Origin of the sequence: Cryptosporangium phraense (genome assembly GCF_006912135.1) — a bacterium.
Taxonomy (GTDB): Bacteria; Actinomycetota; Actinomycetes; order Mycobacteriales; family Cryptosporangiaceae; genus Cryptosporangium; species Cryptosporangium phraense.
Map to the genome: position 1 here is coordinate 112,540 of NZ_VIRS01000005.1, position 208,662 is coordinate 321,201.

Annotated in this window: 195 protein-coding genes, 4 tRNA genes and 3 pseudogenes (1 of these 202 only partly in view); 117 read left to right on the forward strand and 85 right to left on the reverse strand. The window is 71.8% G+C overall.

Annotation, left to right across the window (positions count from 1 at the left end):
- Positions 1 to 385 carry the 5' portion of a TetR/AcrR family transcriptional regulator gene (locus FL583_RS09275; protein WP_142704145.1) on the reverse strand. The gene continues 269 nt to the left of window position 1, outside the view, so only the first 385 of its 654 coding nucleotides appear in the window; the start codon lies at positions 383 to 385; its stop codon lies beyond the left edge, outside the window.
- An 81-nt stretch (positions 386 to 466) separates the two neighbouring features.
- Here FL583_RS09275 and FL583_RS09280 point away from each other — a divergent pair, with 81 nt between their 5' ends.
- Positions 467 to 2,212 (forward strand): acetyl/propionyl/methylcrotonyl-CoA carboxylase subunit alpha, encoded by a 1,746-nt coding sequence (locus tag FL583_RS09280; protein WP_142704146.1) that lies wholly within the window; start codon positions 467 to 469, stop codon positions 2,210 to 2,212.
- A 3-nt stretch (positions 2,213 to 2,215) separates the two neighbouring features.
- Complete coding sequence (locus FL583_RS09285; RefSeq protein WP_142704147.1) at positions 2,216 to 2,890, forward strand: Crp/Fnr family transcriptional regulator; 675 nt, start codon at positions 2,216 to 2,218, stop codon at positions 2,888 to 2,890.
- On the opposite strand, the gene FL583_RS09290 is transcribed toward FL583_RS09285, so the two are convergent.
- The 3 genes from FL583_RS09290 to FL583_RS09300 are packed head-to-tail and all read right to left on the reverse strand — an operon-like array spanning position 2,887 to position 5,880.
- Entirely contained in the window at positions 2,887 to 4,062 is a 1,176-nt protein-coding gene (locus FL583_RS09290) for an AAA family ATPase (protein ID WP_142704148.1), read from the reverse strand. The two genes, FL583_RS09285 and FL583_RS09290, sit on opposite strands and share 4 nt — an antisense overlap.
- Positions 4,063 to 4,075: 13 nt before the next feature.
- Positions 4,076 to 4,900: an SCO6745 family protein gene (locus FL583_RS09295; RefSeq protein ID WP_142704149.1), complete on the reverse strand. Its 825-nt coding sequence runs from the start codon at positions 4,898 to 4,900 to the stop codon at positions 4,076 to 4,078.
- A gap of 59 nt (positions 4,901 to 4,959) precedes the next feature.
- Positions 4,960 to 5,880 (reverse strand): NADP-dependent oxidoreductase, encoded by a 921-nt coding sequence (locus FL583_RS09300; RefSeq protein ID WP_142704150.1) that lies wholly within the window; start codon positions 5,878 to 5,880, stop codon positions 4,960 to 4,962.
- A 78-nt stretch (positions 5,881 to 5,958) separates the two neighbouring features.
- Here FL583_RS09300 and FL583_RS09305 point away from each other — a divergent pair, with 78 nt between their 5' ends.
- Both FL583_RS09305 and FL583_RS09310 read left to right on the forward strand, forming a co-directional pair.
- A complete protein-coding gene (locus tag FL583_RS09305) occupies positions 5,959 to 6,513 on the forward strand; it encodes a TetR/AcrR family transcriptional regulator (protein WP_142704151.1) in 555 nt (184 codons plus the stop codon).
- A gap of 158 nt (positions 6,514 to 6,671) precedes the next feature.
- Entirely contained in the window at positions 6,672 to 8,627 is a 1,956-nt protein-coding gene (locus tag FL583_RS09310; protein ID WP_142704152.1) for a serine hydrolase, read from the forward strand.
- Here FL583_RS09310 and FL583_RS09315 read toward each other — a convergent pair.
- From FL583_RS09315 to FL583_RS09325, 3 genes are read right to left on the reverse strand one after another with little or no spacing between them, the layout of a single operon-like run.
- Positions 8,622 to 9,212 carry a dihydrofolate reductase family protein gene (locus FL583_RS09315; protein WP_142704153.1) on the reverse strand — a complete coding sequence of 197 codons (591 nt, stop codon included), beginning with the start codon at positions 9,210 to 9,212 and terminating at the stop codon, positions 8,622 to 8,624. The two genes, FL583_RS09310 and FL583_RS09315, sit on opposite strands and share 6 nt — an antisense overlap.
- Positions 9,213 to 9,229: 17 nt before the next feature.
- The gene (locus FL583_RS09320) at positions 9,230 to 10,090 is read right to left on the reverse strand and encodes a helix-turn-helix domain-containing protein (protein WP_142704154.1); all 861 of its coding nucleotides are present in this window, start codon (positions 10,088 to 10,090) and stop codon (positions 9,230 to 9,232) included.
- 20 nt (positions 10,091 to 10,110) lie between these two features.
- The gene (locus tag FL583_RS09325) at positions 10,111 to 11,022 is read right to left on the reverse strand and encodes a LysR family transcriptional regulator (protein ID WP_142704155.1); all 912 of its coding nucleotides are present in this window, start codon (positions 11,020 to 11,022) and stop codon (positions 10,111 to 10,113) included.
- A 91-nt stretch (positions 11,023 to 11,113) separates the two neighbouring features.
- Between FL583_RS09325 and hisD (FL583_RS09330) the strand changes: the two genes are divergently transcribed.
- Genes hisD (FL583_RS09330) through FL583_RS09370 form a run of 9 tightly spaced genes read left to right on the forward strand, consistent with a single transcriptional unit; the run spans position 11,114 to position 19,994 of the window.
- On the forward strand, positions 11,114 to 12,427 hold the full coding sequence (gene hisD, locus FL583_RS09330; protein WP_142704156.1) for a histidinol dehydrogenase: 1,314 nt from the start codon (positions 11,114 to 11,116) through the stop codon (positions 12,425 to 12,427).
- A 27-nt stretch (positions 12,428 to 12,454) separates the two neighbouring features.
- A complete protein-coding gene (locus tag FL583_RS09335) occupies positions 12,455 to 13,210 on the forward strand; it encodes an ATP-binding cassette domain-containing protein (RefSeq protein WP_142704157.1) in 756 nt (251 codons plus the stop codon).
- Positions 13,210 to 14,235 (forward strand): ABC transporter permease, encoded by a 1,026-nt coding sequence (locus FL583_RS09340; RefSeq protein ID WP_142704158.1) that lies wholly within the window; start codon positions 13,210 to 13,212, stop codon positions 14,233 to 14,235. Before FL583_RS09335 ends, FL583_RS09340 begins: the two co-directional genes overlap by 1 nt.
- Before the next feature lie 47 nt (positions 14,236 to 14,282).
- Positions 14,283 to 15,245: an ABC transporter substrate-binding protein gene (locus FL583_RS09345; RefSeq protein ID WP_142704159.1), complete on the forward strand. Its 963-nt coding sequence runs from the start codon at positions 14,283 to 14,285 to the stop codon at positions 15,243 to 15,245.
- The gene (locus tag FL583_RS09350; RefSeq protein ID WP_142704160.1) at positions 15,242 to 16,384 is read left to right on the forward strand and encodes an ester cyclase; all 1,143 of its coding nucleotides are present in this window, start codon (positions 15,242 to 15,244) and stop codon (positions 16,382 to 16,384) included. Before FL583_RS09345 ends, FL583_RS09350 begins: the two co-directional genes overlap by 4 nt.
- Positions 16,381 to 17,187, forward strand: a complete 807-nt coding sequence (locus tag FL583_RS09355; protein ID WP_142704161.1) for a nitrilase-related carbon-nitrogen hydrolase — start codon at positions 16,381 to 16,383, stop codon at positions 17,185 to 17,187. The genes FL583_RS09350 and FL583_RS09355 overlap by 4 nt, the downstream gene beginning before the upstream one ends.
- A gap of 23 nt (positions 17,188 to 17,210) precedes the next feature.
- On the forward strand, positions 17,211 to 18,527 hold the full coding sequence (gene hisD, locus FL583_RS09360) for a histidinol dehydrogenase (protein ID WP_142704162.1): 1,317 nt from the start codon (positions 17,211 to 17,213) through the stop codon (positions 18,525 to 18,527).
- Positions 18,520 to 19,281: an SDR family NAD(P)-dependent oxidoreductase gene (locus tag FL583_RS09365; protein ID WP_142704163.1), complete on the forward strand. Its 762-nt coding sequence runs from the start codon at positions 18,520 to 18,522 to the stop codon at positions 19,279 to 19,281. Before hisD (FL583_RS09360) ends, FL583_RS09365 begins: the two co-directional genes overlap by 8 nt.
- The gene (locus FL583_RS09370; RefSeq protein WP_142704164.1) at positions 19,278 to 19,994 is read left to right on the forward strand and encodes an alpha/beta fold hydrolase; all 717 of its coding nucleotides are present in this window, start codon (positions 19,278 to 19,280) and stop codon (positions 19,992 to 19,994) included. Before FL583_RS09365 ends, FL583_RS09370 begins: the two co-directional genes overlap by 4 nt.
- Here FL583_RS09370 and FL583_RS09375 read toward each other — a convergent pair.
- Both FL583_RS09375 and FL583_RS09380 read right to left on the reverse strand, forming a co-directional pair.
- Complete coding sequence (locus tag FL583_RS09375) at positions 19,968 to 21,056, reverse strand: LacI family DNA-binding transcriptional regulator (RefSeq protein WP_205751966.1); 1,089 nt, start codon at positions 21,054 to 21,056, stop codon at positions 19,968 to 19,970. The genes FL583_RS09370 and FL583_RS09375 overlap by 27 nt on opposite strands.
- Before the next feature lies 1 nt (position 21,057).
- On the reverse strand, positions 21,058 to 21,810 hold the full coding sequence (locus FL583_RS09380) for an HpcH/HpaI aldolase family protein (protein WP_205751967.1): 753 nt from the start codon (positions 21,808 to 21,810) through the stop codon (positions 21,058 to 21,060).
- A gap of 131 nt (positions 21,811 to 21,941) precedes the next feature.
- Here FL583_RS09380 and FL583_RS09385 point away from each other — a divergent pair, with 131 nt between their 5' ends.
- Positions 21,942 to 23,030, forward strand: coding sequence for a cupin domain-containing protein (locus FL583_RS09385; RefSeq protein WP_142704166.1), 1,089 nt, complete (start codon positions 21,942 to 21,944; stop codon positions 23,028 to 23,030).
- A gap of 311 nt (positions 23,031 to 23,341) precedes the next feature.
- Here the strand turns inward: FL583_RS09385 and FL583_RS09390 are convergent, their stop codons facing one another.
- Positions 23,342 to 24,616 (reverse strand): hypothetical protein, encoded by a 1,275-nt coding sequence (locus tag FL583_RS09390; protein WP_142704167.1) that lies wholly within the window; start codon positions 24,614 to 24,616, stop codon positions 23,342 to 23,344.
- Positions 24,617 to 25,394: 778 nt separating this feature from the next.
- Between FL583_RS09390 and FL583_RS09395 the strand changes: the two genes are divergently transcribed.
- The 3 genes from FL583_RS09395 (at position 25,395) to FL583_RS09405 (ending at position 28,228) form a co-directional block, all read left to right on the forward strand.
- Positions 25,395 to 26,105: a CHASE domain-containing protein gene (locus FL583_RS09395; protein ID WP_142704168.1), complete on the forward strand. Its 711-nt coding sequence runs from the start codon at positions 25,395 to 25,397 to the stop codon at positions 26,103 to 26,105.
- Positions 26,106 to 26,194: 89 nt separating this feature from the next.
- The gene (locus FL583_RS09400; RefSeq protein WP_142704169.1) at positions 26,195 to 26,728 is read left to right on the forward strand and encodes a diguanylate cyclase domain-containing protein; all 534 of its coding nucleotides are present in this window, start codon (positions 26,195 to 26,197) and stop codon (positions 26,726 to 26,728) included.
- Between the two features lie 126 nt (positions 26,729 to 26,854).
- Positions 26,855 to 28,228, forward strand: coding sequence for a ferredoxin reductase family protein (locus tag FL583_RS09405; RefSeq protein WP_142704170.1), 1,374 nt, complete (start codon positions 26,855 to 26,857; stop codon positions 28,226 to 28,228).
- A 209-nt stretch (positions 28,229 to 28,437) separates the two neighbouring features.
- Here FL583_RS09405 and FL583_RS09410 read toward each other — a convergent pair whose 3' ends face one another.
- The 11 genes from FL583_RS09410 to FL583_RS09460 form a co-directional block, all read right to left on the reverse strand.
- Positions 28,438 to 28,905: a hypothetical protein gene (locus tag FL583_RS09410; RefSeq protein ID WP_142704171.1), complete on the reverse strand. Its 468-nt coding sequence runs from the start codon at positions 28,903 to 28,905 to the stop codon at positions 28,438 to 28,440.
- A 78-nt stretch (positions 28,906 to 28,983) separates the two neighbouring features.
- A complete protein-coding gene (locus FL583_RS09415) occupies positions 28,984 to 29,958 on the reverse strand; it encodes a lysylphosphatidylglycerol synthase transmembrane domain-containing protein (RefSeq protein WP_142704172.1) in 975 nt (324 codons plus the stop codon).
- 77 nt (positions 29,959 to 30,035) lie between these two features.
- Positions 30,036 to 31,463 (reverse strand): HAMP domain-containing sensor histidine kinase, encoded by a 1,428-nt coding sequence (locus FL583_RS09420; RefSeq protein ID WP_205751968.1) that lies wholly within the window; start codon positions 31,461 to 31,463, stop codon positions 30,036 to 30,038.
- A complete protein-coding gene (locus FL583_RS09425; RefSeq protein WP_142704173.1) occupies positions 31,460 to 32,197 on the reverse strand; it encodes a response regulator transcription factor in 738 nt (245 codons plus the stop codon). Before FL583_RS09425 ends, FL583_RS09420 begins: the two co-directional genes overlap by 4 nt.
- A 255-nt stretch (positions 32,198 to 32,452) precedes the next feature.
- Positions 32,453 to 35,101 carry an FtsX-like permease family protein gene (locus FL583_RS09430; protein WP_142704174.1) on the reverse strand — a complete coding sequence of 883 codons (2,649 nt, stop codon included), beginning with the start codon at positions 35,099 to 35,101 and terminating at the stop codon, positions 32,453 to 32,455.
- Positions 35,098 to 35,757, reverse strand: coding sequence for an ABC transporter ATP-binding protein (locus tag FL583_RS09435; protein ID WP_142704175.1), 660 nt, complete (start codon positions 35,755 to 35,757; stop codon positions 35,098 to 35,100). The genes FL583_RS09430 and FL583_RS09435 overlap by 4 nt, the downstream gene beginning before the upstream one ends.
- Positions 35,754 to 36,389: an ABC transporter ATP-binding protein gene (locus FL583_RS09440; RefSeq protein ID WP_142704329.1), complete on the reverse strand. Its 636-nt coding sequence runs from the start codon at positions 36,387 to 36,389 to the stop codon at positions 35,754 to 35,756. Before FL583_RS09440 ends, FL583_RS09435 begins: the two co-directional genes overlap by 4 nt.
- Positions 36,386 to 37,015 carry a hypothetical protein gene (locus FL583_RS09445; protein WP_142704176.1) on the reverse strand — a complete coding sequence of 210 codons (630 nt, stop codon included), beginning with the start codon at positions 37,013 to 37,015 and terminating at the stop codon, positions 36,386 to 36,388. The genes FL583_RS09440 and FL583_RS09445 overlap by 4 nt, the downstream gene beginning before the upstream one ends.
- Positions 37,012 to 37,920 (reverse strand): response regulator transcription factor, encoded by a 909-nt coding sequence (locus FL583_RS09450; protein ID WP_142704177.1) that lies wholly within the window; start codon positions 37,918 to 37,920, stop codon positions 37,012 to 37,014. Before FL583_RS09450 ends, FL583_RS09445 begins: the two co-directional genes overlap by 4 nt.
- Before the next feature lie 42 nt (positions 37,921 to 37,962).
- Entirely contained in the window at positions 37,963 to 38,286 is a 324-nt protein-coding gene (locus FL583_RS09455) for a hypothetical protein (protein WP_142704178.1), read from the reverse strand.
- Positions 38,287 to 38,439: 153 nt separating this feature from the next.
- Complete coding sequence (locus tag FL583_RS09460) at positions 38,440 to 39,159, reverse strand: polysaccharide deacetylase family protein (protein ID WP_142704179.1); 720 nt, start codon at positions 39,157 to 39,159, stop codon at positions 38,440 to 38,442.
- Between the two features lie 440 nt (positions 39,160 to 39,599).
- On the opposite strand from FL583_RS09460, the gene FL583_RS09465 reads away from it, so the two are divergent.
- On the forward strand, positions 39,600 to 40,235 hold the full coding sequence (locus FL583_RS09465) for a biosynthetic peptidoglycan transglycosylase (RefSeq protein WP_170323565.1): 636 nt from the start codon (positions 39,600 to 39,602) through the stop codon (positions 40,233 to 40,235).
- A gap of 539 nt (positions 40,236 to 40,774) precedes the next feature.
- Here FL583_RS09465 and FL583_RS09470 read toward each other — a convergent pair.
- Positions 40,775 to 42,310: a multicopper oxidase family protein gene (locus tag FL583_RS09470; RefSeq protein WP_142704181.1), complete on the reverse strand. Its 1,536-nt coding sequence runs from the start codon at positions 42,308 to 42,310 to the stop codon at positions 40,775 to 40,777.
- Positions 42,307 to 42,684 carry a hypothetical protein gene (locus FL583_RS09475; RefSeq protein WP_142704182.1) on the reverse strand — a complete coding sequence of 126 codons (378 nt, stop codon included), beginning with the start codon at positions 42,682 to 42,684 and terminating at the stop codon, positions 42,307 to 42,309. The genes FL583_RS09470 and FL583_RS09475 overlap by 4 nt, the downstream gene beginning before the upstream one ends.
- Positions 42,685 to 42,744: 60 nt before the next feature.
- On the opposite strand from FL583_RS09475, the gene FL583_RS09480 reads away from it, so the two are divergent.
- The 3 genes from FL583_RS09480 to FL583_RS09490 are packed head-to-tail and all read left to right on the forward strand — an operon-like array spanning position 42,745 to position 44,352.
- On the forward strand, positions 42,745 to 43,185 hold the full coding sequence (locus FL583_RS09480; protein WP_142704183.1) for a MarR family winged helix-turn-helix transcriptional regulator: 441 nt from the start codon (positions 42,745 to 42,747) through the stop codon (positions 43,183 to 43,185).
- 40 nt (positions 43,186 to 43,225) lie between these two features.
- The gene (locus FL583_RS09485) at positions 43,226 to 43,714 is read left to right on the forward strand and encodes a sigma-70 family RNA polymerase sigma factor (RefSeq protein ID WP_276611590.1); all 489 of its coding nucleotides are present in this window, start codon (positions 43,226 to 43,228) and stop codon (positions 43,712 to 43,714) included.
- Positions 43,711 to 44,352: a hypothetical protein gene (locus FL583_RS09490; RefSeq protein ID WP_142704185.1), complete on the forward strand. Its 642-nt coding sequence runs from the start codon at positions 43,711 to 43,713 to the stop codon at positions 44,350 to 44,352. The genes FL583_RS09485 and FL583_RS09490 overlap by 4 nt, the downstream gene beginning before the upstream one ends.
- A 27-nt stretch (positions 44,353 to 44,379) precedes the next feature.
- On the opposite strand, the gene FL583_RS09495 is transcribed toward FL583_RS09490, so the two are convergent.
- Positions 44,380 to 44,676: a response regulator gene (locus tag FL583_RS09495; protein WP_205751971.1), complete on the reverse strand. Its 297-nt coding sequence runs from the start codon at positions 44,674 to 44,676 to the stop codon at positions 44,380 to 44,382.
- A gap of 153 nt (positions 44,677 to 44,829) precedes the next feature.
- Between FL583_RS09495 and FL583_RS09500 the strand changes: the two genes are divergently transcribed.
- The 3 genes from FL583_RS09500 to FL583_RS09510 are packed head-to-tail and all read left to right on the forward strand — an operon-like array spanning position 44,830 to position 47,431.
- Entirely contained in the window at positions 44,830 to 45,465 is a 636-nt protein-coding gene (locus FL583_RS09500) for a DedA family protein (RefSeq protein WP_142704186.1), read from the forward strand.
- A complete protein-coding gene (locus FL583_RS09505; protein WP_142704187.1) occupies positions 45,462 to 46,538 on the forward strand; it encodes an MGDG synthase family glycosyltransferase in 1,077 nt (358 codons plus the stop codon). The genes FL583_RS09500 and FL583_RS09505 overlap by 4 nt, the downstream gene beginning before the upstream one ends.
- A complete protein-coding gene (locus FL583_RS09510; RefSeq protein ID WP_240746634.1) occupies positions 46,535 to 47,431 on the forward strand; it encodes an alkaline phosphatase family protein in 897 nt (298 codons plus the stop codon). Before FL583_RS09505 ends, FL583_RS09510 begins: the two co-directional genes overlap by 4 nt.
- A 90-nt stretch (positions 47,432 to 47,521) precedes the next feature.
- Here the strand turns inward: FL583_RS09510 and efeO are convergent, their stop codons facing one another.
- Positions 47,522 to 48,667 (reverse strand): iron uptake system protein EfeO, encoded by a 1,146-nt coding sequence (efeO, locus tag FL583_RS09515; protein WP_142704188.1) that lies wholly within the window; start codon positions 48,665 to 48,667, stop codon positions 47,522 to 47,524.
- A 31-nt stretch (positions 48,668 to 48,698) separates the two neighbouring features.
- Positions 48,699 to 49,547, reverse strand: coding sequence for an iron uptake transporter permease EfeU (gene efeU / locus FL583_RS09520; protein ID WP_142704189.1), 849 nt, complete (start codon positions 49,545 to 49,547; stop codon positions 48,699 to 48,701).
- A gap of 70 nt (positions 49,548 to 49,617) precedes the next feature.
- Between efeU and FL583_RS09525 the strand changes: the two genes are divergently transcribed.
- Both FL583_RS09525 and FL583_RS09530 read left to right on the forward strand, forming a co-directional pair.
- Entirely contained in the window at positions 49,618 to 50,238 is a 621-nt protein-coding gene (locus FL583_RS09525; protein ID WP_142704190.1) for a response regulator transcription factor, read from the forward strand.
- Positions 50,239 to 50,427: 189 nt separating this feature from the next.
- Positions 50,428 to 51,555: a sensor histidine kinase gene (locus tag FL583_RS09530; RefSeq protein ID WP_142704191.1), complete on the forward strand. Its 1,128-nt coding sequence runs from the start codon at positions 50,428 to 50,430 to the stop codon at positions 51,553 to 51,555.
- On the opposite strand, the gene FL583_RS09535 is transcribed toward FL583_RS09530, so the two are convergent.
- Positions 51,552 to 52,646: a glycosyltransferase family 87 protein gene (locus tag FL583_RS09535; RefSeq protein ID WP_142704192.1), complete on the reverse strand. Its 1,095-nt coding sequence runs from the start codon at positions 52,644 to 52,646 to the stop codon at positions 51,552 to 51,554. The genes FL583_RS09530 and FL583_RS09535 overlap by 4 nt on opposite strands.
- A 38-nt stretch (positions 52,647 to 52,684) precedes the next feature.
- On the opposite strand from FL583_RS09535, the gene FL583_RS09540 reads away from it, so the two are divergent.
- Positions 52,685 to 53,365: a recombinase family protein gene (locus FL583_RS09540; RefSeq protein ID WP_142704193.1), complete on the forward strand. Its 681-nt coding sequence runs from the start codon at positions 52,685 to 52,687 to the stop codon at positions 53,363 to 53,365.
- Positions 53,366 to 53,373: 8 nt separating this feature from the next.
- Here the strand turns inward: FL583_RS09540 and FL583_RS09545 are convergent, their stop codons facing one another.
- Positions 53,374 to 53,853: an ester cyclase gene (locus FL583_RS09545; protein WP_142704194.1), complete on the reverse strand. Its 480-nt coding sequence runs from the start codon at positions 53,851 to 53,853 to the stop codon at positions 53,374 to 53,376.
- Between the two features lie 233 nt (positions 53,854 to 54,086).
- On the opposite strand from FL583_RS09545, the gene FL583_RS40810 reads away from it, so the two are divergent.
- From FL583_RS40810 to FL583_RS09570, 5 genes are all read left to right on the forward strand, one after another.
- On the forward strand, positions 54,087 to 55,079 hold the full coding sequence (locus FL583_RS40810; protein WP_205751972.1) for a helix-turn-helix domain-containing protein: 993 nt from the start codon (positions 54,087 to 54,089) through the stop codon (positions 55,077 to 55,079).
- Between the two features lie 55 nt (positions 55,080 to 55,134).
- Positions 55,135 to 55,773 (forward strand): hemerythrin domain-containing protein, encoded by a 639-nt coding sequence (locus FL583_RS09555; RefSeq protein WP_240746644.1) that lies wholly within the window; start codon positions 55,135 to 55,137, stop codon positions 55,771 to 55,773.
- A gap of 66 nt (positions 55,774 to 55,839) precedes the next feature.
- Entirely contained in the window at positions 55,840 to 56,310 is a 471-nt protein-coding gene (locus FL583_RS42855) for a DNA glycosylase AlkZ-like family protein (protein WP_420843124.1), read from the forward strand.
- Positions 56,311 to 56,379: 69 nt separating this feature from the next.
- Positions 56,380 to 56,859, forward strand: coding sequence for an NUDIX hydrolase (locus FL583_RS09565; RefSeq protein WP_142704196.1), 480 nt, complete (start codon positions 56,380 to 56,382; stop codon positions 56,857 to 56,859).
- Positions 56,860 to 57,055: 196 nt separating this feature from the next.
- Positions 57,056 to 57,313 carry a site-specific integrase gene (locus FL583_RS09570; protein ID WP_142704197.1) on the forward strand — a complete coding sequence of 86 codons (258 nt, stop codon included), beginning with the start codon at positions 57,056 to 57,058 and terminating at the stop codon, positions 57,311 to 57,313.
- Positions 57,314 to 57,321: 8 nt separating this feature from the next.
- Here FL583_RS09570 and FL583_RS09575 read toward each other — a convergent pair.
- Positions 57,322 to 57,393, reverse strand: a tRNA-Val gene (locus FL583_RS09575).
- A 30-nt stretch (positions 57,394 to 57,423) separates the two neighbouring features.
- Positions 57,424 to 57,699: a PGPGW domain-containing protein gene (locus FL583_RS09580; protein ID WP_205751973.1), complete on the reverse strand. Its 276-nt coding sequence runs from the start codon at positions 57,697 to 57,699 to the stop codon at positions 57,424 to 57,426.
- Positions 57,700 to 58,175: 476 nt separating this feature from the next.
- Here FL583_RS09580 and FL583_RS09585 point away from each other — a divergent pair, with 476 nt between their 5' ends.
- From FL583_RS09585 to FL583_RS09600, 4 genes are all read left to right on the forward strand, one after another.
- Complete coding sequence (locus tag FL583_RS09585; RefSeq protein ID WP_142704198.1) at positions 58,176 to 58,625, forward strand: SsgA family sporulation/cell division regulator; 450 nt, start codon at positions 58,176 to 58,178, stop codon at positions 58,623 to 58,625.
- 342 nt (positions 58,626 to 58,967) lie between these two features.
- A tRNA-Gly gene (locus FL583_RS09590) sits at positions 58,968 to 59,040 on the forward strand.
- Between the two features lie 55 nt (positions 59,041 to 59,095).
- Positions 59,096 to 59,167 (forward strand) — tRNA-Cys (locus tag FL583_RS09595).
- Position 59,168: 1 nt separating this feature from the next.
- Positions 59,169 to 59,243, forward strand: a tRNA-Val gene (locus FL583_RS09600).
- Between the two features lie 356 nt (positions 59,244 to 59,599).
- Here the strand turns inward: FL583_RS09600 and FL583_RS09605 are convergent.
- Positions 59,600 to 59,953, reverse strand: a complete 354-nt coding sequence (locus FL583_RS09605; protein WP_240746635.1) for an ArsR/SmtB family transcription factor — start codon at positions 59,951 to 59,953, stop codon at positions 59,600 to 59,602.
- Between the two features lie 87 nt (positions 59,954 to 60,040).
- Between FL583_RS09605 and FL583_RS09610 the strand changes: the two genes are divergently transcribed.
- A complete protein-coding gene (locus FL583_RS09610) occupies positions 60,041 to 61,351 on the forward strand; it encodes an NAD(P)-binding domain-containing protein (protein ID WP_420843123.1) in 1,311 nt (436 codons plus the stop codon).
- 34 nt (positions 61,352 to 61,385) lie between these two features.
- Positions 61,386 to 62,612 (forward strand): MFS transporter, encoded by a 1,227-nt coding sequence (locus FL583_RS09615; RefSeq protein ID WP_142704201.1) that lies wholly within the window; start codon positions 61,386 to 61,388, stop codon positions 62,610 to 62,612.
- 24 nt (positions 62,613 to 62,636) lie between these two features.
- On the opposite strand, the gene FL583_RS09620 is transcribed toward FL583_RS09615, so the two are convergent.
- Entirely contained in the window at positions 62,637 to 63,053 is a 417-nt protein-coding gene (locus FL583_RS09620) for an aquaporin (RefSeq protein ID WP_142704202.1), read from the reverse strand.
- A gap of 85 nt (positions 63,054 to 63,138) precedes the next feature.
- On the opposite strand from FL583_RS09620, the gene FL583_RS09625 reads away from it, so the two are divergent.
- Positions 63,139 to 63,804: an arsenate reductase/protein-tyrosine-phosphatase family protein gene (locus tag FL583_RS09625; RefSeq protein WP_142704335.1), complete on the forward strand. Its 666-nt coding sequence runs from the start codon at positions 63,139 to 63,141 to the stop codon at positions 63,802 to 63,804.
- A 51-nt stretch (positions 63,805 to 63,855) separates the two neighbouring features.
- Complete coding sequence (locus FL583_RS09630) at positions 63,856 to 64,296, forward strand: arsenate reductase ArsC (RefSeq protein WP_142704203.1); 441 nt, start codon at positions 63,856 to 63,858, stop codon at positions 64,294 to 64,296.
- A gap of 56 nt (positions 64,297 to 64,352) precedes the next feature.
- Here the strand turns inward: FL583_RS09630 and FL583_RS09635 are convergent, their stop codons facing one another.
- Complete coding sequence (locus FL583_RS09635; protein WP_142704204.1) at positions 64,353 to 64,916, reverse strand: TetR/AcrR family transcriptional regulator; 564 nt, start codon at positions 64,914 to 64,916, stop codon at positions 64,353 to 64,355.
- Positions 64,917 to 65,005: 89 nt separating this feature from the next.
- Here FL583_RS09635 and FL583_RS42860 point away from each other — a divergent pair.
- From FL583_RS42860 to FL583_RS09645, 3 genes and pseudogenes are all read left to right on the forward strand, one after another.
- Positions 65,006 to 65,974: pseudogene (locus FL583_RS42860) on the forward strand (MFS transporter); the annotation flags it as partial.
- 210 nt (positions 65,975 to 66,184) lie between these two features.
- On the forward strand, positions 66,185 to 67,216 hold the full coding sequence (locus FL583_RS42865; RefSeq protein ID WP_420843125.1) for an alpha/beta fold hydrolase: 1,032 nt from the start codon (positions 66,185 to 66,187) through the stop codon (positions 67,214 to 67,216).
- 463 nt (positions 67,217 to 67,679) lie between these two features.
- Entirely contained in the window at positions 67,680 to 68,597 is a 918-nt protein-coding gene (locus tag FL583_RS09645; RefSeq protein WP_142704206.1) for an alpha/beta hydrolase, read from the forward strand.
- Here FL583_RS09645 and FL583_RS09650 read toward each other — a convergent pair.
- Positions 68,579 to 69,352 carry a MerR family transcriptional regulator gene (locus FL583_RS09650; RefSeq protein WP_142704207.1) on the reverse strand — a complete coding sequence of 258 codons (774 nt, stop codon included), beginning with the start codon at positions 69,350 to 69,352 and terminating at the stop codon, positions 68,579 to 68,581. The two genes, FL583_RS09645 and FL583_RS09650, sit on opposite strands and share 19 nt — an antisense overlap.
- Positions 69,353 to 69,391: 39 nt before the next feature.
- Between FL583_RS09650 and FL583_RS09655 the strand changes: the two genes are divergently transcribed.
- On the forward strand, positions 69,392 to 70,318 hold the full coding sequence (locus FL583_RS09655) for a DUF5996 family protein (protein WP_142704208.1): 927 nt from the start codon (positions 69,392 to 69,394) through the stop codon (positions 70,316 to 70,318).
- A 2-nt stretch (positions 70,319 to 70,320) separates the two neighbouring features.
- Here FL583_RS09655 and FL583_RS09660 read toward each other — a convergent pair whose 3' ends face one another.
- The 3 genes from FL583_RS09660 to FL583_RS09670 all read right to left on the reverse strand — a co-directional run bounded on the left by FL583_RS09660 (position 70,321) and on the right by FL583_RS09670 (position 72,493).
- The gene (locus tag FL583_RS09660; RefSeq protein WP_142704209.1) at positions 70,321 to 70,929 is read right to left on the reverse strand and encodes a TetR/AcrR family transcriptional regulator; all 609 of its coding nucleotides are present in this window, start codon (positions 70,927 to 70,929) and stop codon (positions 70,321 to 70,323) included.
- Between the two features lie 59 nt (positions 70,930 to 70,988).
- Positions 70,989 to 71,741 (reverse strand): SDR family NAD(P)-dependent oxidoreductase, encoded by a 753-nt coding sequence (locus FL583_RS09665; RefSeq protein WP_142704210.1) that lies wholly within the window; start codon positions 71,739 to 71,741, stop codon positions 70,989 to 70,991.
- Between the two features lie 137 nt (positions 71,742 to 71,878).
- Positions 71,879 to 72,493, reverse strand: a complete 615-nt coding sequence (locus FL583_RS09670) for a bifunctional DNA primase/polymerase (RefSeq protein ID WP_170323567.1) — start codon at positions 72,491 to 72,493, stop codon at positions 71,879 to 71,881.
- 238 nt (positions 72,494 to 72,731) lie between these two features.
- Between FL583_RS09670 and FL583_RS09675 the strand changes: the two genes are divergently transcribed.
- Together FL583_RS09675 and FL583_RS42400 are read left to right on the forward strand one after the other, a co-directional pair.
- Positions 72,732 to 73,181, forward strand: a complete 450-nt coding sequence (locus tag FL583_RS09675) for a YciI family protein (RefSeq protein ID WP_142704212.1) — start codon at positions 72,732 to 72,734, stop codon at positions 73,179 to 73,181.
- On the forward strand, positions 73,171 to 74,424 hold the full coding sequence (locus tag FL583_RS42400) for an RNA polymerase sigma factor (protein WP_142704213.1): 1,254 nt from the start codon (positions 73,171 to 73,173) through the stop codon (positions 74,422 to 74,424). The genes FL583_RS09675 and FL583_RS42400 overlap by 11 nt, the downstream gene beginning before the upstream one ends.
- Here FL583_RS42400 and FL583_RS09685 read toward each other — a convergent pair.
- The 3 genes and pseudogenes from FL583_RS09685 to FL583_RS09700 all read right to left on the reverse strand — a co-directional run bounded on the left by FL583_RS09685 (position 74,421) and on the right by FL583_RS09700 (position 78,174).
- Positions 74,421 to 75,374, reverse strand: a complete 954-nt coding sequence (locus FL583_RS09685; RefSeq protein ID WP_142704214.1) for a D-2-hydroxyacid dehydrogenase family protein — start codon at positions 75,372 to 75,374, stop codon at positions 74,421 to 74,423. The genes FL583_RS42400 and FL583_RS09685 overlap by 4 nt on opposite strands.
- Positions 75,375 to 76,815 (reverse strand): annotated as a pseudogene (locus tag FL583_RS09690) (ATP-binding cassette domain-containing protein); the annotation flags it as partial.
- Positions 76,816 to 76,830: 15 nt separating this feature from the next.
- Positions 76,831 to 78,174: a pyridoxal phosphate-dependent decarboxylase family protein gene (locus FL583_RS09700; protein WP_205751975.1), complete on the reverse strand. Its 1,344-nt coding sequence runs from the start codon at positions 78,172 to 78,174 to the stop codon at positions 76,831 to 76,833.
- Positions 78,175 to 78,228: 54 nt separating this feature from the next.
- On the opposite strand from FL583_RS09700, the gene FL583_RS09705 reads away from it, so the two are divergent.
- From FL583_RS09705 to FL583_RS09715, 3 genes are read left to right on the forward strand one after another with little or no spacing between them, the layout of a single operon-like run.
- Positions 78,229 to 78,828, forward strand: a complete 600-nt coding sequence (locus tag FL583_RS09705) for a TetR/AcrR family transcriptional regulator (protein ID WP_205751976.1) — start codon at positions 78,229 to 78,231, stop codon at positions 78,826 to 78,828.
- Positions 78,829 to 78,869: 41 nt separating this feature from the next.
- Complete coding sequence (locus FL583_RS09710) at positions 78,870 to 79,196, forward strand: ArsR/SmtB family transcription factor (RefSeq protein ID WP_142704217.1); 327 nt, start codon at positions 78,870 to 78,872, stop codon at positions 79,194 to 79,196.
- Entirely contained in the window at positions 79,193 to 79,678 is a 486-nt protein-coding gene (locus FL583_RS09715; protein WP_142704218.1) for an SRPBCC family protein, read from the forward strand. Before FL583_RS09710 ends, FL583_RS09715 begins: the two co-directional genes overlap by 4 nt.
- A 39-nt stretch (positions 79,679 to 79,717) precedes the next feature.
- Here the strand turns inward: FL583_RS09715 and FL583_RS09720 are convergent, their stop codons facing one another.
- Positions 79,718 to 80,758 carry a LacI family DNA-binding transcriptional regulator gene (locus FL583_RS09720; protein ID WP_205751977.1) on the reverse strand — a complete coding sequence of 347 codons (1,041 nt, stop codon included), beginning with the start codon at positions 80,756 to 80,758 and terminating at the stop codon, positions 79,718 to 79,720.
- Positions 80,759 to 81,231: 473 nt separating this feature from the next.
- Here FL583_RS09720 and FL583_RS09725 point away from each other — a divergent pair, with 473 nt between their 5' ends.
- Both FL583_RS09725 and FL583_RS09730 read left to right on the forward strand, forming a co-directional pair.
- The gene (locus tag FL583_RS09725; RefSeq protein WP_142704220.1) at positions 81,232 to 82,329 is read left to right on the forward strand and encodes a sensor histidine kinase; all 1,098 of its coding nucleotides are present in this window, start codon (positions 81,232 to 81,234) and stop codon (positions 82,327 to 82,329) included.
- Positions 82,326 to 82,976: a response regulator gene (locus FL583_RS09730; protein WP_142704221.1), complete on the forward strand. Its 651-nt coding sequence runs from the start codon at positions 82,326 to 82,328 to the stop codon at positions 82,974 to 82,976. Before FL583_RS09725 ends, FL583_RS09730 begins: the two co-directional genes overlap by 4 nt.
- A gap of 545 nt (positions 82,977 to 83,521) precedes the next feature.
- Here FL583_RS09730 and FL583_RS09735 read toward each other — a convergent pair.
- Complete coding sequence (locus tag FL583_RS09735; RefSeq protein ID WP_142704222.1) at positions 83,522 to 84,172, reverse strand: response regulator; 651 nt, start codon at positions 84,170 to 84,172, stop codon at positions 83,522 to 83,524.
- A complete protein-coding gene (locus FL583_RS09740; protein ID WP_142704223.1) occupies positions 84,169 to 85,389 on the reverse strand; it encodes a sensor histidine kinase in 1,221 nt (406 codons plus the stop codon). The genes FL583_RS09735 and FL583_RS09740 overlap by 4 nt, the downstream gene beginning before the upstream one ends.
- Positions 85,390 to 85,548: 159 nt before the next feature.
- On the opposite strand from FL583_RS09740, the gene FL583_RS09745 reads away from it, so the two are divergent.
- Positions 85,549 to 87,387 carry a serine hydrolase domain-containing protein gene (locus FL583_RS09745; RefSeq protein ID WP_142704224.1) on the forward strand — a complete coding sequence of 613 codons (1,839 nt, stop codon included), beginning with the start codon at positions 85,549 to 85,551 and terminating at the stop codon, positions 87,385 to 87,387.
- On the opposite strand, the gene FL583_RS09750 is transcribed toward FL583_RS09745, so the two are convergent.
- The gene (locus FL583_RS09750; protein WP_142704225.1) at positions 87,384 to 88,625 is read right to left on the reverse strand and encodes an MFS transporter; all 1,242 of its coding nucleotides are present in this window, start codon (positions 88,623 to 88,625) and stop codon (positions 87,384 to 87,386) included. The genes FL583_RS09745 and FL583_RS09750 overlap by 4 nt on opposite strands.
- A gap of 65 nt (positions 88,626 to 88,690) precedes the next feature.
- Here FL583_RS09750 and FL583_RS09755 point away from each other — a divergent pair, with 65 nt between their 5' ends.
- Positions 88,691 to 89,674 (forward strand): DUF5937 family protein, encoded by a 984-nt coding sequence (locus FL583_RS09755; RefSeq protein ID WP_142704226.1) that lies wholly within the window; start codon positions 88,691 to 88,693, stop codon positions 89,672 to 89,674.
- A gap of 36 nt (positions 89,675 to 89,710) precedes the next feature.
- On the opposite strand, the gene FL583_RS09760 is transcribed toward FL583_RS09755, so the two are convergent.
- On the reverse strand, positions 89,711 to 90,697 hold the full coding sequence (locus FL583_RS09760) for an alpha/beta hydrolase (RefSeq protein ID WP_205751978.1): 987 nt from the start codon (positions 90,695 to 90,697) through the stop codon (positions 89,711 to 89,713).
- Positions 90,698 to 90,816: 119 nt separating this feature from the next.
- Here FL583_RS09760 and FL583_RS09765 point away from each other — a divergent pair, with 119 nt between their 5' ends.
- Together FL583_RS09765 and FL583_RS41585 are read left to right on the forward strand one after the other, a co-directional pair.
- Positions 90,817 to 91,458, forward strand: a complete 642-nt coding sequence (locus FL583_RS09765; RefSeq protein ID WP_142704227.1) for an FMN-dependent NADH-azoreductase — start codon at positions 90,817 to 90,819, stop codon at positions 91,456 to 91,458.
- Between the two features lie 218 nt (positions 91,459 to 91,676).
- Positions 91,677 to 92,137: pseudogene (locus tag FL583_RS41585) on the forward strand (helix-turn-helix domain-containing protein); the annotation flags it as partial.
- A gap of 70 nt (positions 92,138 to 92,207) precedes the next feature.
- Here FL583_RS41585 and FL583_RS09770 read toward each other — a convergent pair.
- Both FL583_RS09770 and FL583_RS09775 read right to left on the reverse strand, forming a co-directional pair.
- Positions 92,208 to 93,056 (reverse strand): phosphatidylinositol-specific phospholipase C/glycerophosphodiester phosphodiesterase family protein, encoded by an 849-nt coding sequence (locus tag FL583_RS09770; protein WP_142704228.1) that lies wholly within the window; start codon positions 93,054 to 93,056, stop codon positions 92,208 to 92,210.
- A 30-nt stretch (positions 93,057 to 93,086) separates the two neighbouring features.
- Positions 93,087 to 93,980, reverse strand: coding sequence for a CE1 family esterase (locus FL583_RS09775; protein ID WP_142704229.1), 894 nt, complete (start codon positions 93,978 to 93,980; stop codon positions 93,087 to 93,089).
- A 92-nt stretch (positions 93,981 to 94,072) separates the two neighbouring features.
- Here FL583_RS09775 and FL583_RS09780 point away from each other — a divergent pair, with 92 nt between their 5' ends.
- Positions 94,073 to 96,271, forward strand: a complete 2,199-nt coding sequence (locus tag FL583_RS09780) for an ATP-binding protein (RefSeq protein ID WP_205751979.1) — start codon at positions 94,073 to 94,075, stop codon at positions 96,269 to 96,271.
- Here the strand turns inward: FL583_RS09780 and FL583_RS09785 are convergent.
- From FL583_RS09785 to FL583_RS09800, 4 genes are all read right to left on the reverse strand, one after another.
- Positions 96,235 to 96,729, reverse strand: a complete 495-nt coding sequence (locus tag FL583_RS09785; protein WP_142704230.1) for a cysteine dioxygenase — start codon at positions 96,727 to 96,729, stop codon at positions 96,235 to 96,237. The genes FL583_RS09780 and FL583_RS09785 overlap by 37 nt on opposite strands.
- The gene (locus FL583_RS09790; protein ID WP_142704231.1) at positions 96,726 to 97,622 is read right to left on the reverse strand and encodes an amidohydrolase family protein; all 897 of its coding nucleotides are present in this window, start codon (positions 97,620 to 97,622) and stop codon (positions 96,726 to 96,728) included. Before FL583_RS09790 ends, FL583_RS09785 begins: the two co-directional genes overlap by 4 nt.
- Before the next feature lie 94 nt (positions 97,623 to 97,716).
- Entirely contained in the window at positions 97,717 to 98,577 is an 861-nt protein-coding gene (locus FL583_RS09795; protein WP_142704232.1) for a DUF8175 domain-containg protein, read from the reverse strand.
- Between the two features lie 51 nt (positions 98,578 to 98,628).
- Positions 98,629 to 98,934 carry a hypothetical protein gene (locus FL583_RS09800; protein WP_142704233.1) on the reverse strand — a complete coding sequence of 102 codons (306 nt, stop codon included), beginning with the start codon at positions 98,932 to 98,934 and terminating at the stop codon, positions 98,629 to 98,631.
- A gap of 65 nt (positions 98,935 to 98,999) precedes the next feature.
- On the opposite strand from FL583_RS09800, the gene FL583_RS09805 reads away from it, so the two are divergent.
- Together FL583_RS09805 and FL583_RS09810 are read left to right on the forward strand one after the other, a co-directional pair.
- Entirely contained in the window at positions 99,000 to 100,004 is a 1,005-nt protein-coding gene (locus FL583_RS09805) for a LacI family DNA-binding transcriptional regulator (RefSeq protein ID WP_142704234.1), read from the forward strand.
- Positions 100,004 to 100,876 carry a MurR/RpiR family transcriptional regulator gene (locus tag FL583_RS09810; protein WP_142704235.1) on the forward strand — a complete coding sequence of 291 codons (873 nt, stop codon included), beginning with the start codon at positions 100,004 to 100,006 and terminating at the stop codon, positions 100,874 to 100,876. Before FL583_RS09805 ends, FL583_RS09810 begins: the two co-directional genes overlap by 1 nt.
- A gap of 212 nt (positions 100,877 to 101,088) precedes the next feature.
- On the opposite strand, the gene FL583_RS09815 is transcribed toward FL583_RS09810, so the two are convergent.
- Entirely contained in the window at positions 101,089 to 102,600 is a 1,512-nt protein-coding gene (locus FL583_RS09815; protein WP_142704236.1) for an aromatic amino acid ammonia-lyase, read from the reverse strand.
- 116 nt (positions 102,601 to 102,716) lie between these two features.
- Here FL583_RS09815 and FL583_RS09820 point away from each other — a divergent pair, with 116 nt between their 5' ends.
- From FL583_RS09820 to FL583_RS09835, 4 genes are read left to right on the forward strand one after another with little or no spacing between them, the layout of a single operon-like run.
- On the forward strand, positions 102,717 to 103,781 hold the full coding sequence (locus FL583_RS09820; RefSeq protein ID WP_142704237.1) for an ABC transporter ATP-binding protein: 1,065 nt from the start codon (positions 102,717 to 102,719) through the stop codon (positions 103,779 to 103,781).
- Complete coding sequence (locus tag FL583_RS09825) at positions 103,778 to 104,458, forward strand: ABC transporter permease (protein ID WP_142704238.1); 681 nt, start codon at positions 103,778 to 103,780, stop codon at positions 104,456 to 104,458. Before FL583_RS09820 ends, FL583_RS09825 begins: the two co-directional genes overlap by 4 nt.
- Positions 104,455 to 105,132 (forward strand): ABC transporter permease, encoded by a 678-nt coding sequence (locus tag FL583_RS09830; RefSeq protein ID WP_142704239.1) that lies wholly within the window; start codon positions 104,455 to 104,457, stop codon positions 105,130 to 105,132. The genes FL583_RS09825 and FL583_RS09830 overlap by 4 nt, the downstream gene beginning before the upstream one ends.
- Before the next feature lie 60 nt (positions 105,133 to 105,192).
- Positions 105,193 to 106,098, forward strand: coding sequence for an ABC transporter substrate-binding protein (locus tag FL583_RS09835; protein WP_205751981.1), 906 nt, complete (start codon positions 105,193 to 105,195; stop codon positions 106,096 to 106,098).
- Positions 106,099 to 106,181: 83 nt separating this feature from the next.
- Here the strand turns inward: FL583_RS09835 and FL583_RS09840 are convergent, their stop codons facing one another.
- Positions 106,182 to 106,466, reverse strand: coding sequence for a superoxide dismutase (locus tag FL583_RS09840; RefSeq protein ID WP_142704241.1), 285 nt, complete (start codon positions 106,464 to 106,466; stop codon positions 106,182 to 106,184).
- Positions 106,463 to 107,086, reverse strand: coding sequence for a superoxide dismutase (locus FL583_RS09845; protein ID WP_142704242.1), 624 nt, complete (start codon positions 107,084 to 107,086; stop codon positions 106,463 to 106,465). Before FL583_RS09845 ends, FL583_RS09840 begins: the two co-directional genes overlap by 4 nt.
- 157 nt (positions 107,087 to 107,243) lie before the next feature.
- Between FL583_RS09845 and nicT the strand changes: the two genes are divergently transcribed.
- On the forward strand, positions 107,244 to 108,371 hold the full coding sequence (nicT, locus tag FL583_RS09850) for a Nickel transporter NicT (protein WP_142704243.1): 1,128 nt from the start codon (positions 107,244 to 107,246) through the stop codon (positions 108,369 to 108,371).
- 20 nt (positions 108,372 to 108,391) lie between these two features.
- Here the strand turns inward: nicT and FL583_RS09855 are convergent, their stop codons facing one another.
- From FL583_RS09855 to hutH, 6 genes are read right to left on the reverse strand one after another with little or no spacing between them, the layout of a single operon-like run.
- Positions 108,392 to 110,794: a penicillin-binding protein gene (locus tag FL583_RS09855; RefSeq protein ID WP_240746645.1), complete on the reverse strand. Its 2,403-nt coding sequence runs from the start codon at positions 110,792 to 110,794 to the stop codon at positions 108,392 to 108,394.
- A 55-nt stretch (positions 110,795 to 110,849) separates the two neighbouring features.
- On the reverse strand, positions 110,850 to 111,998 hold the full coding sequence (gene hutI / locus FL583_RS09860; protein ID WP_142704245.1) for an imidazolonepropionase: 1,149 nt from the start codon (positions 111,996 to 111,998) through the stop codon (positions 110,850 to 110,852).
- Complete coding sequence (locus tag FL583_RS09865) at positions 111,995 to 113,302, reverse strand: formimidoylglutamate deiminase (protein ID WP_205751982.1); 1,308 nt, start codon at positions 113,300 to 113,302, stop codon at positions 111,995 to 111,997. The genes hutI and FL583_RS09865 overlap by 4 nt, the downstream gene beginning before the upstream one ends.
- Positions 113,299 to 114,492: an allantoate amidohydrolase gene (locus FL583_RS09870; protein WP_205751983.1), complete on the reverse strand. Its 1,194-nt coding sequence runs from the start codon at positions 114,490 to 114,492 to the stop codon at positions 113,299 to 113,301. The genes FL583_RS09865 and FL583_RS09870 overlap by 4 nt, the downstream gene beginning before the upstream one ends.
- Positions 114,489 to 116,147, reverse strand: a complete 1,659-nt coding sequence (gene hutU / locus FL583_RS09875; protein ID WP_142704340.1) for a urocanate hydratase — start codon at positions 116,145 to 116,147, stop codon at positions 114,489 to 114,491. The genes FL583_RS09870 and hutU overlap by 4 nt, the downstream gene beginning before the upstream one ends.
- A 55-nt stretch (positions 116,148 to 116,202) precedes the next feature.
- Positions 116,203 to 117,747: a histidine ammonia-lyase gene (hutH, locus tag FL583_RS09880; protein WP_142704247.1), complete on the reverse strand. Its 1,545-nt coding sequence runs from the start codon at positions 117,745 to 117,747 to the stop codon at positions 116,203 to 116,205.
- Between the two features lie 73 nt (positions 117,748 to 117,820).
- Between hutH and FL583_RS09885 the strand changes: the two genes are divergently transcribed.
- Positions 117,821 to 118,585, forward strand: coding sequence for an IclR family transcriptional regulator (locus tag FL583_RS09885; RefSeq protein ID WP_142704248.1), 765 nt, complete (start codon positions 117,821 to 117,823; stop codon positions 118,583 to 118,585).
- A 21-nt stretch (positions 118,586 to 118,606) separates the two neighbouring features.
- Here the strand turns inward: FL583_RS09885 and FL583_RS09890 are convergent, their stop codons facing one another.
- On the reverse strand, positions 118,607 to 119,353 hold the full coding sequence (locus FL583_RS09890; protein WP_142704249.1) for a TetR family transcriptional regulator: 747 nt from the start codon (positions 119,351 to 119,353) through the stop codon (positions 118,607 to 118,609).
- An 82-nt stretch (positions 119,354 to 119,435) separates the two neighbouring features.
- On the opposite strand from FL583_RS09890, the gene FL583_RS09895 reads away from it, so the two are divergent.
- Positions 119,436 to 120,647 carry an FAD-dependent monooxygenase gene (locus tag FL583_RS09895; protein ID WP_170323570.1) on the forward strand — a complete coding sequence of 404 codons (1,212 nt, stop codon included), beginning with the start codon at positions 119,436 to 119,438 and terminating at the stop codon, positions 120,645 to 120,647.
- On the opposite strand, the gene FL583_RS09900 is transcribed toward FL583_RS09895, so the two are convergent.
- The gene (locus FL583_RS09900; protein ID WP_142704251.1) at positions 120,577 to 121,785 is read right to left on the reverse strand and encodes a cytochrome P450 family protein; all 1,209 of its coding nucleotides are present in this window, start codon (positions 121,783 to 121,785) and stop codon (positions 120,577 to 120,579) included. The genes FL583_RS09895 and FL583_RS09900 overlap by 71 nt on opposite strands.
- 162 nt (positions 121,786 to 121,947) lie before the next feature.
- Between FL583_RS09900 and FL583_RS42715 the strand changes: the two genes are divergently transcribed.
- The 13 genes from FL583_RS42715 to FL583_RS09965 all read left to right on the forward strand — a co-directional run bounded on the left by FL583_RS42715 (position 121,948) and on the right by FL583_RS09965 (position 134,431).
- Positions 121,948 to 122,085 (forward strand): META domain-containing protein, encoded by a 138-nt coding sequence (locus FL583_RS42715; protein WP_142704252.1) that lies wholly within the window; start codon positions 121,948 to 121,950, stop codon positions 122,083 to 122,085.
- A gap of 72 nt (positions 122,086 to 122,157) precedes the next feature.
- On the forward strand, positions 122,158 to 122,598 hold the full coding sequence (locus FL583_RS09910; protein WP_142704253.1) for a hypothetical protein: 441 nt from the start codon (positions 122,158 to 122,160) through the stop codon (positions 122,596 to 122,598).
- Positions 122,599 to 122,656: 58 nt separating this feature from the next.
- Complete coding sequence (locus FL583_RS09915) at positions 122,657 to 124,327, forward strand: GspE/PulE family protein (protein WP_142704254.1); 1,671 nt, start codon at positions 122,657 to 122,659, stop codon at positions 124,325 to 124,327.
- Between the two features lie 116 nt (positions 124,328 to 124,443).
- Positions 124,444 to 125,490, forward strand: coding sequence for a type IV pilus twitching motility protein PilT (locus tag FL583_RS09920; RefSeq protein WP_142704342.1), 1,047 nt, complete (start codon positions 124,444 to 124,446; stop codon positions 125,488 to 125,490).
- Between the two features lie 28 nt (positions 125,491 to 125,518).
- Positions 125,519 to 126,787, forward strand: coding sequence for a type II secretion system F family protein (locus tag FL583_RS09925; protein ID WP_142704255.1), 1,269 nt, complete (start codon positions 125,519 to 125,521; stop codon positions 126,785 to 126,787).
- Positions 126,788 to 126,796: 9 nt separating this feature from the next.
- Complete coding sequence (locus FL583_RS09930; protein ID WP_142704256.1) at positions 126,797 to 127,276, forward strand: prepilin-type N-terminal cleavage/methylation domain-containing protein; 480 nt, start codon at positions 126,797 to 126,799, stop codon at positions 127,274 to 127,276.
- 6 nt (positions 127,277 to 127,282) lie between these two features.
- Complete coding sequence (locus FL583_RS09935) at positions 127,283 to 128,050, forward strand: prepilin peptidase (RefSeq protein WP_142704257.1); 768 nt, start codon at positions 127,283 to 127,285, stop codon at positions 128,048 to 128,050.
- A gap of 13 nt (positions 128,051 to 128,063) precedes the next feature.
- Positions 128,064 to 129,086 carry a type IV pilus assembly protein PilM gene (pilM, locus tag FL583_RS09940; protein ID WP_142704258.1) on the forward strand — a complete coding sequence of 341 codons (1,023 nt, stop codon included), beginning with the start codon at positions 128,064 to 128,066 and terminating at the stop codon, positions 129,084 to 129,086.
- A complete protein-coding gene (locus tag FL583_RS09945) occupies positions 129,086 to 129,784 on the forward strand; it encodes a PilN domain-containing protein (protein WP_142704259.1) in 699 nt (232 codons plus the stop codon). The genes pilM and FL583_RS09945 overlap by 1 nt, the downstream gene beginning before the upstream one ends.
- A gap of 12 nt (positions 129,785 to 129,796) precedes the next feature.
- Positions 129,797 to 130,447, forward strand: coding sequence for a type 4a pilus biogenesis protein PilO (gene pilO, locus FL583_RS09950; protein ID WP_142704260.1), 651 nt, complete (start codon positions 129,797 to 129,799; stop codon positions 130,445 to 130,447).
- Positions 130,447 to 132,333 carry a putative Ig domain-containing protein gene (locus FL583_RS09955; RefSeq protein WP_142704261.1) on the forward strand — a complete coding sequence of 629 codons (1,887 nt, stop codon included), beginning with the start codon at positions 130,447 to 130,449 and terminating at the stop codon, positions 132,331 to 132,333. The genes pilO and FL583_RS09955 overlap by 1 nt, the downstream gene beginning before the upstream one ends.
- Positions 132,330 to 132,911 (forward strand): PulJ/GspJ family protein, encoded by a 582-nt coding sequence (locus FL583_RS09960; protein WP_142704262.1) that lies wholly within the window; start codon positions 132,330 to 132,332, stop codon positions 132,909 to 132,911. Before FL583_RS09955 ends, FL583_RS09960 begins: the two co-directional genes overlap by 4 nt.
- Positions 132,908 to 134,431 (forward strand): RICIN domain-containing protein, encoded by a 1,524-nt coding sequence (locus FL583_RS09965; protein ID WP_142704263.1) that lies wholly within the window; start codon positions 132,908 to 132,910, stop codon positions 134,429 to 134,431. Before FL583_RS09960 ends, FL583_RS09965 begins: the two co-directional genes overlap by 4 nt.
- On the opposite strand, the gene FL583_RS09970 is transcribed toward FL583_RS09965, so the two are convergent.
- Together FL583_RS09970 and FL583_RS09975 are read right to left on the reverse strand one after the other, a co-directional pair.
- Complete coding sequence (locus tag FL583_RS09970; protein WP_142704264.1) at positions 134,418 to 136,049, reverse strand: ABC-F family ATP-binding cassette domain-containing protein; 1,632 nt, start codon at positions 136,047 to 136,049, stop codon at positions 134,418 to 134,420. The two genes, FL583_RS09965 and FL583_RS09970, sit on opposite strands and share 14 nt — an antisense overlap.
- Before the next feature lie 1,129 nt (positions 136,050 to 137,178).
- The gene (locus tag FL583_RS09975) at positions 137,179 to 138,453 is read right to left on the reverse strand and encodes an erythromycin esterase family protein (RefSeq protein ID WP_142704265.1); all 1,275 of its coding nucleotides are present in this window, start codon (positions 138,451 to 138,453) and stop codon (positions 137,179 to 137,181) included.
- A gap of 205 nt (positions 138,454 to 138,658) precedes the next feature.
- Here FL583_RS09975 and FL583_RS09980 point away from each other — a divergent pair, with 205 nt between their 5' ends.
- Together FL583_RS09980 and FL583_RS09985 are read left to right on the forward strand one after the other, a co-directional pair.
- On the forward strand, positions 138,659 to 138,874 hold the full coding sequence (locus FL583_RS09980) for a DUF397 domain-containing protein (RefSeq protein WP_142704266.1): 216 nt from the start codon (positions 138,659 to 138,661) through the stop codon (positions 138,872 to 138,874).
- 212 nt (positions 138,875 to 139,086) lie between these two features.
- Positions 139,087 to 139,935, forward strand: a complete 849-nt coding sequence (locus FL583_RS09985) for an SAM-dependent methyltransferase (RefSeq protein WP_142704267.1) — start codon at positions 139,087 to 139,089, stop codon at positions 139,933 to 139,935.
- On the opposite strand, the gene FL583_RS09990 is transcribed toward FL583_RS09985, so the two are convergent.
- The 3 genes from FL583_RS09990 to FL583_RS10000 are packed head-to-tail and all read right to left on the reverse strand — an operon-like array spanning position 139,932 to position 141,890.
- On the reverse strand, positions 139,932 to 140,765 hold the full coding sequence (locus FL583_RS09990; protein WP_240746646.1) for a helix-turn-helix domain-containing protein: 834 nt from the start codon (positions 140,763 to 140,765) through the stop codon (positions 139,932 to 139,934). The genes FL583_RS09985 and FL583_RS09990 overlap by 4 nt on opposite strands.
- 50 nt (positions 140,766 to 140,815) lie before the next feature.
- The gene (locus FL583_RS09995; protein WP_205751988.1) at positions 140,816 to 141,058 is read right to left on the reverse strand and encodes a DUF397 domain-containing protein; all 243 of its coding nucleotides are present in this window, start codon (positions 141,056 to 141,058) and stop codon (positions 140,816 to 140,818) included.
- 10 nt (positions 141,059 to 141,068) lie between these two features.
- Entirely contained in the window at positions 141,069 to 141,890 is an 822-nt protein-coding gene (locus FL583_RS10000) for an SAM-dependent methyltransferase (protein ID WP_170323572.1), read from the reverse strand.
- Between the two features lie 151 nt (positions 141,891 to 142,041).
- On the opposite strand from FL583_RS10000, the gene FL583_RS10005 reads away from it, so the two are divergent.
- Complete coding sequence (locus tag FL583_RS10005) at positions 142,042 to 143,976, forward strand: PPC domain-containing protein (protein WP_170323573.1); 1,935 nt, start codon at positions 142,042 to 142,044, stop codon at positions 143,974 to 143,976.
- Between the two features lie 147 nt (positions 143,977 to 144,123).
- Here the strand turns inward: FL583_RS10005 and FL583_RS10010 are convergent, their stop codons facing one another.
- The gene (locus FL583_RS10010; RefSeq protein WP_142704272.1) at positions 144,124 to 146,784 is read right to left on the reverse strand and encodes a serine/threonine-protein kinase; all 2,661 of its coding nucleotides are present in this window, start codon (positions 146,782 to 146,784) and stop codon (positions 144,124 to 144,126) included.
- Between the two features lie 126 nt (positions 146,785 to 146,910).
- Between FL583_RS10010 and FL583_RS10015 the strand changes: the two genes are divergently transcribed.
- Genes FL583_RS10015 through FL583_RS10025 form a run of 3 tightly spaced genes read left to right on the forward strand, consistent with a single transcriptional unit; the run spans position 146,911 to position 149,514 of the window.
- Positions 146,911 to 147,531, forward strand: coding sequence for a TMEM175 family protein (locus FL583_RS10015; RefSeq protein WP_170323574.1), 621 nt, complete (start codon positions 146,911 to 146,913; stop codon positions 147,529 to 147,531).
- A 41-nt stretch (positions 147,532 to 147,572) separates the two neighbouring features.
- Positions 147,573 to 148,700 (forward strand): CapA family protein, encoded by a 1,128-nt coding sequence (locus FL583_RS10020; RefSeq protein ID WP_205751989.1) that lies wholly within the window; start codon positions 147,573 to 147,575, stop codon positions 148,698 to 148,700.
- Positions 148,701 to 148,704: 4 nt separating this feature from the next.
- Positions 148,705 to 149,514, forward strand: coding sequence for a hypothetical protein (locus tag FL583_RS10025; protein ID WP_142704275.1), 810 nt, complete (start codon positions 148,705 to 148,707; stop codon positions 149,512 to 149,514).
- On the opposite strand, the gene FL583_RS10030 is transcribed toward FL583_RS10025, so the two are convergent.
- The gene (locus tag FL583_RS10030) at positions 149,504 to 152,014 is read right to left on the reverse strand and encodes a DEAD/DEAH box helicase (protein WP_142704276.1); all 2,511 of its coding nucleotides are present in this window, start codon (positions 152,012 to 152,014) and stop codon (positions 149,504 to 149,506) included. The two genes, FL583_RS10025 and FL583_RS10030, sit on opposite strands and share 11 nt — an antisense overlap.
- Positions 152,015 to 152,233: 219 nt before the next feature.
- Here FL583_RS10030 and FL583_RS10035 point away from each other — a divergent pair, with 219 nt between their 5' ends.
- Positions 152,234 to 153,208 carry a P-type ATPase actuator domain-containing protein gene (locus FL583_RS10035; RefSeq protein WP_142704277.1) on the forward strand — a complete coding sequence of 325 codons (975 nt, stop codon included), beginning with the start codon at positions 152,234 to 152,236 and terminating at the stop codon, positions 153,206 to 153,208.
- A 153-nt stretch (positions 153,209 to 153,361) separates the two neighbouring features.
- Here the strand turns inward: FL583_RS10035 and FL583_RS10040 are convergent, their stop codons facing one another.
- From FL583_RS10040 to FL583_RS10065, 6 genes are all read right to left on the reverse strand, one after another.
- Entirely contained in the window at positions 153,362 to 153,889 is a 528-nt protein-coding gene (locus FL583_RS10040; RefSeq protein WP_142704278.1) for a hypothetical protein, read from the reverse strand.
- A 195-nt stretch (positions 153,890 to 154,084) separates the two neighbouring features.
- Positions 154,085 to 155,437, reverse strand: coding sequence for an NAD(P)/FAD-dependent oxidoreductase (locus FL583_RS10045; RefSeq protein ID WP_142704279.1), 1,353 nt, complete (start codon positions 155,435 to 155,437; stop codon positions 154,085 to 154,087).
- On the reverse strand, positions 155,437 to 156,699 hold the full coding sequence (locus tag FL583_RS10050; RefSeq protein WP_142704280.1) for a 4Fe-4S domain-containing protein: 1,263 nt from the start codon (positions 156,697 to 156,699) through the stop codon (positions 155,437 to 155,439). The genes FL583_RS10045 and FL583_RS10050 overlap by 1 nt, the downstream gene beginning before the upstream one ends.
- A 146-nt stretch (positions 156,700 to 156,845) precedes the next feature.
- Positions 156,846 to 158,078 (reverse strand): DUF1996 domain-containing protein, encoded by a 1,233-nt coding sequence (locus tag FL583_RS10055; RefSeq protein WP_142704281.1) that lies wholly within the window; start codon positions 158,076 to 158,078, stop codon positions 156,846 to 156,848.
- Positions 158,075 to 158,653 (reverse strand): hypothetical protein, encoded by a 579-nt coding sequence (locus FL583_RS10060; RefSeq protein WP_142704282.1) that lies wholly within the window; start codon positions 158,651 to 158,653, stop codon positions 158,075 to 158,077. Before FL583_RS10060 ends, FL583_RS10055 begins: the two co-directional genes overlap by 4 nt.
- 4 nt (positions 158,654 to 158,657) lie before the next feature.
- Positions 158,658 to 159,614, reverse strand: coding sequence for a DUF4142 domain-containing protein (locus FL583_RS10065; RefSeq protein ID WP_142704283.1), 957 nt, complete (start codon positions 159,612 to 159,614; stop codon positions 158,658 to 158,660).
- A gap of 314 nt (positions 159,615 to 159,928) precedes the next feature.
- Between FL583_RS10065 and FL583_RS10070 the strand changes: the two genes are divergently transcribed.
- From FL583_RS10070 to FL583_RS10085, 4 genes are all read left to right on the forward strand, one after another.
- Positions 159,929 to 160,618, forward strand: a complete 690-nt coding sequence (locus FL583_RS10070; protein ID WP_142704284.1) for a hypothetical protein — start codon at positions 159,929 to 159,931, stop codon at positions 160,616 to 160,618.
- A gap of 254 nt (positions 160,619 to 160,872) precedes the next feature.
- Positions 160,873 to 162,174 carry a CAP domain-containing protein gene (locus tag FL583_RS10075; RefSeq protein ID WP_142704285.1) on the forward strand — a complete coding sequence of 434 codons (1,302 nt, stop codon included), beginning with the start codon at positions 160,873 to 160,875 and terminating at the stop codon, positions 162,172 to 162,174.
- Between the two features lie 426 nt (positions 162,175 to 162,600).
- Positions 162,601 to 163,092 carry a sigma-70 family RNA polymerase sigma factor gene (locus FL583_RS10080; RefSeq protein WP_420843126.1) on the forward strand — a complete coding sequence of 164 codons (492 nt, stop codon included), beginning with the start codon at positions 162,601 to 162,603 and terminating at the stop codon, positions 163,090 to 163,092.
- The gene (locus tag FL583_RS10085) at positions 163,089 to 163,991 is read left to right on the forward strand and encodes an anti-sigma factor family protein (RefSeq protein WP_142704287.1); all 903 of its coding nucleotides are present in this window, start codon (positions 163,089 to 163,091) and stop codon (positions 163,989 to 163,991) included. Before FL583_RS10080 ends, FL583_RS10085 begins: the two co-directional genes overlap by 4 nt.
- Positions 163,992 to 164,123: 132 nt before the next feature.
- On the opposite strand, the gene FL583_RS10090 is transcribed toward FL583_RS10085, so the two are convergent.
- Positions 164,124 to 164,951: a hypothetical protein gene (locus tag FL583_RS10090; RefSeq protein ID WP_205751990.1), complete on the reverse strand. Its 828-nt coding sequence runs from the start codon at positions 164,949 to 164,951 to the stop codon at positions 164,124 to 164,126.
- 358 nt (positions 164,952 to 165,309) lie between these two features.
- On the opposite strand from FL583_RS10090, the gene FL583_RS10095 reads away from it, so the two are divergent.
- Positions 165,310 to 165,681: a hypothetical protein gene (locus FL583_RS10095; RefSeq protein ID WP_142704288.1), complete on the forward strand. Its 372-nt coding sequence runs from the start codon at positions 165,310 to 165,312 to the stop codon at positions 165,679 to 165,681.
- A gap of 803 nt (positions 165,682 to 166,484) precedes the next feature.
- Here the strand turns inward: FL583_RS10095 and FL583_RS10100 are convergent.
- Positions 166,485 to 166,715: a hypothetical protein gene (locus FL583_RS10100; RefSeq protein WP_142704289.1), complete on the reverse strand. Its 231-nt coding sequence runs from the start codon at positions 166,713 to 166,715 to the stop codon at positions 166,485 to 166,487.
- A 126-nt stretch (positions 166,716 to 166,841) separates the two neighbouring features.
- Between FL583_RS10100 and FL583_RS10105 the strand changes: the two genes are divergently transcribed.
- On the forward strand, positions 166,842 to 168,119 hold the full coding sequence (locus FL583_RS10105; RefSeq protein ID WP_205751991.1) for a pyridoxal phosphate-dependent aminotransferase: 1,278 nt from the start codon (positions 166,842 to 166,844) through the stop codon (positions 168,117 to 168,119).
- Here the strand turns inward: FL583_RS10105 and FL583_RS10110 are convergent.
- Entirely contained in the window at positions 168,116 to 168,994 is an 879-nt protein-coding gene (locus tag FL583_RS10110; protein ID WP_142704290.1) for an Lrp/AsnC family transcriptional regulator, read from the reverse strand. The two genes, FL583_RS10105 and FL583_RS10110, sit on opposite strands and share 4 nt — an antisense overlap.
- A 141-nt stretch (positions 168,995 to 169,135) precedes the next feature.
- Here FL583_RS10110 and FL583_RS10115 point away from each other — a divergent pair, with 141 nt between their 5' ends.
- Genes FL583_RS10115 through FL583_RS10150 form a run of 8 tightly spaced genes read left to right on the forward strand, consistent with a single transcriptional unit; the run spans position 169,136 to position 176,542 of the window.
- Positions 169,136 to 170,248: an extracellular solute-binding protein gene (locus FL583_RS10115; RefSeq protein WP_170323575.1), complete on the forward strand. Its 1,113-nt coding sequence runs from the start codon at positions 169,136 to 169,138 to the stop codon at positions 170,246 to 170,248.
- A complete protein-coding gene (locus tag FL583_RS10120) occupies positions 170,245 to 171,051 on the forward strand; it encodes an ABC transporter permease (RefSeq protein WP_142704292.1) in 807 nt (268 codons plus the stop codon). Before FL583_RS10115 ends, FL583_RS10120 begins: the two co-directional genes overlap by 4 nt.
- A complete protein-coding gene (locus tag FL583_RS10125) occupies positions 171,044 to 171,823 on the forward strand; it encodes an ABC transporter permease (protein ID WP_142704293.1) in 780 nt (259 codons plus the stop codon). Before FL583_RS10120 ends, FL583_RS10125 begins: the two co-directional genes overlap by 8 nt.
- Positions 171,824 to 171,825: 2 nt before the next feature.
- Positions 171,826 to 172,839 (forward strand): ABC transporter ATP-binding protein, encoded by a 1,014-nt coding sequence (locus FL583_RS10130; protein WP_240746647.1) that lies wholly within the window; start codon positions 171,826 to 171,828, stop codon positions 172,837 to 172,839.
- Entirely contained in the window at positions 172,836 to 173,882 is a 1,047-nt protein-coding gene (locus FL583_RS10135; RefSeq protein ID WP_142704294.1) for an NAD(P)-dependent oxidoreductase, read from the forward strand. The genes FL583_RS10130 and FL583_RS10135 overlap by 4 nt, the downstream gene beginning before the upstream one ends.
- A complete protein-coding gene (locus FL583_RS10140; RefSeq protein WP_142704295.1) occupies positions 173,879 to 174,706 on the forward strand; it encodes a sugar phosphate isomerase/epimerase family protein in 828 nt (275 codons plus the stop codon). Before FL583_RS10135 ends, FL583_RS10140 begins: the two co-directional genes overlap by 4 nt.
- A complete protein-coding gene (locus FL583_RS10145; protein WP_142704296.1) occupies positions 174,703 to 175,803 on the forward strand; it encodes an aromatic ring-hydroxylating oxygenase subunit alpha in 1,101 nt (366 codons plus the stop codon). Before FL583_RS10140 ends, FL583_RS10145 begins: the two co-directional genes overlap by 4 nt.
- Positions 175,796 to 176,542, forward strand: coding sequence for a class II aldolase/adducin family protein (locus FL583_RS10150; RefSeq protein WP_205751992.1), 747 nt, complete (start codon positions 175,796 to 175,798; stop codon positions 176,540 to 176,542). Before FL583_RS10145 ends, FL583_RS10150 begins: the two co-directional genes overlap by 8 nt.
- A gap of 362 nt (positions 176,543 to 176,904) precedes the next feature.
- Here FL583_RS10150 and FL583_RS10155 read toward each other — a convergent pair whose 3' ends face one another.
- From FL583_RS10155 to FL583_RS10165, 3 genes are read right to left on the reverse strand one after another with little or no spacing between them, the layout of a single operon-like run.
- On the reverse strand, positions 176,905 to 177,645 hold the full coding sequence (locus FL583_RS10155) for a succinate dehydrogenase/fumarate reductase iron-sulfur subunit (RefSeq protein WP_142704298.1): 741 nt from the start codon (positions 177,643 to 177,645) through the stop codon (positions 176,905 to 176,907).
- The gene (locus tag FL583_RS10160; RefSeq protein WP_142704299.1) at positions 177,642 to 179,573 is read right to left on the reverse strand and encodes a fumarate reductase/succinate dehydrogenase flavoprotein subunit; all 1,932 of its coding nucleotides are present in this window, start codon (positions 179,571 to 179,573) and stop codon (positions 177,642 to 177,644) included. The genes FL583_RS10155 and FL583_RS10160 overlap by 4 nt, the downstream gene beginning before the upstream one ends.
- A gap of 1 nt (position 179,574) precedes the next feature.
- Positions 179,575 to 180,279, reverse strand: coding sequence for a succinate dehydrogenase cytochrome b subunit (locus tag FL583_RS10165; RefSeq protein WP_205751993.1), 705 nt, complete (start codon positions 180,277 to 180,279; stop codon positions 179,575 to 179,577).
- 70 nt (positions 180,280 to 180,349) lie between these two features.
- On the opposite strand from FL583_RS10165, the gene FL583_RS10170 reads away from it, so the two are divergent.
- From FL583_RS10170 to FL583_RS10220, 11 genes are all read left to right on the forward strand, one after another.
- A complete protein-coding gene (locus FL583_RS10170; RefSeq protein ID WP_142704300.1) occupies positions 180,350 to 181,276 on the forward strand; it encodes a LysR family transcriptional regulator in 927 nt (308 codons plus the stop codon).
- A 347-nt stretch (positions 181,277 to 181,623) separates the two neighbouring features.
- Positions 181,624 to 182,592 (forward strand): hypothetical protein, encoded by a 969-nt coding sequence (locus FL583_RS10175; protein WP_142704301.1) that lies wholly within the window; start codon positions 181,624 to 181,626, stop codon positions 182,590 to 182,592.
- 107 nt (positions 182,593 to 182,699) lie between these two features.
- Positions 182,700 to 183,494: an SAM-dependent methyltransferase gene (locus tag FL583_RS10180; RefSeq protein ID WP_142704302.1), complete on the forward strand. Its 795-nt coding sequence runs from the start codon at positions 182,700 to 182,702 to the stop codon at positions 183,492 to 183,494.
- Positions 183,491 to 184,732 (forward strand): EAL domain-containing protein, encoded by a 1,242-nt coding sequence (locus tag FL583_RS10185; protein WP_170323577.1) that lies wholly within the window; start codon positions 183,491 to 183,493, stop codon positions 184,730 to 184,732. The genes FL583_RS10180 and FL583_RS10185 overlap by 4 nt, the downstream gene beginning before the upstream one ends.
- A 108-nt stretch (positions 184,733 to 184,840) precedes the next feature.
- On the forward strand, positions 184,841 to 186,499 hold the full coding sequence (locus FL583_RS10190) for a thiamine pyrophosphate-binding protein (RefSeq protein WP_142704304.1): 1,659 nt from the start codon (positions 184,841 to 184,843) through the stop codon (positions 186,497 to 186,499).
- A 42-nt stretch (positions 186,500 to 186,541) separates the two neighbouring features.
- Positions 186,542 to 187,318, forward strand: coding sequence for an IclR family transcriptional regulator (locus tag FL583_RS10195; protein ID WP_142704305.1), 777 nt, complete (start codon positions 186,542 to 186,544; stop codon positions 187,316 to 187,318).
- A gap of 46 nt (positions 187,319 to 187,364) precedes the next feature.
- Positions 187,365 to 188,522, forward strand: a complete 1,158-nt coding sequence (locus FL583_RS10200; protein ID WP_142704306.1) for a metallophosphoesterase family protein — start codon at positions 187,365 to 187,367, stop codon at positions 188,520 to 188,522.
- Positions 188,523 to 188,533: 11 nt separating this feature from the next.
- Positions 188,534 to 191,974: an AAA family ATPase gene (locus tag FL583_RS10205; RefSeq protein ID WP_142704307.1), complete on the forward strand. Its 3,441-nt coding sequence runs from the start codon at positions 188,534 to 188,536 to the stop codon at positions 191,972 to 191,974.
- Entirely contained in the window at positions 191,971 to 192,915 is a 945-nt protein-coding gene (locus tag FL583_RS10210; RefSeq protein ID WP_142704308.1) for a hypothetical protein, read from the forward strand. The genes FL583_RS10205 and FL583_RS10210 overlap by 4 nt, the downstream gene beginning before the upstream one ends.
- A gap of 43 nt (positions 192,916 to 192,958) precedes the next feature.
- The gene (locus tag FL583_RS10215; RefSeq protein ID WP_142704309.1) at positions 192,959 to 194,533 is read left to right on the forward strand and encodes a sensor histidine kinase; all 1,575 of its coding nucleotides are present in this window, start codon (positions 192,959 to 192,961) and stop codon (positions 194,531 to 194,533) included.
- A 53-nt stretch (positions 194,534 to 194,586) separates the two neighbouring features.
- On the forward strand, positions 194,587 to 194,952 hold the full coding sequence (locus tag FL583_RS10220) for a hypothetical protein (protein ID WP_142704310.1): 366 nt from the start codon (positions 194,587 to 194,589) through the stop codon (positions 194,950 to 194,952).
- Here FL583_RS10220 and FL583_RS10225 read toward each other — a convergent pair.
- The 4 genes from FL583_RS10225 to FL583_RS40820 form a co-directional block, all read right to left on the reverse strand.
- On the reverse strand, positions 194,943 to 195,767 hold the full coding sequence (locus FL583_RS10225; RefSeq protein ID WP_205751994.1) for an enoyl-CoA hydratase-related protein: 825 nt from the start codon (positions 195,765 to 195,767) through the stop codon (positions 194,943 to 194,945). The genes FL583_RS10220 and FL583_RS10225 overlap by 10 nt on opposite strands.
- Before the next feature lie 36 nt (positions 195,768 to 195,803).
- The gene (locus FL583_RS10230) at positions 195,804 to 197,408 is read right to left on the reverse strand and encodes an ABC-F family ATP-binding cassette domain-containing protein (RefSeq protein ID WP_142704311.1); all 1,605 of its coding nucleotides are present in this window, start codon (positions 197,406 to 197,408) and stop codon (positions 195,804 to 195,806) included.
- 120 nt (positions 197,409 to 197,528) lie between these two features.
- The gene (locus tag FL583_RS10235) at positions 197,529 to 198,626 is read right to left on the reverse strand and encodes a glycosyltransferase (protein ID WP_142704312.1); all 1,098 of its coding nucleotides are present in this window, start codon (positions 198,624 to 198,626) and stop codon (positions 197,529 to 197,531) included.
- Between the two features lie 235 nt (positions 198,627 to 198,861).
- A complete protein-coding gene (locus tag FL583_RS40820) occupies positions 198,862 to 200,169 on the reverse strand; it encodes a PucR family transcriptional regulator (protein WP_142704313.1) in 1,308 nt (435 codons plus the stop codon).
- A 247-nt stretch (positions 200,170 to 200,416) separates the two neighbouring features.
- Here FL583_RS40820 and FL583_RS10245 point away from each other — a divergent pair, with 247 nt between their 5' ends.
- The 7 genes from FL583_RS10245 to FL583_RS10275 all read left to right on the forward strand — a co-directional run.
- Positions 200,417 to 201,589: an ABC transporter substrate-binding protein gene (locus FL583_RS10245; RefSeq protein WP_142704314.1), complete on the forward strand. Its 1,173-nt coding sequence runs from the start codon at positions 200,417 to 200,419 to the stop codon at positions 201,587 to 201,589.
- Positions 201,589 to 202,344 carry an ABC transporter ATP-binding protein gene (locus FL583_RS10250; protein ID WP_142704347.1) on the forward strand — a complete coding sequence of 252 codons (756 nt, stop codon included), beginning with the start codon at positions 201,589 to 201,591 and terminating at the stop codon, positions 202,342 to 202,344. Before FL583_RS10245 ends, FL583_RS10250 begins: the two co-directional genes overlap by 1 nt.
- Positions 202,337 to 203,002, forward strand: a complete 666-nt coding sequence (locus FL583_RS10255; protein WP_142704315.1) for an ABC transporter ATP-binding protein — start codon at positions 202,337 to 202,339, stop codon at positions 203,000 to 203,002. The genes FL583_RS10250 and FL583_RS10255 overlap by 8 nt, the downstream gene beginning before the upstream one ends.
- The gene (locus tag FL583_RS10260) at positions 202,999 to 203,838 is read left to right on the forward strand and encodes a branched-chain amino acid ABC transporter permease (RefSeq protein WP_142704316.1); all 840 of its coding nucleotides are present in this window, start codon (positions 202,999 to 203,001) and stop codon (positions 203,836 to 203,838) included. The genes FL583_RS10255 and FL583_RS10260 overlap by 4 nt, the downstream gene beginning before the upstream one ends.
- A complete protein-coding gene (locus FL583_RS10265) occupies positions 203,835 to 204,851 on the forward strand; it encodes a branched-chain amino acid ABC transporter permease (protein ID WP_142704317.1) in 1,017 nt (338 codons plus the stop codon). Before FL583_RS10260 ends, FL583_RS10265 begins: the two co-directional genes overlap by 4 nt.
- Positions 204,848 to 205,732, forward strand: coding sequence for a PaaX family transcriptional regulator (locus FL583_RS10270; RefSeq protein WP_142704318.1), 885 nt, complete (start codon positions 204,848 to 204,850; stop codon positions 205,730 to 205,732). The genes FL583_RS10265 and FL583_RS10270 overlap by 4 nt, the downstream gene beginning before the upstream one ends.
- A gap of 1,596 nt (positions 205,733 to 207,328) precedes the next feature.
- Positions 207,329 to 208,662, forward strand: a 1,334-nt coding sequence (locus FL583_RS10275) for a GGDEF domain-containing protein (protein ID WP_142704319.1), incomplete at its 3' end; no start/stop codon positions are given.

Below are 208,662 nucleotides of genomic sequence, written 5' to 3' on the forward strand. Positions count from 1 at the left end.
TGAGGTAGTGGCGGAACAGCCGCTGGTACCGGGCCCCGCTGACCAGCTCGCGCTCCCGCAGGGCCGGAACCGCCGACGTCAGGCGGTACCGCTCGCGGGCCCGCTCGCCCTCGGCGACGTAGTGGAACAGCACGATCTTGACCGCCTCGGTGACGGCCTTCAGCGCGGAGTCGGTGTGGGTGGAGCGCAGCCGCTCCTCGACCCGGTGCAGGAGCTGGTCGTGGTCGGGGAAGATCACCGCTTCCTTCGACCCGTAGGCGCGGAAGAACGTGCTCCGGCTGACCCCGGCCGCGGCCGCGATGTCGTCGACCGACGTCTCCTCGTAGCCGCGAGTCGCGAACAGCCCGAACGCCGCCTCGGCGATCGCGTCCCGCCCTGCCGCCATCGAGCCTCCTTCCGGTGGGAACCGGTAGACATTCTGCCCGGTGAAACTTAGTCTCAATTTATGACACCGAGGGTCAGGACTTTGACGAAGGTACTGGTCGCCAACCGCGGGGAGATCGCCGTCCGCGTCATCCGGGCCGCTCGGGACGCGGGGATCGCCAGCGTCGCGGTCTACGCCGAGCCCGACCGCGACGCGCTGTTCGTCCGGCTGGCCGACGAGGCCTACTCCCTCGACGGCGCGGCCCCGGCCGACTCGTACCTGTCGATCCCGAAGATCATCGACGTCGCCGAGCGCGCGGGCGCCGACTCGGTGCACCCGGGCTACGGATTCCTGTCGGAGAACGCGGAGTTCGCCCGGGCCGTGCTGGACGCCGGGCTGATCTGGATCGGGCCGCCGCCGGCCGCGATCGACGCGCTCGGCGACAAGGTCAAGGCCCGTCACATCGCCGAGAAGGTCGGCGCGCCGCTGGCCCCCGGGACGCCGGACCCGGTGGCCGACGCCGACGAGGTGATCCGGTTCGCCGAGGAGAACGGGCTGCCGATCGCGATCAAGGCCGCGTTCGGGGGCGGCGGCCGGGGCCTCAAGGTCGCGCGCACGATGGAGGAGATCGCCGACCAGTACGAGTCGGCGGTGCGCGAGGCCGTCGCCGCGTTCGGGCGGGGCGAGTGCTTCGTGGAGAAGTTCCTGGACCAGCCGCGGCACGTCGAGACCCAGTGCCTGGCCGACTCGCACGGGAACGTCGTGGTCGTGTCCACCCGGGACTGCTCGCTGCAGCGGCGTCATCAGAAGCTGGTGGAGGAGGCGCCGGCGCCGTTCCTCTCCGCCGACCAGGTCGCGCGGCTCTACTCGGCGTCGAAGGCCATCCTGGCCGAGGCCGGGTACGTCGGGGCCGGGACCTGCGAGTTCCTGGTCGCCCGGGACGGGACGATCTCGTTCCTCGAGGTGAACACCCGGCTGCAGGTCGAGCACTGCGTGTCCGAGGAGGTCACCGGGCTCGACCTGGTCCGGGAGATGTTCCGGATCGCGGCCGGCGAGGAGCTCGGGTACTCCGACCCGGAGGTGCGCGGGCACTCGATCGAGTTCCGGATCAACGCCGAGGACCCCGGGCGCAACTTCCTGCCCGCGCCGGGGACGCTCACCGAGTGGGCGCCGCCGCAGGGGCCGGGCGTCCGGCTGGACGGCGGGTACGAGAAGGGCCAGACCGTGCCCGGCGCGTTCGACTCGCTGATCGCGAAGCTCGTGATCACCGGGCGCGACCGCACCCAGGCGCTGGAGCGCTCCCGGCGGGCGCTGGCCGAGTTCCGGGTGGACGGGATGCCGACCGTGATCCCGTTCCACCAGGCGGTCGTGGAGGATGCGGCGTTCGTCGGGCCGCCGTTCGCCGTCTACACGACGTGGATCGAGACCGAGTTCGACAACCGGATCGCGCCCTACGACGGCTCGTCGGCGGAGGGCGCGGCCGATTCCGACGAGCGGCAGCGGGTCGTCGTCGAGGTGGGTGGGAAGCGGCTCGAGGTCGTGCTTCCCGCGGTCCTCGGGGCTGTTGCGGCTCCCCCGTCGGCCAAGAAGCCCCGCGGCGGAGGGCGGAGGAACGTCGCCACCGCGGTTTCGGGGGATGCCGTCACGTCGCCCATGCAGGGAACGGTGGTGAAGGTCGTCGCCGAGGACGGGCAGCAGGTCGCCGAAGGCGACACGATCGTCGTCATCGAGGCGATGAAGATGGAGCAGGCCCTCAAGGCGCACAAGGCCGGGCACGTCGTCGGGCTGTCGGTCGCCGTCGGCGAGACCGTGAGCAACGGCGCGGTCGTGTGCGAGATCAAGGAATGACCGATGGAAGAGACCCTCGCTCGGTCCGGGCTGTTCCAGAACGTCGAGCCGGCCGCCGCTGAGGCCCTGGCCTCCCACCTGAAGTACCTCGACGTCTTCCGGCGCGACGTCGTCTTCTCCGAGGGCGACGCCGGGGAGTCGCTCTACATCGTGCTGGAGGGCAAGATCAAGCTGCTGCGCCGGTCGCCGGACGGGCGGGAGGGCGTGCTGGCGCTGATGGGGCCGTCCGATCTGCTGGGTGAGCTGGCGGTGTTCGACCCCGGCCCGCGCACGGCGACCGCGGTGGTCGTGTCCGACGCCCGGCTGGCCCAGATGCACCGCGACCAGCTGCGGCCGTGGATCGCCGAGCACCCGGCGGTGGGTCGGCAGCTCCTGCAGGTGCTGGCCCGGCGGCTACGCCGCACCGGCGATCACCAGGCCGATCTGATCTTCACCGACGTGTCGGGCCGGCTGGCGAAGACGCTGCTGGAGCTGGCCCGCCGTTTCGGTGTGCCGGAGCGCGATTCGGTGCGGGTCTACCACGATCTGACCCAGGACGAGCTCGCGCAGCTGGTCGGGGCGTCGCGGGAGACCGTGAACAAGTCGCTGTCGGACTTCGCGACGAGGGGGTGGATCCGCCTGGAGAGCAAGCAGGTGGTCATCCTCAACCGGGAGCGTCTCGTCCAGCGCGCGCACTAGCGATCGGGCCAGTGCCACGGGGGTTCGTCGAGGCGGCCCTGGCCGTCTACCCGGGTCTCGCCGAACTCCTTGATCAGCTCGATTCTCGTCACCTCGGCCTCGCTCGCCTCCAGCGCGCTGACCAGGGCCCGGGAGTGGCTGATCACCACGACCTGGGCGCGGGCCGAACCGGCGACGATCAGGTCGGTCAGCGGTCGGAGCAGGTCCGGGTGCAGGCTGGCCTCGGGCTCGTTGAGCACCAGCAGCGCGGGCGGCCGCGGGGTCAGCAGCGCCGCCACCCACATCAGGTACTTCACGGTCCCGTCGGACAGCTCGGACGCGCCGAACGCACGCAGCAGCCCCGGCTGACGCAGGCCGAGCACGAACCGCCCGGCCTCGCTCTCGATGGCCAGCGTGCTGCCCGGGAACGCCGAGTCGACGGCCGCATCGAGGGCGTCCTCGTCGCCGATCTCGCGGATGGTCTGGAGGGCGGCGGCCAGGTCGGCGCCGTCCGGGCCGAGCACCGGCGTCCGGGTGCCGACCTGGGCCTGGCGGACCGGCGCGTCGGAATCCGTCCGCAGGTGGTCGTAGAAGCGCCACGAGCGGATCCGCTCGCGGACCTGCAGGATCTCCGGCGCACGCTGCGGGTCGGAGTACTCGCTGAGCATGCTGTCGTAGCTGGCCAGGACGCCGGGGACGGCGAGCCAGCCGCGGCCGTCGCGCAGGCGCAGCGCGCCGTTCGCCCGGTCGGCCAGCAGGCCGGCCGGGCGGAGGAACGGCCCGGACCAGATCGCCTCGCGTTTGATCAGCGGGTCGAGGCCGAAGGCCGATTTCGACGGCGTGGGCAGGCCGAAGTCGATCGCGTAGCCGAACTCGTCGCCCGCGGCGGGGCCGGCGGCCAAACCGCCGGCGAAGCCCAGGCGCAGGCTGACCGGGTTGAGCCGGACGGTGCCCTGCGGCCGGCTCTCGCGGGCGCCGGTCTCCGGGCCCGCCCACAACGTCGAGGCCAGGCCGCCCTCGCGGGCCAGCGCCGCGACCGCGCCGTTGCGGGCCGAGTCGGCCAGCAGCCGCAGGGCCCGGTACAGGCTGGACTTGCCGGTGCCGTTGGCCCCGGTGACCACGGTCAGCCGGCCCAGGCCGACCACCAGGTGCCGCAGCGACCGGTAGTTCTGCACGGCCAGGGTGCCGATCACCCGGCCCACGCTATCAACGCCGGTCAGCGGTCAGTTTCGCGGTGATCGGTTCCAGGACGGCGATCAGCTCGTCGAGCTCGGCCGGGGTGAGGCCGTCGTAGGGCGGTGCGGCGAGTTCGTCGGTGACGGCCTCGATGCGTCGCTTGGTCTCGCGGCCGGCGTCGGTGAACCGCCCGTCGGCGTCGATCAGGCCGCGCTCGCGCAGGCCGTCCATCACCGCCCGCAGCCGGGCCTTCGGCAGGTGGTGGATGCGGCCGAAGGACTCGGCCGGATAGATCTCCATGTCGAGCGCGGCGAGCACGTGCGATTCGGTGCCGCCGATGCCCGCGGCGAGCAGGGCGGCGATGTGCCCGTCGCCGCGGTGCTCGCGGAGCACGGTCGCGGAGTGCCAGAGCCGGGCGACCGGGTCGCTGGGGATCGGGAGCGTGCGCATCCCGGCGTACATCATCCGGCCGTTCGTGGGCGCGCTCGTGGCCGCCTTGGTGGTCAGGTCGGCCGCCCGGACCAGGCCCGGGGAGCCGGCCAGCTCCGGGCCGAGGATCCGCCGGACCGAGGCCGCACTGCCCCGCTCGCGCGCGGCGACCGACGCCTCGGCCGGGATCGTCTCCCAGGCGCTCGGGATGTGCCGGGCGGCCTCCCCCTCGGCGAAGTTGTAGAACGCCGCGTGGACGACCTCGGCCGGGACCCGTCCCAGCGGCGCGGCCCGGCTCGCGAAGTAGCCGTCCCAGTAGGTGCGGTGGCCGAGCGCGGCCATTTCCTCGTTGCACTCGTCGGCGAAGAACGTGACGAGGCAGATCGGCTCGAGCAACTCGAACATTCGGCGAGGGGTGGTGGTCATCGTGCGGCTCCTTGTCTGTGCTGCTTCACCCCTGCTACGAACGCGATCGACGAATCCGACTATGGAATCAGGACGAGTTTTCCGCGCGGGTTGCCGGAGAGGCTGAGATCGACGGCTTCGCGCCAATCGTCCAGCGGGAACGTCCTGGCGACGGGGAGGCGGAACTCGTTCCGGGCGGCGAGTTCGGCGTACTCCGGCAGGAAATCCGCGGGCGGGGTGAGGCCGGGGCGGAGCTCGTCGACGTTGACGCGGGCGCCGAGTTCGCGGGCCTCGTCGTGGTTGCTGATCGTCATGACCCGGGTGGGGTCGCCGCCGGCCAGCGCGATGAGGTCGGGGAGCGTCCCGGGGCTCGGGCGGGGGGTGTCGAGGACGAGGTCGACGTCTTTCGTCAGTTCGCGGACGCGGTCGGGCATCCCTGGGCCGTACCCGGTGACCTGGGCGCCGAAGTTCTCGAGGTGCTGGGCGAACGTCGGGCCGGCGGTGGCGATCACGCGTGCGCCCCGGCGCAGCGCGATCTGGACGGCGGCGTAGCCGACCATTCCGCCGGCGCCGTGGACGAGCAGCGTGCTGCCCTCGTCGACCCCCATGAGCTCGAGGGTCCAGACGGCGGTCTGCACGACCATCGGTAACGTCGCCGCCTCGGTCGGGGCCAGGCCGTCGGGGATCGGGTACCAGGAGTTCAGGATCGCGACGTCGGCCGCGCCGGCGCTCGGCTGCCCGACGAAGTCGGCGGTGCCGAAGAGTCGTTCTCCGGTCGTGTCGTCGACGCCGGCCACGTCGTAACCGATTCCCCGGGGCAGGGGGCCGGGCATAAAGCCGCGACAGAGCTCCCAGTCGGCCGGGTTGAGGCCGGTGGCCAGCACCCGGACGCGGACGTGGTCCGGCGACGGATCCGGGATCTCGACCTGCTCCAACCGCAGGACGTCGGTGGGCTCGCCGAGTTCGTGGAATCGGAGGACGCGGGATTGTCGGGCCGCCATGGGCTCTCCTCGGTCGTAGTGACAGTCACTGACGCTACCACGGAAGCGACAGTCACTGACGTAACCTAGGATGGAGTGATGCCGAGGAGTGGCGCCGAAGCGCGCGCGAGACTGCGCGAGGCCGCCCTGCAGCTGTACGCCGAGCGCGGCTACGAGGCCACGACCACCGCGGAGATCGCCGCCCGGGCCGGCGTGACCGAGCGGACGTACTTCCGGCACTTCGCCGACAAGCGCGAGGTCCTCTTCGACGGCGAGTCCGAGTTGCGGTCCGTCCTGGTGGGAGCGATCGAGTCGGCACCGGATCTGGCGTCGTTGTCGCTGGTCCTGCGGGCCTACGAGGCCGCGGTGCCGCTGTTCGTCGCCGGCCGTCCGATCGCCGAGCGGCGGGCCGCGATCATCGCGACGGCTCCGGCGCTGCAGGAGCGGGCCTACGCGAAGGGGGCCGCGCTGACCGAGGCGATCGTCGGGGCGCTGGTGGCGCGAGGCGTGGCGGAGCCGACGGCCCGGCTGGCCGCGCGCACGGGGGCGGCGGTGTTCGAGCGCGGGAGCCGGGCCTGGAACGGACAGACGGCCGAGGACCTCACGGCCCGAATCGCCCAGGCCGCAGCCGAGCTGCGGACCTTGACCACGTGACCCGGCCGCGCGCCGGCGCGCGGAGCTTTTCGCCCCGGAATGCCCCGACAGCACCATCGTCGGAAATACGAATACCGTGCCACCACTGATGCCGTACCTGAATTCCCCTTCGTAGCTTGTCGCTCAGAGCTCCGACCTCCGAGCGACAGGGGAACGACGTGACCGGTGCCCAGTACCCCAGCGACGCCCAGAAGGCCGCCCACGACCTGTCCGGCGACGTCGAACAGGTCCGCTACGACCTGAACTTCACCGACTTCGACGCGGCCTTCACCCAGTTCAAGAACGACTACCGCGTCGTCGACCTGCACGGGTATCTCGACGGAGGCGTCGACCGCTTCTCGGTCGTGTACGCGCGGGAGAAGGGGCCGCTCGGCGGCATCGTCACGGTCGGCCTCACCAAGGAGGACGTCGACAAGGGACGGGTGGACCACGCGGCCGCCGGGCAACGCCCGGTGCTGTTCTCCGGCTACCGCAGCTCGGCCGGGCGCAGCTTCGCCTGGGTCTGGGAGCCGATGCCCGGCTCGAAACGCACGGTCCACCGCGACATGCCGATCGGCGACCTGCAGCAGCGCATCGACCAGGCCCGGAGCCGCGGCCGCCGGATCGTCGACGTGTCGGTGTACGAGAACCCGTTCGCCACCAACCCGATCCAGTTCACGACGATCGAGGACCACGACGACGGCCTCACCGAGTGGGCGATCACCGGCCCGTCCGACTCCGACCGCACCCAGGCCGAGTTCGAGTCGATGACCGCCGACGGCTGGCGTCTGCTCCGGACGGCCGGGACCGGAACGCAGTACGTCCGGCTCTGGGAACAGACGCCGTCGGCCTTCCAGGCCCGCCGCGCGATCTCGTCGGCCGACCTCGGCACCGCGCTGAGCGACCGCGACGCCGACGGGCTGCGCCCGGACCAGCTCGACTCGTTCTCCCGGGGCACCCCGCCCGTCGCCAAGCACTGCCCGGTCTGGCGCCGCCGCGACGCGGCCGACGTCGTTCCGGCGCTGGTCGCGGACTTCGCGTCGGCCTACGGGATGCCGGCCGTCTCGCTCGCGGTGGCCCGCCGCGGCCGGCTGGCCTACACGTTCGGTTTCGGGGGGCTGGTCGTTCCGGACACCGTGTCGGTTCCCGGCGTCATCGTCGTCGACACCGGCGGCGAGACGTTCCCGATCCCGGAACCCACCGTGGTGCGTCCCCATCCGGTCCAGCCGGACCGGACCCTCTTCCGCATCGCCAGCCTGACCAAGCCGATCACCGCGGCCGCGGTGCTCCGCCTGGTGGAGGACGGCCATCTGCGGCTCGACGACCGGATCCTGGCCCCCGGTGGTGCGCTGGCCTCGTTCGTGACGACGCCGGCCGACGCGCGGATCAGCGACATCACCGTGCGGAACCTCCTCCAGCACGGGGCCGGCGGCTGGTCGAACGAGAACGACGATCCGATGTACACCCGCCTCGCTCTGTCCACCGACGACCTCGTCCGCACGGTGCTCGCCGAGCGCGCGCTCGACAACGCGCCCGGCACCGCCTACGCGTACTCGAACTTCGGCTACTGCCTGCTCGGACGGCTGGTCGAGGCGGTCACCGGCCAGACCTACGAGAAGCACGTCCAGGACGACCTGCTCGCCCGGTGCGGCGTCACCGGCATGTCGATCGCGAACGACGGCCGGCCGGCGGGCGACGTCATCCGCTGCTACCCGGCCGCCGACGACACGGTCGACCCCTACGGGCACCGCATCGACCGGATGGACTCCCACGGCGGGTGGCAGGCCACCGCGCTCGACGTGCTCCGGTTCGCCGTCCACGTCTCCGACGTCGTCTCCCCCACGTCGATGACCACGATGACGACGCCCAGCGGGCTGCCGGGCAGCGAGGGGTACGCGGCCGGCTGGGCGATCGGCCCGTCGACCAGCCGGGACCCGGGGACCTGGAGTCACGACGGCGTGCTACCGGGCGCGACCGGGCTGCTGCAGCGCACTCCCGACGGCCTGTGCCTGGTCGCGCTCACGAACTACAACGAGCGCAAGGACGAGTCGAGCCGGACCGCGGACGGCCTCTACCGGCTGATGATGCGAATCCGCAGCGAGGTCGACTACTGGCCCCTCGACGCCCAGCTATGACGCGGAACGGACCGCGAACCGGAGGTGCAACACCCGATCACCCTGGATCACGACGTGTGGATCCTCCAGGAGGTGCTGCCCGTCGATCCGGCCGAAGTACCGCTTGCCCGATCCGAACACGACCGGCACCACGTCCATCGCCACCTCGTCGACGAGGCCGGCGGCGAGGAGCTGGCTGCCGACGTCGCCGGCGTTGACGCTGACGATCCGGTTCCCGGCGAGCTCCTGGGCGGTATCGATCGCCGTCGCGATGTCGTCGACGAAGTGGTACGACGCCTCCGGGTGCCAGCCCGGGGGCTTCGGCCGGTGCGACACCACGACGACGTGGTCGCCGGCCGGCGGGTCGCCCTCCCAGCCGTTCACCAGGTCGAACAGTGTCCGGCCCAGAACGATCACGCCGATCGACTCCCACATCGGACGGACGTACCCGGCCGAGACGCGGGAGACCCGGAAGCCGGACTGGTCCTCGTCGGTCAGCGGGGTGTCGCCGCTGAAGTACCACTCGTGCAAAGGCCCTACGTCGTCGTTGTCATCGGCGATGAAGCCGTCGACCGACACCACATCGTGCATGATCACTGTGCCCATGGGGGCTGATCCTGTCGTCAGGACGTGCGGTCGTCTTGTAGGAAATCCCCCGCCGGCATCGGCCCGTTGTCCGGCGGAAACCCTTCGCGGGCCGGAAACCGACGCCGCAGCGAGAGGTACCCGGTCGGGGTGTGACCGGTGAACTCCTTGAACTCCCGGCTGAAATGGGCCTGGTCGAAGAACCCGCTCGACTGGGCCAGCGCCGACCAGTCGACCGGCCCCCGGGCGTCCACCGACAGGATCAGACGCGCGAACCGGTAGATCCGCGCCACCCGCTTCGGGGTGACTCCCACATGGGTCTTGAACTGCGCAGCCAGGTGGTTGCGGCCCACGCCGGCGGCGTCGGTCAGCGCGCCGACCGGGTGCGTGCCGCCGGTCGTCTCCAGCCGCCGACCGGCGTACCGGACCAGGTCGAGACCGCGCGGCGAGACCATCCTCGACCGGAGTTCCTCCTCGACGAGCCGCAGGGCGACGCGATCCGGCTCGGCCGCGATCCGGTCGCGGATCCGGTCCAGCGACCGGGGCCAGACCGCGTCGACCGGGATCCATCGATCCCGCAGTTCGCTCGCCGGAAGGCCGGCGAACGGGGAGATCCCCCACGGCTTGAAGTGCACCCCGACGAGCCGGACCCGCGCCGGGTATTCGACCACGAAGCGCCTGGTCCACACGCCCACGAACCAGCCGTCCGTGAACAGCGCGGGCGAGGCGGACGGGTCGGAGTCGACCAACCGGACCGGGTCGCCCAGGTTGAGGAACAGGTGCGCCGACGGCATCGGCGGCACGGTCACGCGCCGGTGGCGTGGCTCGCCGCTCAGACAGTAGATGTCGTCGACGAACCCGTCGAGCGGTGGCTCGGGCACCCGGCTGAGATACTCCACCGACCCAGTTTCCTACCGGGTCAGGCCGGGAGGCGCCTTCGGCGGGAGAGGAGCATCTCCCGGGCCAGGCGGGCGATCTCCCGGGTCGCCGGGGACAGCACGGTCGACTCGCGGTGGATCAGCGCGATCGTGTCGTACAGCGGCTCGGCGAACGGCACCGTCCCCACCCCGGCCGGGAAGTTCAACCCCTGCGACACGGCCCGGCAGATGAACGTGTCCCCGATCCCCCGCGCCACCAGCCCCAGCGCCGCCTCGACGTGCTCCACCTCGATCCGCGCCTCGAGCTTCACACCCTCGAGCTGGGCCCGATCGGACAGCTGCCGCCGGGTCGGGTCCTTCCAGCCGTAGTGGGCGTCGTACAGGATCAACTCCGCCTCGGCCAGCTGCCGGGTCGTGATCGGCGACGTCAGATGCGCGGGATCGGCGCTGGCGTACACCACCTCGTCGCGAAGCAGCGGACGGACGGTCAGCCCGGCGTCGTCGATCGGCAGCACGACCAGGCCGGCCTCCAGGTCACCGGCCGCGACCGACGCGGCGACCTCGACCGAGTTCTGGCCGACCAGCCGGACGCGGACGTTCGGGTAGGCGTCGTAGAACTGCTCGACGAGGTTCGTCAGCAGGTAGTAGTCGGCGTTGCGGAGGACGCCGAACGTGGCCACCCCACCGCCCAACGACCGCAGCGAACGCAGGGCCTGCTCGCCGCTCTCGGCCGCCGCCACCGCCTGCTCGGCGTAGGGCAGCAGCTCCTCGCCGGCCGTCGCCAGGATCAGCCGCCGCGGCCCGCGGGTGAACAGCGGCAGGCCGTGTTCCTCCTCCAGCCGACGGATCAACTCGGAGACCGAGGCCTGGGACATCTGTAACGACGCCGCGGCGGCGGTGAACGAACCGGTCCGGACCGCCGCAAGGAAGGCACGCAGCTGGTTGAGCGTCACGCCCGGGAGGTTAGCTACAGGGAAACCCGATGGGAAGTACAAGAGACATCAGGCTAGACCAGCGGCCCCGCGCTTTCTACGCTTCCGGTCCATGCAGCTGATTCCTTCTCGCGTCGCCCATCTGGCCAGCGCTTACAAGGTGCTGAAGGCCCCCGCGGTCGCCGGACCCGAGGCGCAGCGCGACCCCGCGGTCATCGCCCGGGTCAGCGAGATGTTGTCCACGATCGAGCGCGACGGCATGGACGCCGTCCTGCGGTACGCCCGGGAGCTGGACGGCTGGGACAGAGACGATGTCGAGATCGATCCGGCCACCCCGGCCGGTGACGCGCTCACCCCAGAACTCCGGGCCGCGCTGGAACTCGGCCAGCAGCGCACCGAGGCGTTCGCCCGGCTGTCCCGCGAGAAGCTCGTCGACTTCGAGGCCGAGCTCGTGCCCGGCCTGACCGTCGGGCACCGGTACATCCCGATCGCCCGGGTCGGCGCGTACCTGCCTGCCGGCCGGTTCCCGTTGCTGGCCAGCGCGTTCATGACGGTCAACGTGGCCAAGGTGGCCGGCGTCCCGACCGTCGTCGCCTGCACTCCGCCGCAGCCGGACGGCCGGCCGAACCCCGCGGTCCTCTACGCGGCGCAGATCTCGAAGGCCGACCGGATCTTCTGCCTCGGCGGCGTCCAGGCGCTGGCCGCGATGGCGTTCGGGCTGCTCGGCGAGCTCCCCGTCGACATGCTCGTCGGCGCAGGCAACGCCTACGTGGCGGAAGCGAAGCGTCAGCTGTTCGGGACGGTCGCGATCGACCTGCTGGCCGGCCCGTCCGAGGTCGCGGTGATCGCCGACGAGACCGCCGACGTCGAACTGGTGGCGGCCGACCTGCTGGGCCAGGCCGAGCACGGACCGGACAGCCCGGCCGCGCTCGTCACGACGTCGGAGGAGCTGGCCACCGCGGTCATCGCCGAGGTCGACCGGCAGCTGGAGACGCTGGCCACCAACGGCATCGCGGGCCCGGCCTGGCGCGACCACGGCAGCGTCGTCTGGGCCGAGGACCGGGAGACCGCGGTCGCGCTGATGGACGAGTTCGCGCCGGAGCACCTCGAGGTGCACACCGCCGACGACGACTGGTACTGGGGCGCGCTGCGCAACTACGGCTCCCTGTTCCTGGGGCACGCGAGCACGGTTGCATACTCGGACAAAGGAATGGCGGGCACGAACCACGTATTACCGACCGCTGGCGGCGCCCGGCACAGTGCCGGACTCTCGGTCTCCCGCTTCCTCAAGCCGCTGACGTACCAGCGGGTGACGCCCGGCGCCACCCCCGACCTCGCGGTCGCGGTCGACGAGATGTCGGCCTACGAGGGCATGGCGGCCCACCGGGCGACGGCGACGCTCCGCCTCGACCGCTGGCCGGCCTGATCGAAGCACCTCCAGAGAGGACGGAACATGACGGTCTTGTTCGAGGCGCGCGGGATCACGAAACGGTACGGGCACGTCCAAGCCCTCAGCGGCGCCGATTTCAGCGTCGACGCCGGCGAGGTCGTCGCGCTGATCGGTGACAACGGAGCAGGCAAGAGCACGCTGGTGAAGTGCCTCTCCGGCGTGCAGGCGCCGGACGAGGGCGAGATCCTGCTCCGCGGCGAGCCGGTGACCATGCAGTCGCCGCTGCACGCCCGCAACCTGGGCATCGAGACCGTCTACCAGGACCTCGCGCTGGCGCCCGAACTCGGCCCGGCCGAGAACGCGTACATCGGGCGCGAGCTGCTCAAGCCCGGCTTCCTGGGCAAGCTCGGCGTCCTCGACCGCAAGACCATGCGCACGAAGGCGGCCGAGTCGTTCCGCTCTCTCGGCACCGACGTGAAGGACCTGGACGCCCCGGTCGCCGCCCTCTCCGGCGGTCAGCGGCAGAGCGTCGCGATCTGCCGGGCGGTGATGTGGGCCAAGGGCATCATCTTCATGGACGAGCCGACCGCGGCGCTCGGCGTCCGGCAGACCCGCAACGTGCTCAAACTGGTCCGGCGGGTCGCCGACTCCGGCGTCGCGGTGGTGCTGATCAGCCACAACATGACCGAGGTCCTCGAGGTCGCCGACCGGATCGAGGTGCTCCGGCTCGGCAAGCGGGTGGCTCAGCTCAAAGCCGAGGACTGCGACGTCGAACAGCTGGTCGGCGCGATGACCGGCGCTCTGGACGGGGTGGCGTGATGAGCCTGGACACCGCACCCTCCCTGGACGCCGTCGGCGAGTCGGTCTCCCCGCGCAGGCGGGCGATGACCAAGCTGTTCTCCGCGACCCCGTTCTACCTGGCGGGCGTGCTGCTGCTGATGGCGATCGCGTTCTCGGTCCTGCGCCCGGACGCGTTCCCGACACCGGCGAACTTCCGCAACATCCTCACCGACGTCAGCGTCCTGCTGGTGATGGCCGTCGGCATGACGTACGTGATGGTCGCCGGCGGGTTCGACCTGTCGATCGGCTCGGTGCTGGTCTTCTCCGGCGTGATGGCGGCCAAGACGATGGGCGCGGTCGGCGGCGAGGGCTGGTCGCCGGTGTTCGCCGGGCTGGTCGTCGCGCTGATCTCCGGCATCGTGTGGGGGCTCTTCAACGGCTTCTGCGTCACCCGGTTACGCGTCCCCGCGCTGATCACGACGCTCGGCACGACCGGGGCCGCGCTCGGCATCGCCCGGTTGATCACCGACGGCAACGACGTCCGGACCGTGCCGCTCGCGCTGATCAAGTTCTCGGTCGACGAGTGGCTCGGGCTGCCCGCGCTGGTCTGGATCTCCGCGGTCGTCACGATCGCCGGCGGGCTGCACCTGGCCTACACCCGCTTCGGACGGCACACGTACATCGTCGGCTCGAACGCCGAGGCCGCCCGCCGGGCCGGTATCAACGTCGACCGGCACCTCGTCCGCCTCTACGCGCTCTCCGGCCTGCTCGCGGGTCTGGCCGGGATGATGTCGCTGACCCGCTTCTCGACGACCACGATCGCCGGCCACGCCCAGGACTCGCTGCAGGTCATCACCGGCGTCGTGCTCGGTGGCGTCAGCCTGTTCGGCGGCGTCGGCACGATCGTCGGCACCACGGTCGGCATGTTCATCTCGTCCGTGCTGAACAACGGGCTGATCGTCGTCGACGTGAAGCCGTTCTGGCAGGAAGTGGCGATCGGCTTCATCTTGATCATCGCCGTCTACATCGACCAGCGCCGTCGGAACCGCCGCGACCGCGGCTGACCCCTCACCCAGCTCCCAGCGTCAAAACCCCCGAAAGAGGAACGTCGATGCGCAAGGTATTCGTGCTGGCCGCCGCCTTACCCCTGCTCCTCACCGCCTGTAGCAGCTCGGACGACGGAGGGTCGTCAGGGTCCAAGAAAGTCGTCTACATCCAGGGCATGTCGGGCATCCCGTTCTACCAAACGGTCGCCTGCGGTGCGACCGAGCAGGCCAAGAAGGACGGGGTCAAGTTCTCGTACCAGGGCGCGTCGGAGTGGGACGTCGCCAAGCAGACGCAGATCGTCGACGCGGTCGTGGCCTCCAAGCCGGACGCGATCATGATCTCGGTGACCGACACCAAGGCGATGATCGCGCCGCTGACCAAGGCCAAGGCGGCCGGCATCCCGGTGATCGGGATCGACGACAACCTGCAGGACCCCAGCGTCATGAACACCTACATCCAGTCCGACAGCATCGAGGGCGGCAAGCTCGCCGGCAAGAAGATGGGCGAGCTGCTGAACGGCCAGGGCGCGGTGATGGCGCTCAACAACGAACCCGGCACCCCGATCGGTGACGCCCGGGTCGAGGGCTTCAAGCAGGGCATCGCCGAGTTCCCCGGCATCAAGTTCCTCGGCGTCCAGTACACCCAGAACGCGACCGCGAAGGCCGCGAACCTGGCGTCCACCACCGCGACGTCGAACAAGGCGCTGAACGGCATCTTCGGCGTCACCACGAACAACACGGAGGGCGCGGTCACCGGCATCCGCGAGGCCGGCCGGACCGGGCAGATCAAGGTCGTCGGCTACGACACGTCGGACCCGATCGTCGAGGCGCTGAAGAACGGCGCGGCCGACGCGCTCGTCGTCCAGTACCCGTTCGGCGAGGGCAAGCAGGGCATCCAGGCGGCCCAGAAGATCTGGAAGGGCGAGTCGGTGCCGAAGAAGCAGTCGTCGCCGTTCGTCGTCGCGACCAAGGACAACCTGAACACCGCTGAGGTGCAGGAGTACATCTACAAGATGACCTGCTCATGACCCTGATCGGCCAGCACCTCGGCGACGGACCCTCGGCTCGGACGATGCCGCCGGACTTCGCGATCGCGATCCGTCCGGGCACCGGCACCGACACCGCGAGGGCCGCCGCCGAGCGGGGCGAGCGGCGCCACTCGATGAAGGGCTTCGACGACACCTACGTCGACATCCTCGACTACATCGTCCGGATCACCCACCGGATCTGGGAGGACCAGGACGTCGGCTACATCTACGACACGTACGCGCCCGGCTGCTTCGTTCACGACGACCACGGTGCGCACTACGGCGTCGAGCGAGTCGTCGCCGGCACGATGCAGAGCATCCACGCCTTCCCCGACCTGCGGTCGTACGCCGACGACGTGATCTGGGCCGGCGACGACGTGCAGGGGTTCGTCACGTCGCACCGGTACATCACGACCGGCCACCACCTCGGCCCGTGGGAGCACGGGCCGGCGACCGGGCGCCGGATGAACATGTGGGGCATCGCCAACTGCGTGATCCGTGAGAACGAGATCTTCGAGGAGTGGGTGCTCTACAACATGGGCTCGAAGCTGGCCCAGCTCGGAATCGACGTCGCCGACGCGGCCCGCCGGTTCGGCAACGAGATCGCCGGCACCCCGGTGGCCGAGCGGTACGTCTCCGAGGTCGACCGGCTGACCGGCGGCCGCAAACCCGAGTACTACCCGGAGCACGACGGGCCCGGGTTCGACCCCGAGCACTTCGTCCGGGCGCTGTTCCACAACGTCTACAACCGGCGGGACCTCAGCGCCGTCGACCGGTCCTACAGCAGCACGGTCCGCTGGAAGGGCACGTCGAACCGGGCCGGCTACGGCCGGGGTGACGTCAAGGGCATGGCCCGCAGCCTGCTGGCGACGTTCCCCGACCTGGGGATGCAGGTCGACGAGGTCTACTGGATGGGCAACGACACCGACGGCTACCGGATCTGCGTCCGGTGGACCGCGGCCGGCTCGCACCGCGGGTACGGGCTGTACGGGCCGCCGACCGGGCGGCGCGTCCACCTCTGGGGCATCTCGCAGCTCTACGTCACCGACGGGCGCGTCACCGAGGAGTGGAACCTGTTCAACGAGTTCGACGTGATGGCCCAGATCCTCAGCGACGCCCCGGCCCCGATGGTGCCGTGACCAGGGTCGTCTGCGCCCAGCTCGCCCCGGTGATCGGGGACCTGTCGGCGAACGCCGGTACGTCCACGGCGGCGGTCGAGGCCGCCGCCGCGGACGGCGCCGACCTGATCGTGCTGCCGGAGCTCGTCACGTCCGGCTATGTGTTCTCGTCGGCCGCCGAGGCGCGGTCGCTGGCGATCCCGCCTGGCTCCCCGCTGCTCGCGGACTGGGGCCGGGCGGCCGGGAACGCGACAGTCGTGGGCGGCTTCTGCGAAGCCGGCGACGACGGTCGCGTGTACAACAGCGCCGCGGTCGTCGACCGGTCCGGCGTACTGGCCGTCTACCGCAAGACCCACCTCTGGGACGCCGAGGGCACGGCGTTCTCGCCCGGCACCGCCGCTCCCCCGGTCGTCGAGACGGCGGCGGGCCGGGTCGGCGTCCTGATCTGCTACGACATGGAGTTTCCGGAGATGACCCGGGGCCTGGCCCTGGCCGGCGCCGACGTCTTGGCCGTGCCGACGAACTGGCCGCTGATGCCCCGTCCGGACGGCGAACGCCCGGGCGAGGTGGTGACCGCGATGGCCGCCGCCCGGGCGAACCGGGTCTACCTCGCCTGCTGCGACCGCACCGGCGTCGAGCGCGGCCAGTCCTGGACCGAGGGCACGTCGATCGTCGACCCGGACGGTTGGGTGCTCGCGACGGCGGGACCCGGCGTGGCGTCCATAGCGGTGGACGTGGACCTCGGCGCTGCGCGTCGGAAGACGATCTCGGACGTCAACGACGTCCTGGCCGACCGCCGGACCGACGTCTACCGGCAGTTCTGACCCCTCTCGTTGGGAGTTTCCGCATGATCACCTACCTGAAGTCTGTCCCGAGCGCGCCCCGCGGCTCGTCCGTGACCGATCCCGACGTCGCCGCGACCGTCGCCGCGATCCTGGACGACGTGCGTTCCCGGGGCGATGCCGCGGTGGCGGAGTACTCGGCGAAGTTCGACGGCTGGTCGCCGGCGTCGTTCCGGCTGAGCGCGGCGCAGATCGAGGAGCTGATCGGCAGCCTGCCCCGGCAGGTGATCGACGACATCGAGTTCGTGCAGGCCCAGGTGCGCCGGTTCGCCGAGCACCAGCGCGCGTCGCTGACCGACTTCGAGGTCGAGACGCTGCCGGGCGTCATTCTCGGGCAGAAGCAGGTGCCGGTGGCGGCCGTCGGCGCGTACGTGCCGGGCGGACGCTACCCGCTGACCGCGTCGGCGCACATGACGATCGTGACCGCGAAGGTCGCCGGGGTGGAGCGGGTCGTGGCGTGCACGCCGCCGATCCGGGGTTCGATTCCGGCCGCGACGGTGGCGGCGATGGCGATGGCCGGTGCCGACGAGATCTACCTGCTCGGCGGCGTGCAGGCAATGGCCGCGATGGCGCTGGGCACCGAGACGATCGACCGGGTCGACCTGATCGCCGGGCCCGGGAACGCCTACGTCGCCGAGGCCAAGCGGCGGCTGTTCGGCGAGGTCGGCATCGACCTGTTCGCCGGTCCGACCGAGATCCTCGTGATCGCCGACGACGACGCCGACCCGTTCGTCGTCGCGGTGGACCTGCTGAGCCAGGCCGAGCACGGGCCCGATTCCCCGGCGGTGCTGGTCACGACGTCATCGTCGGTGGCTTCGGCGGCTCTTGCGTTCATCGAGAAGCTGCTCGTGGACATGCCGACCCGGGACCTGGCCGGGCCGGCCTGGCGGGACCACGGGCAGGTGCTGGTGGTCTCGTCCCTGGAGGAGGCGTTCACGGTGGCCGACTCGTTCGCGAGCGAGCACGTGGAGGTCCTCACGCGTTCGCCGCGCGAGGCTCTGACGGCTATGAAGCACTACGGGGCGCTGTTCCTCGGCGAGGGGACGTGCGTGTCCTACGGCGACAAGGTGATCGGCACCAACCACGTGCTGCCGACCCGGGGCAACTCCCGGTTCACCGGCGGGCTGTGGGTCGGCAAGTACCTGCGGACGGTGACGTACCAGGAGGTCACCGACCCGGCGTCGAGCGCGTACCTCGGCGAGGTGTGCGGGCGGGCGTCGCGGGTCGAGCTGTTCGAGGGGCACGCCCGGTCCGGCGACGTCCGGGCGGCGAAGTATGCCGGGGCGCCGCTGTCGTGGTCCAACCATTACGTCCATGCCTGATCGGCTGGTCGCGCGGACCGCGCTGATCACCGGGGCGGGCAACGGGCTGGGCCGGGCGTTCGCCACGGCGCTGGACGCCCGAGGCGTCCGAACGGTGCTGACCGGGCGTCGGCGCGAGCCGCTCGAGGAGACCCGGGCGCTGCTCGGCAACGCCCGGGTGGCGACGGTCGACGTGGCCTCGCCGGAGTCGGTGGCCGCGCTGGCCGACGAGCTGGCCGACGAGGAGATCTCGATCCTGGTCAACAACGCCGGCGTGCCCGGCCCGGTGAAGCCGCTGACCGAGATCGAACCGGACGAGTGGGACGACGTCTTCGCGGTGAACGTCCGCGGGATCTACCTGGTGTGCCGGGCCTTCCTGCCGCCGATGGTGGCGCGCGGGGCCGGCGACGTCATCAACCTGTCGTCGGTCAGCGGGAAGCGTCCGCTGGCCAACCGGACGCCGTACACCGCGTCGAAAATGGCAGTGATCGGGTTGTCGAATACGCTCGGGGCCGAGGTCGGGACGGCCGGGGTGCGGGTCAACACGCTGTCGCCGGGGCCGGTGCGGGGGCCGCGGATGGAGCGGAACTACCGGCTGGAGGCGGAGCGCAGCGGGGTGAGCGTCGAGGAGGCCGAGCGGGCGTTCACGTCACGGGCGACGCTGGGGCGGATGGTGGAGGAGTCGGAGGTGGCCGATGCGCTGGTCGCGATGCTGACGATGACCGGCCTGCACTGCGCCGACATCGACCTGTCGGCCGGCATGGTGGGCCGGTGACTCAGGAGCCGCCGTTCGAGCGGCGGCGCCGTCCCGAGCTGGTGCTGCTGCCGGGGATGCTCGGGGACGCCGACGCCTGGGATCCGGTGGCCGAGCGCCTGATGGACGTCGCCACGATCCGGGTCGGGCGCATCGACCTCGACGAGACGATCGCCGACGCGGCCGCCGGGGCGCTGGCCGACGCGCCCCCGGAGTTCGCGCTGGCCGGGCACTCGCTCGGCGCGATCGTCGCGCTGGAGATGGTGCGTCAGGAGCCGCACCGGATCAAGCGCCTCGCGCTGCTCAACAGCAGCGGACGCGCCCCGACCGACGCCCAGCGGGAGGCCTGGCGCGGCTGGGACGAGCGGGTCGCGGCCGGGGAGTTCGACGCGGTCGCCGGCGAGCTGGCCGAGGCGACGCTCCCGGCCGGCCGCCGCGATCTCGTCCCGGTGAACGTGCGGATGGCGTCCTCGGTCGGCCCGGCCGGGTTCCGCCGCGAGCTGGCCGTGCAGCAGTCCCGCACCGACGCGCGTCCCGGTCTCGCCACGATCGCGGTGCCCACGCTGGTGATCCGCGGCGACCTGGACGAGGTGAGCCCGGCTGCGCTGCAGCAGGAGCTGGCCGACGGGATCCCGGGCGCCCGGCTGCACGTGCTGCCCGGTGTCGGCCACCTGTCGCCGCTGGAAGCCCCGGACGCCGTGGCGTCGCTACTCCGGCAGTGGCTGCACGGCTGAGCCGCCCGCGGCCGGCGCGGCGGAGCCGGGCGATGGCGGCGCGGCGGAGCCGGGCGATGGCGGCGCGGGGGCGCAGTGCGTGGATCGCAGGACCGGCGTGACCGGGTGGATCACCCGGCGGCCGCCGCCGGCGAAGCCCCCGATCCGCTCCAGCAGCAGCGTCACCGCGGAGCGGAGCATGTCGCCGAACGGCACGTGGATCGTGGTCAGCGACACGATCGGCCAGGCCGAGCTCTCCAGGTCGTCGAACCCGACCAGCGCCAGGTCGTCGGGCACGCGCAGCCCGGCCGCGGAGGCCGCGTTCAGCGCGCCGATCGCGATGATGTCGTTCGCGCAGAACAGCGCGGTGGGCCGGTGGCGTCCGCGCAGCACCGCGGCCAGCGACTCGGCCCCGTGGGCCTGGTCGAACGCCCCCTCCCGGACCCGGGTGTCGGGCAGGTCGACGCCGGCCTCGGCGAGCCGGGAACGGAATCCGGCCGCCCGTTCCCGGCCGGTGCTGGTGTCGTCCGGGCCGAGCAGTGCGCCGATCCGGCGGTGACCGGCGTCCAGGAGGATCTGCGCGGCGGCCGCTCCGCCGGCCCGGTTGTCGGCCACCGAGGCGTCCAGATCGGAGCCTTCGACGTAGCGGTGGAGCAGCACGGCGGGCACCCCGCGCCGGCGGAGCGTGGCCGGGAGGGACGAGCCGAGCCGGGCCGTGCTGACGATCACCCCGTCGACGCCGCCGCCGAGCAGGTGTTCCTCGACGTCGTCGGGATCGCCGTGGCCGGCCAGCAGCGTGAGCCGGTAGCCGCGACCGGCGAGCTCGTCGTGGAGCCGGCCGACCAGCAGCGACCACAGCGGGTTGTCGAGGTCGACGACCATCGCGATGCGCTGGGTGCTGCCGGTCGAGAGCGCGCGGGCCCGGGCGCTGGGCACGTAGTCGAGCGCCTGCGCGGCCTCCAGGACCCGGCGGACGGTCTCCGCGCCGATGCTCGGGTCCCGCCGGAGCGCCCGCGAGACCGTCGCCTGCGAGACGCCGGCTCGCGCGGCGACGTCGAAGCTGGTGATCTTGCGAGCGGGCACGTCAGTAGCCGGAACCGTCGGGGGCGGCCTGGGCGGCCCGGAGGGCCAGACGGGCGCCGGCCCGCAGCAGCGCGAGGTCGTTCCCGGGCGTGACGAAGTCGTAGCCGAGCGCCGCCAGGCGCGCCGCGATCTCGCCGTTGGCGCAGAACGTGCCGGCGTAGATCCCGGCCCGGTGGGCCGCCTCGAGGATCGTCACCCAGGCCTGTTCCACCTCGGTCGGCGGCGGCACCTGGCCGGCCCGCTGGCCGAGCGCGAGCGCCAGGTCGTTCGGGCCGACGAACAGCCCGTCGAGGCCGGGGGTGGCCGCGATCGCGTCGACCGCTTCCAGGGCCGGGGCCGACTCGATCATCGCCCAGGCCATCACGGTGCGGTCGGCCTCGTCGGTGTAGTCGGGACCGCCGTACAGGAGGGCCCGGGCCGGGCCGAAGCTGCGCCGGCCGGTGGGCGGGTAGCGGCAGGCCGAGACGAACGCCTCGGCCTGCGCCGGGGTGTCGATGCCGGGGCAGATGATCCCGTAGGCGCCCGCGTCTAGCAGTTTCCCGATGACCGCCGGGTCGTGGTCGGGGCAGCGCGCGAACGGCTCGGCCGGACCGGCGCTGATCGCCTGGAGCAGCGCGATCGCGCCGTCGACCCCGAACATGCCGTGCTGGAGGTCGACGGTCACCGAGTGGAACCCGGCGTGGGAGAGTGCCTCGGCGATGTACGGGCTGTCGCTCGACAGCCAGGCGTTCACCGCGGTCCCGCCGCCGCTCATCAACGTTCGTATCGCACTGGCGCGCATTCGTGGCTCTCCGTTCGGTTACGTATGCGCAGCCTAGAACATTGACAATGATCGCCCGGCTGGGTCTGATGGTGCATACGTATGCACGATCGACGGGAGCACCGATGCGGATCACGGCGGCTGAGCTGGAAGCCCGGACCATCCTGCGGAAGGACCTGGTCCCCGACACCGCGGCCTTCCTCGACACGAAGATCCCGGGCAGCCGGTCGAAGGTGAACTACCCCCTGATCGGCCCGGGCGTCTCGGAGAACGGGCAGCAGGTCGTGCCGGTGACCGAGCCGCACGGGTTCAACCTCGGCGGCGCGGTGATGCCCGCGGGCACCGTCAACAACCTCCACCTGCACTTCACCGCCGAGGTGTTCTTCTGCTTCGCCGGCTCGTGGACGTTCCGCTGGGGCGTCGACGGCACCGACGGCCAGGCGACGGTAGGCGACGGCGACGTGATCTCGATCCCGACCTGGATCTTCCGGGGCTTCACCAGCGAGAGCGACGACGCCTGGCTCTACACCGCGCTGGGCCGGGACGAGAGCGGCGGCCTGATCTGGGCGCCGTCGGTGATCGCGGCCGCGGCCGAGACCGGCATGTTCCTCGGCCTCGACCACCGACTGATCGAGGTGGAGCCGGGCACGGTGCCATCGGTGGGCGTCGTCGGGCCGATGTCGGAGGACGACCTCGCCGGGCTCCGTTCCGTGTCGGTCGAGGAGATGCGGACCCGGCTCGCCCGCCCCGACGACCTGGTCTGGCGGTCGGACGCGTTCCTGGACGACGGCGGGGCGGAGCTCGCGCTGGTGATCGGGTACGGGCTGACCGAGAACCGGGACCAGGCCCCCCGCCTGGCCGATCCGCACGGTTTCTCGATCGCCTGGCTGCGGGCCGCGACCGGCCGGGGAGTGGCCAGGCACCGCATCGACGAGCCCCAGGTGCTGATCGCGAAGTCGGGCACCTGGCGGGTGACGCTGAACGACGAGGAGCCGGTCTCGGTCGAGCTCGGACCCTACGACACGCTCTCGGTGCCGGCCGGCGCCTGGCGGCGGTTCGAGAGCGTCGGCCCGGAGACCGGCCAGCTGGCGCTGCTGACCAGCGGCGACGGCCGGGTACGGATCGACTGGGACCCGGCCGTGGTCGCGGCCGCGCGCGAGCGGGACGTCGCCCTCGACGCGAACGGCTACCTGGCCCCGGCCCACTTGATCTGACCGACCGCTGCAAGCGGGGCCACGGCCGCGCCGCTGACCGGCGGACGGCACTTCGGGGATCCGGTACCACCTGGCCGTCGACATTTGGCGGCAACGGAGACGGCGTCCGGAAGTGCTGATGACGGCTGAGCCGGCCGCCCAGCCCGACACCACCGACGCCGTCGACCTCCGGCACGCGCTCGTGCGCGACGCACGTCCGGGCGATCTTTCAGAAGCTGCGGGTGAAGTCGCGGGTTCAGCTCTCGAACGCGGTCCGGGAGCACGTGTGAACGGACCCCTCCGAGAGGCTGGCCTCTCGGAGGGGCGGTTCGTCAGGCGCCTGCGCGTTGCTTGTCGGCCTGATCGATCTCGTTCAGTTGCGACGACCACGCGGTGACGTAGTCGCGCCAGTTCTCGCCGCCGGCACCGGCCACCGACCGCACCTCGCGGGCCGTCCAGCGGTAGTCCGGGTCCGTCGTGTGGGCGAGCATGGCGGCGACCCGCTCCTCGCCGGTCCGCAGCGGAACGATCCGGTGCGTGCCGGTGTCCTCGGTGGCCGGCGGCTTGGCGCCTTCGGCGTCCCGCTGGTCGTTCCGGCCACCGCGTCGCGAGCCGCCCGACCGGTTGCCGGACAGGGCCGCGCTGGTGAGCCGCTCGGCCGTGCGCTCGGCCGATTCGCGGGCCGCGGCCAGGTCGTCCTCGAGCTGCTTGGACCGCAGCTGAGCCGCCTCGCGCAGGGCGGACTCCCTGGTCAGGATCGCGCGCAGCTGCTCGATCTCGGTCGTGAACTGGGCCCGGGCGTTCGCCGTCGCCGCGTTCAGCTCGGCCACGCCCCGCTCCAGCTCGGCCGTCAGGTCGGCGACCTGGGCCTCGGCGGCCTGGCGGGCGTCCCGCTCGGCCGCGACCCGGACGTCGGCCGCCTCGGTGGCCAGGCGCAGTGCCTCGGCGTGGGCGTCGTCGGCCTGGAGCCGTTCGCCACGGACCCGGAAGACCTCGGCCTCCCGGACGGCCAGCATGGTGGCGGCCTTCTTCCGGCTGATCATCACGCTCTTGCCGAGGCCCTGCTCGGTGCGGAGAGCGGCCACCGCCTGAGCCCGCTCCCAGGGCAGCGCGGTGTCGGGGTAGAGCTGCCGGGCCCGCTCCAGCGCGACCTCCGGCTTGTCGATGCCCTCGTAGGAGGCGACCAGCACGGCCCGCTTCACCAGGCTGCGGAACCGTCGCCGGAAGCGCATCGGGAAGCCGGGCTCCGGCGGGGCCAGCAGGCCCCGGGCGCGCAGCGCCTCGCGGCTGCCCTGGAAGATCTTCAGCTGCCAGAGCCCCACGGTGATCAGCGACGCGGGTCCGTAGACCAGCGCCGAGCCCGGGTGGTCGCTGTCGAGCGCGTGGCCGACCTGGGTGGCGACGCTGATGAAGGTCAGCGTCCAGATCGCGGCCCACAGCGCGGTCGTGGGGTCCCGGGCCAGGCGGGCCCGGTAGGCGTGCCGGACCAGGAACACGATGACGCATTCGAACAGTCCGAACAGCAGATAGCCCTCCGGCCCGGCGATGCCGAGCCAGTCGTGGGCCACCTTGACCCAGCCCTGGGCCACCCAGAACGAGGCGATCAAGGAGAGTCCGATGAGGACGAGCGAGCCGAAGCGGTCGGGGGGCGCGGACGATGATTGTGACGGGTGAGCATTCACGATGCCGACGTCTCCGTCTGTGAGTGGTGTGATCAGGTCCCGATGGCGCAGCAGTGTAGGCCAATTTGGACCGTCGCCGCCTAGGGGGTTCGGCGGATACCTAGGCTCGTCCTATAGTTCCAGGCCAGCACCCGCCCTCTCGCGATGGAACTGCGCATCGGGGCTCCGGAGTAGCCCTCGGCGAGAACGCGCCATTCGACGCGGCTAGCGGAAGGCCTGCGCATGCCGAGCAAGTAAGACCCCTAGACCGAGACGCTGCAGCCTGAGCTTCGACAAAATAGCCCGCATCGTCGGCCCCCTCCCAGCGTCAGTGTCGATCCGGCAGTGGTGGGCCAACCGCTGTGGACGCTCTGTGGTGAGGTTGGCCGGGGCGAAGGTGGTAGGCCGTGGACGGAGGGCAGCCTGTCCCGGGCGCAGGCCGGCCGGTCGCGGACGGCCTCACGGCCGGTTGGTCATCATCGGTGGCAATCCGGTACACGGACCCGGCCGGATGGTCCACTGGCACCGCCCCTGCGAAAACGGGCGCCATCCCCCCTTCGATGCCCGTCCGCAGCCCTGTCCCCCTCCGGGTTTCGCCGGCCGGATTCTCGCCTGACCGCGTCGCCGCGGGCGAGGCCTGTGGGCCCGGCCGGAACGGATTGTTCAGTGTTCGTGCCGGGACGCCGATCAGGGCGGAGTGGGGGCGCGAGGCAGGGGTGGGCGGGTGCTGGGCTGGGCGGCCCTCGCCATGGTGGTCGCTGTCCTGGTCACCGGTGGCCTGGTGACGGTGGCGGCGTTCGGTCTGGTCGACCGGGGCGAGGACCGCTACGCCGTTCAGGTGATGGACCGCTACGCCGACGAGCTGACCGCCGGGCTGGACACCACCCGGCTGCCGGGCGCGGCCGCGGTCGACTTCGTGGTGCCCGCCACCACCGCGCAGATCCCCGGGATGCAGCGGGCGTGGCGCGCTGAGGGCACACCGGGCCTGACGCGACGACCGGCGGCCGGGGCGTCGTCACACGCGTTCGTCATATTCGAACACACCTTCGACCGGCCCGCCGGGATCGCCGGCCTGGACCTGGCCCCCAGCGTCGCGGCCGATCAGGCGCTGCGGGCCGCGCGGCAGAACGGGGGCCTGACGATCAGCCCCGCGTTCTTGCTGCTGCGCGACGAGCACCTGGCGTTGCCGCGGCGCCAGCAGTCGGTGGTGTTCACGGTGGCGGTCTACTCCGGGATCGGCTCAGGCGAACCGGACGTGTTCCGCGGCTGGATCGTGATGCCCGTCCGGGGGCAGAACTTCCTCTCCCGGATCCTGCTCGACCGCGGACAGGGCGCGGTCCGAGCTCAGGTCTCCGAAGACGCCCCGAGGGGATCTCCGACGGAACTGTCCTCGCGTCGACCGCGCCCGGGCGCCGGATCGCCGAGGCCACGCTGATCCGGCGCCGCACCCTGACCCTCGGGGAACGCTCCTGGCAGCTCACCGTCTGGCCCACTACCCATCTGTTGGCGGTCACCGACCGCGGGATGAGCCGCTTCACCCTCGCCGCCGGGGCGGCCCTGACCGTGCTGCTCGCCACGCTGACCGGGGTCCTGGCCGGCAGCCGCAGCCGCGCCCTGCGCCAAGTCGCCGACGCCACCGCCGCGCTGCGCCACGACATCGCCACCCACGCTCGCGCCGACCGCCTGGCCGCCGTGCTCTCCATCGACCTCGACGGCTTCAAACAGATCAACGACCAGCGCGGGCACGCCGCTGGTGACGCCGTCCTGCGGACCGTGGCCGCACGAATGGAGAACAGTCTGCGGCTGGTCGACACCGTCGCCCGGCTCGGCGGCGACGAATTCGCGATCCTCCTCGAGGGCCTCACCACACCCGCCGACGCCCGGGTCTCGGCCAGCATCGGCATCGCCCTCAGCCGCCCCGGGACCGGAGCCGACGAGTTGCGGCGCGCGGCCGACACCGCCATGTACACGGCGAACAACACCGGCAAGAACCGCTGCGTCGAAGCCACCGGACCGCCACCGGACCCGGCCGTCGCGCGACCGGCCGCTCACCGGTAGCGCCCGCTTCGCTGCAACCCCGACCTGATATGCACGATAAGTACCTATCCGTCGACGGTGGGTGGTGGACCGGTGAGTGTGCTGGCTCGGCCTGCGGTTCGCGCGCCCGGCGGGCTGCTCCCGCCAATGCGGCGCTGGGGGCCGGCGAGCGTCGCTGGACTGGCGTTCGGGTTCGCGGCGCTGTGGGTCGGAGTCGGCCCGGACGACGGGAACTGGGTGTCGTTCCTCGCGCAGTTGGCCGGCGCCGAGGCAGTGCTGCTGATGGCGATCGCGATCGTGCTGATCTCGGTGCTCCCGGCCGTCGAGACCTGGTTCGACGGCATCGACCGGACCGCGATCTGGCATCGCCGGTTGTCGATGACCGGTGTGCTGCTGCTGATCCCGCACCTGCTGTTCGCCACCGGCCAGCACGACCACCTGACCCCGGGCAGCACACCCCCGACCCCGGGAGATCAGGGCGGGGGGTCGGGGGGAACGCTCGCCCTGATCGGCGTCTGGGGCCTGGCCGCGCTCACGGTCTGGGCGATCGCGCCACGCTGGCGGGACATGCTGCCCTGGCACCGCGTCCGGCCGATCACTCCCGCAGCCGGCCTGACGGCCGCCCGGTGGATCACCCGCGCCTGCCGGGTCGTGTTCGGCAACTATGAACGCTGGCGGTCCCTGCACCGCCTGACCGGCATGTTCCTCGCGGCGGGCTTCGTCCACGGACTGCTCGACGCCACCATGTTCGACTCCGGCCTGCTGCGCGGCAGCTACCTGCTAGCCGGCGGCACCGGACTGGTGTTCTACCTCTACCGCGAAACCCTCGCGCGGCACTTCCTGCCGCTGCACGACTACCAGGTCACCGCCGCTCGCCCGGCCGGGCCGGGCATCCTCGAACTCGAACTCGCGCCGCTCGGACGTCCGATGCACTTCACCCCCGGACAGTTCGCGATGCTGTTCCTGGAAACCACCGACGGCTGGCGACGTCACCCCTTCACCATGTCCGGCGCCCCCGCCGACGGCACACTGACCTTCGCGATCAAGGCCCTCGGCGACGACACCACCCGCATCCACCACACCGTCCAGCCCGGCATGCCCGCCGTCATCGGCGGCCCGCACGGACGTTTCGACCACGCCCGCGGCACCGACCGGCAGGTCTGGATCGCCGGCGGCATCGGCGTCACCCCGTTCCTCAGCTGGCTGCGGTCACTGGAACACCGGCCCTCGCACGCTCGCGTCGACTTCTTCTACGCCACTACCGGACCCGCCCCGTTCGCCGACGAGATCACCCGCATCGCGGACGGGAACCCCGGTGTGCACGTCCACCTGCACGACACGACCGACCGCGGCTACCTCACCGCCGCCGACGTTCTTGACGCCGTCCGCGACACCGACCCGCGGCAGCTCTCGGTGTTCCTCTGCGGACCGGCGCCCATGGTCGCCGCTTTCCTCCGCCAGTTCCGCCGAGCCGGAATTCCCGCCCGCCACCTCCACCGCGAACACTTCGACTGGCGCTGACCGGTACCCCGCCGGTCAGCGACGGCGACCCGACTCGCGAGCGACATGTCCAACCACGGCGTTCCCGACCACGACGCTCCCGACCACGGCGTTCCGACTGCGGCGCGCGTTCCGCTCCAGAGACTCCGCGACACCCCCGACCACCAACCGGAGCAGGCCCGGGCCTCCCTGGGCAAAACTCACGCCGCGCAGAGCCCCGGGCTGCCCGGTCAGGACGCGGACGGGACCGGTGACGCCGGGGCCGTGGAGGGCGCTCCCGTGCTCGGGCTGCTCTGGCTGCTCGAGCTGGGCGCGGTGGTCGACGGGTCCGGGCCGGGCTCGTCCCGGTGCCCCTCGCGGCCACGCTCCCGGCCGTCCCTGTCGCCCAGGTTCTCGCCGCCGTTCCCGTGCCCGCGGCCGTCGACCTGACCGTGTTCGCGGTCGCCCCCGCCGCGGTGTCCTTCGTCGCCGAGGACAGCAGCCCCGGCGGCGACGACGGCGCCGCCGAACAGGCAGCCGATCACCAAGGCCGCGCCGGCGACCAGCAGCGATACCCGTCGTTTCGGTGTCCACCGTCCGCCGGAGAAGCGGAAGCGTCTGCGCGCGGTGGGGGTGCTCGGCGCGGCCGTGGTCGCGGTGGTGTCAGGCGCGGGCGGGGTCGGCTCGGTGTCGCCCGGGCCCGGTGTCGTTTCACTCATACCGTCAGCGTCGGCGGCGGCTCTAAGAGGGTCTGACTCGTGTGAATAAGAAAGCGCTAAGAGCGGTGAGGACGCGAGCTAGGCGGCTAGTTGGACCCGGGGATTCCGCTGCGTCGTCCAGCAGACGAGCCCGACCGGCAGGACCATCCAGCAGGACAGAAAGCGATAGATCAGTACGGCCGCGGTGGCGGGCGCCAACGGCGCACCGGCCGTGGTGAGCGCGAGAATCAGGCTGGCCTCGATGACGCCGACGCCTCCCGGCGTGATCGGGATCTGGCGGACGAGCTGCGCGGCGAGGTATCCGGCGACCACCGCGTGGGCCGGGACGGTGAGGTCGACCGCGTGCAGGGCGGCGAGCAGACACGCCAAATCGGTGAGCCAGTTGACGATCGCCAGCGCGAGCACTCCGAGCCAGCGGCGCGGGGGAACGGTCCGGGCCAGCGCGGTGGTCTCGCGCACCGCGCGGACGACGCGCCCGGCCCGGGACGAGGGCAGCGCCGTGCTCGGCCCGCCTGCCCGCTGCGGACGCCGGGAGTAGGCCCACCCGACCAGCAGCACGAGCGCTCCGGCGAGTACACCGGCCAGCATCCGCGCTCCGAGGCTCAGCCAGCTCAGCGCGTCCCCGCCGTAGAGGACCAGCAATCCCGCGGTCGAGGCGACACCGGACAGGACCATGACCGCGGCGGCGACCGACTTGCTCGCTCCGCGGACACAGAACTGCTGGAAGGTATAGCCCGCCGAGACGACCGAGCCGGCCGGCAGCGCGGAGGACATCGCGGTGTGCGCGTAGGTCACCGCCAGTGAGACCAGCGCCGACATCCGCACCCCGAACCCGGCGAGCAGATGGCGCTGCTGTTCGGCGAACGCCGCCATCGAGAGCACCTGGAGCACCAGGGCGGCGGCGAGCCAGATCGGGCTGGCCTGCCGCAGCACCGCCCACGCCGAGGCCGCGTCCGGCAGGTGACCGCGCAGCTCCACGACCGCGAGCGCGACTCCGACGACCACCAGCATCAGCCGTAGCCAGCGACGGAACCGGTTCGGGACGCGGTGCATGGACGGATCCGATCCTGTGCGGGAGCTGGACGTTCCCCAGGTTCGGCACCGACCGTGAGAAGCGTGCGCGCGGCAGCCTAAGAAACGGATGAAGATCGCGCGCACGGCAGCCGGATGGCTATCACGGTGCCGTGCGGCGGCACGGAATCGACCATGACCGTCCCACCGTGTTGCGCCGCGGTCTGTGCGACGATCGCCAGGCCCAGGCCCGATCCGGGTGTCCCGCGGGCGGCCGTGGCTCGGTAGAAGCGCTCGAAGACGTGCGGCTGGTCGACGGGGTCGATGCCTGGACCGTCGTCGGTCACGGTGAGCAGGCACCCGTCGGCGTCGACGCGCAGTTCGGTGCGAACCGTCCCGCCCGGCGGGCTCCATTTGGCGGCGTTGTCCAACACGTTGACCGCCATTCGCTCCAGCTCGCCCGGCCGGCCCGAGATCACGGCGGAGCCCAGCTCGGCGGTGAACGTGAGGCCAGGTGCCCGGATGCGCACGCGGTTCACCGCGGCCGCGACCACGTCGGCCAGGTCGACCGGCTCGATCTCCTCCCGGGTGGTGTCCTCGCGGGCCAGGTCGACGAGCTCGGTCGTGAGCGTGGCCAACTCGGCCACCTGCGCGTCCAGATCACGCAGCAGGTTCGCCCGTTCCTCCGGTGGGAGCCGGTGGGCGCGCTCCGGGTGGCGTTCCACGGCCAGTAGGAGCTCGATGTTGGTGCGGATGCTGGTCAGCGGCGTCCGCAGTTCGTGTCCGGCGTCCTCGACGAGGCTGCGCTGCGCACGGCGGGAACTCTCGATCGCAGTGAGCATCGTGTTCACCGACCGGCCGAGCCTCGCTATCTCGTCGTCACCGGCGACCGGGACCGGACGGGTGAGGTCGGTCGTGGCCGCGACCTCCTCGACCGCCGTCGTCAATTCCTGGACCGGTCGGAGGCCGGCTCGGGCGACCACCCGACCGAGCCACACCGCGCCTCCGACGCCGAGCAGGGTCGCGACGGCCAGCGCGACCCCGAACATCGTCAGCGTGTTGTTCCCCGGGTCTTCGTTGACCGCGACCTGCACCGCGCCTCCACCGGTCGCCGGCACGGTCAGCATCCGGTAGCTGTCGCCGTCGAGCGTCACGTCTTCCTGCACCGATCGACGCTGACCGGCGGCGACCCGGCGGGCGTCGGCGCTGATCGGCAACCCGACGCTGGAGTCGGTCAGGACGCCGCCGGCCGCGTCGAGGATCTGCCAGCGGGGACCGAGCTGGTGCCGTCCGCGGTGGCCGCCCTCCGGTCGGCCGTCTACCTCGGGCAGCGTCGCCGAACCAGCCAGCCACTGCTGCGGCTGCGCCGCGATCGCGTCCGCGTCGGTGGTCAGCTCGGACTGCACCTGGTGCTGCTGGATCTCCGCGACGGCCAGCCAGGAGGCCATCGCCAGACACACGACCGCCCCACCCACCGCAACGGTGATCAACAGCGACAGGCGCGTGTGCAGCGTCCGCGAGCGCCACCACCGCGCGAGTGCGGTCACAGTGGCTCCTCCCGGAGTACGAACCCGACGCCGCGCACGGTGTGCAGCAGTCGGGGGGCGCCGTCCTCCTCCAGCTTCCGGCGCAGATAGCCCAGGTAGACATGCACGCTGTTGGACGTCTCACCGAAGTCGTAGCCCCAGACCCGCTCGAACAACACCGACCGGGTCAACACCTGCCGCGGGTTCCGCAGGAACACTTCGAGGATCGAGAACTCGGTGCGGGTCAGCCGTACCGGCCGCTCGCCTCGCCACACCTCGCGGGTACCAGGATTCAGCCGAAGGTCCGCGAACGTCAGCGCCCCTTCCCCCGCCACGGCCACGGCCGGCTCGGAGGCAAGAGCCGGTTCAGCAGCGGAACTCGGCCCGGAGGAGAGCAACGAGCGACGCAGCAGCGCCCGCAGCCGGGCCAGCAACTCCTGCAGCGCGAAAGGCTTGACCAGGTAGTCGTCGGCACCGGCATCGAGCCCCGCCACCCGGTCGCCGACGCTGTCCCGCGCGGTCAGCATCAGCACCGGCAACAGCACGCCCTCGGCTCGCAGCCGCCGACAAGTCTCCAACCCGTCGAGCTCGGGCATGCTGACGTCGAGAATCATGGCGTCGGGTTCGACCGAGGCGACCGCGGCCAGCGCGGCGAGCCCGTCCCGCGCCGTCTCGACCTCGTGGCCTTCGAACCGGAGCGTGCGGGCCAACGAGTTCCGCACGGCCTCGTCGTCGTCCACCACCAGAATCCGCATGTCAACCTTTCGTCGCCACCTGCTCACGCTCCGGACCGGGAAGGCTGGGCTCAGCGTTGCACGCGCCTCGTGCCGAGTCCCGTAGGCGACGGCGCCGCGGTCCGGTCGGTCGTTGCTTCGTCACCATCGGTGCCGCCTATGAAGGCAGCAGGGCGCGCCGGCTAAGAAGATCGTGAGGATCGGATGGCTGCGCGGAGCCGGCGACCGGCGGACGAGGCCGGCCGCTCGAGCGACGCGCCGGAGTGGTCCGACTACTCAGGCCAGGTCCCGGAGGGCGCCGACTCCGCGCCGGCCCGCTACCCGGATGGCTCCGGCCGTCACCACCGCGACGCAGGCCAGCACGATCGCCGCGAGGCCGCCCAGATACGCCCAGGGCACGGTGATCACGGACGGCGGTGGGTCGAATACACCGGCGAGGATGCTCACCAGCAGCTGGGTGAGGAGGCCGCCGAGGAGCGCCCCGAACCCGAGGCCTGCGATGGCGAGCACCCCGGATTCGCCGACCACCGCCGCGCTCACGTGCCGTCGCTGGGCCCCGACGGCGCTCATGATCGCCAGAGATCGGCGGCGTTCGTTCAGGCCCAGCGCGAGCACGAGGCCGGCGGAGGCGGCGGCCAGTATCAGCGCGTAGGCGAGTTCGATCCGGGTCAGGCCGCTGAGATCGACGGACGTCAGGCTCGAACCGATGTGCCCGCGCACGGTCGCGATGTCGGTGACCGCCGCCAGGGGCCCGACCGCTTCTCGCACCCGCGAGGCGACGGCGGTCGATTCGCCGTTGCCGGCGTCGATCAAGAACGTCCCGACCGCGTCGCTGCCGGTTCGCTGCGCGACGTACGACGCGTTCGCGACGAGGAAGCTGTCCTTCGGCGCCGTCGGGAACTCGGCCACGATGCCGACGTAGTGGAACGGCACGGTCACCTGACCGTGCGTGCGCCCGTCGACCAGCCGGAGATTGATGCGGTCCCCGAGCCGCAGCTGATAGTCCTTGACGGTCTCCGAGCTGACGAGGACCGAGTCCGGTTCCGCAGCCAGCATCCGCATCAGCGACGCCGCGGTGCCGCCGGCCAGGAAGTAGGCGTCCTGGAGTGCGGTGACCGACCGGATCGTCGACGGCTGGACGCCGTAGAGGTCTTGCAGGTCGGTACCGACGTAGGCGTAGCGGTGCTGGACGGGCTCCACTGCCCGGACACCGTGAATCCGGGCGAGGCTCTGCGCGTACCCCGGGCCGACCGTGGTTCCGGGCGACTCGGCCACCGTGACGTCGGCACCATTCGTCAGCAGGGCGTCGGCTTCGGCCTGTGCCCGGTAGGTGGCGTTGAAGCCGGCCGTGGAAATCGCGAAGGCCAGCGACATCGCGAGCAGCACCACGGCGGCGACCAACGGTCGTCGCTGCCGGCCGATGCCGGCCGCCAGCAACGGCGCGGCCCCCGCGGCGAGCGGCCGAAGTAGCCAGGCGACCAGCCGGCGGCCGCGGCCGAGGACGAGGTCGGCGAGCCGCCAGATCACCAGACCACCGCCGAGCCACAGCAGCGCCGGGGCGGCCAGCGCCCAGTACGACACGACGATGGTCGGCACCCCCTCGGGGGCGAGCACCAGCTGGTAGTTGTTGTGCCCGGCCGCGGTGAACACGAGGACAGCTCCGAGCAGCGCGACGGCGTCGAGCCCGTAGCGCGCCCAGGGTGGCAGGCGGACCCCCACCGGGACAACCGTGTTCGCTTGGTGAACGGTGTGCCGGCCGACATCGCGCCGAGCCGGCCGGAGCAGCGTGCCCGCGGTGATCAGTACCCCGGTACCGACGGCCGCCGCGATCCACGGGAGATCGATCCCGACCGAGAACACGGTCGCTCCGGCGACCAGAGCGACCGCAGTCCCGACGCCGCAGCCGAACAGGCCGACGACCACCGACTCGAGCGTCACCAGTCGCAGCAGCTCCGGTTGGGACACGCCCCGGATTCGGAGGAGCGCCTGCTCTCGACGGCGCCGCCCGGCGCCGGCGTGGGCGACCGCAGCCGTCAAGAGGGTCGCGAGCACGGCTCCCGGCAAGCCGAGGAACACGAACAAGATCTGCGCATACCCGGAGTCGCTGCGGGCCGCATCGAGTGCGGCGGCCAGGTTGTCGCCGACCAGCACCGACCCCGCACCGCGGACCTCCAGCCGACGGGCCGCGGCGGTCGACGCGGTATAGGCGGCCGCCGGATCGGCCGGCAGACGATGGGTACGGGCGGCATGGATCTGAACGGTGACGAGGTCGGGCCGCGTCCGCTGCACCGGCGCGGCGAACGTCCGGTACAACGCCGACGGTAGGACGACCACATTGTCCGGAGGCGCGGTCGGCTGCGCGCCCGCCGGTGCGCCGACGGTCTGGAAGAGCGAGTTGGCCTGGGGAAAATCGACGATTCCGGCGACGGTGACGAGCAGCGGCGCGGCTCCGTCGCGCGCGATCGCCACCCGGGAGCCCGGGCCGGCATGCAGGTTGGACGCGGTCTGCTGAGCGAGCAGTACCCCCTCGGACGCCCCGGTCAGTACGCGGAGCTGATCAGGGAAGGCCGTCCGGTAGGTCGACGGTAGCCCGAGCACGACGCCGCTTCCGGTGGTCTGCGTGCTGCCGTCGATCGTGGTGCTGAGCCCCGGCACCTGAGTGAAGCCGACAACCTCGGTGTGCCGGACGCCCGGCTCGCGGGCGACGAGGCCCGCGGCCGTCGAAGCGGAGGCGTCTCCGGTCACCTGGACCTGCCAGTCCACCGCGATCGACGAGACCGCGCGGCTGGTCATGGTGGCCTTGGCCGACGAGATGAAAGCGCCGAGGCTCGCCAGCAACGAGACCGCGAGGGCGACCCCGAGCGCCGGTCCGACCAGGCGCCACGGCTGCCGGCGTACCAGTCCGGCCAGCCACAAGCGGTTCATAGCGTGATCGCCTGGGATCGCAGCCGGCCGTCCTCGACCTGCCAGCGAGCTTCCAGGCTGCCGCCCACCGCCGGGTCGTGGGTGGCGATCACCAGAGCGGCCCCGAGATCGTCGCTGACCCGGAGCAGGACGTCGATGATGCGACCGGCCGTCGCGCGATCGAGCTTGCTGGTCGGCTCGTCGGCCAGGATCAGCCGCGGCCGGCAGGCCACGACGCGGGCGATGACGGCCCGCTGCGCCTGGCCGCCGGACACCTCCTGCGGCAGGGCGTCGCCCAGGTTGGCGACACCGACCAGATCCAGCGCGTCGCGGCCCCGCTCCGCTGCCTCCACGACGGGCATCCCGGCGAACGTCAGCGGTAAGGCCACGTTCTCGAGCACCGTCAGAGCCGGCACCAGGGCAGGCTCCTGGAAAATCAGGCCGACACGCTCGGGGTCGCGGGGTGAGCCCTCCAGGCCGTTCCAGCTGACGTCTCCCGACGTCACCCGCACGAGACCGGCGAACACGTGCAGCAGGCTCGATTTCCCCGAGCCCGACGGTCCCATCACCGCCACCTGATCGCCGGCCTCGACCAGGCAGTCGACCTCGGCCAGCGCCGTCACGCCGGCCCCGTAGGTCAGGCCAGCGCCCACGCACCGGACGAGCGGCGCGGTCATCGGAGTTCCCCGTCCTCGAGGCTCAGTACCCGGTCGGCGGCATCCGCTACGGCGTTGCTGTGGCTGGCAATCAGCAGCGCCGTGCCGCTCTCCGCACGCCGGTGCAGCAGGTCGAGCACCTGCCGCTCGGTCGTCGCGTCGAGCTCGCCGGTCGGTTCGTCGGCGAGCAGGATCACCGGGTCGTTGGCCAGCGCGACAGCCAGACCGGCCCGGACACTCTCCCCTCCGGACAGCGCTTCGGGAAACGCGTCGGCGCGGTGGCCGATGCCCAGGCCGGCGAGGTGGGACAGCGATCTGGTCCCGCGCTGCACCAGCCGGACGTTCTGCGCGACCGTGAGGTGCGGAAAGAGATTCCCGCTCTGGGCCAGTACCCCGACGCGGCCGGCCCGGAGCCGGGCTCGCTCCGCCTCCGGCCGACGGGAGAGCCTCTCCCCCGCCAGCCGCACGACTCCTCCGTCGGGCTCGTCGAGGCCGGCGAGGCACTGCAGCAGCGTGGACTTCCCCGAGCCGGACGGGCCGACGAGCGCCACGAATTCCCCCGCTTCCACACTGAGCGACACCCCGCGCAGCGCGTGGGTCTCGTCGTCTCCGGCGTGGAAGAAGCGGTACAGGTTCTCGGCCACGATCGTCATGTCCACGCGAAAGAGTCGGTGACGATGCGCCACGGGTCGACGTTGTCCGCGCCGACCGGCGCGGCCAGCGTCAGGATCACCTCGGTGCCGGAACGCCAGAATTCGTACCGCTCGACGTCCTGCTCGGCGACCTTGCCGGTGACGGCGTTCACCGCGGACCGAGCGCGGTAGGTGAGAAGCACGGCCGTCCCGCTGCGCCGCCGCACCGTGCGGACCGAGCCGGCGCGGTAGCCGTCCACCGACGTCTCGATCGCCGACAGCTCGTGGGCCCGCGCACCAGCCGGCGTCGGAGCGGTCGCGCTCGGAGCGGTGGTGATCGTGACGCTGTTGTACTTGTCGGCGAAGACGACCTCACCGGCGTTCGTGGTTCGCGCCCATCCCTCCGGCACCTTCACGGTGTAGCCGGAGCCTCGGTACGCGACGAAGGCTTGATCGTCCGGGATGTCGCCCGGCGGATTCACCTCCACCTGCGGCGAGGTTCCGGACGACGGCCCGGCCGCCGCCGATGACGAAGACGCCGTCGGCGCCGACGACGACTCGGCCGGCGAATCCGACGACGCACTGCAGCCGGCCAGCGCCAGGCCCACACCGAGCCCGGCCACCACCGTCCGCGTCACTATCCTCACGACGACCGCCTCCTCGGCTCGCTTTCTGTCCTCGGATCGGACGCTAGGAGCCGACCGGCAATCGGACGCTCGGGCGGTGGTAACCGCCCGGCAAACTCTTCCCGTTCCAGGCGGTAACCGTGGCCTCGCAGCGTCGTCAGGATCGGCGCGCGAACACCGGCGATCTGCTCGGCGTCGCCCAGCCGGCGGCGGACCGCGGCGACGTGCACGTCGAGCGTTTTCGTCGACCCGAACCAGTTCTCGTCCCACACGTCCGCCATCAGCGTTTCCCGGCGGACGGCCTCACCGGCGGACGCGATCAGGCGCGTCAGGAGGTCGAATTCGCGCGCGCGGAGCGCGACCTCGGTCTCGCCGAGCGTGCACCGGCGGGCCGCGCGGTCGATGGTCAGGTGACCCACCTGATAGGCGTCCTGGCCGACGCGCTGGGCGGCCCCGCCGCGGCGGATGTGCGCGCGCAGGCGCGCCAGGAGCTCGGCCAGCCGGAACGGCTTGGTCAGGTAGTCGTCGGCCCCGGCTTCGAGTCCGACGACGACGTCGATCTCGTCGGTGCGCGCGGAGAGGATGACGACGACGGCATTCGGTACCGTCGCGCGGAGCCTCCGGGTCACCTCGAGTCCGTCCAGGTCCGGCAGCCCGAGGTCGACCAGGACGAGGTCCGGCGGGGTCCGGACGGCGGCGGACAGCGCGCCGCGGCCGGTGGTCTCCCACGCGACGGTGTATCCCTGCGCGGCGAGCGCACGACGCAGGGTCGGGCCGATCACCGGATCGTCCTCCACGAGGAGGAGACCGGCGGTATCAGGCAATGAGCACCAGCCCGACGGCACCGGCCGCGATGCGGTAGAGACCGAACGGGTGACGCTCTGGAGCTCGCCGACGACGACGGCCTCCGGATACGTGATCGACATGCGCGGCAGCCTGCCGGGCACGACCTGACGAGAACCTGATGCTCAGGTTGGCGGCAACAGCAGCGTGAACCCGGTCCGGCCGATCTCCTGAGCGAAGACGAGCCGGTCGGTAGCGGCCAGGTCGGTCGGCGGCCGCGTGAGATGCGTTGCCTGCCGGTCAGCCAGCAGCGCCGCCCCGCCGGCGGCGACCGCGGCCAACCCGCCCATCAACGACCACGTCAGAAGAGTGCGCTGCCACACGTTCCCGGTGGTCGAGGAGGCCCGCACCGCCCCCACGACCTGCGCGGAGTCCCGGATCGGGAGAGAGACGATCAGCTCCCGCCCGCCGGTGCTCTCGGTGAGATGACCGGCCAGCGCGCCGGTCACAGCCGCGTCGGGACCCCGAGCGGGAGGCCGAAGACGCACAGCGCGAGCAATGCAGCCAGGAGCGCCAGCCGGCGAACTCGTCGACGCACGAAAACCCCAGCGGTCAGGCCGACGTCGGGCCGGATGGCTAGTCCTTCGTCGGTGCGCTCGCCGTCAGCTCAGGCCATGGTCCCGGAGAGGACCGAGCGTCATACCGCGCGCCTGGGTGTCCTCGATCACGCGGGGAAGTGCGTCCACCGTCGTGCGCCAAGACCCCGCCGCGGACGTGCAGTCGGAGTCGTGCAGCAGAATCGTGCCGCCGGGCTCCAGCCGCCGCATCACGGTCGCCGCCACCGACGCGGATGTCGCGCGCTGCTCCCAGTCCCGGCCCCAGGTCGTCCACAGCACCGGTCGCAGCCGGAGCCGCCGGGCGGCTCGTAGCCCGGCGAGGCTGAGCACACCGTAGGGCGGCCGGTACCAGTTCGGCTCCTGCCCGGTGAGGTCGGCGATCAGGTCACGGGCCTGCGCGAGGTCGCGGTGCGTACCCGCGGGCGTCCGGGTCAGCAGACACCGGTGCTCGAACCCGTGCACCGCAACCTCGTGACCGGCCGCGACCAGTTCACGGGTCAGGGTCGGCGCCCGCTGGATCTGGGTGCCGAGCAGGAAGAACGTTGCGGTGATCCGGTACCGGGCGAGCACGTCCAGGACCGGCGGCGTACCGGCGGCGTCCGGCCCGTCGTCGAAAGTCAGCGCGACCTGCCGGCCGTCCCCTCGTCCGGACAGCACCGGGAACAGCTCACGTCGCAGCGGCGTCACCGCGGTGAGCGCCGGCGCAGCCTGAGCGACCGCGAGAGCGCCGGCGACTCGGAATGCTCGGCTCACGCGCACTGACATACCTGAAGCGTATTTTCCGACGGCTCAGCGCTCATCCAGCGACGGGTTAGCGGACGGCAAAATCCGGAGGCTCACCACTCGTCCGGCAACTACTGAGCCAGGGAGTCCGGGCAGCCGATTTTCACCTGTACCGAGGTAAGGATTGCGGTCGTCAGGTGCCGAGAACTCGATGAGTCCCGACCGCAAGGCGTTTTCCATGCCTATGGACCAAGTCGGAACGAGGACGACCCGCCGGGCGTGTTCATGTGTCACGTCGGGCCAAGGCCGCGGACCTGCCGCCGGCCGTCGGGACCGCCTCTGTCCCGGTCGACGCCGCTCACGGCGCGTACGGTCGTGCGCCGGTCACGCTGCCGCCGGACGAGCCAGCATCGCCGACTGCCCGATCGAGCCGGCGCCGACGAGTGCCGGCCGCCGTGGGTGTCGGGTCGGCGATCTGTCTGGTGCTCGCGCTGGTCAGCGGTGGGGTCACCTACGCAACCACGCCGCTTCCGAGGTTTCCGGCCCAGAGCCTGACCACGCAGATCCAGTACTCCGACGGCACGAGCTTCGCTACCTTCGCCACCGAGAACCGGGTCGAGGTTTCGCTCGACCGGGTGCCGAAGCACGTCCAGGACGCCGTCGTAGCGGCGGAGGACGCCGACTTCTGGACCAACGGCGGCGTCTCGCTCCGTGGCACCGGACGTGCCTTGTGCGGCCGCGAGATCATCCTGGCTCAGAAACTCGGTCGCAGCGGGGGTAAAGCAGAGATTCTCCACGGCTATTTGAATACGATCTACTTCGGACGCGGCGCCTGGGGAGTTCAGTCGGCTTCGAAACCTATTCGGGAAGACCGTCGACAAACTGAGCGTCTCCGAGGGCGCGGTGCTCGCCGCGTCATCAAAGACCCGACGAATTTCGACGCCCACAACAAGCCGGCCAGCGCCAAGGGCCGGTGGGCTTACGTCCTCGCGAGCAACGACGCGTGGCGCCGCGGTGCGACCGGGGTGCTCGGGCGCCGGATCGAGCAGGAGCTGCTGGCCCTGGGCTTCACCGAGCAACAGGTGACCTGCGGATGGCCCCCGCAGTGGTGTCGATAGACCCGGGCAGCGGGGCGGTCAAGGCCTACCACGGCGGCAACTACGGCATCGACTCGCTCTGGGACGGCACGTCCGGCCAGACCTTCCCCGGACGCTCCACGCCGCTGCGCAACTCCGACGACAACTCGTGCGGCTCCCGGTGCTCGCTCACCGATGCCACCGTGAAGTCGCTGAACACCGTCTACTGGGCGCTCACCGACACGGTCGGCCCGGACGGCAAGACGGTGCTGTGGAACCACGCGTCCCACGCGGTCGCGCCGACCCGGGCGTTCAGCAGCGGACTTCCCGCTCCGCGACCGGGCCAACGGCAACATCCACGTCTACGGCAACGGCATTCCGGGGTCGATCTGGCGCGACTTCATGAAGGTCGCGCTGCGGAACCAGGACGTGCGGAACTTCGCCGACCCGGTATGGGACGGTTCGAAACCCGGGAACGCCCCGGTCCCCTCCCCGTCGACCGACGCACCACAGCCCGACCTGGCGCAGCCCGTTCCGTCGACGACCGACCCCAACGCCGACCAGAACGCAGGTCAGCAGGGTTAGCGCGTGGTGAAGTTCGCCATCATCGCCATGTCCTCGTGTTCGAGGTTGTGGCAGTGGAACACGTACTTCCCCGGGTAGCCGTCGAATTTGATCGCGATCGCGGCTTCCTCGGCCGGACGCAGATCGATCGTGTCCTTCCACCCGGCGTCCGACGGCAGGGGCGAGCCGAGCCCGCGGGAGAGGACCTGGAAGGGGTTGAGATGCAGGTGTACCGGGTGGTGGAAGTCGGCGGTGAGCCGCCAAATTTCGGTGGTGCCGAGCCGGCACGCCGCCGCGACGACGTCCGGGCCGAACGGCTGTCCGTCGATCACCCAGCCGGTGGTGTGGCCGACGTTGCCGCGCCGGAACCGAAAGGTCCGCGTGACCGCCGCGTCGGCGGTCCGGAGATCCTCGACCGTGCTCAGCCGCTCGGGCAGCACGAAGTCGTCCGAGACCGGCGACCCGACCCGGAAGCATAGGATCCGATCCATCCCGGGTTCGCCGAACTCGTTGCGCAGCGTGACGAGAGTGCCCGGCCGGTAGCCGCTGAAATCGACGACCGCGTCCAGGCGCTGCGCCGGGGCGAGTTCGAAATGCTGGTGTCGCACGGGCGCGGCGAGTAGGCCGCCGTCGCTGCCGATCTGGGTCAGACCGCCATCGGGTGACGGATCCAGCCGTAGATCGAGGCGGCGCGCGTTGCACGCGTTGAGCAGCCGCAGCCGGTAGCTCGCGCCGACGACCGTGGCGACCGGCCAGGGCACGCCGTTGACGAGCATCACGTCACCGAGAACACCGGCCTCGTAGGGGCTGCGGACGCCCGGCTCGCCGGTGAGCGTCGGATCGAGGCTCGGGTAGCGGAGCGAACCGTCGGCGTCGAAACTGCGGTCGGTGATCATCAGCGGGAGCTCACGCGGCCCGCTCGGCAGCCGCAACCGGTCCTCTTCGGAATCCCGGACCAGATGGAAGCCGGCCAGACCCCGCCAGACGCTCGGCCCGGTGAAGTCCATCCGGTGATCGTGGTACCAGAGCGTCGCCGCCCGTTGCTCGAGCGGATAGGTGTAGGTGCGCTGCCCGAACCGGACGTCACCGCCCATGTGCCGGTGGTCGTGGACCGGCATTCGACCGGCCGGGTGGACGAAGTCCAGCGGGTAGCCGTCGCTGGCCGGCGGTGTGCGACCTCCGTGCAGGTGGACGACCGTCGGCACCGGGAGCCGGTTGACGTGGGTGACCGAACACGGACGACCACGCCGGCTGACGATCGTCGGGCCCGGGAACGTGCCGTTGTAGGCCCAGACCGTGGTGCGGACGCCGGGAAGGATCTCCGCCGAGGCCGCCCGCTGGACGATCCGATAGTGGTCACCGGAAGCGTCGCGACGGTACGGCGTCAGCACCGGTGGAACCGTCAGGGGACGAACGAACGGTCTCGGCCGGGGACGACGGCTCGGCAGGACTCGGCCGGTGGAGGCCGACCCCTCGCCGCCGAGGACGAACGGCACTCCCACACCGAGGCTGACCCCGGCCGCGAGGAAACCCCGGCGGGTGATCGGCTTCATCGGCGCGTCCAAGCCCAGAGCGCCGGTAACACGCTCAGCACGATGATGCCGACGCCCAGCGGCACGTGTAGCGCGATGGCCCGGGCGAAGCCCAGCGCGATCTGCGCCGCGATCAAGCCGAAGAGGCCGAGGCAGGCGAGGAGCGGCCACCACGGTCCACCTCCCGGCCGCCAGAGGAGCCCGGCTGCGACCGCCGAGACTAGTACGGCGACACCGGCGTAGGTGGCGTTCTCCCGGTGGGTGTGCAGCGAACCGTACGTGCCCGACAAGAACTGGCCGGCGAACACAGCCTGATCGAACAGCATCACGGCCGCCACCGTGCTGGTGGCTCGGAACACCCCGAGGGGCCAGCGCGGACGTGCGGATGAGGACACACCGTCTCCAAATAGATTCAGATGAATCGGATTCATTTGAATCTAACATAGGATGGAGCGGTGCCCGATCCGCCCGGCGTGACGATGAGGCTGGGGCTGCTGCTGCGCCAGTCGCATCGGCGAGCCGCCGGCGCCCTCGCCGACGTGCTGTCCGAGCTCGACCTCACCAATCGCCATTTCGGCGTGCTGCTGATCCTCGACCGCGACGGAGTCTCGACCCAGCGCGATCTGATCCGCGAGACCGGCAGCGACAAGGCCGGGATGGTCCGCACCGTGGAAGAACTGGAGAAGCGCGGTTACCTGACCCGGTCGACGTCAGCGTTCGACCGCCGGGTGGCCGACCTCACCCTGACCGAGCCGGGACAGGCGGTGTTCGACCAGGCGCGCCGGGGCGCGGCCAAGACCGCGGAGGCGCTGTTCAACACGTTCGACCAGGAGGAATTGGCGGCGCTGGAAGATCTCCTGACCCGCTTCCTGGCCGCGACCGGGCCGGACGAGTAAGCGGATCGCGACCGTCCGGCGTGTAGGGAACGTGACGGACGTGGATTTCCAGGAGTTCTACCGAGCGAACCGGGATCCGTGCTTGCGCGCGGTCCTGGTCGGCGTCGGCGACCGGCAGTTGGCTGAGGATCTGGTCGCCGAGGCGTTCGCCCGAGCGTGGGCGGCATGGCCGAAGGTCAGTCGTCATCCGGCGCCACGGGCGTGGGTCGTACGGACGGCGAACAACACCCGGATCTCGTGGTGGCGCCGGAGACGACGGGAAACCGCGCTCGACGACGCAGCAGACGTCGCCGCGGCCCCCCAGAGTGACCGTGGGGTGGATCCCGCCCTCCTGGGCCTGCTGCGCCAACTTCCCCAGCGGCAGCGCGAAGTGATCGCGTACCGGGTCTTCCTGGACCTCGACACCGATGCCACCGCGCAGGCGCTCGGTATCGCGCCGGGAACCGTCAAGGCCCACCTCTCGCGCGCGGTCGCGACCCTGCGCGCCAACCACATTCTCGTCGGCAACTCATCGGAGGCACGACCATGAGCGACTACGACTCGGACGTCTTCACCGCACTGAAGACGTCGTTCGACGGCGTCACGATGGAGACCCCGGCCGCGCGGATCGAGTTGGCCGGCCGAACCCTGCAGCGCCGGCGGAGGCATCGGCTGGCGGGAATGACCGCGGCCGGGATGGCGGTCGCGGCCGTCGCCGTCGGCATCCCGCTCTACAGCAGTTCATCGACCGCTCCCAGGGTCCAGGTGCGTCCCGCGGCCTATACGGTCGAGACCCAGACCGACGGCACGGTGCGGGCGTCCTGGGACAAGAAACGATACTTCGAGGACCACGAAGGTCTGCAGGCCGCGCTGCGCAAGGCGGGCTTCCCGGTCCTGATCAAAGAGGGAAAGTTCTGCCGGGGGCCGCAGGACGACGCGACGCTCGACCCGAGCGGTGTCGGCCCCGGCGTGCCGAGCGTCATGAGGGGCGTACGCGGTGACGACGGCAGGGTCACCTTCATCTTCACCCCGTCGGCCGTGCCGCCCGGGAAGCAGCTGTTCATCGGCTTCCTGAACCGGTCACAACTGGCCGCGGTCCACGGGAACCCGGGATCGGTCGAGCGCCTGGTGCCGACCGGCACCTCGCTGGTCTGCACAACCGACGCGCCGCCGGCCCACGAGCGGTGAGCGCGCGGGTGGGCGATGACCCCGCGGTCATCGCCCACCGGTCAGACGAGCTGCGGGCCGTACCCGCCGCCACCCCCGGGCAGCGGCGATCAGCTCCTTCGGCGGAAGGCTCTCGAGCAGGAGCCCGCTCGCGCCGGCGGCCAGCGCCCGGTGCACGTATTCGTCGGAGTCGAACGGGGTGAGGAGCAGAACGCGCACCGCCGGTCCGGACGACAGGATCGCCTCGGTCGCGGCCGGCCCGTCCGGCTTCAGCATCCGGATGTCGAGGATGGCCAGGTCGGACGGAGAAGCGCGGTCGTCGGCGAGCAGGATGCGAAGCGTCACTCGGGCTCTCCGATCGGGCGGAGCCGGGCAAGTCCGGCGACGTCTTTGCCGCGCTGTGCTCGTCAGGTTCGTGTCAGGTGCCGCCGCCCAGACTCCACCCGTGAACCCCGCGCTCTCTCGCCTGCTCAACGATCACACCGAACGCGTGACCGCGTGACCCACTACCTGGACCCCGAGTTCCTTATCTCGACGTTCGGCCTGATCGGCATCCTCACCGTGGTGTTCGCCGAATCGGGCCTGCTGATCGGGTTCTTCCTCCCCGGCGACTCGCTGCTGTTCACCACCGGACTGCTCGTGGCCGACGGCACATACCTCCACCAGCCGCTCTGGCTGATCTGCCTACTCGTGTCGGCCGCGGCCGTCGCCGGAGACCAGGTCGGCTACCTGTTCGGCCGACGGATCGGGCCCGCCCTGTTCCGGCGCGAAGACTCCCGGCTGTTCAAACGACACAACCTCGACCGCGCCCGCGAGTTCTTCGACAAATACGGCGCCCGGTCCATCGTCCTGGCCCGCTTCGTCCCGGTCGTCCGCACATTCACCCCGATCGTGGCCGGCGCCACCCGAATGCACTACCGCACGTTCGTCGTCTACAACGTCATCGGCGGGGTGCTCTGGTCGATCGGCGTCACCGTGCTCGGCTACTTCCTCGGCCAGATCGCGGTCGTCCGCGACCACATCGAACTGATCCTGATCGGGATCGTCGTCATCTCGGTAATACCCATCGGCGTCGAACTGCTCCGCGGCCGGGCCCGCAGCCGCCGCGCCGCCACGAAACACGACGCGTCGTGAGCCTGCCGGGCAAGATCGCGGTGGTCTCGGCGAGCTTCGGCGCCGGACACGACGGTGCGGCGCGGGAAATCGCCCGGCAACTCGCCCAGGCCGGGTACGCCGTCGACCGGCACGACTTCCTCGACGTGCTCCCGGGCGGCCTCGGTCGGTACGCGCGCCGGGCTTATCGGCGTGGACTGAAGATGCTGCCGTCGAGCTGGGACTGGATCCTGCGCGCCAGCGGCGGGAGCGACACGCCGCGCCGCGTCGCGGCGGCCCTCGACAGGGTCGCCGGCGAGCGATTGTCAGCGGCCCTCGGACCCGACCCGGCGGCGGTAATATCCACGTATCCGCTGGCCAGCCAGCTGCTAGGGCAGCTGCGGACTCGCGGCGCGCTACGCGCACCGGCCATCACGTTCCTCACCGACATGTCCGTGCACCCGCTCTGGGTCGCCGACGGGGTGGACGCGCACCTGGCGCTGCACCCGATCCCCGCCGGTCAGGCCGACGCGCTGGGCGCGGCGCGCACCTGCATCACCGGTGCCGCGGTGGATCCCGCGTTCCGCCCCGCTCGCGATCCGGTGGAGCGCCGTGCGGCCCGCGCTGCGTTCGGACTTCCGGACGGCCCACCGCTCGCGCTGATCGTCGCCGGCTCCTGGGGGGTCGGCGCGGTGGACCGCTCCGCCTGGGACGTGACGGCCACCGGGCTCGCCCTCCCGGTCGTCGTCTGCGGGGAGAACACGGCGCTGCGAAACCGGCTGCGACGCGACGGCACGGGCATCGCGCTGGGCTGGGTCGAGGACATGCCGACGCTGCTGCGGGCGTGCGACGTCGTGGTCCAGAACGCCGGCGGCCTGACGTCGCTGGAGGCCCTGGCGTCCGGCGTACCGGTCGTGACCTACCGGGCGCTGCCCGGCCACGGGCGCACCAACGCCGCGGCCCTCGCCGACGCCGGATGGGCCGCGTGGGCCCACGATGCCGGTGAACTGCCCCGGGTACTCGCGACCGCACTCACCGCACCGGCCTCGCCGCTCTTCCGGCGCGCGTCGGCGGCCGACGTCTTCGCCTTGCTCAGCGCCGGAGTCGCGGCATGAGACGCCACCCCGCTATGGCCGGGCACACCGTTCGCTGGCAACACCACGTCGTCGCGCTGGTTGCGACGGGTCTGGTCGCGAGCGGCTGCACGGCCGCGTCGCCCGCGGCGACTCCGCCGGCCCCAGTTCCGGCCGGCGCGGGCCGGCTTCCGCACCCCGATCACGTGATCGTCGTCGTCTTCGAGAACAAAGCTCGGCAGCAGATCACCCGGCACGCGCCGTACCTCACCGGCCTGGCCCGCCGTTCGGCGAACCTCACCGGCTCGTACGCGCTGACTCATCCGAGTCAGCCGAACTACTTCGCGTTGTTCTCCGGATCCACCCAGGGTGTCACCGACGACCGTTGCGTCCCGCTCCTCCACGACCGCGCCAACCTCGCCCAGCAGTTGCACGCCACCGGCCTCCGGTTCACCGCTTACTCCGAAGGCCTGCCGCGCGCCGGTTTCCGCGGCTGCCACCACGGCCGGTACGCCGCCAAGCACAACCCGTGGGTCGCCTTCGCCGACGTTCCGGACACCGCGAACCAGCCGTACACCGCCTGGCCGACCGCCTTCCGTCAGCTGCCGACCGTCGGCTTCGTCATCCCGGATCTCTGCCACGACATGCATGACTGCCCGGTCGCCGACGGCGACCGATGGGCACGCACCCACCTCGACGCCTACGCCCGCTGGGCATCGGCCCACAACAGCCTGCTGATCGTGACATTCGACGAGAACGACGGGCGCCCGGGGAACCAGATCTTCACCCTCATCGCGGGCGCCCACATCCGGCCCGGCCAGTACCGTGCACCGGTCAGCCAGTACCGGCTGCTCAGGACGATCGAAGCGTTCTACGGGCTCCCGGCGCTCGGTCACGCGACCGAGACACCACCGATCACCGGCGTGTGGGCCTGATCGCCTGGCCAGCAAAGCCTCGCTGGCTCCCAGCAGCCGCCGCCGCGAGAACTCCGCCCCAGCTCCCGGGTGTCCGCCGCGTCCGGACGGTCATTTCCGGGCGACCACCGCGGCGACCTTGCTCAGCGGCTCGCTCAGCGCGTCGACCGCGGTCGCGAAGGTCTTGATCTCGGCCGGGGTCAGCTCGGTGTAGAGCGTGAAGCCGTCGTCGGTTGCTTGCGCGTCGAGTAGCTTCTGCACCGCGGCGAACTGGGTGTCGAGCTCGGTCACCAGCGCCGGGTCACGAGTCTCCAGCGCGGGGCGCAGGGCCGCGATCGCCGCCTTCGAGCCCTCGACGTTGCCTTGGAAGTCCCACAGGTCGGTGTGCGAGTAGCGGTCTTCCTCGCCGGTGATCTTGCCGGTCGCGACCTCGTCCATCAGGCCCTTCGCGCCGTTGGCCAGCTGCACCGGGGAGAGGGCGACGGAGTTGGACTCGGTGACGACTTCCTGGACGTCCCTGAGCAGGGTGTCGGCGAGTGCGCCGTCCTGGGACACGTCCCTGGTCACCCAGAGGTCCTTCTCGATCCGGTGGAACCCGGTCCACTCGGTGCCCGGCTCGACGTCGTTCTCCCGCGCGTCGATCCGCGGGTCGAGGTCACCGAAGCTCTCGGCGACCGGCTCGATCCGCTCCCAGTAGGTGCGCGCGATCGGGAACAGCGCCTTGGCCTTCGGCACGTCGTTCGCCTTCACGGCGTTCACGAATTCGGTGGTCTTCGTGATGAACGCACCTGTCTGGCTCCTCACGTACCGCTGGTAGTTGGCGGTGGCCTCGGCGAGCTGAGCGTCGGTCGACACCGACTCGGTGGCGCCGGTGACCGTCAGCGCGGTCCTGATGCCGTCACCTTTCAGGCCGGGCTTACAGGTGCCCTCATAGGACCCCGACGGCAGTTCGACGATCAGCTTCCGGGTCAGGCCGGGGCCGATGTTCTCGACCTCACCCATGATCCGGTCGCCCTCGGCGTACACGTAGAACTCGGTGACCTTGCTGCCGATGTTCTTGATCTCGAACGTGCTGGTCCCGGCGTCGAGCTGGGTCTTTTCGACCGTGCACGACGTGTCGGAGGCGGCCACCGGGATCGGACCACTCGCGGTGTCTCCGGGCTTCTCCTGGCCCGAGGAACCGCACCCGGCTGCTGCGAGTAGAGCGACACCCATCACGCCGAATGCGGCGCGACGGGGAGAGCGAGACCTGGACATGACGCGGTGTTCTCCTCGAACGGTGTAGAGATCAGGCCCGCGTCGAGGCGGGCTCCGGGGCAACGGCGGGCCGGCTCGGCCAGAGAAAAAAAGCGAGCACGGGCACCAGATAGGTCACCCACGCGACGGCCTGGAGCACCGTCGTCTGCGGCTGGAAGTTGAAGACCCCGCGTAGCAGCGTCCCGTACCAGGAGTCCGGCGGAATCTGCGCGCTCACGTCGAACGCCAGTGTGCTCAGCCCGGGCAGGAGTTCGGCTTCCTGCAGGTCGTGGAAGCCGTAGGCGAAGATGCCTGCGGCTACGACGACCAGGAGGACGCCGGTCCAGGTGAAGAACGTGCTCAGGTTGATCCGCAGCGCGCCTCGGTACAGCGCGAACGCCAGCACCACGGCGATCGCGATCCCGAGCAGGAACCCGAGCAGCGGCCCGAGTTCGCTGTCGGCCTGCTGCGCCGCGCTGAAGAAGAACAGCGCGGTCTCGAGCCCTTCGCGGGCTACCGACAGGAACGCCATCACGGTCACGGCACCGGCGCCGAGCGCGACCGCGGCCTCGAGCTTGCCGGTCAGCTCGGCCTTCAGGTGGCGGGCGGTGCGCCGCATCCAGAAGATCATCCAGGTGACCAGACCCACCGCGACGATCGAGAGGAAGCCACCGGCGATCTCCTGCTGCTTGAAGGTGTCCAGGCCGGTGACGGCGAACGTGAGCAGCGCGCCGAAGGCGACCGACACCGCGACGGCACCGGCCACGCCGGTCCACACCAGCCGTAGCTGGCCGCGCCGATCGGTCTTGACCAGATAGGCGACCAGGATGCTCACCACGAGCGCAGCCTCGAGACCCTCACGCAGCCCGATCAGTAGATTCGGGGCGAAATAGTCGAGCACTTCACTCCTCCCTCGTTCTCAGGGAAGGCTAACCTCGCTATTCGGTGCCCGGTCTCCCTAGAATTCGGGGGTGACGCCGGCCCGCGTATTACTCATCGATGACCATCGCGTCTTCGCCGAGTCGTTGGCACTGAGCCTCGAAACCCATGCCGACCTGCGGTGCGTCCGCCTGGCTCATACCGTCGCCGACGGGCTCCGCGCCGCGGAAGCGACCGCGTTCGACGTCGCGCTGCTCGACCTGCGGTTGCCGGGCGCGGATGGGTTCGCCGCGATCGACGGACTGCTGTCTCGACGTCCGGACGCGAAGATCGTCGTGCTCACCGCCCATCCGCGGCCCGGCCTCGCGCACCGGGCGCTGGCGGCGGGAGCTAGCGGTTTCCTCAGCAAGAGCGCCGGGCTGACCGAGATCGTGGAGGCCATCCACGCGGCGATCGACGGGCGTCAAATCCTCGGTGCGGGTCTGGAGAGCTCGCCGGCCGGGATCCGATTCACCCCGCGCGAGCACGAGGTCCTCCGTGCGCTCAGCCGAGGCCTCGACGCCAACCGGATCGCCTCCACGCTCGGCATCTCCCTCTACACCGCCCGCGATCACATCCGCGCAGTCATGTCGAAACTCGACGTTCGCACCCAGCTCGACGCCGTGATCACCGCAGACCGTCTCGGTCTGATCACCCTCGGCACCGGATTCTGACCGGTGCGATCACGCGGTTCAACGACCCTGTGGCGACAACTGCTGCTCACGGCTCTGATCAGTGTGCTCGCGACTGGATCCGTGGCCGCCGGTCTGTGGCACGTCGCGGGAACACGGGCCGACCGCAGTGCCGAGCAGGTCTCCAGTCGGATAGCCAGCCACGTTTTGACCTCGCTGGGTGCCTACGATTTGGATCGCCTCGACGCGACCGCGGTCAACAGCCTGCGCACCCATCTCGACCCATATCTGGATTCCGGCGTCGTCCATCGCGTGAAGCTCTGGACGGTCCGCAGCGGCACCGCCGAGATCGTCTACTCCGACGAGGCCCGGGTCATCGGCGCGCAAGAGCCGTACCGCACCGAACTGGCCCGGCAGCTCTCCGGCGGCCACGCGGTCGCGATGCCCGTTCCCGACGACCGCGAGCACCAGTTCGAAAGCGCGGACGCCGACCGCCTGCTGGAGGTGTTCATCGCCTTCCCCGACGCCGCCGGGAACAGCTCTCTGCTCGAGTTCTATGTCCCGGTGGAGGCCGCGGAATCCGGCCGCGCTTCGATGGCCGTCGTGGTGCCGGTGACGCTCGCCGGCATTCTGCTGCTCGCACTGGCGCTCATCCCGATCGGCGTCGCCCAGGCCCGGGAAGTCGACCGCGGCCGGCGCGAACGGCGCGAAGCCCTGCGGTACGGGCTCGCCGCAGCCGAGCTCACCCGCCGCGAAATGGCCCAGGACCTCCACGACGAGGTGCTACCCCGGCTGGCGAGCGCCCGCCTACTACTGGACGCCGCAGACAGGGACCGCGCGCGCACTCGTGAGCTGGTCGCCGAGGCGCGTCAGCTGATCGCCCACGACGTGGACCGGATCCGTGGCCTGCTGGTCGGTCTGGCGCCTTCCCAGCTCCGGACCGACGATCCGGAAGGCCTCTTCACCGACCTGGGCGAGGGTTTTCGGGGTCGACACGATCTCACCGTGACGATCGCACCGGGCGTCGCGGCCGGCCCCGACGCGTTCGAGCTCCTGCACCGGGTCGCCACCGAGCTGCTGCGCAACGCGACGCGACACAGTCAGGGCCAGCGGATCGACGTCCAGCTCGCGTCCGTCGGCCACGACCGCATCAGCCTGCGGGTCACCGACGACGGGCTCGGCTTCGACGTCCGGCAGCGCCCGGATCCGGAGCATCTGGGGCTTCTTCTCGTCCGCCGGACGGTTGAGGACGTGGGCGGAGAGCTGACCGTGACAAGCACGGTCGGCGTCGGCACGACGGTGACGGCCGTCGTACCCGCGGGCTTGGTTCTTCCTCGCAGCGTCAGCCGAGAGCACTAGGTCCGTTCTCCGGGCCGAGCGATCAGCAGACAACAAGCTCCGAGGTACGCGATCAGCGACCAGCCGTGGACCCACGGGGGTAGCGGGAGCCAGCGCGCGGCGAACAGCCCGAGATACGCCGACAGCGTCCACCACGGGACCCGACGGCGAGAGCCGACCACGTCCCAAATCGCCGCGCCGACCACGAGTCCGGCGACGTAGTACCGATTGGTGCCGGGATCGAGCACGAGCCTGGCCGCAACGGCGATCATCAGCGCCGCCGCCCAACGGCGCCGAAGGACCGCGATCGCGCACACCGTCATCCCGAGCAGCGCCTGGACCGGCCGATCCCAGTGCGGGGTACGAGGATCGTCGATGCCGAGTGCCCGGAGCGCCGAGAACCGCGTGTTGACGATCGTGAAGTGCGCCGCGTTCATCGTCGCCGGGTCGGCGAGGTAGAAGGGTAACCACGCCACCGCGATCGCCGCCCCCATCGCCACCGCGCCGCGCAGCACGGCGCTCCGGGAGCCGAGCATGAGCAGGATCCCGGCGAAGATGACCGCCCAGGGCTTCGCGTCCACCGCCGCGCCGAGCAGGACACCGCTCGACACCGGCCGGTGCTCGCGCGCGAAACGCAGCGCCAGCACCGCGCAGAGCATCGCCAGCACGTCGTCGACGTGCACGGATCCCACGGCCAGGTACATCCAGGCGGGCAGGAACGCGATCCCGGTGATCGTCACCCGCAGGGTGACGATGCGGCGGTCGAGGTGGGGGCAGGCGTCTACGGCGATCCGGTGGATCTGCCACAGGATGACCAGCCCGACCGCCGCCCCGAGAAGTTGCCCGGCGAACAGCGCGAGCGTGGGCCCGGCCGGAAGCAAGATCAGCGTCGCCAGAAAGGCCAGTGGCCCGATCTGCAAAATCGGCGCGGCCGCGTAGAGGTGCAGCCCCCCGGCCTTGTCGTCGAGGTCCGCCAGCGCGGTAGCGCCCTGGACGAAGAAGTGCCACGATCCTCCGCCGTGCACCGCCATCACGACGAACCAGTACAGGGCGTACAACCCCAGGGCATTCGTCATGAGGTGGGTGCGGACCAGAACCGCCGATCGATACATGGGCAGGAACGTAGAAACGCCGAGCTGACGAAGACCTGATGGCCGCACTCACCGGCGGTCTCCGGCAAGCGCGGCCCGGTCCCCTGATGCTCGGTGTCTTCGCCGAGTTCGAACGCGGAACCATCATCGACCGGGTCATCAGCGGAATGAAGCGCAAAGCCGCCAAGGGCCTCTGGACCGGCGGTGGACGGCCCTTCGGCTACCGCGTCGACCGCGACGCCGACCGCCTCACCCCGGTCCCGGCCGAGGCTGCCCTCGTCCAACGAATCTTCGACCTCTACACACGCGAACGACTCGGCACCAAAGCCATCGCCACCCGGCTCAACAACGACGGCCTGCGCACCCGAGCCGGCAAAGCCTGGTCCGCGCACACCATCGAACTCCTCCTCACCAACCGCATCTACCTCGGCGAGAAGAACTTTCGCGACATCACCGTCCCCGGCGCCCACCCGCTCACCGGACTCCTCCGCTGCCGCCAATGCGGACGCGGCTACATCGGCACCTCAGCCCGCGGCCGCAGCGCCACCTACCGCTACTACACCTGCTGGAGCCGCGCCCGCTACGGCACCCACGCCGGATGCGACGTCCACCGCTACTACGCCGACGAACTCGACACCGCCGTCATGAACGCCCTGGGACCGTCCGAGTCAAGCACCGCGCAGAAAGTTCGACAAAGCCAAGGCACTCCGAAACCGCAGTCTTCAACCGACCGCAGTTGAAACGCCAGCTAGCCGACCGACTCGGGCTGCGCTGCATCGAGCCCGGTCGAATCGATGGCGCCGAGTTGCCTGAGCAGGTTGCGGTTGTCGTATTGCACCCACTCCTCGACGAGGCGGCCGTACTCGTCGAACTGGAAGATGTTGATGATCGCCCAGACCAGCCGCGCACCTGTCGGCGCCAGCGGCCGCCCGGCGGGTGAGTCCCGGTACTCGCGGGCGAACGTCCCCTCGATCCATGTCTGGCACGCCATCAGATTGCCCTCGGCCAGCAGGATCCCGCGGCGGATCGAACGGTCGTCGAAAGCTTCCCGGAAACCGGCGAACAGCTCCGCGAGGCCGTCGTAGTCGGCCATCGCGCCGTCGGGCCCGTGCCAGCGGAACTTCTCGGTGTCGAAGTAGGAGGCCTGCTCGACCGGGTCGGCCCCGGACACCTCCAGCTCGCCGGCCCGGTTGAGACGGGTGATCAGTTCGTCACGGGTGAAACTCATCGGTCCTCCATCGGCTCGAGCCGGCACCTCGGTTCGGAACTCACCGTAGGAAGCACGTGCTCCGGGAGACTTGAACGACGACGACACCCGAGGCGGATATCCGCGACAGCGGCCAGTGCGGCTCGCCTCCAGGTGTCGAGAAGCCCAGCGGCGGGAAGAGAACCGGCAACCCGCCTGGCTAGCGCCGATGCTGGACAGGAGTAATGCCGGCGCCGTACAGGTGGAGTTGCCGAATGCTGAGCAATCCCGGAACGACGACGTACTCGCTGGACACCCGCGCTATCGGCGCCGCGGACCTGCCGGCGTTCCTGTCCGAATGGCAAGACCGCATGGGGCCCGCCTTCCGGTTGCCGTCCTACGAACCCGCGACGATGGCCGATTTCCGGGTTCGGTTCCGGACCGTAGCCATGCCCGACGTGCTGGTCCACCGCCAGGAAAGCTACTCACGCCTGCGCACCGCCGACGGACCGGACGCCGCCGGCGCGATCGTGCTGTACATCCTGCACAACGGTGAGATGGTGTTCGACGCCCCGCACGCCCGCGATCGACACACCGTGCCGAGCAACGGATTCCTGCTTCGCCGCCTGATGCGTTCCTCGGGGGTGACGTCCGGCCCCCAGGTACTCGGCACGGCCATTACGCTGCCTGAATCCGACCTCGGGCCGCTCCTCGGCGACCGGAAGATCAGCGGCTCCCTCGACACCGCTGAGATGCTCCTGCTCAACGCCCACGCCGACATGATCTGGCGGCACGGAGCGGAGTTGAGCCCCGTCGGCGCTCAGGCCGCCCGCGACGCGCTCGTCGAACTGGCGAAAGCGGTCGTGCGCGGCGCCGTCGACCACACCGAGACGCAGCTCGCCCCGGCGCTCGTCCGGACCGCGAAGTCCCTCGCCGACCGCCGGCTGACCGACCCCCGGCTCAGCGCCACGACGCTCGCCCACGCGCTCAACGTCTCCGTCCGCACGCTGCAACGCGCGTTCGCCGCCGACGACGAATCGGTCGCCGCCTACATCCGCACCCGACGCCTCGAAGAGGCCCGCCGTGACCTCACCAACCCCGCCGGACGGCTGACGATCACCGAGATCGCCGCCCGCTGGCAGTTCGCCGACAGCGGCCACCTCAGCCGGGCCTTCAGACAGCACTACGGGCAGACGCCCACTGAGTACATCCGCGCGTCGCGGATCTCCGAACCACCTGTCGCCGAGGTTCAAGTCCCGGTGCGCTGACGCTGCCTACCGTCCGGTCGAGGCAACTCGATCGGAAGGAGTTCTCGCAGTGACCATGGCCGACAGCCGCGACATGGTCGGGGCACACGACATGTTCCGACTGCACTTCGGCGCCTTACCCGGCCTCGTCCGGGGAGTCGCCCCGGGCGACACGGAACGCGCTGCGATCGTGAGCGAACACGCGCAGTTGCTGACCGTACTGATCGACGGGCATCACGGCGCCGAAGACGACCACGTCTGGCCCAAGCTGCACGCACGCTGCCCCGACCAAGTCCAGACACTGGTCAGCACGATGGAAGCCCAGCACACTCAGATCCACGGTGCGCTGGAGGAGTTGGCCGCCGGCGCCCAGCGCTGGGCGGCCTCCGCCGATCAGGCCGAGCGTGAATCGCTGGCCGCGGTGGCCGAACGCCTGGATGCGGCGCTGATCGAGCATTTCGCGCTCGAAGAGGCCCGTGTCCTGACGCTGATCGACGCCTACCTCACCGACGAGGAATGGAAGGCGTCGGTGGCCTCCTCGGCCGTCAAGCTCACCCCGGACCAGAGCGTCCTGGCCGTGGGCATGCTGATCGACCGGGCCGACGAATCGATGCGGGAGATCCTGCGCGAGGGCGCGCCGCCGGAGTTCTGGGAGGAAGCCCGACCGGCAGCTCTGCGCGCCTATCGCTCCTACGCCGAGAGGGTCTACCGATGACGCCGCTCACCGAAGGCCCCGAGTACGAGGCCGCCCGCACTGGCCTACCGCAATACCGCCGACTCGCTGCACCGCGAACGCCGCGAATTCGCCTTGACTTCCCTCGCGCACCCTGACCTTCGGCTCGACGACGTTGATGAGGCCGGCGCCGTGGCGCTGCTACTGCGGCGATACCTCTCCGCGTTCGGGCCTGCCAGCATCGTCGACTTCCGATGGTGGTCCGGACTCACGCACCGCCGAGCCGCTGCCGGCCGACCACGTTGCCCTGCTGGCTTACGAAGACCCGGCTCTGAAGGGCTACTTCGGCACCCGCAGCCGCTACGTCGACGACCGATACCGCACCGCCTTGTTCAACACCATCGGCGAAGCCAGAGCGAGGATCACCGCCGCCGGCCGATGCGTAGGAGTTTGGCGATTCGATCGCCTCTCGCGCCCACCTTCGTCGACACGTTCGCGCCACTTCCCCCCGCTCAGCAGCGCGCACTCGTCGAGCAGGCCGACCGAATGACGGAATTTCTCCGTTCCGAACCCAGCTGAACAGCCGCTTCTCGCAACATCAGGCGCATCCTGCCCCCATCGCCACAGCAGGCACCGATAGTCTCGGCGGTGCCCCACAGAACGATCGTGGACGTCCAAGTCCTGCTCGTCCGAGACGGCCAGGTGCTGCTCTCCCAGCGCCGCGGCGGATACGCCGCCGGACAATGGCATATGCCCTCCGGAAAGCTCGAGCCCGACGAATCGATCGAGCACGCCGCGATCCGCGAGGCGCGCGAAGAAGTCGGCGTCGACCTCGACCCCGCCGCGCTTCGATGCGTCCACGCCTCGCACGTGCTACCGCCCGGCGAGGATCCTCGGGTCGGGTTCTTCTTCGAAGCGACTGCTTGGACCGGCGAGCCCGCGAACCGGGAGCCGGAGAAATGCTCCGCCATCGGCTGGTTCGACCTGGATCACCTCCCGGACGGCATGGTTCCGTACCCGGCCGCCGGCCTCCTGGCCTACCGCGACGGTGTCCCGTTCGCAGTCGACGGATGGAGCGAATCGGACGATCGGCCCGCCGACGCGACCCGCTACAGCGTCCTCACCTGAGTCGAGCCTGCAATCTGAAGACTGCGATCGATACCAGTACCAGGGTATTCAGGTCAGTCTCTTAGGCGAGCGCCGCGACGATGGCCTCGGCTCGGCCTGCTCCAGCTCCACCCGCCGCCGATCCCATCGCTCAATCAACGCTGCGTTCCGCCCACGTACTGCTGGCCACACCTCAGCCATCGGCAAGGAACGACCCGTGAGCCCCTCCCTGCACGACATCCGGCGCGTCGAGCCCTACAGCGCCCGCAAGTCGGTGCTCTCGTTCCTCGCGAACAAGGTCGGCGTCAAAGACACGATCCTGCAAGCGTGGGCCCGTCACTCCGACGGGTCGGTTACTGAGCGTTTCTACATTCATACGACGGTCGACGATCTGACGGTCGCCTCGGACGCGTCGCAACAGCGAGAGCAAGAGAGGCACTCCCCGGCAAACCGGAAAGTGCCTCTGACCTGCTAGAACATCGGTGGGCGATACTGGGATCGAACCAGTGACCTCTTCGGTGTGAACGAAGCGCTCTCCCCCTGAGCTAATCGCCCTCAGGGACGCTCACACCATACTAGATCCCCTCAGCTGAAGGGGAATCCGGTCCAACCACTGAGCCGCAGCGACGTCAACAGCGTCGCCACCAACAGCAAGAACCCCAACACCCCGAACCCCATCCGAACCGCTAGCGGTTGCCTCAGGACCCACCGCGTCCAGGCCGCCACCGCGTCGCGCGTGAAGTGCAGCAATCGGCGCGCCCAGGTGAACTCCGTCGACAGGATCCCCAGACCGGCGATCACCACGAGCCACCCCGGCCCGGGCGCCGGCACCATGATCAGCCCGACGATCACGACGAGCACCCCCGACGATCGTCACGAACACCCGGTACGGGAAGCCGAACACCGGGTGCGACCGGGCCGGCTCGTGCAGTCGATCGCGGAAGAAAACGCCGAACGCCACGGCCCGAACGGTGACCGGGTGCGCGCGGACCCGGTCGACAAACGTCGGCGAGGCCTCCGGCGGCCGCTCCGGACTCTCGATCACGTCCTACTCCCAGGCTCGATTCCGCCCTCACGGTAGTCCAGGACCACCATCGGCAGCCCGGCCGTCGTCCTGAATCCAACACGGGTGGCATGACCAGCGGGTTCACCGGGAAAGACACTCGATGGACGCCAGCCGAACGATCCTCGGCCGGCGCCCGCATCTCTCCGCAACCTCACTCGTTGTGGTCTTTGAGCCACGGAGCGCTGAGTTTGCGTAGTGGTCAGACCGGGAAGAACGGGTATGGGTTCGCGCCCGCGTTCGACGCGTGCGGACGTGCAGAAAGGTGCCGACGATGGGGATCGCACAGCCGACTCGGGTCCAGGTGGATGTGTCTTTGCGCCTGGTTGTGCCGGAGGGGTCGTCGCTGCCGGTTAAGGCCAGCCTCCGATACGAGCCTGAGGATCCCTATGCGGTTCACGTGATATTTCATGCCGGCAGTACCGAGGCGAGCGGTGAGGTCTCCTGGTCGTTCGCCCGCCAGCTGCTCGCAGACGGCATGACCGAGCCCACCGGCATCGGCGACGTCCGCGTCTGGCCCTGGCAGGCGGCCAACGGGCCGTCGGTCGCGCTCGCTCTCTCCTCTCCTGACGGCCACGCACTGTTCGAGGTGCCGAGACTGGCGCTCGGCGACTTCCTGGGCCGTACCTACCGGCAGGTCCCCGAGGGCGCGGAGAGCGTCCATCTCGACATCGACGGTGCGCTCGCCGCGCTCCTCGGCTCGTACGGCAGCGAACCTCGCTGACCTGAGCTCACCACAGGGCTGCCGCGCTTCACGCGCGGCAGCCCTTACGTTTTGCGACTTCATTGTTGCCCATCGTAAGCAACATGCGCCGTTGTTCGCCCGCCTCTGCGCAACCTTGGCGTGTTGCAATTCTCTTGCGGACGCGGCGCGCAGCGCGCCGCCGGCCAGGCTGACAACGGCTCGTAACCTGCGCTTTACCGCAGTTGCGGGCAGTGCTCATCGACGTGCCGTGGCGGTGGGTGGTCGGCGACACGTCCCCCGGGTTTGAACCTCGCCCGGGGACTCAGCTACAGTTCTCCCTGCCAGCAACGAACGGGGCAGCCCGGTCGGAGCGAAGCACATGCGGACGTGGCTCAGTTGGTAGAGCATCACCTTGCCAAGGTGAGGGTCGCGGGTTCGAATCCCGTCGTCCGCTCGACAGGCGCCCTCGGGCGTAACTGCCGGGCCGCTAGCGGCACAGTAGTGACACCGGCGGCGTGGCCGAGTGGCTTAGGCAAGGGCCTGCAAAGCCCTGTACGCGGGTTCGATTCCCGCCGCCGCCTCGGGCGATTAGCTCAGTGGGAGAGCGCTTCCTTGACACGGAAGAGGCCACTGGTTCAATCCCAGTATCGCCCACCACGTTCAACCAGGTCAGAGGCTTACAGCCTCTGACCTGGTTCCGCTTTACGGGGCCGATGTGTCGCTGGGCCACGCTCGTCTTGATCGCGGCGACGCTGGTCGCCGCGACTTCACCGACGTCGGCTCGCTAGAGATCTGAACCCTGTCACCCCAGGGCGATGCCGTCGTCGCGGCCGGGGCGCCATCGGGGTCGTCGCCGCGATCAGTGGCGTCCCGGCGGCCGACCCCTCTGCCGATCGAGCTCGTCGCGTTGGGCCGCTGCAGCCGCGACAGCACTGATCCACGCCGCTTCGTCCTCGTCACGCCCGTCGGCTCGGTAGTCGGAACAACGCCCGGCCAGGGCGCCGGCGCAACGTTCAGATGGCGACCGGCGTGAGGGCGCGAGCCGTGGCCGCGAGCGCCTCGGGAACGATGCGGTAGTACGCCCACTTGCCGCGCTGCTCCCGGGTGACCAGTCCCGCGTCAGCCAGCAGCTTCATGTGGTGCGAAACCGTCGGCTGGGCCAGACCGACCGGCTCGGTCAGGTCGCAGATGCACGCCTCACCGTCCACCGACGCGGCGATCAGCGACACCAGACGGACGCGGGTCGGATCGGCGAGCGCCTTGAAGACCCGGGCCAGTGCGGTCGCCGCGTCCTCGCTCAGCGCGCCGCCGGTGACCGGCGAGCAGCAGGCGTCGACGGCGAGGGGCAACGGCGTCCGGGCGGTCACGGAAGTCAGTCTGCCACTCGCATTGACACACGTCGATATGAGAACCAGGCTTGGACGCATTCAAGTTCATCGATGCGAAGGGGGTGTGTGGTGCTCGATCTTCCGGTCGTCGTCATCGGCGCCGGCCCGCAGGGGCTGGCTGCGGCGGCACAGCTGCGTGAGCGCGGGCTCACGCCGCTGGTTCTCGAAGCGGGGCCAGTAGCAGCCCACGCGGTGAGCCAGTGGGCGCACGTCCGCCTGTTCTCGGGCTGGAACGAGTTGGTGGACCCGGGCGCCGCCCGGCTCCTCGAACCGACCGGTTGGACCGCTCCGGCTGGGGGCTGTCCGACGGGCGGCGAGTGGATCTCGTCGTACCTGGCTCCGCTGGCCGCCGCACTCGGCGACGTGGTCCGGCTCGGCGCACGCGTCACCGGGGTGTCCCGCAAGGGCCGTGACCGCCTGGTCGACGCCGGCCGCGACGAGCAGCCATTCACCGTCCACGTGACCTACGCCGACGGTGCCGAAGAGAAGATCGACGCGCGCGCGGTCATCGACGCGTCCGGCACGTGGGCCTCGCCGAACCCCGCCGGAGCCGACGGGCTGCCCGCGCTGGGCGAGCAGGCCGCCGCCACCGCCGGCCTCGTCACCTATCTGCCGCCCGGGCAGGTCGAGCACTTCGCCGGCCAGCACGTGGCCGTCGTCGGCGCCGGGCACTCGGCGATGACCGCGATCATCCAGCTCGGCGCACTCGCTGAAGCACACCCGGAGACTCGTGTGTCGTGGGTCGTTCGGCGCGGCAGCACTGGCATCTCGTTCGGCGGTGGCACCGCGGACGAGCTCCCCCAGCGCGGCGCGCTCGGGCTCGGCGCCAAGGCTGCTGTCGACAAGGGCTACGTCGAACTCGTCGACGGATTCCGTACCGACCGGATCGTCGTCACCGACGGACGCGCGGTGCTGATCAGCGAGACCGGGACCGAGCTCGCTCCGGCCGACCACGTGGTCGTCCTCACCGGTTTCCGACCGGATCTCTCGTTCCTGAGCGAAATGCGCCTCGACCTCGACACCACGCTTCAGGCACCGGTGCGCATCGCGGCCGAGGTCGATCCGAACCTCCACAGCTGTGGAGACGTCCGCGCGACCGGAGCCGCCGACCTCGCGCACCCGGAGAAAGACCTGTATCTGGTCGGCATGAAGTCGTACGGCCGTGCGCCGACGTTCCTGGCCATGACCGGCTACGAGCAGGTCCGCTCGGTGGCGGCTGAGCTGGCCGGCGATCACGAGGCCGCCGCGCGCGTCGAGCTGGTCCTGCCCGAAACCGGCGTCTGTGGCGGAAGTGGCGCGTTCGATGACCCCGAGGCCGCCACCGGTGGCTGCTGCGGCGCTCCCGAGTTGCTGACGCTGACCGTCGCTCCCCGGTGAGGGTGCCGCGTGGTTCCGGTCAGGATCTGGCCCGGTGACCGACCGGCTCACCCGTGCGCGGCTGCCCACCCCGAGTTCCGAGGACGTGGCGTCTCGGCGACGGGAGCTGGGGTGGGCGCTGCGGGCGCTCTGCATGACCGAGACCGTTTCCTACGGAGTGCTGTACTACGCGTTTCCGGTGCTGGCCGGGTCGATCACCGCCGACACCGGCTGGTCGGTCACGGCGATCACCGCGGACTTCTCGGCCGCGCTGGTCGTCGCGGGGCTGGCCGGTGTGTTCGTCGGCCGGCTGCTGGATCGGCACGGTCCGCGCTGGGTGATGACCGGAGCCTCGATCCTCGGGGTCGTCTCGGTGGTCGTGATCGCGACCGCCCCGACGTTCTGGGTCTTCACGGTCGGGTGGTTGCTGGCCGGCGTCGCGATGTCCGGGGTGTTCTATCCCCCCGCGTTCACCGCCGTCACGGTCTGGTTCGGCCCCGATCGGCTGCGCGCGCTCACCGCGATCACGCTGCTGGCCGGTCTGGCCAGCACGATCTTCGCGCCGCTGACCGCCGCGCTGAACGCGCACCTGTCCTGGCGGGCGACGTATCTGGTGCTCGCGGTGGTGCTGGCCGTGCTGACCGTCCCCGCCCATCTCATCGCGTTGCGTCCCGCGTGGCGCCACCCGGAGCCCTCCCGGGCCGAGCCCGACGCGCCGGACCCGGAGTCGCAGTCGGTCGACCGTGGGGTGTTCGTGCTGCTGGCGGCCGCGTTCACCATCGTCGACCTGTGCGTCTACGCCACGATCGTGGGCACGGTCCCGCTGATCGAGGAGCGGGGGTTCTCCACGGCGGCGGCTTCGTGGGCGCTCGGGATAGCCGGGCTCGGCCAGGTCCTCGGCCGGCTCGGGTATGCGCGCCTGGCTCGCCACGTCGCACTGCGGACGCGGACCGTCGCGATCTTCGGGGTCAGCGTGATCACCACCGCGTTGTTCGCCGTGCTACCCGGCCCGTATGCGCTGCTGGTGGTCGTCTCGCTAGTGGCGGGCAACGCGCGGGGATTGACGACGCTGCTCTCGGCCACGGCGATCTCCGACCGGTGGGGCACCCTGCGCTACGCCCGGCTCAACGGCGTGTTCAACGCTCCGCTGACGATCGCGTCGGCGGTGGCGCCGTTCATCGGTGCGGGTGTCGCCGCGGTGTTCGGCGGCTATCCGGCCGCGTTCGGCGCGTTCGCCGCGCTCGGGCTGGTGGCGGTGCTCCTGGTGATTCGCCGCAGGTGAGCAGGCCGGCGTCGGGCCGGACGGTCAGTTCGATGCTGGTGCGCGGTCCGGTTGCCGGGGGTCGTTGATCGTCGGCACGACCGCGTCGGAGGCATCCGCTGCGGTAAGGGTCGGGTAGAGCAGCCAGACCAGTCCGACGCCGACGATCAGGCCACCGACGACTTGAGCCACCACGAACGGCAGCACCGAGCCCGGAGCGATCCCAGCGAAGGTGTCGGACAAGGTCCGGCCGATCGTGATCGCGGGATGGTCGAACATCAGGATCAGCGCGAACAACCCGGCCGCCGTCGCGGCCGCGTTCTCCGACAACTGCATGCCGACGTCGGTCGACAGCTGGGTGGCCGCGATGCCCGACCCGACGACCACCGCGGCCAACACCGCGCTTCCGACGAACTCCGCCGCGACGGGTCGCACTGACGCCGACGTCTTGACTCCGGACATTGCTCAACGATACTTGACTCAACAGTTCCTGAGGCAATAGTGGACGGGGCGAACAGTGGACGAGGACCTGCGTCGGCGGGCCGCGATGCACGCGGCGCTGGGAGAGCCGGTGCGGCTCGCGCTGGTCGACCGGCTGTCTCTCGGCGATGCCTCACCCGGGGAGCTCGCTCGCGAGGCGGCCCTCGCGACCAACCTGCTGGCGCATCATCTGCGCGTACTGGAGGACGCGGGGGTCATCCGTCGGCGGCGTTCGGACGGCGACCGGCGCCGCAGCTACGTCCAGCTCGTCGACGACCCGCTGGTCGCCGTAGTGGCCACCGCTGCGCCCATCGACGAGGAGGTCGGCCGGGTGGTGTTCGTCTGCACGCAGAACACTGCCCGCTCGCAGCTCGCCGCCGCGGTCTGGGCTCGGCGCAGCCCGATCCCGGTCGCCTCGGCCGGGACTCATCCGGCCGACCGGGTCCACCCTCGTGCGGTCCGTACCGCACACCGGCACGACCTCGACCTGGACACCGCCGGTACCCGGCACCTGTCCCAGGTCACCCGGCCGGGCGACCTACTCGTGGCCGTCTGCGACAACGCGTACGAAGAACTCACCGTCCGACCGGCCGACCCGCCCGCGGGCGAACGGATCCGGCTGCACTGGTCGGTCCCCGACCCGGCCGCCCACGACAGCGACGACGCGTTCGAGGACGCCTACCAGCAGATCAGCGGCCGCGTCGACCGGCTCGCCCACGCGCTGAGCGCCTGACCGTCCAGAACTCCCGGCGGCCAGGGAGCCGCCGAAAGGAGAGACCACCGAATGACCGCGAAGCCCAGTGTTCTGTTCGTCTGCGTCCACAATGCCGGCCGGTCCCAGATGGCGGCCGGATGGGTTGCGCATCTGGCCGGGGACACGGTCGAGGTGCGTTCGGCCGGGTCGGCGCCGGCGGAGTCGATCAACCCGGTCGCGGTTGAGGTCATGCGCGAGGTCGGCATCGACATCACCGATCAAAACCCGAAGCTCCTCACGGTCGACGCCGTGCAGGCGTCCGACGCCGTGGTCACCATGGGGTGCGGCGATGCCTGCCCGGTCTTCCCGGGTAAACGCTATGAGGACTGGGCCTTGACCGACCCGGCCGGTCAGGGCATCGAGGTCGTCCGGCAGGTTCGTGACGAGATCCGCCTCCGCGTCGAGAAGCTTCTCGCCGAACTGCGAGCGGTGACGCCGACCAACTGGCCGGGGCGGTCCCCGGCGTGGTGATCGGCGCGGTCGTGCGGGCGTCCCTGCTGCCCGGGGTTTGACCTGACTCCCCGGGCTCAACGGACCATGGCCAGCACATCGCGCACCAGCCGCTGGGCGTCCCCCTCGTCCGTCGGGAGGGCGAACACCACTCGGTAGTACAGCGGCGCGACCACGTGGTCGAGGATCTGCGAGACCGTCGGGGCGGTCTCGCCCCTCGCCTCAGCGCGGCGCACCATCTCGGCCGCCTGCTCGCGCCGCGCCTGGGTCACCAGGCACGCCGCCACGATCTCGACGCGCGCCGCCACCATCGCCCGCAGGAAGCGCACCCGCTCCGGGCGGGTGATGTCGCGGGCGATCGCGCCGGCCCACTCGGTCAGGTCTCCGGCCAGCGATCCGGTGTCGGGCACCGACTCGCCGACGCGGGTCAGCGCGGCCACGCTGACCTCCTCGAGCAGCGCGTTCACATCGCTCCAGCGGCGGTACAGCGTCGTCGGGTTGACGCCGGCCCGCTCGGCGATGGCCGGGAAGCTGATCTTCTCGGCGCCCTCGCCCACCAGCTCGCCGACCGCCGTGTAGATCGCGGCCAGCACCCGGCTGCTCCGTCCGCCGGGGCGGCTCGCCGCTTCTCGGGTGGCCATCCACTCAGTTTACGCAAAGTTCTTGGCTTTAACGCTGTTGCGGCCTACCGTCGCAAAAGCAAAGCAAATTGCTTTAAGAAGGGAGGGTCATGTTCAACCGCTCCGCCTCGTTCTTCGTGGCGGCCGCCGCGGGCTCGGCGACGTTGACGGCCGCCTCCGCGCCGTCCCCGCTCTACCCCGTCTACCAGCGCCTGTGGGGCTTCTCCGCGTTCACGCTGACGGTCGTCTTCGCGGTCTACGTCTTCGCGTTGCTGGCCGCGCTGCTGACCGTCGGCTCGCTCTCCGATCGGGTCGGGCGCCGGCCGGTCGCCTGCGGAGGGCTGATCCTGCTCGCAGTGGGGATGGTGCTCTTCGCGACCGCCGGAGGCGTCGGCGGCCTGGTGGCGGCGCGGATCGTGCAGGGGCTCGCGGTCGGCGTGACGGCCGGCACAACCACGGCCCTGATCACGGATTCGGCGCCGAACCTGCGCGTCGGCTCGATCGTCAGCAGCGCGGTCCCGGCCCTGGGCATCGCGATCGGGTCGGTGCTCGCCGGCGCGCTCGTGGAGTTCGCCCCGCTGCCTCGCCAGCTCGTCTTCTGGATCCTCGCCGTCGTCTATCTGGTGCTGGCGGGGATGGTCTGGTTCATTCCCGAGGCGGCCCGGCCCCGGCCGGAGACCCCGCTCTGGCGGTCGCTGCTGCCCAGCGCCGGGCTCCCACCGGTCGTGCGGCTGGTCTTCCTGGCGCTGGTTCCCTCGATCGCCGCGACCTGGGCGCTCGCCGGGCTGTACCTGTCGCTCGGGTCGTCCGTCGTCAGCACGCTTCTCGACGTGCGCAGCCACTTCGTCGTCGGCATCGTGCTCGGGGTGTTCTTCGTCGCGGGCGTGTCCGGCACGGTCGTGCCGTCTCACCTGCGCGATCGGCTCGGCTATGGAACGCTCGCGGTGGGCGTGCTGGTCACGATCGTCGCGACGCTGACCGGTTCGTTGCCGCTCTACGCGGTCGGCTCGGTGGTCGCGGGATTCGGCTTCGGCGCGTCGTTCCGGTCGGCCGTCCACGCGCTCGGCGAGGCGGCGCCGGCCGCCCGGCGGGGCGAGGTGTTCGCCACTATGTACATCGTCAGCTACCTGGCCTTCAGCGTGCCCGCGCTGGCGGCCGGGCTCGCCGTCGAGCGGTTCAGGCTCGAACCGACCGTGGTCACCTACGGGGTGTTCGAGGTTCTGCTGGTGGCGGCGGCCGCGCTCGTCCACCGCCGGCCGACCGGCGGGAACGAGCCCGCGGCTCACCCGCTGGTCTCCCGTCAGTTCGGCCCGACGCATTACCTCGACTGTGGACCGGCCGACGGTCCGCTGATGATCTTCCTCCACGGCTGGCCGGCCATCGGTCTGTTCTGGCGCGCCCAACTGGAGGCGTTCGCGGCCGACGGCTGGCGCTGCGTCGCCCCCGACCTCCGCGGCTACGGCGGGTCGTCCGCTCCGGCCGGCCGGGACGCCTACGCGATCCGGGAGGTCGTGGCCGACCTGGCCGAGCTTCACGACCACCTCGGCGGCGAGCCGGCCATCTGGGTCGGCCACGACTGGGGCAGCATCGCGGCCGGTGCGGTGGCCGCTCACGAACCCGAGCGGTGCCGTGGTCTCGTGCTGACCTCGTGGGCGTACTTCCCCCGCGCCAACAGCCTGGCCACCCTCGTGCCGCTCGTCGACCGGACGATCTACCCGGCCGACCGGTACCCGGACGGGCAGTGGGACTACTACCGCTACTACACGACGCACTTCGAGACCGCGGTCAGCGACCTCGACGCCGACCCCGCGGCCTCGCTGGCCTCGATCTATCGATCGGGCCGCCCCGAGGCGGTCGGCGACGTCTCGCCGTTGGCGACGGTCACCCGCACCGGCGGCCGCTTCGGCGCCGCCCACCACGCTCCGCCGACCGACCCCGACGAGAACCTCTGGCCCCCGGCCGACTTCGACGCGCTGGTCCGGGCCTTCGAGGCCCAGGGCTTCGGTCCGGCCTGCGCCTGGTACACGAACGACGACGCCAACGTCGCCTACGCTCGCGAAGCCGCCCACGGCGGACGCCTGTCGCAGCCCGTGCTGTTCATCAACGGCGAATGGGACGCGATCTGCGACATCACCGGAAACCGCCAGGGCGACCCGATGCGGGCCGCCTGCGCGGATCTCACGGTGATCTCGCTGCCCGCCGGACACTGGCTGCCCCTGGAACGCAAGGCCGAGCACATCCGAGCCGTCCGCTCCTGGCTGGCGAGCAAGGACCTGACCGGTCCCCCAGGGCGGCGAGCTGCCCAGCCGCACCCTGCGTAGCTGAGCCGCCCTAACAGTCGACCGGCGGCGTCCGGGGATCCGGCCGGTCGGCGACGGAGGTGATCACCTCTCGGGCGACGTCGTCGATCGAGTGCCCGGTCCACAGGCCACGCAGACGGAGCCGGCCCAACGCCTGGTCGGCGGCCGCCGTCGTCGAGAACGATCGCGACCCCGTCGGCCGTGTCGAGCTGACGGAGGGCGGCGGCGCAGGTCGCGTCCGCCCACCCGTTCCAGCGCGCGGCGTCGACGCGCGCGGTGACGGCCCGCCACAGCTGACCGCGCTGGGGGTACCCACCCGGCCGGCGCTGGTGTCGCACGCGGCCGCTGCGCCGCGCGTCGGTGCGACGCACGTTACTCCGCCGCCGACGGACATCGGGGCCGACGCCGACGACCTTGACTGTGTTCCCAGGACATGGCGTGCAATGGTCCCCATCCGTCGCGAGAATGTGGAGGTGGACATCCGATGAGGCGGCAACTCACGATTCCCCGGGGTCCGATCGAGCTGGCCGGCGATCTGTACCTGCCCGACGGCCCCGGCGGGACCGCCGACCCGCTTCGCGCCGTCGTGGTCTCGATACCGGGCAGCAGCGTCAAGGAGCAGATCGGCGCGAACTACGCGTCCCGTCTGGCCGCCGGGGGCATCGCCGCGCTCACGTTCGACCCCGGCCACCAGGGCCAGAGCAGCGGTGAGCCGCGTGATCTCGAGGACCCGTACCGGCGCAGCGAAGACATCTCGTACGCGATCGACGCGCTCAGCACGGTCCCGGCAATCGACCCGCAGCGCATCGGCGTCCTCGGCATCTGCGCCGGCGGCGGTTACGCGATCCACGTGGCCCGCACCGACCACCGCATCCGGGCGGTCGGCGCGGTCGACCCCGGCGAGATCGGCGCGTCGTTCCGCGGCTTCCAGCCGGACGGGCCGGTGGCCGCGCTCGACGCCCTGGCCGCCGCGCGCATCGAGGAGACCCGTACCGGCCGGCTGACCCGGGAGAACTGGCTCCCCGACACGATGGCCGACGCCGAGGCGGCCGGCGTCACCGACGTCGATCTCCTCCAGGCGGTCCGGTACTACCGCACCGGACGCGGCCACGACGAGCACTCGACGAACCGCCGGCTGTCCCGGGGCGACTCGCTGCTGCTCGGCTTCGACGCCTTCCACCTGGTCGACCAGCTGATGACCCAGCCGCTGCTGCTCGTCCTGGCCGAGCACCTCGACGGGACCGGCTTCGACGAGTCCGGCGAGCGGCTCTGGTCGCTGGCCCCCAACCGGGTCGACCGCCTGGTGATCAAGGGTGCCCGCCACTACGAGATGTACGACGTCCCCGACTACGTCGACGGGGCGGTCGAGCGGCTCGTCGGCTTCTACACCGACCACCTCTGACCGAGGGACCGCTCACCCCGAGGTTCGGTCGCCCTCGCGAGACGGTGAGCGAGCCGGTTGGCCCGGGTGAGCACGTCGCGCTGGGCCGGGTTGTAGAGCGCCTCCACCGCGTCCAGGAACGCGCTCTTCGCCGCGCTCTCGCCCTGCGTCAGGTGCCCGGACGGGCCGGTCAGCCACGGGTAGTCGATCAGGTCCTGGGCGATGATCTTGCCGAGCCTTTCGGCGATGTTCTGCCGGGTGGGCTCGTCCGCGTCCGGAGGCAGGGCGTCGAATTCCGCGTTGACCGGGTCGGATCTGCTCTCCGCGATCCGACGGAGGTCTTTCATGGCGTCCTCGTCGTACAGACGGCTGTAGAGGTGCAGGAGCGACGTGTCGGTCGCGGGCAGGCGTCGGGCGACGGACGCGAAACCAGAGGGGGCGTCGGCCGGCGCGCCGTCGCGCAGGACGGCGGCGATGTCGGAGCGAGCCTTGCGCAGGCGTTCGATCTCGGCCGCGAGCTCGGCGTCGACCCGGCGCAGCACCTCCGGCGGGACCTCGCCGTCCAGCAGACGGGCCGCGCCGATGTCGGACAGCGGCACCCCGAGCTCGACGAGCCGCCGGATGCGCAGCAGGCAGACGAGGTGCGGTACGCCGTACTGCTTGTACCCGTTGGAGCGGCGTTCCGGCTCGTCGAGCAGCCCGAGCCGGTGGTAGTGCCGGATGGTGTTCACGGTGGTGCCGGCGAGATCGGCGAGCTCCCGAGTGCTCCAGGCCACCCGCGGACGCTAACAGGTCGAAACTGAAGGAGGCGCGTCATGAACTGGCCGAGTCTGCAGGTCTCGGAGTGGACCCCCACCCGCGACACCCTGCACATGTGGACGCAGATCGTCGGCAAGATCCGGATGGCGCACGCGCCCCTGGTGAACCACTGGTGGCAGGTGACCCTGTACGTCAGCCCGCGCGGCCTGACGACGTCGACCATCCCGCACCGCGGCGGCGCGTTCGAGATCGAGTTCGACTTCCTCGGCCACCGGCTGGAGATCCGCAGCAGCGACGGCGGCACGCGGAGCCTCCCGCTGCGGCCGATGCCGGTCGCCGAGTTCTACGCCCGTCTCCTCGACCTGCTCGACCAGCTCGGGATCGAGGCACCGATCCGGCCGTACCCGAACGAGGTCGATCCGGCGATCCCGTTCGCCGAGGACCACGAGCACGCGTCCTACGACGGTGACGCGGTCGTGCTGTTCTGGCGGCAGCTCCTGCAGGCGAACCGGGTGCTGGGCGAGTTCCGGTCGCACTTCGTCGGCAAGGTCAGCCCGGTGCACTTCTTCTGGGGAGCGATGGACCTCGCCTGTACCCGGTTCTCCGGACGGCCGGCTCCGCAGCACCCCGGCGGAGCCCCGAACTGCGGTGACTGGGTGATGGTCGAGGGTTACTCGCGGGAACTGTCGAGTTGCGGATTCTGGCCCGGCGGTGGGGACGAAGGCGCGTTCTACTCGTATGCCTACCCCGCGCCCGACGGGTTCGCCGATCAGCCGGTCGGCCCCGAGGGCGCCTACTACAGCTCCGAGTTCCAGCAGTTCCTGTTCCCGTACGAGGCCGCGCGGGCCGCCGCCGACCCCGACCGCGCGGTCGCCGAGTTCCTCCGGACGACCTACGACGCGGCCGCGGACCTCGGGCGGTGGGACCGGCCCGCGCTGGAGGACGACCCGTTCCGGCTGCAGCGCGCGTCCGACGGTCGCTAGCGTCAGACGGGTGGCCAGTTGCGCAGGGCCGCGTCGGCGATGAGCTGGAGGTCGTCGCGGCCGGCGCCGCCGGCGGCCTGCACCGCGATGCCGTTGCCGATCGTCATCAGGTACTTGGCCAGGAGCGCCGGATCGGTTCCCGCGGGCAGGTCACCCTCGTCGACGGCCCGCCGGAACCGTTCGGTCAGCCGGGTGCTGGTCTCGTCGCGCCACGCGGCCAGCAGGTTCCGGATCACCCGGCCGTCCTCACCCCCGACCAGGGAGGCCCGCAGGCTGAGGCATCCGGTCGGGTAACCCGGCAGCGTGCTGCTCCGCACCGCGCCGTCGAGGTAGACGGTGGCCACCCGGTGCGCGGTCGGCTCGGCCAGCGACTCGGCACCGTAGGACGCCGGGCCCTCGCTGTAGCGCGCCAGCGCCTTCCGGAACAGGTCTTCCTTGTTGCCGAAGGCCGCGTACAGGCTCGTACGGCTGATCCCCATGGCCTCGGTCAGGTCGGGGAGGCTCGCACCCTCGTATCCGTTCTCCCAGAACACCCGCATTGCCCTCTCGAGGGCTTCGTCGGCGTCGAAGCCCCGCGGCCGACCGATCGGCGCTCGCTGTCGGGTACCCACGTGACCAGCCTACCCATTAAGTACCGACCGGTTCGGATGTGCGCGACCGGGGTCTCGGTTCAGCGGGCCGCCACGGGCTGCTTCGGCGGCTCGACCGCGGTGAGGCCGCCGTCGACGGGGATCGTCGCACCGTTCACATAGGATCCGCCGGGCCCGGCGAGGAAGGCGATCACCTCGCTGACGTCCTCCGGCTGAGCGACCCGGCGGAGCGGGATCAGCGGAATGTACCGGTCGAGCCACTCGATCGGGACGCCCGTGGAGACCGGGCCGGGAGCGACCGCGTTGACGCGTACGCCGGCCGGACCGTACTCGGCCGCCCAGGCCCGGGTGAGAGCGTCGACCGCGCCCTTGGTAGCGGCATAGACCGCGTTGTTGTCGTCCCCGATCTTGGCCGCTCCGCTGCTGACGTTGATCACGCTGCCGCCGCCGCGCTCGGCCATCTTCGGGGCCAGGGTCGCGGTCAGCAGGTAGACCGCGCGCAGGTTGCCCTCCAGCATCGCGTCGTACTGCTCGACGGTGATCGTGTGGCTGGGCCCGAAGCTGGCCACTGCGGCATTGTTCACCAGCACGTCCACGTCCCCGGCCTCCCGGGCCAGCCGGAGGACGTCCTCCTGGTTGGTCAGGTCGGCGGCGACGAAGCGGGCCGTCCCTCCGCCGGCCCGGATCTTCTCGACCACGTCGACGCCCCGGGAGGCGTTGCGGCCGGTCACCACGACGCTCGCTCCCCGCGCGGCCAGCGCGAGGGCCGTCGCTCGACCGATGCCGGTGGTGGACCCGGTGACCAGGGCGCTCTTGCCGGTCAGCTCACTCATGACGAATTCTCTCCATGGCTCTTCAGCAGGCAATACTTCGGTACCGACCGATCGGTACCGAAGTACGATAACACTTCTGAACCGATCGGTGCAGAACTCGTCCGGTGATCCTGGTCTCGCGTCTCCCGAGCGAAGCGTCAGGCCGCCGCGCGGCCCGGAGCCAGCACGGCCAGCAGCGCGGTCCGCACCGCCGGGGCCTCGGGCAGCCGCCACCGGGTCATCGCCGGCGGCCGGACCCACACGACCTTGCCCGCGCTGACCACCGACGGCGGCAGGTTCACCCACGCCCCGGCGCCGTGCAGCGTCACCCCACCGACCGCGGCAGCCAGCCACAGCTCGTCGTCGACCGGGATCGGCGCGCTGAACAGCTGACGCTCGCCGGTCGGCAGCGCCGACACCGGCGGCGGGGAACCGACGGCGGTCAGGTGGGCGTCGAGATCGTCGATCAGGCCGGCCGGCCCCTCGATCACGGTGGCCGACGCCCCCGTCGGCATCATCAGGTTGTAGCCGCGGTTGCTCCACCACCCCTCGACCTGCTCCAGTCCGATGGTGGGGGGCTGGGTCCGCTGCCGGCAGCGACCGTCGGCGATGGTGTCGACCGCGTGCGGGCTCCCGTTGTCGCAGGCCGGTCGGCCGCATCGGTAGGTGCAGGTCTGCGGGGACCAGTACGCCCCCGGCACGATCGGCCAGCCGGCCGTCAGGTACTCCCGCGCCGCTTCCGCGAGCGACGCCAGCGTCCGACGGCGGTTCATGCCGTCACCCCGAGGCCGACGTTCACTCGGACCCTGCTGACGACGCACACGGTGCCTCCGCAACTCAACATTCGAACACTGTTGGTTGCCGGCCCACCGCCCATGGTTACAGCAGTTCACTGTCGATCGTGGCGTTCCGCCCAGATTGACATCGTCCAGAAATATCTCTCGGAGGTGTCGATCGGACCGGTCGCCGTTCGACGCGTAGGCAAAAGGCACCCGAGACGAGGAGAGACCGATGCGGTTCCTGGTGATCATGAAGGCCACGGCCGAGAGCGAAGCGGGGGTGCTGCCCGCCACCGAGGACTTCGACACGATGGGGTCGTTCATCGAAGAGCTGGTCGACGACGGCGTGCTGCTCTCCACCGAGGGCCTCACGCCCAGCGCGGGCGGCGCCCGGATCTACTTCGACGGTGGCAAGACCAGCGTGGTCGACGGGCCCTTCACCGAGGCCAAGGAGCTCATCGCGGGCTTCTGGCTGGTCGAGATGAAGTCGCTCGAGGAGGTCGTGGAGCGTTTCAAGCGCTGCCCGATCCAGCGCCCCGCGAACGGCGAGCAGACCAACCTGGAGATCCGCCGGGTCTGGGTGCCCGAGGACTTCGGCGAGAACTTCACCGCCGAGCAGCAGGAAACCGTGGAGCAGCGGCGCGCGCGGGCCGGTGGAATAGTCGGAGGCCGTGGCCACTGATACCAACCGCGCGATCGAGACCGTCTGGCGCATCGAGGCGCCCCGGCTCGTCGCCGGGCTGACCCGGCTCGTCCGCGACGTCGGCCTGGCCGAGGAACTGGCGCAGGACGCGCTGGTCGCCGCGTTGGAGCAATGGCCGGCCGACGGCGTGCCGGCCAACCCCGGCGCCTGGCTGATGACGACGGCCAAACGCCGGGCGATCGACCAGATCCGTCGCCACGAGACCTACAAGCGGAAGGTCGAGGAGGTCGGCCGGCAGCTCGAGGAGTCGACTCCGGACGTCGGCGCGCTGGTCGCCGAGGACGACGGCATCGGCGACGACCTGCTGCGCCTGCTGTTCGTGGCCTGTCACCCGGTGCTGTCCACCGAGGCCCGCACCGCGCTGACGCTGCGCCTGCTCGGCGGCCTGACCACCGACGAGATCGCCCGGGCCTTCCTGGTGCCGGAGCCGACGGTGGCGCAGCGGATCGTGCGGGCCAAGAAGACGCTGGCCAAGGCCAACGTGCCGTTCGAGGTGCCGCAGGGCGACGAACTGGCCGCGCGGCTCTCGTCGGTGCTCGAGGTCGTCTACCTGATCTTCAACGAGGGCTACTCGGCCACCGCGGGCGACGACCTGATGCGGGTCGAGCTGTGCGAGGACGCGCTGCGGCTGGGCCGGATCCTGGCCCGGCTCGCCCCGCGCGAGCCCGAGGTGCACGGCCTGGTCGCGCTGATGGAGATCCAGGCCTCCCGGGCGGGCGTCCGCACCGGCCCGGGCGGCGAGCCGATCCTGCTGGCCGACCAGAACCGGGCCCGCTGGGACCAGCTGCTGATCCGTCGCGGGCTGGCCGCTCTCGAACGGGCCGAGGCCGTGCTCGACGGCCGGCCCGGCCCCTACCTGCTGCAGGCGGCGATCACCGCCTGCCACGCTCGGGCCCGCCGGTTCGAGGACACCGACTGGGAGCGCATCGCCGGGCTCTACGAGCAGCTGGCCGAGGCGGCGCCGTCCCCGGTGGTGGAGCTGAACCGCGCGGTGGCGCTGTCGATGGCCTACGGACCGGCGGCCGGGCTCGCGCTGCTCGACCAGCTGCTGGCGTTCCCGGCGCTGCGCAACTACCACCTGCTGCCGAGCACGCGCGGCGATTTCCTGGCCAAGCTGGGCCGGCCCGACGAGGCCCGGGCGGAGTTCGAGCGGGCCGCATCCCTGACCCGCAACGAACGGGAACGCACGCTCCTCCGGGAGCGGGCCGCCGCCTGCGGCTAACTTCCCAGTACGCGGACCGGGCTTCCGGCCGCCCAGGCCTCGATGTTCTCGACGATCTGGGTGAACCAGGCCGCGTACGTCTGGCGGGTCACGTAGCCCAGGTGCGGGGTGAGGACGGTCCGCGGTGCGGTCCGGAGCGGGCTGTCGGCCGGCAGCGGCTCGCGGTCGTACACGTCCAGGCCGGCGCCGGCGAGCGCGCCCGCGTGCAGGGCGGCGGCCAGGGCCGCCTCGTCGACGATCGGTCCGCGGGACGTGTTGATCAGGATGGCCGTCGGCTTCAGGCGCGCGAGGTCGGCCCGGCCGAACAGTCCCCGCGTGCGGTCGCTGAGCTTGAGATGCACGGTCAGGACGTCCGACCGCGCGAGCAGTTCGTCCTTGCCGACGGCCGTCACGCCGACGTCGGCGGCCCGGTCCGCGGTCAGGTTCGCACTCCAGGCGATGACGTCCATACCGAAGGCCTGGCCGATGCGGGCGACCTGGGAGCCGAGCCGTCCCAGCCCGGCGACGCCGAGCGTCAGACCGCCGAGCTCGGTGCCGACCGTGGTCTGCCAGCGACCGGCCCGCAGCGCCGCGTCCTCGGCCGGGACGTGCCGGAGCAGCGCGAAGATCAGCGCCCAGGTCAGCTCGGCGGTGGCCGACGACTTCGGCGAACCGCCGGTGGGACCGCCGGTGCCGCAGACGACGACGCCGTGCGCCTCGGCCGCGGCCAGGTCGATGGCCGCGTTGGCCATTCCGGTGGTCACGAGCAGCCGGAGGTCGGGCAGGCGGGCGAACTCGGCCGCCCCGAACGGCGTCCGCTCGCGCATCGCGACGACGACGTCCGCACCCCGGAGCGCGTCGACCGGGTCGTCGAGGTGCTCGTGGATCACCTCCACCGTGGCGTCGAGCCGGTCGAACGGCCCGAACGACCGGGCCACGTCCTGGTAGTCGTCCAAAACCACGATGTGCACTCACCCGTGATACCCGGACGCCTGCAGGGTGAACAACTCGGCGTACCGGCCGGCCGCGGCCAGGAGCTCGTCGTGGGTGCCCGACTCGACCAGCCGGCCCAGGTGCAGGACGTAGATGCGGTCGGCGTGGCGGACGTTGGCCAGCCGGTGGGTGATGAGGATCGTCGTCGCGACGCCGTGCCGGTCGCGGATCGCCTGGAACAGCGCGTCCTCGGCCCGCGGATCGAGCGCCGACGACGGCTCGTCCATCACGAGCAGGTCCGCGGTCCGGTAGAAGCCCCGGGCCGCGGTGATGCGCTGCCACTGCCCGCCGGACAGGTCCTGCCCGTTGGCGAACGTCCGGTCCAGCAGCGTGTCGTAGCCGTAGGGCAGGTCGAGGATCATGTCGTGCGCGACCGCCCGCGCGGCCGCGGCTTCCAGCCGGTCGACGTCCGGCTCGCCGCGCATGTCGCCGAGCGCGATGTTCGTGGCCGCGCTGAACGGCCACTGGTGGAAGTCCTGGCTGACGACGGCGATCCGCGCGCCCACGTCGTCCGGGTCGTAGTCGGCCAGCGGGCGCCCGTTCCAGGTCACCGCCCCGCTGGTGGCCTCGCGCAGCCCGGCGATCACCGCGGCCAGCGTCGACTTGCCCGACCCGTTCTCGCCCACGAACGCGACCGTCTGCCCGGCCTCGATGGTCAGCGAGACGTCGTCCACCGCGGGGAGAGGACGGCCGGGGTAACGGAGGGTCACCCGGTCGACGACGAGGCGCTGCAGCGCCTCGGCCGGAGCGGAGGACTCCGACGCGGGCAGATGACCGGACGCCCGCTCCATGAAGCCGGTGTAGTCGTTGAAGTGCTCGCCCTCGGTGTACGTGTCGTCGATCGCGAAGATCACCGAGGTCAGCGACCGCTGCGCCGACTGCAGTGCGACGACGCAGGTCGCGGCGGCGGCGAGCGGGATCCGGCCGCCCAGCAGCAACCATCCGAGCAGCCCGTAGACCGGCCGTCGCCAGCCCGCTGACGACCTGCCCGACGCTGACCGTCGTCGTCAGCCGGCCGGCCCGCAGCGAGCCCCAGGCCCGCGGAGCGGTGGCCACGACCAGCGCGACGAGCAGCACCGGGCTGATCACCACCACCGCGACGGCCACCGGGACCAGCCCCACCAGGCCGGCGATCAGCGCCATCGCGCTCTGGACCAGGCCGATCACCGAGTCGGTACCGCGCGACGCCCGCTCCATGTCGTCGGTGAACGCGTCGGCGTCGAACGCGTCGAGCCGCACGGCGGTCGTCACCGCGAAGAGCTCGCGTTCGACCTCGCGGTCGATCCGCGGGCTCAGCCCGTTCTGGGCGTAGCCGGTGGCGATCGTCAGCAGCGCGCTGACCGCGGCCGACGCGGTGAGCAGCGCCAGCGCCGGTAACGCGTGGATCACCCGCTGCGGCGTCGGGCCGGCCGAGAACAGCGAGACGAGGCACCCCTAAGCGGCGACGGCCTCTCGGACGGCTCCGATGAGGACGTCGATCTCAGTGTCGCCGGTCGCGTGGTCGGAGACGCTGATCCGGATCGCCGCCTTTCCGCGCCAGGTCGTAGTTCCGAACCAGGTCGCGCCGCCGCGCTGGATCGCCGCCGCCACCGCCCGGGTCTGCTCGTCGTCGTCGCCGACCCGGACCAGCACCTGGTTGAGCACCACGTCGTTGAGGACCTCGCACTGCGGCGGGAGCGCGGCGGCCACCCGTCGAGCCTGGGCACAGGACCGGTCGACCAATTCGGCCACGCCCCGGCGTCCGAGGCTCCGAAGGGCTGCGTAGACAGCGAACCCGCGGGCCCGCCGGGAGCTCTCCGGCGTCCAGTCGGACCCGTGACGCTCGCCGTCGCGGACCAGGTAGTCGGCCGAGAGCCGCATCGCGGCGCGATGCGCCTCCGGGCGCGCGCAGAGGACGATCCCGCAGTCGTAGGGGACGTTGAGCCACTTGTGGCCGTCGGTGGCGAACGAGTCGGCCTTCTCGACCCCGGCGACCAGGTGCCGCAGCGACGGCGAGGCCGCGGCCCAGAGGCCGAACGCGCCGTCGACGTGCACCCAGGCGTTCTTCTCCGACGCGAGGTCGCAGACCTCGCCGATCGGGTCGAACGCGCCGGTGTTCACGTTGCCGGCCTGGGTGCAGACGATCGTCGGTCCGTCGGTGAGTTCGAGCAGGTTCGGCAGCATCCGGCCCTGCGAGTCCGTGTCGACCTCGACGATCTGGTCGCGCCCGATCCCCAGGAACCTCAGCGCGCGATCGATGGTCGCGTGCCGCTCGCGCCCGACGACGACGGTCACCGGCGGGGCGCCGAACAGGCCGCGCTGCTCGACGTCCCACCCGGCTTCGCCCAGGACGTGGTGGCGGGCCGCGGCGAGGCCGGCGAAGTTCGCCAGCTGTGCGCCGGTCGTGAACCCGGCCGAGCAGGTGGCGGGCAGGCCGAGCAGGTCGCACAGCCAAGTCCGGCTGATCTCCTCGGCCGCCGCGGCGGCCGGCGAGAGCGCGAAGAACCCGGGGTTCTGGTCCCAGGTCGAGGTCAGCCAGTCGGCCGCCAGAGCGGCCGGGAGGACCCCGCCCTCGACGAAGCCGAAGTAGCGTCCGCCGTTGGTGAGGACGAGGCCGCGGTCGGCGTCGCGGGCGAGGTCGGTGAGGACCTGGGCAGGGTCGGTGCCGTCGTCGGGGAGCGTGGGTCCGAGGGCGGCCACCATGTCGGCGAGGGTGACCGGCCGGGCCACCGGCCGGGTCGCGGCTTCGTCGAGGTAGGTTGCGGCGAGCTCGGCGGCCGTGCGGAGTAGTTCTCTCATACCGACGATCCTGCGGGTCCGGTCCCGGCAATCAAGACGAGGCAGAATGTACCTGTGGGTACATTGACCGCCAAAGGGTCCGCCACCAGGCAGCGCATCGTCGAGGCCGCGGCGGCGCACATCCGGGAGCACGGGGTCGCGGCGACACGCCTGGACGACGTCGGGCTTCGGAGCCGTACCGGCAAGAGCCAGCTCTTCCACTACTTCCCGGGTGGCAAGGAAGATCTGCTCGTCGCGGTGGCGGAGTACGAGGCCCAGCGGGTCCTCGACGATCAGCAGCCCTATCTCGGGGCGCTCGACACCTGGGAGGCCTGGCACGCCTGGCGCGACGCCGTCGTCGACCGGTATCGCCAGCAGGGCGAGCACTGCCCGCTGGGCGTGCTGCTGACCGAGGTCGGGCGGCAGAGCCCGGCCTCCCGCGAGATCACCCGCGGGCTCCTGCGCGAATGGCAGGAGCAACTGCGCCGCGGTGTCGCCGGCATGCAGGCCGGCGGGGCGATCCGGCCGGCGATCGACGCCGATCGGGCGGCCGCCGCCGGGGTCGCGGGCATTCAGGGCGGAGTGGTCATCCTGATGGCGACCGGCGACATCACGCATCTGGAGTCCGCGCTCGACCTGTTCCTCGACCACCTGCACGGGCGGCCCCAGCCGTAGCGGGTTGCGCGGGGCCGAGGCGTCGCCTAACGTACAACCACGTGGTTGTAGATCAGTCGGACGTCGACCGGATCTTTGCCGCGCTGGCTGACGCGACACGGCGCGACATCGTCATCCGTGTCCTGCGCACCGAGGCATCGGTGTCCACATTGGCCAAGCAGTACGAGATGAGCTTCGCCGCCGTGCAGAAGCACGTGGCGGTGCTCGAACGTGCTGGGTTGGTGACGAAACAGCGTCGAGGACGGGAGCAGATCGTGAGCGGTGACATCGACACGATCCATCGGGTCCGCGAGCTCCTTCGCGAATACGAGGAGATCTGGCGCGGCCGCCTCGACCGGATGAACGCACTCCTGGAGGAACCTTCATGACCGTGATCAGCGCGACCCCCGACCCCGAGGCCCGCACGTTGACTCTGGTGGCCGAGTTCTCGGCGCCACCCAAGGCGGTCTGGCAGCTCTGGGCCGACCCGCGGCTGCTCGAGCGCTGGTGGGGCCCGCCGACCTACCCGGCCACGTTCCGGGAGCACGACTTCACGGTCGGCGGCGAGGCGAAGTACCACATGACCGGGCCGGAGGGCGACACGTCGAACGGCTGGTGGCGGTTCACGGCGCTGGACGAGCCGAACACGCTGGAGTTCCGGGACGGGTTCGCGGACGAGAACGGCAACCCGAGCACCGAGATGCCGGAGACGACGATCCGGGTCGACATCGCCGAGATCCCGAGCGGAACCCGGATGACGATGACGTCGAGTTTCGCGTCGGCGGAGCAGCTCGAGCAGCTGGTCAACATGGGCATGCTCGAGGGCATGAAGCAGGCCGCCGGCCAGATCGACGCCCTCCTGGCCGCCTGACTCCGCGCCGCGCCGCGCCGCGGCCGGCGCGGCCCGTCCCTACGCAGGCGGCGGCGGGGCGGTGCTGTCTCGGATGACCAGTTCGGCGGGCAGCACGACGTGCGGCTCCGGGACTTCCGCGCCGCGCAGGGCGGCGGTCAGCGCTTCGGCCGCCGCCCGCCCCTTCGCGTGGACGTCCTGCCGCACGGTGGTCAGGGCCGGGCGGAACGTCCCGGCCAGCGGATGGTCGTCGAATCCGACCACCGACAGGTCCTTCGGAACCCGGATCCCCATCGTGCGCGCGCTCTGGATCAGCCTGAGCGCGATCACGTCGGAGAAGCACAGCACCGCGGTCGGCCGGTCGTCCCGGTCGAGCAGCAGCCGGGCCGCCGCCGCGGTCTCCTCCACGCTGTCGTTGCGCTGCCGGGTGGCCACCGGCACGATGCCGGCCGCATCCAGCGCGTCGAGCCACCCCCGCAGCCGCTCCCGCGACGCGTAGCCGCCGACGTCCTCGCGCGGGTCCTCGAGCAGGCCCTGCGGGCCTCGCAGCCCGGACATCGCCAGCCCGATGCGACGGTGACCCAGGTCGATGAGGTGCTGCGCGGCGGTGCGCGCGCCTTCCCGGTCGGCGACGTTGACGCCCGGGATGTCGTCGACCGGGTCCTGGTCGATCAGGACGATCGGCAGCTTGCGTTGCAGCAGGTAGCTCACGGCCGGGGACTCGGGATCGCAGGAGTACACCAGCGCGCCGTCCATCGCGACGTCCCGGGCCGGGATCAGGTCGCCCGGGCCGCTGGACGTGAGCAGCGTGAGCGCGAGCCCGGTCGGTGACAGTTCGTCGGCGATCGCACCCAGGAGCTGGGTGGAGACCTGGTCGTTGAACGCGAAGCCGATCGACTCGGTGAGCAGGAAGCCGACCGCGCCGGACGCGCCCCGGGCCAGCGCCCGGGCGGCCGGGTCGGGGCCGACGTAGCCCAGATCGGACGCGGCGGCGAGGATCTTCTCGCGCAGCGCCGGGGAGAGCTGGTTCGGGCGGGAGAACGCGTTCGACACGGTCATCCGGCTGACGCCGACCCGATCCGCGATCGTCTGCAACGTCACCCGCGCCACGCTGTCACCCGCCTTCCGCTCCCCCACCGTAGCCCACGGGGAGGGCGCGAAAGAGGACCACACCGGCCGCCGCCGGACGCCCCGCGCCCACGTCAGCACGGAGCGGAAGCGTCGGCGCGCCTCGAGCGGCAGCGCAGCGGCCGTCCAGACCTCGCTCATACGGACGGCACGGTCCCGCACCCCGCCGCCGGCACCGACCGCGCCCGCCGCCCGGACCACACCCGCCGACCGCCCACGCTCCGCCAACGCCCGAGCACCCGACGCACCCGGGAAGGTCGCTCCGGCACCACCGGCCCGTCCAACCGACCACCCGAGACCCGCTGCGCATCCCCAGTACGCGCAACCAACGCCGCAGCCGCGAAATCCATCATCGCCGTCGTCCTTCCTATACCGGTAAAGCGACCCTGCTTTACCGGTATAGCATGCGTCCGCTATACCGGTAAAGCCTCCGTAAGCTCGACCCTGTGTTCCGCCTGCTCCGCTCGGCCTGGGACGAGCCCCGCCCACCCGACGTCCCGCGCCGCACCCGCCGCGACTATGCGCTCGTCGCCGCGTTCGCCCTCGCCGTCCTGGCCGAAGCGGCCGCGAGGTCGACCCTCGAGAACCGCGGGGCCACCACCGCGATCGCCCTCGCGCTCCTCCCGGCCCTGCTGATCCGCCGCGACCACCCGCTCGCGAGCGTCGTCATCGCCTTCGGGATCACCGGCCTGGCCGCACCGGTCATCGGCGGGGAACCCCGGCTGAGCGCGATGGTCTACCTGCTGTTCCTGCCGTACGCGCTGTACCGCTGGGGGTCGGGCGCCCAGATCGTCGTGGGGTCCGCGGTCGTCCTGGCGAAGCTCGCCTCCTCGCTGCTGGTCGCGGATTTCGGACCCACCGAGGCCGGCCAGGGCCTGGCCGTGCTGGTCGCGACCGCGGCCCTGGCGACGGCGTTCCGGTACCGGGCGAGTGCCCGCACGCGCGAACTGGCTCGGGCGCGGTCGTTCGAGCGCGAGCAGCTGGCCCGCGACCTGCACGACACCGTCGCCCACCACGTCTCGGCGATCGCGGTCCGGGCCCAGGCCGGGATCGCGGTTCCCGAGGCCGCGGTCGAGACGCTCCGCGTCATCGAGGCCGAGGCCTCCCGCACCCTGGCCGAGATGCGCGCGATCGTCCGAACCCTGCGCGACGACGAGGTCGCGGATCGCGCCCCCCTACCCGGGCTCCCGGACGTCGCCGGGCTCGCCGACCGCCGCGCCGATCCGCCGGTCGACGTCGAGCTCGCGGACGTGAGCACGATCCCCACCCCGGTCGCCACCGCCCTGTACCGGCTGGCCCAGGAGTCGGTCACCAACGCCCGCCGGCACGCCCGCCGGGCAACCCGGATCGAGGTGCGGGTGACCGCCGACGACACGTCCGTCCACCTGCGCGTCCACGACGACGGGGAGCCCGCGACCGCGAACGGGACCGGCTACGGCCTGCGCGGGATGGCCGAGCGGGCCGCGCTGCTCGGCGGCTCGTGCGAGGCCGGCCCCGACCCGGAGCGTGGCTGGACCGTCACCGCCCGGCTGCCGCGCGCATGACGATCCGCATCGTCGTCGCCGACGACCAGGAGATCGTCCGCACCGGGCTGCGGATGATCCTCGACGCGCAGCCCGGCCTGGAGGTCGTCGGCGAAGCCGACAACGGCCGGCGGGCGGTCGAGCTGGCCCGCCGCCTGCGCCCCGACGTCTGTCTGTTCGACATCCGGATGCCGGTCCTCGACGGCATCGAGGCCACCCGCGCGCTGTCCGGTCCGGACGTCCCGGACCCGATCCCGGTCGTCGTCATCACGACGTTCGACCTCGACGAGCACGTCTACGCGGCGCTGCGCGCCGGGGCCCGCGGGTTCCTGCTCAAGGACGCCGGTCCGGCCCTGCTCACGCAGGCCGTCACGGCCGCCGCCGACGGCGAGGCGCTGATCGCGCCCGCGGTCACCACCCGCCTGCTCAAGACTTTTTCCGACGCCGTCCCGGCGGCCAGAGCCCGGCAACCGATCGATCCGCTGACCGACCGGGAGGAGCAGGTGCTGGCCGCGGTCGCGCGCGGCCGGACCAACGCCGAGATCGCGGCCGAGCTGTTCGTGACGCTGTCCACCGTGAAGTCACACGTCGCGAGCCTGATGACGAAGCTCGGCGCCCGGAACCGCGTCGAGGTCGCGATCTGGGCCTACGAGACCCAGCGCGTCTAGGGCCCGTCCGACGGTCGCGCGGACCTGTACGCGCCGCGTTCGACCAGGTTGCGCCGGCGGTAGACGACCGGGTCGAACGCCGCTGGCCGGCCTCCGGCCGAGCTTTTCCCGATGCGCCGGGCGACTCGATCGCAGTGCGCGACAATCACGATCTTGCGACGCCGCAGCGCGGCGCGGGTCGAGGGATGCGAGTAGGCCTCGTCAGCCACGATCCGCTGCGGCCGCGTCCGCGCTCGCCCTGGGCGGGGCACCGAATCTCCTCCAGCAGCGGCTGGAACTGTGAGGTGCCGGCGGTCGGCCGGACGGCCCCGGCCATCCACGGCGAGGCCGATCGCGCTGCCCGGCCCGCCGCGAGACCGCCCGATCCCCTCGCCCTCGGCCCCGGGGACCGCGATGCCCGGCACGCGCGGCGCCGAGCCGATCGGCGGAGCCTCCACTTTTCGCCGCCTGAGGCCTGCGGCCCCCGCCGGCGGCCTGATGCGCACGAACCACGCTGCACGCGATCCAGGATCCGATCCCAGATCGGTCGACAATTCAGGCAGTACCTAGTCGACGAGGCCGGCGCGGAAGGCGGCTATCGCCAGCTGGACGCGGTTCGTCGCGGCGAGTTTCTCGAACAGATGCGTGACGTGGCTCTTCACCGTGGCCTCGCTCATGTGCAGACTCGACGCGATGTCGGCGTTGGCGGCGCCCCGGCCGATCTCGATCAGCACCTCGCGCTCGCGGCCGGTCAGGTTCTCCAGGCGCGCGGCCGCGTCCCGGCGCCGGGAGCCGTCGTCGCCGGTGAAGCGGGTGATGACCTGGCGGGTGACGCTCGGCGAGAGGATCGCGTCGCCGGCCGCGGCCAGCCTCACCGCGCGCAGCAGCTCGGTCGGCGGGGTGTCCTTGAGCAGGAAGCCGTTGGCGCCGGCAGCCAGCGCGCGGAAGACGTCCTCGTCCGTGTTGAACGTCGTCAGCACGATGACCGCCGGCGAGTGCTCGCGTTCACGCAGGGCGCTGGTGGCCGCCACCCCGTCGAGGACCGGCATGCGCAGATCCATCAGCACGACGTCGGGCCGGTGCCGGACCACCGCGTCGAGCGCGGCCCGGCCGTCGTCGGCGTCGCCGACGACCGTGATGTCGTCCGCGGTCTCGAGGATCAGCCGCAGCCCGGTCCGGACCAGCGCCTCGTCGTCCACGAGCAGCACCGAGGTCACCGCGAAGCCTCCGCACTTCCGGACGCGGCCGGTCGCTCTTCCGCCGAGGGCGCCGCGACCGGCACGGTCGCCCGCACCCGCCACTCACCGTCCACCGCGCGAGCATCCCACTCGCCGTCCACCAGCCGGATGCGCTCGGCCAGGCCGACCAGCCCCGACCCGGACCCGGGCAGATCCAGCCCGCCCCCGGCCGACCGCGCCGACCCGGCCGACCCTGCGGACCCCGCCGACCCTGCCGGCCCGGCCAGCGCCCCGTCGGCCGGCGCGCCCTCGGCCGGCGCCCCCGCGGCCAGCGCGTTCACCACCGACACGGTGACGGCCGATTCGTCCCGGGCGACGACCACCCGCACCGCCGTGCCCGGCGCGTGCTTGCGGGCATTGGTGAGTCCCTCCTGGACGACCCGCTGGACGACCCGGGCGACCGGCGCGGGCAACTCCCCCGCCCGGTCGTCCAGCGTCACCTCCTGGCCGGCCCGGGTGGCGTCCGCGACCAGCGTCGGCAGGCTGGCGGACGTCTCGATGCCGGTCTGCAGGATGCCGAGGACCGTGCGCAGCTCGGTCAGCGCCTCGCGCGCGGTCACCCGGATCAGACCCGCACCTTCGCGGACGCGGTCGGCGCCACCGTCCGCGGTCAGCTCGAGCGCGCCGGCGTGCAGCGCGATCAGCGAGACCTTGTGGGCGAGGACGTCGTGCATCTCGCGGGCGATCCGGTTGCGCTCGGCCGCCCGGGCCTGCTCGTCGTGGAACTGCCGCTCGGCGTCGGCCCGCTCGGCCCGCTCGCGCCAGGCCTCTTGCAGCTCACGCCGGGTCGCGATGTGCACGCCGAGCCCGACGATCACCGTGACGCCGACGGCGAAGTACGCCGCGTCCCAGGCCGGGAAACGCCCGGCGTCGGTCCACGACCAGCCGACCGCCCCGGCCCAGCCGACCACCCCGAGCAACGCGGCCGACCGCCGCGAGGCGTAGGCGCCGGCGCCGTACAGCGCGACGAGCAGCGGGCCGGGGTTGCCGGAGAACACGTACCCGAGCGCCCCGGCCACCACCGCGACCTGCGGCCGGCCGCGCCGCCACCACAGCGCGACGCTCGCCGCCGCGCCGGAGGCCGCGACGACCGGCAACGGCAGCACCGACCACGGGGTCTTGACCGCCAGCGCCGTGAGGAACAGACACCCGGCGACGATCAGCCCGTCGGCGATCCGCGGGTCGTTCTTCGTCATGACGGCAGCGTAGGCAGCGCGAACACCGGGTTCATGGGACCGCGGTCGACGATCGTCTCCGACTTTCGTCGAGGGTGAGCGGCGACCGCGCGGCGATGTGTGTCCACCCCGGACCTCGCGACGCTGTGTCCCGACCGCGACGACGCAAGGAGACACACCATGTTCGCGAAGCTCGCAGGCCTCGTCCTCACGGCCGCCGTCGGCACCGGCGTGCTCGCGGCGGTACCCGCACAGGCCGCCGCCCCCACCTGCACGCCGGCCACGGCCACCGCGGTCGCCGACTACCTGGACCACTCGGTGCCCGCCGGGCTGAAGAAGGCCGGCACCCCGGGCGCCGTCGTCTCGGTGGTCTCCGGCGACCGGACGATCTACCGCCGCGGCTTCGGCCGGGCCGACGTCGAGAAGGACGTGCCGATGGACCCGGCGACGTCCGGCGTCCGCATCGCGTCGATCACCAAGTTGTTCACCGCGACAGCGGTGATGCAGCAGGTCGAGGCGGGCCGCCTCGACCTCGACGCGGACGTGAACACCTACCTGAAGACGTTCCGGATCCCCAGGACCTACCCGAAGCCGATCACGCTGCGGAACCTCCTGACGCACACCGCGGGGTTCCAGGACCAGATCATGGGGACCGGGGCGCGGACGGCCGAGGACGTGCCTCCGCTCGGCGAGTACCTGGCCCACCACATCCCGGCCCGGATCCGGCCACCGGGCGTGGTGTCGGCGTACTCGAACTACGGGGCCGCGCTGGCCGGGTACGTCGTCACCCAGGTCAGCGGGGAGCCGTACGACCGGTACGTCCAGAAGCACATCCTGGATCCGCTCGGGATGACCCACACGACCGCGTCCGAGCCGGGGCCGGCCTCGATCGTCGCCGACCGGGCGGTGAGCTACGCCGACCACCAGCGGGTGCCGTTCGAGTTCGACCCGATGACCCCGGACGGGTCGATCACCGCGACCGCCGACGACATGGCCAGGTTCCTGAGCGCGCAGCTCAACCAGGGCCGGGGCATCCTCTCGCCGGAGGCGGCCGCGACCCTGCACGCGAAGACGTTCGCGGCCGACCCGCGGCTCGGCGGCTACGCGCTCGGCTTCATGAACAAGACCTGGAACGGCCACCGGATCCTGATGCACGACGGCGGCTGGGAAGGCTTCCTCAGCGTGCTGGTGATGATCCCGGACTGCCACCTCGGGGTGTTCCTGTCGCTGAACTCGATCGAAGGCGGCGAGAGCTTCGGCGACGTGCTGAACGGTTTCGTCGACCGGTTCGCGCCCGGGTCCAACCCGCCGGTGACCGGTCCGTCGACCGCCGCCCCGGAGCCGGGGTTCTACGCCGCGACGCGGCGCAACGCCTCCGGCGTCGAGAAGATCCTCACGCTCCTCAACACCGGCCGTCTGACGGTGCGGGACGACGGGTCGGTCCGCTTCCGGAACAAGACGTGGACGCCGGCCGGCCGCGGTCTGTACGTCGACGACGACGATCACCTGGTTGCGTTCGAGCGGGACGGGGTGCGGTACGTGGGTACCGACGGGCCGACGTTCGAGCGGCTGGGTACGCCGTCCACGTTGCCGTTCAACCTCGGGGTGCTGCTGGCCTTCGCGGTGCTGGCGCTGTCCGCGCTGGTGGTGCCGGTGAGCGGGCTCGTACGGAGGCTGCGCAAACGGACGCGGGGCAGTGCGCGGTGGCGGGTGTCGCGGGGGCTGGCGGCCGGGTCGGCGCTGGTCGGGCTGGGTTTCCTGATCTCGTTGGCGTTGGCTCTGTTCGGGGACGTCAGCGACTACCTGTACGGGCCGCCGCTGGTGTTCGAGCTGATCCTGCTGCTGCCGGTGCTGGCGCTGGGGCTGGCCGCCGGGGCGCTCGGGACGACGGTGTGGGGCTGGCGCGGGGCCGGGGCCGGGGTGGTGGCCCGGGTGCACCAGGTGCTGCTGCTCGGCGGGCTGGCCGCGCTGGCCTGGTTCTGCTGGACCTGGAACCTGATCGGCTGGCAGTTCAACTAGACGGAGTGCAGGGGTCGTCGCAGGGCGATGGCCAGTAGGACGGCGGTGGCGCCCGCGATGCTGATCGCGAGCGCCACCGTCGTCGTCTGCGTGATCAGGCCGAAGAGGGCCGGGCCGAGGCCCTGGAACGTCATCAGGCCGGCCGAGAGCAGGCCGAAGGCCTGGCCGCGACGGTCCTCGGGGACGGCGTCGAGGAAGCGGCGCTGGAGGCCGAGCGAGGCGGCGTAGCCGCCGCCGGTGAGCAGCAGCAGGGCGGCGGCGAGCGGGAGCGGTGGCTCGATCGCGAACACGAGCAGCGGGACGCCGAGCAGGGCCACGAGCGGGAGCACGAGGCGCTCGCGGACGGGCGGGGCGACGAGGCGGGCGACGACGATGTCGCCGATCATCATGCCGATCGGGGAACAGGCGAGGAGGAGTCCGCCGGAGCCGGTCGGGAAGTGCCGCACCTCGGCGTACGGGATGAGGAGCGCCTCGCCGCCGGTGCCCACGGCCGGCGGGAGCCACTGCGCCAGCATCAGCACCCGGACCCGGCGATCCCCGAGCAGCGCCCTGGCCCCCGCCCAACTGGTCGCCCGCGCGCCGCCGGAGCCGACGGGGGCGGGGCCGACGGGGGCGGGGCCGACGGGGGCGGGGCCGCCGGGCGCGGCGGTGGCGGGGCGGAGGCCGTGCCAGGACCAGGCCGCCGCTACCAGGTGGCAAGCGGCCGTGACGTACAAGGCGCCCTGCGGGCTGAGCACCGCGACGGCGGCGGCGCCGGCGGCCAGGCCCAACAGCTGGGCGGCCGACGACGCGACCGTGGCCAGCGAGCGCCCGAGAACGTACGCATCGCCCTCCAGGACCTCGGCGATCAGCCGATTCCCGGCCCCGGTAGCCACCGGAGTGAACAGCGCGACGCCCCCCACGAGCGCCAACGTCGCCGCGACCGGCGGATGCCCGAACGCGATCACCCCGGCCGCCGCGGCCTCGACGAGAAACCCACCCACCACCAACGCCCGGGCCGGATACCGATCGGCCAGCGCCCCGAACCCGACCGCCCCGATCGCCTGCGGCACGAACCCGATCCCGAACGTCACCGCGGCCAGCAACGGCGACCCGGTGCTGGCGAACACCAGCGTCGAGAGCGCCACCATCCGCAGCGTGTCGGCCGCGATCCCGAGCGTCCGGGTGAGGAACAACGTCCGGAACGCGGGCTGCGCGAGCACCTCGCGATAGGTCGCACGATCGGTCCGGGTGGCCACGCTCCCAGTCTCGGCCGCTCCCCGCAGGCTCCCAATTGTTTCGCCGTCCGACGTAACGTCGAGCCGTGATCCGGATCGAGCTGACCGCCGACGACCTGCTCCGGAGCCGGTTCGCGCTGTCGCCGACGTTCGAGCTGGACGGCCTGCTCCGGGCGCTGTCCGGGCTGTCGCGGGTGCGCCTGCCGACCGGGCTGGCCGCGCGGGCCCGGCCGGTCTACCGGCGGCTGCTCGCCGAGACCGACCTCCCGGCGATCCTGGCCCTGCAGTCGGCCCACCGGGGCGCGAACTTCCTCGCCCCACCGCCCCGGACGCTCGCGCAGACCTGGGACGACGAGCTCGAAGCGGTCCGCGCCGCCCCGCCCGACGCCGTCCGGGCCGACATCGAGGAGTGCCTGGCCCGGCGTCCGGCGCGCGCCCCCGCGGTGCTCGCCGTCCTCGGCGCCGACGACGTCCAGGACCGGCTGGCCCGGACGCTCGACCGGGCCTGGCGCGAGCTGCTGGCCCCGGAATGGCTCCGGCTGCGCGCGATCTGCGAACGCGACGTCCTCCATCGCGCCGGGCGGCTGGGCCGAGCCGGCTGGGCGGCCGCTTTCGAGGACCTCCACCGCCAGGTCCGCTGGAAGGACGGCGGTCTGGAGATCGTCCGCCGCAGCGGCGGCCGGCAGGTCGTCACCGCAGATGGGCGAGGACTGCTGCTGGTGCCGTCGGTGTTCGTCTGGCCGGGCGTCGCGGTGCACACCGACGATCCGTGGCCGCGGGCGCTGGTCTATCCGACGCGCGGCAGCGCGGCGCTCTGGCACCACGCGCCACCGTCGCCCGAGGCCCTCGGTGACCTACTCGGACGCTCGCGCGCCCAGCTGCTCACCGCGCTGGACGAACCGGCGAGCACCACCCAGCTCGCGCACGGGCTCGGCCTGGCGCTGGGTGCCGTCGGCGACCACCTGGCGGTCCTGCGCCGGGCCGGTCTGGTCGACCGGGCCCGCTCCGGCCGCTCCGTCCTCTATCGACGTACGCCCCTGGCCGAGGCCCTGCTGGCCGGCGCCGAATGAACGAGGGATCGGAACCGACGCGGGCTGGGCCCGCAGTCAGGCGGGGACGCCCAGAGCGCCGGCCAGGAGCGGCCAGGAGTTCTTGAACTCCCGCTGCCAGTACGGCCAGGTGTGCGTGCCCTTTCCGTACAGGCGCACGGTCGGCGACAACCCGGCCAGCCGCGCCTTGGTCAGGAAGCTCTGCGTCGTCAGCAGAGCGGCGGTCTCCTGCCAGACGAAGTTGTCGTTCTGGTCCAGGTCGGCGGCCCGGCCGTCACCGCACGAGACGTAGAGCTTCGTCCCCCGCAGCCCGGCCAACTGGCTCGCCGGGTTGTGGGCGGCCCAGGTCCCCCGGTTCAGGATCGGGTCGCCCCAGAGCGAGTACCGCGCCTCGCCGGCCTGGTTGCGCATCCACTCGACCGCGGTCGGCGCGCCGAGTGTCAGCGTGTCGAGCAGCCCGCTGTAGGAGGCGGCGGCCTTGAACATCCCCGGGTGCCGGGCCGCGTAGGAGAACGCCCCGAACCCGCCGACCGACAGGCCCGCGATCGCGCGGGCGCTCGACCCGCGGTAACCGCGCTCGATGATCTGCTGCAACTCGGTGATGTGGTACGTCTCGTACTTCGGACCCCCACCGCGCAGCGGGTCGCTGTAATAGCCGGCCAGCCCGTCGCTCGGCATCACGACCAGCACGTTCTTGTCGTAGAAGAAGTCGTAGACGTCGGTGAACGCGGTCCACGACTTGTAGTCCTGAGGTTCGCAGCACCCGTGCAGCAGGTACAGCGTCGGCCACTTGGTGTTCGGCTGGGTGAAGTAGTCCTTCGGCAGCAGCAGACGGACCGGCGTCCGGCCCTTCATGGCCGGCGAGTCGATCGTGATGTCGAGCTTCTGCCACTCCACGAACTGCTCGCTGACGACCCGGGCGCCGTCGTCGGCCACCCCGTTGGACAGGCCTCCGGCGTCGGCGGACGCGGGAACCGCGGACAGACCGCCGCCCAGCAGCACCGCAGCAACCACCATCGACAGCAGCACACGTAACCGCAACACCGGGCCTCCTCGGTCGGCGGCTCAGTGTAGGGAGCGGCCGGAGGACTTCGCCATTACTCCCTGGCAGTATCGAGTCAGGTTATAACCGGAGGGCACATCCCCAGCGCGGAGGACACAAAATGCCCCACCTGTTGCACCTCGACTCGTCCGCCGATCTGACCGGTTCCCGCTCCCGGGCGATCACCGCCGCGTTCGCGAAGTCCTGGGCGTCCCGCGGGGACGACCACACGATCACCTACCGCGACCTGCACACCGAGCCGCTCCCCCGGCTGTCGACACCGGCCCTGCACTGGGCTCCGCGCCTACGGCGCCCCGACGAGACCGTCGAGCCGCAGGACGAGGCCCTCCAGCAGCTGATCCTCGACGAACTGTTCGCGGCCGACGTCCTGCTGGTCGGAGCGCCGATGTACAACTACTCGCTCGCGTCGACGCTGAAGACCTGGATCGACTACGTGCACGTCCCGGGCACGACGCTGACGTTCGACGACGTGCCGAGCCAGCCGATGGCCGGGCGCCGGGCGGTCGTCGTCACCAGCGCGGGCGGCTCGTACGTCGAGGGTTCGCCGACCCACGGGTGGGACCACCTCACGCCGGTGCTGCAGATCGTCCTGGGCACCGCGCTGGGCATGGAGGTCACCGTGATCTCCACCGAGCTGACGCTAGCCCCACGAATCCCCGACCTGGCCCCTCAGATCCCCTACAGCGAATCGCTCTTGACCGCTGCGATGGAGCGTGCCGCCGAACTGGGCGCCACTGTGTAGGGACGCTCGTAGCGCTGCCGCGCTCACGCAGCCGGCCCTGCTTCTTGCGACAGTAGGTTCGGGAGCCGCTGCGAGCTGGCTAGCCCTGCCCGCCAACGAGCATTTTTGAGAAGTCTTGCGCGCTGCAAGACGCACTCCGCTTTCTACAGGTCGACAGCCCGGCCGGGGAACGAGAGTGCGGCTGCCGTGACGAGCGGAGATCGAGCTTCGGCAGCAGGATGCAGGACTGCATCGTCGATGATCGTTGGTCGTTGCGGCGGACCGCCGACCGGTTCCCGGTCTCCCGCACCACCGCGGCCCGCTGGGCCGGCCGCTACCGGCAGTTGGGGTGCGGCCGGTATGACCGACCGGTCCGGTCGTGCGCACCGGTCACCGGCTCGCACGCTGACCGCCCTTCGAGCGGCGGATCGTCACGATCCGGGTCACCACACGCCTGAGGCCCGCCCGGATCGCCGCTCGCCCGGTTCTCCACCCGGCCACGGTCCACGGGGCCACGGTCCACCGGGCGCTGACCCGCTACCGCGTTCCGCGCCTGGTCCATCTCGACCGTGGCACCGGCGTTCGAGTCCGCCACTACGCACGCGACGCGCCCGGCGACCTCGTCCACGTCGACGTCCACGTCGACGTCAAGAAACTCGGCCGGATCCCCGACGGCGGCGGGCACCGCACCGCCGGGCGGTGACCGGCCACACCTCCCTGGACGGCCTGCCACCCGCATCCCGCGTCACCAACCTCACGGGACAGAACACCTAGCGCGTAGTCATGAAAGCGCGCAGTGCGGCGAGGTCGTCGGTGCCGAGGTAATCGACCTTTGCCTCGCGCATCTCGCGCCAGAACGCGTTGCGGGTCTTGCGGGAGTGCGCCGGGACGCCCCAGAACCGGACGGTGCGTCCCTCCGCGTGCGCCTTCGCGACCCAGTCGCGGAGCTTCTCGCGCTCCTCGGCCGGCATCTCGCCGCGCCCGTCCCACTGGAACTTCCAGCTCCACTTCTCACTGCACAGCGGCACCAGCGACGCCGGCAGGTCGCTCCCTACCGCGGACAAACTCCCGTCGCAGGCCGCGTACCGCACCGGCGCGGCGGCCAGCGCCTCCCGCGGCGGCTTCCCGGTGATGACGACGGTCACCGCGCCGGGGTGGATCTCGTCGCCCTCGAACCGGGTGAGCATCGACGAGTACTCGTCGAGCTCGGCCGCGAGCAGCTCCCAGCACCACTCCGGGTCGTTCTTGATCTCCACCAGCAGCTGGAACGGCCGGTCGTAGCCGGGCTGGACCCGGCCCTGGGCCGCCACCCGCCGGGCCAGCGGGTCCAGGTACAGGCCGCGGAGCGTCCGCCACCGCTCCAGGTCGGCCTCGTCGTGGCCGACCAGCAACGTCGGGGTTCCGTCGGCGTCCTGGTGCGGCCAGATGTCCACCTCGACGCTCGTGAACCCCTGATCGAGGGCGGCGAGCAGCGGACGGTGGTGCCGGTAGTCGTTGTGCGCGTGACCACCGGTCATCGGACCCCAGCGACGGTGCCGCACCTGAGCGGCCACGCCGACGCCGATCGCCACCAGCACCACGACACCCAGCCCGGCCAGGACGGCCACTAACGATGACATGGCCCAAGAATTACCAGCCGCGCGTTCCGGCTAACCGCCGTGGGTCGCGAAGAACGACCAGATCGCCTCGGTCGCGTCCAATTCGGTGGTCGGCGGGTCCGCGCCCGGGCGGGACGACCGCCCGCCGGGCCAGGCGTGTTCGCCACCGACGACCGTGTCGAAGCGCACGTCGGCCGCGCACCCGGTGTACCGGACGGTCGTGATGGCACCGCGGAACGACGTCGACGAACCGGAGCACCCGTCGAACCGGCTCCAGGACGTCATCGCGTAGGCCACCGAGCGGTGCGACCCGGCCACGGCCGGGTTGGCGATCCGCGACGAGGACGTCCCGCCGTCGTACGGCACGATCGGGTCGGCGTCGCCGTGGATCGCGTAGACCGGCAGCGGGCGGGCCGGCCGGCACGACGGCAGATCCATCGCGCCCGACACCGGGGCGATCGCGCCGACCTGGTCGGCCAGCTCGCAGCCGGCCCGGTAGGCCAGCATCGCGCCGTTCGAGAACCCGGTCACGTACACCCGCCGGCCCGGGAACTGCGCGATCAGCACCCGCAGGAACCCGACGTCGTCGACGTCCCGATCCCGCGCGTACCCGCAGCAGGTGCCCGCGTTCCAGGTCAGCAGCCGGGTCCGTCCGGACCCGTCCGGATAGACGGCGAGGAACCCCTCCCGGTCGGCCAGGTCGCTGAAGCCGGTCTGCTTCTCGACCTGAGCGCCGTTGCCGCCTCCGCCGTGCAGGACGATCACGACCGGCGCGCCGGTCCGGCCGACGGCCGCCGTCGGTACGTGCAGACGGTAGGTCCTCTCGACGTCTCCGACGCGAACGGTCTCGACCGAGGTGGACGCGGGAGCCGCGGGCCGCGCGGCGGCCCGGTCGCACCCGGCCGCACCGAGCAGGAGGACGAGAACCACCGCCACGACGCGCATGCCCGGATTCTGGCCCGTCCCGGCTGAGACCCCGGTAAGCGAGTGTCCGAGAACGGTCAGGCTCGGCGCCGCCGGGTCGATGAGGAGACGTGGTGGGGCTTCAGAACGGCAGGTCCCGGCGCGGCCTGTGGTCCGTCGCCGCGCTGACCGCGCTGGTCCTGACCGCGGGCACGCTCGTCTCGCTCGCGGTCGGTTCCCTCCTGCGCGACGCCTCCCACCGGACCGCCGTGCGCGCGATGGACGGCCGGACCGACCTGATGTCCTCGGCCGTGCGCACCGAGATCGACCGCTACCGCGACCAGGTGCAGACGCTGGCCGCCGCGCTCGGTGCGATGGACGAGGTGACCGCGGCCCGATTCGCCCGGACGACCGCGCCGCTGCGGCCGATGGGCCTGTCCGGGGCGACGTCGGTGGTGTACCTCGTCCCGGTGGCGAACAGCGACCTGGCCGCGGTCCAGGCCGAGTGGCGCCGGAGAGGGGCGGCCGATCTGGTCATCCGGCCGCACGGCCACGGACCGCACGTGATCGGCGTGCTCACGACCCGCCTCGACGGCCAGCGCAACGCCGGCTACTCGGGCGTCGACATCACCCAGGCGCCGGCGCCGTACGCGGCGACGACCGAGTCCCGGCGCAGCGGCTCGGTGGCCGTCTCGGACACCTACCACCTGATCATCGACCAGCAGTTGCCGCCGTCGCAGCGGCAGTTCTCGTTCGTGCTCACCGCGCCGGTCACCGGGCCGGACGGGCGCTTCCGCGGCTGGGTGATGATGGGGCTGCGCGGCCAGGACTTCGTGCAGGCGACGCTGTCCCGGGTCGCCCAGAACCTCGTCGACGTCAGCCTCACCGCGCGCAACGCCGACGGGCGGGACACCGCGGTCGCGGGCCTCTCGGCCGACCGCTCGGGCCGCCGTGACCTGCACCGGACCGTGAACATCTCGGTCGCGCAGCGCCATTGGGAGCTGCGCACCGGGGCGGTGTCGGCCGCGCTGCCCGGCGCCAGCCCGTCGCTCGCGGTCGCGCTCACCGCGACGCTGCTCGGCGTGACGTTGCTGGCCGGGACGCTGGTCGCGATCCTGGCCAGCGGACGCCGCCGGGCCGAGCGCCGGGTCCAGGCCGCGACCCGGGAGCTCCAGGACACCGAGCGGGAGGCCCGGGAACAGGCCGAGCTGCTCGGTACCGTGCTCCACACGATCACCGAGGGCGTCGGCGTCGTCGACTCCGACGGACGTTTCCTCGCGCACAACCCGGCGGCGAAGCAGCTGCTCGGGATCTCCCTGGACTCGTCCGGCCCCGACCGCTGGCAGCAGCACTACGGCCTGTTCCGCCCGGACGGCTCCGAGCCGTTGCCGGTCGCCGAGATGCCGCTGGTCCGGGCGCTGAACGGCGAGGACGTCGACGGCGTCGAGATCCTCGTGCGGAACCCCGCGCGGCGCAGCGGCGCGCTGATCACGGTGAGCGCCCGCCCGCTCGCGCTGGCCGACGGCTCGCGAGGCGCCGTCGCGGTCTTCCACGACGTCACCGAGGAGCGGGCCTACGAGGCCGAGCTGCAGGGCTTCGCCGGGGTGGTCGCGCACGACCTCAAGTCACCGCTGACGACCGTCGTCGGATACGCGGAGCTGCTGGAGGACGAGGTCGCGGGTAACGACGAAGCGCTGGAGCACCTCGGCCGGATCCGCGCGACCGCGACCCGGATGCGGACGCTCATCGACGACCTGCTGACCTACACCAGCGCCCGGGACGCGGCGATCAACCAGGTCTCGTTCCCGCTCGGGGACCTGGTCCAGGAGGTGGTGGCGGCCCGGCTGCACGCCTCCCGGGCCGGCGGCTACTTCCCCGACGTCTACGTCGGCCGGCTGCCCGCGCTGAACGCCGACCCGGTGCTCGTCCGGCAGGTGCTCGAGAACCTGATCGGCAACGCGCTGAAGTACACCCGGCCGGGCAGCCCGGCCCGGGTCGACGTCACCGCCCGGCTGGAGACCGAGCAGCGGGGCGGGACCTGGGCGCGGGTCGAGATCTCCGACCGGGGCATCGGCATCCCGGCCGGCGAGCACGGGCGGGTGTTCGACCGGTTCCACCGCGCGCACCCGACCGAGGGCTATCCCGGCACCGGGCTCGGCCTGGCGATCTGCCAGCGCATCGTCGAGCGGCACGGCGGGGCGATCGGCGCGACCGACAACCCGGGCGGCGGCACCCGGTTCTGGTTCACGCTCCCGGCCGGCGACGATCCGGCGCCCCGCCCACCGGCCCGGCTGGCTCAGGCGGCGTCGAGCGGGCGCAGTTCGTCGGCGTAGCTCACCGACGTCCGGCGCATCACGCCGTCGTCGGTGATGAGGTAGGTGCCCAGCCGCCAGAGCGGCGGGGAGTACGCGTGGATCGAGACGCTCTCGGCGTCCGCGCCGGTCATCCGATGGATGTGGTCGGGGCCGAAGCAGAACGACTCCCCGGCCTTCACGACGACGTCGACGTGGTGGCCGCCGATCCGCGGGTTGTTCTCGTGCACCGCGCCCTGGACGACCGCGACCGCGCCGGACGAGATGTCGTGGTCGTGCCAGCCGGTGTCGTTCTGCGGGGTCCAGCAGAGCAGCCAGACGTCCACGTGGTCGTCGCGGTAGAGGGAGACGTAGTGCCGCTCGGTGTCGGAGAACGCCACCTGCTCCTGCCAGCGCTCCGGGTGGCGCGCGAGCTCGTCGACGAGCTCGCGCAGCTCGTGCTTCCCCAGGTCGCGAGCGGGTAAAGCGTCGATGGTCACGGTCTTCCCTTCTTTCCGTAGAGCAGCCGTTCCGGGTTCGACACGCCGGCCGCCTGGTCGAACGCCTCGCCCAGGCCGAAGTCGGGCACGGTGGCGTACGGCCGGTCGGACCCGAGAACGACCAGGTCGACGCCGAGCACGCGGGTGATCGCGTCCACCGCCCGGGGACCGTAGGACGACGTCTCGACGAAGGCGTCCATGTCGATCTGGCGGCGAGCCGGACCGCCGCGGGCCGCGAGGCGCTCGCCGTGCAGCGGGCCGAGGCCGGCGAGCAACGCGAAGCAGACCCGGAGGTTCGGGTGCGCGGCCCGGCCGAACGCGACGAACGCGTGCCAGGCGTCGTGCATCTGGTGGACGTAGGGGCTCAGCGCGGGCCACCAGCCGGGCGCGCCGTCCGGCGGGGCCGGGTGCGGGCCGGGGTGGACGAACAGCGGCGCGTCCCGCCGCTCGAGGACCGCGAGCAGCGGGGCGCAGCGCGCGTAGCCGGCCGGGTCGAGGAGCGCGTCGGCCGGGAGCTGCAGGCCGACGCAGCCCGCGTCTAGCGCGCGCTCGAGCGGGGTGGGGTCGATCGTGTGCAGGCCGGCCGCAGCCCAGGCGCCGAAGCGCCCGGGTAGCGCGGTGACGCCCTCGTGGTAGGCGTCGAGGAGCGGGGTGGCGTCCGGGAGCCACTCGATGCCGAGCGGGCTGGAGAGCGAGATCAACGCGCGGTCGAGCCCGTCGGCGTCGAGCAGCGCGGTACGGACGGCCACGTCGTGGTCGGCCGGGTTCACCGCGTAGGGCGGCGCGCTGGCCGTGTGGAGCGTCCAACCGTCGAGGTGGGGTGGGGTGTTCCGGGCGCGGAGGGCAGCGAGCAGCGGTTCGGGCCAGAGGTGCTGGTGAACATCGATGCGCATTCCGCCAGTTTCCTACCTGCTCACTGGGTTAACCGCTTCAGTGAACCGGTTAACCTGAGCGGCTGTCAAGGCTCGTCGCCGGCTCGTAACAGTGTTACGAACGGCCCCACCGGGTGAAGTCACCCGGGTCGACGTTCAGCTGGCGCAGCGTGTTCCAGCTACCGCCGGGCGGGGCGACGAGCCGCCAGTCGCCCGCCACCCACCGCACGGTGAGGGTGAGCCCCATATAGCTGGCGACGTCCGCGGAGATCGATCGGTAGGCGAGCTCGATCACGGCCTGACCGGGCGAGTAGGAGACGAAGCGGAAGCCGGCGATCTGGGCCCTCTTCCGCACGTCCAGCCGGCGGGTGTGGGTCCGCAGATTGCCGAGGAACAGGTCCCGGTCTTCGCCGGGGATCATCTGGGTCTGCACGGTCTTCTTCGCGGCCTCGGGCTGGTCGACCCAGCCGGCGCGGGTCCCGATCTGGGCCGTGGCGATCAGCGCGCCGGTCGGCGTCCGCGAGTAGCCGCTGGCCACCTGCTGGGCGTCGACGTGCGCGGGCCCGTCGGTCTTCGACGTCGGGACGTCGTCACCGTGGACGACCTCCCAGGTGACGCCGGACGGCGCGGCGGTGGGGGTCGCGGTCGGCAGCGGGCCGGTGGGGCCGTCGTCGCCCGGGCTCGCGCTCGGGAAGGCGTACTCCGGGCCGCTGCCGGAGTTCCGGGTCACCAGCAGCGCGGCCGTGGCCCCGCCGAGCACGCAGACCAGCACGACCGCGACGACGCCGAGGACGCCGAGCACGATCGGGGTCCGCGACCGCCGCGGCGCGCCCGCGGGCTGCGTCCAGGCGGGCGGAGCGTAAGGCCCCGGCAGGTGGGAGGGCCTCGGCAGGTGGGAGGGCCCCGGCGGGTGGGAGGGCCCGGGTGGGTACTGGCTCGGCGGGGGTAAGTGCGGGCCGCCGTGCGGTGTGCTCATCGGTCTCCCTGGTCCACAGCGGACTCACAGCACCGCACGGTAGCGCAGCTGTCACGCCCAGGTCAGCGGCTGACTCCGGAGCCACTCCTCGACCTGGGGCTCGGCCGGGACGCTCAGCGGCTTGCCGTTGCCGAGGTCGATCGTGAACTCGTTCGTGCCGTGCGGACCGCCACAGACCCGGACGAACGCCTCGACCCGCTCGGTCGAGCCGTCCTCGCGGCGGCCGACGAGCGTGCCCGCGATCATCTCGCCGGGCGACACCGACCGCGCGTGGTGGCTCTCGACCGCGTGCGGATCGTCGGCCGTGGCGATCCGGACGATTCGCGGGTTCAGGACGGCTTCATCGGTGTTGATCATGATTTCAGGGAAGCGCCGTACGGGAGCAACGAGCGCCCGCCACGCCCAATAACTACGCTGAAATAGTGCCGCAACAACGTAAGCGGGCGACGATCCGTCACGTCGCCGAGGCGACCGGGCTCTCCCCGGCCGCCGTGTCGTACGCGCTGCGCGGCGTGCAGACGTCGGAGGAGACCCAGCGCCGGGTCCGGGAAGCGGCCGCCGAGCTGGGCTACGAGGCCGATCCGATCGCCCGGGCGCTGGCCAGCGGCCGCACCGGCACGGTCGGGCTGCTCTGCGGCTCGCTCGAGGACCTCTGGCAGCAGTCGCTGGCGGTCGGCATGGGCCGCGCGCTGCTCGGCCACGACCGCTACGCGCTGATTCTCGACGCGGCCGGCGACCCGTCCCGGGAGGCGATCCTCGCCCGGCAACTGCGCGACCAGCGGGTCGACGCGCTGGTCGTGCAGCCGCTCGACCCGTCCGCGCCGGACTGGGCCGACCTGGCCGGCACGGTCCCGATCGTCTCGATCGGCGACTCGCTGCTCGGTGTGCAGGGCGGCGAGGTGCTGTTCGACAACCGGAAGGGCGTCACGCTGGCGCTGGAGCACCTCACCGGCCTCGGGCACCGGCGGATCGCCGTGCTCACCCCGAACCGCCCGAGCACCCCCGACCGCCCGGCCGAGGTGCACGTCGGCATCGAGGCCGCCCGGCTCGGCATCGACGTCCGACTCGTGACGTCCCCGCACGCGCTCGACGGCGCGACCGAAGCGGCCCGCAACGTGCTCGGCGACGCCCACCGGCCGACCGCGGTGTTCTGCTTCGCCGACTCGATCGCCTACGGCGTCTACGCGGCCGCGCGCGATCTGGGCCTGTCGATCCCCGACGACGTGAGCGTGGTCGGGTACGACTCGCACCCGATGTCCGCGCTGGTCACGCCGGGCCTGACGACCGTCGACTGGGACCTGGACGGGATCGTCCGGCAGGCGGCCGCGCTGGCGATCGACCAGATCGAGGGCCGGGCCGACCGCCTCCGCTTCCTCCGCGCCCCCGAACTCTGCGTCCGGACGTCGACCGCCGCTGCTCTAACCTGATGCCCGTGGGGGAGGCTCGCGCACGGACGCCGACCGAGCGGCTGCTCGCGCTCTTCGACCGGCACCGCCTCTCCCCCACCCAGCGCCGGATCGCCCAGCACCTGCTCGACAACCTGCCCGAGGCCGCGTTCGCGTCCAGCGTCGACCTGGCCAACCGGGTCGGGGTGAGCCAGCCGTCGGTGACCCGGTTCGCGGTCGCGCTCGGCTTCTCCGGCTATCCCGACCTGCAGCGGGCGCTGCGTCCGATCGCGCTGAGCGCGGTTTCCGAACGTCCCGATCCGGTGACGGTCCGGCGCAACGAGCTGCAGGCGGCCGTCGACGCGGAGATCCACAATCTCGAAGCGCTGCGCCAGACGCTCGAAGACCCGGGCAAGGTCGTCGACCTGGGCCGGGAACTGGCCGCGTCGTCGCCGCTCACCGTGCTCGGTGCGCGCATCTCGGCCCCGCTCGCCGACTACTTCGGCTACGCCGCCAAGCGGATCCACCCCGACGTCCGCGTGCTGACCTCCGGCGGCAGCGCGGTCCACGACGGCCTGCTGCAGGCCCGCGAGGCCGGCGGCACCTGGGTCCTCGCGTTCGTGCTCCCCCGCTACGCGGGCGAGACGATCGAGGCGCTCCGGCGCGCGCGCAAGGCCGGGTTCCGCACCGCGGTGGTGACCGACGCGCCGATCGCGCCGTTCGCCGACGAGGTCGACGTTCTGCTCGCGGCCGGCGTCGGGACCCGGCTCGTCTTCGACTCGTACGCGGCCCCGGTGACGGTGAGCGCGGCCCTCCTCCAAGCCATGGCGGACGCCGAGCCCGCGCGCACCCAGGCCCGGCTCGAGGCGTACGAGCAGATGGCCGAAGACGTGGGCTTCTTCACCGAGCGGTAGCCTCGTAAACCCAGTGAGGCTATGGGGCGGGTGGGGTCACGATTCGGGTTCAAAGATGCGCGCACCACGGAGGTCGGCAGAGGATGGGACGCGTGTCGTGTTCCAGAGCCGTCCTGCGCGGTGCCGATGCGCGTGCCGCCGCGCGGGCCCGGTCCGGCCGGGCCCGCGCGCCCGGGTCGGCGGCCGGCTCGGAATCGGCTTCCGGTGAGGCGTCAGAATTCGGCCAGGCCCGGCAGCAGCGCGGCGGCGTCCTCGACGTCCTGATCGAGGGGACGGTCGTCGAGACGGTCCGGCAGCCGCTCGGCGGCGTAGGCGAACGCATCGGCCAGCGGACCGTCGACCGGGGTCGTTCCCCGCATCCGCAGCGCCCGGACGGCCGCCACCAGCTCCGCGGCGAGCACGATCCGGTAGTCGCCGGCCGCGTCGAGCGAGTTGCGGGCGGCCTGCGAGGAGAACGGCGCGTGCTCCTCGACCCCGCGGGAGACGACCGCGGTGGCCAGCGACGTCGGCATCGCCGACAGGCGGAGCGCGCCGAGCGCGGAGTGCGCCACGTACTCCAGGATCATCAGGCCGGACGACCCGGGCGGCCCGGACGCGAGGAACGGCGCGAGGCCGGTGAACGCGGGCTCCAGCAGCAGGCTCAGCCGGGCGACCGAGAGCGCCGCGGTGCCGTAGAGCGCGTTGCGCATCGTGTCGAGGGCCAGGCCCAGGTACGCGGTGTGGAAGTTCGCGTTGTGCAGCACCCGGTTGCCGACGGCGTCGACCAGCGGATTCTCCGACGCCGAGTTGAGCTCGATGCCCAGCGTGCGCTCCAGCGCGACGACCGCGTCGAGCGCCGGGCCGTGCACCTGGGGCACCGCCCGGTAGCTGTACGGGTCCTGGATCCGGGCCGCCTTGACCGGCTGACCGGCGAGCAGGTCACGCAGCCGGGCCGCGACCGTCTGCTGACCGGCGTGCGGCCGGGCCAAGTGGACGACGGCCTCGTACGGCTCGCTGTTGCCGTCGCCGGCCAGGAACGCCAGCGCGGTGATCACCGTGCTCGCCCGGAGCAGCTCGGAGAGGTCGGCGCAGGCCAGCGCGGCCTCGCCGATCGAGCCGGCGTTGGAGCTGATGAACGACAGCGCGTCGGCCGGGTCGAACGGGATCGGGTCCATCGTGCCGCCCCGCCACGGCACCTCGCCGAGCAGGCAGAGCGCGGTCACCGCGAGTGCGGGCAGGTCGCCGGTGCCGATGCCGCCGAACGCGTGCACCGGCGGGGTGAGGCCGCGGTTGAGCGCCTCGGCCAGGCCTTCGAGCAGGTGCGGCGAGACGCCGGACCCGCCCGCGGCGAGCTGGTTGAGCCGGACGGTCAGCATCGCCCGCACGCTGACCGGGTCGAGCAGCGGACCGGCCCCGCCGGCGTGACTGCGCAGCAGCCGCAGGCCGTGGGCGGCGTGGCGCACGGGTTCGGCCGGTACCGCGTCGGGCGGGATCACGCTGCCCTCCGGGCCGAGCACGACCGGGCCGGAGGTGCTCTCGTAGGCCACCGACACCAGGCGGTTGGCGCCGACGCCGGTCGTCCGCCCGTACACCTGGCCGGCGGCGCTCAGCGCGGTCACGGTCTGGTGGGCCGCGTTGGCCCGGAGCAGCCCGTCCGGATGGACACGCACCGGCAGCTTGCCTCGGGCCACGCTTCGAACCTGTTCCGCGGTCAGCTCGACGCCGTCGAGCACCACCTCGGACATGAGCACCTCTTTATCCGGCCGACCTCGGGATTTAACAGCGGCCACCCCTTTCTCATCTTGACACGATCTTCAGGCGACAGAAGCATGAAGAAATTCATTCACCCCCTGGGAGCACGGTGATCACTTTCGAGAACGTGACCAAACAGTTCCCGGACGGGACCGTCGCCGTCGACAACCTCAGCCTGGAGATCCCGGACGGGAAGATCACCGTGCTGGTCGGCCCGTCCGGCTGCGGGAAGACGACGACGCTGCGGATGATCAACCGGATGATCGACTCGACCTCGGGGACGATCACGATCGACGGCCGGAACGTGCGGGACATGGACCCGCCGACGCTGCGCCGCGGGATCGGGTACGTCATCCAGCAGGCCGGGCTCCTCCCCCACCGGACGATCCTCGACAACGTGGCCACGGTGCCGTTCCTGCTCGGGCACGACAAGAAGAAGGCCCGGTCGGACGCGCTGGCGCTGATGGAGCGGGTCGGGCTGCCCGCCTCGTTCGCCAAGCGCTACCCGCACCAGCTCTCCGGCGGTCAGCAGCAGCGCGTCGGCGTGGCCCGGGCGCTGGCCGCCGACCCGCCGGTGATGCTGATGGACGAGCCGTTCAGCGCCGTCGACCCGGTCGTCCGCAAGAGCCTGCAGGACGAGTTCCTGCGGCTGCAGAAGGACCTGCACAAGACGATCGTGATGGTGACGCACGACATCGACGAGGCGGTGAAGCTCGGCGACCTTGTCTGCGTGCTCGAGGTTGGCGGGCGGATCGGGCAGTTCGACACCCCCGAGCGGCTGCTCGCGTCGCCGTCGGACGGGTTCGTCGAGGAGTTCCTCGGCGACGACCGGGGCGTCCGCCGGCTGTCGTTCGTCGAGTCGGATCACCTGCCCCTGGACCCGTCGCGGATCGTCACCACGGCCTCGGCCGGGGACGACTGGCGGTTGCTGGTGGACGCGGACGGGAAGCCGTCCGGGTGGCTGGAGCCGGGCGGGTCCTCGGACCCGCTGCCGGTCGGCCGGTCGTTCGTCGTCGGCCGGGATTCGCTGCGGTCCGCGCTCGACAGCGCGGTGCTGAACCCGTCGGGTGAGGCCATCGCGGTCGACGGCGACGGGAAGGCCGTGGGGCTGGCCGGCCAGGAGCAGATCACCAGTGCCCTGCGCGGCCGGATCCCCGCCGGAGCCGCGGAATGACCTGGGACTGGCGCTGGTCGTGGATCTCCGACCACTACGACCTGCTCGGTGACCTGCTCGGCCAGCACCTGTACCTCTCGGTGCTGCCGGTGCTCTTCGGGCTGCTCATCGCGCTGCCGCTGGGCATCCTGTGCGTGCAGGTGCCCCGGCTGTACGCGCCGGTGCTGGCGCTGACCAGCATCTTCTACGCGCTGCCGTCGCTGGCGCTGTTCGTCGTGCTGATCGACTACACCGGCTTCACCGGCTGGACGGTGATCGTCCCGCTGACGATCTACACGCTCTCGGTGCTCGTCCGGAACGTCGTCGACGGGCTGCGGTCGGTGCCGGAGGCGGTCAGCCAGGCGGCGACCGCGATGGGGTTCACCGGCGTCCGCCGGATCCTGCAGGTCGACCTGCCGGTGGCGATCCCGGTGGTGATCGCCGGCCTGCGGGTCGCGACGGTGTCGAACATCAGCCTGGTGAGCGTCGGTTCGCTGATCGGCATCAGCGGCCTCGGCCAGCTGTTCGTCGACGGCATCCAGCGCAGCTTCATCACGCCGATCATCGTCGGCATCGTGCTGACCGTCGTCCTGGCCGTACTGGCGGACGCGGTGCTCGTCGGCCTGCAGTGGCTGCTGACGCCGTGGACCCGGACCCAGAAATCGGCGAAGCCGATTCCCGAGGGGGTCACCGCATGAACATCGTCTCGCGAGCCGTGCACTGGTTCGGGTTGTCGTCGTCCTGGACCGGGGTCGACGGGATTCCGAACCGGGTCGGGGAGCACCTGTACTACTCCGGGCTCTCGCTGCTGATCGCCGCCCTGATCGCGCTGCCGCTGGGGCTGTTCGTCGGCCACACCGGCCGGGGTGCGTTCCTGGCCGTGAACTCGGCCGGCGCGGCGCGGTCGCTGCCGACCGTCGGTCTGGTGGGTCTGACGGTCGTCGTGTTCGGGATCGGTCTGACGCCGACGCTGCTGCCGTTGGTCGCGCTGGCGATCCCGCCGATCCTGGTCAATACGTACGCCGGGGTCAGGCAGGTGGACGGGCAGCTGCGTGACGCGGCGAACGGCATGGGCATGAAGGGCTGGCAGGTGCTCTTCCAGGTGGAGCTGCCGGTCGCGCTGCCGCTGATCATCCTGGGGCTGCGCACGGCCGCGGTGCAGATCGTCTCGACCGCGACGATCGCCGCGTACGTCGGGCTCGGCGGTCTGGGCCGGTACATCTTCGACGGGCTGGCGCGGCGGGAATACGAGGTGATGGTGGGTGGCGCGGTGCTGTCCGTGCTGCTCGCGCTCGGTACCGAGGCGCTGTTCGTCGGAATTCAGAGGTTGATCGTGTCGCCGGGCGTGCGGCAGCGCGCGCTCGCGAAATAGTAGTTGTTTCTCAACCGCCACACCCCGCTCGAGAGGGAAACCATGAGAAGGAACGTCCGCATGTTGTTCGCGGTGGGCAGCGCGGCCGCGCTGCTCGCGCTCACCGCCTGCGGCGGGGGCGACAGCGACTCCGGCGACGACCCGCTGAGCTCGTCCGGCGGCGGCAGCGAGGTAGTGGTCGGTTCGGCCAACTTCCCCGAAAACGTGCTGCTGGGTGAGATCTACGCCCAGGCGCTCGAGGCCAAGGACGTCAAGGTCAAGCGTCAGCTGAACATCGGCGCCCGCGAGGTCATCTACGCGCAGCTCGAGAAGGGCGCGCTGACCGTGCTGCCCGAGTACAACGGTGCGCTGCTCTCGTACCTCGACAAGAACGCGACCGCGACCACCAGCGACGAGGTCGACGCGGCCCTGAAGACGAAGCTCCCGGCCGGCGTCGAGCTGCTGAACCCGGCCGCGGCCGAGGACAAGGACTCGGTGACCGTCACCAAGGCGACCGCCGACAAGTACAAGCTCAAGACGCTGGCCGACCTGGCGCCGGTGGCGAAGAACCTGGTCATCGGTGGTCCGCCGGAGTTCAAGACCCGGACCCAGGGCATCGTGGGGCTCAAGTCGCAGTACGGGCTCGACTTCAAGTCGTTCAAGTCGCTGGACGTGGCCGGCCCGATCACCGTGTCGGCGCTGAAGAAGGGCGACGTCCAGGCGGCGAACCTCTTCACCACCGACCCGGCGATCGTGGCCAACGACTTCGTGCCGCTGGAGGACCCGAAGGGGTTGTTCGGGGCGCAGAACGTGACGCCGCTGGTCTACAAGAAGGGCGTGAACCAGACGGCGACGGATGCGCTGAACGGGGTGTCGGCGAAGCTCGACACGGCGACGCTGGCTGACCTGGTGAAGCAGGTTGTGTCGGACAAGAAGGACCCGGATGTGGTGGCCAAGGCTTGGCTGTCCGAGGCCGGCTTGAGCTGAGGTCCGGTCCGCTCCTCGGGGCGGGGTTCCGCGGTAGGAACGGGGGCTGCCCGCGCGGTTGCGCGGGCAGCCCCCGGCCCTGGTCAGTCGGGAACCGACGCGTTGGCCGCCAGCAGGATCGTCAGATCCTGCACGACCTCGTCGGTCGACTGCCGGGATGCACTGGCCAGCAGCGCGATCGCCAGGTCGGCGAGCACGAAGAACCCACCGGCTTTCGCGGCCTCGTCCGGGAAGGACTTCAGCAGTGCCTCGGCGCCCGCGTCGTCACCGCGGCGGCGGGCCGCGACGACCCCGGCCGCCCGCTGGGCGGCGTCGGTGGCCGCGCGGACGGCGGCGCCCGGCTGGGCCGACTCGGGTCGGGCGGTCACGGCGCCGGCGTGGCCGCCGCGACCGCGGCCGAATAGCGCGCCGCGACGTCGGTCCAGTTGATCAGCGACCACAGCTTCTGCACGTAGTCCGGGCGCACGTTCTTGTACTGCAGGTAGTACGCGTGTTCCCAGGCGTCGAACACCAGCAGCGGCGTCGTGTTGATGCCGACGTTGCCGTGGTGGTCGTACACCTGGTGGATGAGCAGCTTGCCGGAGAGCGGCTCGTGCGCCAGCACACCCCAGCCGGAGCCCTGCACGCTGGTCGTGGCGGTGTTGAGCTGCTTCTGGAACGCCTCGAACGAGCCGAAGTGCTCGCTGATCGCATCCCCGAGGACACCGTCGGGGCGGTCGCCGCCGTCCGGGCTCAAGTTCGACCAGAACTGGGTGTGCAGCACGTGCCCGGAGAGGTTGAACGCCAGCGTCTTCTCCAGCCCGACCAGCCCCGTCGGGGTGAAGCCGTCCTTCTCGCGCACCTCCTCCAGTTGATCGAGGGTGTCGTTGGCGCCCTTGACGTAGGCGGCGTGGTGCTTGGAGTGGTGCAGTTCCAGGATTTCACCGGTGATCGCGGGCTCGAGGGCTCCGTAGTCGTACGGCAGGTCCGGGAGCGTGTAGGTGGCCATCGGGAAGCGGGCCTCCAGAGTCGGTGGATGTTCCGGACACAAGCTTTCCGGCGCTGAGGGCTCTAATGCAAGTATCTTGCAAGAACATCTTGGTTGCAACGGCCAATCAGTGGGGTTAGCCTCGTCGAGGGTTCCGGAGACGGGAAGAGAGATCGGCATGAGCAGCACGGACGTCGCTATCCCGTCGTCACTGGCGCGGTTCCGGGCGTCTCTGACCCGCCGGGACCGGCGCGCGCTAGCCGGAATGGCCGGGTTCATCGTCCTGCTGCACGTCGTCGGGTTCGGCGCCCTGTTCGGCCTCGTCGCACCGAAACACTTCCACCTCGGCGGCGCCCACCCGGTCTTCACGGTCGGCGTCGGCGTGCTCGCCTACACCTTCGGCTTACGCCACGCCTTCGACGCCGACCACATCGCCGCCGTCGACAACACCACCCGCAAACTCCTGGCCGACGACACCGACCGCAAACCGCTCTCGGTCGGATTCTGGTTCTCCCTCGGGCACTCCACGATCGTGTTCGGCCTGGCCGTCCTGCTCTCGGTCGGCGTCAAGGCCCTGGCCGGGCAGGTCGAAAACGACGACTCCGGGCTGCACTCGATCACCGGTGTCATCGGCGCCTCGGTCTCCGGAGTGTTCCTGTGGATCCTCGGGATCCTCAATCTCGTGGTCCTGCTGGGCATCCTGCGGGTGTTCCGGCAGATGCGCCGCGGCCGGTTCGACGAGGCCGCCTTGGAGGAACAGCTCAACAAACGCGGCTTCATGAACCGGTTCCTGTCCGGGCTCACCAAGTCGGTGCGCAAGCCCTGGCACATCTACCCGATCGGTGTCCTGTTCGGGCTGGGCTTCGACACCGCCACCGAGGTCGGGCTCCTGGTCCTGGCTGGGGGCGCCGCCGCGTTCAACCTGCCGTTCTACTCCATCCTGGTGCTGCCGATCCTCTTCGCCGCCGGCATGTGCCTGATGGACACCGTCGACGGCGTGTTCATGAACGCCGCCTACGGCTGGGCCTTCGCCAAACCGGTCCGCAAGGTGTTCTACAACCTCACGATCACCTCGATCTCCGTGGCCGTGGCGCTGATCATCGGCACGATCGAACTGATCGGCGTCCTTGACGACCAGGCCCACATCACCACCGGGCCGCTCGCCGCGATCGGTGAGATCCCACTGGACTACGCCGGCTACGGCATCGTCGCGTTGTTCGTCGTCTCCTGGGCGGTCGCGATCGCGGTGTGGAAACTCGGCCGGGTCGAGGAACGCTGGAACGCCGGCCTCGCCACCACCGACTGAGCAGGCTTGACACCCGCGGCTCACGGATTCGGTACTCCCGGGAAGCCCGGCTCCCCCGGCTTGATCTTGCAGACCGGCAAATTCGGATCCGCCTTGCACAACTTGTCTACGGCCGGGTTCCGCTTCGTCTTCTTGCCATTACTGATATTCACCCGCACCGTGCTGCGCTTACTCAAATACGTTCCGCCGTCCGGCTCGGTCCTCGACACCCGCCCGGCCGGCTCCTCCGAATCCTCCGCCTCGTAATTCAGCGACGGCGAGAATCCCGCATATCGCAGCCGGGCTATCGCCTCCTCGGGCGTCGCACCCTTCACGTCCGGAACCCGGACCAGCGTCCCGTACGACAGCTTCCTCGGCGCCCGGACGAAATTCTTCACCGGCAGCATCGGTAAGACCTTCGTGAACGTGTCCCGAACGATCTGCACCGGTAAATGGCTGTCCGGAACAGTGTCGTAATACTTATCCGGATTGGCAATAAAAGACGCCGCCGCTAAATTCGGCGTATACCCCACGAACCAGCCCGCATTGTTGTCGTCCGTCGTACCGGTCTTTCCGGCCACCGGCCGGTCGATCGCCGCCCCGACGCTCGTCGCGGTCGCGCCGCCGCCGGGGTGCGTGCACGACACCCCGGTCATCGAACCGTCGCCCACCGGGCAGCGGGCCGCGTCGTTGGCCGCATCGGCCACCGCCGGAGCGAACGCCTTCTTGCACGACGGGTTCCCGGCCAGCAGCTTCTTCCCCGTCGGATCGGTGATCGACCGCACCGGCGTCGGCTTGCAGTACTTCCCCCGCGCGGCCACGGTCGCGTACGCGTTGGCCATGTCCAGCGGGCTGACCTGCGCGGTCCCCAGCGTGAACGACCCCCAGGCCTGCTGACTGTTCTGCGCCCACTTGATGTTCTTCAGGTCCGTCGAACCCCGGAAGACGACGCCGGCCGCCTGGGCGGCCGCGACCGCCGCCCGCACGGTCGCCTCCTGCTCCAGCTGGACGAAGTACGTGTTGACGGATTCCCCGAAGCCGCTGTTGATCGTGTGGACGCCGGTCATCCTCGAGTCGGCGTTCTTCGGGCAGTAGTACTTCCCGGTCTTGCACCCGCCGATGTACTGCGAGGTGAGCTGCGGGGGCGCCCACAGCGTGTGGTTGAGCGGGATCCCCTGCTGGAGCGCGGCCAGCATCGTGAACATCTTGAACGTCGACCCGGCCTGGTACCCCGGCGAGATCGTCGAGCCGGTGAGCAGCGGGTTCTCGGTGTACGGGTACGTCTTGCCGCCGGGGTTCTTCTTGATGCCGTACTTGCGGTTGATCGCCATCGCCTGGACGCGGCCGGTGCCCGGCTGCACGATCACGATGCCGGTGGCGAACCGGTTGTAGGCCGACAGCCCGCGGTCGACCTGCCTCTGCGCGGTCTTCTGCATCGTCACGTCGATCGTCGAGACGATCCGGAAGCCACCCTTGCGCAGCATCGTCAGCCGCTCGGTGGTGGAGTGGCCGAACGCCGGGTTCTTCTGCCACCAGTCGAGGAACCAGCCGCAGAAGAACCCGAAGTCGACCCGGCCGTACTCGCAGCCCTGCACGTTGGGCTTGGGGTTGAGCCCGATCGACGCCTGGTCGGCGGCGTCCGCCTCCGCCTGGGAGATGTACTTCATCCTCACCATCTGGCGCAGGACGTAGGTGCGTCGCGCCAGCGCCGCGCGCTGGTCGTTCTTCACCGGGTTGTACCGCGTCGGGTCCTTGGCCAGGCCGGCGATCAGCGCCGCCTCCGGCAACGTCAGCTGCGACGGTGGCTTGCCGAAGTACACCTCGGACGCGCTGTGGATGCCGGTGCCGCCGTTGCCGAAGAACGTGATGTTCAAGTAGTTCTCGAGAATCTGGTTTTTCGAGAACTCCTTCTCCAACGCGATCGCATAGCGGATCTCGCGCAGCTTACGGGCCGCTGTGTCTTCGGTGGCCGCCTTGTATTGGGACGCATTCGCGGCGCTGTATTTGAGCACCGACCGGACGTATTGCTGGGTGAGCGTCGAGGCGCCCTGGGTCACCTCACCGCTCGTCTGGTTCCGCACCAGCGCGCGGACGATTCCCCGGGCGTCGACGCCTTTGTGCTCGTAGAAACGGCTGTCCTCGGCCGCGACGATCGCCTGACGCATCACCAGCGCGATGTCCTCGAGCTTGACGTTCCGGCGGTTCTCGTCGAAGAACGAGGCCAGCACGGTCTGGTTGTCGCTGGCCAGCAACGTCGAGGTCTGCGGGAGCGGCGGAATCCGGATCTCGGCCGGAAGGTCACGGAAACCGTCCGATGCGGACTTCGCGGTCAACCCGGAGAAACCGACCACCGGAAACGCGACCGCGGCCAGCACGACACCGGCCAGAATCCCGCAGACGATCAACGTCAGGGAATTGGCCAGCCTGCGGTCGGGGCTCGACATCACGTCCATCAATGTATGGACGCCACGCCAGCGAAGAAGGTCGCTTAACGGAGCCTTAAATAGTGATGGGTCGTCCGTCTTTCCACACGGCGGCGATCAGCGGCACCCCCGGGCGGTAGGCGAGGTAGACGGGATCGGGGGCGTCCAGCAGGACGACGTCGGCGCGGGCGCCGGGAGCCAAGCGCCCGACGTCGTCCCGGCGCAGGGCGGCCGCGCCACCGCGCGTCACCGCCCAGAGCGCCTCGGACGGCGTCAGGTGCATTTCGCGGACCGCCAGCGCGACGCAGAACGGGATGCTCGACGTGAAGCACGAACCGGGGTTGCAGTCGGTGGCCACCGCGACCGTCACGCCCGCGTCCAGCAGGCGCCGGGCGTCCGGATAGGGCGACCGGGTCGAGAACTCGACGCCCGGCAGCAGCGTCGCGACCGTGCCGGACGAGGCCAGCGCGTCGACGTCGGCCGGGGTGAGGAACGTGCAGTGGTCGGCCGATGCGGCCCCGAACTCGACCGCCAGTTGCACCCCGGGGCCGGGGCCGAGCTGGTTGGCGTGCACCCGGGGCACCAGCCCGGCCGCGACCCCGGCCGACAGCACCGCCCGGGAGGCGTCGCCGTCGAACGCGCCCTCCTCGCAGAAGACGTCGATCCAGCGGGCGTGCGGGGCGCACGCGGACAGCATGTCGCCGGTGACCAGCGCGAGGTACTCGGCCGGGTCCGCACCCGGGGCCACCACGTGCGCGCCGAGGAACGTCGTCTCGGGCGTGACCTCGCGGGCCAGCCGCAGCGAGCGGGCCTCGTCCGCGACCGAGAGGCCGTAGCCCGACTTGATCTCCAACGTCGTCGAACCCTGGCGGTGGGCCTGGCCCACGAGCGAAGCCAGCCGGGCCCGCAACGCGTCGTCGCCGGCGGCCCGGGTAGCGGCGACCGTGGTGCGGATGCCGCCGGCCGCGTACGGCGTCCCGGCCATCCGGGCCGCGAACTCGGCCGAGCGGTCGCCGGCGAACACCAGATGGTTGTGACTGTCGACGAACCCGGGAATCACCGCCCGGCCGGACGCGTCGACCGCGGTGTCGGCGTCCGGCGCGGCCGCCGTCGGGCCGACCCAGGCGACCCGCCCGCCATCGAGGACGAGAGCGGCGTCGGTCAGCGTCCCCAGGTCGTCGTCCTGGGTGACGAGCATCCCGATGTTCCGCAGCACCGTGCTCATCGGAGGGCCTCGGCCAGCTCCCGGCCGACGTCGACCGTGACGTGGACCCCGTCGGTCACCACCGGCCGCCCGTCGACGATCACCGAGCGGACGTCGGCCGCGGACGCGGCGAAGACCGCGGTCTCGGCCGCGGTGAGACGGCCGAAGCCCGCGGTGCGGGGGGTGTCGACGGCCAGCGTGACCAGGTCGGCCCGGGCGCCGACGGCCAGCGCGCCGGCGTCGGGCCAGCCCAGCGAGTCGTGGGCGAACGCGGTCCGGAGCAGCTCCGGCGCCGGCCAGTGGCCCCGCACCCCGGTCCGCAGCCGTTCGTCCAGCTCCACCGCTCGGGCCTCCTCGAACAGGTCGATCACCGCGTGGCTGTCGCTGCCCAGCGAGACCGGCGACCCGGCGTCGAACAGCGTCCGGATCGGGCCGATCCCGTCGGCGAGATCGCGTTCGGTCGTCGGGCACGCGCACGTCCAGGTCGACGAGCCGCCGATCAGCTTCACGTCGTCGTCGGTCAGGTGGGTCGCGTGCACCACCGACGTGCGCGGACCCAGCGCGCCGTGGTCGGCCAGCAGGCGGGCCGGGGTGACGCCGTAGGCGGCCAGGCAGGCCTCGTTCTCGGCCGGTTGCTCGGACAGGTGGACGTGCAGCGGCGCGCCGTGCTCGTCGGCCCAGCCCACGACCGGCGCGATCTGATCGGCCGGCACTCCGCGCACCGAGTGCAACGCCGCCCCGACCCGCGCGCGCCCGTCCGCCGAAAATCCGGCGACCCGCGCGGCCCAGCCCTCGGCCGAGCCGTCGCCGAAGCGGAGTTGCGGACCCTCCAGCGGCGTCCCGATGCCCCCGGCCAGGTAGCACGTGTCGAGCAGCGTGATCCGGATCCCGGCGTCGGCCGCGGCCGCCACCAGCGCCGCACCCATCGCGTTCGGGTCCGCGTACCGGCGGCCGCCGGGCGCGTGGTGCAGGTAGTGGAACTCGCCGACGCACGTGATGCCGCCCAGCGCCATCTCGGCGTAGACCGCGCGGGCCAGCGCGTAGTACGAGTCGGGCGTGAGCGTCTCGGCCACCGCGTACATCTGCGACCGCCAGGTCCAGAACGTCCCCCGGTCGGCCTGCGTCCGGCCGCGCAGCGCCCGGTGGAACGCGTGCGAGTGCGCGTTCGCCAGCCCCGGCAGCGTCAGACCCGGCAGCCGTACGGCGTCGGCCGGGGCCTCGACCCCGGCTGCCACCGCCGCGATCCGACCCTTCACCACGTCGATGCGGACGCGTTCCGCGGCGCCGTCGGGCAGCCAGGCGTACTCGGCCCAGTAGACGGTCACCGGGTGACCAGGTGTTCCAGGACCGTGGTCAGCGCTTCCACCCCGGCCAGGCAGTCGTCCGGGCCGGCGTACTCGCCCGGGGCGTGCGAGACGCCGGTCGGGTTCCGGACGAACAGCATCGCGGTCGGCACGTGCGCGGAGAGCACGCCGGCGTCGTGACCGGCGCCGGTCGGCAGGATCGGCGCCCCTCCGGCCAGCCCGGCGACCTCGTCGCGCAGGTCGGCGTTGAACTCGACGACCGGAGTCTCGGACTCCGGCGTCACCGTGACCTTCACGCCGTCGCGATCCCCCCGCTCGGCCGCCAGCTCGGTGACGCCCTGGACCACCCGGGCCAGCGCCGACGCGTCCGGGGCGCGCGAGTCGAGCCAGGCCCGCACCAGCGACGCGATCGCGTTGGTGCCGTTCGGTTCCACCGACACCCGGCCGAACGTCGCCAACGCCCCGGCCAGCGACGCCTGTTCCCGGGCGCCGAGCACGGTCTCGGCGAACGTCAGCATCGGGTCCCGGCGGTCGGCGAGCCGGGTCGTCCCGGCGTGGTTGGCCTCGCCCGCGAACTCGAACCGCCAGCGCCCGTGCGGCCAGATCGCGCTCGCGACGCCCACCGGCGCGTTCGCGTCGACCAGCCCGCGCCCCTGCTCGACGTGCAGCTCGACGAACGTCCCGATCCGCGCGAGCCGCTCGGGATCGGCGCCCAGCCGCGTAGCGTCCAGATCGGCGCCGGTCATGGCCTCGGCCCAGGTGACGCCGTCGGAGTCACGCAGGTCCTGGGCCCGGGACGGGGCGACGGCCCCGGTCAGCAGGCGGGACCCGAGGCAGGGCACCCCGAAGCGGGCGCCCTCCTCCTCGACGAAGTTGACGACGGCGAGCGGCCGTCCCGGAGCCACCCCGCGGGCCTTCAACAGCGCGACCGCGGACAGCGACGACACCACCCCCAGCGGACCGTCGAACGCGCCGCCGTCCGGCACCGAGTCCAGATGCGACCCGGTGACGACCGCGTCGCCGCCCGACCCCCACCAGGCCCACTGGTTGCCGTTCCGGTCGACCTCGACGTCCAGGCCGAGGCCCCGGGCGGTGTCGGCGAACCAGGCCCGGGCGTCCAGGTCGGCCGGCGTCCAGGTGAACCGGCGGTAGCCGCCCGAGTCCGCGCGCCCGAGCGGCCGCAGCTCCTCCCAGAGCCGCTCGAAACTCACGCGTTCTCCGTCATCGGGATCCGCACCCCACGCGATTCGGCGACCTCGGTGGCGTCCTCGTAACCGGCGTCCACGTGCCGGATCACGCCCATCCCCGGGTCGTTGGTCAGCACGCGTTCGATCTTCTGCCCGGCCAGGGCGGTCCCGTCGGCGACCGTCACCTGTCCGGCGTGGATCGACCGTCCGATGCCGACTCCCCCGCCGTGGTGGATCGACACCCAGGACGCGCCCGACGCGGTGTTGACCAGCGCGTTCAGCAGCGGCCAGTCGGCGATCGCGTCGGATCCGTCGGCCATGGCCTCGGTCTCCCGGTAGGGAGACGCGACGCTTCCGCAGTCGAGGTGGTCGCGGCCGATGACGATCGGCGCCTGCACGTCCCCGCGGGCCACCATGTCGTTGAAGCGGACGCCGGCCTTGTCGCGTTCGCCGTAGCCGAGCCAGCAGATCCGGGCCGGGAGGCCCTGGAACGCGACCTTGTCCTGGGCGGCGCGGATCCACCGGTGCAGGTGGTCGTTGTCGGGAAACAGGCTCAGCACGGCCTCGTCGGTCGCGTGGATGTCCCGCGGGTCGCCGGAGAGCGCGGCCCAGCGGAACGGGCCCTTGCCCTCGCTGAACAGCGGGCGGATGTAGGCCGGGACGAAGCCGGGGAACGCGAACGCGCGGTCGAACCCACCCTGGCGGGCCTCGTCGCGGATCGAGTTGCCGTAGTCGAAGACCTCGGCGCCGGCGTCGAGGAACCCGACCATCGCCTCGACGTGCTTGGCCATGCTCGCGCGGGCGCGGATCGTGAAGTCGGCCGGGTCCTTCTCGGCCTCGGTCTGCCAGTCCTCGAGCGCGATGCCTTCGGGGAGGTAGGACAGCGGGTCGTGGGCCGAGGTCTGGTCGGTGACGATGTCGACGTCGACGCCTCGGCGGAGGAGCTCGGGGAGCACGGTGGCGCAGTTGCCGACCACGCCGATGGATTTGGCCGCCCCGGCCTTCTTGGCTTCCAGGGCCCGTTCGATCGCGGTGTCGAGGTCGGGCGCGACCTCGTCGAGGTAACGCTGCTCGACCCGGCGGTGCAGACGACCCGGATCGACGTCGATGACGAGAGCCACGCCGCCGTTGAGCGTGACCGCGAGGGGCTGGGCGCCGCCCATGCCGCCGCAGCCGCCGGTGACCGTGAGCGTGCCGGCCAGGGTTCCGTCGAAGCGCTTGGCGGCGACCGCGGCGAACGTCTCGTAGGTGCCCTGGAGGATGCCCTGGGTGCCGATGTAGATCCAGGACCCGGCCGTCATCTGGCCGTACATCGTGAGGCCGAGCTGTTCGAGGCGGCGGAACTCGGGCCAGGTGGCCCAGTCGCCGACCAGGTTCGAGTTCGCCAGGAGCACGCGCGGGGCCCACTCGTGGGTGCGCATGACGCCGACCGGCTTGCCCGACTGGACGAGCATCGTCTCGTCGTCCTTCAGCGTGGTCAGCGTGCGGACCATCGCGTCGAAGCTGGCCCAGTTGCGGGCGGCGCGGCCGGTGCCGCCGTAGACGACGAGGTCGTCGGGGCGCTCGGCGACCTCGGGGTCGAGGTTGTTCATGAGCATCCGCAGCGGTGCCTCGGTCTGCCAGGAACCGGCGGTGAGCGAGGTGCCGCGAGCGGCGCGGACGGGTCGAGCGCCGATCATCGGTGCTCCCTTCGGGTTCGGCGCGCCGGCCGGGGCCGGCCCGCGCGGGCGGGTGTCAGGCGAGGGGGCCGGCGGCGGTCTCGGCGGCCTCCACGGCCGCGCCGGTGTGCACGAGCTGGACGGCGGCCTCAATCTCGGGGGCCAGGTAGCGGTCGGGGCCCGGCGCGGGCGCGGTCTCGCGCAGGCGCGCCAGCACCGCGGCGGTCGCCGGGGCCGGCTCCAGCGGCGCGCGGAGATCGAGCGCCCGCGCCGCGGTGAGCAGCTCGATCGCCAGGACGCGGGTCAGGCCGTCGAGCGACCTGCGCAGCTTGCGGGCGGCCGACCAGCCCATCGAGACGTGGTCCTCCTGCATGGCCGACGACGGGATCGAGTCGACGGACGCCGGCGCGGCCAGGCGCTTGAGCTCGGACACGATCGCGGCCTGCGTGTACTGGGCGATCATGTAGCCGGAGTCGACCCCGGCGTCGTGCGAGAGGAACGGCGGCAGCCCGTGGCTACGGCTGACGTCGAGCATCCGGTCGGTGCGCCGCTCGGCCATCGACGCGAGGTCGGCGACCGCGATCGCCAGGAAGTCGAGCACGTACCCGACCGGGGCGCCGTGGAAGTTCCCGTTGCTCTCGACCCGTCCGTCGAGCGTGACGACCGGGTTGTCGATGGCCGCGGCGAGTTCCCGGCCGGCGACGGCCTCGGCGTGGGCGAGCGTGTCGCGGGCCGCGCCGTGGACCTGCGGGGCGCACCGCAGCGAGTAGGCGTCCTGGACCCGGGTGCAGGCGTGCGGGTCGCGGTGGCTGGCCATGATCCCGGAGTCGCGCAGAACCATCCGCAGATTCGCGGCGCTCGCGGCCTGGCCGGGATGCGGACGCAGGGCCTGCAGGTCGTCGGCGAACACCGCGTCGGTGCCGAGCAGGGCTTCGACGCTCATCGCCGCGGTGAGGTCCGCGGTCCGGAGCAGGCGACGCAGGTCGGCCGCGGCCAGGAGGAGCTGGCCGAGCATCCCGTCGGTGCCGTTGATCAGCGCGAGGCCCTCCTTCTCGCGGAGCCGCACCGGGGTCAGGCCGGCATCCGCGAGTGCCTCGGCGGCCGGGCGGCGGTGGCCGAGCGCGTCGATCACCAGGCCCTCGCCGGTGAGCGCGAGCGCGCAGTGGGCGAGCGGGGCGAGGTCGCCCGAGCAGCCGAGCGAGCCGTACTCGTGGACGACCGGCGTGATCCCGGCGTTCAGCAGGCCGACGTAGGCGTTGGCCACGACCGGACGGACCCCGGTGCGGCCGGTGGCCAGCGTCGCCAGGCGCAGGAGCATCAGCGCCCGGACGACCTCGCGCTCGACCTCGGGGCCGGAGCCGGCCGCGTGCGAGCGGATCAGGCTGTGCTGGAGCGCGACCCGGCGGTCGGGCGGGATGTGCTTGGTGGCCAGCGCGCCGAAGCCGGTGGAGACGCCGTAGTGCGGGGTCTCGTCGTCGGCGAGCTGTTCGATGATGCGGCTGCTGGCCGCGATGCTGTCTTCGGCCTCCGGCGCCAGGGCCACCGGCGCGTCGTCCCGTGCTACCGCGATCACGTCGTCCGGATCGAGAGGACCTGCACCCACCTGTACCGCGTCACCCATGGGTCCATGGGACACCACCGGTGGTGCGGCACAACACAGCGACAGGCTCAGTCTTGTCTGGTATCTCAGACACATGACCTCGGTTCCGGCGGCGGCCCAGGTGCTGGGGATCCTGCGCTATCTGGCCCGGCAGGCCGGGCCGGTGGGCGCGGCGGCGATGGCCCGCGACCTCGGCCTACCCCGGTCGACCGCCTACCACCTGCTGACGACCCTGATCGACGCCGGTTTCGTCGTGCACCTCCCGGAGGAGCGCCGGTACGCGCTCGGGGTGAGCGCGTACGAGCTCGGTACCGGGTACACGCGCCAGGCGCCGCTGCAGCGGCTGGCCCGGGTGCCGCTGGCGACGCTCGTCGACCGGGTCGGGCAGAGCGCGCACCTGGCCGTGCTGCACGGGCGCGAGGTGATCTACGTGATCGAGGAGCGGGCGCCGGGGCGTCCGCCGCTGGTCACGGACGTCGGCGTGCGGCTCCCGGCCCAGCTCACGGCCAGCGGGCGGGCGATGCTCGCCGCGCTACCGGCCGCCGCGGTGCGGGCCCTGTTCCCGGACGCGGCCGCGTTCGTGCGACGCCACGAGTTGGGTCCGACGACCTATGCCGAGCTGCGCCGGTTGCTCACGACCGTGGGGCGGGCGGGGTTCGCCACCGAGGACGGCGAGGTGACGCCGGGGTTCGCGTCGGTGGCGGCGGCCGTGCACGACCACGCCGGGCATCCGGTGGCCGCGGTCGCGGTGACCTACCCGGCGGCCGACGGCTCCCCGCCCGATTTCGCGTCCCCGGTCCTGCGCACCGCGGCCGAGATCAGCCGCCGGGTCGGTGGTGGGCGAGAGTCTCAGAAATAGTCTCGGAATTAGTCGCAATATTCAGTTCGGCGGCAGGTGCCGGAACAGTGTCGCCCGGGACACGCCGAGCTGGGCGGCGATCTCGGCGACCGTGTACTCGCCGCTGTCGCGCATCCGGACCGCGGTCTCGACGAGGTCCGCGGACAGCGCCCGGGGCCGCCCCCGCCCGGCCCGCACCGGCGTCCTGGCCGGCGCCGGCTCCCTGGCCGGCGGCGGCGTCCTGGCCGGCGGCGGCCCGGCGGTCGCGTCGAAGACCACCCGGACGCCGGCCAGCACCTGTGCCCGCAGCAGCTCGGTCGGCAGGTCGGCGAAGATCACCACCGGGTCGCTCAGCATCCCCAGCATCTGGATCGCCCGGACCCGGGCCGACAGATCCGGCACCGGTCCCGCCACCACGTGCGTCGCCAGCGCCATCGCGTCCCGGAACCGCTCGAACACCGGGCCGTCCGAGGCCAGCGCCATGTCACGCAGCCCCATCCGCAGCAGGTGCCGGTGCTCCAGCCACACCTCGAGCAGCCGCTCCATCACCGCCCACCGCTGGTCACCCGGAGCACTCGAGGCCGCCGCGACCGCCGCGTCCATGTCGGCCAGCATCGGCTCGGCCAGCGCGGTCACGATCTGCTTCTTGCTCGGGAAGTGGTACAGCACCGCGGCCTTCGAGACCCCCAGCCGTTCGGCGATCTCGCGCAGCGACGTCGCGTTGTACCCGCGCGCGGCGAACTCCTCCAGCGCCACCCGCAGAATGCGGCTCCTGGTGTCGTCCGGCATTCCCCGACCCTACCCGTTGTCTGACCGCTGGTCGGTGAGTTACCGTTCGAACTGACCGATGGTCAGTCGATGGAGGCCCACCATGCGCGTTCTGATCTCCGGCGCCAGCATCGCCGGTCCGACCCTCGCCTACTGGCTCGTCCGCTCCGGCCACCAGGTCACGATCGTCGAGCGCGCTCCGGCCTTGCGGCCGGGCGGCAACGGCGTCGACCTGCGCGCCGGGTCGCTGCGCGTCGTCGAGCGGATGGGGGTGCTCCCGGCCGTCCGCGAGCACGCGAACGACGTGCGCGGCCTGCTGTTCCTCTCCCGCTCCGGACGTCCGGCCGCCCGCGTCGACCTGCGGGCCATCGCCGACTCGATGGGGACGGACGGGCTGGAGATCCCGCGCGGCGAGCTCGCCCGGATCCTGTACGACGCCACGTCCGACGACGTCGAGTACGTGTTCGGCGAGACGATCGACGCGCTGGCCGGCGGCGACGTCCGGTTCGCCGGCGGCGCCACCCGCGAGTTCGACCTGGTCGTGGGGGCCGACGGCACGCACTCCGGGGTGCGCCGGCTGGCGTTCGGGCCCGAGGAGCAGTTCGTGCACTCGCTCGGGCACTGTTTCGCGGTCGCGGCCGCCGGTTCGACGCTCGGAACACCGCGCTGGACGTCACTCCTCAACTGGCCGGGGCGGTCGATTGCGGTGGAGCGGCCGGGAAACCGCGAGCACGCGACCGTGCAGTTCGGGTTCCGCTACGCCGACGCGCTCGCCGCCGCCCGGCTCGACGTCGATGCACAGAAAGCCCTGGTCGAGCGGATCTTCGGGCCGCTGGCCCCCGAGCTCACCCGGGGTGCGCTGGACGATCCGGGGTTCTACTTCGACGCGCTCAGCCAGGTGAAGATGCCGTCCTGGTCCACCGGCCGCGTCGTCCTGGTCGGCGACGCCGCCCACTGTGCCTCCCCGGTCGCGGGCGCCGGCGCCCAGCTCGCCGTCGAGAGCGCCTACCGCCTGGCCGGCGAACTGGCCGGTGACCCGGATGGCGCCCTTCAGCGTTACGAAGCCGGCCACCGGCCCGTCGTCGAGGCCGCCCAGAAAGGACTCTTCCTCGGCACGGTCGTCCCCCGCACCAACGCCGGCATCCTGGCCCGCAACACGCTGGCCAAACTCCCGGCCATCCGGCTACTGGCCGGCCTCGAGCGACGCCTCCGCAAGCCCCACCCGCCGCTCCCCGACCACCCGTTCAGCGCAGCCGCACCGGCAGGGAGTCCAGCCCCCGGATCAACGTCGACGGCCGCCAGCTCAGCGAATTAGGGTCGGCGTCCAGCGTCAGCCCCGGGAACCGGGCGATCAACTGCGTGAACGCGATCTCGCCCTCCAGCCGGGCCAGCGGCGCCCCGAGACAGTGGTGGATCCCGTGCCCGAACGCCACGTGGCTCGCGCCCGACCGCCGGACGTCCAGCGTGTCCGGGTCGGAGTACCGCGCCGGGTCCCGGTTGGCCGCCGACAGCGACACCAGCACGACCTCGCCGTCCGGGATCTCCACGCCGCCGATCGTCACCGGCTCGGCCGCGAACCGGACCGTGGCCAGGTGCACCGGCCCGTCCCAGCGCAGGAACTCCTCGATCGCGCCGGGCACCAGCGACGGATCGGCCCGCAGTGCGGCGAGCTGCTCCGGGTGCCGCAGCAGCGCGAACGTGCCGGTGCCGATCAGGTTCACGGTCGTCTCGTGCCCGGCCACCAGCAGCAGGAACGCCATCGAGATCGCTTCGGAGCGCGACAACTGGTCGCTGTCCTCGCTGGCCCGGACGATCCTCCCGAGCATGTCGTCCGAAGGCGCCGCTCGCCGGGCGTCCACCAGCGCGCTGAGGTACTCGGCCATCGACCGGGCCGCGGCCCCCTGCGCGTCGGCCGTCCCGGATTGCAGGAGCGTGTTGGACCACCGGCGGAAGTCGTCCCGCTCGTCGGTCGGCACCCCGAGCAGTTCGCAGATGACGGTGATCGGGAGCGGGAACGCGTACGTGTCGAGCAGGTCGACCCGGTCGGGACCGGCCTCCATCGCGTCCAGCAGGCCGGACGCGATCTCCTCGATCCGCGGCCGCATCGCGGCGATCGCCCGGCCGGTGAACGCCTTGCTGACGAGTTTGCGCAGGCGGGTGTGGTCCGGCGGGTCGGCGGCGAGCATGTGCGCGTTGAGCGCGTCCTCGAAGCCGCGCCGCGAGGGGCCGTAGCGGGCCTCCATCAGCGCACGGAACTCCTGGTTGTCCTTGTGCAGCCGCGGCTCGGCGAGCGCCGCCCGGGCGTCGTCGTAGCGCGTGACCAGCCAGACGTGGCTCCCCTGTGGGGTGACCACCCGGACGACCGGACGCTCCTCGCGGAGCGAGGCGTAGAGCGGGAACGGATTGTCGTAGAAGTCCGGCCCCAGCCGTACGTACTCGTCAGTACCGGTCATGAATCCAACGTACCGATCGGGAGCCACCGCCTGGCCGGGCTGCGTCCACGCGAACATGACCAGACTCGGACTGATGCTCGCGGCCTGCGGCAGACCAGGTGGGTCGTCACCGCGTCCGACCAGAACTCCACGCTCGTCCTCGGCCCGATCGCGACGACCAGGATGGCCTGCTCCGGCCCGGCCGATGCCGTCGAGCGGGCGGTCCTGCGCGCGCCGGCGCAGAAGCCCCTGCGGTACGGGATCACCGAGAACCACCTCCGGATCGGAGGTCCGGAATCCGGGCTGATCCTCACCCCGTAGTGCGCATTTTTACCTGGTAGCCGGCCCCTGCCCGGCGAATCCTCGGAGGCAGACCCCGAGGAGGCACCGATCATGTGGAAGACCCGCCGGAATCTCGCCGCTCATCGGCACCGGGCCACCGCCGCGGCCGCCTACGCCGACGGGCGCCTGGTCGACGCGGCGACGTCGGCCCGGGCCGCGCTCGCCCACACCGAGCGGGCCGCCGGGCCGCACTCGCCGGCCGCCGCGGTAGACGCCCGGACGCTCGCCGCCGTCCTGGCCGAACTCGACCGCCGGGCCGAGGCCAACGCGCTCTACCAGCGGGCCCTCGGCATCTTCGGCCGGGACACCTACGACGGCGCGGTCTGCCTGCACGGGCTCGCGCTGCTGCACGCCGACACCGAGCCGAGCGTCAGCCGCGCCCGCCTGCAGCACGCGCTGCAGGTCAAGCGGGCCGTCCTGGGCGGCCTGCACCCCGAGGTCGCCGCGATCCTGGAAGACATGGCCGCGCTTTCCGCCCTGGCGACGGCCTAAAGACGGACGTCCGGCGGCCGATGAGGGTAGAACAGACCCCTCGCGCGCGAAGGACGACATGTACCAGACGTTCCGCCCCCTGATCGATGCGCTCAAGGGGCGCGGCGCCGACCCCACGGCGCTGGAGCGGGCCGCCGAGGAGGCCGAACGATCGGGCCGGTCGCTGCGCGGGATCCTGATCAACGACCACGTCGTCACCGAATCCGAGCTCACCGCGGCCGCGGCCGACGTCTACGGGATGAACAGCGTCGACCTGGTCGGCTACCCGATCGACCCGGTCGCGATGGCCAAGATCCCGATCGGGCTGGTCGTCCGGCACCGCGTCCTCGGGCTGGCGCTGGACGGCAACGAGATCACGGTCGGCATCACCGACCCCGGCGACATCGTCGCGCTCGACGACGTCCGGGCCGCGACCGGCATGATCGTCCGGCCGGTGATGGTGGCCCGGTCCGAGCTGCGCAAGATCATCAGCCGCCTCCAGCGCGAGGACACCGACCTCGCCGACGTCGCCGACTCGCTGCGCCCCGAGGGCCCGACCGCGGCCACGGTCTCCAGCCTGACGACCAGCGACCAGGACGCGCCGATCGTCCGGTACGTCAACTCGATGATCGGCCAGGCGATCCAGAACCGCGCCTCCGACCTGCACCTGGAACCGACCGAGCACGACATGCGGGTCCGGTTCCGCATCGACGGCGTCCTGCACGAGATCGACAACGTCCCGCACAACGTCCAGGCCGCGCTCGTCTCCCGGCTCAAGATCATGTCCGGCGTCGACATCACCGAGAAGCGGGTCCCGCAGAACGGCCGGATCACGGTCGAGATCAACAACCGGGCGGTCGACCTGCGCACGGCCACGCTCCCGACGGTCTGGGGCGAGAAGGTCGTCCTCCGTGTCCTCGACACCGGCGGCGGCCAGGAGGTGAAGCTCGAGTCGGTCGGCTTCGCCCCCGAGAACCTGGCCCGGTTCGCCACCTCGTTCAAGAAACCCCACGGAATGGTGCTGGTCACCGGCCCCACCGGCTCCGGCAAGTCGACGACGCTCTACGCGACGCTGGCCGAGATCAGCACCCCGACCGTCAACATCATCACGGTCGAGGACCCGGTCGAGTACCGGCTGCCGGGCGTCAACCAGATCCAGGTCAACCTGAAGGCCGGCCTCACGTTCGCCGCGGTGCTGCCGGCCATCCTGCGGTCCGACCCGGACGTCATCCTGATCGGTGAGATCCGGGACCGGGTCACCGCGCAGCTCGCGGTCGAGGCCGCGCTCACCGGCCACCTGGTGCTCTCCACCCTGCACACCAACGACGCGCCGAGCGCGATGGTCCGGCTCACCGAGATGGGCATCGAGCCGTTCCTCGTCGGGTCGAGCGTCGACTGCGTGGTCGCCCAGCGGCTGTCCCGGCGGCTCTGCGACTGGTGCAAGGAGCCGTACGAGCCCACCGAGACCGAGCTGGCCGCGGCCCGCTGGCCGGGCGAGCCACCGAAGAAGCTCTGGCAGCCGGTCGGCTGCCGGAACTGCTCCACCACCGGCTTCCGCGGCCGGATCGCGCTGCACGAGGTCATGCCGGTCTCCGAGGAGATCGAGCGGCTCACGGTCAAGCACGCGTCGGCGCGCGAGATCCAGGACGTCGCCCTCTCCGAGGGCATGACCGACCTGCGGTCGGACGGCTTCCGCAAGGCGGCCGAAGGGTTGACCTCGCTCAGCGAGGTCATGCGCGTGGCCGTGTAAAAACTCCTCAACTGCCACTTTCGGACGCCGATCAGGACGCGGTGGACGGTGTCGGCACGCTCCGAAGAGACTTCGCCCCGACCGCGGCCGACCGGGACCGGGACTCGCTCAACGCGATGCTCGTCGCGCTGGTCGAGGCGAACGGGTCCGACCTGCACCTGACCGCGGGCGCTCCCCCGACGGGCCGGATCAACGGGTCGCTGCAGTCGCTGCCCGACTACGAGGTACTGACGCCGGCCGACACGGTGCTGCTGGCCCGGGCGGCCACCGACGACTCCCAGTGGGCCCGGTTCGAGCGCGACAAGGAACTCGACCTCGCGTACAGCGTCGAGGGCCTGTCGCGGTTCCGGGTGAACATCTACCAGCAGCGGGGAGCCTGCGCGGCCGCGTTCCGGGCCATCCCGCACCTGATCAAGCCGCTCGACGAGCTCGGCGTGCCGGACTCGATGGCCCGGTTCGCCCAGCTGCCCCGCGGGCTGGTGCTGGTCACCGGCCCGACCGGCTCGGGCAAGACGACGACGCTGGCCGGCCTGCTCGACCTCGCCAACCGCACGCGATCCGCGCACATCGTGACGATCGAAGACCCGATCGAGTTCCTGCACACGCACCAGCGCAGCCTGATCAACCAGCGCGAGGTGGGCGAGGACACCGGGTCGTTCGCGGGCGCGCTCAAGGCCGCGCTCCGCCAGGACCCCGACATCATCCTGGTCGGCGAGCTGCGCGACCTGGAGACGACGTCGACCGCGCTGACCGCGGCCGAGACCGGTCACCTGGTGCTCGCGACGCTCCACACGCAGAGCGCGACGCAGACGATCGACCGCATCATCGACGTGTTCCCGCCGCACCAGCAGCCGCAGATCCGGGCCCAGCTCTCGACCGCGCTGCAGGGCGTCGTCAGTCAGGCGCTGTGCGCGCGGGCCGACGGACGCGGCCGGGTGATCATCACCGAGATCATGTCGCTGACCCCGGCGATCCGGAACCTGATCCGCGAGGGCAAGAACCACCAGATCCCGTCGTTCATGCAGTCCGGGGCCGGTGAAGGGATGCTCTCGTTCGACCAGCACCTGGCCGAGCGGGTGCGCCAGCAGGTGATCACGTTCGAGCAGGGACTCACGCTCTGCCACTCGGTGGAGGACTACTCACGTCTGGCGGGCCGCCGATGAGCGCTCGCGCGAAGAGCAGGGAACACCGATGACCACTTTTGCGGGCGTCGGGCTGCCGACGTCGCGGGCCAACAAGACCTTCGACTACCAGACCGTCGACGCGACCGGCCGACGGTCGAAGGGCAAGGTCGCCGCCCCGAACGTCAACGCCGCGGCCCAGATCCTGCGCCAGCAGGGCGTCGTGCCGCTGTCGATCAACGAGGCCGGCACCGGGCTGCAGCGGGAGATCTCGATCCCGGGCCTGACCGGCCGCACGACGCTGCGCGACCTCGCGGTGTTCGCCCGCCAGTTCGCGACGATGACCGCGTCCGGCATGTCGCTGCTGCGCTCGCTGGCCGTGCTGGAGGAGCAGACCGCCAAGCCCGCGCTGAAACGGGCGATCGCCGAGGTCCGGATCGACGTCGAGGGCGGGGTCGCGCTCTCGGCCGCGCTCGAACGGCACCCCAAGGTCTTCCCGACCCTGCTCTGCGCGATGGTGCGGGCCGGCGAGACCGGCGGTTTCCTGGACGCCGCCCTGGAGCGCATCGCCGGCAACTTCGAGAAGGACGACGAGCTGCGCGGCAAGATCAAGGGCGCGCTGACGTACCCGGTCGTCGTGCTGCTGTTCGCGATCCTGATGATCGCCGCCGTCCTGATCTTCATCGTGCCGGTGTTCGAGCGGATGTTCCACCAGCTCGGCGGCGAGCTGCCGCTGCCGACCCAGATCATCGTGAACGTCAGCCACACGCTGGTGTGGTCGGGCCCGCTGCTGGTCGGCCTGATCGTCGTCGGGACCGTGCTGTTCCGGCGGGAGCTGCGACGGCGTCCCGGGCTGCGGCTCGGCTTCGACAAGGCCAAGATGCGGGCGCCGGTGTTCGGCAACCTCTTCACGAAGATCACGATCAGCCGCTTCTCCCGCAACCTCGGCACGCTGCTCGGCGCGGGCGTGCCGGTGCTGCAGGCGCTGAACGTCGTCGGCGCCACCACCGGCAGCGCGGTGATCGCCACCGCGATGACCGACCTGCAGAACGCGGTGCGGGAGGGCCAGCCGATGTCCAGCCGGCTGGCCGAGCACACGGTGTTCCCCCGGATGGTGGCCCAAATGATCGAGGTCGGCGAAGAAAGCGGTCAGATTAGTCAGATGTTGGATAAAGTCGCCGATTTCTACGATCGAGAGGTGGATAGCACGGCCGAATCACTGACCGCGTCCATCGAGCCGATCATGGTGCTGGTCATGGGCGTCATCGTCGGCGGAATGATCATCTGCCTCTATTTGCCGATGTTCACCATTTACCAAAACATCCAAGGCGCCCAGTAAGGAACTCGAATGATCGCATCGCTGCGCCGTACTTCAACCCGCGAGGTCGGCCGGGACGACCGGGGATTCACGCTCATCGAGCTCCTCGTCGTCGTGGTCATCATCGGTGTTCTGATCGCGATCGCGGTTCCGCTCTACAGCAATTACAAGAAGGGCGCGGCCAATACGTCGGCGTCGTCCGACGTCCGTGGCGCGATCAGCGCGGTGGAGCAGTTCTACACCGCGAACGGGAACCAGTACCCGGCCAACGTCACCGGCACCAAGGGAACGAACGTGACGCTGGCGCTCAGTGGCGGCGGTGGGACGACCGGCACGATCACGGTCTCGGCCGGCAACACGATCGTGTTCACGAACAACTCGACCAGCTACGTGATCTGCGGCCAGAACGAGGACGGCCAGACGATCTACACGTACAACTCGGCCACCAGCAAGTCCGTGGCGAAGTCGAGCGCGACCAGTCTCGCGACCTGCGCGTCGGCGACGTCCTGAGCCCCGATGATCCTGGCTCTGGCCGCGGTCGGTGGCCTGGTCGTCGGCTCGTTCCTCAACGTCGTCGTCCACCGGGTGCCCCGGAACCAGTCGCTGATCAGGCCGGCGTCGCACTGCCCGGCCTGCGCGGCCCCGATCCGCTTCCGGCACAACGTGCCGGTGGTGAGCTGGGTCGCGCTGGGCGGGCGGTGCGCGGACTGCCGGGTGCGGATCCCGGTCCGCTACCCGCTGGTGGAGCTCGCGACCGCGGCCCTGTTCGTCGCGATCACGGCCCGGTTCGGGGTCAGCTGGGCGCTGCCGGCGTACCTGTACCTGGCGGCGATCGCGGTGCCGCTGGCCCTGATCGACCTGGACGTCCAGCGGCTGCCGAACAAGATCGTGCTCCCGTCGTACGCGATCGGAGCCGCGCTGCTCGCGCTGACCACCGACTGGACCGCGGCGGCCCGCGCGATCGCCGCGATGACCGTGCTCTACGGCGGCTACTGGCTGATGGCGGTGCTCTACCCGGGCGGCATGGGGTTCGGCGACGTCAAGCTGGCCGGCCTGCTGGGTCTGTTCCTGGGCTGGCTGGGCTGGAGCTCGGTCTGGATCGGGACGTTCACCGGGTTCCTGCTCGGCGGGACGGTCGGGATCGCGCTGCTGGTCACCCGGCGGGCGACGGGCAAGACCGCGATCCCGTTCGGGCCGGCGATGCTGGCCGGTGGGCTGCTCGCGGTGTTCGCCGCCGCACCGCTGGCGAACTGGTACTTCTCCGTCCTCTATCCGGCCGGTTGAAAAGGACAGTCACATGGCGCCCACCACGCTGATCGGCCTGGACATCGGCTCGACGTCGATCCGGGTCGTCGAGGCCGGGCACGGCAAGGACGGCCCGACGCTGATCAACTACACCGAGGTGCCGCTCCCGCCCGGGGCCGTGCAGAGCGGCGTCGTGCACGACGAGAAGGCGCTGACCGCGGCGGTGCGCCACGCCCGCGCGTCGGCCGGGCTGAGTTCGAAGCGCGTGGTGCTCGGGGTCACGAACATGCAGGCCGTGGTGCGCGAGATGACGGTGGCCAACCTGCCGGCGAAGGACCTGCGGGCCTCGCTGCCGTTCCAGGTCCGGGACTCGCTGCCGCTGCCGGTCGAGCGCTCGGTGCTCGACTTCCTGCCGCTGGAGAACCCCGGCCTCAACGAGACCGTGCGGGGCCTGCTGGTGGCGGTGCCCAAGGAGCCGATCCTCACCGCGGTGCGGGCGGTCGAAGCGGCCGGGCTCACCGTGCTGCGGGTCGACCTGGCCTCGCTCGCGCTGCTGCGGGCGGCCGCCCGGCTGGACGACCAGGTCGAGGCGATCGTCGACATCGGGACCCAGATCACGACCGTGATCGTGCACACCGACGGCGTCCCGCTGATCGTCCGGACGATCCCCCGCGGCGGCGCGGAGGTCACGACCGCGCTGGCCTCCCGGCTCAACGTGGCCACGCCGGAGGCCGAGGCGCTCAAGTGCCGGATCGGGCTCTGGTCGGAGAACGGGCCGGAGGTCGCCGAGACCGTCCGGGAGGCGATCCGGCCGCTGCTCAACGAGATCCGCGGCTCGTTCGCGTACCTGACCACGGCCGGACAGCCGAAACAGGTCACCCGGCTGGTGCTGGCCGGTGGCGGCGGCCAATTGCCCGGCCTGCCGGACACGCTCTCCGACCAGCTCGACGTCACGGTCGACTACGCCGACCCGATGGCCCGGCTCCGCCGGACCCGCCAGTCCCGGCACGCCAGCGTCGAGGCACTCCCGCTCTCGGCCACCGTCTCGATCGGCCTCACGCTGGGAGCGGCCTGATGACCACGATCATGACTCCCCCGATCCACGACGCCTCGCGGCTGTACGCGCTCGGGGCCAACCTGCTGCCGCCGGAGATCGAGCAGCAGCGCCAGTTCGTCCGGATCCGGCTGATCGTGCTGGCCTCGATCGGCACCGTGATCGTGCTGCTGGCCGCCTGGTTCGCGCTGGCCAAGTGGGAGACCTCCCGCCAGGACAGCAAGCTCGCCGACGCCGAGACCGAGGCGATCGTGCTCCGCCAGCAGCAGCGCCAGTACAGCGAGCTGATCACGGCCCAGACCCAGTCGACGAAGATCGGCAACCAGCTCTCGACGCTGCTGGCCACCGACGTCACCTGGTCGACGCTGCTGACCAAGCTGCGCGCGGCCACGCCCACCGGCCTGGACCTGACCGGAATCACGGTCACGCTCACCGACCCCACCACCCAGGGCACGACCGGCGGGAACAGCACCGCGACCACGGCGTCCGGGCTGCCGAGCAAGGACGGCAAGACCCCGATCGGCTCGCTGACGATCACCGGCTCGAGCACGTCGAAGCCCGCGATCGCCACCTACGCCGACGCGGTCGGGAAGCTCCCCGGCGTCGGGAACGTGATGCTCTCCGGCGTCACCGCGCAGGACGACGGGTCGGACTTCACGCTCCGGGTCGACCTGAGCCCGTCGCTGCTCAGCCACCACTACTCGACGACGAAGAACTGAGCGGAGGCGACCATGGCATTCGGCGCGATATCCGCCCGGGCCCCGAGCGGGCTGCTGAACGTCGGCGCGTTGCGCGGCAACACGATCCGGCTCTGGCTGGTCGGCGGCGTGGTCGGCGCGGTGGCGCTGCTCGGGCTGGGCTGGTTCCTGCTGATCCGGCCGCAGAGTGCCCAGACCGAGGACCTGCGCGATCAGACCGAGGCCGCGCAGTCCCAGGTCGACTCGCTCCGGTCGCGGCTGACCGAGGTCCGGGCCCAGAACGAGGAGCTGGCCTCGTACCGGGCCAAGTACGACACGGCCCGGGCGGCGCTCCCGACCACCGGGGACACGTCCCAGTTCCTCCGGGACGTGCAGAGTTCCGGCATCCGGGCCGGCGTCTCCGTCGACGGTCTGGTCGTCGGTTCCCCCACGCAGATCAAGGGCGCCGGTACGACGGTCTACGCGCTGCCGATCACGGTCACCGCCGTCGGGACGGCGTCCAAATTGGAAGGGTTCGTGAATCAGTTGCAGCGCGTGCAGCCGCGCGCGGTGCTGATCAGCACCGCGAACGCGGCGCCGAACGAGAGCAGCGCGTCGCTGCGCGGGTCGGTCCTGCTGACCCTCGGCCTGCAGGCCTTCGTCTCGCCCTCCGCCGCCGGATCGACGCTGACCTCCACGAACTGATGCCGCCCGGGGACGCCGACCGCGAAGCGGGCTTCAGCCTCATCGAGCTGATGACCGCGATGACGCTGATCGGCGTCGTCATGGCGGCGTTGTCGGGCTTCTTCACCAACAGCCTGCGGGCGACGAACGTGCAGAGCAACGCGCAGACCGCGGTGCAGCTGGTCAGCGACGCGCTCGAACGGGTGCGCGCGCTGAAGGGCTCCGGCGTGACCAGCGGACGCGACCTGACCAGCACCCAGACGCAGTGGGCGAGCGTGCCGGGCGACTCCCCGGTCTCGCCCTACCTGGCCACGATGGCGATGGCCTACGACGAGACCGCGAGCGGCGGCTCGGGCGCGACCGCCGCGCTGCCGACGACCGCGGTGCCGGTGGTGCTCAACAGCATCCCGTTCAAGCAGAGCTGGTACGTCGGACGCTGCTGGCAGCCGCTGCTCGGCGGCGACTGCGGCCCGGCCAGGACCGCGCTGTCGGTGGAGTTCTTCCGGATCGTCACGCTGGTGACCTGGACCGGGCGGGGTTGCCCGGCGAGCGGGTGCTCGCAGGTGGCCGCGACGCTGGTCAGCAACGCGCTGGCCGAGCCGGTGTTCAAGGTCAACGAGGTCGCCCAGGCCCCGCAGGTGATCAACCCGGGACGGCAGACCGGTGAGCTCACGATCCCGGTGAACCTGACCGTCACCGCGACCGGTGGCGCGCCGCCGCTGACCTGGCTCGCGGCCGGGCTGCCGCCGGGCCTGTCGATGGACTCCAGCGGCGTGATCACCGGGACGCCGACGCTGATCGGCACGTACCCGGTGGTGATCAGCGCGACCGACGGGTTCGGCCTGATCGGCTCGGCCGCGTTCAGCTGGGTGATCGCGGCGCTGCCCGACCTGATCCCGCCGGGCACCGTGACGACGACCGGCGGCGTGGCGCTGACCTGGGCGCCGACGCTGGTCGGCGGCACGTCGCCGCTGGCCTGGACGGCGAGCGGCCTGCCGCCGGGCCTGGCCATCGACCCGGCCACCGGAGTCGTCACCGGCACCCCGACGACGGTCGGCACCTACTCGGTGACGATCACGGTCGTCGACACGTACGCGAAGACCGACACGATGACGTTCACCTGGGTCGTGCCGCCGCTCACGCTCACGTCGCCGGCGGCCCAGTCCGGGCTGACCAACGTCGCGATCACCGCGCTGCCGGTCGTCGCGGCCGGTGGGGTGCAGGCCTACACGTGGTCGGCGAGCGGGTTGCCGACCGGGCTGGCCTTCAACACGACCACCGGCGTGATCAGCGGGACGCCGACCGTCGCCGGGGTCTACACGGTGAAGGTCACGGTCACCGACAAGGCCGGTACCTCGCTCTCGAGCACGTTCAGCTGGACGGTCGGCCCGTACATCAAGTGGCCGCGGACCGACCAGAGCGGCGCGCTGGGCTCGATCTTCGCGGTCGACGCGGCCGCCACCGGCGGCACCGCGCCCTACACCTGGGCGTCGACGAACCTGCCGAACGGCGTCTCGATGAACACCACGAGCGGCTCGGTCTACGGGACGCTGAGCGCGGCCGGCCGGTACGTCGTCGGGTTCACGGTGACCGACACGAAGGGCTACTCGGAGAGCCTGACGCTGGTGTGCACGGTCACGACGTCCACCGGGCTGAACATCACGTCGGCCAGCGGCAACCGGTCGTCGACCAAGGGCAAGGCCGACACGTTCACGCCGGTCGTGGCCAACGCCAGCGGCACGAAGACGTGGACGGCCAGCAACCTGCCGACCGGCATGTCGATCGCCTCCGGCACCGGCGTCGTGTCGGGCACCCCGACGACGGCCGGCACCTGGACGCCCAAGCTGACCGTCACCGACGGGGCGGGCAAGGTGTCGAACTGGATGTTCGTCTGGACGGTCAAATGAAGTCTGACGATTCCGGCTACACGCTCGCCGAGGCGGTCGTGACGATGGTGATCACGCTCGTCTTCATGGGCATCTCGACGACGAGCATCATCTCGCTCTACTCGTCGACCAACAAGGCCCAGGCGATCGCCGACGGCCAGCAGACGATCGGCATCGCGTTCGGGCGGCTCGACCGGCAGATCCGCTACGCGTCCGGGCTGAGTACGCCGGGCCTGGTCAACGGCGAGCCGTACGTCGAGTTCGTCACCACGTACACCGGCACGCCGGTCTGCACCGAGCTGCGGCTGCGCCCGTCCACCGGCCAGCTCCAGCAGCGCACCTGGACGCAAGGGCCCGGGACCGTCAAGCCCACCGCCTGGACGCAGCTGACCAGCGACGTCAGCTCGGTGACGCCGTTCGCGGTGAACACCGCGACCGCCACGTTCACGTTCCAGCGCCTCGGCGTCCAGCTGACCACGACGACCGGCGGGGCCGCGTCGCCGGTGACCAGGCAGTTCAGCGCGATCTTCACCGCGCTCAACACGTCGCTGAACACGCAGTCGACGACCGTGTGCGCGGAAGGGCGGGCGCTGCCGTGAAGGACGACCGCGGATCGCTGCCCGTCGCGCTGCTCGTGACGATGGTCGGCGTCCTGCTCTCGACGCTGCTGGTGAACACCGTGATCGGGCAGAACACGACCACCCGGGTCGAGGTGGCCCGGGTCGCCGCGCTGAACGCGGCCCAGACCGGCCTCGACGTCGCGCTCGGCCACATCCGGGCGGCCGACAACGGCTCCGGGGCCGGCGTCCTGAGCGCGCTCCCGTGCCTCGACCTGGACGGGACGCTGGCCGCGGTGACCGGCGCGAACCGGGCCAGCTACACGGTGTCGATCGACTACTACCAGGTCGACCCGCAGAACCGGCCGGCGCAGTGGCTCAACGACCACACGATCCGCTGCGTCCTCGGCTCGGGCGCGTTCAGCACCCCGGCGTACGCGCTGCTCAAAGCCACCGGAAGCTACAAGTCCGGCAGCGGAGCGACCACGAACCGCACGCTCCAGGCCACGTACACGTTCAAGACCAGCGACGTGAACATCCCCGGCGGGCTGGTCCACGTCTACAAGACGGCCAGCACCCCCGACCTGTGCTTCGACGCCGGGTCCGGCTCCCCGATCGCCGGCACGCCGCTGGCCATGCAGCCGTGCACGTACGGCAGCGTCGCCCAGACCTGGGCCTACAACCCGAACCTGACGATCAGCCTGGTGTCGTCGAAGACCCCGACGATGCCGCTCGGCATGTGCCTCGACGCCGGGACGCCGGAGGCCGCCGGGAGCGTCATCTACCTTCAGCCCTGCGCGCTCGTGACGCTGCCCCAGCAGCAGTGGAGCTACAACGACAGCGCGAACTTCGAGGGCACGACGAACGGCTCGACGCTGAACGGCCTGTGCATGAACGTCCAGAGCCCGAACACCGCGGGCAGCTTCCTGGCGCTCGGGTCGACGTCGGGCGGGAAGTGCCGGGCCGGCACGAACACGATCGTGAACTTCTTCCCGGAGCCGACGACCGGCGCCGGCGCAGCCGGTGCGTCGGCCAATCAGCTGGTGAACTTCCGCCAGTTCGGCCGCTGCCTCGACGTCACCCAGCAGAACGTGAGCGCGACGTTCCTGATCGCCTGGCAGTGCAAGCAGGCGCCGAACCCGGCCAACGTGACCTGGAACCAGAAGTGGACGCTGCCGACGCTGGTCACCGGCACGACCGGGGTCACCGCGCTGGTGACCACGAACAAGGGCGGCCTGTACTGCCTGAGGAGCCCCCGCTCGACCGTGCGGGCCCAGTACGTCGTGATCGTGAGCTGCACCGCCGGGGCCACGAACCAGGAACTGCAGTGGACGTTCTACGGCGACACCGGCGTCTACGCGACCAGCTACACGATCGTCGACGCGTCCGGCTACTGCCTGGCCCCGACCAACCCGGACGACCCGAACCCGGACTTCTACTCCTCGGGCCAGAAGATCTCCAAGATCGTGGTCGCGACCTGCGACGGGTCGGCGCTGCAGAAGTGGAACGCGCCGACCAGCATCCTGCAGACGCTGCCGCTGAAGGACATCAGCGAGAGCTGATCTTGCCGTCCACGGCCTCGAACCGGCGGGTGGTCGTGATCGAGTCGAGCATCCGCCGGTCGTGGGTGACCAACAGCAGCGTGCCGTCGTAGGACTCCAGCGCCGACTCGAGCTGCTCGATCGCGGGTAGGTCGAGGTGGTTGGTCGGCTCGTCGAGCACGAGCAGGTTCACGCCCCGGGCCTGCAGCAGCGCGAGCCCGGCCCGGGTGCGCTCGCCCGGCGACAGCGAGTTCGCCGGCCGGTGGACGTGGTCGGCCTTCAGCCCGAACTTGGCCAGCAGCGTCCGGATCTCGCCCGGGGCCTGGTCGGGCAGCACGCGCGCGAACACGTCGAGCACGGTCCCGTCCCCGGCGAACAGGCCTCTGGCCTGGTCGACCTCGCCGACCACGACCCCCGGCCCGAGCGCGGCCGTCCCTTCGTCGGGGCTGATCCTTCCGAGCAGGACGCCCAGCAGCGTGGTTTTCCCGGAGCCGTTGGCGCCGGTGAGCACCGCCCGGTCGGCCCAGTCGAGCTGCAGGTCGACCGGGCCGAGCGTGAAGTCGCCGCGGTGCACGACGACGCCCCGGAGCGTGGCCACGACCGCGCCGGACCGGGGCGCGGCGGCGATCGACATCCGCAGCTCCCACTCCTTGCGCGGTTCCTCGACGACCTCGAGCCGCTCGATCAGGCGCTCGGTCTGGCGGGCCTTGGCGGCCTGCTTCTCGGTGGCCTCGGTGCGGAACTTGCGGCCGATCTTGTCGTTGTCGGGCGCCTTGCGGCGGGCGTTCTTGACGCCCTTCTCCATCCAGGCCCGCTGGGACCGGGCCCGGTCGACCAGCCCCTGCTTGGTGTCGGCGTACTCCTCGTAGGCCTCGCGGGCGTGTCGCCGGGCGGTCTCGCGCTCTTCCAGGTAGGCCGCGTACCCGCCGCCGAACTTGTTGATCTGCTGCTGGGCCAGGTCGAGCTCGACGACGCTCGTCACCGTGCGGGCCAGGAACTCCCGGTCGTGGCTGACCAGGACGGTGCCGGTCTGCAGGTCGTCGACGAAGCGTTCCAGCCGTTCCAGGCCGGCCAGGTCGAGGTCGTTGGTCGGCTCGTCGAGCAGGACGACGTCGTAGCGGCTGAGCAGCAGCGACGCGAGCGAGGCGCGGGCCGCCTGGCCGCCCGAGAGGCCGGTCATGTGGGCGTCGAGGTCGATCGAGAGCCCGAGGTCGTCGGCGACGGTCTCGGCGCGCTCGGGCAGGTCTGCGCCGCCCAGCGCGAGCCACCGGTCGAGGGCGTCGGAGTACTCGTCGGCGCCTTCCCCTCGGGAGAGCAGCTCGGTGGCCGCGTCGAGTTCTCTCTGGGCCTCGGTGACGCCGGTGCGGCGGCCGAGGAACTCCCGGACGGTCTCGCCCGGGCGCCGCTCGGACTCCTGCGGGAGATACCCGACGGTCGCGCTCGACGGGGTGCGCCGGACCGAGCCGGTCTGCGGGGTGTCGAGGCCGGCCAGCAGCCGGAGCAGCGTCGACTTGCCCGCGCCGTTCGCGCCGACGACCCCGATGACGTCGCCGGGTGCGACGACGAGGTCGAGGCCGGAGAACAACGTCCGGTCGCCGTGCCCGGCGGACAGATCCTTGACGACCAGCGTGGCGCTCACCGTTGCCAGCCTAGGCGTTCGGTGGCTGGCATGTATCGGCGCCACCGCGGCCTACCGAGCAGAGCGACGGCGGTCCGAACAATGCGTCGGAGTGGGCTCCCCACGCCGATGATGCCCCCTACGCTCATCGTTTCAGGACTAACACCAGCGCGGATCGCGTTCGGGATTTCCTCCGACGCGGCCGGAGGGGTCCGGGCATGATGGCGAAGTTCTCGAACAGCGCGTGGGCCGAAGCGATGACAGCTTTCGACCTCACCGGCTCGCTGCTACCTGAAGTCAGGCTAGGGTCGGCCCCGGCCGCATCGGCCGAGACTGCGCCGGACCTCAGGTCGCAGATCGAAAGCATCCTTGAACCTGTCCTGCGTCGATATCGAACCTGGGGACGCATCCGTACTGTTACATCCGGACGGCCCGTGAGCTCCTGGGTGCCCTGGACCGCGCGCAACGTCTGCTTGACCGATCGAACGTCGACGATCCTGCGGCGTCGGAGCTGATCAGAACCCTGGCGGCGGAGGTACGGGCACGAAACGGCGACAAGCCCCTCGACGCGCCACTGACCCACCAGGTCATCGGCGGCTTGATCGTGCATCTCGCCGAAGTGCGGCAGTTCATGTCTTTGGCGGCGCAGGCGCAGAAAGCCACCGCGACGCCGTTGAGGTCTACCGAGATCGTCCTGTCCCGTGGACGGCTCTTCTCTCGAGTCGAGGGCAGAGCCGATGGCGAGCTCGTTTCGATCATGAGCGCGCTAGCCGGGTTGGCGTACCGAGAGCAACTAGACGGGCCGCACGAGGGCGGCCCGTCATGAGCGACGAGACGATCTCCGACGGGGCACGCGCTGATAGCGCGCCGAATGAGAAGCCGTCACGGGCAACGAAATACGGAGTGGAGCTCGAACGAATCCGAGCCGGCGAACGCCTCGCAGCCCGAGGGCAATGGTTCGCCTTCGCCTCGCTCGTCCTCGTCCTGACGGTGGTGACCGTGCTTGGTCTCAGCGGTGCCGCCCTTCCGGCGTCGGTTCTCGGAGGTGGCACTCTGATCGGCGTTACCACGCTGTTCGTCAACGCTCAGAGAGCCATCACCGCACCCCGGGCTCTCCCTCCGGCGAGCGGAAACGGGGGGTCTTGATGACTCAGACGCCGACTGGATATGTCTCCAGCTCACCTCCTACCGGGGTGGCGGGTAGGGGGCTCAGGGCGGTGGTCTCCGGGAGCCAGACGAACGCGTCGTAGCGGTCGCCGAGCCGGGTCGGGACGTAGTTGCCGTACGACTCCCTGGCCGGGTCGTAGACGACGCCGATCGCCCGGTGCGGGAGGACGTCGGTGAGCCAGGCCGGGCGCGCGCCGGTGCGACCGGGCGTGAACTCCCCCGGCCCGAACACGAACAGCGCCGGTTCGGGCAGCGTCGCCTGCAGTGTGGCCTCCAGCGATCCGGCCCGGGCCGGAGGCACCGGCATCACCTCGACCGGGGCGCCCCAGGACGGGCCGGCCAGCACCTCGCCACGGTGGCAGCCGAAGCCGACCAGCGCGACCGCGTCGCCGCCCCAGCGCTCGCGGGCCAGCTCCCCCAGGTTGGTCATCCCGTGCTCGGCCATGTCGGTGGCCCGGGCGTCGCCGACGTGGGTGTTGTGGGCCCAGACCACGGCTCTGGACTCCGGGCCGTAGAAGTCGAGCAGGCGGGCCAGCGTCTCCAGCATGTGGGTGTCCCGGCCGTTCCAGGACTCCGGGCCGTTGCCGACCATCGCCCGGTAGTACTGCTCGGCGCCGACGGCCGCCTCGGCGTTCTGCCGGGCCGCGAACGCGCCGAACGCGTCGTCCGGTGCGCCCTCGAGGGCCCGCCGGCGCACCTCGGCGAGCATCGAGGCCAGCGCCGGGGCGCAGGTGGAGCCCATCACGGTGGCCCAGGCGTAGCTCTGCGGGTCCTGCCCGTACGGGTCGAGGCAGCGGATCGCGGCCAGCGCGGGAGCGAGGCCGTCCGGGTCGTGCTCGCGGAAGTACCGCAGCACCTCGCCGAGCGACTCCCAGAGCGAGTACACGTCGAGCCCGTGGAACCCGACGGTCCGTCGGACCGCCAGCCACCGCAGGAAGTCGGCGACCTCCTCGTTGGCCCACATCCAGGTCGGCCACCGGTGGAACTGCTCGAGCGCGGCCCGCACGTCGGCACCCTCCCCGACCGCCCGGTGGACGCGGTCGCAGTCCGGCCAGTCACCCTCCACCGCGACGAACGAGAAGCCGTGCTCGTCGACGAGCCGGCGGGTCAGGTCGGCGCGCAGCCGGTAGTCGTGGGTGCCGTGGCTGGCCTCACCCAGCATCACGACCCGGGCGTCGCGCACCCGATCGAGCAGCGGATCGAAATCACCCGCATCGCGCAATGGCGCCGCCATCGCGTGGACGTCGTCCCCGTTCATCGCTCTCCCCCGATCACTCTCCGTCCGTCAGTCAAAGACGGAAAGTCAAAAAGACAGGTAACGAGTGCCCGAACCTGACGAAATCATGCTGTTTCACGCCTCAAGTCGGGAAACATACTGTCTTCAAAACGGGCTTGTGAATCACACTTTGAACCGGCGTATGCTCCGTCATTGTCCCTGTCAAGACGGAGGGCCCGGTGAATTCATGAACGAGCGCGCACTTGATCTCTCGCAAGCACACTGGCGTAAAGCGACCAGAAGCACCGGTGCCAATACCGGATGCGTCGAAGTGGCCGCCAACCTGCCGGAAGTCACCGCGATTCGCGACAGCAAACGACCCGAGGGCGGCGCCCACGTCGTCAGCCGGGAGGCGTTCGCCGCATTCCTGTCCGATGTGAAGTCCGGTCGCTACACGCTTTGACCGCTTTGCGTGATCGAACGCGGCGACGCTCCTGCCCTGAGCGTCGCCGCGTTCTCTTTTGTCTATCCAATTTGATTACTGTCCGTTGTGCTCTGTGCGAGTGACGAAAGTTTTCGGCGATCCGGCGAGGGGTGTTGCCCCGGACGCCAGACCTTCATAATCTGTGCTTCACAGATTTGGACGCGCGGCCCGCGGAGGTGAGTCAGGTGGTCATGCCCGAGACCGTCCTCCGCGCGTCACGGCCCACCACACCGGTCGAGGTCGACAGCTTCCGGCCCAACGCCGCCCGCATGTACGACTACTACCTCGGTGGCAGCAACCACCTGGCCGCCGACCGCGAGGCCGCCGACGCGCTCCTCGACGCCGTTCCCCTGGTCGCCGAGGCGGCCCGGCAGAACCGCGCGTTCCTCGGCCGGGTCGTCGAGTTCGCGCTGGGCCGGGGCATCACGCAGTTCCTCGACCTCGGGTCCGGGTACTCGTCGCCGGAGGCGGTCGCGCTGGCCGGCGGGCCGGGCGTCCGGGTGGTGGCGGTCGACATCGACCCGCGCGTCGTCAGCCAGGTGCAGCTCGACGCCCGGGTGTCCGGGCGCGGTGCGCAGGTGGGCGCGGTGCACGCCGACCTCGGCGACGCGGCCGGAGTCCTCGGACACCCGGTGACCCGCCGGCTGATCGACCTCGACCGTCCGGTGGCGATCCTCTGCCTTGCGGTCCTGCACTTCGTGCCCGGCCCGCTCGACCGCGTGCTCGGCCCGCTGCGCCGGGCCGTCGCCCCGGGCAGCCTGCTCGCTGTTTCCCACGGTGCCGCCACACCGACGTCCGCCGGTCGGACGCGTTCGGAGGGGGCGGCCCGACCGGCGGCACCCAGCCCCGCGTCCATCTCCCGGTTGATCTACGACTGCACGCTGACGCCACTGACGCTGCGGTCCGCCCCCGACGTCCGCGCCGCCCTCGGAGACACCGAGTTGGTGGAGCCGGGCCTGGTGGAGATCGCCTCGTGGCGGGCGCCGGAGTCGTCGTCGCCGGGCCGCTCCGGCCTGATCGGCGGCGTGGCCAGCCTCTAATCCAACGTCTCGGACAGCTGCTCGAGGGATTTCGTCGTCGCGGCCGGTTCCAGGGCGGCCTCGCGGATCTCGGCGAAGATCCGCTTGTAGACCTCCACCTCGGCCACCGAGTCGAGCTGCTGCACGGCGGCGTCGTTCTCCAGGTACGCGATGCCCGGCTCGTCGCCCGGGAAGTCGAAGATGCTGATCAGGCTGCTCATCCCGGGGTGCGGCCCGTCGGCGAAGCGCAACAGCCGGATCTCGACGTTCTCCCGCCTGCTCATCGCGACCAGGTGCGCGATCTGCGCCCGCCGCTCCGCCTGGGTGCCCCAGCGGTAGAGCAGCGACGCCTCGGTGAGCACCGCGACCAGCTCGGCGCCGTCGTCCTCCAGCACCCGCTGACGCCGCTGCCGGGCCTCGAGCGCGCGGGCCCGCCACTGCTGCGACTGCGTCCCGACGCTCATGTGCGCCTCGGTGTAGGCCGACGTCTGGAGCAGCCCAGGCAGGATCAGTGGCATGTAGAGCGAGACGCGCTCGGCGTCCGACTCGAAACCGGCGTACTCGTCGTCGCCGAACACGTCCCCGTACTCGCGCCACCAGGCGCGGCCCCGGGCGAGCATCGCGAGCGACTCGAGCTCCTCGCGTTCGGCCTCGGGGACGCCGTAGATCCGCAGCAGGTCGCGGACGTCGCTCATCTCCGGCCGCTTCCAGACGTTCGCCTCGAACCGGCCGACCTTGCCCCGCCCCCAGTTCAGCTTGTCGCAGACCTGGTTCGCGGTGTAGCCGTTCTCCACCCGCAGCTCGACCAGCCGGCGCGCCAGCCGTCGCTTCGCGACGGTCGCACCGTACATGGCGCTCACTCGACTCCTCCGCTGGTCAGCATCCCGCCGCCGTCCGGGGGTCAGACCGCGTCGTCGAACTCGCCCTTGCGGACGCCGTCGACGAAACACTCCCACTCGAACTTGTCGTAGACGAGCACGCGGCTGTCGGGATCCCCGGAAACCCTCATCAGCACCCACTTCTCGTCCAAGGCGTCGACGAACGCCACCTCGATCGAGCCGCGCCCGGAGCCGGAACGCTGCCACTCCTGCGCATCGGCGTCGATACGCAGATCGTGGACGGTCGGCTTCCGAGGCAGAGACACAGGTCCCAGGTTAGCGCTCTCCGTCCGGCTTGCGTGCGACGGCCGCATAGAACCAGCGCGAGCCCGCATCGTCCGCGACCTCGGGATCTTCGGCGCCCCACTGCCCGACGTGCACGACGGCCGGATCGGCTCCGGCGTAGGGCGGCACGATCTCCAGCCCGTCGAAGAACCGGGTGAACTCGGCCCGCGACCGCGACACCGCGCCGTTCGTCGTCCGGCCGATCGCCGAGCCGATCTTCTGGGCCAGCCGCTCCGACTGCATGTCGCTGGTCGGCGCCGAGATCGCGACGAAGGAGCCGGGCGCCACCGCGGCCGTGTACCGGCGGATCAGCGCCCACGGGTCGTCGGAGTCCGGCAGGAACTGGGTCACCGCGACCAGGAGGATGCCGACCGGCTGGGCGAAGTCGATCAGCTCGCGGGTCGGCGGCGCGGACACCACCGACTCGACGTCCCGGATGTCGGCCTCCAGCGCGACCGCCCCGGGCACACCGCGGAGCAGTGTGTTCGCGCGCTCGATGGCGGTCGGGTCGCGGTCGACGTAGACCACCCGCCCGTCCGGGCCGTGCTCGGCGAGGACCTCGTGGGTGCACCGCTGGGTCGGCAGCCCGGACCCGAGGTCGATGAACTGCCGGATGCCCCATTTGTCGGACATGTGGGCAACGGCGCGCTGCAGGAAGCCGCGATTGGCCCAGGCCGACTCGGCCAGCTCGGGCAGCATCGCCCGCGTGCGGTCGGCCGCCGCCCGGTCGGCCGCGGTGTTCATCGTGCCGCCGAGCAGATAATCGTAAATTCCGGCCGCATTAGGACGATCGGTCGCCGGAATGTCACCCATCGGCGTCTCCACTGGACAGAGGGGATGTGCCGTAAGCCAGCAGTGTGCCACCCGGCCGCACGGCCGGACAGCGGGGCAGGCCCCCATCCGTTATGACCGTTTCATACGTTATGTTCCCCACATCAACTGTCGATGCCAGGGATTACGGGACATGACACCTCGTCCGATTTTGGTCGCGCTGGCCGTGACGACCGCCCTCTCCGGCGCGCTGTTGGGCGCACCGGCCGCGCCGGCGGCGTCCGGAGCAGTAACCCGGGGTGTGTCGGACCCGCCGCCGGCCAACCCGTACACGGGGATGGTCAGCAATCCCAAGCAGGTCGACTGGGGGTTCTGGCGGGGCAAGCTGGCCGCCGACGGACGGGCCCGCCAGGCCACTTTGCGCACGGCGCACAAGGTGCGCGATCCGCGGGCGCTGGCCGTCCAGCGCGTCGAGCCGATCCTGGCCGAGGAGAAGGAGCCCGAGCGGACGCTCGGCAGCAACGACAAGACGGCCAGCGCCGAGGCGATCCCGCACTTCGGGACGTCGGCCGGACGGGTGCCGTCGGCGCACGTCGTCGGCAACCTGGCGGCCGGGCCCACCGCGGTGAAGGTGCCCAAGGGCGCCGAGGACAACGGGTCGATCCCCAAGGCCAACGAGATCGTGCTGCCGAGCCCGCAGACCCGGCGCACCACGACCGGCCGGATCGGCGACGGCCCGCACGGCTACGCCGGGGACAAGAAGGGCGACTACGACTTCTACCGGATCCGGCACGTCAAGGCGGGCGAGCGCCTGCTCATCGACGTCGACACGCCGAACAGCGACGACGCGACCCAGTCGAAGCTCGACTCGGTCCTCACGCTCTGGGACTCGCACGGCAAGTCGATCGCGGTCAACGACGACGACGGCGAGACGCTCGACAGCCGGATCGCGATCAACGTCCCGGCCGACGGCGACTACTACGCCTCGGTCGGCGCCTACGACTCCCCGTCGCCGCGGGACCCGTTCGACTCGGCCAGCGGCCGTGGGGCCGGCTCCGAGGGCGACTACTCGATCACGTTCGGCCTGGACGCCGACGACATCGACTACTACAGCCTCGACCTGCGGCCCGGCGACATTCTCGGCGCCTCGGTGACCGGCGCGGCGCACGAACTCGCGGTACGCGACCCCGAAGGCCACCTGCGGGTCCAGTCGCGGATCGACCAGTCGGGCGTCTACCCGCCGACGTCGCCGCTGCCCGGGGGCGGCAACGCGGTGCTCGCCCACGTGGCCGATCTGGCCGGACGGCACACGATCGCGGTCAGCGCTGGGTCCGGCCACTACGACCTCACGCTCCAGGTCTACCGACCGGCCGCGGAGAGCCGGGGCGCCAGCACCGTGCAGACGATCTTCCTCGACTTCGACGGGGCCCAGGTCAACACGAAGATCTGGGGCGGCGCGGGCGTCCGGACGCTCTCCCCGTTCCGCTCGTTCCTCGGCCGCTGGGGGCTCTCGGCCCGCGACGAGAACGCGGCCATCGACGCGGTCGTGGCCACGGTCCGGGAGAACCTGCAGGGCGACTTCGGGAGCCGGGCCGAGGTCCGGCTCCTGAACAGCCGCGACAACGCCGACCCGTGGGGCCAGCCGAACGTCAGCCGGGCGATCATCGGCGGCACTCAGGACGAGTCGGGCCTGGCCACGGTCGGAATCTCGCAGTCGGTCGACCCCGGCAACTTCGACACCCAGGAGTCGGCGCTGGTGATGCTGGACGACATGTCGGCACCGGGCGGCTTCCGGAACACGTCGAACCCGTCGCTGCTCGCGTACTTCGGGCCGAAGAGCGACCGGATCAAGTTCGTCGGCGAGGCGGTCGGCAACGCGGTGTCCCACGAGATCGGGCACTACCTCGGTAGCTGGCACACGTCCGCCAACGACGACAAGGCCGACCTGATGGATCAGGGTGGCAACTTCGCCCAGCTGTGGGGCGTCGGCAAGGACGGTCTGGGCGGAACCGCCGACGACGTGGACGTGGACTACGGACGGGACGTCTTCGACCCGGTCGAAGGCTTCAGCGGGACGCAGAACGCGGGCGCGAACACGCAGTGGGGGTTGACGACCACCCGACATTAGGGAGATGAACTGGTCGTCGGGTGGGACCTCCTGGCTGGAAGGCCTGTCGGCCTTCCTCGTGCTCGCGTTCTTCGTGGCCACCTGGATCCGGTCCCGGCGGCGCGACCGCTAGGCCCTGTCCTGCGAATCTCGCTCGCAGGACAGGGCCTAGTTGGCCGGGCGCGTGTCGAGGTCCCACAGGCGGACGACCTTCTCGTCGCCGCCGTCGGCCAGCGTCCGGCCGTCGGGGGCGAACGCGACCGCGTCGACGTCGCCGGTCGCCTTCAGCGGCTGACCGATCTGTTTCCCGGTGCCGACGTCCCACAGCCGGGTGGTGTCGTCGATGCTGGCGGTGGCCAGCGTGCGTCCGTCCGGGGAGAACGCCAGGTTGTAGATGTTGTCGGTGTGGCCGCGCAGGGCCTTGACGGTGGTGCGGCTCTTCACGTCCCAGAGGCGGACGACCTTGTCCGAGCCGCCGCCGGCGACCAGCGTGCCGTCGGGCGAGAACGCGACCGAGTCGATGTCGCCGGGCGTGGCCTTCAACGGGTCGCCGACCTGCTTGCGGGTCCCGACGTCCCAGAGCCGGATCGTGTCGTCGGCGCTGCCGCTCACCAGCGTCCGGCCGTCGGGCGAGAACGCGACGCTGTAGACCTCGTCGGTGTGGCCCTTCAGCACCGCGATCTGCTTCTGGGAAGCGACGTCCCAGAGGCGGATCGTGCGGTCGCCGCCGGAGCTCGCGAGCAACCGTCCGTCGGGCGAGAACGCGACGCCGTAGGCGTCACCGGCGTGGCCGGTGAGGACGCCGACCTTCGTGCCGGTGTCGGCGTTCCAGAGGCGCACCGCGCCGTCGCCGCCGACCGAGGCGAGCACGTTGCCGTCGGGGCTGAAGCAGACGCGGTAGACGGTGCCGGTGTGGCCCCTGAGGGGGCTGCCGATCTCGCTGCGGAACTCGACGTCCCAGAGGCGGACCGTGCTGTCGCCGCTGCCGGAGGCGAGTTTCTTGCCGTCCGGGGAGAAGGCGACCGCGTTGATCCACTCGGTGTGGCCGGAGAATTTGTTCTGGATCGCCGGGGACGGGCCGATCGCGAGCGGGGTCGCGGAGGGTTGCGGGGGCTTTTGCTCTTGGCGGTCGCCGTCGGATCTCAGCCAGACCAGCGCGATGCCGGCGATGATGCCGACCACGACCAGGGCGGCCAGGCCGGCGAGCATCGGGGTTCGGCTTCGGCGCTTCGGGGGTTCGGTGATCGGCGGGTACGGGGCACCGTAGGCGACGACCGCACCACCGTGCGGGTACCCGCCGCCGGAAGGCCCGGAGACCGGCGCTCCGGGATAGCCCGAGACCGGGTAGCCGGAGACCGGCTGGGCCGAGACCGGGGTCGCGCCGGAGACGGGGGCCGAGGCGGCCCAGGGTTGGGCCGACACCGGGGCCGAGCCGGCCCAGGCCCCGCCCGAGACCGGGGCCGACCCAGGGACCGGGGCGGCCCCCGAGACCGGGGCGGCGCCCGAGACCGGGGCCGGGAGGGGGTCTACTCGGGTTCGGGTCCAGTGCCGGGTCGGGGCGTCGGTGGACGGCTCCAGCGCAGCCGGACCACCTTCGGCGAGCGCCGCCTGGATCCGGCGGGCGCGCTCCAGATAGTCCCGGGCCGCGCTCGGCTTACCCTCCTCCATCAGCCCGGCCGCCGACGCGACCAGCGTCGCCGCCAGCCGCTCGGCCGCCGACCGGGTCGCCGGATGCTGGTCCCCGTACACGCCGAGCGCCGCGACCGCGATCACGTCCAGCGCGGCCACGGTGTCGAACCCGACGAGATCGTGCACCCGTAACTGCTCGTCCGGCGCCAGCAGCGGCAGCAGGGCGTCCCGGGCCGACACCGCGGTCGGCCGTCCGTACGGGTCCGGGTCGGTGCACCGGCGCACGAGGTCGGCGACGGTCCGGGCCCGCGCAGGCCCCACTTCGGCCGCCAGCAACTCGTCCAGATCGGGCCGGAGGCTGTGCCGGAGGTGAGCCTGCAGGTACGCCAGAGGCGTCTTCTCGGCCACGTCGTGCGGCCGGCGCGCGGTCAGCAGTTCGGCCAGCACCACTCCGAAGCTGAACATGTCCCAGGCCGGGGTCGGGCTCGTCCCCTCGTCCGGAGGCATGTACGGGATCGTCCCGACCCCGCCGGTCGGGTTCCCGGTCTGCGGGTCGCGGAGGGTCCCCAGGTCACCGAGGACGCTCCGCCGGTCCCAGCGCAGGATGTTGGCCGGCTTCACGTCTCGGTGGACGAGGACGCCCCGCTGGCCGGTCGGCGTGTGCAGGTGGTGCAGCGCGTCGGCGATGCCGACCAGGTCGAACAGGATCTGGTCGGCGGTGAGCTTCGGCGGGTTGGACTTCACCACCAGGTCTTCGAGGTCTTCCCCGCACAGCGGCATCACCTGCACGAGCGCGAGGCAGGGCCCGTCGAACTCGCGCCGGAACTCGGGCATCGCCGCCTGCGTGAACACCGGCAGCAGGAACGGGTGGCGCAGCGCGGTCGCGTACCGCTGCTCGCGCCGCATCCGCTGCAGGACGTCCGGCCGCCCGCGCCGCTCCAGCACCACCCGGACCGCGACCGGGTCGCCCGGCTCACCGGCCTCGGCCAGCGGGTCGAGCAGCTCGGCGACGAACACGGTGGCCTGGCCGGTGTTCTTGGAGATCCGGTCGCGCAGCAGCACCCGGACGTCGGGGCCGCCGGCCGCCGGTAACCGGATCGAGCGCCCGATGACCAGCTGGGGTTCGGTGAGCGTCGCGCCGTCGCCGGAGGGTTCCCAGTCGGAGTGTTCCCAGCCGGAGTCGCTCGACCAGCTGCTCATGGCTGCCCGCGCTCCTCACTCCGATGTCACCCGTCGTCGCCGGAGTGTATAGCTGCGCCTGTCGTCCGGTTCGGGCGCAGACGGGTACCCGACACCGCTCCGCGCGCAGGCCCTAGGGTGCCTGGCGTGCGCAAAGAACGAGGCCTCGAACGCTTCCTGACCTTCCTCGACGCGATCGTCGCGATCGCGGTCACGCTGCTGATCCTGCCGCTGGTCGAGCTGCTCGGCGAAGTGCAGAAGACCACCCCGCTGGAGGACCTGCTCGGCGACAACAAGACCAAGATCGGGGCGTTCCTGCTGAGCTTCGTGGTGATCATCGCCTTCTGGCGGGCCCACCACGCGATCTTCACCAACGTCGACACGTACGACCCCTGGCTCGGTCGCCTGTCGCTGGCCTGGGCGTTGACGGTCATCGCGCTGCCGTTCCCGACCCAGATCATCGCGGTGCTCGACAACACCCGGGCGACGTTCGGCCTGTACGTCGGGCTGCTGGTGCTCAGCTCGCTGCTCATCGCGGCGATGGCGGTCTTCATCCAGCGCCGGCCGGATCTGCAGGTGACGCCGGCCGAGGGCGAGCGGCCGTTCAGCGCCGTCCACGCGGTGGCGAGCGCGCTGCTGATGATCGTCGCGCTGGTGATCGGCCTGGCCGTGCCGCGGATCGGGTTCTTCTCGCTGCTGATCCTGTTCTTCACCGGAAACCTGATCGCCCTCTGGGAGCGGCGGCGGAGGAGCGCGGACACGGCCTGAGCTCCCCCGCCGCGGGGCCGGCGTTGCTTAGTGTTTCCGGCGTGACTACGGGTGTTCGGTGGGTCGCGGCCGGGGCCGCCGTCGTCGTGCTCGGCGCCGGGTACGCGGCCGTCCGGGCCGGTGGGTCCGACGGCTCGTTCCTCGACCTCACCGGGCCGGCCGCGTCCGCGGCCGCGCCGCAGCGGCCCGCCGAGCCGACCGTCCGGTTCGCGGCGGTCGGCGACGTGATCATGGGCTCGACGCCCAAGCTGCCGCCGCAGGGCGGACGGACGTTCTTCGACCGGGTGCGCCCGGGCCTGCGCGGCGACGTCGTGACGGGAAACCTGGAGTCCCCGCTCACGAACCGGACCCGCTCGACGAAGTGCGAGACCGCCCTGAAGCCGTCCGGTGACAAGGCGAGATGCTTCGCGTTCCGGGTGCCGCCGGGATACGCGCGCTGGATCGGCGCCGCCGGGTTCACGCTGATGAACATCGCGAACAACCACTCCCGCGACTACGGCACCCCCGGCCTCACCGACACGACCCGGGCCCTGCGCGACGCCGGCGTCGACCACACCGGGTTCGCCGGCCAGATCACCCGCACCTCGGTCCGCGGGATCCGCGTCGTGGTGCTCGGCTTCTCCCCCTACGGCTGGACGAACAGCGTCCTCGACGTCCCGTCGGCCACGAGGCTCGTCCGGAGGGCGGCCGCCGACGCCGACCTCGTCGTCGTCAACATGCACGTGGGCGCGGAAGGCGCGGACCGGACGCACGTCCGGCCCGGGCCGGAGCGGTTCCTGGGCGAGGACCGCGGGGATCCGATGCGGTTCGCGCACGCGGTCGTGGACGCGGGAGCGGACCTGGTCGTCGGGCACAGTCCGCACGTGCTGCGCGGGATGGAGTTCTACCGGGGCCGGCTGATCGCCTACAGCCTGGGGAACTTCGCCGGGTACCGGACGCTGTCGACGGTCGGGCCGCTGGGGATCGGCGGGATCCTGCGAGCCGACCTGCACCGGGACGGAACCTGGGCCGGCGGGTCGCTGACCGGGACGCACCTGGTCGACGGCGGCCTCCCGGCGCTGGACCCGCGCCGGGGCGGGGTGGCCCTGGTGCGCCGGCTCTCGGCGGCCGACTTCCCGCGGTCCGCGCCCGCGATCGGCCCCGACGGGACGCTCGGCCTGCGACGATAGGGGCGTGCACGTCGGGAAACTGCTGTATCACCTGGACCGCCGCCCCCGCAGCATCAGCCGGGCCCGCCCGCTCGCGACGGCCCCGGCCGCCGCGGCGGCGACCGTGACGGCGGCCATGACGACCGCCGGACGGGTGGCCGGCCCGCTCGAGGACGAGTACCTCGCCAGAGCGCGAGCCGCCGGGCACGACCCGGCCACGATCGACGCGTTCGCCGACACGATCCGCGGCAAGCCGGACGACTGGCTGCGCGAGCACCTCACGATCCTCGACCTCGGCCGCACCGGCCCGGTCACGTTCCGCGGGCAACCGCTCAAGCAGTTCGACGAAACGACCTGCGGCACGACCTCGGTGCAGGTGGCCCGCATCCTGGCCGACCCGGTCTACGCGCTCTCGCTCACCGCCGACGACGACCCGGCCGCGTTCGGGCAGCGTCTGATCGCCGAGCAGCAGCGGCTGCACCGGAGCACGAACCGGCTCTGGCCGCAGTGGCTGGGCACCAGCCCGTGGGGCGCCGGGCGTGGGCTGGCCCGCGAGGCCGGCTACCGCGCGACGATCGCCTGGGTGGACGACACCGACCCGGAGAGCGTGCGGGGGGCCGCCCGGGCCGTGCGCGAGGCCGACCGCCCGGTGCCACTGCTGGTCGGCAACCTCTACCCGGCGCACTACCTGCTCGTCGTCGCCCGCCTCGACGACCGGCTGCGGGTCTACAACCCGGCGCCCGGGCGCCTCTCCGACATCCCCGCCGACCGCCTCGACCTGGGCAACGCGACGGCCTTCCGCCACCTGCACGGGGTGCTGCTGCCTACCCCGTGAGCGGGCCGACGTCGGTGATCGTCAGGACCGCGACCCCGGCCTCGTCGGAGGCCTGCAGGTCGACGGCGGCCGAGATGCCCCAGTCGCGGTCACCGGCCGGGTCGTCGAACGTCTGCCGGACCAGCCACTGCTCCGGCTCGATCTCGATCTGCAGGAACGCCGGGCCGCGCGCGTCGGGGCCGGTGCCGATCGTCGCGTACTCCTCGAAGTACGGCGTCATCGCCTCTTCCCAGGCGTCCGCGTCCCAGCCCGAGGCGTCGTCGAGGTCGGCGAGCTCCCACCAGTGCCGGATCGCCGCCAGCTCCACCCGGCGGAACATCGCGTTGCGCACCAGCACCCGGAACGCCCGGGTGTTCCGGGTGACCGCGGCCGGACGCTCGTCGAGCGGCGAGACCTCGGCGATCTCCTCGCCCGGGTTCGTCAGCCGCTCCCACTCGTCGATCAGGCTGGAGTCGACCTGGCGGACCAGCTCCCCCAGCCACTCGATCAGATCCGAGAGCTCCTCGGTGCGGGCCTCCTCGGGCACGGTCTGACGCATCGCCCGGTAGGCGTCGGCGAGGTAGCGCAGCACCAGGCCTTCCGACCGGGCCAGCGAGTAGAACGACACGTACTCGGTGAACGTCATCGCGCGCTCGAACATGTCGCGCACGACGGCCTTGGGCGAGAGCTCGAAGTCGGCGACCCAGGGGTGGCCCCGCCGGTACGTCTCGTAGGCCGCGCCGAGCAGCTCGGCCAGCGGTTTCGGGTACGTGATCTCCTCGAGCAGCTCCATCCGGGCGTCGTACTCGAGCCCGTCGGCCTTCATCTGGGCCACGGCCTCGCCGCGCACCTTGTGCTGCTGCGCCGAGAGCACCTGGCGCGGATCGTCCAACGTCGACTCGATCACCGACAGCACGTCGAGCGCGTACGACGGGGATTCGCGGTCGAGCAGCTCGATCGCGGCCAGGGCCAGCGGCGAGAGCGGCTGGTTGAGCGCGAAGTCCTCCTGCAGGTCGATCGTGAGCCGGACCGTGCGGCCCTCGGCGTCGGGGGTGTCGAGCTTCTCGACCACCCCGCCGGCCAGCAGCGCCCGGTAGATCGCGATCGCTCGCCGGATGTGCTTGCGCTGGGCGGCGCGGTCCTCGTGGTTGTCGGTGAGCAGATGACGCATCGCGACGAACGCGTCGCCCGGCCGGCCGATCACGTTGAGCAGCATCGCGTGCGAGACCTGGAACGACGACGTCAGCGGTTCCGGCTCGGCGTCGATCAGCCGCTCGAACGTCGGCCGGCCGTAGCCGACCGACCCCTCGGGCGGCTTCTTCTTGACGACCTTGCGCCGCTTCTTCGGGTCGTCACCGGCCTTCGCCAGCGCCTTCTCGTTCTCGATGACGTGCTCGGGCGCCTGCACGACGACGGTGCCGACCGTGTCGTAGCCGGCCCGCCCGGCCCGGCCGGCGATCTGGTGGAACTCCCGGGCCTTGAGCAGCCGGACCTTAACTCCGTCGTATTTCGACAACCCGGTGAACAGAACTGTGCGGATCGGGACGTTGATGCCGACGCCCAACGTGTCGGTCCCGCAGATCACCTTGAGCAGCCCGGCCTGCGCCAGCGTCTCGACCAGGCGGCGGTACTTCGGCAGCATCCCGGCGTGGTGGACGCCGATGCCGTGCCTGACCAGTCGGGACAGAGTCTTTCCGAACCCGGTGCTGAACCGGAACCCGCCGATCGCGGTCGCGATCGCGTCCTTCTCCTCCCGGGTGCAGACGTTGATGCTCATCAGCGCCTGGGCCCGCTCCAGGGCCGCCGCTTGGGTGAAGTGCACGACGTAGATCGGCGCCTGACGGGTCTCCAACAGCTCTGTCAGGGTCTCGTGCAGCGGGGTCGTGACGTACTCGTAGAACAGCGGCACCGGACGCTCGGCGTTCGCGACCACCGCGGTCGGCCGTCCGGTGCGCCGGGTCAGGTCGTCGACGAACCGGGTGACGTCGCCGAGCGTCGCCGACATCAGCACGAACTGGGCCTGCGGCAGCTCGATCAGCGGCACCTGCCAGGCCCAGCCGCGGTCGGGCTCGGCGTAGAAGTGGAACTCGTCCATGACGACCTGGCCGACGTCGGCCGCGGCCCCGTCGCGCAGCGCGATGTTGGCCAGGATCTCGGCCGTGCAGCAGATGATCGGCGCGTCGGCGTTCACCGCGGCGTCGCCGGTCATCATCCCGACCTGGGTCGGGCCGAACGCGTCGATCAGCGCGAAGAACTTCTCCGAGACCAGGGCCTTGATCGGGGCCGTGTAATAGGTGCGCTTCCCGGCGGCCAGCGCGGCGAAATGCGCCCCGGCGGCGACCAGGCTCTTCCCCGAGCCGGTCGGCGTGGACAGGATGACGTTCGCGCCGGACACGATCTCGATCAGCGCCTCCTCCTGGTGCGGGTACAGGGAGAGGCCCTGTTTTCCCACCCAGGTGTTGAACGCGTCGAAGACGGCGTCGGGCTCTGCGTCGGTCGGTACGAGGTCGGTGAGCGTCATCGGACCTCTATCGTGCCCGGTCACCGCGGGGACGACCAGCCCGGGGTGGGTTGTGGAACACCTGTCACATCAGCCCCTCCCACAACACCGTCAACCTAGTTTCCAGACCGTTGAACCAACCGCACGGGGGAGCCGTCTCGCAAACAGGAACACACAAGCCGAACTTAAGGTCGATGGACCCCGGGTTCGATCAGGTGCCCAACCCGACAGGAGACGGCCATGCGCCCAGTAGTGAGCCCGGCCCCCGCTGAGACCCGCGGACCCGTGTCGGTCCATCCGTGGGCCTACGGACACGAAGACGTTCTCCGCCGCTTCGATGTCAACCCGCTGACCGGACTGAGCGTGGAGGAAGCCGCCCGGCGTCGGGGCGCCCTCGGCCCGAACCTCGTCGAGACCGACGCCGAGAACGCCCCGGCCGCCGACGACGCGCAGCCCTGGTGGACGGTTCTCGGCTCGGCCGCCGCCCGCTGGAGCGGCATCCGGGCGATGGTCGAGGCGATCCGCGGACGGCAGGCGCCGGAGGCGTCGCTGGAGGAGATCGAGGCCGGCCGTCAGCTGTTCGTGGCGCGCGTGCTCCGCTCCGACCGCGTGCTCTCGGTTCCCGCCGTCGACCTGGTTCCCGGCGACATCGTCCTGCTCGCCCAGGGCGACCTCGTCCCCGCCGACGCCCGCCTGCTCGACGTCGTCGAACTCCGGGTCGACGAGGAGCCGCTGACGGGCGGGGAGCTGGCCTCCTCGCGCTGCGTCGCGCCGGTCGGCAACGGCTGGACGCCGGTCGCCGACCGTCGCTCGATGGTGCACGCGGGCAGCCGGATCGTGCACGGCGCGGGCACCGCGGTCGTGGTGGCCACCGGTCCGCTGACCGTCCTCGGCCGGGCCGCGCTGCACCGGGCGACGCCGGTCCGCAGCCTCGGCCGCGGTTCGCTCAGCCGGGCGACGCTGCGCCCGGGTGCGCTGGGCCGCCGGGCCGGTCTGGGTGCGGGGGTGGCCCGCCGGGTCTCGCGCGGACCGGCCGAGTCGGCCGCTCCCGCCGGCCTACCCTGGCTCGCGTCCGCCGCGCCCCCATCTCCGGTGCTGGCGCCGGTCGTCGAGCCTGTCGTCTCCGAAGAGGCCCCCGTTGCGGTCGTCCGCCGGACCCGTCCGGCCCGCGTCGGCCGTAATTACCACCGCTGGACCCGTAGCTGCGGCTTCTGATCCCCGCAGCTACGGGGCTGGCGCCCCCTAACTACCTACTGCCCTTTGCGGACGCTCCCCGAGCGTCCGCTTTATCGTTTTCTGGACGTTCTCGGACGCGAAAACCCCGCGCCGCCCGGGTGGGCGACGCGGGGTCATGTCCGACCGAGCGCTCTACTTCACGTAGTGGTTGTCCAGCATGATCTGGCCACCGAGGTCGTCGACGTACCGGTCGAGCGTATCGGCCTTCTGCGAGGTCACCAGCCACTTGGTGCCGACCAGGTAGGCGCCGCCGTAGCCCTCGGCCTCGGTGATCCACTCGGTCATCTTCTGGTTCGACTCGAACGTCAGGATCGTCATCCGGTCCGAGCCGACCGTGCAGGCGGCCTGGGAGAAGTCCGCGTTCTTGTGGACGTCCTCGGTCTTGCAGCCGATCGTCTTGGCGATCTCGGCCATCGACCGGACCGGCGCGGTCTTGATCTCGTCGTCGCCGCCGCCGAACAGCTGGGCGCCGCCGAGGCCGATCACCGAGCCGGCAACGACCGCGGCCGCCACCGTGGCGATGATGACGCCCTTCCGGGACTTCTGCGGGCCGCCGGGCTGGCTGGGGCCGCCGCGGCCCGGGTAGCGGGGCTCGTAGGGCGGGTAGTTGTCGGCCGGGCGACCGGCCTGCTGGGGGTATGTCGACTGCGGTCGGCTCATACCTCGGATACGGACCGCGGGCGCGCGAGGTTCAAAGAAAAACCCGCCCCGGCTTCGCCGGGGCGGGTTGCCCTTCTTCCGAAAACACATCGATGGAGCCGCGTGCCGGGTGCCCGTCGGTACGGACCCCACCGATGCGATCTCCGCCGCCCGCGCCGCCCGGTGCTCCCTACCGGCCGGCGCGAGCAGCAGCTCTTACCCGGTGGCGGCCAGCCGGCGGCCGTCCCGGGACAGGATCGACGTCGGGACCTGCACCGGCATCCGCGGCGAGGACATCTCGAAGCGCGGCTTCGCGTAGAGCATCTCCCGCGCCACCGTGACGAACTCCGACGGCGCGTTGATCGCGACGACGCCGACCAGGTCGCGCCCGCGGTAGTGGCAGGTCAGGACGCCCATCTTGGCGACCTTCCGGTGACCGGGCCGACGCTCGAGCCGGCGCACGTCGGTCTCGTCGGAGATGTCACCGCAGACCTGGAGCCGCAGCCCCACCTGCTGCGACCAGTACCGCGGCAGCAGGATCGCCGGGTGGGTGGCCGCGTCGCCGGCGAGCAGCGAGCGCGCCGCCTGCTGGCCCTGCTCGAGGGCGGCGATCCACTGGCCGACCCGGCCGTCCTTGCCGTTCATCCAGTAGTTCGGCCACTTGGCCAGTGCCCCGGCCGCGACCACGCCCGGAACGACGTAGCCCTCCTCGTCGAGGACGCGCAGCGAGTCGTCGCACCGCACGCCGTCGGACGTGTCGATGCCGGTGCCGGCCAGCCAGGAGACGTCGGGCTTCTCCCCCGCGGTCATCACGACCATGTCGGCGTTGACCTGGCTGCCGTCGTCGAGGGTCAGCGTCCACTTGGCGCCGTACCGGTCGGCGGCCTTGACCCGGCGGCCGAGCCGCAGGTCGATGCCGTCCTCCTCGTGCTCCTCGGTCATCAGCTTGGCCGCGGTGGCGTCCAGGACGCCGTTGAGCACGACGTCACGCGGGTGGATCAGCGTGACGTTCTTGCCCATCCCGCGGATGCTGCAGGCCAGCTCGGTGCCGGTGAAGCCACCGCCGACGATCGCGACGTGCTCGGCCGTCCGCAGGCCGACCCGGATGTTCCAGGCGTCGTTGATGTCGTGGACGATGTGCGGCGTCGCAGCGCCGGACCACATGCTGTTGAGCATCGGACGGGCGCCGTTGGCGATCACCAGGCCGTCGAACCGGAAGCCCTCGCCGGTGTTGGCCCAGACGACCCGCTCGTTCAGGTCGCAGGCGACCGCGGTGCGGCCGAGGCTCCAGTTGATCTCCCACCGCTTGTCGGTGGTGCCGATGTACGCGTCCTTGGGGCGCTGCGTGCCGGTGATCAGGCCCTTCGAGCAGGCCGGGCGGTCGTACGAGCCGCCCGGGTCGGCGCAGAGCAGCTGGATCTGTCCGCGGAACCCCAGGCGCCGCAGCTCTTCCCCGGCTGCGGTGCCGGCGGGACCGCCGCCGACGATCAGAATGCGGTCAGCTGGCCCCAGATTCGCGAGCGACTTCTGGGGCGCGAGGCGGGAAACGTTCGCCGCTCGCCTCTGCATCACTTACCTCCTCGTCGGGGGCGGAGCCCGGTGACATTGCTGAACTGGCCGGTGTTGTCCTTGCGCTCTGACTGACCGCGCTCGGACCGGTTGGGTACCGACCGCAGCGGCGGGGGCGGCGGCGGCGCGACCGGCTGGCCGTGCCGACGTCCGGGGCCACCGGGAGGGAACGGCCCGAGGCGTCCGGTGGGACGCGGTGCTCCCGGTCCGCTGGAGGCGCCGGCCGGAACCGGCGTCGGGCCGGTGCCGACCGCCGGGCTGACCGGGGCCGGCGGCGGGGGCGGGGGTGCGGACACCGGGACCGGGGAGACCGGCGCGATGTGCGGCACGACCGTGGTCTCGCGGGTGTCGGCCGGTACGCCCGCGCCGAACGCCTGGCCGGGGCCGGCCGTCGGGCCGATGTTGGCCGGTTTGCCGGTGCCCTCGGCCCCGGGCGGGATCGTCAGGTCGAACGGCACGCCGGGGCCGGTCATCGAGATGGCGCGGGCCGGGCAGATCTTGATCGCCGAGTAGACCTTGTCGACCTCGTGCGGCTCCACCGTCGTGCGGTACGCGAGCCGGCCGGTGCTCTGCAGCTTGAAGACGTCCGGAGCCTCGTGCTCGCAGAAGCCGAACCGCGCGCAGACGTGCGGGTTGACGTTGACGGTCGTGGTGGTGGCCCGCTTGGCCGCCATGCCGACCGCCACGTCCTCGAGGGCCTTCCCGGCCCGGTTGTGCGGGCTGACCAGCAGCCAGAAGCCGGTCGCGATCGCCCAGCTGGCGACGACCGCCCAGGTGACCCAGCCGTTGACCTCGGAGCCGGTGAACACCAGGTGCCCGGCGGTGACCGTGTAGGCCGCGTAGGCGGTCGAGTGGAGCATCCGCCAGCGGGCGTGACCGAGCCGGCGCTGGACCGGCACCGAGAACGCGATCGCGATGAACATCTCGAGGCAGAGCGTCCCGAGGCCGACGCCGATCGGCTTCGTCGGGTTGATGAACGGGATGATCTCGTCCACCCACCGGACGTACGTGCCGGGCGCGGCCAGCTGGGCCAGCCCGTGCACGATGCCGAGCGCCAGGCCGCCGATCGCCATCGACATGTGCAGGTTCTTCAGCGACGTGTGCTTGATCCACGGCAGCGACCAGGAGCGGCCGAGCGCGGTACCGAGCAGAATGCTGATCCACAGCGCGATCGTCGAAGCGAAGCCCACAGTAGCCGCGACGACGTGCACTGCTGCCGTGGCTGCGGCGTCCGGGGCGGATGCCGCCAGAGCGGGTTCCATTTCACGTCCTCCTCGTTGGTGCCGGGTCCGATGCCCCTCTGACCACTCCGGCCGGCCGGAGTGGATCTCCGGTCGGCCGGTGGCGGGTTGCGCACCGTCCTATCCGTGTGACGGGTGTGGCGGCGCGCCGGTTCAGAGGTTTTTTCCTAGCAACGGCGTCCGGTGTTGAGGCACTGGACGATCTGGTTCATCACGTTGTCCGGGACCAGGTTGAACCAGTCGTTGTGCAGCGAGATCGGCTTGTGCAACGACTCGGGGAAGCTGTCCAGACGGAACGTCGGGCCGGGCTTCACGTTGTAGGTCGTCGTGATGACGAGCTTGGGAACCACGACCGGGTTGGCGGCCGGGCAGTTGCCCTGCGCGTCCGGGTAGACGATGTGGGTGCGGTGGTTGGCGCTGTCCGTGTTCTGGCCGTCCCAGCAGCTCGGGAACTCCGAGATCTCGGTGAAGCCACGGCCGTTCGGGCAGAGCGTGTACTTGTCGGTGGAGATCCGGTTGGTGAAGCCCGAGCAGGTGAACTGCGCCCGCTGGTTCGCGCCACCGTTGACCGGAGCCTTGGCATCGCCGGCGAGCACGCGGACGTTCTGCTTCAGCGCGGTGACCTTGCTCTTCGGGTTACCGACGTACTGGATCGTGAAGCGCGGCTTGAGGATCGCGCCGGTGTTCAGGTCGGCCTTGACCTCGCCCGGGAGGCCCTGGGTGTCGCCCTGCGTCACGTCGCGGATGACCGGCCAGAAGTACGCCGACTTGTCACCGAGGTTGCAGGTGGTGCCACCGGCGGCCAGGCTCTGGTCGGTCGAGTTGGCGTCGGTCGTCGTGTTGCCGGTGTAGTCGTGGAAGTGGTGCGCACCGTTGCCCACGCCCGGGGCCGCGATGAAGTTGTCGCTGTTGTGCCGGTTCTGCAGCCCGCAGCGGATCTGCTTGAACACGCCCGGCGAACCGTTGCGGCCGATGCGCACGGCCTGCTTCGGCTGGACCTGGCGGATGTTGATGTAGTCGGCCGGGTCGACCTCGTTGGACGGGGCCTCGGTCTCGTCGCCGCCGCCGGCCGTCTGGCTCGCGCTGGCCGACGGGTCGGCGCCGTTGCCGTTGTTGCCGTTCCCGTTGTTGCCGTTGCCGTTGCCGTCGTCGCTCGGCGTCGCGTTCGGGTCGGTGGACTCGCTCGAGCTGGCCGACGGGTCGGCGCTCTGGCTGCCGTGGTTGTGGTTCTGGCCGTAGCCCCAGTTGTGCCAGCCCCGGCCGTGCCGGTCGCCGCGCATGCCTGCGGACGCAGTCCCCACTCCGAGGGCCACCACCATCGTCGTGACGACCGCGGTGATGATCAGGCCTCGACGACGGAACTGGTTGGGGGGCCGCTTGTGCCTCTTCGGTCCAGTCATGCGGGTGTTGTCTCCTCGGTTGGGGTGGGCACGTGACCTGCGGTGTGCCCACCTGGTCGGTTCACAGGCCCCTCATACGTCTCGCCCTCACTACGCTGCGCGGGCGCGTCCGGTTCAGCGCGATCTGCGCTGTAAACCAGCCGGAGTGCGCGGGGCGCGTGGTGCCGACCGGCATTGCCGCTGCTCAGCGGCGTGCGGCGGGCGGAATATTCGCGTCCGGCAACGGCTGGAGATTGCGTGCATTCGGCGTCCCAGGCGTCGGCCTCGGGTTCGTCCGACCACGCTGAGTGATTGGCTCGGTGCCGGAGGTGTTCGCCGTGCTTGCCCCGCGGAGCGTCCAGACGGCGGGCCTCGGCGGCCAGCATGCTGGCCGCCCACGCCTTCGCGTCGAGGTGCTCGGGCACCGGCAGGTCCTCGATGCACACTCCGTCGACCGACTCGGCCTCGAAGTCGTCAGCCCAGGAATCGTCGACCGCCGGGGCGGTCCGCACCCGGGCGACGCCGATCCAGGCGCCGGCCGCGCGGGGTATGCGCGACCGCGCGCGCCAGGCGTCGGGTTCTCTGTGCTCGTTCAACGGGTCATTCACCTCGCCGCACTCGGCGGATGCTGACCATGCCGATGAGCGCGGCGGCGGCCAGCATCGCAACGATCAGGACAGTCCGCATGCCCGGGCTACCGACGCTTCCGGTGCCGGTGCTGCCGGAGCTGGTGTTGGTGTTCGCCGCCGCCTGCGAGAGGACGGGCGCCGGCAGGTCGGAGTAGTTGACGTAGCCGGTGCTCTCCAGCAGCGTCATGTGCCGCATGACGACCGTGTTCGCGGTCTGGGCGAACTGGCGGATCAGCGGGTTGCGGGTACCGGTGCGCACCTGGGCGATGATGTTGAAGACCGTGCCGTGGGCGGCGCGCAGGCGGTCGGCGAACAGCTTGTCGTAGCCGGTGCCCGAGGGCTGCTTGAGCAGCTCGGCCATCCAGCCCTGCTGGAGCTTCGACGGAACGGTCGGGAGCGGAACGCCGAGCTCGCCGGCCAGCGCGTTCACGGCCTTGTCGAGCTTGCGGTGGTCGGCGGCCAGCTGGCGTCCGACCTCCTTGACCCGGGGGCTGCTCGCCTTCTCCTGGGCCTGCTCACCGGTCGGGATCTCCCACAGGCCGGCCTGCTTGACCTTGACCAGGAACTCCTTGTCGGCGTCGGTCAGCGGGACCGACTTGCCGGTGCTCTGGTCGACCTGGGGCGGAACCGGCTCGGGGCTGGCGCTCGTGACGACCGGGTCGTCGGCGCTGTCCTTCGTGGTGTCACGCACGGTGCCGTCGGCGCCGTCACCGGTCTCGGCCACGACGCGCAGGGCCGTGTTGCTCGAACCGGTCGCGGCCGCGGGCGTGTTGCTCCCCGGCCACACCCCGAAGGCCGTGGCCCCGATCGCGATCGCACCAGCGGCGATCAGCGCGAGGAACAGGGTGAGTGTCTGCCCAGGCAGTGCGTCGGCGACGGTGTTGTGCACCCGCCGGTCACCCCGAGCCTTGTCATGCCGACCGGTCATTGACCGCTCCCGAAACGTCGCGATGGATGGGTCCCGCTGACTCCCACCGAGTTCTCGACCGCGTCTTCGAGGTGGCGGACCGGAGGTCTCGACAAGGGACTCGATCTCGGCGACGGCGCATAGGAAGGACCAGTTCAAGGTCCGGCGATCGTTAATCCGGAGATAAAGTTCGGCTGACCCACGGTTAAAGCAGCCGCTGACCTCGGCAGTTTTCTGGGTGTTCGCTGAACCGGCCCGAGGCCGGGTCCGTGTTTCCCCTCGCGCGGCACATCAGTCGCCGCACGAGCCCCCCGAAGCCACGGGAGACCCAGACGATGAACGCGAGCATCCGCTCGGTCACGACTCGCTCCGCCTTTGCGGCCGCCGCGCTGCTCACGGCGTGCGCGTTGACGGCCTGCGGCTCGACGTACTCGGCCGCCCCGAAGAACGCTGCCGCCACCGGGGCCGCTGCGACCAGCGCCGCGCCACCGGCGGCTGACGCAGCTCCGGCCGAGTCGCCGAAAGCCACCGATTCCGCCGCGCCCGGCGACGCCGGCGCGGCCCAGGACGTCGGAAAGACGCCGACGACCCTGAAGAAGGTCAAGACCAAGAAGATGGGTGACGTCGTCACCGACGAGAAGGGGTGGATCCTCTACCGCTTCGACAACGACACCCCCAAGCCGTCGAAGTCGGCCTGCAACGGCGACTGCGCCAAGGTGTGGCCGCCGGTCGTCTCCGACGACCAGGAGATCGTGGGCCTGGACGCGGCGAAGATCGGCGAGGTGACCCGGGCCGACGGCACCAAGCAGGTGACGCTGGGCGGCTGGCCGCTCTACTACTACCTCGGCGACACCAAGCCCGGTGATTGGACCGGCCAGAACGTGGGCAAGGTGTGGTTCGCGGCCGCGCCGGACGGCAAGAAGAACCTCACCTGCGTCCCGAAGAACCCGCCGAAGCCGCCCAAGCCACCGGCCGACGACGCGAGCCCGGCCGCGGAGGCAGGTGACGGCGGCTACACGTACTAGCCGTCCCGACCGTCGGAGTTCGCCCTAGCGGCTCGCACCCGGTGCTGGTGCGGACTCCGGCCCAGCCCACCCGATCGTCGACGCGGCTCGCGGTCGGGTGGGTCATTGGCCCGGCGCCGCCACCGTCGGGCTTGTTCAAGAGGGGCAGTGCTCCTTGAGGGGAAGAGTGAATGGCGCGGAAAAACATGTGGTCGGCCACCGCTGCGGTGGGCGACGCCGAACTTCGGGGTATTCCGGAGGGGTACGCGCCAGAGATGGACGGAACCATCGAGCTGCCCCGGACGATGCCCGGTCAGTCGTCGGGTGTGTACACGGTCGGCCGCCTGGGCGGCGCGCACCGGCGCAGTGACCGCAAGGGCGAGCGGCCGACCGGCCGCGCGTCGGTGCCCGGGGCCGGTTCCGGCCGGGACGACGAGTGGACGAGCATCTGGCCGGACGACACCCCGACCGTCCAGCGTCCGTCGCCGCTCCGCCCGCCGATGGACGACCGCCGCGGGTACGGCCCGGAAGACCGCCGCGGATACGAGCCCGACGACCGTCGCGGGTACGAGGCCGACGAGCGTCGCGGGTACGACCACGGGGCGTCCGGGTACGACCATCGCGCGCCGTCGGGCTACGACCGGGGGCCTTCCGGGTACGACAACGGACCGGCCGGGTACGACCGCGGGCCGTCCGGCTACGACCGGGGGCCTTCCGGGTACGACCGCGGCCTGTCGGCCACCGACACCGGCACCTGGGACACGATCCGGCCCGACGGCTACCCGGTCTCCGGAACCCGTTCCGGGTCCGGGGCCCGGCCGATGCCGATGCCTCGTCCGACGTCGGTGCCTCACCCGACCTCGGGGCCTCGGCCGACGTCGGGGGTCAGACCGACGTCCGGATCGCGGGCGGAGAGCGTGGCCGCCGAATCCGGACGCCGCGGCCGCGGCGGTTCCCGTCGGCGCCCGTCCCGGCCGATGCGGTACACCGGGGCCCGTCGCAAGTTCTCCAGCTGGGCCCCGCTCGGCGGTGGCGTTCTGATGCTGGCCCTGGTGCTCGGCGCGACGATGCTGGCCGAGTCCGATCGCTACACCGGCACGTCGAGCGCGCCCCCGGCGAGTGCTCCGGCCGCCGCGGCCCAGGAACCACCGTCCGAGAACGCGGACGTCGCCGCGGCCAACTCGGTGGCGGCCGCGATCAACAAGGAGCTCGACGACCTCGGCTGCGGCCGGGTCAAGGTCGACCAGACGCTCGTGACCGCGGCCGGCACCCAGGTCGAGGACATGCTCGACCGCGGCTACTTCAGCACGACCGGCCCGGACGGCGGGACGTCGATCCAGCGGGCCCAGAAGGCCGGGTACAAGGGCACCAAGGTCGCCGAGTCGGTCGTCTCCGGGGCCGGCAACCCGGCCGAGGCGGCCCAGGCCGCGTTCCCGGTCGATCCGAAGAAGCAGCCGGCCGGGTCGGTGAAGGTCGTCTCGGGCGGGCCGCTGACCTGTGGCTGGACCGCGGTCGGGGCCGAGGCCCGGATGAACGACAAGAGCGTCGCCTACTGGTCGATCGTGCTCGGCCAGTGAGCGAGCCCGAAGCGGACCTTAAATCCTCTTCACCGTTGTCGGTGTTGGACGGCGGTGAGCGCCGGACCGCACTAACTTGTGCGTCCGGTTGATGGTTTCGTGCCGTTGACCGAAGTGCGTCGGAGAAGGGCTGAACCGGTCCGGACAGGCGCACGTGTGAGAGTTGGGGCTCGTGTGCGACCCGATAAGGGATCACGGTCGGAGGCATCAGTGCACATAGCTGTTCCCGCTCCGAGGTTTCCCGGAGCGGCTGTTCCGCCGTCCGGCCGGACGCTGGGTGCGCCCGGCATGCGGCCCCGCACGGCTTCCGGACCGAGGGATGGAGTAGGCGTGGGTCCTGGCTACGCGCCCCCGGCGAACGGGGCGACGCGCGCCGACGGTGCCGCGCCGAACGGCCGTCAGTTACCGCCCGCACAGGGCGAGGAGCTGATCCGGCAGATCTACGTCGAACACGGACGAGCCTTGCTGGCGTATGCGACCCGGCTCACCGGGGACGCCGCGGCGGCCGAGGACGTCGTTCAGGAAACGCTCGTGCGTGCGTGGAAGCACTCGGAAGCGCTTTCTGACGGATCCCGGTCAGTACGCGGGTGGTTGTTGACGGTCGCGAGGAACATCGTGACCGACCGGGCCCGGGCACGCCGGGCTCGACCGACGGAGGTCGCGGAGAACCCCGCGACGCCGCCGATGGAACGGGACCACTCCGACGGTGTGGTCGACACGATGGTGGTGCTCGACGGGCTCGGGAGCCTGTCCGCCGAGCACCGGCGGGTACTGATCGAGGTCTATTACCGGGGACGGACGACCGCCGAGGCGGCCGAGGTTCTCGGGGTACCGGCCGGAACCGTCAAGTCTCGGACGTACTACGCGCTGCGTGCTCTCAGAGCAGCGCTCGGGGATGTGGTCGGGGTGACACGATGACCGAAATACAGTGCCGCGAGCTGGTCGGCGCCTACGCGGTCGGAGCGCTGGAGCCGCCCGAGGCGGCCCGTCTGGCGGACCACCTCCTGACGTGTACCCGCTGCCGGCACGAGCTCGACGAGGCGGAGGAGACCGCCGCGCTGATGGCGGCGGTGCCGCCGGAGTCGTTCATCGACGAGTTGGCCAGCCCGAACGACCCGCTGTTCCTGCGGACGCTCGAGGCGATCCGGTTCGAGGCGGCCTCGACGCCGCCGGCCGCCGCTCCGCCGGCCCGGGAGACCCCGTCGCCGGCTCCGCGTCTGCGTGCGGTCCCCGGTTCGGGGCGTAGCGAGCAGGCCGGGGGCTCCCGGACGTCGGATCCGAACTTCCCGGGCTGGTCCGGGCAGACGGCTCGTTCGCACCGGGCCCGGCCGCGGGCCGGGAGCGGCGCGCAGCAGCGCCGTCACCTGGCCTGGGCCGGCGCGGCCGCCGCGGCCGTCCTGGTGCTCGGCGGTGGTGTGCTGCTCGGCGTGAACCTGGCCGGGGACGACGGCAGCACGACGCGGACCACGACCGTGGCCGACCAGAACCCGACCACCGGTCCGGCGACGCCGGAGGTCGGCGGTGCGCAGGCCGTGTTCCGCGGCGACGCGGCGACCGGGGCGCACCTGGAGGTCTCGGCCACCGGGTACGACACCTACACCCGGCTCGAGGTCACCGGCACGAAGCTGCCCCCGAACACGAAGGTCCAGATCGTCGCGCAGGACGGCATCAACACCGAGGTGCCGGCCGCCGACGCGACGACCGACGCGTCCGGCAGCTTCAGCGTCGAGGTGCCCGCGAAGCTCGCCGACGTCCAGGGCGTGACCGTCAAGACGCCGGCCGGCGAGACGCTGGTGAGCGCGGTGCGCCCGAAGTAGACGGTGCCTGGCTTTCTGGGGCACCGGACGCCGGAACGCGACGACCCTCGGGTTGTGGGGATCGGTGGGGCGTCGCTTTCCGGGATCGGGCCCCGCGCCCTCATGGGTGCGGGGCCCGATCCATTTCTGTCCTCAGCTGAAGAGCGACGCGATCGTGTGCAGGACGTTGCCGTAGAAGCTGCCCTCGATGTCGCGGAACAGCTGGAACGGGTGGTTGGGTTCGCCGATGAACGGGCGGAGCGTCCAGGCCAGCTGGGTGCCGACGAACCCGAACAGCAGCACCCAGACGTAGAGCAGCCGGGTGTTCACCGGCCGGTCGAAGGCTCCGGCGGGCTTGGGGGCTGGGTGGGGTGGGGTTTCTGGGTGGGGGTGGGATTCCGGGTTGGCGGAGTGGGCGGGACGGGCCAGGTAGGCGGGGTGGGTCGGCGGTTGGGGTTCGTGTCCGGAGAGCCGGTTCAGCCCGCGCATGCCGTCGACCATCACGCTCAGACCGACGAAACCGGTCAGCATCAGGATCGCCACGTTGAGCAGCTTGAAGAACTCGTACTCGTTGGCGGTCACCAGGAAGAACAAGCTGATCGGCGCGAACGCGAGGGTCAGCGCGCCGGTGACCGTGATCGACACCAGCACCAGCGCCAACGCCTGACGGATCGAGAGCCGAGCGCCGAAGACGAGGTTGAACAGATAGAGCGTAGGTAGGCAGATCGCCAGCGTGAGCAAAAACAGCAACGGAAGCTTGACCGCGGACGCGATCGCCTGCAGCGGCCCGGCGGAGGCGCCGAGGACGAGGCCGTAGATGGCCAGCGAGACGACCGAGCTGATCAGCATCTTGCGGAGGATCGTGTTGAGGGAGGACTGGAGCAGGATCTGACGCCACAGTCCTTCGCGGTCGCGCAGGATCCACTCGATGATGAGGCCCGCCCGTCCCCCACCGGCCGCCAACCCCGACGTGGGGGTCACCGGCGCGCCGTTCCTCCCCGCCGCGGGTCCGGTCCCGCCCTCCGCCGGTACGACCGCTGGCGCGGCGCCCGGTGCGGGCGCATCTTCTGCCGCCGGCGCGACCCGGGCCGCATGGATGGCTACCGCCGCTGGCGTGGCTCCCGAGGTGGGCGTGACCTCCGCCGCGCGGGTGGCCCCCGCCGCGGATGCGGCCTCCGCGACCGGAGCGGCCCCGGCCGCCACCGGCCGAAAGACGTTCACCGGCTCGACGACCGACACCGGCTCCACCCCGGAACCAGATTCCCCCGCAACAGCGGCCGCCACCGCAGAGGCGGGCCCCACCGCAGAGGCGGGCTCGTCCGGATGAGCGGACTCCGCGATGGGTGGGGCGACGACCGGCGCGGCCGTCTCGGCCGCCGACGCGCGCTTAGCGGCCGGCGCCCGCTTGGCGGCGGACGGACGCTTACCGGCCGGTGCCCGCTTGGCGACCGGTGCACTGTCGATTTCCGGCGCGCTGACAGTGGCCGCCGCGCCGCTACTGACCGGCGCAATGTTGCTGGCCGGCCCACCGCTGGTGGCGGCCGCACCGCTGCTGACCGGCGCGATGCTGTCGACCGGCCCGCTGCTGCTGACCGGCGCACCGCTGCTAACCGGCCCGCCGCTGCTAACCGGCCCGCTGCTGCTGACCGGCGCACCGCTGGTGGCGGGCGCGCTGCTGGTGGCGGGCGCGCTGCTGGTGGCCGAAGCCTGACCGGCAGCGGCGGCCTTCTTCGCGACCGGCGCACGCTTCGTGGCCCGCGGAGCCCGCGCCGCGCGAGCATCCTTGACCGCCGGGGCACTCTCCGCCACCCGAGCACTCTTCGCGGCCGGGGCACTCTTCACGGCCGGAGCACTCTTCACAGCCGGGGCACTCTTCACAGCCGGGGCACTCTTCGCGGCCGGGGCACTCTCCGACACCGGGGCGCTTTCCGGCACCTCAGCACCCTCCGCGGCCGGGGCGCCGTTCATCGCGGGAGCACCCGTCACCGGGGCAGCCTTCGACGGGGCGATCTTCCTTGTCGGGGGCCTCTTCGTGGGCGGGGTCTTCTTGACCGCAGGGGCTCGCTTCGCGACAGTCGCGCGCTTCGCCGGCGCCTCCGACGCCCTCGCCCCCGACGCCCTCGCCTCCGACGCCCTCGCCTCCGACGACTGCGCCTCGGACGCCCCTTCAGCGGGCTGCGTCTCGACGGAAGGCGCTTCGGCCTCCGCGGTCGGCGGTGCAGGCGGCGCAGGCGGTGGCTGGGCCACCGCGGCAGCCGCGGCGAGCCCGTCAGACCCATCAGACCCGTCAGACCCGGCGGGCCCGGCAGACGCGGCCGGCCCGGCCGACCCCGCCGGCCCGGCCGACCCGGTTCGCCCTGCCGGCCCGGCAACCCCCGGTACCGTACCGTTCACCGACGTCTCGGCTAACTCGTCCAATCCGGCTTCGGCCACCGGCTCCTCCAGTCACTGGCGCGCCACCACGCGATGGCGCTCGGACAGGCGGAGGCTAGCGAACCTCACCAACCACAGGGGTCACTCGCGATCAGCGTCCGCCAGATTTTGAACGACCCACTGACGTTCTTCCTCACTCAGCGACGGCCACCACGACGTGCCCTCCCACCACGGCGAGGCCACCGCCGGCTTCGCCGGCTCCAAAGGAGAAGGCGCCTCGGCGGCGCGCTCCGCGCGGCGGGCCCACCACAACGTGCCGCCGGCGCACACCGAACCGAGCACCGTCACGACCGAGGCGGACCACAGGCTCACGGCCGCAGGATACGTCGCGAGCACGCGTCCCAGGAGTGAACCGCTGACACACCGAACCCGTTAACTGGAGTGCACCGCTGCGAGCCGCGCCAGTGTCCGACGACCGGCCCCGACGGAGGGAACTGCGTGAAGCATTCAGTGGACATGGGAATGTTCCGCCAGGGGAACCACAGCCCGTCCTACGCAACCCTCGCCCGCAGCATGGGTTCCGACGCCAAGGATCTCTCCGACTTCTGCATCCCGTGCAACCCGTACTTCCCGACGCCGGAGATGTTCGCCGAACTCTCGGCCAAGCTCGAGACGATCCTCAAGTACTACCCGACCGACGCCGGGGCGATCACCGGCCAGCTCGCCAGCCTGCTCCAGATGCCACCGCAGACGATCGCGATGGGCAACGGCTCCACCGAGCTCATCACCTGGATCGACCACCTGCTGATCCGCGAGAGCATGGCCACCCCGGTCCCGACGTTCGGCCGCTGGACCGACCAGTCGCTCGAGACCGGCAAGCGCGTCGACATGTTCCAGCTGCCCGAGGCGGGCGGTTTCGCGCTCGACATCGACGCGTACGTCGAGTTCATCCGGGAGCGCGGGTCGCGGGTCGCGGTCGTCTGCAACCCGAACAACCCGGACGGGAACTACATCCCGCGCTGGGAGGTCCTCCGGTTCGTGGACTCGCTGGCCGACCGCGACCTCGTCGTGGTCGACGAGTCCTTCATCGACTTCGTCGACGCCGAACATCGCCCGAGCATCGCCCAGGACGCGATGCTGCGGCACAACGTCGTCGTGCTGAAGAGCCTGGGCAAGAACTTCGGGCTGCACGGGATCCGGTTCGGGTACGTGGTCGGCAACCCGGCTCTGGTCAAGAAGATCGGGTCGCGGCTGCCGAAGTGGAACCTCAACTCGCTGGCCGAGGCCGTCGTGTTCATGCTCCGCGACCACCTGGCCGAATACCGGGAGAGCCTGCGCCTGCTGGCCCGCGACCGCTACGAGATGATCAACGAGCTGCGCCGGATCCCCGGTATGCAGGTGTTCCCGTCGCAGGGCAACTTCGTGCTGGTGAAGCTGCCGGCCGAGGTCGAGGGCCCACGACTGCGCGACTACCTCCTCGAGCGGCACGGCGTGCTGATCCGCGAGTGCGGCAACAAGCTGGGCATCACCAGCCAGTTCGTCCGGCTCGTCGTCCGGCCGCGGGCCGACACCGAGCGGCTGCTCAACGGCATCCGCAGCTACCTGACCTCGTCGTTCTCCGAGTCGCTGGACGGCGCCTCGGCGATGGACATGGCCAGCCGCTTCTCCGAGCCCTCCGGCGTGATGACCGGCTCCCACTCCATCCTCACCGACGACCCGCTCGGCGACCGCGTGGTCCCGCTCATGGGTGACGGCCGGATGTCCCGCGCCCGTTAGTACTGCTCCTTGACGACGTCGAGATGGGTCCAGGCCTCGAGCCCGAGAACCCCCGGCAGGCCCCGGACGTCCTCGAGCAGCCGGAGCGTCTCGTCGGCGTCGTAGGTGACCGCGGTGCAGATGACGTCAGCGCGCCCCACGGCGGTGGCCAGGTACTGGATCTGCGGTAGGTCCTCGAGCACCCGGGCCACCGGAGCCGGGTCACCGCCGAGCGTCACCTCGAAGCCGGTCAGCAGCGGAGCGCCCCAGGCGCGCGCGCTGACCCGGGCGCCGACGTGCACCGCCCCGGACTCCAGCAGCCGCAGCACGCGGCTGCGCGCCGCGCTCGTCGAGAGCCCGACCGTCTGCGCGAGCGCTTCGAACGTCGCCCGTCCGTCGTGGCGCAGCTCGGCCAGCAGACCCCGATCGACGTCGTCGATCGGGGTCTCGTGGTACGGGACGGGCGGGAAGTGCGTGTCCTTGCGGATCTCGGTGTAGATCCCGGTCTCCACCCGCCGGACGCCGGGCAGCGCGGCGACCCGCCGGATCGTGGCCGCCAGCGCCGGCTGGTCGGCGCACCGCAGTTCGGCGATGAGCGAGAACCGTCCGGCCACCACCGAGAGGAACGGCGCCTCGTCGAACGTCGCCATGGCCTCGGCGACGGGGCGCACCGGACCCTGCACGGTGAGCCCGACGTGCGCATAGGCCGTGAGGCCGAACACCGACGGATGCACGACGCCGACGATCGTCACCAGGCCGCTGTCGAGCAGCCGTCGCATCCGGGTGGTGACCGCGGAGCGGGAGAGCCCGACCGCCTGGGCGAGCGCCTCGAACGTGGCCCGGCCGTCCTGGCGCAGCTGCGCCAACAGCGCGCGGTCGAACGCGTCGGTGTCCATCGCCCTCCGATTTCGGGTGAGTAAACTTCTGCGGCCGTCTGGATTACCGACCGCAGATTCGCAAGCTACGGCGCTAGCTTACGGACGTTGCAGCGGCCAGGGACAAAGATGGCGGCTGATCTGCTCCCCGCGGAGGTTCTGTTGCCCACGTCTCGCCGCCAATTCCTGACCCGTCTGTCGTTAGCGGCGGGGGGCGCCGCGCTCCTGCCGTCGGTGCTGGCCGCCTGCGGCGGCGATGCCGACTCGGCCGCGACGCCGTCGAGCGCGCCGTCCGGGGTGGACGCCAAGTGGCCCGACCTGCGCACCCGGCAGGTGGTCGTGGCCGGGTTCGGGGGCGAGACCTACGAGGTCCGGCAGAAGCTCGAGTTCGACCCGTTCACGAAGCTCTCCGGGGCGCGGGTGACGCAGGCCGCCTGGGACTACGGCAAGTTCACCGAGATGGTGGCGAAGCCGGAGCCGGAGTGGGACATGATCGACTTCGACGGCTACTCGATCGCCGCGCTGATCGAGGGCAAGACTCCCCCGGGCAAGCTCGCCGACTGGGTCCGCCGCTGCGATTTGGTCGACAAGGCCTACCAGGACTACGCGGCGGGCAGCTACGCCTACAGCGTCGTGCTCGGCTGGTCGACGAAGCTCGCCACCGCCCCGACGTCCTGGGCCGACTTCTTCGACACCAGGAAGTTCCCCGGCAAGCGGGCGTTCCCGAAGTCGATCTACGCCGGCACGGCCGAGATCGCGCTGCTCGCCGACGGCGTACCCAAGGACAAGATGTACCCGCTCGACCTCGACCGGGCGATCGCGAAGATGAACACGATCAAGAAGGACATCATCTTCTACGACTCCTACGCCCAGGGGCAGCAGTACATGGCCCAGGGCAGCGCGTCGATGATCGCGACCGCGAACAGCCGGATGATCCAGCTCAAAGACAGCGGGAAGCCGATCGACTGGACCTACCAGGACGCGATCCTCTACCCGTGGGGCGGCTTCGCGCTCACCCAGCACGCGCCCAACGCCGACGCGGCGAACGCGCTGATCGACTACCTCTCGACGCCCGAGGCGCAGGCCGCGGTGGCCAAGAACCTGTACCTCGGGCCCACGGTGTCGGCGGCGCTGGACCTGCTGAAGCCGGACGAGCTGGCGAAGCAGCCGAGCGCACCCGACAACGTGGCCAAGCAGCTGTCGGTGGACGTCCCGTCGCTGGCCAAGCAGGACGGTGAGTACGTGGAGAAGTTCTTCGCCTGGGTCGGTAAGTGACCCGCTGGCTGCTGGTCCCGCCGCTCGGCCTGCTCGCGATCGGGCTGATCGGGCCGCTGATCGCGGTCGTGGCGGCCGGCGTCGCGGCGGACGGCCCGGTCGGGATGGTGACCGGGCCGTTCTCCAGCGCGACGTTCCTGGCCGCGGCCGGCCGGACGATCTGGCTCTCCGCGCTGGTGACGCTCGGCACCGTGGTGCTCGGCGTCGCCTACGCGGCCGCGCTGGTGGCGGCCCCGCGGCGGCTCGCCGCCGCGCTGTTCGGCGTCCTGTTCCTGACGTTCTGGGTGTCGCTGCTGGTCCGGACGTTCGGCTGGGTGCTGACGCTGCAGCCGGCGGGCGCGCTGGACGTGCTGGCCGGGCACCAGCTCGACCTGTACCAGACCACGCCCGGGCTGGTACCGGCGATGATCCACATCCTGCTGCCGTACCTGGTGCTGCCGGTCTACGCGGATCTCCGCGGTCTGGACGCCGCCCAGCTGCGAGCCGCCCGGAGCCTCGGCGGTGGTGAGTGGCTGACGATCCGGTCGGTCGTGCTGCCCGCGATCCGGCCCGGGCTGGTGGCCGGCGCGGTGATCGTGTTCGTCCTGTCGCTCGGCTTCTACGTCACGCCGGCGTTCCTCGGCGGCCCCGGCGGGCAGGTCGTCGCGATCGTGATCGGCACCCAGTTCGGCCGGCTGACCGACCTCGGCGGCGCGGCCGCGATGGGCGTCCTGCTGCTGGTCGCGACGCTGGGGCTGTACCTGCTGGCCGACCGTTTCCTCGGGATAGGACGGTCCTGGGACGCGGCGGTGGGCCGTGACTGACCTGCGCTGGGCCAGCCGGATCGCGGTGGTGCTAGGCGTCGTCGTCGCGGTGTTCCTGCTGGCCCCGCTGCTGGTGATCCTGCCGGTCGCGTTCAGCGCCGACTCGTTCCTGGTGTTCCCGCCGCAGCAGTGGTCGGCGCGCTGGTTCGGCGAGGTGCTCGGCGATCCGGCCTGGCGGGACGCGCTGGGGCTCTCGGCGCGGATCGCGCTGGGGGCGGCCGCGCTGGCCACGGTGGCCGGGACCTGTGCGGCGTTCGCGCTCCGCCGGCTCCGGCGCGGCGGCCGGGCCCTGCGCACGGTGCTGGTGGCTCCGCTGGTGGTTCCGCAGCTGGTCCTGGCGCTGGGGCTGTACCTCGCGGTTGACGACCTGGGCGGGCGAGCGGGGCTGGGCACGCTGCTGGTCGGGCAGGCCGTGCTGGCGACCCCGATCGTCTACCTGTCGGTGGCGGCCGGGCTGTCCGGCGTCGATCCGGCGCTGGCCCGGGCCGGGCTGAGCCTCGGGCACTCCTGGCCGTCGGTGCTGCTCCGGATCGAGCTGCCGCTGGTCGCGCGGAGCGTCGTCGGGGCGGCCGTGCTGGCGTTCGGGCTGTGCTTCGACGAGTCGGTGCTGGCGTACTACCTCTCGCCGCCCGGGCAGGAGACGCTGCCGACCCGGATCTGGCTCGACGCCGGGCAGAGCGCGTCGCCGGCGATCGCGGCGGTGAGCGCGCTGATCATCGGGTTCGCGGTCGTGTTGCTGGGGTTGAGTGTCGTGGTACGGAGGCGGCGTTGAGCGTGGACGTGGTGATCGACGATCTGAGCGTGCACCTCGGCGGGGCGCGGATCCTCGATGGCGTGAGCCTCACGGTGCCGGCCGGCTGTTTCGCGACGCTGCTCGGCCCGAGCGGCAGCGGCAAGACGACGACGCTGAACGTGCTGGCCGGATTCACCGAACCCTCGGCCGGCGACGTCCGGCTCGGCGACCGGTCGCTGATCGGCGTGCCTCCGAATCGCCGGGACATCGGCGTCGTGTTCCAGAACTACGCGCTGTTCCCGCACCTGTCGGTGGGGCGGAACGTCGAGTTCCCGCTGATCGCCCGGAAGCTCGATCAGGCGTCCCGGCGAGCGAAGGTCGCGGCCGTCCTGGAGCTCGTCCACCTGCCGGACGTCGCCGACCGGTCGGTGCGGTCGCTCTCCGGCGGTCAGCAGCAGCGGATCGCGCTGGCCCGGGCGCTGGTGTTCGAGCCGAACCTGCTGCTGCTCGACGAACCGCTGGCCGCGCTCGACAAGCAGTTGCGGGAGGCGATGCAGCTCGAGCTCAAGCGGATCCAGCGGGAGACCGGCACGACGACGGTCGCCGTGACGCACGACCAGGTCGAGGCGCTGTCGATGTCCGACCTGGTGGCGATCCTGCACGAGGGCCGGATCGTGCAGGTCGGCTCGCCCGAGGAGGTGTACCGGCGGCCGGCGACCCGGTTCGTCGCGCAGTTCCTCGGCGAAGCGAACCTGCTGCCGGTCGTCGACGGCCGGGCCGCGCTGTTCGGGCTCCCGAGCGGCGGCGCCGGGAGCACCACCGTGCTGCGGCCCGAGGACCTGGAACTCACCGCCGCCGACCACCCCGGCACGGTCGCGGCCCGCGTCACCGAGGTCGTCTACCAGGGTGCGCGCCTCCGGCTGACCGTCCTCGCCGAGGAGACGTCGCTGGTGGTGTCCGCGGTCCCGGGTGCGCTGCCGGATGCGCCGGTCGTCGGGGACGCGGTCGGTGTCCGCCACCGGGGCGGCGAGCTGCGCTCGCTGCACGACGCATGAGGCCGCAGGTGGTCCTGGCCGACCCGTTCGGGTCGGTCGACGACGTGCGCCGGGGCCTCGGTCCGGTCGAGGTGGACGTCGTGGCGGCGGACGCGATTGCGCCAGGCGCGATCCCCTCGGGCGCGGGGGTCGTCGCGTTGCTCGTCGGGCCGGAGACGCCGGTGACCACCGCGCACCTGGACGCCCTGCCTGGGCTGCGGATCGTCGCGGCGACGTCGGCCGGGACCGACCACGTGCCGGTGGAGGAGGTCACCGCGCGGGGCGCGTGGGTCACGTCGGCCGCCGGGTACTGCACCGACGAGGTCGCCGAGCACACGATCGCGTTGGTGACCGGGTTGTTGCGCGGGACGGTCGCGCTGGATCGCGCGGTGCGCGCCGGGCGGTGGAGCGTGCCGGAGGTGCGGCCGCGCCGGGTTGCGGGCAGCGTGCTGGGGATCGTCGGCTTCGGCGCGATCGGCCGCGCGGTCGCGGCCCACGCGGTCGCCCTGGGCCTGCGCGTGCTGGCCTACCCGGGCCCCCGCGAGCCGGCCGCGGCCGGCTCGCAGCGGCCGTCCGCGACCGACGCGGGGCCGTCGGCCGCCCCCGCCACCGGATCGCGTCCGGTCGCGGGTACCGGGGTAGAGGTCGCGGCTCCCGGCGTGGAGATCGTCGCGCAGCTCGGTGAATTGCTGGCGCGGGCCGACGTCGTGAGCCTGCACGTACCCGCCCGGCCCGGCGCCGGCCCGGTGCTGGATGCCGAGGCCATCGCGCGGCTCCGGCCGGGAGCGTTCGTGGTGAACGTCGCCCGCGGGAGCGTGCTCGACACCACGGCGCTGGGCGCGGCGCTCCGCGACGGGCGGATCGCCGGGGCCGCGCTCGACGTGCTGCCGGTCGAGCCTCCCCCGCCGGACGATCCGGTCCGCGCGTTCCCGCACACCGTGCTGTCGCCGCACGCGGCCTGGTACTCGGCCGAAGCGGCCGTCCGCCCGTACGTCTGGGCCGGTCGGGCCGTCGCGGACGTGCTCGCCGGGCGGGTCCCGGAACGGGTGGTGGGTCGCCCGTGAGCCGGACCCTCTCGGTGTTCCAGTCGCTCTGGGCGATGGAGGACCTGCCCTGGCGGGCTCCGGCCCGGTGGACGCTCGCCGAGCGCGTCGAACGGATCGCCTCGGCCGGCTTCGCCGGACTCGCGGTGGACCTCGGCGCCCGCCAGGCCCCCGCCGCGAAGGACCTGGCCCCGCTGCTCGACGGTCTCCGCGCGGCGGTCTTCTGTTTCTTCTCCGACGACGCCGGGCTGCGCACCGCACTCGACTACGCGGACGCGATCGGGGCCGAACTCGTGGTGGGCTGCGGCCAGGTCTTCCCGCCCGACGTCACCACCGCGGCCGGCCTCGTCCGGGGCTGGCTGAAGACCGCCGCCGGAACCCCGTTCCAGCTCGAGACCCACCGCTACACGCTCACCAACGACCTCGGCTTCACCGTCGCCCTGCTCGACGCGGTGCCCGAACTCGAGCTCGCGGTCGACCTCTCGCACTACGTCGTCGGCAACGAGCTCCCGGACACCGCGGACGAGCGAACCGACGACCTGATCGGACGGGTGCTGGCCCGGGCCGGGTCGCTGCAGGGCCGCGTCGCCACCCGTGGCCAGGTCCAGGTCTCGCCGTCGTTCCCGCAGCACGCACCGGCCGCCGACCGGTTCCGCTCCTGGTGGACGACCGGCATGGCCGCCTACCCGGGCGACGACCTGGTGTTCTGCTGCGAGCTCGGCACCGTGCCGTACGCGATCACCGGGCCCGACGGCGAGCAGATCAGCGACCGCTGGGCCGATGCGCTGCTGCTCAAGTCCTGGGCCGAGGAGCTGTTCGCCGCGACCGAACGGAGGCATCCATGAGCGACATCGGACGCAGCATCCTGCCCGGCGCCGACTACACCGACCCGGCGGTGTTCGCGGCCGAGCAGTCGGCGATCTTCGAACGACGCTGGGTGTGGGCCGGCTACACCCACTGGATCGCGGAGCCGGGCAGCTCGCGGCCGGTCACCGTGGCCGGGCGTCCGCTGCTGCTCACCCGCGACCTCGACGGCCGGGTCCACGTCTTCCACAACATCTGCCGTCACCGCGGGATGGTGCTCTCCGAGGAGCCGAGCACCCGCAAACGCCTCCGCTGCCCCTACCACTTCTGGACCTACGACGTGGACGGCGGCCTCTGCGGCGCCCCGTACTGGAATCGCACCAAGGGCTCGGCGCCGGACGACGTCACCCGGGACGCCCTGGCGCTACTGCCGGTGACGCACGCCGAGTGGGCCGGGATGGTGCTGATCTGCCTGGGCGAGCCCGAGCGGACGATCGACGAGGTGCTGGCCCCGCTGCGCGAGCGGTGGGCCCCGACGGACCTCGACCGCCTGCACCTGGCCGCGGAGGACACCTACGAGATCGCCGCGAACTGGAAGCTGGTGGCCGAGAACTTCCTCGACTTCTACCACTTGCCGTTCGTCCACCCGCAGGTCGGACCGGCCGCGGCGGCGCTGGACATCGAGGACGTGGTGCTGGCCGACGACATCCTCGGAGGGTGCTACCCACGCGGCGCGGCCGGCAAGGCGGCCAAGACCGACACCCCGCTGCCGGTCTTCGGGGAAGCGTTGCGCGACCGGCAGGACATCTTCTGCCTGTTCCCGAACACGCTGCTGTTCCTGGAAGCGGACTGGTTCCAGGTGATCGCTTTCGATCCGGTGTCGGTGGACCGTACCGTCGAACACATGGCGATCTTCGTCGACCGGTCGGCCGCCGCCCCCGAGTTCGAGGGCGCGCGGAAGGCGCTGTCGACCGTGCTGTTCGAGGTCAACGACCAGGACGTACCGGTGCTGGAGCGGATGCAACGCGGACGCCGCTCCCCTGCCGCCGACCGCAACCACCTGCTGCCGCAGTGGGACCAGATCACCGTCCGCTTCCAGACCCTGGTGGCTGCTTCCCTGGAGGGACGCCGTGTCTGAATGGGACCTGCGCTGCGAGCTCGCGGCGGTCTACCGGCTGGTCGATCACTTCCGGATGACCGACCTGATCTTCACGCACATCTCGCTGCGCCTGCCCGGGCCCGAGCACCACTTCCTGATCAACCCCTACGGGCTGCTGTTCGGCGAGATCACCGCGTCCAGCCTCGTCAAGATCGACCTGGACGGGAAGCCGGTCGAACCGACCGAACACCCGGTCAACCCGGCCGGGTTCGTGATCCACAGCGCCGTCCATCAGGCGCGTCCGGACGCGCGCTGCGTGCTGCACACGCACACGAAGGCCGGGTGCGCGGTCGCCGCGCAGGCCGGAGGCCTGCTGCCGCTCAACCAGATGTCGATGGAGTTCTACGACCGGGTCGGGTACCACGAGTACGAGGGCGTCGCGCTGAACCTGGCCGAGCAGGAACGGCTGGTCGCCGACCTCGGGCCGCACCCGGCGCTGATCCTGCGCAATCACGGTCTGCTGACGGTCGGCGAGACCGCCGGGAGCGCGTTCCTGCGCATGTACTACCTGGAGCGGGCCTGCGAGATCCAGCTCGCCGCGCAGTCGTCGGGCGCGCCGCTCACCGTTCCGCCGCCCGAGGTCTGCGAGCTCGCCGCCCGCCAGCTCGCCGGCGACCCCGAGGCCGCCGGCGACTTCGTCGACGACCAGGCGAACGCGCTGGCCTGGGCCGCCCTCCGCCGCCTGGCCGACCGAATCGCCCCCGACCTGGCCACCTAGCGGCAGAGCCGGATCAGGGTCTCCCACCCCACCCCACCGCGGCCCGCTGGGCCGACCGCCAGTGCCGACGCGGCCCCGCCGACCTGGGCTCGACCGCGCCACCGCCGTCCGGCCCGCCGCGGCGAACGCGACGCACTCCGGCGGTCTGATCCGCGTCGACGTCAGGAAACGACGTCGAGAAACTCGGCCGGATCCCTGACAGCGGCGCCATCACCCACGAAGGGCTCCGCCCAAGACCTCTAGGGAAAGAACGCCGAGCTTCGTGATTCCGAGGGTCAGTGGTCGTAGGCGATCGAGTGCGGTCGCGAGCCACGTCTCGCCTCCTCCGGGCCAGCAGCGTCCCGCGGTGAGGAATCAACCACCTAGCGCTTGCGCAGCGCGCGCAGGTACTCCTTGTTGAGGTTGACGATGCTGGCGAACGGGATGCCCTTCGGGCAGGAGTTGACGCACTCGCCGGTGTTCGTGCAGCCTCCGAAGCCCTCGTCGTCCATCGTCGACACCATCTCGAGCACCCGCGACTCGCGCTCCGGCTGGCCCTGGGGCAGCGCGTTGAGGTGGGCGACCTTGGCCGACGTGAACAGCATCGCCGACCCGTTCGGGCAGGCCGCCACGCAGGCGCCGCAGCCGATGCAGGTCGCGTTCTCGAAGGCCAGGTCGGCGTCGGCCTTGGGGACCGGGGTCGCGTGGGCGTCGGGGGCGGCGCCGGTCGGGGCGGTGATGAAGCCGCCCGACTGGATGATCCGGTCGAACGCCGACCGGTCGACGACCAGGTCCTTGATAACCGGGAAGCCCCGCGAGCGCCACGGCTCGACGTCGATCGTGTCACCGTCGGAGAACGACCTCATGTGCAGCTGGCAGGACGTCGTCTGCTGGGGGCCGTGGGCCTGGCCGTTGATGACGACGCCGCAGGAGCCGCAGATGCCCTCGCGGCAGTCGTGGTCGAACGCGATCGGCTCCTCGCCGTCGAGGATCAGCCGCTCGTTGAGGACGTCGAGCATCTCCAGGAACGACATGTCGGGGCTGACGTCCGGCACGTCGTAGGAGACCAGGGACCCGCGGTCGTCGGGGCCGGACTGGCGCCAGACTCGGACGGTGATGTTCACGCGTAACTCCGTTGCGTGGGGTGAACGTAGTCGAAGGCCAACGCCTCGCGGTGGAGCACCGGACCCGAAGACCCGTACTCCCACGCCGAGACGTGGCTGAAGTGCTCGTCGTCGCGGAGAGCCTCGCCCTCGGGGGTCTGGCTCTCCTCGCGGAAGTGGCCGCCGCAGGACTCGGTGCGCACCAGCGCGTCCAGGGCCATCAGCTCGCCGAACTCGAGGAAGTCGGCGACCCGGTTGGCCTTCTCCAGCGACTGGTTGAGCTGCTGCCCGGTGCCCGGCACCCGGACGTCGTTCCAGAACTCCTCGCGCAGCTCGGGGATCCGGTCGAGGGCCTTCTGCAGGCCGGACGCATTGCGGGCCATCCCGCAGTGGTCCCAGAGCAGCGTCCCGAGCTCGCGGTGGAACGAGTCGACGGTCCGCGACCCGTTGATCGAGAGCAGCTTGTCCAGACGCGCGGACACGGACTCCTCGGCCGAGACGACCGCCGGGTCGTCCGGAGAGACCGGAGAGAAGCCGCCGCCGGCCAGGTAGTGAGACAGCGTCGCCGGCAGGACGAAGTAGCCGTCGGCCAGGCCCTGCATCAGCGCGGACGCCCCGAGCCGGTTCGCGCCGTGGTCGGAGAAGTTCGCCTCGCCGATCACGAACAGCCCGGGGATCGTGCTCTGCAGGTCGTAGTCGACCCACAGCCCGCCCATCGTGTAGTGGATCGCCGGGTAGATCCGCATCGGGGTCTCGTACGGGTTCTCCGCCGTGATCTGGGCGTACATGTCGAAGAGGTTCCCGTACTTGGCCTCGACGGCCGGGCGCCCCAGACGCGAAAGAGCCTCGGCGAAGTCCAGGTACACGCCCAGCCCGCCCGGCCCGACCCCGCGGCCCTCGTCGCACACGTTCTTGGCCTGCCGGGACGCGATGTCCCGGGGGACGAGGTTGCCGAAGCTGGGGTAGATCCGCTCGAGGTAGTAGTCCCGCTCGTCCTCGGGGATCTGCGCCGGCGGCCGGGTGTCCCCCGCCCGCGCGGGCACCCAGATCCGGCCGTCGTTGCGCAGCGACTCGCTCATCAGCGTCAGCTTCGACTGGTGCTCGCCGGAGCGAGGGATGCAGGTGGGGTGGATCTGGGTGAAGCACGGGTTGGCCAGGTACGCGCCCCGCTTGTGGGCCCGCCAGATCGCGGTCGCGTTCGACCCCTTGGCGTTCGTCGACAGGTAGAAGACGTTCCCGTACCCGCCGGTCGCCAGCACGACGGCGTCGGCCAGATGAGTCTGCACCGCGCCGGTGACCAGGTCACGGGCCACGATCCCCCGGGCCTTGCCGTCGACGACGATCAGGTCGAGCATCTCGGTGCGGGCGTGCAGCTCGACATTCCCGGCGTCGATCTGCCTGGACAGCGCCTGGTACGCGCCGAGCAGCAGCTGCTGGCCGGTCTGACCGCGGGCGTAGAACGTCCGGGACACCTGGACGCCACCGAACGAGCGGTTGTCGAGCAGCCCGCCGTACTCCCGGGCGAACGGGACGCCCTGGGCCACGCACTGGTCGATGATCTGCACCGAGACCTGGGCCAGCCGGTAGACGTTCGACTCCCGGGCGCGGAAGTCGCCGCCCTTCACCGTGTCGTAGAACAGCCGGTAGATCGAGTCGCCGTCGTTGCGGTAGTTCTTCGCCGCGTTGATCCCGCCCTGCGCGGCGACCGAATGCGCGCGCCGGGGCGAGTCCTGGAAGCAGAACTGGACGACGTGGTAGCCCTGCTCGGCCAGCGTGGCTCCGGCCGCGCCGCCGGCCAGGCCGGTGCCGACGATGATCACCCGGTGCTTGCGCCGGTTCGCCGGGTTGACCAGCTTGGCTTCCCGCTTGCGGGTGTCCCACCGGTTCTCGATCGGTCCGGTCGGCGCCGCCGTGTCCGAGATGTCGGAACCTACTGTGTATTCGAGCACGTCAGCTCACCAATCCAGTCATGACGCCCACCGGCAGAGCCGAGAAACCGATCGTGATCGCCAGCGCCAGCACGGTGCCGGTCACGCGAATCGCCACGACCCGCCCCGGTCGCGCGACTCCGAGCGTCCGGGCCGCGCTCGCGAAGCCGTGGTTGATGTGGAGGCCGACCATCACCATCGCGACCAGGTAGATCACGTTGATCCACCACACCTGGAAGTCCGCGACCACGTTGTGGTACGGATGCCCCTCCTGGTACGAGGGGTTGGCCACGCCGACGGTCAGGTCGAGGATGTGCCAGACGATGAACAGGGCCAGGATCACCCCGCCCCAGCGCATCGTCCGGGTCGCGAACGTCGCCTGACGCCGCTGGCCGTGCACGTACTTCGTCGGCCGCGCCTTCAGGTCCCGCCGGGACAGCTGGGCCGCCGCGGTCACGTGCAGCACCAGCGCGACCAGCAGCACGACCCGCTGGATCCACAGGAACCACGAGTTGTGCAGCACCGGCGAGCCGATCGTGCGCAGCCAGCCGGCGTAGGAGTCGAACTCGTGCGGGCCGAAGAAGATCTTCAGGTTGCCGAGCATGTGCACCAGCAGGAACGCCAGCATGACCAGGCCGGTCACGGCCATCACGGTCTTCTTGCCGATGGACGAGTCCCAGAGCACAGCGGTGGTGCTCCGGGGTCGGCTTTGTACGTCGGTCGCCACGCTTGGAAGCTATGTCGGCCGAAACGAGAGGTCCAAGACCAGTTTTCTTGGTCGACGATAGGATCTCTCTATGCAGCTGCAGCAACTGGCGTACTTCGTCGCCGTCGCCGACCAGCGGCACTTCACCAAAGCCGCCGCTCAGGCCGGGGTGGCCCAGCCCTCGCTGTCCCAGCAGATCAAGGCCCTGGAGCGCGACCTCGGCGCCCCGCTCTTCCAGCGGGCCCGGGGGAATCTCACACTCACCGACGCCGGCGAGGCCCTGCTCCCGATCGCCCGCCGCATCCTGGCCGACACCGAGAACGCCCGGCGCGCGGTCCTCGAGGTCGCGGTGCTGGGCCGCGGCCGGGTCCGGCTCGGGGCCACGCCCAGCCTCTGCACCGGTCTGCTGCCGTCCATGCTCGGCGCGTTCCGCGCCGAGCACCCGGGCATCGAGCTGATCTTGCACGAGAGCGGCTCCCGCGACCTGCAGCGCGAACTCACCGAGGGCGCGCTCGACCTGGCCCTGGTGATCGACGCGCGGCTCGGTGACGACGACCCGCTGCAGATCGTCCCGCTGGTCACCGAGGACCTCGTCGTCGTCTCCCCGTTGGACGGTCCCCCGCCGGTCGAGGCGCCCGAGATGACGGTCGCCGACCTCGAGGGCCGTCCGTTGGTCATGTTCCGCGACGGCTACGACCTCCGCGAGACCGTGGTGGACGCCTGCCGGGGTGCCGGATTCGAGGCGACGTTCGCGATCGAGGGCGGAGAGCTCGATGCGGTGCTGCAGTTCGTCCGGGCCGGGCTGGGCATCGCCGTGGTGCCGAGCACCGTCGGGTACGACCGGTTCCGGGTGACGCCGTTCAGCGCGCCGGGGCTGGCCCGCACGGTGCTGCTCGCCCGGCGGCGCGACCTCGAGCCGCCCCGGGCCGCCCGCGCGCTCGGCCGGCACATGCTCGACTTCCTGGCCCGGGCCGCGGCCACCAACACGCTCCCGCCCGGCACCCGCCTACCCGCCTGATCCCCGGCACCCCCGGTACCTCGGGCATCCCGGCAGTGGACCGATCCAGTGCCCCCTCCATCACGGCCCACTGCCGGAACGCCGTCCTCGATTCCCGGATGCCCGCTGGTCAACCGTTCGGCCGTCCTCCCGGCGGTCGACCGGTCAGTCCCCGCAGGTCGCTATTCTCCCGAGAACCTTCTGGGGACACACTCGCGAGACGGCAGATCGCAGGGAAGTACTTCATTCGGACGACGCGACCTTTCTGGTCCGTCCCGAGGGCGAATGCCTCAGCCGCGGGACAGGACGGGACGTGGGGGCGGGTCAGCGTGAGCGAATCGTCGGCGGACAGACCGACTCCGGCGTCGGTGAGCACTGAGGACGAGCTGCGGGGATACGTCCGGTCGTTGATGGAGGCCCGCACCAACGTGCGGGCGGTCGCGGCCGAGACCGGCTTGTCGAAGACGACGGTCAACGAGCTGCGGATGGGGCGGCGCCGGGTCAGCCTGGACGCGCTGACCAAGGTCGTCGGCGCGTACGCCCCGGCCGAGGTCGCCGACGCCCGCCAGGCCTGGCACCGGGTCCAGCCGCCCCGGCCCCGGCGGGCGCCGACGGCACCGGCCGAGACGGCACCGACCGGCTCCGGCCCGGAAGCGGCGGCGCCGGATCTCGGCTTACGGCGCGAGGAGGCGCCAGGAGCGTCCGGCGGTGGTTCGCCGGGTGGCGTAGAGAAAAGGAACCGGTGGCTGCCGGTCGGCCTCTGGCCGCGGGTCGTGTACGCGGCGATCGCGGTGCTGGCGGCGGTGGCCGTCGCGGACGGCGTGCGAGCGGTCGCGGACCGCGAGCCGGACCCGGCGACGGCGGCCGCCGCGCCCTGCATCACCCCGGCCCAGGAGACGACGGCCCAGCTCACCAAACCCACCGGGACGACGCCGGTGACGCTGACCGAGGTCGCGTATCACCTGCAGCGGGTCGATCCGCCGCGGCTGGAGATCGCGGCCGCGCTGTCCGGGGCGGTCCCGGACGGGTCGACCGTGCAGATCCTCGAGCGGGCCGACCCGGCGACGGTGGACTCGACGCCCGAGCACCACCCCGGGAACGGGCGCTACTACCCGCGGCCGTCGATCCGGTCGGTCGGCGGGTGCGTCTACGTGCCGCAGAACCAGATCGGCTACGCGGGGTTCGCGGGAATGCGGCTGCGCTACACGGTCGTGCTGCTCCCGGCGCGGTTCGCGGACTCGATCGTCGCCGACTCGCACGCCGGTGACGGGCTCTCGGAGCAGGATCTGGCCCGGTATTCGATGACCAGGCTCGGTTGGTTCGAGTTCCGCGTGTGAATCCTGCGAAACATTGAGAAACCGACGGTCTACTTACCTCCAGGAAACCACGGCCGGTCGTCTGTGTACTTAGGATCGGGAGACATTCCCACGACCCGGGAGAGCGCGTGGAAAGTCCGGACTGGACGTCGGACACGGTTGATCCGGATCAGCCGTCAGCGGCCCGCATGTACGACTACTACCTCGGGGGCTCGCACAACTTCGCCTCCGACCGGGAGCTGGCCCGCCAGGTGCTGGAGCTGTTCCCGGACGGTCCGCTGCTCGCCCAGGCCAACCGCGGGTTCCTGCACCGCGGTGTGCGCTACCTGCAGAGCCGGGGCATCCGTCAGTTCCTCGATCTGGGGTCGGGCATTCCGACCGCCGGCAACGTCCACGAGGTCGCGCCGGACGCGACCGTGGTCTACGTCGACATCGACCCGGTGGCGGTCGCCCACAGCGAGGCGATCCTGGCCGACGTCGACCGGGCCGGCATCGTGCACGCCGACATCCGCCGGCCCGCCGACGTGCTGACCGACCCGGTGACCCGCGAGCTGCTCGACTTCTCCCAGCCGATCGGGCTGCTGATGGTCGCGGTGCTGCATTTCGTCGACACCGACGCGGAGGCCGCGCGCATCACGGCCGCGTTCCGGGACGCGATTCCGGCCGGCAGCGGGCTGGTGCTGGCCCACGGGACGATGGAGGGCCGTCCCGAGGAAGTGAAGCGGATCGAGGAGCTCTACCAGCGCAGCGCGAACCCGACGACCACCAGGAGCCGGTCCCAGATCGCCGGGCTGCTCGACGGCTGGGAGCTGGTGGAACCGGGCCTGACCTGGGTCGTGCGGTGGCGGCCGGACTGGCCGGACGACGTGGCCTACGATCCGTCGTGGTGCGGCAACTACGGCGCGGTCGGGTGGAAGCGGTGACCGCTGCTCCCCGTCGCGCGGTCGCGACCGCTCCGGACGCCGGTGCGGTCGCGATCGCGGTGTTCGCCTGGGAGTGGGCCCGGCACCTGATCGGCACCAGCTGGGTCCCGGACGACCGGACCGTGATCGCCGAGCAGCTCCGGCTGCTCACCGACGCGGCGGCCGAGGCCCTGCTCGGCGCGGCGAAGCCGGAGAGCACCGGGCGCGACATCGGGTCGGCGGTGGTCGGGATCGGCTTCGCGACGCCGGACGCGCTCGGCCGGACCCTGGCGCTGCTCGGCGAGCGGCTCGGCACCGATCTGGAGCTCGACCCGGCCGATCCGCAGGTCCGGGCCCGGGTCTCGGCGCTGCTGGCCGGCGTCGGGGTCGGGTTCGCCCGGTCCGCGCACGACCGGACGCTCGCCCAGCAGGACGCGATCCGCAGCTCCGACCTGGTCGCCCGGCAGCGGGCCGAGCGGGCGCTGCGGGCGCGGGCCGACACCCCGTACCGGCGGGAGCTGGCCGCGGCGGTGGAGCGCGGGCAGGTCGTGCCGTACTTCCAGCCGATCGTCACGCTGGAGGGCGAGGAGCTGGTCGGGTTCGAGGCGCTGGCCCGGTGGGAGCACCCCGACCAGGGCACGCTCACGCCCGGTAAGTTCCTGCCGTCCGCCGACGACGAGGTGTTCTCCGCGCTCGGCTCGCGGCTCCGGGAAGACGCCTGCCGGGCCGCCGTCGAATGGCAGTCCGCCGCCGGGCGGCCGGTGTTCGTCGGCGTCAACCTGTCCGCGGCCGAGCTCCGCACCCCGTCGATCGTCGACGACGTGCGCGGGGTGCTGTCCCGGACCGGCCTCCCGCCCGAGCTGCTGCACGTCGAGATCACTGAGGACGCCACCCTGGCCGACGCCGACCTGCCGGTCCTGCGCGGGCTGGCGGCGCTCGGGGTACGGCTGGCGCTCGACGACGTCGGTACCGGGCTGTCCCGGCTCGCGGTGCTGCCGAGCCTGCCGGTGCACGGGCTCAAGCTGGCCGCCTCGCTGCTCGACCCGGTCCGGCTGCTGCCGTTCGCCGGGGCGCGGGCCGGCACCCACGTGCTCGACGTCGTGACCGACCTGGCCGGGCGGCTGGGGCTGACGACGACGGTCGAGGGAATCGAGAACGCGGCCGAGGCGTCGTTCGTGCGCCGGCTCGGCATCACCCGGGCCCAGGGCTGGCACTACGGCCGGCCGGTGCCGGCTGCGGAAGTCACGTTCCCGCGTTGACGGCGTTTTACTGAGCGAGAAAGGGCGCTTGGCGTTCCGGGCGGTGGGGGCCGACGCTCCGGGCGTCGGGGCTCCGGTCGTCGGGGCTCCGGGCCGGAGGGGGCTCTCGTGAAGCCGGTGGACGCGCTGCTGGAGATCGTGCGCAGCGAGGGCGTCCGGCACGTGTTCGGCAACCCCGGGACGACCGAGCTGCCGTTCCTGGAGGCGCTGGTCGACGCTCCGGACCTGCCGTACGTGCTCGGGCTGCAGGAGGGGTCGGTCGTCGCGATGGCCGACGGGTACGCGCGCGCCACCGGGCGGACGGCGTTCGTGAACCTGCACGTGGCCGCCGGGCTGGCGAACGGGCTGATCGGGCTGCTGAACGCGAGCCGGTCGCGGACGCCGATGGTGGTGCTGGCCGGGCAGCAGGACCAGCGGCACCTGCAGGCGGACCCGATGCTGGCCGGTGATCTGGTGGGGCTCGCGTCGCCCGCGGTGAAGTCGGCGGTAGAGGTGCACCAGCCCTACGACCTGCCGGTGCTGCTGCGGCGGGCGTTCGCGCTGGCCCGGCGGACTCCGTCGGGGCCGGTGTTCGTGTCGGTGCCGATGGACGTGCTGTCGTCCTCGTCGTCGGTGGACGTGCCCGCGGTGTCGCGGGTGTCGGCGCCGGGGGCGTCGTCGGACGTGTCGTCGGCGGTGCGGATCCTGGCCGAGGCGACGTCGCCGGTGATCGTGGCCGGAGACGGCGTGGGGCGGGACGGCGTGGTTCCGGCGCTGGTGTCGCTGGCCGAGCGGCTCGGGGCGCCGGTGTGGTCGCAGCCGATGTTCGACGGGGTGGACTTCCCCGGGTCGCACCCGTTGTACGCCGGGATGCTGCCGCCGCGGCACGAGGCGATCCGGGCCGAACTGGAGGCGCACGACGTCGTGGTGATCGTCGGGTGTCACGCGTTCATGCCGCACCACTGGACGCCGGGGTCGCCGATCCCGGACGGCTGCGCGGTGGTGCAGCTGGACGCGGACCCGGCCGAGATCGGGCGGAACTTCCCGGTCGCGGCCGGGCTGGCCGGTGCGCTCGGTGCGACGCTGGCGGCGGTGGAGGAGGCCCTGGCCGGTGAGGTCCGACCGTCGACCGCCGCGGCGGTCGAAGCGCGGGTGGCGGCGATCGGGGGACGGATCTCGGAGAAGCGGGCCGCGGTCGAGCGGGCGGCCCGGGACCGGTACGGGCCCGCGCCGCTCGATCCGCCGGCGGCCATGCACGCGGTGGCGTCCGGGCTCCCGGACGACGCGGTCGTCGTCGAGGAGGCGATCACGGCCGGTCTCGCGCTGCGGACCGTGCTGCGCCTCGACCGGCCGCGGTCCTACGTGCACACGATCGGCGGCGGGCTGGGCTGGGGCGTCGGGGCGGCGATCGGCACGCGGCTCGGCGATCCGTCCCGGCCGGTGGTGGCCGTGCTCGGCGACGGATGCACGATGTTCGGGCTCCAGGGCCTGTGGAGTGCGGTCCGCTACCGGGTGCCGGTCACGTTCGTCGTCGTGAACAACGGCGAGTACCGGACGCTGAAGGAGACGCTCGACGGTCTGGCCGGTCCGTCGGCCGCCGCGGGGACGTACGTCGGGCTGGACCTGCCCGGGCTCGACTGGCAGGCCGGGGCGAAGCTGTTCGGGATGGCCTCGACGCGGGTCGCGCACACCGAGGAACTGCGCGCGCTGGTGGCCGGAGCGGGCGACCGGACCGAGCCGTTGCTCGTCGAGGTACCGGTCACCGCCCACGGCGGGCGTTCCGGCTAGAACTCGTTGCCGTTCGCCGGACCGGGGCGCCACGATCAGCGGATGGACGACGAGGTTCCGAAGTCGGTGCTCGCGCGCGGGTTGCGCCTGCTCGACGCGTTCGCGGCGACCGACGTCGACCTGACGCTGTCCGAGCTGGCCGGGCGCACCGGGCTGCCGAAACCGACCGCGTACCGGCTGCTGGCCGAGCTGGTGACGTGGGGCGGGCTGGAGCGCACGGCCCGGGGCTACCGGCTGGGGATGAGCCTGTTCGTGCTCGGCCAGCGGGTGCCCAGGCACCGGGAACTGCGCGAGGCCGCGCTGCCGTACCTGGAGGACCTGTACGAGGCGACGCACGAGAACATCCACCTGGCCGTGCCGGCCGGGAACGACACGCTGTTCCTGGAGAAGGTGAGCGGCCGGCGGTCGACGCCGATCGTGTCCCGGGTCGGCGGACGGCTGCCCGCGCACTGCACCGCGACCGGAAAGGTGTTCCTGGCCTACGGATCGCCGGAGCGGCTGCGCGCGGTGGTCTCCGCGGGCTTGAAGCGGCTCACGCCCCGGACGATCGTGATGCCCGGGCTGCTGCGTCAGGAGCTGGCCCGGGCGGTGGAGCGCGGGTACGGGGTGAACCGGGAGGAAGCCGAGGTCGGGGTGTCGGCGGTGGCGGCGCCGGTGTTCGACCATCGGCGCTGCGTGATCGCGGCGATCTCGATCACCGGCTGGGCGCAGCACCTGGACCTGGAGCGGCTGGCCCCGGCGGTGCGCACCGCGGCGCTGGCGCTGTCCCGGGAACTGACCAGGGACACCGCGAACGGAACATTACGGGTGGGCCGCTGAGTGCGCGGACCGCTTCTGTCACAGGAGTGAGCTAGCGTCTAGTGCCGTGAGATTCCTGCACACGTCCGACTGGCATGTGGGCAAGGTCCTCAAGGGCCGCAACCGCCTCGACGAGCAGCGCGCCGTGCTCCGGGAGATCGTCTCGCTGGCCCGCACCCACGAGGTCGACGCGGTTCTCGTCGCCGGTGACCTCTACGACTCGGCCGCCCCCAGCGCCGAGGCGCAGGAGCTCGTCGTGCGGGCGTTGATGGCCCTGAAAGAGACCGGCGCCGAGGTCGTCGCGATCGCCGGCAACCACGACCACCCCCGCACGTTCGACGCGTACCGGCCGCTGATGAACGTCGCCGGCATCACGCTGGTCGGCAGCGTGCGCACGGCCGAGAGCGGCGGCGTCGTCTCGTTCACCGCCCCGCGCACCGGCGAGCCGGTCCGGGTCGCCGCGCTGCCGTTCCTCTCCCAGCGGCACGCGATCCGGGCCGCCGAGCTCGTCACGAAGACGCCGGCCGAGAACAGCGCGGGGTACGACCAGCTGATCCGGGAGCTCGTCGCGTCGCTCACGGCCGGGTTCGGCGACGACGCGGTCAACCTGGTCACCGCGCACCTCACGGTCACCGGCGGGGCGATGGGCGGCGGCGAGCGCGCGGCCCAGTCCATCTTCGAGTATCACGTCCCGGCCGGCGCGTTCCCGGCCGACGCGCACTACGTCGCGCTCGGTCACCTGCACCGGCGTCAGACGCTGCCCGCGGCCTGCCCGGTCGTGTACTCGGGGGCACCGATAGCGGTCGACTTCGGCGAGCAAGACAACACCGCGTCGGTCTGCCTGGTCGAGGCCACGCCGTCCACGCCGGCCCGGGTCACCGACCTGCCGCTCACCAGCGCCAAGAAGCTCAGCACGATCACCGGCACGGTCGCCGAGCTGGCCGATCGCGCGGCCGCCCACGCCGACGACTACCTGCGGGTCTTCGTCCGCGAACCGGCCCGGGCCGGGCTGCGGGAGGAGGTCCAGGATCTGCTGCCGGGCGCGCTCGAGGTGCGCATCGATCCCGAGTTCGCGGCCCAGGTCGAGGTGAAGCGGCCGAGCGGCGGCTCCGAGCACGCGACGCCGGGCGAACTGTTCGCCGAGTTCTGCGGCGAGCGGCAGATCGTCGACCCGCGGGTGCAGAGCCTCTTCACCCGCCTGCACGACGACGTCACCGCCGGTTAGAGGAGGACGAGATGCGGCCCGTACTCCTCGACCTCGACGGCTTCGGCTCGTTCCGCGAGCCGACCACGGTCGACTTCGCCGACGCCGACTACTTCGCGCTGGTCGGCGCCACCGGCGCGGGCAAGTCGACGGTGATCGACGCGATCACGTTCGCGCTCTACGGCAACGTGCCCCGCTGGGACGACAAGCGCCTGGTCAAGCTCGCGTTGTCGCCGACCGCGAACCGCGGCACGGTCCGCCTGGTGTTCGACGTCGGATCGCAGCGGTACGTGGCCGTGCGCGAGATGCGTCGCACCGCCCAGGGCAACGTCAACGTCAAGAACGCCCGGCTCGAGCGGCTGGCCGACAGCACGTCGCTCGGCGACCTGGAAGACGAGTCCGACCTGGTCGCGGCCGACAACGAGGTCACCGGCGCGGTCGAGCGGATCCTCGGGCTGACGTTCGAGCACTTCTGCACGTGCGTCGTGCTGCCGCAGGGCGACTTCGCCGAGTTCCTGCACGCCCGGGCCGGTGACCGGCAGAAGATCCTGGTCAAGCTCCTCGGCCTCGAGGTGTACGACGAGATCGCCAAGGCCGCGAACACCGAGGCCTCGCGCGAGAAACAGACCGCCGAACTCCTCACCGACCAGCTCCAGCGCTACGGCGACGCGACCGACGAGGCCCAGCAGGCGGCCGAGGCCCGCATCGGTGCGCTGGTCGAGGCCGAGGCCCGGGTCGCCACCGCGCTCCCGACGCTGACCGCGGCCGCCGACGAGGCCCGCAGTGCCCGGCAGACCGTCGCGCGGCTGAACCAGGAGCGCGAGCTCCTCACCGCGGTCGAGGTCCCGGCCGGTCTCGCCGATCTGGACGCCGCCCTGCGCACCGCCCGGGACGCGTCGGGCCGGGCCGCCACCGTGCTGGCCGAGGCCGAGACCGCCGACTCGGCCGCCCGCGCCGCGCTGGCCGCGGCCCCGGCCCGGGGTCCGCTGGAGGCCGCCCGCCGGGCCCGCCGGGAGCTCGACGCGCTGGCCGCCGCCCGCCCCGGGCTGCTCACCGCCCAGTCCACCGCGGCCACCCGCCTCGCCCAGGCCGACCAGCAGGTCGCCGCGGCCGACCAGGTCGTCGAGCAGGCCCGGGCGGCCCAGCTGGCCGCCGCGGCCGCGGCCGAGAGCGCCCGCGAGACCGTCGCCCGGCTGACCCGCGAACGCGACCGGCTGACCGCGGTCGAGGCCCCGCCCGGCCTCGCCGAGCTCGACACCCGCCTGCGGTCGGCGCGCGAGGCGTCGGCCCGGGCCGCGTCCGCCCACGCCGAGGCCGAGTCGGCCGACTCGGCCGCCCGCGCCGCGGTGGCGGCGGCCCCGGCCCGCGGCCCGGTCGAGTCCGCGCGCCACGCGCGCCGGGAACTCGATCGGCTGATCGAGGGCCGCCCGGCCCTGCACCAGCACCAGGCCGACGCCGAGCGGCGCCGTACCGAGGCCGAGGACGCCGTCCGGCGGGCCCAGGAGGCGCTCGAAGCCGCCCGGGCCGCGCGCGAGGCCGGGGCCCGGCACCGCACGGCCGCGAACCTGCGTCCACACCTGGTCGCGGGTGAGCCGTGCCCGGTGTGCGAGCAGTCGGTCGCGACGTTGCCGCCGCCGCTCGCGGAGGAGGGCGGGGTCGCCGAGGCCGAGGCCGCGGTCCGGGAGGCGCAGCGGGCCGCCGATGCGGCGTCGGCCGACCGGTCGGCGGCCGCGGCCGCCGCGTCGGCCGCCGAGAGCGCGCTGGCCACCGCCGACGCGCAGGCGCTGGCCCTGCAGACCACGCTGGCCGACGAGAAGCTGCGGACCACGATCCACGGCGACGGCGCCGCGGCCGTCGAGATCCTCACTCTGGACGACCTCGACCGCTGGCTCGCCGCCCGGGACGCCCTGGACGTGGCCGCGCGGGCCGCCGACGCCGAGCTGGTCGCCGCCCGGGCGGCCCGGGCCGACGCCGAGCGCGACGTGGCCAAGGTCGGCGCCGAGGCGACCGGGGTGCGGACGGCGCTGCGCGAAGCCCGGGACGGGCTGGCGCCGTTCGGGGCGCCCGGCAGCCTGATCGACGACGTCGACGACGTCGCCGCGGGCTGGGCGGCGCTGGCCACCTGGGCGGCGTCCGCGGCGGGTGAGCGCGAGGCCGCTCTGACCGGGGTGTCGAAAGAGTCCGGGGCGGCCGACACGGCCCGGGTCACCGCCGAGCGGACGTTGGCCGAGGCGTCCGAGCGGCTCGCCGCGGCCCGGAAGGCACACACCGACGCGTCCCGGGCCGAGCAGCGCGCGGCGGCGGATCTCGCGGCGGCCGACCGGTCGGCGGCCGCGCTCACCGAGCAGCTCGGCGACGCCCCCGACGCGGAGACCCTGGCCGCGACGCTGGCCGAGCTGGACGCGCTCGACCGCACGGCCCGCGAGGCCGACGGGAAGCTCCGGGCCGCCCGTACCGCGCTGGGCGCCGCCCAGCGGGCCGAGAAAGAGGCGTACGAGCAGGTCGCCACTACCGTGCGGGGCCTGATCGCGATCCGCGAGCCGCTCGTGCCGCTGGGCGCGCCGGCGATCCCGTCCGACGACCCGGTAGGCGGGTGGCGGGCCTTCGCCGAGTGGGCGCTGGCCGCCGCCGACGCCCGCACCGACCAGCTCGAGGCCGCCGCCGCCGCGGTCAGCGCCGCCGACAGCGCGCTGACCGAACGCGAACACGCCCTGCGCACGCTCCTGACCGATCTCGCCATCGAACTCCCGCCCGGGGCGGCCACGCCCTGGGCCGGCGCGGCCGGCCCGAGCGCGGCCGGCGCGGGCGGCGCGGGCGGCGCGGGCGCGCGGCCGCTCGCCGAGATCGCGCCGGCGGCGGTGGCGAGCGCGCTCGCGGAAGCGCGCGGAGTCGAGCGGCGGATCTCCGAGCGGCGCCGCGAATCCGCCGAGCTGGTCGAACGGCGCGACGCCGCCGAGGCCGCTCAGCTCGTCGCCCGGCAGCTCGGGCAGCTGCTGCGGTCGGACGCGTTCCCGCGCTGGCTGGTCGCCTCGGCCCTCGACCTGCTCGTCGCCGAGGCGTCGGCGACCCTCGACGACCTCTCCGGAGGCCAGTTCGCGCTCACCCACGAGGCCGGCGAGTTCGTCATCGTCGACCACGCCGACGCCGACAGCCGCCGCCCGGTGAAGACGCTCTCCGGCGGCGAGACGTTCCAGGCCAGCCTGGCCCTGGCGCTCGCGCTGAGCGCCCACGTCAGCACGATGGCCGCGTCCGGCGCCGCCCGGCTCGACTCGATCTTCCTCGACGAGGGCTTCGGCACGCTCGACGAGGCGACGCTCGAGGTCGTCGCGGCCACGCTGGAGAACCTGGCCGCCGGCGGCGACCGCATGGTCGGGCTGGTCACGCACGTGGCCGCGCTGGCCGAGCGGGTCCCGGTACGGTTCGAGGTCAGCCGCGACCAGCGCACGTCGACGGTCACGAAGGTGGTGCAATGAGATTCAGCGTCGACGCCTGGGATCCGGGCTACGGCACCAGCACGGAGGACGACGCCGCCCGCACCAAGTCGAGCGCCCGCGTCGAGCTCGACGTCGAGCGCGACCCCGGTGACTGGAAGCCGATCGAGCCCCGCCCGGTCGCGCTGCCGTCCGCGGTCCTGTTCGTCGACGGCGTCCGGCGCATCGACGCCCAGCTCTGGGTCCACGCGGGCGCGGGCACCAGCGCCTCGCTGGCGATCTGCGCGTCGTACGCGGCCGGCGTCGTCTGCTGCACCGCGAACGGGGCCACGGTCCCGACCGTCGCCGTCCGCCGCGGGGTCTTCACCGCCGCCGACGACGCCTCCCCGGTCACGACGAACGCCGGCACCTACGCGCTGTACAAGGTCAAGCAGGACGACCCGGACGCGCTGTCGCTGGGCCTGCAGCGCCAGCTCGCCGACGTCGAGCTCGAAGCGGCCAGGCGCGCCCGCGAGAGCCTGGACGACGACCAGGACCTGCTCGTCCTCGACGGCCCGCTGAAGGGCCGCCAGCACCTCCCCCGCGCGATCGGGTTCATCAAGACCCACCGGGCCGAGTACCTCCCGGCCCAGCTCAACGGCGTCGTGGCCCGGCTCGACCCGGCCCACCGGTCGCCGGTGTTCCGGATGGGCACGTCCTGGGACCGCTACGCCTGGTACCTGCGGCTCCCGGGCGGGGCCGGTGCCCCGTGGGCCGGCGTGGTCCGGGTCGAGTGCGCGTCCGACCTGACCGCGAGCGAGGCGGTCGCGCTGGCCAACCTCAGCCAGGAGACGCTCTGCCGGTACGCGTCGGTCGAGTTCAAGGACTCCCGCGCCCCGCAGAACCTGTTCCCGATCGCGGGCCTCGAGCGGGCGCTCCGCCGCCGGCTCGGCGACCCGGCGCTGCTCTACCGCGCGCTGCGAACGGCCGCTTCTGCCCGATAGGTGATATTAATACCTATAAGGGGCAAAAGAGAGGGGCCAGGCCGTGCGATCGGCGTCCACCAGGATGCGGTTCGGCTTCGCGATCATCGCCGCGTTCCTGCTCGTCGCCGCGGTACTGGAGTTCGCCGCCCGTAGCGCGTTCGCCGGCCTGCTCTCGCTCGGCGGCGTCGTCCTCGTCGTCCTGGTCGGGCTCCGGCTGACCAGGGAGGTCGCGGCCCCGCTCGACGTCCTGAGCGGCGTCCTCCTCCGGGCCGCGGCCGGGGACCGGACGGCCAGGGCCGGCGAGGGTCACCCGGTGTACGACGCCACCGACCGCCTCCTCGCCGCCTACGAGCACGCGGTCGCGGTCGAGGAGGCCCGCCAGGTCGTCCGGCGCCTGGCCGAGCCGGGCGGTACCCCGACCGGCGACCTCGGCACCACGCTCCAGGACGTGGTCCGCCGCGTCGGGGCCGCGCTGGACGTCGACCGGGTGTTCCTGCGCATCTCCGAGGCCCTCACCGAGGACCACCGCCCGCTGGTCACCCAGTGGCACCGCGACGGGCTCACCCCGGCCCCCGACGACCTGCCGATCCTGCCGAGGGATCCGCGCTCGACCGACCCGGCCGGCACCGCCGACGTCCACCCCAACCTGCGGGCCGACCCGATCCTGTACGGCGACACCCCGCGGGCCAAGGCGGCCCGCACGCTCTCCGAGAATGCCGACGTCCGCGCGCTGGTCTCGCTGCAGATCACCGCGGCGGCGCAGCCCTGCGGCGGCCTCCTGGTCATGGACAGCGGCGGCCCGCGCAACTGGACCGCCGGCGAGCTCGACGTGCTCTCGTCGATCGCCGCCGACCTGTCGCGGATGATGGAGAACACGAAGCTGGCCGCCGACCAGCGCCGCCTCGAGCGCGACCGGCAGATGTTCACCGCGACCGCGTCCCACGAGCTCCGGACGCCGCTGGCCAGCATGCTCGGCTACCTGGAGCTGCTCTCGGTCGGCGACTTCGGGCAGCTCACCGACGAGCAGCAGAACGCGGTCGGCGTCGTCGAACGCAACACCGCGCGGCTGCACGAGCTCGTCCTCGACCTGCTGACGATCTCCGGCATCGGGAAGGTCGGCACGCTGGCCGACCGGCCGCCGGTGAGCCTGGGCGAGGTCGCGTCCACCGTGCACGCCGAGACGTCACCGCTGGCGACCGAGGCGCAGGTCGAGCTGCGCTACGACGAGAAGGCCCCGGCGACCGTCCTCGGTGATCCGCACCTGCTCGAACGCGCGCTGACCGCGCTGGTGCAGAACGCGATCGTGTTCACCCCGGCCGGCGGCACGATCACGATCACGCTGGACCGCGAGGACGCCCGGACGATCCGCCTGGTCGTCTCCGACACCGGCATCGGCATCCCCGACGACGAACTGCCCCGCGTCGTCGAGCCGTTCTACCGGGGCACGAACGCGGTCGAGCTCGGGATCGCCGGTTCCGGCCTGGGGCTGTCCATCGTGGCGATGATCATCGAGCAGCACGCCGGCACGATCGGCCTCGCCACCAACGCCCAGGGCGGCCTCGACGTCACGATCCGGCTCCCGCTGGCGCAGCTCACGGCGTCCGCCGTGTCCGGATCGATCATCGGGTGGTCCTGAGTCCGATACGGTGATCGTCGGCAGGTTTCGACCCTCGACCTGAATGGACTCCTGTGCCGACGTTCCGCGTGACGCGTTACGTGCTGTCTTACGGCGCGGTCAAGACCGCCGGTGAGCGGCCGTTCCCCTGGCACTCGATCATCCTCGTCTTCGATCCGGACGGACGTCCGCCGGTGAGCGACGCGGTGGTCCTGTTCACGCCGAGCAACAGCCTCGGCAACCTGAACACCCCGAACCGGCTCACCGCATATCTGCCGGTCGAGGACTTCGACACGTATCACCGGATCCTGCAGACCGAGAGCCCGGTCTTCGCCGAGTGGACCGAGGACAACGGCGGCCGGCTCACCAGCTTCTACCTGAAGACCCAGGAGGAGCCGGTCGGTGAGGGCCCGGTGGACCGCAGCGAGGGCTACACCTGATCGGGGATGGCCCAGGCCGGGCGTCGTGACTCCAGCTGAGCGGTGATGCCCTCGTTGGCCTCGTCGCTGGTACACAGGCGCGCCCACAGCTCCACCATGGCCGATCCGTGCTCGTCCAGGTGGGCGCGGATCGGCTCGGTGAGCATCGCCTTCGTCGCGGCGAGCGCGCCCGGCGACCCGGCGAGCAGGCTGGCCACCGCGAAGTCCACCGCCGCGTCCAGCATCTCGTCGTCGACGACCTGGCTGACCAGCCCGATCTCCTCGGCGATCCCGGCGTCGATCGTGACGCCGGTGAGGTAGGCCCGGGCGGCCGCGCGGTGGTTCAGCCGGGGCAGCGTCGTCAGCGCGGCCAGCGCCGGGGCCAGCCCGATCCGGGTCTCGGTGAAGCCGTAGGTCGCGCTGCGCTCGGAGATCACCAGGTCGCTGGCGCCGATCAGCCCCAGCCCGGCCGCGACCGCCTCGCCGTGCACCCGGGCGACGATCGGCTTGGGCAGCGTCACCATTGCCCGGAGCAGCGTGAGCATCGAGCGGGCGGCGATCAGCGGGCCGGCGTCACCGGGCTCGGTGAGCTCGGTGAAGTCGGCGCCGGCGCAGAACACCTCCCCCTCCGACACGAGCACCACGACCCGGACCTCGTCGTCCTCGGCCGCGGTCTGCATCGCGTCGATCAGGCCGGTCACGACCGGCAGGGAGAGCGCGTTCCGGTTGGCCGGAGAGTCGAGCATGACGACGGCGACCGCACCGTCCAGGCGGGTCCGCACGAGCGGCCGGCCCGGGTCGGCGGGTGCCGACGCTCCCATGGTCGATTGCTCCATAACACCCACAATTGCACATTAGGGGCACCTATCGCCCTAAGTACCCAGTGTCGCCTCCGTGAGCTGGCCGTCAGCCAGGTTCAGCCGGCGGGTGAGGCCGAGCGCGGCCAGGAACGTCTCGTCGTGGCTGACCACCACGAACGCGCCCTGGTAGGCGTCCAGCGCGCTCACCAGCCGGTCGACGCTGGCCAGGTCGAGGTTGTTCGTCGGCTCGTCCAGCAGCAGCAACTGGGGGGCGGGCTCGGCGTAGAGCACGCAGGCCAGCGTCGCCCGCAGCCGCTCGCCGCCGGAGAGCGCCCCGACCGGCAGGTGGGCCCGGGCGCCCCGGAACAGGAACCGGGCCAGCAGCGTCAGCCGGTCGGCCTCCGGCGTCGCCGGGGCGAACGCGGCGAAGTTCTCGGCCACCGTGCGGTCGAGGTCCAGCAGGTCGAGGCGCTGGGACAGGTACGCCGACCGCCCCGCCGCGTGGCGCAGCACCCCGCTCGTCGGCGTCAGCTCACCGGCCAGCAGCCGCAGCAGCGTCGACTTGCCGACGCCGTTCCGGCCGGTCAGCGCGGCCCGCTCGGGGCCGCGCACGCTCAGGTCGAGCCCGGTGAACAGGTCGCGCACGCGCACGTTCTCCGCGCTCACCACCGTGCGCCCGGCCGGGACCCGGGTGCCGGGCAGGTCGAGTGTGATCCGGTCTTCGTGCCGGACCGCCCGTTCCGCTTCGTCCAGGCGGGCTCGGGCGTCGCCGACCCGGGAATCGTGGGTCGCGCTCGCCTTCGCCGCCGATTCCTGCGCGCTCCGGGCCAGGCCGCCGGCCACGATCCGGGCCAGCCCGGCGTTCTTCAGGTTCCGGGAGGCCGTCCCGGCCCGCCGGGCGGCCCGCTCCCGGGCCTGCTGCGCCTCCCGCTTCTCGCGGCGGAGCTCCTGTTCGGCACTGCGGACGTCGTTCAGCGCGGCGTTCTGAGCGGCCGCTATCGCCTCCTCGTACGCGCTGAAGTTGCCGCCGTAGAGCTGAACCCCGCCCGCGTTCAGGTCGGCGATCCGGTCCATCCGGTCGAGCAGGGTCCGGTCGTGGCTGACCACCAGGGCCCCGCCGCGCCACTCGTCCAGCACCCGGTACAGCGCTCGCCGGGCGTCCGTATCGAGGTTGTTCGTGGGTTCGTCGAGCAGAAGGACGTCCGGCTGCTCGAGCAGGCGCGCGGCCAGGCCGAGCGAGACGATCTCGCCACCGCTCAGCGTCGCCAGACGCTGAGCGAGCGGCAGGCCGCCGAGGCCGAGCCGGTCGAGCTGGGCGCGGGTGCGCTCCTCGACGTCCCAGTCGTCGCCGATGGCGGCGAGGACCTCGTCGCTCGCGTCCCCGGCTTCCAGGGCGTCGAGGGCCCGGATCACCGGCGCGACGCCGAGGACCTCGGCGACCGTGCTCTCGCCGGCCAGCGGCAGGGTCTGGGGTAGGTAGCCGAGCGTGCCGGAGACGGTCACGGTGCCGCCGGTCGGGCGGAGCTCGCCGGCGATCAGCCGGAGCAGCGTGCTCTTGCCGGCGCCGTTCGGCGCGACCAGGCCGGTGCGGCCGCCGCCGAGCGAGAACGACAGCGCGTCGAGCACGACGGTGCCGTCCGGCCAGGAAAAGGACAGGTCGGTGCAAATTACGGACATGGAGAACCCTTGGCCACAGGAGGGACGAGAACGGAGCACCGCCGGGAATCACCCGGAGATGTCGTCGTCGCCTGCCATCGCGTGTCTCCTAGATCGCGGTCCGGTGCGACCGTAGCAGGGTCAGAGCCGTTCGATCGCCTCGATTACCGCGGCCGCGCCGTCCTCGGCCTCGACCTGGCCGGCCAGTTTCTGCGCCCGATCCCGGTACGCCGGGTCACGGACGGCGGCTCCCAGAGCGTCCGCCACCGTGGTGGGGTGGTACAGGCGGAGAGCCGCGGGCGCGACGCCGAGCGCGACCGACCGGTGCGCCCAGAGGTGTTGATCGGCCTGCACCGGCACCGGGACCTGCGGCACCCCGGCGCGCAGCGCCGCCGCCGTGGTCCCCGCTCCGCCGTGGTGCACCACGGCGGCGACCTGCGGAAACAGGTGTTCGTGGGGGACGTCGGCGATCGGGTGGACGCCCGGCGCGGGGTCGCCGCCGCCGCCCAGGACGACCCGCAACCCGAGGCGGCGGGCGGCCGCCACGGCGTTCGCCGTGAAACGGCGGGCCGCCTCGCCGTCGGCCAGGCTCCCCAGCCCGACGTAGATCGGTGGTGGCCCGTCGGCGAGGAACTCGGCCAGGCCGGTCGGCGGCCGCCAGCCGGCCGGGGTCTGCGGCCACCAATACCCCACTACCTGCACTTCTGGACGCCAGTCGGCGGGACGGGCCAGCACGGCCGGGCTGTAGCCGTAGAGGGTCGGGAGGTCGTCCGGGGCGTTCAGGACCCACCGCTGCAGAGCCCAGGCCAGCCGGTTGCCGGGGGCGCCGAGGCTGTGGAGGCGGGTGAGCGGTGGGGCGAAGTCGCGGGTCGGGTGGGCGGGCTGGAGGTAGGTGGCCAGCACCGGGATGCCCAGCGCCCGGGCGGCGGGGGCGGCCACGACGCCGGTGAGCAGGAGATCGACGCCGGGGCGGGTGGCCTCGGCGAGCCCGTCGGCAAGGTCGGCGAGGTAGCGGAGGGCCGGGCGGGCCGCGCGGGGGTCGAGGGCGGCCGCGGCGAGGACCGTGCGTGGGTCGCCGGGGAGGGGACGGAACTCGCTGCCGGTCGCGGTGACGAGGTCCGCGAAGGGGCGGTGAGCGGCGATCGCGACGCGGTGACCGGCGGAGCGTAAGCGGGCGGCGAGGCCGGTGCAGGGGGCGACGTCGCCGCGGGAGCCGGCGGCGACGATCAAGATGCGCATCAGGCCCCAGTGTGCGGGACCGCTGCTCGGAGCCCCGCTCCGGGGCTGGGCGGCGCGCGAGCGGCGCTGCGCGCGGGGAGGCCGCAGGCGGCGGGGGCGCCGCTCGGCGCGAGGCGCGGCTGGGCGCGGGGCGGGATTGGGCGCGGGGCGGGATTGGGCGCGGGGCGGGATTGGGCGCGGGGCGGGATTGGGCGCGAGGCGCGATTGGGCGCGAGGCGCGGCTGGGGGCGGGGAGTCAGGGGGTGGCGCGGCGGGCGGGCCAGGCGGCGCCGGCCGTCGTGAGGCGGGCGCCGATCGACTCGCGGTCGTGGAGGCCGTTCGGACGGCCCGGCTCCGGCGGCCGGATCGCGTCGGCGGCCCGCGGGCGGACCCCGGGGACGCTGGTGATGCCCCGGCGACGAGCGGCGCCGGGCGGCGGCTGGTTCCCGCGCGTGCGGTCGCGGCGCAGCGTCGCCAGGTAGATCGAGACCTGGTCGGCCGCGCGGCTGAGGTCAAGCCCGAGCCGCTCCTCGATCCGCCCCAGCCGGTAGAGCAGCGTGTTCCGGTGGATGTGGAGCGTCGCCGCGGTCGTCGTCCGATCGAAGCCGAACGCGACCAGCGCATGCAGCGTCGCCTGGAGCTCGGCCGGGAGCGGGTCGTAGACCCGGGCGCTGAGCGCGTCGCTGACCTCGGGACACAGCTCGACGAGCACCTCGGGGGCGAAGTCGGCGAGCCCGATCGGGCCGGTCCGTCCACGGCGGACCGCGACGTCGATGACGACGTGGAGGTCGCGGCAGGCGGCCGCGAGCCGGCCGCGCGCCGCGGCCGCCCCGACCGCCACCGCGATGCCCTCGGTCTCGCTGAGCCAGTCGAGCTGGCCGGGCGTGGAGCAGATGCCGTCGATCCGCTCGCCCTCGCTGAACGCGAGCAGTCCCCCGGCCGCCGACAGCTCCGCTGCCAGCCGGGCGTGCTCGGCCGCGCCGGCGCCCCGGTGGGCGGCGGCGAACGGCAGGTACGGCCCGGTCGTCGGGATGCCGATGTCCTCGGCCAGTTCGACCAGGTCGGGGGTGAGCGCGGCGGCGCCGTCGATCGCGTCGAACAACCGGCGGAACCGGCGCTCGCGTTCGGACCGGCGCAGGTCGCGGTCGTCCAGGCTGGCCTGGACGACCGCGGCGGTCATCAGGTTGATGAACGCCATCAGTTCCTCGGTCACCGTGACGACGGCGGCGAGGTCGTCCGGGCCGGCGGCCGCGCGCACGGCCCGGCAGGCCGCGTCGGCCCCCACCCGGTACGACCGGAGCATCTCGTCGATCGGGGACCGCGACGCGGCGACCGACCGCAGCGCGAGCGAGCGGGTCTCGGACTGGGGCGGATGCGTGCCGGAGAGGAGCATCCGGGTGAACATCCGGACGTGGTCGCGCACGACCGGCGTGATCGCCGCGGTCCGGTCGCCCTGGGTGCGGAGAGCGGTCAGCACGGCGGCCGCGACGGCCTCCCGATCGACGGCGTCGGCGAGATGGCGAACTCTGTCGCGGTCTACGAGATCGGACTCGGACTCGGGCATGCGGCTCTCCAGCGGTCGATGGGCTTCACCTTGGCGCGCCATTCGTCAATGGGGTGGTGATCGGGGCTGCGATAGGTCACGGATTGGGAATCTTTAAGGTTCATGAGGCTGGTGTGACCAGTGGGGTTACCGCAGATCCCTTGTGGAAGCCGACATATTGACCGGCGATCGTCACGGCTCTAGGTTGACGAACCGAGCGACCGGATGTGTTCAACCCCACATGGCATCGACGCCAGGAGGTTCACCCGTGCGGAAATTAGCTCTACTACTGGTGCTGGTTCTGGCCGGGTGTTCCGCGTCCAGCGGGAACGACGACTCGGGGCCGATCCGGATCGGACTGACGGTCCCGCTGACCGGCAACTACCAGGCCCTGGGCACCGGCGACCAGCAGGGCGCGAAGATCGCGGTCGCGCAGATCAACGCGGCCGGCGGCATCGACGGCCGGAAGATCGAACTGGTCGTGAAGGACGACAAGACCCAGCCCGACCAGTCGGTACTCGCGTTCAACGCGCACAAGTCCGAGGGCGCGGTCGCGGTGATCGGCTCCTCGTTCTCGAACTCCGCCCTGGCCACGATCCCGCTGGCCGAGCGCAACTCGATGCCGTACCTCTCGCTGGCCGCGGCCGACCAGCAGGTCGACCCGGTGCGGAAGTTCGCGTTCCAGATCCCGGCGCGGGCCTCCACCTACGCCGAGCAGACGCTGAAGTACTTCCAATCGGTGGGCATCACGAAGGTCGCGCTGGCGCACGACACGAAGAGCTCGTACGCGGTGGCCGGCTACACCGCGGTCAAGGCGAAAGCCGCGCAGTACGGCGTGACGGTCGTCGTCGACCGGTCGTTCGACACCGGGACGCAGGATTTCAGCGCGGTGTACGCCCCGGTGCGGACGTCCGGCGCGCAGGCCATGTTCGTGTGGGCGACCGGGCCGCCCGCGGTGATCGCGACCAAGCAGTTCGCCACGGCCGGGCTGTCGATCCCGCTGGTGCTGACCGGCGCGCAGGGCACGCCGCTGTTCACGAAGCCGGCCGGGGCGGCGGCCGAGAAGGTCGTGCTCTCGGCGGCGATCGGGGTGATCGGATCCTCGCTGCCCGCGTCGCCGCTGAAGACCGCGGTGGACAAGCTCGCGGTGGACTACCAGAAGCAGTACGGCGCGTACCCGCCGCAGTTCGCGATCGACGGGTACTGCGGGGTGCTCGTGCTGGCCGACGCCATCCGCGCGGCCAAGTCCACCGACGGCAAGAAGGTGCAGGCCGCGCTGACGTCGCTGTCGCTGCTCACGCCGAACGGGCGGTACAAGTACAGCGCCTCCGACCACTCCGGACTGTCCACCGACAACGTCGCGATGGCCACGGTCACCAACGGGAAATTCGTCCCGACGCCCTGGATGACGTCGCAGCTGACGACGAACCTGCCGTCGTGATGCTCGCGGTCTCCGGCCTGTCGCGGGCGTTCGGAGGCGTCTACGCGGTGCGGGACGTGTCGCTGGAGGTGCCGGCCGGGCAGTTGCACGGGCTGATCGGGCCGAACGGGGCCGGCAAGTCGACGTTGTTCAACCTGGTCGCGGGGTTGTTACGGCCCGACGCGGGGTCGGTGTCGCTGGAGGGCTCCGTGCTCGACCGGATCCCCGCGCACCGGCGGGCGGCCGCGGGCATCGCGATCGTGTTCCAGGGCGCCCGGACGTTCCCGGGGCTGTCGACCCTGGAGAACGTGATGGTCGGGGCGCACACCCAGGCCCGGCACGGGTTCGTGGCGGCGGCGCTGCGGCTGGGGCGCTGCCGTCGGGAGGAGCGGGCGATCCGGGCGTCGGCTCTCTCGGCGTTGGACCGCGTCGGGTTGACCGACTGGGCCGACACCCCGGCCTCGTCGCTGCCGCTGGGCCAGCAGCGCCGGGCCCAGCTGGCCCGGGCGCTGTGCGCGTCACCGCGGCTGCTGCTGCTCGACGAACCGGCGGCCGGGCTGCGTGCGGCCGAGCGGTCGTCGCTGGCCGCGGTGCTGGAAGACCTCCGCGAGGAAGGGCTGACGATGATGCTCGTCGAGCACGACGTCGGGTTCGTGTCCCGGCTGGCCGACCAGGTGACCGTGCTTGACCTGGGGTCGGTGATCGCCTCGGGGACGCCGTCCGCGGTGCGGGGCGACCCGGCGGTGGTCAAGGCCTACCTGGGTTCCGATGCTTGAGGTCCGCGACCTGGTCGTCCGGTACGGCACCGCGACGGCGCTGGACGAGGTCAGCCTGGACGTCGGGCCCGGGGAGATGGTGGCGCTGGTCGGGGCCAACGGGGCGGGCAAGTCGACGCTGGTGAACACGTTGTCGGGGATCGTGCGGCCGTCGGCGGGCGTCGTGCGGCTGGACGGGCGGCTGGCCCAGGTGCCGGAGGGGCGGCAGCTGTTCGCGTCGCTGACGGTCGAGACCAACCTGCGGCTGGGCGCGTGGGGGCTGGCGCGGGCCCGGCGGGATCCGGCCCGGATCTACGCGCTCTTTCCCGACCTGGTGGCGCTGCGGGGCCGACCGGCCGGGTCGCTGTCGGGCGGGCAGCAGCAGATGGTCGCGGTCGGACGGGCGTTGATGGCCGACCCCGACCTCCTGGCGGTGGACGAGCTCTCGCTGGGGCTGGCTCCGATGGTCGTGCGTGACCTGGCCGAGCACCTGACCCAGCTGAATCGGGAGCGGGGGCTGGCCGTGCTGCTGATCGAACAGGAGACGACGCTGGCGTTCTCGCTGTGTTCGCGGGCCTACGTGCTGGAGGCCGGACGGGTCGTGGCGTCGGGGCCGTCGGCGTCGCTCCGGGAGGACCCGGCGGTCGTGTCGGCGTACCTGGGAGGTCTACCGGGATGATCGAGTACCTGGTCGCCGGCACCGCGCTCGGCTGCACGATCGCGCTGCTGGCCAGCGGATTCGTCGTCGTGCACCGGGTGACCGGCGTGGTGAACTTCGCCCAGGGGCTGTTCCCGGTGGTGGCCGGGCTCTCGTGCGGGACCCTGCTCTCGTCGGGGTGGCCGCACGGGCTCTCCGAGCTGGCCGCGGTGGCGCTGGCCGGCGTCGTCGGCGTCGTCGTCGGGGTGGTCGCGATCGGGAAGCCCGGCACGCCGCCGCTGGCGTCGCTGGTGATCACGTTCGGGCTCGGCTTCCTGGGCTACGCGGTCGAGATCATCGTCTGGGGAGATCAGCCGCGGTCGTTCGACGGGTGGCCGGGGGTCCTGACGCTCGGCGGGGTGCGGATCCAGCACCAGTGGGTGCTGGTGGCCGGGGTGGCGCTGGTGGTCTTCGGGTTGCTGGGCGCGTTCTTCGGGCGGACGTACCTCGGCCAGGGCCTGACCGCGTGTGCCGCCAACCCGTACGCTGCCCGGCTGGCCGGCATCAACGTCCGGCGGATGGGCCTGTACGCGTTCGGGCTCGCCGGTCTGCTCGGCGGCGTCGCCGGCGTCCTGCTGACGCCGTTGCAGTCGATCGCGTTCGACCGGGACGTCGCGCTGGCCGTGAACGGGTTCGCGGCCGCGGTGCTCGGCGGGCTGGACCGGCCCGGGACGGCGCTGGCCGGCGGCCTGCTGCTGGGCGTCGGGCAGACGCTGTTCGCGGGGTACGTCGACGGTTCGTTCCAGACCGAGGTCGCGCTCGGGTTCATGGTGCTGGTGATGGTGGCTCGGGCGATCCGGCAGCCGGTGACCGTATGAAGACCGGCATCGCGTTCGGGATCGTGGCCCTGGGGCTGCCGTTCCTGCTCGACGACACCCAGATGTCGGTGTACGTCCTGATGGGCCTGGCGGTGCTGGCCGTCACCGGGATCTCGCTGCTGATGGGGTACGCCGGGCAGGTGTCGCTCGGGCAGGCCGCGTTCTACGCGGTGGGGGCCTACACGGCGGCGGTCCCGGCCGTGCACGGGTGGCCTCCGGTGGTGGGGCTGGTTCTCGCGCCTGTCGTGGCCGCGGGTGTGGCCGCGCTGCTGGGGGCGTTGCTGCTGCGGCTGCGCGGGCACTACCTGGCGTTCGCGACGCTCGCGCTGCAGCTGATCATCCTGTCGGTCGCGGCCGAGATCGACGTGTTCGGCGGGGCGATCGGGTTGCAGGGGATTCCGTTGCTGGGGGTGGGATCTTTTTCTCTGGAAGCGCCGCGGGAGTACGCCTGGCTGACGTGGGTCGCGGTGTGTGTCGTGCTGGTGTTGACGGCCAACATCGTCGCGTCGCGGCCAGGGCGGGCGCTGCGGGCGCTGGCCGGGAGTGAGCAGGTGGCGGCGGCCAGCGGGATCCCGGTGATCCGGTACAAGGTGACGGTGTTCGCGCTGTCGGCGGCGTATGCGGGGCTGGCGGGTGGGATCTACGCGTTCTTCCTCGGGTACATCGCGCCGGGCTCGTTCACGATCGCGATGTCGGTCGAGTGGGTCGTCATGGCGGTGTTCGGCGGGCTCGGGACGCGCTGGGGGCCGGTGGTGGGCACGGTGGCGGTGACGTTGGTCGTGCAGGTGCTGAACGATCTGAGCACTCGTCCGGGTGCGCCCAGCTACGCGCCGACCGTGCTCGGGTACGCCGCCTACGCGGTGCTGCTGATCGGGGTTCTGCTGTTCATGCCGGGTGGGGTGGTGCCGGCGTCGACGCGTATCGGCGATCGGGGGCCGGTTCGTATGATTCGGGAGTGGCGTATGTGGCGCTTGTGGTTTAGCCCGAAGTCGCGGGACACGACGCGTCCGTGAGTTCCGTCCCGTTGCCCCGGAGGCAGGCGGGCACCTCGCCTCAGCACCTGCTGGTCACGCTGCTCGGCGACTACTGGAACGGGCGTCTGGAGCACCTTCCGTCGGCGGCGCTGGTCGCGCTGGTCTCCGGCTTCGACGTCGGCGAGGTGAGCGCGCGGGCGGCGCTGCGCCGGCTGGCCCACCGCGGGGTGCTCGAGTCCAGCAAGGTCGGGCGCAACACGTACTACGGCCTGTCGGCGTCGGCGACCCGGACGATCGTCGCGAGTTCCAGCCGGATCGTCGCGCTGGGCGCCGAGGACCAGCCGTGGGGCGGCACCTGGACGGTGGCCACGTTCTCGCTGCCCGAAGCGCAGCGGGACCTGCGTCATCTGTTGCGCAGCCGGTTGCGCTGGCTCGGGTTCGCGCCGCTGTTCGACGGGGTGTGGGTGTCGCCGCGCGCCGCCGCCGACGAGGTGCGCGAGTTCCTCGACGAGCTGCGGATCGGATCGGCGGCCGTGCTGCGGGCCGAGGAGGCGGTCGGGACGCCGCTGATCTCGGCCTGGGACCTGGACGAGATCCGGCACGCGTACGAGTCGTTCCTCGCCGACACCGGCCCGTTGAGGGCGAGGCTCGATGGCGGCGACGTCGGGTCGGCCGAGGCGCTGATCGCGCGCACGAGGCTGATGGACGTCTGGCGGACGTTCCCGGCGCTCGATCCGGACCTCCCCGAGGCGGTGCTGCCGCCGGACTGGCCCCGGAGGAGGGCGCGGGCGGTTTTCGGGGAGCTGTACGACGAGTTGGGGCCGCTGGCCGAGGCTCGGGTGCGCCAGGTGTTGGCGCGGTTCGATCCGGGGTTGGCGGGGCTGGTGCGGCACCATACGACGAGAGAGCTCAGCCGCTGAGGCGCGGGGTCCGCCCCCGGGCGGGGCGGCGGCGTCGGGTTGCGCGGCTGGTTGGGGTGCGCGGCTGGTTGGGGTGCGCGGCTCGTTGGGGTGCGCGGCTCGTTGGGGTGCGCGGCTCGTCTGTGCGAGGGCGCACGGCCTGGGTGGGTGAGCGCCAGCGCGGTGAAGGGCACGTTGAGCTTGAGGGCCGTTCGGCACCCACCGATCGGTGGGTGCCGAATGGCAGGACAGGATGCGTGACAAGTCTCCGCAGTATTGCGGTATTGCTGGGAGGACGTTGGCGGGCGGGCGGGCGGGGTAGCGAGCGAAACGGCGGCAGCGCTGAGCGCCTGAGGCCGGCCCGGTACCCCGAAACGCTGCGGCCCCGGGTGCGCGCTGGAGCGACTCCGAGCCGGCGCAAGCCGCCGAGCGGCGCGAAGCGGCGGGCAACGCGAAGCGGCGGGCAGCCGGGGGTTGGGCGGCGCCGGAGCAGCACTCTGGCGCTGAGCGGGCAGGTGCTGTCGAACTGGGCGCGTTCGGGCCGAGCGGGCGCATTGAGGCAGGCTGTGGCGCGAGCGCGCCCAGCGTCGGCGCTCAGGCGCTGAACGCCCCGCTGACCCTCTTCCGGTGGAGGTTGCGATGCAGCGGATGGGCTATCCGCGGCGGATCGTGCGCCGGCTAGGTAAAGCGATGACCAAAAGTGGCCAGCTCCGCGGGTTGCTTCGGATGTTGGCGGGCAGATGGGCGCTTCTCGGGAGGAGGGGCGACAGAGCCCTATGAGCAGCCGTTTGCGGTGGTCGGAGAGGTCAGTGCGGTGCTGAGTGCTCGGTGAGCCGGTCTCCCGACTTGCTGCGGTGTGGGTGCGTTGGAGTAGGGCTCATTTCGGGGGATCGCCTTCGGGGCCGGTCGTGCCCTCGGGTTGGGCTCGTTAGGGCCGAGTAGGTGGGTCCAGGTGGGCTACGCCCGGCCCGATCGTGCCCAATCCGCCCGAAATAGCCCACCACCGCATCGCGGATGATCGCTAAACATCTGCCGCCCGCCTGGCGCCTCGCCGCCCCGCCATACGGCCGCCCGCCGCCTTGCCACACGCCTACCCCGCCACACAGCCGCCCCGCCACACAGCCGCCCCGCCACACAGCCGCCCCGCCACACAGCCGCCCTGCCACACGGCCGCCATGCCGGCCCCGCCGTAGCTCGCCCCACGGCAGGCCGCCCCGCCGTAGGCCGAGCCGCCGCAGGCCGCCCCACCGCAGGCCGAGCGACCGCGAGCCGGGCCACCGCAGGCCGCCCCGCCGCAGGCCGGCCACCGCAGTCCGAGCCGCCGCAGGCCGGGACACCGCGCGGGGGCGGCGCCGCGGGGGGCGTTGCACACCCCCCGCAACCGGAGGGTGGGTCAGCAACCCGCTACGGAGGGGCGGGACGGCCCGCGCGCGGCCCGTGAGCGTCGGTCGCGGAAGCGACCGGGCCCCGCCCGGCAGGCGTAATGATCCTCGACTCACGGGAAACCCGACCGACCAGGAGAACGAGGCCGGGGTGCAGTGCGGTTGATTCGCGGTGGGAAGACTTGCGAAGCTCGGCGGCCGGTCGATGGGGTGTCCGAAGCGAAGAGGGGGTGCCGTGCGACTACGTCTCACCGAGCACCCGGGGCGGGCGACCCGGGTGGCGCTGGTCTGCGCCCTGCTGAGCTTCGCGTACCTGGCCGCGGCCTGGAACGCGCCGATCGCGCCGCCGGTGGTCGGCTGGATCGCGCCGCTGGCGTCGGTCGTCGTGGGCGTGTACTCGACCGTCCGGCTGGTCCTGGCGACGCCGCTCGGGCCGGCCTCCCGGCGCTTCTGGCGGACGATGGCGCTGGCGGCGGTGTGCATCGGGGTGGGCGCGGTCAGCCAGATGATCGACACGCTCGGGCGGGGTGCGCCCACCCAGGTGCTGTCGAACCGGACGAGCGCGTTCGACCTGGCCGGCGTGGTGCTGATGATCGCGGCGATCCTGCTGGTGCCGGTCAACAAGCTGACCCGGGCCGCGTGGGTGACGTTCGCGCTGGACGCGGGCACGGTGCTCGCCGGCGGGGTGCTCTTCACCTGGTACTTCGCGATCCGGAACATCGGCGACTTCGAGGCCACGACCGGCTCGTCGCTGCCGCTGGTGGCCACGGTCGCCACCGGCTTCCTGGGCGTGCTGGTGCTGCTGCGGATCTCGTTCGCGGGGGTCCGCGAGGTGAGTCCGGGCGCGTTGCAGCTGCTCGCGGTGGCCGCGCTGACCTCGTGCAGCGCCGCGGGGCTCTCGCCGCAGCTGGCCGAGCGGCCGTACCTCAACACGTCCTTCCTCGCGTTCCCGTTCGCCTACGGCTTCCTGACCGCGGCGGTCGACCGGCAGCGCCGGGCCGCGCTGGCCGCGCTCGACGGCGACGAGCCCCGGCGGCGGCCGGCCCGGGTCCGGTCGCTGTACCTGTTGCCCTACGTCGCGGTCCTGCTGACCGACGGCGTGCTGCTGGCCACCCTCGACTCCCCGGCGGACGCCGGTCCGGTGATCGTCGGTGCCGTGGTGCTGACGGCGCTGGTCAGCGCCCGGCAGCTGGTGAGTTTCCGGGAGAACGGGCGGCTGCTCCGGCGACTCGACAGCACGGTCGCCGACCTCCGCGAGTCCGAGAACCGCATGACGCACCAGGCGACGCACGACGGGCTCACCGGCCTGGCCAACCGGGCGCTGATGGCGTCGCGCCTGGAAGCCGCGCTGGCCGCGCGGGAGGACATCGTGTTCGCGCTGATCGACCTGGACGACTTCAAGGTGGTCAACGATCGGCTCGGGCATGCGGTCGGTGACACGCTGCTGGTCGCGGCGGCGTCGCGGATTCAGGAGGCGGTCGGGCCGGATCATACGGTCGCTCGATTGGGCGGCGACGAGTTCGCGGTGCTGCTCCGGGGTGGTTCTTCGCCCGCCGCGGCGAGCGGTTC

Excerpts from the sequence above, each read along its gene's own strand:
- FL583_RS09975 (WP_142704265.1), bottom strand. The coding sequence starts at position 138,453 with ATGAACGGGGACGACGTCCACGCGATGGCGGCGCCATTGCGCGATGCG.
- FL583_RS09900 (WP_142704251.1), bottom strand. The coding sequence starts at position 121,785 with ATGACCGGTACTGACGAGTACGTACGGCTGGGGCCGGACTTCTACGAC.
- FL583_RS10230 (WP_142704311.1), bottom strand. The coding sequence starts at position 197,408 with ATGTCCGTAATTTGCACCGACCTGTCCTTTTCCTGGCCGGACGGCACC.
- FL583_RS09855 (WP_240746645.1), bottom strand. The coding sequence starts at position 110,794 with ATGTCGAGCCCCGACCGCAGGCTGGCCAATTCCCTGACGTTGATCGTC.
- FL583_RS09920 (WP_142704342.1), top strand. The coding sequence starts at position 124,444 with ATGCTCGTCGCGCTGGTCGAGGCGAACGGGTCCGACCTGCACCTGACC.
- FL583_RS09980 (WP_142704266.1), top strand. The coding sequence starts at position 138,659 with ATGAACGAGCGCGCACTTGATCTCTCGCAAGCACACTGGCGTAAAGCG.
- FL583_RS09925 (WP_142704255.1), top strand. The coding sequence starts at position 125,519 with ATGACCACTTTTGCGGGCGTCGGGCTGCCGACGTCGCGGGCCAACAAG.
- FL583_RS09655 (WP_142704208.1), top strand. The coding sequence starts at position 69,392 with ATGAACTGGCCGAGTCTGCAGGTCTCGGAGTGGACCCCCACCCGCGAC.
- FL583_RS10065 (WP_142704283.1), bottom strand. The coding sequence starts at position 159,614 with ATGACCGGTCGGCATGACAAGGCTCGGGGTGACCGGCGGGTGCACAAC.
- FL583_RS09915 (WP_142704254.1), top strand. The coding sequence starts at position 122,657 with ATGTACCAGACGTTCCGCCCCCTGATCGATGCGCTCAAGGGGCGCGGC.
- efeO (WP_142704188.1), bottom strand. The coding sequence starts at position 48,667 with ATGTCCAGGTCTCGCTCTCCCCGTCGCGCCGCATTCGGCGTGATGGGT.
- FL583_RS42715 (WP_142704252.1), top strand. The coding sequence starts at position 121,948 with ATGGCCTGCTCCGGCCCGGCCGATGCCGTCGAGCGGGCGGTCCTGCGC.
- FL583_RS09635 (WP_142704204.1), bottom strand. The coding sequence starts at position 64,916 with ATGGCCACCCGAGAAGCGGCGAGCCGCCCCGGCGGACGGAGCAGCCGG.
- FL583_RS09625 (WP_142704335.1), top strand. The coding sequence starts at position 63,139 with ATGCACGCGGCGCTGGGAGAGCCGGTGCGGCTCGCGCTGGTCGACCGG.
- FL583_RS10260 (WP_142704316.1), top strand. The coding sequence starts at position 202,999 with ATGATCGAGTACCTGGTCGCCGGCACCGCGCTCGGCTGCACGATCGCG.
- FL583_RS09340 (WP_142704158.1), top strand. The coding sequence starts at position 13,210 with ATGAGCCTGGACACCGCACCCTCCCTGGACGCCGTCGGCGAGTCGGTC.
- FL583_RS09410 (WP_142704171.1), bottom strand. The coding sequence starts at position 28,905 with ATGAGTGAAACGACACCGGGCCCGGGCGACACCGAGCCGACCCCGCCC.
- FL583_RS09540 (WP_142704193.1), top strand. The coding sequence starts at position 52,685 with ATGGCCGCACTCACCGGCGGTCTCCGGCAAGCGCGGCCCGGTCCCCTG.
- FL583_RS09545 (WP_142704194.1), bottom strand. The coding sequence starts at position 53,853 with ATGAGTTTCACCCGTGACGAACTGATCACCCGTCTCAACCGGGCCGGC.
- FL583_RS09645 (WP_142704206.1), top strand. The coding sequence starts at position 67,680 with ATGAGGCGGCAACTCACGATTCCCCGGGGTCCGATCGAGCTGGCCGGC.
- FL583_RS09810 (WP_142704235.1), top strand. The coding sequence starts at position 100,004 with ATGCCCGTGGGGGAGGCTCGCGCACGGACGCCGACCGAGCGGCTGCTC.
- FL583_RS09400 (WP_142704169.1), top strand. The coding sequence starts at position 26,195 with ATGAGCCGCTTCACCCTCGCCGCCGGGGCGGCCCTGACCGTGCTGCTC.
- FL583_RS09955 (WP_142704261.1), top strand. The coding sequence starts at position 130,447 with ATGCCGCCCGGGGACGCCGACCGCGAAGCGGGCTTCAGCCTCATCGAG.
- FL583_RS09945 (WP_142704259.1), top strand. The coding sequence starts at position 129,086 with ATGACCACGATCATGACTCCCCCGATCCACGACGCCTCGCGGCTGTAC.
- FL583_RS40810 (WP_205751972.1), top strand. The coding sequence starts at position 54,087 with ATGCTGAGCAATCCCGGAACGACGACGTACTCGCTGGACACCCGCGCT.
- FL583_RS09795 (WP_142704232.1), bottom strand. The coding sequence starts at position 98,577 with ATGAGCACACCGCACGGCGGCCCGCACTTACCCCCGCCGAGCCAGTAC.
- FL583_RS09430 (WP_142704174.1), bottom strand. The coding sequence starts at position 35,101 with ATGAACCGCTTGTGGCTGGCCGGACTGGTACGCCGGCAGCCGTGGCGC.
- FL583_RS09285 (WP_142704147.1), top strand. The coding sequence starts at position 2,216 with ATGGAAGAGACCCTCGCTCGGTCCGGGCTGTTCCAGAACGTCGAGCCG.
- FL583_RS09815 (WP_142704236.1), bottom strand. The coding sequence starts at position 102,600 with ATGTCCGAGGTGGTGCTCGACGGCGTCGAGCTGACCGCGGAACAGGTT.
- FL583_RS10170 (WP_142704300.1), top strand. The coding sequence starts at position 180,350 with ATGCAGCTGCAGCAACTGGCGTACTTCGTCGCCGTCGCCGACCAGCGG.
- FL583_RS09765 (WP_142704227.1), top strand. The coding sequence starts at position 90,817 with ATGCCCCACCTGTTGCACCTCGACTCGTCCGCCGATCTGACCGGTTCC.
- FL583_RS09745 (WP_142704224.1), top strand. The coding sequence starts at position 85,549 with ATGTTCGCGAAGCTCGCAGGCCTCGTCCTCACGGCCGCCGTCGGCACC.
- FL583_RS09960 (WP_142704262.1), top strand. The coding sequence starts at position 132,330 with ATGAAGTCTGACGATTCCGGCTACACGCTCGCCGAGGCGGTCGTGACG.
- FL583_RS09845 (WP_142704242.1), bottom strand. The coding sequence starts at position 107,086 with ATGGCCACCTACACGCTCCCGGACCTGCCGTACGACTACGGAGCCCTC.
- FL583_RS09405 (WP_142704170.1), top strand. The coding sequence starts at position 26,855 with ATGCGGCGCTGGGGGCCGGCGAGCGTCGCTGGACTGGCGTTCGGGTTC.
- FL583_RS09450 (WP_142704177.1), bottom strand. The coding sequence starts at position 37,920 with ATGTCGATCACGTATCCGGAGGCCGTCGTCGTCGGCGAGCTCCAGAGC.
- FL583_RS10005 (WP_170323573.1), top strand. The coding sequence starts at position 142,042 with ATGACACCTCGTCCGATTTTGGTCGCGCTGGCCGTGACGACCGCCCTC.
- FL583_RS09295 (WP_142704149.1), bottom strand. The coding sequence starts at position 4,900 with ATGACCACCACCCCTCGCCGAATGTTCGAGTTGCTCGAGCCGATCTGC.
- FL583_RS09435 (WP_142704175.1), bottom strand. The coding sequence starts at position 35,757 with ATGACCGCGCCGCTCGTCCGGTGCGTGGGCGCTGGCCTGACCTACGGG.
- FL583_RS10145 (WP_142704296.1), top strand. The coding sequence starts at position 174,703 with ATGAGCGACATCGGACGCAGCATCCTGCCCGGCGCCGACTACACCGAC.
- pilO (WP_142704260.1), top strand. The coding sequence starts at position 129,797 with ATGGCATTCGGCGCGATATCCGCCCGGGCCCCGAGCGGGCTGCTGAAC.
- FL583_RS09300 (WP_142704150.1), bottom strand. The coding sequence starts at position 5,880 with ATGGCGGCCCGACAATCCCGCGTCCTCCGATTCCACGAACTCGGCGAG.
- FL583_RS10055 (WP_142704281.1), bottom strand. The coding sequence starts at position 158,078 with ATGACTGGACCGAAGAGGCACAAGCGGCCCCCCAACCAGTTCCGTCGT.
- FL583_RS09930 (WP_142704256.1), top strand. The coding sequence starts at position 126,797 with ATGATCGCATCGCTGCGCCGTACTTCAACCCGCGAGGTCGGCCGGGAC.
- FL583_RS09700 (WP_205751975.1), bottom strand. The coding sequence starts at position 78,174 with ATGAGAGAACTACTCCGCACGGCCGCCGAGCTCGCCGCAACCTACCTC.
- FL583_RS09335 (WP_142704157.1), top strand. The coding sequence starts at position 12,455 with ATGACGGTCTTGTTCGAGGCGCGCGGGATCACGAAACGGTACGGGCAC.
- FL583_RS10235 (WP_142704312.1), bottom strand. The coding sequence starts at position 198,626 with ATGCGCATCTTGATCGTCGCCGCCGGCTCCCGCGGCGACGTCGCCCCC.
- FL583_RS09770 (WP_142704228.1), bottom strand. The coding sequence starts at position 93,056 with ATGTCATCGTTAGTGGCCGTCCTGGCCGGGCTGGGTGTCGTGGTGCTG.
- FL583_RS09535 (WP_142704192.1), bottom strand. The coding sequence starts at position 52,646 with ATGTATCGATCGGCGGTTCTGGTCCGCACCCACCTCATGACGAATGCC.
- FL583_RS09890 (WP_142704249.1), bottom strand. The coding sequence starts at position 119,353 with ATGCCGGACGACACCAGGAGCCGCATTCTGCGGGTGGCGCTGGAGGAG.
- FL583_RS09670 (WP_170323567.1), bottom strand. The coding sequence starts at position 72,493 with ATGAACCGCCGTCGGACGCTGGCGTCGCTCGCGGAAGCGGCGCGGGAG.
- FL583_RS09305 (WP_142704151.1), top strand. The coding sequence starts at position 5,959 with ATGCCGAGGAGTGGCGCCGAAGCGCGCGCGAGACTGCGCGAGGCCGCC.
- FL583_RS09910 (WP_142704253.1), top strand. The coding sequence starts at position 122,158 with ATGTGGAAGACCCGCCGGAATCTCGCCGCTCATCGGCACCGGGCCACC.
- FL583_RS09730 (WP_142704221.1), top strand. The coding sequence starts at position 82,326 with ATGACGATCCGCATCGTCGTCGCCGACGACCAGGAGATCGTCCGCACC.
- FL583_RS09470 (WP_142704181.1), bottom strand. The coding sequence starts at position 42,310 with ATGAAGCCGATCACCCGCCGGGGTTTCCTCGCGGCCGGGGTCAGCCTC.
- FL583_RS10010 (WP_142704272.1), bottom strand. The coding sequence starts at position 146,784 with ATGAGCAGCTGGTCGAGCGACTCCGGCTGGGAACACTCCGACTGGGAA.
- FL583_RS09490 (WP_142704185.1), top strand. The coding sequence starts at position 43,711 with ATGAGCGACTACGACTCGGACGTCTTCACCGCACTGAAGACGTCGTTC.
- FL583_RS09630 (WP_142704203.1), top strand. The coding sequence starts at position 63,856 with ATGACCGCGAAGCCCAGTGTTCTGTTCGTCTGCGTCCACAATGCCGGC.
- FL583_RS09380 (WP_205751967.1), bottom strand. The coding sequence starts at position 21,810 with ATGAGCGGCGGCGGGACCGCGGTGAACGCCTGGCTGTCGAGCGACAGC.
- hisD (WP_142704162.1), top strand. The coding sequence starts at position 17,211 with ATGATCACCTACCTGAAGTCTGTCCCGAGCGCGCCCCGCGGCTCGTCC.
- FL583_RS09895 (WP_170323570.1), top strand. The coding sequence starts at position 119,436 with ATGCGCGTTCTGATCTCCGGCGCCAGCATCGCCGGTCCGACCCTCGCC.
- FL583_RS09990 (WP_240746646.1), bottom strand. The coding sequence starts at position 140,765 with ATGTACGGTGCGACCGTCGCGAAGCGACGGCTGGCGCGCCGGCTGGTC.
- FL583_RS09365 (WP_142704163.1), top strand. The coding sequence starts at position 18,520 with ATGCCTGATCGGCTGGTCGCGCGGACCGCGCTGATCACCGGGGCGGGC.
- FL583_RS09775 (WP_142704229.1), bottom strand. The coding sequence starts at position 93,980 with ATGCGCGTCGTGGCGGTGGTTCTCGTCCTCCTGCTCGGTGCGGCCGGG.
- FL583_RS09830 (WP_142704239.1), top strand. The coding sequence starts at position 104,455 with ATGAACATCGTCTCGCGAGCCGTGCACTGGTTCGGGTTGTCGTCGTCC.
- FL583_RS09350 (WP_142704160.1), top strand. The coding sequence starts at position 15,242 with ATGACCCTGATCGGCCAGCACCTCGGCGACGGACCCTCGGCTCGGACG.
- FL583_RS10070 (WP_142704284.1), top strand. The coding sequence starts at position 159,929 with ATGAACGCGAGCATCCGCTCGGTCACGACTCGCTCCGCCTTTGCGGCC.
- FL583_RS10095 (WP_142704288.1), top strand. The coding sequence starts at position 165,310 with ATGGGTGGGGCGACGACCGGCGCGGCCGTCTCGGCCGCCGACGCGCGC.
- FL583_RS09835 (WP_205751981.1), top strand. The coding sequence starts at position 105,193 with ATGTTGTTCGCGGTGGGCAGCGCGGCCGCGCTGCTCGCGCTCACCGCC.
- FL583_RS09620 (WP_142704202.1), bottom strand. The coding sequence starts at position 63,053 with ATGTCCGGAGTCAAGACGTCGGCGTCAGTGCGACCCGTCGCGGCGGAG.
- FL583_RS10255 (WP_142704315.1), top strand. The coding sequence starts at position 202,337 with ATGCTTGAGGTCCGCGACCTGGTCGTCCGGTACGGCACCGCGACGGCG.
- FL583_RS09440 (WP_142704329.1), bottom strand. The coding sequence starts at position 36,389 with ATGACGATCGTGGCCGAGAACCTGTACCGCTTCTTCCACGCCGGAGAC.
- FL583_RS09800 (WP_142704233.1), bottom strand. The coding sequence starts at position 98,934 with ATGATCAACACCGATGAAGCCGTCCTGAACCCGCGAATCGTCCGGATC.
- pilM (WP_142704258.1), top strand. The coding sequence starts at position 128,064 with ATGGCGCCCACCACGCTGATCGGCCTGGACATCGGCTCGACGTCGATC.
- hutI (WP_142704245.1), bottom strand. The coding sequence starts at position 111,998 with ATGAGCACGGTGCTGCGGAACATCGGGATGCTCGTCACCCAGGACGAC.
- FL583_RS10030 (WP_142704276.1), bottom strand. The coding sequence starts at position 152,014 with ATGACGCTCACCGACCTCGTACCGACCGACGCAGAGCCCGACGCCGTC.
- FL583_RS09585 (WP_142704198.1), top strand. The coding sequence starts at position 58,176 with ATGGGGATCGCACAGCCGACTCGGGTCCAGGTGGATGTGTCTTTGCGC.
- FL583_RS10045 (WP_142704279.1), bottom strand. The coding sequence starts at position 155,437 with ATGCAGAGGCGAGCGGCGAACGTTTCCCGCCTCGCGCCCCAGAAGTCG.
- FL583_RS09935 (WP_142704257.1), top strand. The coding sequence starts at position 127,283 with ATGATCCTGGCTCTGGCCGCGGTCGGTGGCCTGGTCGTCGGCTCGTTC.
- FL583_RS09425 (WP_142704173.1), bottom strand. The coding sequence starts at position 32,197 with ATGCGGATTCTGGTGGTGGACGACGACGAGGCCGTGCGGAACTCGTTG.
- FL583_RS40820 (WP_142704313.1), bottom strand. The coding sequence starts at position 200,169 with ATGCCCGAGTCCGAGTCCGATCTCGTAGACCGCGACAGAGTTCGCCAT.
- FL583_RS09790 (WP_142704231.1), bottom strand. The coding sequence starts at position 97,622 with ATGCGCATCGATGTTCACCAGCACCTCTGGCCCGAACCGCTGCTCGCT.
- FL583_RS09385 (WP_142704166.1), top strand. The coding sequence starts at position 21,942 with ATGCGGATCACGGCGGCTGAGCTGGAAGCCCGGACCATCCTGCGGAAG.
- FL583_RS09825 (WP_142704238.1), top strand. The coding sequence starts at position 103,778 with ATGACCTGGGACTGGCGCTGGTCGTGGATCTCCGACCACTACGACCTG.
- FL583_RS09985 (WP_142704267.1), top strand. The coding sequence starts at position 139,087 with ATGCCCGAGACCGTCCTCCGCGCGTCACGGCCCACCACACCGGTCGAG.
- FL583_RS09315 (WP_142704153.1), bottom strand. The coding sequence starts at position 9,212 with ATGGGCACAGTGATCATGCACGATGTGGTGTCGGTCGACGGCTTCATC.
- FL583_RS09740 (WP_142704223.1), bottom strand. The coding sequence starts at position 85,389 with ATGACGAAGAACGACCCGCGGATCGCCGACGGGCTGATCGTCGCCGGG.
- FL583_RS10110 (WP_142704290.1), bottom strand. The coding sequence starts at position 168,994 with ATGGACACCGACGCGTTCGACCGCGCGCTGTTGGCGCAGCTGCGCCAG.
- FL583_RS10040 (WP_142704278.1), bottom strand. The coding sequence starts at position 153,889 with ATGAGCCGACCGCAGTCGACATACCCCCAGCAGGCCGGTCGCCCGGCC.
- hisD (WP_142704156.1), top strand. The coding sequence starts at position 11,114 with ATGCAGCTGATTCCTTCTCGCGTCGCCCATCTGGCCAGCGCTTACAAG.
- FL583_RS10205 (WP_142704307.1), top strand. The coding sequence starts at position 188,534 with ATGCGGCCCGTACTCCTCGACCTCGACGGCTTCGGCTCGTTCCGCGAG.
- FL583_RS09460 (WP_142704179.1), bottom strand. The coding sequence starts at position 39,159 with ATGTCAGTGCGCGTGAGCCGAGCATTCCGAGTCGCCGGCGCTCTCGCG.
- FL583_RS10250 (WP_142704347.1), top strand. The coding sequence starts at position 201,589 with ATGCTCGCGGTCTCCGGCCTGTCGCGGGCGTTCGGAGGCGTCTACGCG.
- FL583_RS10075 (WP_142704285.1), top strand. The coding sequence starts at position 160,873 with ATGGACGGAACCATCGAGCTGCCCCGGACGATGCCCGGTCAGTCGTCG.
- FL583_RS09345 (WP_142704159.1), top strand. The coding sequence starts at position 14,283 with ATGCGCAAGGTATTCGTGCTGGCCGCCGCCTTACCCCTGCTCCTCACC.
- FL583_RS10050 (WP_142704280.1), bottom strand. The coding sequence starts at position 156,699 with ATGGAACCCGCTCTGGCGGCATCCGCCCCGGACGCCGCAGCCACGGCA.
- FL583_RS10085 (WP_142704287.1), top strand. The coding sequence starts at position 163,089 with ATGACCGAAATACAGTGCCGCGAGCTGGTCGGCGCCTACGCGGTCGGA.
- nicT (WP_142704243.1), top strand. The coding sequence starts at position 107,244 with ATGAGCAGCACGGACGTCGCTATCCCGTCGTCACTGGCGCGGTTCCGG.
- FL583_RS09665 (WP_142704210.1), bottom strand. The coding sequence starts at position 71,741 with ATGAGTGAGCTGACCGGCAAGAGCGCCCTGGTCACCGGGTCCACCACC.
- FL583_RS09715 (WP_142704218.1), top strand. The coding sequence starts at position 79,193 with ATGACCGTGATCAGCGCGACCCCCGACCCCGAGGCCCGCACGTTGACT.
- FL583_RS10035 (WP_142704277.1), top strand. The coding sequence starts at position 152,234 with ATGCGCCCAGTAGTGAGCCCGGCCCCCGCTGAGACCCGCGGACCCGTG.
- FL583_RS10265 (WP_142704317.1), top strand. The coding sequence starts at position 203,835 with ATGAAGACCGGCATCGCGTTCGGGATCGTGGCCCTGGGGCTGCCGTTC.
- FL583_RS10000 (WP_170323572.1), bottom strand. The coding sequence starts at position 141,890 with ATGGGTGACATTCCGGCGACCGATCGTCCTAATGCGGCCGGAATTTAC.
- FL583_RS10225 (WP_205751994.1), bottom strand. The coding sequence starts at position 195,767 with ATGGAGCAATCGACCATGGGAGCGTCGGCACCCGCCGACCCGGGCCGG.
- FL583_RS09675 (WP_142704212.1), top strand. The coding sequence starts at position 72,732 with ATGCGGTTCCTGGTGATCATGAAGGCCACGGCCGAGAGCGAAGCGGGG.
- FL583_RS09885 (WP_142704248.1), top strand. The coding sequence starts at position 117,821 with ATGACCTCGGTTCCGGCGGCGGCCCAGGTGCTGGGGATCCTGCGCTAT.
- hutU (WP_142704340.1), bottom strand. The coding sequence starts at position 116,147 with ATGATCGGCGCTCGACCCGTCCGCGCCGCTCGCGGCACCTCGCTCACC.
- FL583_RS10135 (WP_142704294.1), top strand. The coding sequence starts at position 172,836 with ATGAGGCCGCAGGTGGTCCTGGCCGACCCGTTCGGGTCGGTCGACGAC.
- FL583_RS10195 (WP_142704305.1), top strand. The coding sequence starts at position 186,542 with ATGGACGACGAGGTTCCGAAGTCGGTGCTCGCGCGCGGGTTGCGCCTG.
- hutH (WP_142704247.1), bottom strand. The coding sequence starts at position 117,747 with ATGGGTGACGCGGTACAGGTGGGTGCAGGTCCTCTCGATCCGGACGAC.
- FL583_RS10210 (WP_142704308.1), top strand. The coding sequence starts at position 191,971 with ATGAGATTCAGCGTCGACGCCTGGGATCCGGGCTACGGCACCAGCACG.
- FL583_RS09415 (WP_142704172.1), bottom strand. The coding sequence starts at position 29,958 with ATGCACCGCGTCCCGAACCGGTTCCGTCGCTGGCTACGGCTGATGCTG.
- FL583_RS09510 (WP_240746634.1), top strand. The coding sequence starts at position 46,535 with ATGAGACGCCACCCCGCTATGGCCGGGCACACCGTTCGCTGGCAACAC.
- FL583_RS09555 (WP_240746644.1), top strand. The coding sequence starts at position 55,135 with ATGGCCGACAGCCGCGACATGGTCGGGGCACACGACATGTTCCGACTG.